This is a genomic window from Rhodococcus sp. SMB37 (assembly GCF_004345605.1).
Lineage (GTDB): Bacteria > Actinomycetota > Actinomycetes > Mycobacteriales > Mycobacteriaceae > Rhodococcus.
Map to the genome: position 1 here is coordinate 1 of NZ_SLVY01000005.1, position 230,686 is coordinate 230,686.

The following is a 230,686-nucleotide window of genomic DNA, read 5'->3' on the forward strand; positions in this document are numbered from 1 at the left end:
CGCCACCGCACCAACGCCAACCCCAAAGCCGCCACCAGACCATCGGCAACACCACCACGGAACAACGACGGCACCGACGTCAGCAACGCCTCGGTCTGCCGTGAATCCAGGGTCAGTTCGATGCGCTCCACGGTGGAGGTGACATCCACCGCAGGGTCGAACGGACGCTGTGCGAGCAGCGGGTCGGGCCCCTCGAGAATCTGCTCCCAGAGCCCCAGTTCGTCGCGATGCGACGGTGCCGCCTCGACGAGGCCGTGTGCCCAGCGCCGCAACGACGTCCCGATCTCGGCGAGCTGTACATCCTGCCCGGAGACGACCTGCCCCCACGCAAGACCGAGGTCCGGCAACAGGATTCGCCACGACACACCGTCCATCACCAGGTGATGTGCGACGATCAGCAACACACCCGGCCGGATGTCGCCGGTGAAGTCGAACCACACGAACTGCAGCACCGCCCCCGATGCCGGGTCGAGACGCCCGAGCGCGGAATCGAGTTCGCGCGAAGCAATCTCGGTAAGATCGTCGTCGGAGATCTCGGCCGCGACCTCGACCCTGGTGATCAGGGATGCAGCGTCGACAGTGCCCGCCGCGCGAATGCGCAGTGTTGTCTCCTCCCCACGGTGTTCGAGGATCGACCGCAGCGCATCGTGGTGCTCCACCACGGCACCGATGGTCCGCTCGAGCACCTCCGCGGTGATGTCCTGCGGAAGGTTGACTGCGATGGTCTGCGAGAACCGGTCGAAACCACCCGGCCAGCCCAGCACCTCACGCATGATCGGCGTCAACGGAACATCACCGACACCGCCACCCGGAAGTTCGGCCAGCTTCTGCGGCGCACCTGCATCGACACGTGAGGCGACCTCCGCCAGGCCTGCCACCGAACGCCGCTCGAACACATCCCGCGGCGTGAACACCACACCACGAGCCTTCGCCCTCGACACCAACTGAATCGACACGATCGAATCACCACCGAGCGCGAAGAACGACTCGTCCACACTCACCTTCTCCAAGTGCAGAACCTCCGCGAACACCTCCGCAATGATCTCCTCGACCTCACTACCGGCCGCACGATACTCACGCTCCTCGAGCACCGGCTCCGGCAACGCATCACGATCCAACTTGCCCACCGGCGTCAACGGCACCTCATCGAGCACCACGATCGCCGACGGCACCATATGCGGCGGCAACGACCGAGCCACGAACTCCGTCAACCCCGCCACATCCACAGTCCGGCCCTTCACCGGCAACACATACGACACCAACACCGTCGCACCCGACGCTGTGGAACGACCGAGAGTGGTTGCCCAGTTGACGGTGTCGTGCGCAGAGAGCACCGCGTCGATCTCGCCGAGTTCGATACGGAAACCGCGCACCTTCACCTGGAAATCGCTGCGCCCCACGAACTCGAGCTCGAGCCGACCTTCGACGGCACGCCACCTCACCACGTCGCCCGTCCGGTACATGCGATCGCCGGCTTCGCCATACGGGTCGGGAACGAACCGCTCGGCAGTGAGGATGTTACGTCGGTGGTAACCGCGTGCAAGGGCTCGACCGGCCACGTACAGCTCGCCGGCCATACCGGCCGCCACCGGGCGCAGGCGTGAATCGAGCACCAGAGTGGTCATGCCGACGATGGGCTCACCGATCGTGATCGGCCGCTCCGGCACCATCTGCCCGAAGGTCGACACGATCGTGGCCTCGGTGGGCCCGTACGCGTTGACGTAGGTCGTGCGCTTCGACCACTCCGACAACAGTTCCGGCGTGGTGACGTCGCCGCCGACCGACAGCACTTCGAAGCTGTCGACGCCGTCGGACTCCATCGTCCCGAGCACCGCCGGGGTGATGATCGTGTGCGTGACCCGTTCGGTGCGCAGCAACTCCGCGAGATCGGGGCCACCGATGATCGTCGACGGCACGATGACCAACGTGGCACCGAACGAGAAGGCTGCCATCCACTCGAGCACCGACGGGTCGAAGCTGGGCGAGCAGATCTGCAGGAACCGCGACTCGGAGGTCACGCCGTACAGGTCGGTGACCATGTCCTTCAGGCCGGCGAGACCCGAGTGGGTGACGACGACGCCCTTGGGCTGTCCCGTCGAACCCGAGGTGTAGATCAGGTATGCGGGCTGGTGCACGTGAGTGGGGCGTACGCGATCCGTGTCGCTGATCGGTGTGGACGCACGAACGGTGACCTCCGCGATGAAGTCGGGGTCGTCAACGAGGAGCCATTCCGCGTCGTCGGGCAGACCTGTGGCGTGCTGCGACGAGGTGATACCCAGTGCTGCACCGGAATCCGACAGCATGTACCGCACTCGCTCGGCGGGGTACGTGGGGTCCACCGGCACATGTGCGGCGCCGGTCTTCGCGACGGCCATGACGGTGACCGCCATGTCGTACGAACGCGGGAAGGAGACGGCGACGAAGTCCTCGGCTCCGATTCCCCGATCGATGAGCACCCGGGCGAGCTTCGACGACGCCTCGTCGATCTCGCGGTAGGTGATCGACCGCCCCTCGTAACGCACTGCGGTGGCGTCGGGGTCCATCGTCACACCGATGGTGAGGAAATCCGCGAGGGTCTTCGGCTCGGTCAGGACGTCGTGCCCGCGCATGCGGGTGAGCTGCGCGAACTCCTCGTCGCCGAGCAGCGGCAGATCGCCGACCGGGGTCGTGGTCCCGGAGACGATGCCGTTCACGAGTCGCGTGAACCGTTCTGCGAACCGCTCGACCGTGGTGTGGTCGAACAATGCGCTCGCATACGAGAACTCCGCGGAGAGTCCGTCCGGATCACCGGCGGCGTCGACGTGTTCGCGCAAGGTCAGTCCGAGATCGAACTTCGCGATGTCGAGCTCGAACGGAACGCCCGACACTCTCAGTCCGGGCAGTTCGAGGGCGGTTTCCGGCATGTTCTCGAACGACAGCACCACCTGGAACAGCGGGTGCCGCGCGGTGGACCGCTCGGGGTTGAGCACCTCGACGAGACGCTCGAACGGAATATCGGCGTGTGCGAACGCTTCGAGGTCCGCCCCGCGCACCCGCGCGAGCAGGTCCTCGAAGCCGTCACCGGCATCGACACGGCTGCGCAACACCAGGGTGTTGACGAACATGCCGATCAGATCGTCGAGTTCCGACTCGCCACGACCCGCGATCGGCGTGCCTATCGTGATGTCGTCGGAGTCGGACATGCGCGCGAGGAACACTGCCAACGCCGTGTGCAGAACCATGAACATGGTCGTGCCGGTCCGGCGGGCAAGCGCCGCGAGCTCACGATGCGTGGACGCGTCGAGTGCGAACTCGACCTTGCCGCCGGTGAACGACTGCACCGACGGCCGCGGACGATCCATCGGCAGGTTGAGCTCGTCGGGGACACCCGCGAGTGTGCGCTTCCAGAATTCGGCCTGCGCGGAAAGCACGCTCTGTGGATCGTCCTCGGATCCGAGGACTGCGCGCTGCCACAGTGCGAAGTCCGCGTACTGCACGGGCAGGGGGGCCCAACCCGGAGCCGAATCGGCGGCACGGGAGACGTAGGCGGTCATGACGTCCCGCGTGAGCGGTGCCATCGACCAGCCGTCGGCACTGATGTGGTGCGCGACGAACACCAACACATGATCCGTAGCAATTTCCCCGCCACGTCGTTCGCCCTCGAACTCCCCGTCGCTTCGCTCGCCCCTGCTGTCCGACAGAGTGAACAGTGCTACTCGCAAGGGGATCTCAGAGGTGACGTCGAACCCGGCCGAGACCACCTCTCCGACACGTGCGAGGAGGTCGTCCTCGGTGACGACTTCGGCGACGACCTCGAGTGCGGCGTCGGCCACGGGAACGATCTGCTGGAAGGGATGACCGTCGATCTCGGGGTAGATCGTGCGCAGCACCTCGTGCCGGGCCAGCACGTCCCGCACTGCGGCCTGCAGCGCACCCGCATCGAGTTCGCCCGTCAAACGCACAGCGACCGGAATGTTGTTGACCGACGAGTCGGTGTCGAAGCGGTTGAGGAACCACATGCGCTGCTGCGCGAGCGACAGCGGCACCCTGTCCGGGCGCGGCTGCGGTACGAGTGGTGCCCTCGACTCGGTGTCCGCATGCTGCTCGGCAGCGACAGCAAGTGCACCCACATTGGGGGCGTCGAACACGATCCGGACCGGCACGCGGGTGCCCAGCGCTGCACCGATGCGTGAGACCACCTGCGTTGCGAGAAGCGAGTTGCCACCGAGTTCGAAGAAGTCATCATCGACTCCGACCCGAGACACGCCGAGCACATCCGCGAATACACCCGCGACGATCTCCTCGACCGGCGTACGCGGCGCCCGAAACTCACGAACCTCGAATACCGGCTCCGGCAACGCCTTACGGTCCAACTTACCGTTCACATTCAACGGCAACCCGTCGAGCATCATGAACGCGGCAGGCACCATGTACGACGGGAGGCGGGAACTCAGCGCGGTCTTCAGCTCGGCCGTATCGAGTTCCACGCCCGACTTCGGCACCACATACGCCACCAATTGCGAACCGGTGCGCTCGTCCTCACGTGCGATCACCGCAACCTCGCGGATTTCGTCGTGCTCCCGCAACGCCGACTCGATCTCACCGAGCTCGATACGGAAGCCACGAACCTTGACCTGGAAATCGGTCCGCGACAGGTAATCCAGCTCCCCCTGCGCCGTCCACTTCACGAGGTCACCGGTGCGGTACAGCCTCTCACCCGACCCGAAGGGCGAGGCGACGAAACGCTCCGCGGTCAGATCCACCCGATCGTGATAGCCCCGCGCCAACTGCGCGCCCGCCAGATACAACTCACCCGGCACACCCACCGGCACCGGGTTCAGCCGCTCGTCGAGAACGAACGCCCGGGTGTTCCACTCGGGCACACCGATCGACACCGATGTTCCGGAGGGCTCGACGACCTCACCCGCGGTCACCGACACCGCAGCCTCGGTCGGGCCATACAGATTCACCAACCGCGCGGTGTTGCGCTCGACGAAACGCTCCGCCGTCGCCACGGGCAACGCCTCACCGATGGCGAGGATGCGGCGCAGAGACCTGGCCAACCGGCCTTCACCGTCGGTCATCAGCGCATCGAGCATCGACGGCACCACATGCAACGTCGTCACACCATGCTCGGCGATCAGCGCATTCAGATATGCCGGATCACGATGCCCGTCCGGCGATGCGATCACCACGCGACCGCCGGAGACCAGTGCCGACCAGAACTCCCATACCGACAGGTCGAATGTCGCGACCGTCTTGAGCAGCACCGCGTCGTCGGCACCGAGACCGAAATAATCTCGCTTCCACAGCATCTGGTTCACGATCGCCGAGTGCGGCACCGCCACACCCTTCGGCCGGCCGGTCGAACCCGACGTGAAGATCACATACGCGGTGTTCGACGACCGCAACGGTGCACGCCTATCGGCATCCGTCACCGGCTCTGCCGAGAACCCGGACAGATCCGCAGAATCCACCAGGACGGTGGAGACAGAGTTCTCCCCAGGTATGACGAACTCGTCGCGCTCGGTCGTCAGCACCACCGCGGGCGCGGCCGCCTCGACGATGAACGCGTTGCGCTCGTCCGGCTGATCCGGATCCACCGGCACATACACACCGCCGGCCTTGGCGACGGCATACATACCCACGAGCAGTTCGACCGAGCGACGCATGGCGAGGACCACCGTCGACTCGGGCGTGACACCCATCGAGATCAGTTTCCGGGCGAGCCGGTTGGCGCGAGCGTCGAACTCGCCGTATGTCACCGAGCCGCCGTCGAACACCAACGCGACGGCATCCGAGTTGCGTCGCACCTGCTCGTCGAACAGATCGACGAGCGTGACCGCACCGTCGACTTCGTGCGCGGTGTCGTTCCACGCTTCGAGTACCCGGGCCTTCTCGACCGGGTCGAGCAGCGGCACATCCCCGACCGGCATCGCCGCGTCGGTGACCACTGCGTCGAGAACCCGGGTGAGGCGCCCGGTGAACCCTGCCACCGTCGACTCGTCGAACAGATCGGTCGCATAGGTGAAGAAACCGGTGATACCGGCGGCTCGACCGTCGGCGTCGTATCGATCGGTGACGATCAGGTGCAGATCGAACTGCGAGATCGCCATGTCTGCGTCGATTCCCGAGATCGTGAGCCCGGGCAGTTCGAGCGACGACTGGGCGAGGTTCTGGAACGACAGACCCACCTGGAACAGCGGGTGCCGCGCGGTCGACCGAGCCGGGTTGAGGACCTCGACGAGACGCTCGAACGGCACGTCTGCGTTCGCGAACGCGCCGAGATCCGTCTCGCGGGTCTCCTCGAGGAGCTCGGTGAAGCTCGCCCGGCCATCCACATGGGTGCGGAAGACCAGGGTATTGGCGAACATACCGATCAGGTCGTCGAGTTCACGCTCGGCACGACCCGCGATCGGCGTACCGATCGCGATATCGTCGCTCGCCGACATCCGTGCGAGGAAGACCGCAAATGCGGTGTGCAGCACCATGAACAGCGTCGTGTTGGTCTGCCGGCCGAGATCGGTCAGTCGCTGATGCAGGTCGGCGTCGACAGTGAAGTCCACCCTGGCACCGCGGAACGACTGCACTGCGGGGCGCGGGCGATCGGTCGGAAGATCCAGCTGATCCGGTAGCCCCGCGAGGGCCTGTTTCCAGTAGCCGACCTGCTTGGACGCGATCGAGTCGGGATCGTTCTCCGAGCCGAGCACCGTTCGCTGCCAGACGGCGTAGTCCGCGTACTGCACCCCGAGCGCCTCCCACGTGGGGACACCGCCCTCGGAGCGCGCCACATACGCCTGCATCAGGTCGCGGGTCAATGGGCCCATCGACGAGCCGTCCGCGGAGATGTGGTGGACGACGAACGCCAGCACGTAGTCCGTTTCTCCGACCTGGAAGAGTTTCGCAGCGAGCGGTACCTCATCGGTGACGTCGAACGTGGTGGCTCCCACAGCGGTCACAGCGTCGATGATCTCGTGCTCGGCCACCCTCACCGGGTGCAGATCCGGGGTGACCTCGGTGGCCGGGACGATCACCTGAATCGGACCGTCCGTGGATTCCGGATAGTAGGTGCGCAGCGATTCGTGGCGCGTGACAACGTCGGCTACTGCGGCCTGCAGCGCATCCACGTCGAGATCGCCGCTGAGCCGGATCGCCATCGGCACGTTGTAGGCGGCGGTGTCGGTGTCGAAGCGGTTGAGGAACCACATGCGTTGCTGAGCGGGCGAGAGCGGGACCCGGTCTGGCCGGTGACCGGCTTCGAGCGGCACGCGGATCTCTGCATCCTGCGACTCGACCGCCGCGGCAAGCGCCTCGACCGTCGGTGATTCGAACAGGGCGCGCACCCGGACCTTCGTGCCGAGCGCGAAGCTCAACCGCGATGCCACCTGGGTCGCGAGCAGCGAATTGCCGCCGAGCTCGAAGAAGTCGTCATCAAGACCCACCCGGTCGATACCGAGTACCTCGGCGAACACCGCCGCCACCGACTCCTCCACCGGCGACACCGGCGCACGGAACTCACGAGCCTCGAACACCGGCTCCGGCAACGCCTTCCGATCCAACTTCCCGTTCACATTCAACGGCAACGCCTCGAGCACCACAAACGCCGACGGCACCATGTACGACGGCAACGCCGCCGCCAATTCGGACTTCACAGCCACCACATCGAACCCGGCACCCGACTCCGGCACCACATACGCCACCAAGTGCGCACCCGTGCGCTCGTCTTCACGAGCAACCACCGCCACGTCACGGACACCGTCCACACCGCGCAACGCCGACTCGATCTCACCGAGCTCGATCCGGAAACCACGCACCTTCACCTGGAAGTCCGTACGCCCCAGATAATCCAACGCACCCTCAGCAATGAACCGAACAAGGTCACCCGTGCGATACAGCCGCTCCCCCACAGCAAACGGCGACGCCACGAAACGATCCGCGGTCAGATCCACCCGGCCGTGATAACCCCGCGCCAACTGCAGACCCGCCAGATACAACTCACCCGCGACACCCACCGGCACCGGATGCAACCGGTCATCGAGCACATAGACCCGGGTATTCCACTCGGGCACACCGATCGACACCGACGTACCCGACGGATCCACCACCTCACCGGCGGTCACCGACACCGCAGCCTCGGTCGGGCCGTACAAGTTCACCAACCGCGCGTCGTTGGACGCCACGAACCGCTGTGCCGTCGACGGCGGCAACGCCTCACCGATCGCCAACACCCGACGCAAAGACCGAGGCAACACACCCGACGACTCCACCAGCAGCGCCTCGAGCATCGACGGCACCACATGCAACGTCGTCACACCCTGCTCAGCGATCAACGCATTCAGATACGCCGGATCACGATGTCCGTCCGGCGATGCGATCACCACACGACCACCGGAGACCAATGCCGACCAGAACTCCCACACCGACAGGTCGAACGTCGCCGCAGTCTTGAGCAACACCGCATCATCCGCGTCGAGACCGAAATGATCCCGCTTCCACAGCATCTGGTTCACGATCGCCGAGTGCGGCACCGCCACACCCTTCGGCCGGCCCGTCGAACCCGACGTGAAAATCACATACGCCGTGTTCGACGACCGCAGCGGCACGCCACGATCCACGTCGCCCACGGGCTCCGCCGAGAACTCGGACAGATTGACGACATCGATCTCGACGGTGGAAACAGACCTGTCCCCCGTCGCCACAAACCCGTCCCGGGTCGTCGTCAACACCGCAACCGGCGCGGCCGTGTCGAGAATGTACGCGTTGCGCTCATCCGGTTGAGCGGGGTCCACCGGCACATACGCACCGCCGGCCTTTGCCACGGCGTACATGCCCACCAGCAGTTCCACCGACCTGCGCATCGCCAGCACGACCGTCGTCTCCGGCGTTACACCGAGCCCGATGAGGTGCCGGGCCAAACGGTTGACGCGGGCATCGAACTCGCCGTAGGTGAGCAACCCACCGTCGAACACCACCGCGGTCGCGTCCGGGTAGAGGCGGACCTGCTCATCGAACAGATCCACCAGCGTCGCCGAGTCGGTGACTTCGCGTGCGGTGTCGTTCCAGGTCGCGAGCGTCCGCGTCTTCTCGGCCGGCTCCAGCAGCTCGATATCGCCCACCGGGATCGTCGGATCCTCGACAACCGCTTCGAGGACTCGCACGAAGCGGTGCGCGAAGCCGTCGACCGTGGACTCGTCGAACAGATCCGTTGCGTAGGTGAAGGTGGCGTCGATCCGATCCGGCGCGCCGTCGTCGTCGTAGTGATCGAAGACGGTGAGCTGCAGATCGGTCTTGGCGAGCTGGAGTTCGAAGTCGGTGGAACTGACCGTCAATCCGGGCAGTTCGAGCTCCGTGCGTGCCAGGTTCTGGAAAGACAGGCCCACCTGGAACAGCGGGTTGCGCGCGGTCGAACGGACCGGATTGAGCACCTCGACGAGACGCTCGAACGGCACATCTGCGTTGGCGAATGCACCGAGATCCGTCTCGCGGGTCTGCTCGAGGAGCTCGGCGAAACTCGTGCTGCCGTCGACCCGGGTACGGAACACCAGTGTGTTGACGAACATGCCGATCAGGTCGTCGAGCTCACGCTCGCCGCGGCCCGCAATGGGCGTACCGATCGCGATGTCGTCGGTTCCCGACAACCGCGCCAGCAAGGTCGCGAATGCGGCGTTGACCACCATGAACAGGGTGGCGTTCTTCGAACGCGCGAGCCCCTGCAGCCGGCTGTGGAGTTCGGGGGCGAGAGTGAACTGCAGGGATTCACCGCGGAAACTCTGACTAGGCGGACGCGGACGATCCGACGGCAGATCGAGTTGATCGGGCAGGCCGTCCAGCGCACGCTTCCAGTGGTCGACCTGCTTCGCGGCGAGCGACTCGGGGTCGTCCTCCGAACCGAGAATCTCTCGCTGCCACAGCGCGTAGTCCGCGTACTGCACGGGCAGGGGCTCCCACCCGGGGGCCTCGCCCTGCGAACGTGCCGCGTAGGCACGCATGAGGTCGCGGGTCAGTGGACCGACCGATGCTCCGTCGGCCGACACGTGGTGGACCACGAGCGCGAGAATGTGCTCGTCCTCGCGCACCCGGAAGATGCGCACCGAAACCGGAACTTGTTGCGTCACATCGAATGTGGTGGACATGAATGCGACGATCGCGGGTTCGAGCTCATCGTCGGCCACGTCCTGGATCGCGAGATCCGGCTCCACCTGATCCATCGGGATCACGACCTGGTGTGGTCCGTCCGGCGAATCCGGGTACATCGTGCGCAACGATTCGTGGCGCGCAATCACATCGAGGGCTGCAGCATGCAAGGCCGCGGCATCCAGTTCGCCGAGGAGGCGCACCGCGATCGGGATGTTGTCGACTGCGGACGACGCGGTGTCGAACTGGTTGAGGAACCAGTAGCGCTGCTGAGCCAGGGACAGCGGGATCTGTGCAGGTCGCTCGGTTGCCACCAGCGGACGCCGGGGTCCGGCCGCATCGCCGTGTTCCAGACGAGCCGCAAGACATTCGACGGTCGACGCCTCGAACAACATGCGCAGCGGCACCGTCGAGTCGAGTGCCGCACCGATCCGTGACACGACCTGTGTCGCGATGAGCGAGTTACCGCCCAGCGCGAAGAAGTCGTCCTCGACGCCGACGCGATCGAGACCGAGGACCTCGGCGAACACGCTTGCGACGACCTCTTCGATCGCCGTCGTGGGCGCCCTGAACTGCTTGACCTCGAACACCGGATCCGGGAGGGCCTTGCGGTCGAGTTTGCCGGACGCGCCGAGAGGCAGCGCGTCGAGCACGATATACGTCGCGGGCACCATATATGTGGGCAGGACGGAAGACAGTTCCCTGCTGACCGCAGCTTCGTCGAAGGTCCGCCCCGATGCAGGGACGGCGTACGCGACGAGCTGATCCTGACGGACCAGCACGACCGCCTGATCCACATCGTCCCGTTCGAGTAGCGCCGACTCGATCTCACCGAGTTCGATGCGCAGACCGCGCAGCTTGACCTGGAAATCTGTGCGCCCGATGTACTCGAGCTCGCCGGCGGCGCTCCACTTGACGAGGTCGCCCGTGCGGTACAGCCGCACGCCCGGCCCGAAGGGCGATGCAACGAACCGCTCGGCAGTGAGATCCGGCCGACGGACGTAACCTCGGGCCAACTGGACGCCCGACAGATACAGCTCACCCGCAACACCCAGCGGAACCGGTCGCAGCCGGCCGTCGAGGACGAACACCTTCGTGTTCCAGACGGGAGCGCCGATCGGCACCGCGACGGTGTCCGCGTCGGTCACCTCGTGGTAGGTCACATCGACGGCGGCCTCGGTCGGGCCGTAGAGGTTGTGGATCCTCACGGTGGGCAGGGTCGCGCGGACCCGGGCGGCGAGTGTCGCCGGAAGAGCCTCACCGGACGCGAAGATGTACCGCAGCTGCGACAGCTCCGACACCGCCGGTTCGGTCGCGAACACCGCCAGCATCGATGGAACGAAATGCGCCACCGACACCGACTTCTCACGCATCGTCGACGCCAGGTATCTCGGATCGCGATGACCATCGGGTACTGCGATGAGCAGGCGTGCGCCGACCTGCAAGGGCCAGAAGAACTCCCACACCGACACGTCGAACGTGAAGGGGGTCTTCTGGAACACGACGTCGGCGGGCGTGAGGTCGTATTCGTCCTGCATCCAGCGCAGGCGGTTCACGATGGCTTCGTGGGTGACGGCGACGCCCTTCGGCCGGCCGGTCGACCCGGAAGTGAAGATCACGTACGCGGTATCGGATGCACGTAGCGACGCGCTGCGTTCCGCATCCGCGACAGGTGCGGATGCGACCTCGGAGAGGTCGACCGTGTCGATCGAGACGACGGAGACGGAGTCCGCCTCGCCCGGGACCTCGAAACCGTCACGCTCGGTGGACAACACCACGACGGGCGCTGCGGTCTCGAGGATGTAGGCATTGCGGTCGGCAGGCTGATCGGGGTCGAGTGGCACATACGCGCCACCTGCCTCGACAACCGCGTACATACCGACCAGAAGATCGATCGATCGCCGGATCGCCAGACCCACATGGGATTCCGGTCCCACACCGAGTCCGATCAGGTGACGCGCGAGACGATGGACGCGGTCGGCGAACTGCGCGTAGGTCAGCGTCTCGCCCTCGAAATCGAGAGCCGTGGCATCCGGAGTGTGGAGCACCTGGGCCTCGAACAGGTCGACCAGGGTCGATGAGGCGTCCGACGGCCGGTCCGTGTCGTTCCACTCCTCGACCATCCGGGTGCGCTCGTCCACGTCGAGCAGGCCGACGTCACCGACCGCTACGGACGAATCGGTGACCACGGCGTCGAGGACCCGCACGAAGCGGTCGGCGACACCGGCGATGGTGGACTCGTCGAACAGGTCGGTCGCATAGGTCAGGCCCACCGAGTACGCCGCCGAACCTTTCGACGCTCCGGATTCAGCATCCTGGGACTCGGTGACGACGAACTGAAGGTCGAATTTTGCTGTGGTGGTGTCGATATCGATACCCGACACCGCAAGCTCCGGAAGTTCGACGCTATCGGCCTCGATATTCTGGAACGAGAGCATCACCTGGAACAACGGATGCCGCGCCGTCGAACGCTCCGGATTCAGCACCTCCACGAGACGCTCGAACGGCACATCCGCGTGCCCGAACGCATCCAGATCGCTACCGCGAACCCTGGACAGCACCTCGTCGAACGACTCACCACCGTCGAGGCGGGTCCGCAACACCAACGTGTTGACGAACATGCCCACCACATCGTCGAGTGCGGCCTCACCACGCCCCGCGACCGGAGTACCGATCGCGACATCGTCGGTACCGGCCAACCGTGCCAGTAACACTGACAACGCGGCGTGCACGACCATGAACGGTGTCGCGGAGCGTTCGCGCGCGAGTCGCAGGATTCCGTCGTGGATCCGTGAGCCCACGATGAACTCGTACTGGGCACCGCCATTGCTGGTGACGCCAGGACGCGGCCGGTCCGTAGGCAGATCCAGTTGCTCCGGGATACCCGCGAGCGTCTCACGCCAGAACGCCACCTGCGACGAGATCACCGAATCGGGATCGTCCTCCGAACCCAGCACGTCGCGCTGCCACAACGCGTAATCCGCGTACTGCACCGGCAGGGGCCCCCAGGCCGGTTCACCGCCGGCAGCGCGCACCGAGTAGGCCGTGACGACGTCGCGCGTGAGCGGTCCCATCGAGAAACCATCCGCGGAGATGTGGTGTACCACCAGGACCAGAACGTGCTCGAACGGTGAGAGTGCGAACAGTCGGGCGCGAATCGGAACCATCGTCGACACGTCGAACCCGGCCCAGATCAACGACTGCACATGCGTCATCAGTTCGGACTCCGGGACCGTCACCGGCGACAGATCGGGCACGACCTCCGACACCGGCAACACCCGCTGATAGCCGACACCGTCGACATCCGGATACACCGTCCGCAACGACTCATGCCGACCCAGCACATCCGACACCGCAGCCTGCAACGCCGCCACATCCAACGACCCCGACAACCGGATCGCCACCGGAATGTTGTTCACCGCAGAATCCGGCTCGAACCGGTTCAGGAACCACATCCGCTGCTGCGCCAACGACAACGGCACCCGCTCCGGACGCACCTGCGCCACCAGCGGAGCACGCCCATCACCACCGGACCGTTCCACGCGGGCCGCGAGGTCTTCGACACCGGGTGCTTCGAACAATGTGCGAACCGGAACGGTGATCCCCAGTGCTGCGCCGAGGCGGGCCACCACCTGAGTGGCGATCAGCGAGTTACCGCCGAGCGCGAAGAAGTCGTCGTCGAGGCCCACGCGGTCGAGGTCGAGCACATCCCCGAAGACACCTGCGACGATCTCTTCGATCGGTGTGGTGGGGGCGCGGAAACGGCGGGTTTCGAAGACGGGCTCGGGCAGCGCCTTGCGGTCGATCTTGCCGGAGCTGCCGAGCGGCATGGCGTCCAGCACCACGAAGGTCGTGGGGACCATGTACGCGGGCAATACCGCGGACATGACCTCCTGTGCCGCACCCCTGTCGAACGTGTTCCCCTGCGCGGGTACGACATACGCGACCAGCTGCTCGTTCCGCACCTCGGCCGCCGCGTGGGTCGCGGGGGTGTGTTCGAGGAGCGCCGATTCGACTTCGCCGAGCTCGACACGCAGACCGCGCAGTTTGACCTGGAAGTCGCTACGGCCCAGGTATTCGAGTTCGCCGGCGGAGGTCCACCGAACGCGATCGCCCGTCCGGTAGAGGCGCGCGCCCCCGTCGAACGGTGAGGCCACGAAGCGCTCGGCCGTCAATTCCGGCCGGCCGAAGTATCCGCGTGCAACCTGGATGCCCGACAGGTACAGCTCCCCCACCACGCCCGCCGGAACGGGTGTGAGGCGGTCGTCGAGGACGTAGGCGACGGTGTTCCACACCGGCGAGCCCATGGGCACGGATCCTGCGGTGAGGTCGCCCACCGGCCGCGCCGTGGCGTGCACGGTGGCCTCGGTCGGCCCGTACAGATTGTGGAGTTCCGCATCGCTGACGCGCGCGAACTGCTCGGCTACCGAGACCGGGAAAGCTTCACCGGCCACGAGAACGACGCGGAGGGAGGCACATTCCTCCGCGGAGACAGCGCCGGCGAACACAGCGAGCATCGACGGCACGAACGATGTCGTCGTCACTGCCCGGTCTCGGATGATCTGCCCGAGGTAGGCGGGGTCGCGGTGACCGTCGGGAGTAGCGATGACGAGGCGGGCGCCGACTGCCGGCGCACCGAACAGTTCCCACACCGACACGTCGAACGTGAACGGCGTCTTCTGCAGCACGACATCGGCGGGCCCGAGGTCGTATTCGGAGGTCAGCCACAGCACCTGGTTGACCGCGGAGGCGTGCGAGACTGCTACACCCTTCGGCCGACCCGTCGACCCCGACGTGAACAACACATACGCAGCATTCGACGACCGCAACGGCGACACACGATCCGCATCCGCCACCGCAACATCGGAGAACCCCGACACATCCAACGTATCCAACTCGACCACCGGCACCGACACACCCGCGACATCGAACCCATCACGAGCAGTCGTCAACACGACCACCGGAGCAGCAACATCGAGAATGTACCCATTACGATCAGCCGGCTGATCCGGATCCAACGGCACATACGCACCACCGGCCCGGACAATCGCATACATACCGACCAACAGATCCAACGACCGACGCACCGCCAGACCCACCGTCGACTCCGGCCCCACACCCACCGAAACCAAATAACGCGCAACCCGATTCACACGAGAATCGAACTCCGCAAACGTCAACGACCGACCCTCGAACTCGAGCGCCACCGCATCCGGTGTCCGACGCACCTGCGCCTCGAACAAATCCACCAACGTCAACGACGACTCGACCGCACGCCCAGTGTCGTTCCACCGCTCCAACACCAGAGCGCGCTCATCACCATCGAGCAGATCGATATCACCGACCCGCACAGCCGGGTCCGCCACGACAGCCTCGAGCACACGCACGAGTCGGTCGGAGAATGCCGTGATGGTGGACGCGTCGAACAGATCGGTCGCGTAGGTCAGGTCGACGAGGTAGCCGTCGGCGGCATCGTCCGACACGGTGACCTGCAGGTCGAACTTGGCCACCGCGGCATCGGTGTCGAGCGCAGACACGGTCAGGTCCGGGAGTTCGAGCGAGTCGATGTCGAGGTTCTGGAACGCGAGCATCACCTGGAACAGCGGATGCCGCGCGGTCGAACGCTCGGGATCGATCACCTCCACGAGACGCTCGAAGGGCACATCCGCGTGCCCGAACGCCGCCAGGTCGCTACGGCGAACCTGTGAGAGCACCTCGTCGAAGGACTCACCGCCATCGATCTGTGTCCGCAACACCAGGGTGTTGACGAACATGCCGATGACGTCGTCGAGTGCGGCCTCACCGCGGCCTGCCACCGGAGTACCGATCGTGACATCGTCGGTGGCGGCCAACCGTGCGAGAAGCACCGACAACGCGGCGTGCACGACCATGAATTCGGTGGTACCGGTACGACGCGCCAGGTCGGCGATGTTCGCACGAAGGTCAGTACCGATTGTGAACTGCTGCGCCGCACCGCGATACGACTCCACCAATGGGCGGGGACGGTCCGACGGTAGATCCAGCTGCTCCGGGACACCCGCGAGCGTCTCACGCCAGAACGCCACCTGCGACGAGACCACCGAGTCCGGATCGTCCTCCGAACCCAGCACCTCCCGCTGCCACAACGCGTAATCCGCGTACTGCACCGGCAGCGGCTCCCACGCGAGCGCACTGCCCGCGGCGCGGGCCGCGTAAGCCGTGACGACGTCGCGCGTGAGCGGTCCCATCGAGAAACCATCGGCCGCAATGTGATGCAGGACCAGGGCCAGGACGTGCTCGGTGTCGGACAACTCGAAGAGCTGCACACGGACCGGTACGGAAGAGGTGACGTCGAATCCCGCTGACACGAGATCGGTGATCTTCTCGACGACTCCCGACGGGTCGACGGCCACCGGCGACAGATCGGGCACGACCTCCGACACCGGCAACACCCGCTGATAGCCGACACCGTCGACATCCGGATACACCGTCCGCAACGACTCGTGCCGACCCAGCACATCCGACACCGCAGCCTGCAACGCCGCCACATCCAACGACCCCGACAACCGGATCGCCACCGGAATGTTGTTCACCGCAGAATCCGGCTCGAACCGGTTCAGGAACCACATCCGCTGCTGCGCCAACGACAACGGCACCCGCTCCGGACGCACCTGCGCCACCAGCGGAGCACGCCCGTCACCACCGGCAGCGATGGCAGTGTCGATGAGGGACGACAGTTCGGCCGCGGTGGGTGCGTCGAAGAATTCGCGGACGTCGATGCGGACCTTGTGGTCGGCGTTGATGCGTGCCACCACGCGGGTCGCGCTCAGCGAGTTACCACCGAGCTCGAAGAAATCGTCGTCGACACCGAACTTCTCGACACCGAGCACCTGCTCGAAGGCCGCGATGACGGCGTGTTCCGTCGGCGTGCTCGGTGCGCGGTACTCGCGTGCGAGAGAGCTGAAGTCCGGCTCGGGCAGGGCCTTGCGATCGAGCTTTCCGCTTGCGCCGAGCGGGAATTCGTCCATCTCGACGAACAAGGACGGCACCATGTAGTCGGGCAGCCGGCGGCGCACTGCGTCGGCAAGCTCGGTCCGTTCGATGTGCCGGCCGTCGGTGACGAGGTAGGCGACCAGGTGATCACCGAGCCCGGGATCGGAATGCACGACCACGACGGACTGCCTCACACCCGGATGATCGAGCAGGGCGGATTCGATCTCGCCGAGTTCGATGCGCAGACCGCGCAGCTTGACCTGGAAATCGGTACGGCCGATGTACACGAGGCGACCGGCGTCGTCGAGTTCGACGAGGTCGCCGGTGCGGTACATCCGGTCGCCGGGTTCACCGAAGGGATCAGCGACGAATCGGTCGGACGTGAGGTCGGGGCGACGGAGATAGCCGCGCGCGAGCTGCACACCGGCGAGGTACAGCTCTCCCTCGACACCCGCGGGGACGGGTCGAAGACCTTCGTCGAGTACGTACAGCCCGGTGTCGGCCACCGCCTCACCGATCGGGACCACGGTGTCGTCGGCGGCGGTCGCGAAGTAGGTGACGTCGACCGCGGCCTCGGTCGGACCGTAGAGGTTGTGCAGGCCGGCGGAGCTGATCTCGTAGAAACGGGCGACCGTCTGCGGAGGCAATGCTTCACCGGACGCGAAGACGTGTCGCAGGGTGCTCACCGATGCGGCGGTGGGCTCGGCGAGGTAGACCGCGAGCATCGACGGCACGAAGTGCGCGATGGTCACTGCCCGGTCGATCATCGTCCGGGCGAGGTAGGCAGGGTCGCGATGCCCGTCAGGGAGCGCAATGGACAGGGTGGCCCCCACCTGCAGTGGCCAGAAGAACTCCCACACCGACACGTCGAACGTGAACGGTGTCTTCTGCAGCACGACGTCGTCGGCGCGCATCGCGTATTCGGACTGGCGCCACGCGATGTTCGCGGTGATCGCGCGGTGCTCGACCGCGACACCCTTGGGGCGGCCGGTCGAACCCGAGGTGAAGATGACGTAGGCGAGGTGATCGGCGGTCAGTGCACCCGTCCGCTCGTCCTCACCGATCGGATCGTCGGCGTATCCCGACACATCGAGGGTGTCGATCGCGACGACCGGCACGGTTCCGGGCAGGTCGACGGCATCGCGCGCGGTGGTGACGACCGCGACCGGTCCGGCCGTCTCGAGCACGTAGGCGCTGCGGTCGGCGGGGTGGTCCGGATCGAGGGGGACGTACGCACCGCCGGCCTTGACGATGGCGTACATACCGATGAGCAGATCGAAGGACCGACGGATCGAGAGGCCGACCCGAGTGTCCGGTCCGACGCCGAGCCCGATGAGGTGTCGTGCGAGGCGGTTGGCACGGGCGTCGAACTCGCGGTAGGTGAGGTTCTCGCCCTCGAATTCGAGTGCAGTGGCATCAGGGGTGGCCGCGACCTGCGCGTCGAAGCGCGCGACGAGCGTGTTCGGGTCCGCTGTCACGGGCGCGACCGCGTCGTCGCCGAGGACCTCGGACGCGTCGGCGAGCAAGGTGTCGACGACAGCCGGGAGACCGCCGCCGCCGAGGAGTCCGGGAGCGACGTTGGACAGGACCACGGGAAGGAGCGCGTCGAATCCGAGCACCCCACCCATTGCTGCATCGAGCGTGGTGATCTCCTGCTGCAGCCCGGCGTAGGTGAGGTGAATGTCACCATCGGAGAGAGCGATGCGGTCGGGGTCGACGTCCACAACTGCGGCGAGCAACCGAGGAAGATCCTCGATCGTCAGCGCCGGCTTGCCCGCCATACCACCCGTCATCTACGTCATCCTCCTGAAATTGCTTACGCCCGGAGTATCACCGAACGCGCCGCAGCCCGATTCCACCGGGGACGGTACGGCCCCCGGTGTTCGAACGACAGTCGATCCTCCATTATCCCGAACGAGTCCGCAGCGGACTAATCCCCATCGTTGACGGCTTCGGCGGCTGCGACCACGTCGCGGATCAGTCGAGCGAAGCCGTCGGCGCCGAGTTGCGGCAGCATGCCCGGGACGAGGCCGTTGAGCACAACCGACACCAGCGCTTCGGCAGTGAGTGCGCCACCCGTCGTCGAGGCCATCGCCTCCAGACGCTGCGCGAACTCGCCGAACGTGACGTCGCGGTCTCCGTGGCGGAACGCCACGGTGTCCGGTGCGGCCACAGCCGCACGAGCTGCAAGATCCGGCAGGTCCTCGACCGTCCGGGCCTTCCGCGGGCGGGCCGCGCGTGCACGCTCGTCCTCGCTGCGCAGGTCGATGGAGCGCAGCACGATCTGCGGATCGTCGGTCACTGCGTCGAGAACACGGCGGAACCGTTCGATGAACGCCTCGATCGTGCCGCGGTCGAACAGAGCGGTCGCGTAGGTGAACGTCACGTCCATGTCGCCCAGGGAGCCACCTTCGGTGAACCGTTCGACGACGGTGCACTGCAAGTCGAACTTCGCCTGGTCGGCACCGGTCTCGAGTGGCTGGACCACCAGACCCGGGAGCTCGAGGGTGCCGGTGTCGATGTTCTGGAAGGTGAGCATCACCTGGAACAGCGGAGTGTGCGCGCTGGTGCGCCGCACCCCCAACGTGTCCACGAGTCGTTCGAACGGGACATCGGCGTTGCCGAACGCCGCCAGGTCCTTCTCCTTGGCCTGCCCGAGCAGGTCGGCGAACGTCGACCCTCCCGCGACCCTGGTGCGCAACACGAGAGTGTTGACGAACATGCCCACCAGGTCGTCGAGTGCCTCTTCCCCGCGGCCCGCGGTCGGGGTACCGACCGTGATGTCCTCGGATCCGGACAGTCGCGACATCAGCACCGCGAACGCCCCGTGCATCATCATGAACACGGTGGCGCCCTGATCACGCGCTGTCTTCTCGACCCGCTGGGCGAGTGCCTCACCCAGGGCGAACGTGATCGACTCGCCGTCGGTCGACTGTCGCGCCGGACGCGGCCGGTCGGTGGGCAGGGCGAGCACCTCGGGTACACCGGCGAGCTCGTCGGTCCAGTACGCGAGCTGGCGCGCCAGTTCGCTGTCCGGATCCGCGTCGTCGCCGAGCACCGACGTCTGCCACAGCGTGTAGTCGGCGTACTGGACGTCGAGCGGAGCCCAGTCCGGCGTTGTGCCTTCCACGCGCGCCAGGTACGCGACCATCACGTCGCGGATCAGCGGACGCATCGAATAGCCGTCGGCGCTGATGTGGTGGGCGACGACGGCGAGCACATGCTCGGTGGTGTCGGCGAGCACATGCTCGGTGGTGTCCGCGACCCGGAACAGCGCGACCCGCACGGGCGGGGTCTGGGCAGTGACATCGAACCCGGTGCCGAGCACTTCGGTGAGCCGTCCGACGAGATCGCCGGCCGACACCGCGATCGGTTCGAGATCGGGCGTTGCTTCCGCGACGGGCAGCACGACCTGGACCGGGCCGTCCTCGGTGTCGGGGTACACCGTGCGCAGCACCTCGTGCCGGGCGACGACGTCGGCGACCGCAGCACGGAGCACGTCCGTGTCGAGAGCACCGGTGAGCCGCACCGCAACCGGGATGTTGTAGACGCCGGACTCCGGGTCGACCTGGTTGAGGGTCCACATGCGTTGCTGTGCGAGCGACAGCGGGATCCGATCGGGCCTCGGGCCGGCGACGAGCGCGGCGCGTGCGCCGTGTCCGACGGACGGTTGGATGTGCGCCGCGAGTGCCACGATCGTCGATGCCTCGAACACGGTGCGCACCGCGACACGAGTCTCGAGGGCCGCACCGAGCCGGGCGGACAACTGTGTCGCGAGCAACGAGTTGCCGCCCAGTTCGAAGAAGTCGTCGTCCAGACCGACTCGTTCGATGCCGAGCAGTTCCGCCACGGTCGCCGCGACGATCTCCTCGACCGGTGTGGTGGGCGACCGGAAGGCGCCCGCCTCGAGTTCCGGTTCGGGGAGTGCCGCGCGGTCGAGTTTGCCGTTCGTGTTGAGCGGCAGCGAGTCGAGGACGACGAAGGCCGACGGCACCATGTACGACGGCAGACGCGCCGCGAGACGCACCCTGAGCACATCGACGTCGATCTCGTTGCCCGACGGCACAACGTACGCGACGAGGCGATCGCCGATGTGGGCGCTACTGCGAACGAGCACGGCGACGTCGCGGACCGTGTCGAGGTCGCGGAGGACCGCTTCGATTTCTCCGAGTTCGATGCGGTAGCCGCGGACCTTGATCTGGAAGTCGGCGCGCTCGAGATACTCCAGGTGGCCTTCGCGGTTCCAGCGCACGATATCGCCGGTGCGGTACATGCGGCCGCGGCCGAACGGGTCGGCGACGAACCGGTCCGCGGTCAGGTCGGCGCGGTCGTGGTAGCCGCGAGCGAGCTGGATACCCGCGAGGTACAGCTCACCGGCGACACCCGGCGGGACCGGCCGCAGCCGACCGTCGAGCACGTACACGGCGGTGTTCCACTCGGGCACACCGATGGGTACCGCGACGGAGTCGTCGGCGCCCACCTCGTGGACGGTGACGGACACGGCGGCTTCGGTGGGTCCGTACAGGTTGAACAGGACCGCACCGTTCGAGGCGCGGAACTGCTGGGCGACCGGCGCCGGAAGCGCCTCACCGATGGCCAGCACCCGCCGCAACGACGGCGACACCTCGCCGTTCGCGACGGTCATGAGCATCGACAGCATCGACGGCACCGTGTGCAGCGTCGTCACGTGCTGCGCACGCAGCAGGCCCAGCAGGTAGTCGGGGTCGCGGTGACCGTCAGCTGTCGCGACGACCAGGCGCGCCCCCGAGGTCAGGGCGGACCAGAACTCCCACACCGACAGGTCGAACGTCGCGATGGTCTTGAGCAGCACCGCGTCGTCCGGCCCGAGATCGAACGCGGATCGTTTCCACTCGAGCTGGTTGACGATCGCAGCGTGCGGCACTGCGACGCCCTTCGGCCGACCGGTCGACCCGGACGTGAAGATCACGTAGGCGGTGTTGTGTGCGCGCAGCGGCGACGTGCGGTCGCGGTCGGTGATCGGCGCGTCGGAGTGGTCCGACAGGTCGAGCGCGTCGAGTACGACCTCGGGCACGTCGGGACGTTCGATCCGGTCTGCCGCCGTGGTGATCAGCGCTGCTGGTGCGGCGGTGCCGAGGATGTACTGGTTGCGCTCGGAGGGCTGATCCGGGTCGACGGGCACGTAGGCGGCACCGGTCTTCGCAATCGCGTACATGCCGATCAGCAACTCGGGTGAGCGGCGGACGGCGAGTGCGACGCGGTCCTCCGGACCGACCCCGAGACCGATCAGGTGCCGGGCGAGACGGTTGACCGCCGTATCGAACTCGGTGTAGGTCCACTGTGCGTCCTCGTACACGAGCGCCACCGCGTCGCCGTCACGTCGGACCTGCTCGTCGAACAGGTCGACGAGCGTGCGAGAACCGTCGACGTCGTGATCGGTATCGTTCCACGTGGTGAGCACGTCGTCGCGCTCGCCGGGAAGCAGCACCGCATGATCACCGACGGGCACGGCAGGCGCCTGCAGGACGGCACCGAGGAGCTGTTCGAACCTGGCAGCCACACCGCGGGCGGTGTCGGCGTCGAACAGATCGGTGGCGTACGTCAGGATCGCATCGATGCCGGCGGGTGCGCCCTCGTCGTCATAGCGGTCGGCGACGATCAGGTGCAGGTCGAACTGGGCCGTTCCGCCCTCGAGATCCAGCGGAGCCACCGCGAGTCCGGGGAGTTGCAGCTCCGTTCCGGCCTGGTTCTGGAACGAGAAACCCACTTGGAACAGCGGATGACGGGCCGTCGATCGTGCCGGGTTGAGCACCTCGACGAGTCGCTCGAAAGGCACGTCGGCGTGTGCGAACGCCTGCAGGTCCGTCTCGCGGGCCGCCGCGAGGAGATCGGTGAACGATGCTCCTGCGTCGACCTCGAGCCGAAGCACGAGGGTGTTGACGAACATACCGATGATGTCTTCGACGGCCTGCTCGTTACGACCGGCGATGGGGGTGCCCACCGCGATGTCCGAGGTTCCGGACAGTCGCGCGAGCAGCGCCGCGAACGCCGCGTGTACCGCCATGAACACGGTCGCATTGTGGCTGCGGGCCAGGTCTCTGAGCCCGGCGTGCACATCGGCGCCGACAACGAACTCGACGCGGTCACCACGGAAGGACTGCTGCGCCGGCCGAGGACGGTCGAGCGGCAGGTCCAGCTGATCGGGCAGATCGGCGAGCGCATACCGCCAGTAGCCGAGCTGCTGTGCCGCAATCGATTCCGGGTCACCCTCCGAGCCGAGTACCTCGCGCTGCCACAGGGCGTAGTCCGCGTACTGCACCTGCAGCGGCGCCCACATCGGTTCTGTACCGGAAGTGTGCGCCGCGTACGCGGTGACGAGGTCGCGCACGAGTGGAACCATCGACGAGCCGTCGGCACTGATGTGGTGCACCACGACCGCGAGCACGTGCTCGTCGTCCTGGCGCGCAGGTGCCGATCGATCTGGGCCGACGCGCAGCAGTTGCATGAGCAGCGGCACTTCGGTGGTCACGTCGAAGGTCGTCGCAGCGATCTGCCGCAGGCGTGTCTCGAGTTCACCCGCGGCGATGTCCACCGGGGTGAGATCGACGGTCATCTGAGAGGCCGGGAGAATCTTCTGCGCGGGACCGTCGCCGGTCTCGGGATACTCGGTGCGCAGCGACTCGTGCCGCGCAACCAGGTCGTCGACCGCGGACTGCAGTGCTGCAACGTCGAGTTCGCCGGTCAACCGCAACGCGAACGGAATGTTGTAGGCCGTCGATTCCGGATCGAACCGATTGAGGAACCACATCCGTTGCTGCGCCAACGACAACGGCACCCGCACCGGGCGTTGCCGCGCCTCGAGCGGAACCCGTCCACCACGACCCGATTCCTGCTCCACCCGCGCGGCCAACGCCGACACCGTCGACGCCTCGAACAGCGCGCGCACCGGAACCTGCGCGTCCAACGCCGCACCGAGCCGCGACACCACCTGCGTCGCGATCAGCGAATTACCACCGAGGGCGAAGAAGTCGTCGTCCGCACCGACCCGCTCGGTACCGAGCACATCGGCGAACACGCCCGCCACGATCTCCTCGATCGGAGTCGACGGCGCCCGGAACTCACGCGTCTCGAACACCGGCTCCGGCAGTGCCCGACGATCCAGCTTGCCGTTGACCGTCAGCGGGATCGACTCGATCACCATGAACGCGGACGGCACCATGTATTCGGGCACCACCGCACCCACGCCGTCACGCAGCGCATCAACATCGACCGAAACACCCTCGGCGGGAACCACATACGCAACGATGCGCGTCGCACCCGGCGCATCCTCACGCACGATCACCGCGGCCTGCGCAACCGGATCCTGCGCCAGCACCGCCGCCTCGACCTCACCGAGTTCGATGCGGAAACCACGAATCTTGACCTGGTCGTCGGCGCGCCCCAGGTACTCGAGATCGCCCGAGACCACCCAGCGCGCAACATCACCGGTACGGTACAACAACGCACCGTCCGCCGAGAACGGGTCGGCCACGAACCGTGCCGACGACAACTCGGGTCGACGTAGATAGCCGCGCGCGAGCTGACCGCCACCGACGTACATCTCCCCCGCGACACCTACCGGTACCGGCTGGAGTCGCCTGTCGAGAACGTACACGCGCAGACCCGCGATCGGCACACCCACCACACTCGCCGACCCGGCCTCGGCGAGCTCGGCGCCGATCTCCCGATACGACACATGCACCGTCGTCTCGGTGATCCCGTACATGTTCACCAAACGCGGCGCAGTACCACTACCCCGTCGCTCCGCTCGCCCGGCATCACCGTGCCGCTCGAACCACCCCGCCAGACGGCGCGGCTCGAGCGCCTCACCACCGAAGATCACGTACCGCAACGTCAACTGCGCACCGTCGGACGCCACACGATCGGCCTCGGCGAGCTGGTAGAACGCCGACGGCGTCTGGTTGAGCACCGTCACCTGCTCTCGAACCAGCAACTCCCGGAACGCTTCCGGCGACCTGGACGTGAAGTAGTCGACGACCACCAGGGTCCCGCCGTACAACAGCGGGCCCCACAGCTCCCACACCGAGAAATCGAACGCGTAACTGTGGAACATCGTCCACACATCCGAAGAACCGAACCCGTACACCGATTCGGTGTTGACCATCAACCGCACCGCGTTGCGATGCGGAATCAACACGCCCTTCGGCCGGCCCGTCGAACCCGACGTGTAGATCACATACGCAAGGTTCGTCGAAGCAAGAGTCCCGCGACGCTCCGCATCGACGATCGGCGTGTCGTCCACACCGGAGAGATCGACGCGGTCGAGTTCGATCACCGGAACACCACTCGGGAACGACACGTCCTCGTCGGAGTGCGTCACGACCGCGACGGGCTGCGCATCCGACACCAGGAACTCGATGCGCTCGGCAGGCGAGTTCGGGTCGACCGGCAGGTATCCGCCGCCGGCCTCGAGCACTGCGAGCAACGCCACCACCAGATCGACCGATCGCGGCAGCGTCACCGCCACGAGCGATTCCGGCCCCACACCGACATCGATCAGGTGCCGCGCCAGACGCCGCACCCGCGAGCCGAGTTCACGGTAGGACACCGCGTCGTCGCCGAATTTCACTGCCACGGCATCACCGCGTGCAGCAACCTGCGCCTCGAACATGTCCACCAACGTCGCGTCCGCCGGCGCCACGTCGTCACCCAGCGAGTTCCACCGCGACACGACCAGCTCGCGCTCGAAATCATCGAGGATCCCGATGTCGCCGACCACGACCGTCGGATCCTCCACCACCACGCGCAGGATCCGCAGCAACTGCTCTGCGAACGCCGCGACGCGCAGGTCGTCGAACAGATCGGTGGCGTAGGTGATCGCGAAATCCATACCGCCGGCGCCGTTGCCGGCACCGATCGATCCTGTGCCGATAGCGTCGGCGAAGGTGAACTGCAGATCGAACTTTGCTGTGGGAGATTCATATTCGAGTGCACTCGCGGTGATCCCGTCGAGTTCGAAGTCCACGGCGCCGGTGTTCTGGAACGTCAGGGCCACCTGGAACAGCGGATGTCGTGCCTGTGACCGTTCGGGGTCGATGATCTCGACGAGTCGCTCGAACGGGACGTCGGCGTGCGCGAAGGCATCGAGGTCGGTCTCGCGGACCTGGGCGAGCAACTGCTCGAACGGCACATCGTTGTCGAACGTGGTGCGCAGCACCAGGGTGTTGACGAACATGCCGACTAGGTCGTCGAGTGCTGCCTCGCCGCGACCGGCGATCGGAGTGCCGATCGCGACGTCGTCGGTGTCCGACAACCTCGACAGCAGTACGCTCAGAGCAGCGTGAACCACCATGAACAACGACGTGTTGTGCTCGCGCGCCAGCGTATGGAGGCGTGCGTGCAGCGTGGGGTCGATCCGGAAACTGCTGGTCCGGCCTTCGCCGGTTGCGGTCTCGGGGCGCAACCGGTCGGACGGGAGATCCAGCTGATCCGGAATCCCGGCGAGCTGCGAGGTCCAGTATCCGATCTGCTCCGAGAGCACCGACTCGGGGTCGTCCTCGGATCCGAGCACGTCGCGCTGCCACAGGGAGTAGTCGGCGTATTGGACAGCGAGCGGCGACCAGGCCGGCGGCTCGCCGTGTGTCCGCGACGCGTAGGCGACCATGATGTCGCGCGCGAGCGGACGCAGCGAGAATCCGTCGGATGCGATGTGGTGTACCACGAGGAACAGCACGTGTTCGCGTGTGCCGAGCTCGAAGAGCACCACCCGCATCGGAACCTCGACGGTCACGTCGAATCCCATCGCGGTGAGCTGTTCGGCTCGCACGATGAGTGACGCCTCGTCGACGCTCTCGGTGGTCAACTCGACCGCATGCGAGGCGAGTACGGTCTGGTATCCCACACCGTCGATGTCCGGGTAGATCGTGCGGAGCGACTCGTGACGTTCGACGACGTCGCCGAGCGCGGCGGCAAGCGCCGCCACATCGAGGGTCCCGGTCAATCTGACACCGACCGGAATGTTGTTCACCGCAGATGCGGCGTCGAAGCGGTTGAGGAACCACATGCGCTGTTGCGCAGGTGACAGCGGAATCCGGTCCGGGCGGGCACGACGTGCGAGCTGCGGCCGGGTTCCGGTCCCGGTGGCCTGCTCGACGCGTAGCGCCAGCGCTTCGACGGTGGGGGCGTCGAAGAGTGCGCGCACGGGAATCCGGGTGCCGAGCGCGTCGCCGAGACGAGCGACGACCTGCGTCGCCACGAGCGAATTGCCGCCGAGGGCGAAGAAGTCGTCGTCGCGGCCGGCTCGCGGTATCCCGAGAACCTGCGCGAAGACGCCCGCGACGATCTCCTCGACCGGGGTGCGCGGCGGCATGAACTCGCGGACCTCGAAGGTCGGAACCGGCAACGCATTTCGATCGATCTTGCCGCTCGCGTTGAGGGGAAACGCGTCGAGGGTGACGATCGCCGACGGGACCATGTACGACGGCAGCACCTGTGCGAGTTCGGCCTTGATGTCGAGTGGGTCGAGGGTGGTTCCGGACGACGGCACCACGTACGCCACGAGCTGCGCGCCGGCGCCTGGGTCGGCGCGGACGATCGCAACGGCCTGCCTGACCCCGCTCACCTCGACGAGAGCCGACTCGATTTCGCCGAGCTCGATCCGGAGACCACGAAGCTTGACCTGGTGGTCCGTGCGGCCGAGGTATTCGAGCTCGAGCATCTCGACGGACATCGCGTCGGACCGGCCGGACGCCGCCGGGGTCCATCTGACGAGGTCACCGGTCCGGTACATGCGCGCACCGGTCGTCGAGCGCGGATCCGCGACGAATCGCTCGGCGGTCAGATCCGCCCGCCCATGGTAGCCGCGGGCGAGCTGGGCACCGGTGAGATAGAGCTCTCCCGATACTCCGATGGGAACCGAGCGCAGCCGTGAGTCGAGCACGAGCACGTCGGTGTTCCAGACAGGGCGGCCGATCGGCACGACCCGATCGTCGTCCGTCACTGCGGTCCGGTACACGGTCTGCACCGTCGCTTCGGTCGGACCGTAGACGTTGTGCACGGGCGCGTCACCGAGTGTGGCGAAGCGGGCTGCGCTGGAGGCGGCGAGCGCCTCGCCGCCGCAGAACACATGGGTGAGCGATGCAGCCGCGGCCTCCTCGAGATGTTCGAGGACCGCGTCGAAGACGGTGGGGACGAACTGCACCACGGTGGTGGGGGTTTTCCCGATCTCCGCTGCCAGTCGAGCAGGATCGCGGTGGAGTTCCGGGGACCCTACAACGATGGACGCGCCGGTCTGCAGCGGCAGGAAGATCTCCCACACCGATGCGTCGAACGTCACGGGCGTCTTGAGAAGGACTGCGTCGGTCTCCGTGAATGCGAATCGATCCTGCATCCACAGCATCTGGTTGACGACGGAGCCGTGAGTCACGCCGACACCCTTGGGCCGGCCGGTCGATCCGGAGGTGTACAGCACGTACGCGAGGTTCTCGTCGCGCAGCGGTGCGGTGCGGTCGGCGTCGGTGAGAGGCCCGTCGTCGAATCCCGACAGGTCGAGTGCGTCGAGGTCGCATGTGGTGACCGAGGTTCCGGACCACACGGATGCAGCAGACCCGGCAGTCAGGAGCAGCGACGGCGCCGAGGATTCGAGAATGAACTCGATGCGTTCGGAGGGCTGGTCGGGATCTACCGGCACGTACGCACCGCCGGCGGCGATCACCGCGTGTATGGCGACGACCATATCGACGGAACGGGTCAGTGCGACACCCACGCGGGTGTCGGGCCCGACGCCGCGGTGGACGAGGTAGCGGGCGAGCCGGTAGACGTCGCGTCCGAACTCCCGGTACGTCCGTGGTGCACCGAGCGCGTCGGTGCCCGGGATCAGTGCGCGAGCATCCGGGGTGCGTTCCACCTGGCGGTCGAGCAGGTCGGGCAGCGTGATCGCGGGGTCGATGCGGCGCTCGGATCCTCGGGAGGCCGACTCGATCGCGGCGAGTTCACTGCCCGTGAGCAGCGAAAGGTCGCCGACCGGCAATGCCGGGGTGCTCGTGACCGCCTCGAGCAACGAGACGAACTTCTCGCCCATCCCCGCGATGGTCGAAGCGTCGAACAGGTCCGTGGCGTAGGAGAATTCGACCGAGTACCCGCCATCCGCGGTGTCGTCGAGCGGAACGTCGAGAACCGTCACCACGAGATCGAACTTCGACATACCGCTGTCGAGTGGGATGTTGGACACGGTCATGCCCGGCAGTTCGAGCGACACCTGGCCCACGTTCTGGAATGCGAGCATCACCTGGAACAGCGGGTTGTGGGCCTGGCTGCGAACGGGCGCGAGCACATCGACGAGCCGCTCGAACGGGATCTCTGCATGCGCGAAGGCGCCGAGATCGGATTCACGTACGTGGGCGAGCAGTTCGCCGAACGTCTTCGCGGAATCGACATGCGTGCGCAGCACGAGAGTGTTGACGAACATGCCGATCAGGCCGTCGAGGGTACGCTCACCGCGACCGGCGACCGGGGTGCCGATCGTGATGTCGTCGGACGCCCCGAGCCGTGCGAGAAGCACTGCGAGGGTGGCGTGGACCACCATGAATTCTGTGGTGCGCTGTTCGTGCGCCAGCCGATCGATCGCGGTGCGCAGGTCGGCGCTGATCTCGAATCGATGCACCGCCCCGGCATTGGTGGCCACCGCCGGGCGGGGCCGGTCGGTGGGCAGTTCGAGGCTTGCGGGTACTCCGTCGAGCGCGTCGATCCAGTACCGGATCTGCTGGGAGACCAGCGAATCGGGATCGTCCTCGGACCCGAGGACGTCGCGCTGCCACAGCGTGTAGTCGGCGTACTGAACCTCGAGCGGTTCCCACGCCGGATCGTCGCCGGTCGAGCGCGCCGCGTAGGCGATCATGATGTCGCGGGTGAGCGGGACCATCGAGAACCCGTCCGCGGCGATATGGTGCAGGACCGCAACCAGCAGGTGTTCGTCGGATGCGAGCTCGAGCAGGCAGACCGCGAGCGGAACTTCGTGCGCCACGTCGAACGCGGTGCCGGCGAGTTCGCGCAACGCGTCGGGGACGTCCGCCTCGGTTGTGGGAATACTCTCCAGCGCGATCGCGACGTCGACCGGGGCGAGGATCTTCTGGTATCCGTAGCCGTCGACGTCCGGGTAGATGGTGCGCAGCGATTCGTGCCGCGCGACGACGTCCCGCAGTGCCTCTTCGAGTGCCGCGACGTCGAGCTTGCCCGACAACCGCACCGCAACCGGGATGTTGTTCACCGACGAGTCCGGGTCGAAACGGTTGAGGAACCACATGCGCTGCTGCGCCAGCGACAGGGGCACCCGGGCGGGGCGGTCCTGTGCGACCAGGGGGATCCGGTCCGTCTCGACCGAACTGGACTCGGCCGCAACGGCGAGCGATTCGACGGTCGACGCCTCGAAGATCATGCGCAGCGGCAGGCGATGGCCGACCGCCTCGCCAATCCGCGACACCACCTGGGTCGCGATCAGCGAGTTGCCGCCGAGTGCGAAGAAGTCGTCGTCGAGCCCGACCCGGTCGAGACCGAGGACGTCGGCGATGACCGATGCCACGATCTGCTCGATGGGTGTGGTCGGCGCCCGGAACTCCTTGACCTCGAACACGGGTTCCGGCAGCGCTTTACGGTCGAGTTTGCCCGCAGGGCTCAGCGGCAGTCGATCGAGCACGACGTACGCAGTGGGGACCATGTAGGCGGGCAGTCGGGTCGAGAGAACACGTGAGACAGCTGCCGTATCGAGCGCGGCCCCGGGCTGTCCGACGAGATAGGCGACGAGCTGCTCACCCGAACGCGGATCCGATCGCACCAGGACGACGGCGTGGGAGACGTCTGCGGCTTCGAGGAGGGCGGCTTCGATCTCGCCGAGCTCGATCCGCAGGCCTCGCAGCTTGACCTGGAAGTCGGTACGGCCGATGTATTCGAGCTCGCCGGAACGCCGACCCCATTTGACGAGGTCGCCGGTTCGATAGAGGCGCTCGCCCGCTGCGTACGGCGAGGCGACGAAGCGCTCTGCGGTCAGGTCCGGGCGCGTCACGTATCCCCGCGCCAATTGCACGCCCGACAGATACAGCTCTCCCGCGACACCCACGGGGACCGGCCTGAGCCGGCCGTCGAGGACGTAGACACCGGTGTTCCACACCGGGACACCGATCGGGACGGACACCGAGTCGGCCCGGGTCACCTCATGGTAAGTCACATCGACCGCAGCCTCGGTGGGTCCGTACAGGTTGTGCAGACGCACCTGGGGCAGTGCCGTGCGCAGGCGATCCGCGACCGTCGCCGAGAGCGCCTCGCCGGAGGCGAACACGGCCCGCAGTGTCGACACCTCCTCGACGCCGGAGGCCGCCATGAACACGGCGAGCATCGAGGGCACGAAATGAGCCACCGACACCGAGTTCTCGATCATCGTCCGCACCAGGTAGTCCGGGTCGCGATGGCCGTCGGGGGCGGCGATCACGAGGCGGGCGCCCACCTGCAGCGACCAGAAGAACTCCCACACCGACACGTCGAACGTGAACGGCGTCTTCTGCAGCACGACGTCGCCGGCGTCGAGCCGGTACTGGTCCTGCATCCATAGGAGGCGGTTCACGATCGAGGCGTGCGAGACCGCCACACCCTTCGGCCGACCCGTCGACCCCGACGTGAACAACACATACGCCGCATTCGACGACCGCAACGGCGAAACACGATCCGCATCCGTCAGCGGCGCATCCGACAACCCCGACAGATCAAGGGCATCCAACTCGACCACCGGAACCGACACACCCTCGACAACAAACCCATCACGAGCAGTCGTCACCACCACCACAGGAGCAGCAACATCGAGAATGTACCCATTACGATCAGCCGGCTGATCCGGATCCACCGGCACATACGCACCACCGGCCCGGACAATCGCATACATACCGACCAACAGATCCAACGACCGACGCACCGCCAGACCCACCGTCGACTCCGGCCCCACACCCACCGAAACCAAATAACGCGCAACCCGATTCACACGAGAATCGAACTCCGCAAACGTCAACGACCGACCCTCGAACTCGAGCGCCACCGCATCCGGTGTCCGACGCACCTGCGCCTCGAACAAATCCACCAACGTCAACGACGACTCGACCGCACGCCCAGTGTCGTTCCACCGCTCCAACACCAGAGACCGCTCATCACCATCGAGCAGATCGATATCACCGACCCGCACAGCCGGGTCCACCACCACAGCCTCGAGCACACGCACGAAACGATCCGCGAAACCGTGCGCGGTTGCGGCGTCGAACAGGTCGGTCGCGTACGTGAAAGCAGCTCCGAGTCCGTTGGGTATGCCGTTGCCGTCGAATGCCTCGGTGAGGGTCAGCTGCAGGTCGAACTTGGCGACGGCCGAGTCGATGTCGACGACATCGAGAGTCAATCCGCGCAGGTCGATGCGCGAGGCACGGAGGTTCTCGAACGAGAGCATCACCTGGAACAACGGGTGTCGCGCCGTCGAGCGCTCCGGATTCAGCACCTCGACGAGGCGCTCGAAGGGCACATCCGCATGCCCGAACGCACCGAGTGCACTGTCACGGGCCCGGGCCAGATGGCGGGTGAACTCGTCGGCCGGATCGACCTCGGTGCGCAACACGAGCGTGTTGACGAACATGCCGATCAGATCGTCGAGCGCCTGCTCACCGCGGCCGGCCACGGGGGTGCCGATCGCGATGTCGTGCTGTCCGGACAGACGCGACAGCATCACCGACAGCGCCGCGTGCACGACCATGAACAGCGATGCGTTACGCGTGCGGGCCAGGTCGACCAGCCCCCGGTGCAATTCGGGGTCGATTCGGAACTCCACTGTTGCACCGGCGTACGACTGCTGGCTCGGCCGCGGCCGGTCGGCAGGAAGGTCGAGCTGGTCGGGGATCCCCGCCAGAGTGCGGTGCCAGTAGTCGAGCTGACGCGAGATCAGCGATTTTTCGTCGTCCTCGGAGCCGAGGATCTGTCGCTGCCACAGCGTGTAGTCGGTGTACTGGACGGGCAACGGCGCCCACGACGGCTCTTCCCAGTCGGTCCGCGCGGTGTAGGCCACCATGATGTCGCGCGCCATCGGGCCGATCGACCACCCATCGGCCGAAATGTGGTGCACCACCACGACGAGCACATGTTCTGCGTCGCCGAGCTCGAACAGCGCGGCGCGGATCGGGACGTCGGAGGTCACATCGAGGCCGGCGGAGGCGAGTCGGCGGACGGCTTCGGGCAACTCGTCTGCTGCGATCACGGTCGGGGTCAGGTCGGGAACGACCTCGGCCGCGGCGCGAATGACCTGGTGCGGTCCCTCGGGCGAGTCCGGGAAGACGGTGCGCAACGATTCGTGACGATCGATGACGTCCATGATCGACACCTGCAGGGCGGCGACGTCGAGGTCGCCGCGCAGCCGCAGCGCCATCGGCAGATTGTAGGTCGCCGACTGCGTATCGAAGCGATTGAGGAACCACATTCGCTGCTGTGCGAGCGAGAGCGGAACCCGATCGGGCCGAGGCATCTTCGACAGCGCGATGCGTGCACCGCGGCCGGCCTCCTGCTCCACCCGCACGGCGAGTGCAGCGACGGTGGTGGATTCGAACAGCGCCCGCACCGGGACCTGGGCGTCGAGCGCGACACCGAGCCGGGAGACCACCTGTGTCGCGAGCAGGGAGTTGCCGCCGAGCTCGAAGAAGTCGTCGTCGAGGCCGACGACCTGCAGCCCGAGAACGTCGGCGAACACCGTTGCGACGGTCTCTTCGATCGGCGTGGTCGGCGCGCGGAACTCGCGGTAGGTGATGACCAGTTCGGGTTCGGGCAGTGCGCGCCGGTCGAGCTTCCCGATCGGGGTGAGGGGTACGTCGTCGAGAACGATGATCTGCGACGGAACCATGTACGAGGGCAGCGACAGACCCACGTGGCGCGCGAGATCTGCGGTGTCGATGTCTGCGGCGCCGAGACCGGGAGCGGCGTGCACGTATGACACGAGAGCTGTTTGCCCCGAGGGCATTTCATGACCGATGGTGGCTGCGAAGTCCACTAGGTCGTGGGTCAGTAATGCCGCGTCGATCTCACCGAGCTCGATGCGGTAACCGCGGACCTTGACCTGGAAATCGGATCGGCCGGTGAAGACCAGCTGATCGTCGTCGTTCCAGCGGACGATGTCGCCGGTGCGGTACATGCGGTCGCCCGGACCGCCGAACGGGTTCGCGACGAACCGATCCGCGGTCAGCGACCCGCGACGGTGATAGCCGCGGGCGAGGGCGTCACCGGCAAGGTACAGCTCGCCGGACACCCCCGCCGGTACCGGTCGCAGACGTCGGTCGAGCACGAGTGCGACCACACCGGCGACGGGAGTGCCAACGGTGATCCGGCCGTCCACGGACAGCTCGGCCCGGGTCGACACGATCGTCGTCTCGGTCGGACCGTACGCGTTGAAGAAGCGGCGGCCCGGTGCCCAGCGGGCGACGAGATCGGCTGTGGAGGCGTCGCCACCGACGTTGAGTGTCCGGAGTGAATCCAGGCCGGTGGGATCGACCGATCCGAGCACCGCCGGGGTGATGACGGCGTGGGTGACCTTCGTGGCTGCAATGAGTGCGCGGAGCTCGGCACCGCCGTAGATCGAGGGCGGAGTGACGACGAGCTCGGCACCTGTCGACCCCGCGAGTGTCCAGTCGAGCACCGACGGGTCGAAACTCGGCGAACAGATGTGGAGGATCCGCGAATCCTCGGTGACCTCGTAGAGTTCGACGGACTCACGGACAAGTCCGGCCAGGCCGGTGTGGGTGACGGCAACGCCCTTCGGCCGGCCGGTCGAACCCGAGGTGTAGATGACGTAGGCGGTGTGGTCCGGGCGGAGCGTCCGAGTCCGGTCGGCGTCGTCGACCGGATCGCTCGAGAGCGCCGCGCACTCTGCGACGAATGCATCATCGCCGAGATCGATCCAGTCGACGACGGCCGGGAGGGTGCCGGTTCGTTCCGCCGTCGTCAGGCCGGTTAGTGCACCCGAATCGCCGAGCATGTGGGCGATGCGCTCGGCCGGATGCTCGGGGTCGACCGGTAGGTACGCCGCGCCGGTCTTGGCCACCGACCAGACGCCGAGGGCCATTTCCCAGGAGCGCGGAAATGCCAGCGCCACAATCTTTTCGGGACCGGCTCCGATGCCGATGAGATAGCGGGCGATCCGATTCGACATGTCGTCGAGCTCACGGTAGGTGATCGTCGTATCGCCGTCGCGCACCGCGATGCGGTCCGGGTGAAGGCGGCCGCCTTCGACGAGGAGGTCGACGAGTGTGACGTGCTCGGTGACGACGGAGCCCTGCTTCGCAACCAGGCGATCGACCTCACCGGGAGAAAGGATCTCGAGGTCGCCGACGGGGGTCGTGGGGTCGGTGACGACACCATCGAGAATGCGTACGAATCGTTCACCGAACGCGGCGACGGTGGCCTCGTCGAACAGGTCGGTGGCGAACTCGAAGACTGCGCCGAGCCCTGCCGGGCGTCCGTCGTCGAGCCGCTCGGTGACCCAGAGCTGGATGTCGAACTTCGAGATCGGCATGTCGAGCTCGGTGCCCACCGCGTGGACACCCGCGAATGATACGTCTCGCGCGTGCGCCGGCTCGAGCGACAACGCCGCCTGGAACAGCGGGTGCCGCGCGGTGGAGCGGGTAGGGTTCAGTACCTCGACGAGCCGTTCGAACGGCACATCGGCGTTCGAGAACGCGGTCAGGTCCGTTCCGCGGACGTCCCCGAGGAATTCCGCGAACGAGGCACCCGGGTCGATTCGGCTGCGCAACACGAGCGTGTTGACGAACATACCGATCAGGTCGTCGAGTTCCTTCTCGCCACGGCCCGCGACAGCGGTACCGATCGCAATGTCGCTGGACCCGCTCAGTCGTGACAGCAGCACTGCATACGCGGCATGCACGACCATGAACAGCGATGCGTGATGTGTGCGAGCGAGATCGACCAGGCGCCGGTGGGTTTCGGCATCGATGTCGAACCGGTGCTTACATCCGCCGTAGCTGGCGACCGCGGGACGCGGCCGATCGGACGGCAGGTCGAGCTGATCGGGGAGCCCGTCGAGCTCCTCGACCCAATGGGCGATCTGCTGCGCGGCAACGGATTCCGAGTCGGATTCGACGCCGAGCGCGGCGCGTTGCCACACCGCGTAGTCGGCGTACTGAATCGGCAGCGGTGCCCACTGGGGCGCGTGGCCTTCTGCCCGCGCCGAGTACGCGGTGACGACGTCGCGAGCGAACGGACCGAACGATGATCCGTCGGATGCGATGTGGTGCAACACCATTGCGAGCACATACCTGACCGGTGGCACCGACTCGGCACAGCTGTCAGCGACGAGACGGTACAGGGCCACCCGGAACGGAACGTCGGTCGTGACGTCGAATCCACGGCCGGCCATCTCGACAACGGCGGCCCGAAGTCCGGCTTCGTCGACGTCGATGGGTTCGAGGACCGAAGTGACCTGCTCGGTCGGCAGGATTACCTGGCGGGGTTCACCGTCGACCTCGGGGTAGACGGTCCGCAGCGTCTCGTGCCGGTCCACGACGTCGGCGAATCCGTCGGACAGCGCCCGCGGGTCGACTTCGCCGGTGAGGCGAACGGTGAACGGCAGGTTGTACGCCGCCGTCGTGGTATCGAACCGGTTGATGAACCAGATGCGCTGCTGCGCGGTCGACAGTGGCAGCACGTCAGGCCGAGGTCGTGCCACCAACGCGCTCCGCGCACCCGATCCGATCTGCTTTGCCACCCGGGTGGCGAGACCCACCACGGTGGATGCCTCGAACAGCGCACGCACCGGAATCTGGGTGTCGAGCGCCGCACCGATGCGGGAGACGACCTGGGTGGCAACGAGCGAATTACCGCCCAGTTCGAAGAAGTCGTCGTCGAGACCCACCCGTTCGACGCCGAGAACCTCACCGAACGCGGCGGACACCGCCCGTTCCGCTGGGGTGCGGGGTTCACGGAAGGTGCGGGTACTACTGAAGACCGGCTGCGGCAGCGCCTTGCGATCGAGCTTGCCGCTGGTGTTGAGCGGAAGTTCCTCGAGCACCATCAGCGATGCCGGGACCATGTACGACGGCAACGCACGCTCGGCGTGATCCGCCAGGTCCGCGGCATCGATCGTCGCTGCCGGGGCGGGCACGACGTAACCGACCAGTTGATCGCCGGTGGGAGTCTGCACCACGAGCACGACGGCCTGCGAGACGGCGTCGTGTGAGAGCAGGACCGCTTCGATCTCACCGAGTTCGATGCGCTGGCCGCGGAACTTCACCTGGAAGTCGGTGCGTCCGATGTAATCGAGGATGCCGTGGTCGCCGTCGGGTGACACCCAGCGGACGAGATCGCCTGTGCGGTACATCCGCTCGCCCGGCGCACCGAACGGGTCGGCGAGGAACCGATCGGAGGTCAGGTCGGGCCGGTCGAGGTACCCGCGGGCGAGCTGGACGCCGGCGAGATAGAGCTCACCCGGGCGTCCCACCGGTACGGGACGGAGGCGGCGGTCGAGCACGTAGGCACGACTGTTCCACTGCGGGACGCCGATCGGGACGCTGTGCACGTCGCCCGGTCCGGCGCGGTGGTAGGTGATCGACACCGCGGCCTCGGTGGGGCCGTAGAGGTTGTGTAGGCCTGCGGAGCACAGCTGCGCGAAGTCGGCGGCCGTCTCGGAGGGCAGCGCTTCGCCGATGACGAAGACGTCGCGCAGGCTGTCGCAGCTCCCCTCGGGTGCGTTGGCCACGAACACGGTGAGCATCGACGGCACGAAGTCAGTGAGCGTCACCCGATGCTCGGCGATCTTGTTCGCGACGTAGACCGGGTCCCGGTGCCCGTCCGGGGTGGCGATCACGAGGGTCGCGCCCGCGCGCAACGGCATGAAGAAACCCCACAGCGACACGTCGAACGTGGTGGCGGTCTTCTGCAGGTACACATCGGTGGATGCCACGTCGTACTGGTTGTTCATCCACTGGATCTGATTGTCGATCGCAGCGTGACCGACCGCGACGCCCTTGGGGCGGCCCGTGGACCCGGACGTGAAGATCACGTACGCGGTGGTGTCGGCCCGCACGAGCCCGTGACGCTCCGAGTCGGTCAGCGGGCCACCGTCGCGCGAGGAGTGGTCGAAGGTGTCGATCTCGACGATCGGCGCTGCATCGGGGAGCTCCGCGCGGTCGCGCGAGGTGGTGAGCACCGTGACCGGTTTCGCGGTGTCGAGGATGTATTCGGTGCGGTCGGCCGGGTGGTCCGGGTCGAGCGGAACCCAGGCACCGCCGGCCTCGAGGATCGCGTACATGCCGACGAGGAGTTCGAAGGAGCGGCGGACACACAGCCCGACGAGTGATTCGGGGCCGACACCGCGATCGACGAGCTCGCGGGCGAGGGAGTTGACCCTCGATGCGAACTCGCCGTAGGTCAGCGATTCACCCTCGTGGACCAGTGCTGTCGCACGGGGTGTCGCGGCGACCTGTGCCCGGAAATCGGCGAGCAGTGTGCGCCCCTCGACGGGGTGATCGGTGCGGTTCCAGTCGACCACGGCGCGGTCGAGTTCGACGTTTCCGGCGAGCGGGATGTCCCAGACGAGTCGGTCGGCGTCGGACGCGACGAAACGGTCGAAGAACTCGACGAACCGCGCGTGGTTCGCACGTGCCTGTTCGGCAGCGTAGAGGTTGGGATTGGACTCGAAGTCGATGTGGACGCGGGTGCCACCGCTCCGGTAGACGTTGACACCGAGGTCCTCGATGAGACCGGTCGACAGGATGTTGATGCGTCCGACCATGTCGCCGAGACGAATTTCGTTCTCGAACAGCATGATGTTGACCCACGGTCCGAAGAACGTCGACTGTGCCCCGGCCGACGTGTCGCGGTCGCGGACGATGTCCTCGTGCCGGTAACGCTGATGCCGCAGGGCCCCGGACACGGCGGCACCGGATGCGGCGATCAGGTCGTGCACGGTGGTGCCGTCGGTGACGTCCAGACGCAACGGCACGACGTTCGAGACCATGCTTCCGGAGCGGCGCAGCACCGCAGTCGTCCGCGCGGCGACGGGCAGGCTCAGCACGACGTCGGTGCGTCCGGTCATCTGCGCGACGTACGCGGCGAAGGCAGCAACGACGGCCGTCGCGAGGCTCGCCCCCTCACGCTCGGCGAGCACGTCGACGTGGTGTTCGGTGTCGTCGGTCAGCGCAGCGCTGTCGATGCGGCTGACAGGCGCGGGCGCTGCCGCGCGGTCGGCCAGGCTCGACGGTTCCTCGATGCCCTCGATCTGTCCCGCCCAGTACTCGCGATCGTCGGCGAACCGTTTCGAATCGCGGTAGTCCATCTCGACGTCATAGACCTTGCGCAGGTCCGACGCGCGGTTCGGGCTGGCCTCGACCCCCTCGACCGCCGCGGTGTACAGCTCCGCGATCCGGGTCATGAAGGTCGCGGCAGCGAACCCGTCGAGTGCGAGGTGGTGGACACGGTTGTACCAGAAGTAACGGGCCTCACCGATGCGGAGCACCGTCGCGGCAATGAGCCGGTCGCGGAGCACGTCCACGGGCCGGCTGCGGTCTTCGCGCATCCACTCCAATGCGGCCTGGCGGGGGTCGTCCTCCGCTCGTAGATCCACGTATCCGAGCGGGGCCTCGAGTGTGGGGTCGACGAGCTGATACGGATGCGCGTCCACTTCGATGAAGCGGAGGAAACCGGATCCTGTTTCCAGAGCCGCGTGGGCACTGGATTCACGAAGTATGTCGAGGTCGAGATCGCCGTCGAGTTCGACGTACTGGGCGATGTTGGCTGGCACCGTCGGGTCGACGTGCTGGGCGAACCACATGCCCAGCTGTGCCGGCGAAAGGGGAAACGCACCGGGCGGCACCGCTGCCGCGCTCGTCCTCTTCGTTTCCGAGCCGCCGATACCCAGCGAGTCCAAACCCCAACCTTCCTCTCACCGTCGGACGACGACCGACCTGCGCACCGACCTGCGGAGCACATCACCGTACCCCGCGTATATCTGCAGATCAGGTGAGGATCGTTACGGCGAGCCCGGCAGCGGGACCCCCACTGACCTGACGACGCAGCTCCGAACCCTCCCGACCGGCAACAACCGTTCGAGACAGGTTACTCGCCGGTCATATCAGGTGCCCTTCGCATACACACCGGCCCAATCTACAGGGTTCGGACCAGCGCACGAATGGTCGCGGGTAGGACACGACGTCACCGCCGCGACGATGAGAGGAGGATCACCACACGACCGCGATGATCACGTTCAGGATGCCGAGTCCGCCGGCTGCGTGGGCGAGCGTAGCGGTCGAACCGGGGGTCTGCTTCTCCTTCTTCACACCGACGATCGCGACGGCGAGGATGATCACTGCGATCACCAGCTTGATGCCGATCTTCATGTGATTCACGTCGGCGCCGTCCATCTCTCGCAGGCCCACGAGCGCGAGACCGGTCACCACCTGAAGGATCGCCCCATGCAGCATTCCGGCGACGACACGGGGTTCCTTGATGACCGCCAGCCACGAGCCGATGATTCCGGCGAGGCCGATGAAGTGCAGGATCAGAAGAATCTTGATGGCGACATCCATGTCCGCAATGCGAACATTTCGGGCGACCCTTGTCCAGTAAGGCAGCACTCACGAAGTGGCGCACATCACCCCAGGTCGCGGTACCAATCGATGAGTTCCGGAACGTCGAGTGCCGTTCGCTCGACGGTCGCCGTGGCGTCGGCTCCCTGCAGGATCCGTTTGATCGGGACCTCGAGTTTCTTGCCGGTGCGGGTGTGCGGCACGCCCGGTGCGGCGAGGATATCGTCCGGTACATGCCGTGGCGAGACTCTCATCCGGAGTTCACTCCGGATCCGCTCACGGAGGGCCCCGTCGAGGACCACACCGTCGGCGAGGACGACGAACAATGGCATCCAGTACCCGCCGTCGGGTCTCTCGACTCCCAACGCGAGCGCCTCGACGATCTCGGGCAGGTCTTCGACCACCTGGTAGATATCCGCCGTGCCGATCCGGACCCCGTGTCGGTTCAGCGTCGCGTCGGAGCGCCCGTGCATCTCGACGGAACCGCGCTCGGTGATGGAGATCCAGTCTCCGTGCCGCCACACTCCGGGGTAAGCAGAGAAGTACGCCTCTCGGAGTCCGGCGCCGTCGGGATCGTTCCAGAACCGAACCGGCATCGACGGCATCGGTGCGGTGACCACGAGCTCGCCAACCTCCCCGCGCACCGGACGACCCGCGGCGTCGAATGCATCGACGGCGACACCGAGGCACGGCACCGACAACTCCCCCGGCCACACCGGAACGGTCCGGACCGATCCGATGAACGCCGACACCACGTCGGTGCCGCCGGTGATCGACATGACCTGGACCCGCTCGCCCGCGTTCTCCCCGAGCCACAGCGACGACGTCGGCGGCAGTGTCGAGCCGGTGACGCCGACCCCCCGGAGAGCGGACAGGTCGTGTTCGCGGCGCGGGACGACACCCGCCTTGATGCACGCGAGGACATAGCCGGGGCTCGTCCCGAAGACCGTGACATGTTCGTCGGCGGCGATCCGCCACAACCGGTCGACGTCCGGGTACGACGGAGCACCGTCGTAACAGATGATCGTGGCGCCGACGAGCAGTCCCGCCGCGAGGAAGTTCCACATCATCCAACTCGGGCTCGTGTACCAGAAGAATGTGTCGCGGTGGCCGATGTCGAGGTGCAGCGACAACGCCTTGAGGTGCTCGAGCAGCACCCCTCCGTGTCCGTGCACGATGCCCTTGGGCAAGCCGGTGGTCCCGGACGAGAACACTGTCCACAGCGGGTGGTCGAACGGTACGGGGACGGGCTCGAACTCGTGCTCGCCCGAAGTTGCCTCCTCCCAGGTGAGAAGCCCTGGATCGAGCAGGCGATCGCCGGAGGCGGCGGCGCGGGCGACGAGCACCGTGACTTCGAGGCCGGGCATGTGCTCACGCAGCCACGCGACCTCTGCAACGCGGTCGTGTCGGCGACCGTTGTGCTGGTAACCGTCGGCGGTGACAAGTACCTTCGGCTCGAGCTGCCCAAGCCGGTCGAGCGCGGCGGGGGCTGCGTAGTCCTGCCCGCAGGCGGCCCACACCGCACCGATTCCTGCGGTGGCAATCAGGGCGACCACGGCCTCGGGGACATTGGGCAGGTACCCCACGACCCGGTCTCCCGCCTTCACTCCGCATTCACGGAGCGTGGCCGCGAGCGCCGCGGCCTGGCCGTGCAGCGCCGCCCAATTCGTCTCTCGCCGTCGTCCGTCCTCGTCGATGTGAACCAGCGCCGGCCGATCGCTACGAGCGTTCCGGAAAACGTGTGCGGCATAGTTCAGCCGCGCTCCGGGGAACCACACGGCTCCGGGCATCGTGGCGTCGGCGAGCGCAGGCCCTGGATCGGTGCCACCGCGGATCTCGAACCAATCCCACACCGCCTGCCAGAACTCCGATGAATGCTCGATCGACCATTGCCAGAGCGCGTCGTAATCCGGTAGCTCCACGGCGTGCCGTTGTTCGACGAACCGGCCGAACGCGGTCACTCTCGCCTCGGCGAAGTCCACCTCGCCGGGAACCCACTGTGGTCGGACCATCACCGTCACCTCCGTTCCGGCTCGACCTCCGTACGACCCGATCGGTAACCGTTGGCGCGCGCTTCCACCGATCGGTGGAGGATCTGTTCGGCATGTCGCAGTACGGGCGCGTCCACCATCCGCCCTTCGAACCGGAACACGCCCCGCGACTCGGGCACGGCCGCGAGGACCCTGCGAGCCCACTCGACCGACTCGGCGCTCGGCGTGTAGGCCTCTCGGATCACACCCACCTGATCGGGGTGGATCGCCACCTTCACATCGAATCCGACCGCGACCGCGTCGAGTGCCTCGCTACGCAGTCCGGCATGGTCCCCGATGTCGAGGTACGCGGCATCGAGAGCCCAGCGTCCGTACGCCTTCGCCGCAAGCAGCACCGACGATCTGACATGCTTCGCCACGTCGCGGTAAGCACCGTCCGCATGCCGGAGGGTCTGCCCACCGAGCCCCACGGCGAGGCTCTCCGCTCCCCACATGACACCGATCGTGCCCATCGCCAGCGCGATGTCCGCTACCGCGAGCACGCCGCGCGGAGATTCGACGAGTGCGATGACTTCGAGCGGAGCGAGTGCCGTCACCTGCTCCGGCGATTCGCATCGCGCGAGCATCACCCGGGTGTACGGGCTGTCAGCGAGGGCGCGCAGGTCCTGACGATGCTCGTCGGTGCCGGAGGGACCGATGCGGACCACCGTCCGCGCCGGATCGAGCGACCGGTCGAGAAGGGACCGACGAGCGTAGTCCTTGTCGGCCGGTGCGACACCGTCGTCGAGATCCAGGACGACGACATCGGCGGTCGCAGCGGCCCTGCCATATCGCTCGGGCCGATCTGCCGGGCAGAACAGCCACGCCGGTCCCGGGATCACGCTCATGTCGTCGACCTTCCTCGTTCGTCCACTTCCGATCATCCCGCGCTCGGCCTGTCCGGTCACCGTTTCGTCGCGACTGATGGAACGACCGATGGCCCCGCCCACAGGGGCGAGGCCACGGCTCGATGCCGTCAGGAGTGCTGGATCAATTCCTCGATCTGGTCATCGATGTGTAGAGCAGAGTCAGGACGACTGCGGCCGCGATACTGATGATCCACCGGATCCAGTCGATGCCGCCGGTGTCCTCGTTCCCTTCCGACGAGATCGCGCCCCAGACCCAGTAACCGATGAGGGCACCGACGATGCCGATGATGACCGTGATGATCATGCCCATCGACTGCTTGCCCGGAATGACGAGCCGGGCCAGCACACCGATGACCGCACCGAAGATGATGGTGCCGACGATTTCCCAGAACATCGCGTGCTCCTCTCGTAGGTGATCTTGCCGCGACGAACTTATGCCAGTGTGTGCGTCCAGGTGGTGTCTCCGCGGCGAATTCCGAAGATCGTCTACCGAAAGTTGCGCGGCCGGAGTCCGATCACGAGGCGTGGACGATCACTCCACGCAGATTCTTGCCGTCCCGCAGGTCCTGATAGCCCTGGTTGACTTCTTCGAGCGTGTACCGGGTGGTGATCAACTCGTCGAGCTTCAGCTGGCCGGCATCGTAGAGACGTAGCAGCCTCACGATGTCGTACTGCGGGTTGGCAGAACCGAACAGCGAGCCCTTGATCGTCTTCTGGAACAGCGTCAGATCGGTGCCCGAGACGTGGACGGTCAGCTTCTCGGGGTTCGCCAGGCCGGTGATCACGACGGTGCCGCCCTTACCGATGACCGCAGTCGCCGCCGACACGACCTCCTCGTCGACCGTGCCCACCAGGATCAGCGCGGCGTCGGCGCCCTGCCCCCAGCTCAGCTCGTTGACCTTCTCCGCGGCCTCCGCAGCGGTCGCGAAGGCGTGGGTGGCTCCGAACTTCAGGGCCGCGTCGCGTTTCATCTCGACAGGATCGACCACCACGACGTACTTCGCTCCGGCGTGGACTGCACCTTGGACGGCGTTGATCCCGAGGCCGCCGATGCCGTAGATGACCACGATGTCGCCGGCGCGCACGTCCCCGGAGTACACCGCCGTGCCCCAGCCGGACGGCACACCGCAACCGACGAGCACTGCAGTTTCGAGCGGGAGCCAGTCATCGACCTTGACCACCGAGTGCTGCGAGATCGTGGCCCTTTCGGCGAACGTGCCCAGCATGCACATGGCCCCGAAATCGCGTCCGCCCGAATGGAACCGGAAGGATCCGTCGGGCATCGATCCTTCGAGGATGGTCGCGCCCATGTCGCACAGGTTCTGTCGGCCCGTGGAACAGTATCGGCACGTTCCGCAGTTGGGAATGAAACTGCACACCACGTGGTCTCCGGGTTTGACCTTGGTGACTCCGGGACCGACCTCTTCGATGATGCCGGATCCTTCGTGGCCGCCGACGATCGGATAGCGCGGTGGGAGGTCGCCGTCGGTGAGATGCAGATCGGAGTGGCACAGACCCGCGGCGGTGTACTTGATCAAGACCTCTCCCGGGCCGGGCCCGTCGAGTTCGAGCTCCATCAGTTCGAACGGCTTGCCTGCTTCGAGCAGAACTGCAGCTTTGGTCTTCATCTCGTCCTCCGTTGTCTCGCTGTTGTTTCAGTACGTGTGGGGCTCGGAGCGCATGCGGGTTCAGAGCGCAATGTTCACGGCTTTGGTCTGCGTGTAGAGGTCGATCGCGCTCGCGCCGAGTTCGCGACCCCAGCCCGACTGCTTGAACCCGCCGAAGGGCATGGCGGTGTCGAAGCCGTTGTACTGGTTGACCCACACCGATCCGGCCTTCAGCCGGCGCGCAGTGCGATGGGCCTTGGACAGGTCACGTGTCCAGATCCCCGCGGCGAGGCCGTAGATCGAGTCGTTGGCGGCCACCTCGACACCGTCTTCGGCGTCGAACGGCATCGCGGATACAACCGGCCCGAAGATCTCCTCTCGCACCACACTGAACTCGGGCCGTACATCGACGAGGACGGTCGGTTCGACAAAGAAGCCCTTGTCACCCCAGCGTTGTCCGCCGGTCAGCGCACGTGCTCCGTCGGTCAGACCTTCGCGGAGGAATCCGGTGACGCGATCCAGTTGTTCCTGGGAGACCAGGGGTCCGAGTTGGGTGGCCGGGTCCATACCCGGACCGATCTTCACCTTGCTCGCGGCATCGGCCATCGCCTCGGTGAACTGCTCGAAGATGGGCCGCTCGACGAACAGGCGCGTTCCTGCGACACAGCATTGACCGTGATTGAACAACCACGCATCGAGCGAACCGGCGACCGCCGCGTCGAAATCCGCGTCGGCGAACACGATGTTGGGGCTCTTACCGCCAAGTTCGAGTGAGACCTTCTTCAGGTTGCCCTTCGCGGCGTCGACGACCTTCTTCCCGACCTCCGTGGAGCCCGTGAACGCGATCTTGTCCACACCGTCATGGGCGGAGAGCGCGGCGCCCGCATCTCCGAACCCCGTCACGACATTGACGACGCCGGGCGGGAAGCCGGCCTCCTCGAACACCTCGGCGAGGAGCAGCGCGGTCAGCGGTGTCTGCTCGGCCGGCTTGAGGATGACGGTGTTGCCCGCTGCGAGCGCCGGCGCAAGTTTGAACGCGGCCATGAGCAGCGGGAAGTTCCAGGGCACGATCAGCCCGCACACGCCGACCGGTTCGCGCAGTGTGTAGGCGTGGAATTCGCCGCCCGGCACGAACGGCATCGACACGTTGACGGTGCTGCCCTCGATCTTGGTGGCCCAGCCCGCGTAGTAGCGGAAGATGTCGGCCGACCAGGCCGTGTCGACGGCCGCAGCGATCGCAGCAGATTTTCCGTTGTCGAGTGCTTCGAGCTGACCGAATTCCTCGGCGCGCTCGGTCAGCAGATCTCCTACCCGCCAGATCATCCGCTCACGTTCGGCTGCCTTCATCGTCGGCCACGGGCCGTGATCGAATGCGGAGCGGGCCGCGCGGACGGCTCGGTCGATGTCTTCGGCGCCGCCGTGAGCGACGTCGACGAGCTTGTCTCCGGTAGCGGGGTCGTGAGTGGCGAACACGCGGCCCGACGCAGCATCGACGAACTCGCCGCCGATGTAGAGGCGTCGGGTTGCGGAAAGGAACTCTCGGACACGCGGGGCGACGGTGTACTCGGCCACGGCAGTCATACGAACCTCCAGAAGTAGTGTGACACGAGTCATACTTCCCCGGAGGGGCGTCCTCGAACTGTCCAAGGTTTGGACAGTCGTCAGGGCACGCAACGACGTCAGACGATGCCGAGTGCTCTGATCCGGCTGTACAGCGTGGTGCGACTGATGCCGAGCCTCGCCGCGGCATGAACCTTGTTCCCGCCGCTGTCGCGCAACGCGTCGATGATTGCTTCGCGTTCGGCGCGTTCGAGGCCGCCGAGTTTCGCCACTCGGCCGCTGCTGCGGTATTCCGGCGCCAGGTCTTCTGCGCGGAGCGGCAGTGAGGACTCGCGTTCCGGAACTCCGGCGAGCACCGCGCGGAGTTCGGCGAGGTTGCCCGGCCACGAACGTCCCGCCAGCGCCGCAACCGCACCCGGTCCGAGGCGGATGTCGGGCCTGCCGAGCTCATCGGCAAGCGAGGCGGCGAGGTCTCCGATCTCCCGGATACGATGGCGCAGTGCAGGAATGCGTACCCGCCCGGCACATCGCGTGAGGAGTTCACGGACCGGCTCGCGCACCGTGTCCAGGGGATCCGAGGTGAACACGAATCTCGGTCCCGATTCCAGCACGGAGACGAGCAATCCCAGGACGGGATCCGGAGCCATGTGCACATGCTCGACCACCACCGTGTCCGCGCTCGTGGCCGCATCGACCGTAGCCAGCAGCGCCGTGGACCACTCCTGTTGTCCTTGTGCGACGATGCGCGCAGCGTCGACGAACACTCCACTGCGGCCGGTGAATTCACGGGCCGCCCAGGTGCGTCCGCTGCCTGGTTCGCCGACGACGACAACGCTGCCGGTGCCGGCGCGGACACGCGCGAGTTCGTCCCGGAGACTGCTCGACGTGGTCTGTGCCGCCGCGGTTCGACGCACCGGCTTCCGGTCTCCCGTGGCGTCGAGGAGGAACAGCGCGCTGCCGTCGATACCGGGGATGCGGTCGACCCGCAGGGTGGTGCGACCACCCGCGGTGAGCGCGAAGTCCATGGTTCGCGACTCGCCGGAGGGTAGGTCCATCGCGATCGCGCGCAGCGCTGCGTGATCCGCCGGAACGAGCAGATCCACGGCGGCCTTGTTGGTGAGCATGATGTCCTCGCCCATCGCCGCAACGGCGAGCCCGCGCCGCTGCGCGGCGCGTTGGAATGCCTCGACCACTCGCTGGTCCGCTTCGCGGGCATTCTCGAGCAGGCGCGCTTCGATATCGCGCGCCGCGCGGGCCACAACCGGCGCGAACAGGGGATTCGCGGTCTTCCCGACTGCCGTGATGTCGAGGATGCCCTCGATCCTGCGGGTGACCGGGTGGACCAGCGGATGGCCGTAACAGCTGAATCCCTTGAGCGGTTCGAGGAAATGCTCCTCCCCGTGCACGACGAGTCCTTGCCGCACCTCGAGCGGAGTGCCGAGCGCATTCGTGCCGAACGTCTCTTCGCTCAACTCCGCGCCGGGAAGAACACCGAGATCGTCCATGGCACGTTGCATGGATGCGGAGTCGAACACACGGGTCACGATCCGGCAGTCACGATCGACCAGAATGATGCAGCACTCGGTTCCGGACAGTTGCGTACCGAGTTCGTCGAGCACCGGCCGGGCGGCGCGGCGCAGCCGACCGAAGGTGTCGGAGGGGCCCAGCAGCGTGGGCTCGGGAAGGCGCCCCGGATCGAGACCGCTCAGCTCGGAGCGCTTCCAGGACAACGCGATCTCGGGCCGCAACGGGTTCACGTCCGATCGGCCTCCTCGAGGAGCGCGACCGACACCTCACGCATCTCGACCTTGCGGATCTTGCCGGTGACCGTCATGGGGAACTCGTCGACGATGTGGACATAGCGCGGGATCTTGTAGTGCGCGAGTTTGCCGGTGCAGAATTCGCGCAGTGTGTCCGCGTCGAGCGCGTCGGCGCCCTCGCGCAGGCGCACCCACACCATCAGTTCCTCGCCGTATTTCGCGTCCGGAACACCGACGACCTGGGCGTCGAGGATGTCGGGGTGCGTGTAGAGGAATTCTTCGATCTCACGCGGATAGATGTTCTCGCCGCCGCGGATCACCATGTCCTTGATCCTGCCGGTGACCGAGACGTACCCCTCGGAATCCATCACACCGATATCGCCCGTGTGCATCCACCGCGCCGCATCGATCGCTTCGGCGGATTTCTCTGCCTGCTCCCAGTACCCCAGCATCACCGAATAGCCGCGCGTGCACAGCTCACCCGGCTCACCGCGCGGCACTGTGAGCCCGGTCGCGGGATCGACGATCTTGACCTCGATGTGCGGCCCGACTCGCCCGACGGTGGACACGCGCTGCTCGATGGTGTCGTCGCTGCGGGTCTGCAGCGACACCGGCGAGGTCTCGGTCATCCCGTAACAGATGGACACCTCGGCCATCCCCATCCGTTCCATGACCTGCTTCATCACCTCGACCGGGCACGGTGACCCGGCCATGATGCCGGTGCGCAGGCTCGACAGGTCGACGGTCTCGAACGACGGGTCGGCGAGTTCGGCGATGAACATCGTCGGCACGCCGTACAGCGATGTGCAGCGTTCTTCGGCGACGGCCGCGAGAGTGGCGGCCGGATCGAACGCCGGCGCGGGGATCACCATGGTCGCGCCGTGACTCGTGCACGCCAGGTTGCCCATGACCATGCCGAAGCAATGATAGAACGGCACGGGAATGCACACCTTGTCCTGCTCGGTGTAGTGGCACAGTTCCCCGACGAAGAATCCGTTGTTGAGAATGTTGTGGTGGCTGAGGGTGGCACCCTTGGGAAATCCGGTGGTTCCGGACGTGTACTGGATGTTGATCGCGTCGTCGGCCGACAGCTCCTTCCGGGCGGCGTCGAGCGGCGACCGATCGGTTTCCAGCGCGGCCCGTCCCGCGGTACCGAGCTCGTCCCACTCCGAGCGGCCGATCAGTACGACCTGCTCGAGGTCCGGGCACTCACCGCGCACCTGACCGATCATCGCGGCGTAGTCGGAGGTCTTGAACTCCGGTGCGGAGATCAGCATCCGGATGCCCGCCTGCGCGAGCACGTACTGCAGTTCGTGCGAGCGATACGCGGGGTTGATGTTGACGAGCACGGCGCCGATCTTGGCGGTCGCGTACTGCACGAACGTCCATTCGGCACAGTTGGGAGCCCAGATTCCCACGCGGTCGCCTTTGCCGATGCCCGCACCTAGCAGTCCGAGGGCCAGGGCGTCGACCTCGGCGGCAAACTCGGAATATGTCCAGCGTCGGCCTGTGGCTCGTTCCACGAGTGCGTCGCGGTCGCCGTGCTGGGCGACGGTGCGGTCGAGGTTGTCGCCGATGGTGTCACCCAGCAATGGGACATCCCATGCCCCGGAGTCGTAGCTGGGAAGTGCGGGGGTGGCGATACCGGTCATGATCAATCTCCTGCGGTGGGGCGCGGCCGGACAGACGGGTGCTTCCACCATCCTCGTCTTTTCGTGGCCGCAGGTGTGCGGATTCTGGACAGCTGCCGACGGCAGAAAGGCGCCTTCCCCGAGGGTGTCGGGGAAGGCGCTCGCTCCTAGAGCGCTCGGTCGCGGGTTTCGACGAGAGCCGCGGTGCAGACGAGGCTCACGAGACCGATCACCATGAGCATGACGCCGATCGCGATACCGCCGTACGCGGCAGCGAGCGGGGCGGCGATCATCGGCGGGATGGCGCCGCCGAGCACACCGGCGAGGTTGTACCCGAGACCCGCGCCGGTGTAGCGGTAGCGGGTGTGGAACATCTCGGGCAGGAGCGCACCGCATGGGCCGTAGGCGATACCGAAGATCGCGAGGGTGACCATCATGCCGACGACGAACGCGACCGGGGAGCCCGTGTCGAGCAGCGGGAACAGCGCCAGTGCCCAGACAACGGAGAATGCGCACGACACCATGATCACGCGCCTTCGGCCGAACCGGTCGGAGTAGAGCGCCGACAGCACGATCGCTGCACCGAAGACCACCGACGATGCGATTCCCACCATGAGGACGAACGGCCGATCGAAACCGAGCGTCGACGTCGCGTAACTCGTGAGGTAGGCGGTGCCCATGTAGAAGAACGCGAACATGATCGCGAGAGCACCGGCCGAGAGGAGGATCTCCTTGCTCTGGTGGCGCAGTGCATCCAGGAAGGGCAGGGAGCGCTTCTGCTCGGGCTCGGCGGCGCGGGCTTCGGTCTCGGCGCGGAACACCGGTGTCTCCTCGATCGCGAGGCGCATGTAGAGACCGATCGCGACGAGAACGATGCTGAACAGGAACGGGATCCGCCATCCGTAGCTGAGGAACGCCTCGTTGGTGTCGCCGAGCGCGAGCCCGGTGAAGAGGAAAGTTCCGCTCGAGAGCGCGAACGCGATAGCGGGACCGAGCTGCGGGAACATCGCATAGAGCCCGCGTTTGCCCGGTGGGGCGTACTCGGCGGTCAGCAGTGTGGCGCCTGCCCATTCACCGCCGACCGCGAATCCCTGAACGAACCGGAGCAGCACGAGGATGATCGGGGCCGCGACGCCGATGGTCTCGGCGCCGGGCAGCAGGCCGATGAGCAGGGTCGCGATGCCCATGAGGAGCAGGGTCGAGACGAGCGTCTTCTTGCGGCCGATGCGGTCACCGAAGTGACCGAAAAGCATGGCCCCGACAGGACGGGCGACGAACGCCACCGCGAAGGTGGCGAACGATGCAACCGTGCCGGCGGTGGCGCCGAGCGCCGGGAAGAACACCGTGGGAAACACGAGCGCTGCGGCAGTGCCGTAGATGAAGAAATCGTAGAACTCGATCGTCGTGCCGATACAGCTCGCGATAGCGACACGGCGTATGCCCGGCCCTCCGGCGTTGCCGGGCCGTGCTGTAGCGGCGGGGCCGGGTTGCCCGGCGCCCACCGCCTGCTCCACTGGGGGCTCGCCTGCCCCGGGTGTCGACACAGTGGTCACGTGGATCCTCCGTTGTCCGTCCTGACCGCGGTCGGATACGTCACCGCGGGTTGGGAGGAAAACTAGTGATCCGCCTCACCCTCTCACCACCCCCGAAAGGGGGTGGCTGTGAATCACATCACATAGTGTGCCGAACGAACTATATTGCGAGGTCAGTTCCCGGATGCGCCTCCGAGCTCCGCGCGCATCTCCCGCCACACCGTCGCGTACGAGTCGATGTTGCCCGCGGTCGCCCACGCCAACGATCCGCCCTTGATCTTCTCGAGCGCTTCCGCGAACAGGTCCTGGTACCGAGACAGACGCGGAACGAACGCGGACACGTCGTCGAACAGGTTCTGAGCCTTCCGGTCGATGCCGATCAGCGCATCGAGGAAGCCGTCGGCATCCGGATCCTCCAGCAGCTTCGAGAGGGTTTCGTCGAGCGGGCCGAACTGCTCGAACAGATCCGCGATGGAGTCCTCGTCGATGGATACCCGTTCCGCATCGAGCTGGTCGCTCAGCTCCGCGAAACCCTTGTCGGTCAGCGCGACACCGCCGTCGGACGACACGGCCTTGCCCTGCTCGACGAGCGCCGCGAGCGCGGCCTGCCCCGACGACACCGACACACCGAGGTGAGCGGCCAGCACCTCCGCCGTGACCTGCTTCTTCAACCGCACCGTCTGCAGCAGTGCCAACTCGTCCACGTTGCCCGCGAAGGCCATCATTCACTCCCACCGGCCCGTAGGGGCCACTCCGCGCGGACCCTACCGTCCCACGCACCATGCCCGGACCCGGCTGGGCCCGCCGCCCAATTCTGCCCGCGCGCGATGTGCAGTGGACGGTCAGACCCCATATAGCGGATCGACCCTGGTCGCTGTGCTGGACACGTCCGTGTGGACCGCTGGTCATGTCCGGTGAACGCGTCGTCACCACCGGCATTCCACCTTCTCGTCGAGCACCAGCGAATCTCATCCGGACCCGGACTGAAACAGGCTCGCGCAAGCCGGGTTTCGTGAACCGGGCCACCGGGCGCGTGCCCGGTTCCGGGATCAGAGTTCGAGAGCTTCGGCCGTGCCGATGGCGGCGGCACGCGAGGTATCCTTCAGGTCCACACCCGAGCGACCGAGCCGGCGAGCACCGGAGACCAGGCCGGCGACCACTCGGGCCGCCTGGACGTAGCCGAGCCCGTCGGGCGGGTGGACGTTGGAGATGCAGTTGCGGTCGGCGTCGGTCCGAGCCGGCTGCGGGCGATGGGTCAGGTAGATACCTACACTGTCGGCCACCGACAGGCCCGGCCGCTCCCCGATGAGCATCACGAGGGTCGTCACTCCGAGCGCCGCACCGATGTGATCGCCGAGCGCGACCCGCGCCTGGGTGGCGACCACCGGCGGCGCAAGCGTGTAGTGCCCCGGCAACTCTGCCACGATCGCGGAGAGCAGCGGCGCACCGTGATCCATCAGGGCCCGCGGTGACAGACCGTCGGCGAGGACAAAACCCACGTCCGCCCCAACCCTGGGGACCGCATCGAGATCGGCGGGAGCACGTCCGAGGTCGGGACGGCGCAGATACTGTCCGCGGTCGGCGGCGAGGCTGCGCACCACCGACGGCTCGCCGAGTCCGACGTCGCCCACCGCGGAGGTGAACGCCGCGACGTCCAACGGTAGATGCACCGCGTCACGCGCAGCAGCGTGCGCGACCCGGAATTCGAGGACGCGACGGGTCGGCAGAGCGTCCCCGGCCCGGCCCAGGCCGATCCGGGACTGGGTGGTCGATCGCAACTCGCTCCATGGATCCATCGGATTCGGTTGCGCTGCAGACGAGTCCGCGGCACTCATCGCACACCTGCCAGAGCACGCAGCGGCGAACCGGACAAATCGACGGGCAGCACTCGGCCCCGCTCGTCGGCCATACCGAGGCGTTGCAACCACGCTTCGAACTCGGGGGCCGGGCGCAGTCCGAGCACCCGCCGCAAGTAGAGCGCGTCATGGAACGACAAGCTCTGATAGCCGAGCATGACGTCGTCCGCCCCGGGTACGGCGATGACGAACCCGACCCCGGCAGCACCGAGAAGCGTGAGCAAGGTGTCCATGTCGTCCTGGTCGGCCTCGGCATGATTGGTATAGCACACGTCCACGCCCATCGGCAGACCGAGCAGCTTGCCGCAGAAGTGGTCTTCGAGGCCGGCCCGGATGATCTGTTTGCCGTCATAGAGGTACTCGGGGCCGATGAACCCGACAACGGTGTTGACCAGCAGCGGTTGCAGGTCACGCGCGACGGCGTACGCGCGGGCCTCGAGGGTTTGCTGGTCGACCGGGCGCCCATCGGTGCCCAGGTGCGCGCCGGAACTCAGCGCCGACCCCTGCCCGGTCTCGAGGTACATGACGTTGTCGCCGACCGTGCCGCGCGCCAGCGCCTTCCCGGCGACGTTCGCCTCACGCAGCAATCCGAGGTTTACGCCGAACCCGGAGTTGGCGCCCTCCGTGCCCGCGATGGACTGGAACACCAGGTCCACCGGTGCCCCGCCCTCGATGAGGCCGAGCGTCGTCGTCACATGCGAAAGCACGCACGACTGCACCGGGATGTCGAACCGCAGCCGGATCTCGTCGAGCAGGTGTAGCAGCTCCGCGGTGGCCTGCGGCGAGTCCGTGGCGGGATTGATGCCGATCACCGCGTCGCCACACCCCATGAGCAGCCCGTCGAGCGTGGCTGCGGCGATACCCCGCGGATCGTCGGTCGGATGGTTGGGCTGCAGTCGCGTCGCCAACCTGCCCGGCGCTCCGACCGTGGTACGGAAGGCCGCTGTGACCGTCCTGGCGCGGCCGACGGCGATCAGATCCTGGTTGCGCATGATCTTGCTGACCGCCGCCACCATCTCCGGCGTCAGACCCAAGGACACCGCCGCGAGCAGTTCGGCAGCGTCCGCCCGAGTAGCGGTCTCGAGCAACCAGTCCCGCAGACCGCCGACCGTCAGGTGCGCCACCGCCCGGTAGGCGTGCCGGTCGTGGGAGTCGATGATCAGCCGCGTGACCTCGTCGTCCTCGTACGGCACCACCAACTCGTGCAGGAACGTATCGAGCGGCAGGTCGGCCAGCGCCCACTGCGCGGCGGCCCGTTCGGCGTCCGATTCGGCGGCGCACCCGGCGAGTTCGTCTCCCGAGCGCAGCGGGGTGGCCTTGGCGAGCAGCTCGACGATTCCGTCGAAAGCGTAGGTGGTGCCGGCAAGATGCTGGGTGTAGGTCGTCATTCGAGTTCCGCCTCCGCCTTCTCCAGGGCCGCGAACTCCTCGTCCGGGGAATTGGCGACCAGCCGATGCCGACTGTAGAGACCGAAGTAGGCCATGAACGCAGCGAAGGCACCGAGAGTCCACAGGGCAGCGATGGGATCGACCAGGAAAGTTGCGACCACTGCCGCCGCCGCGATCACCAGCGCGAACGACGTCGTGACGATACCGCCGGGCGTGCGGTACGGCCGGGTCATATGGGGTTCGCGCACGCGCAGCACGATGTGGCTGACCATCATCAGCACATAGCTCACGGCCACACCGAACACCGCCATGTTGAGCAGCATGGCACCCTCACCGGTGAGGGACAACGCGAAGCCGATGACGCCGGGCACGATCAGCGCCAGCATCGGGGCCTTGCGCTTGTTGGTCACCGACAAACTCGTGGGTAAATACCCGGCGCGCGAGAGCGCAAACGTCTGCCGCGAGTATGCATACATAATCGAGAAGAAGCTGGCGACCAGGCCGGCCAGGCCGATGTAGTTGACGATTTTGGCGCCGGTGGTGTCGCCGAGTGCCTCCACGAGCGGGTTACCGGATGCCGAGAGGGCCTCCGCCCCCAGCGCACCAGTCGCGAGGAACAGAACGGTAGCGCCTGTGACCACGAGCAGCAACATGCTGGTGATGATGCCCTTGGGCACGTTCCTTTCCGGCTCACGGGCCTCCTCTGCTGCCAACGGGACGCCTTCCACAGCGAGGAAGAACCAGATCGCGAACGGCACGGCCGCCCAGATGCCGAACAACCCGAACGGCAGGAACTCCGAGGCGCCGACGGCCGAGGGGTCCACCGGGATGTCGGTCAGGTGTGCGGAATTGAACAACCCGAACGCGGAGACTGCGAACACGACCAGACCGACCAGGGCGATCGCGGTGATGACGAACATCGCCTTGAGTGCTTCCCCGGCGCCGGTGAGGTGGATACCGATGAACACCGCGTACACCGCGAGATACACCCACCAACCATCGGTGATACCGAACAGATTCAGCGATTCGACATACGCCCCGATGAACGTCGCGATCGCCGCTGGGGCGATCGAGTATTCGATGAGAATCGCAGTGCCGGTGGCGAATCCGCCCCAGGTCCCAAGAGCGCGGCGGGCGAAGGTATAGCCGCCGGCGGCCGGCAGCGCGGACGAGAGTTCTGCCATACCAAGAACCATCGCCAGGTACATGCCCGCGATGACGACGGCGGCAACGAGCAATCCGCCGAACCCGCCTTCGGCCAGGCCGTTGTTCCAGCCGGCGTAGTCGCCGGAGATCACATAACGACGCCGAGACCGGCCAGGAGTACCCACCCGGCGGACCCTTTGCGCAGGGTCCGCTTCTCGAGATACGCGCGCGACTCCTCGTGGAAGTCGGCACCGTCGTGATGCGCGCCGAGGTGGCCGGCGGCCGGATCTGTCAACGACATGACTGCCCTTCTTCGAACTACGGACGGAGCCGCTCCAGTCGAGCGTACTGCTGTGGAGCGGCGTAGGAGGAGCGCAACGGACTCGAGCGTCGGGTGGGGACGCGTCGGACGAACCCGACCCACAAGATGCTGGAGGAACACACGATGCGCAGGAGAGTTGTGGTGACGCGGGAACTGTGGTGGCGCGGAGACGCCCCGCGGCATACGGAATCACACTGTTCGGGCTAGGGCTTTCTCGGCGGAATCGGGCAGGCATCGGAAGCCTCGGTGACGACCGGCGGTGCGGTAGCGGGTGCGGGACGGATTCCGGCGGCCCAGTTGCGACCCGACAGCGTTGCGACCCTGTCGAGTTCGGCGAGTTCGGCCGGGGCGAACGCACGACCGCGACTGAGAAACCGCAGGCCCTCCGGGGTTTCGAGGCTGAATCCGGATCCTCGGCCCGGCACGACGTCGAGCACCAGCTGGGTGTGCTTCCATGCTTCGAACTGGGAGCCCGAGATCCACACGGGTACTGCATCGTTGCCGGATGGGAGATCGGGCGCGGTCTCGCCCACCTCGAGCCTCAGGTCGAGTAGCCCGAGCAGCACATCGCGGTCGCCGACGATGAAGTCGCCGTCGGGGTAACACATCGGGGCAGATCCGTCGCAGCAGCCACCGGACTGGTGCATCATGAGCGGCCCGTACCGGCTCGACAATCGCCGGAGCAGATCGGCGGCGCTCGCGGTCGCGACCACACGAAGTGGAGCGGGCATGTGAACCTCCCTTGCCGGCAGACGTGTCTGCCGGGCGCATGGAACCGGCGCCTGCCACGTCGAGACGTGACAGGCGCCGGGGTCTTCGATCAGAAGAAACCCTGGGCCTTCGGCGCGTAGGACACCAAGAGGTTCTTCGTCTGCTGGTAGTGATCGAGCATCATGTGGTGGTTTTCGCGACCGATGCCGGACTGCTTGTAACCGCCGAACGCGGCATGCGCCGGGTACTGGTGGTAGGTGTTCGTCCACACCCGACCCGCCTGGATCTCACGACCGGCCCGGTAGGCGACGCCGCCGTCGCGCGACCACACGCCGGCACCGAGACCGTAGAGCGTGTCGTTGGCGATCTTGATCGCGTCGTCGAAATCGTTGAACGACGTGACCGACACGACGGGCCCGAAGATCTCCTCCTGGAAGATGCGCATCGAGTTGCTGCCCTGGAAGATGGTCGGCTGCACGTAGTAGCCACCCGACAGATCTCCACCGAGGTCGGCGCGCTCACCACCGGTGATGACCTTGGCGCCTTCGCTCTTGCCGATCTCGATGTACGACAGGATCTTCTCGAGCTGGTCGTTGGACGCCTGCGCACCGATCATCGTGTCCGTATCGAGCGGGTTGCCCTGCTTGACCGCCTTCGTGCGGACCGCCGCGAGCGACAGGAAATCGTCGAAGATGTCCTGCTGGATGAGGGCACGCGACGGGCACGTGCACACCTCGCCCTGGTTGAGGGCGAACATCGTGAAGCCCTCGAGCGCCTTGTCCTGGTAATCGTCGTTCGCCGAGAGGACGTCCGAGAAGAAGATGTTGGGGCTCTTGCCGCCGAGTTCGAGCGTGACGGGGATGAGGTTCTGCGACGCGTACTGCATGATCAGGCGCCCGGTGGTGGTTTCACCGGTGAAGGCGATCTTGCGGATGCGAGGGCTCGATGCGAGCGGCTTGCCGGCCTCGACACCGAACCCGTTGACGATGTTCAGCACGCCCGGGGGCAGCAGGTCGCCGATGATCGAGACCAGGTGAAGGATCGACGCGGGCGTCTGCTCTGCCGGCTTGAGGACGATCGCGTTACCGGCCGCCAAGGCGGGGGCGAGCTTCCACACGGCCATGAGGATCGGGAAGTTCCACGGAATGATCTGGCCGACGACACCGAGCGGCTCGTGGAAGTGGTAAGCGACCGTGTCGGAGTTGATCTCCGAGATCGAACCCTCCTGCGCGCGAATTGCACCCGCGAAATACCGGAAGTGATCGATCGCGAGCGGAATGTCGGCGTTGAGAGTCTCGCGGATCGGCTTGCCGTTGTCCCACGACTCGGCGAGCGCGATCGATTCGAGGTTCTCCTCGATGCGGTCGGCGATCTTGTTGAGAATCACGGCACGCTCGGCGGGCGAGGTTTTGCCCCATGCCGGCGCGGCGGCGTGGGCGGCGTCGAGTGCGAGTTCGATGTCCTCTTCGGTGCCCCGGGCGACCTCGGTGAACGCCTGGCCGGTCACGGGGGTGACATTCTCGAAGTACTCCCCCTTCACCGGTGCCACCCACTGGCCGCCGATCCAGTTGTCGTAACGGGACTGGAAGGACATGATGGCGTCGGGCGAGCCGGGGCGGGCGTACACGGTCATTGTGCATCTCCTGTTGCGTCGAGTTCGAAGCTTGTGTGATTCGGAACACTACGAACGCAAAGGTTGCAACTACGTTGCGAGCTGCCTGTCCAGGCGATCGATCTTCGCCTTCACCTGCGCGTACTGCGCAGACGTCGGGGCGAGGGTGGTCAGATAGGCCGACCACGCCGCCAGGTCGTCGCGCCCGTGGATCGAGGCCGTCCACCGAGCGAGCAGATCCGAATCACCGCCACGCAACAGCGCCGCCTGCACCCGGGTGCGCAGGTCGTCCCGGATCTCCTCGACACCGGGCGCGTCCGAGCCGGGCAGTACCGGGCCGCTGTAGATACGGACGGCCGACGCGGCGTCACCGCGATCGAGCGCGCGGCGCACTTCCGCGACGTCCGTGTCCAGCTCGGTGAGCAGCCGATACGGCCGCGATCCGAGATGCTCCGGTCCGAGCACTTTCCGCAGACGGGACATTTCGGCCCGGATCGTGACGGAGTCGAGTTCACTCTCGTCGAGCAGCACGGCGAGTCGGTCCGAGCTCAGGCCTTCGGGATGATCGGCGAGGATCAGCAGGATCTCGGCGTGCCGTTGTGACAGGTGTGTCCGCTCACCGCCGTTGCGGAGCGTCGGCCGGCCGGAGCCGAACGTGTCGAGTCGCGGCGCCGATGAGGCGAACAGGTGCGGCGAGGTCATCATGTGCAGCCGAAGTTCGGCTTCGGCTGCCACCACGGTCGCGCGGACCAGTTGCAGGACTTCCGGGACCGCCACCCTCGACCCGCCGGTGATGTCGATGGCCCCGAGGATCCGCCCGCTGGTCGGGTCGTGCACGGGCGCCGCCGAACAGCTCCAGTCGTGCACGGTGCGGTTGAAGTGCTCGGCAGCGAAGATCTGCACCGAATGGTCCAGCGCCAGAGCAGTTCCCGGAGCATTGGTGCCCACGCGATCTTCGCTCCAATCCGCACCCTCGACGAAGCTCATGGATTGCGCGCGGTCGCGCGCGCTGTGATCACCCTCCACCCACAGCAGCCGGCCCTGTTCGTCGCTGATGGCGACGAGGAGACCGCTGTCGGCGGCATCTTCGACGAGAAGCTTGCGCACGACCGGACGGATCAACGCCATCGGATGGCCGACACGGTACTGCTCGAGTTCGTGGCCTGAGAGCAAGGCCGGCTGCGCGACCAGATCGGGGTCGATTCCTCTTCGCAGGCTCCGGAGCCAGGAGTCGTGCACCACCGGCCGCACTCCGTCGGGCCGCCGTCCCCCGGATGCGCCGATGATCGTGCCGTGCGCGCGTAGCACTGCGCGCGCATGCGCAACTGCATCCTCACCTGGACGCAGCGCCACCCAGGGGTTGGTCGTCGCGGTCCCACGATCGGTCATCTGGCGGCGTCCTCCATGCGGCCACTGTAGTCCGAATCACAGCAGAAGTGTGTGGCCGGTTCAGCTCGATTCGACCGCGATGCGGTGGGCGAGCATCACTGCCGTCGCATGCGGGCCCCGGCTCGGCACCTCGGGAAACACGGAGGTGTCGACGATGCTCAGTCCCTCTATGCCGTGGACTCGGCATCTCTCGTCGACCACAGAGTGCTCGTCGTCCCCCATACGACACGTGCCGGACAGGTGCAGCGATGTCCCGAGGTGGGCTACGAGCCACGCGTCGCTGGGATCTCCCCTCCCGGGTTCGACAGCGACACTCCCGGGTGCAACGACGCCCGTCATGCCCGAGAGAAGATCGGCTGCCGTGCGGACACCGACGCGCGCCGTGGCGCGATCGTCGGGATGCGCGAGATAACGGTAGTCGAGAACCGGCGGCATCGACGGATCCTGCGGATTCAGCATCACGCGTCCGCGGCTGCGGGGGCGCGTGAGCACGACGCCGAGCACCGGGTCGACGACACCGCTGCCGGGTATCGCCGTACCGAACGGCACCGTGTACGCCCGGAATTCGAGCGTGTCGGTGTGCAGCACGGTTTCCAGGAGCGGTGCCGGCACGGGAACCGCGTTCCGGTATCGGTACGGCACAGCGATTTCCGGGTGGTCGCTGAATCCGTCACCCACTCCTGCAAGATGGTGAACGACGTCGATTCCCAGGCTCCGCAGTTGCGACGAGTGGCCGATTCCCGACAGCATCAGGAGTTGCGGTGAGCACACCGCGCCCGCACACACGACGACGCGCCCGGCCTCGATCCGGCGGACACTCGCACCGTCCCCGACCTCGACGCCGGTCGCGCGCCCCCCCGACAGAACGATCCGAACGACCTTCGTTCCGGTCTGCACCGACAGGTTGGGTCGGCCCATCACGGGCATGAGGTAGGTGAGCCCCGGCCCGTTGCGCGCGCCGTCGCGCACGTTCATCGGCACACGGCCGACCCCCACCGGTCCAGGTGCGTTGAGGTCCTCGACCGGGTGGTGGCCCGCCGCCACAGCCGCAGTGTGGAATGCGGCGGACACCGGGTGGAGCCGGTCGGGCGGCGTGCGCATGACCGGGATGAGGCCGTCACTGCCGTGTATCCCACCGATGACGTCGGCATCCGTCTCGATCGCCCGAAAGTACGGGAGTACCTCGTCGTACGACCAGGATCGTGGCCACTGCTCGAAATCGTCGGGGCGTGCCCGAATGAAGTACGCACCATTGACGGCGCCGGAACCGCCGAGGCCACGGCCACGCACCACGGTCACGTCGCGTCCCTCCGTGAGGTGCGCCGAATAGGCTGCGGTCCACTCACTCCCGGGTCCGACCGGGAGCAGTGCGGCATCACGCAGCTCCGACGGAAGAGTGGGCCCCCGGTCGTACCCTCGTCCGGCTTCGAGCAGCAACACCGAACGACCGGGATCGTCGCTCAGCCGCGCGGCGACCACACTGCCGCAGCTGCCACCACCGACCACCACCACGTCGGCACGCTCCGGGAACATGTCAGTTCCGGATGTCAGGGATCAACGCGGACGGATCGCGGGCGTCGATCGCGCCCTTCCACAGGCCGGCGCCGTAGGCGAGGTCGTCGAGTCGTTTGTAGATCACGTAGCGGATCGGATCGATCCCGCCGTCCTCGCGATGCCCGATCCAGTCCCAGATACCCTCGGCCACAGCGAAAGCCAGGACAGCTCGTCGAACCTTCGACGAGAACAGCGACGCGACCACGGTCACCGGCCAATAGTGCCGGCACACCGCCGACGCAACCTGCCACAGACCACCGGCGAACCCTTGCGCGGTGAGGACCGCGGCGATCCGTGTCGGCTGATCGAGTTCGGCGAACATCCGGCGCAGCCGGATGAGTGTCACCACCTGGGTCAGCAGCGCGCCGACCACACCGACCCGGGTGAGGGTCGCCAGCGCGAGGCAGGCAAGCAGAGTCCAGATCGACATCACCATCGGGGGCACCGACCCGGGATGCCGGGCAGCCAATGGGGCAGCGCCCGTTCCGTAGAACGCCTTGCGGGTGATCCAGTTCCGGAACTTGGTCCGGTGATCGTGCGCGACCCGTGCGATCGGTTCGTATCTCAGCCGCCAACCGTCGGTCTGCAGTCGCCAGCACAGGTCGACATCTTCCGCGACCTGCATCGACTCGTCGAATCCGCCGCACGCTTCGAGCGCGTGACGGCGCACGAGCAGAGCAGCGCTCGGCACGTAGGAGACGGGGCCGCCGGCGACCACCGCGGACTCGCGTCGCCCCAGGTCCAGCGACGATCGCGCGTGCTCGTACCGTCCGAGCGCGCCGCTGTCCGGATCGAGCGCGACGATGCGCGGGGCCACGAGTGCGACCGCCGGGTCGCTGAAGTGTCCGAGACCCGCCTCGAGCCACCCGAGGCGGGGCACGACATCGGAGTCGAGAAAAGCCACGAATTCCGTTGATGCATCACGTAATCCAGTGTTCCGGGCAGCGGCAGGACCCCGCGACACATCGTGCCGAAGCACACGGACCTTGCCCTTCTCGGGAGTCTTGATCGGAGTGTCGGAGCCGTCGTCGACGACGATGACCTCGTGCCCGTGCAACGCTTCCAGCAGCCGTCGCAGGCCCGCCTCGTTGTTCTTGGTGGGGATCACCACCGTGACGTCGGACGTCGACGGCAGCACGGCGGGTCGGGGGTTCCCCACACCGGAGTCGAGCAGACGCCTCGCCACCACCGCCGTCTGCGAATCGACGACCCTGAGGAAATCTCCGTCGATCATGGACGCGGCCGCGGGCGCGAGTTTGAGCATCCGCGTGGGCGAACCGCCGATCAGGACACGGCCCGCGGCGAACTTGCGTACCCGTGGATCGATACGCACCCCGAAGCCGTCGGGAAGCCTGGCCAGTCGGGTCTGCGCGACCCGAGGTGATGTCGCCTGACTCACCGAAGCCTCCCCTCCGTCCCTGGTTGCCACCGGGCGACCTGTGCGGTCGCACGCTCCACCAGATTCGCGAACATGTCGGCCCCGAGTTCGGCGGTCGATCCGGCCGGATCACCCAGCACACCGTTCGCAGACACCGAAACGATACCGGCTTCGCGCAGCCGCGGCATCAAAGTGCGGAGCGGTTCGGTCGCACCCGCTGCAGCACGGCTCATATCGACCGTGTCGGGGGCTAGATGCAACATCAGGCTCGTCTCGGTGATGCCCGCGTGAGCGTCGGCCCCGGGGACCGCGCACGGCAACCACGCGACATCCCGGCCCTCGTAGCGCAGCAGCGCGACGGCTTCGGCCAGCGGATACGCATTGCCGCCGTGCCCGTTGACGAACAGCACCCGATCCGCCCACCGGCACGCCGAGCGGCCGTACTCGACGAACATCGCTTTCGTGACGTCGGCGCCGATCGACACGGTGCCCGGGAACCCCTCGTGCTCGCCGCTCGCGCCGTAGGCGATCGGCGGGGCGAGCGCGACGTCGGGCAGGGCCTCGGTGACGGCCAGGGCGATGCGGGTGTCGGTGTCGAGGGGCAGGTGGGGACCGTGCTGTTCGAATGCCCCCACGGGAACCGCGACCGTTACCCCGTGGGTTTCGACATCTGGCCAATAGGCGGCCGCAAGCTCCCGTTTGACGTCCTCCCGGCCGTGAACGACCGGGATTCCTCCTGCAGCACTACGCGCCACTCCGGTGGGTTCCTGTTTCACAGGGACTTACCTCCCGCTAGACGGCAGGATTTACGGTCCCTCCGCAGGCGTTCAACCACTCCGCACGTCCTGCGGCGTGGATGTTCTTCGCAGCGTTGAGGTCGCGGTCGTGGACCACCCCGCACGCTGTGCACTGCCACTCCCGAATCGAAAGCGGTTTCGGGCCGTCCCTCTTCCCACACGCCGAGCACAACTGACTCGACGGGAACCAGCGGTCCACCTTCACGAAGGTCCGCCCGTACCGGGCGGCCTTCTCCTCCACCATGCGAGTGAACATCGCCCACCCGGCATCGTGCACCGACTTCGCCAACCGCGTCCGCGCCAACCCGGTGACACACAAATCCTCGACGAACACCGCTTGATTCTCGCGGATGATCACCGTGGACTGCTTGTGCGCCCAATCCTTGCGGGCATCGGCCACCATGGCATGGGCCCGGGCGACACGGATACGCGCCTTGACCCTGTTCTTCGATCCCTTCTGTGTGCGCGACAGACCCTGCTGCGCCTTGCGGAGTCTGCGTTCGGCGCGACGGAAAAACTTCGGGGACTCGATGACCTTCCCATCCGAGAGCACCGCGAACGTCGCGAGCCCCAGGTCGATCCCCACCTCCGCATCGCACTCCGGCAACGGATCGTCGGTCGTCTCGACGACAAAACTGGCGAAGTACCGACCCGCCGCATCCTTGATGATGGACACGCTCGACGGCTCCGACGGCAACTCCCGCGACCACGCCACCTTCACCTCGCCGACCTTCGCGATATACAGCTTCCGGTTCGGGCGCAGCGAGAACCCGTTGCGGGTCAGCCGGATCGCCTGCCGGTTGTCCTTGCGGGACCGGAACCGCGGCGCGGCGACCTTGCGGCCCTTGCGCTTGCCTGACATCGAGTCGAACCAATTGCGGTACGCGCGCCGCGCGTCCTGGCAGGCCTGCACCAACACCATCGACGCCACCTCGGCCAGCCACGCCCGTGGTGGGGTCTTCTTCGCTGCGGTGACCACCTGCTTCTGCACGTCGGTGTCCGAGAGCGTCACCCCGGCCGCGTACGCGTCCTGCCGTGCCCGCAGCGCATCGTTGAACACCACCCGCGCACACCCGAACGAGCGGGCCAGCATGTCCTGCTGCCCGGACGTCGGATAGACGCGGTACTGGTATCGAAGCTGCACAGCAAGACCATAACCACGACCACCGACATGATTGATGCGCTGAGCCGGCCCTGAAGGACCGGGCTTGCGCGCTACGTTCTCCGGTCACCGCTCCGATGCTAGGGGGTGACACCCCCGGCTGCGTAACCCGGTCATCACCCGCGGCAATACCTCCCGGTCCGCCCCACGGTCACCGAGCAGGGCCGACGAGCACCCCCACCAGATGACGAGGGAACGAGCCCCCACCGGACGCGGTGCGCCGCCCGAAACTCGTAAGCCATTCGGGCTGCTCCGGCGAGTGAGTACGATTCCTCGAGTGCAGATCGAACCTCGACCACTCGACGACCCGGAAGTCCAGACGCTCATCGACGAGGTCCAGCTCGAATACACCCGCCGCTACGGGGGCCCGGACGACACCGTCCTCGAACCGGACGAGTTCACCGAGCCGAACGGACTCTTCCTACTGGCACGAATCGGCGACGAGCCGGTGGGAATCGGCGGCTGGCGCGCCCACAGTTCCGCGTACCGGGGGCTGCGCGACGGTGATGCCGAGATCAAGCGCATGTACGTGCGGGCCGATGCACGGCGTCGAGGCATCGCACGGCGGGTACTCCACGCGCTGGAACGCACCGCAGCCGACGCGGGCCGCAGACGCATGGTCCTCGAGACCGGCATCGAGCAGCCCGAAGCGATCGCGATGTACGCCACCGCCGGATACGACCCGATGCCCGAGCGCTACGGTCAGTATGCCGACACAGAGGTTGCGTTGTACTTCTGCAAGGGCCTACCGCCGATCCGCCGTGCAACCGAGCACGAGCTGCCCGTCCTGCAAGACATCGAACGTGCCGCCGGGCAACCGTTCGCCGACATCGGGATGTCGTTGGTGGCGGACGACGAACCGCCCACGATCGCTGAGCTCCGAACCTATCTCGATGCCGCCCGATGCTGGGTGTACGTCGACGAAAAGAACTACCCGATAGGATATCTCGTCGCTGCAGACGTCGACGACGGACTCCACATCGAACAGGTGTCGGTGCACCCGGATGCCGCACGGCGCGGAGTGGGTCGAGCACTCATCGACCATGCCGCGGCGGGAGCACGTGATCGCGGTTGCGCCACATTGACACTCACCACATTCCGCGACGTCCCGTGGAACGCGCCGTACTACGAGCGGCTCGGCTTCGAGACCGTGGACGATACCCGCCTCACCCCCGAATTGGGGGCGATCCTCGCCGACGAGCGGGCCCGCGGCATCGGGCAGTGGCCACGTATCGCGATGGTGCGCGCGCTCGACTGATCTGCGCTACCGCCCCGCCAGTGCCCGAGTTTCGCGAGTCTCCTCGGACGTCGGCGCACAGAGCAATCCCTCCCACGCATCGACGAGGGCGGGTAGCTCGGTCGGCGCCAGTTCGGCCCCTGTGCGGGCGTACTGCGCGAGCGTTCCGAGCACACTCGTGTACACCATGATGACCCGTTGTTTCCGTGTGTCTTCCGGAATATCGGCGATAACGCCGTGCAGTACGCGGTCGATCTCGAATCCACTCGCGGTGCCACCGGGGTCTGCCGCGATGAAGGTCTTGCCGATGATCTCCGCCTCCAGGAGCCTGTCGAGCAGGGCCACGTAATACTCGCCACGACGGACGCTGTCCGCCAGAGGCTCGACGAGACACCACAATGCATCCCGCGCAGTGAATGTCGCACCGACCGCGACCCACTCACGGATCAATTCGCCGCGATAGGCGCTGATCCGAGGGAGGCGATGATCCAGGATCGCGGTGAGCAAACCCTCCTTCGAACCGAAGTAGTACCTGACGACCGACGCGTTGTTCTGCCCCGCGGCAGCCCTGACGTCTGCCAGTGTCACCGGGTGATATCCCCGCATCGCGAACAGGCGCTCCGCCGTCTCGACGAGCAGCAGTCGCGTCTCTTGCCCCGAACTGTACCGGCCCCGTCGGCTCGCCACGAGCATCCACCCCGAGTCTGAAGTCGTGCGGCGATGCGCCGCGGAACGGACCTGTCGGGTTCGTAGCTCTACCGGACTACTCGCCCGATGTAAACCCTTCAACGCACACCGATCGTATGCGTACCCAACCTAATTTTTCGGAATTACTTTGACGCTAGTTGAACCACCCGCCATGCGTCGAGAGGCCCGATCGATGACCACGCTCGAACAACCCACTGTGACCGTTGTGCCCCTCGCCGGGGCCATCGGCGCCGAGATCCACGGACTGCGTCTGAACTCGCTGACGGACGCAGACGTCAGCACAGTCAAGGACGCGCTCACTCGGCACTGTGTGCTGTTCTTCCCGGGCCAGGGAGTCGACCCGGCCGTTCACCGGACCTTCTCGCAGCATTTCGGCGAAATCGTGTATCCGCACCAGCATCTGGCAAATCTCGAGTCCGAGGGCTATCGCGAGATCAGCGTCATCGGCACCGACAACGGCAGCGCGTATCAGGCGAACCGCTGGCATTGCGATGTGTCGTGGCGGGCCGCGCCGTCGCGGTTCTCCATCCTGCACATGCAGGTGCTGCCCTCTGCAGGTGGTGACACGCTGTGGTCGAACCAGTACGCCGCGCTCGAGGCGCTGTCCGCCCCGATCCGCGAGGCTCTGTACGGTCTGACCGCAACACATCGGATCTCCCCCCGGCCGGATGCGACCGAAGCAACGCACCCCCTGGTGATCCGTCATCCGGAGACCGGCCGCCAGGCGTTGTTCGTCAACGATCTGTTCACCTCGCACATCAACGAGTTGTCGGCAGACGAGAGCGAAGCACTTCTTCGACTGCTCGTGTCGGTCTCGATCCGCCCGGAACTCACCGTCCGCCGCCGCTGGCAGGTCGGCGACATCGCGATCTGGGACAACCATTTCGTCCAACACAACGCGATCTACGACTACGGCCACGAGCCGCGCCGCATCCATCGCATCGAGGTGGCCCCCGAGGCCCCCGTCGCCGCCCGCTGACCCCGTCACCGAGTACTTCACATCACACGAGGAGATGCACATGACCACCGTCGAAACCCGTCCCAGCACCGCCACCGACATCTATGCGGCCGGCGGGATCACCGTCACCGAACTCGGTGAGAACATCGGCGCGCTCATCGAAGGCGTACACGTCTCCGGCGACATCTCTGCCGATACTGCATACGCCATCCGCTATGCACTCGCCGCCAACAAGGTGGTCGTCTTCCGCGGCCAGCATCACCTCACGGACGAGATCCAGTACGAGTTCGCCGGGAAGCTCGGTACGCCGACCACCACGCACCCGACACTGACCTCCGACGACAACCGGACCCTGATCCTCGAGGGCGCTGCGAACAGCTGGCACACCGATGTCACCTTCATCGATCGGATCCCGAAGGCCTCGATCCTCCGTGCCGTCGAGATCCCGCCCTACGGCGGTGCCACCACGTGGGCGTCGACGACCGCCGCGTACGCGCAGCTTCCCGCTCCGCTGAAAGCACTCGTGGACAACCTGTGGGCGGTCCACAGCAACGAATACGACTACGCCGGGATCCACGCCGACCAGCGAGGCATCGCCGCACGGACGAAGGAGACGATGCAGAACTTCACCCGTACGGTGTTCGAGACGGAACACCCGGTGGTTCGTGTCCACCCCGAGACCGGCGAGAAGTCGCTCGTGCTCGGCCATTTCGTCAAGAGGTTCGTCGGACTCAAGAGCTCCGAGTCGACGGCCCTCTACCAGCTCCTGCAGGAGCGGATCATCAAGCTCGAGAACACCCTGCGGTGGGCCTGGACGCCGGGCGACCTCGTCATCTGGGACAACCGCGCCACCCAGCATTACGGCATCGCGGATTACGGCGACCACAAGCGCAGCGTCCACCGGGTGACCGTGGCCGGTGATGTCCCCGTCTCGGTCGACGGCGAAACAAGCCGCATCATCACCGGCGACGCCTCGCACTTCTCCGTCGTCGACAGCCCCGACCGCTTCCCCGGCTTCTAATCCTGATTCGACTCTCCCCCTTCGGATCCGGTCACTCCCCTTGTCGAGTGGCCGGATCCGCTCCCGAAAGGACCCCTCCGTGTTCAGCCGCCCCGCACACCTTCGGCACCGCTTCGTGCTCGCAGCGATCGCCCTGTCCCTCGCCGGTGTTCTCGCCGTTGCGGGATGTACCTCGGCGGTCGACCAGGCCGCGACGGAGGCCGGCAGCGCGGAGGCCACCGAGGGTGGTGTGCTGCGGATCGGAGACGGCGGCGACCTTGTCCCTGCCTCGTTCTACTCCGGTGCCCTGGCGGGAGCAACCATCACCGGGCTGGTCTACGACACCCTCGTCAGCTACCCACCGGATGGATTGGAGGCGGAACCCGTACTGGCCGAATCCTGGGAGGTCTCTCCCGACGGCACGTCGGTGACGCTTGCGTTGCGACCCGACGTGACCTTCCACGACGGTAGGCCGTTCACGTCCGAGGATGCCGAGTTCAGCCTGCGTACCTACGCGGATCCCATACGGGCCGGTCAGCTTGCGAGTACCGCCGCGCTGATCACGGAGTACGACACCTCCGACCCGCACGTCCTCACCCTGACGCTCTCTGAGCCGGCGAGCAACATCCTCGACCTGCTCGACATCGTGCCGATCATCGACAAGGACACCATCGCCGACTTCGACGCCGGTTCCGGGTACAACGGAACCGGAGCGTTCCGTTTCGTGGAGTGGAAGCCGAGCGCGTCGATCACCTTCGAGGCCAATGAGGGCTACTGGGGCGGAGCACCCCACCTAGACGGTGTCGAATACCTCGTCATTCCCGACGCCCAGACGCGGGTCTCGCAGCTGCGCTCCGGTCAGCTCGATCTTCTGCTCTCGATAGCTCCACGCGATGCCGAACAGCTCGAGAGTGACAACCGCTACCAGCTGGTCGACCAGACAGGAGTGGAACGCAACTGGTATATCGGCGCGAATGTCCAGGCACCCGGGATCAGCGACGTCCGGGTCCGTCAGGCCATCGCCTACGCGGTGGACAACGATCGCATCCTCGCGGACGTCTACCAGGGATACGGGACCGTCGGCAGTCTGCCCTGGCCGGAATACTCCCCCGCATACGACGCGGACCTCAACGACACCTACGCCCAGGACGTCGACAAAGCCAAGTCACTGGTTGCGGAAGTCGGCGCCATCCCGGTCATCCCGATCACCTACACGACGGGCTCGAGCGAGTCCGAGGCCGTTGCGCAGATCGTCCAGGCGGACCTCGCCGCAGCTGGGATCGAGACCAGGCTCGAGCCGGTGGACCAGGCAACCAATCTCAAACACCTGATCGGCGGAACCTACGGCGGGCTCTGGATCACGGCCCACACCTACACGCAGTACACGCCGGCGACCCTTCCGACCAGCGCCTACCCGTTCAATTCGAAGAAGAACACGTCGAACTTCATCGATCCGGACTATCAGGCAGCCGTCGCGAACGCGTGGCAGATCATCGATCCGACCAGCGCCGAGGCCGAGGCCGCGTACAAGGTCCTCAACACCGAGTTGCTCGACAACGCGTTCCTCATCGAGTTGTTCGCCTCCGAGAACTGGCTCGCCATGTCAGGAAACGTCCACGGCGTCGACTGGTCCAAGAAGGCCGAGCTCGACCTCAGCGACACCTATCTGAGTGAGTGACCGAATATGCTGAACTACGCTCTGCGACGGATTCCCTCCGCGCTCATCGTCCTCGCCGCCGGATCCGTTCTGGTCTTCGCTCTGCTCCGCTTGGTTCCCGGTGATCCCGCCATGGTCCTCGCAGGACCGGACGCACCCCCGGAAGCGATCGACGCATTGCGCGCCGAACTCGGACTCACCGGATCTCCTATTGCACAGTACTTCTCGTGGATATCCGGCATCATCACGTTGAATCCGGGAAGGTCGCTGATCCTCGGCGGTGAGATCAGTTCGCTCCTGCTCGATGCACTCGGGAACACCCTCGTTCTCGCGCTGTCGGCCCTGGTCCTCGCTGTTGCCGTAGCGCTCGTCCTGAGCACCGTGTCGGTGATCGTGGACCGCAAGTGGCTGGGCAGCATCGTGACCACATTCGGCACCGTCGCCGTCGCCATTCCGAACTTCGTCACCGGTGCGGCCTTGGTGGTTCTCTTCGGTGTCGTGTGGGCCGTCCTACCGGCCGGTGGCACACCCCGCAGGGGATTCCTCGATGACATCGGCATCTCTGCGCAGTACCTGATCCTGCCCGCAGTGTGCCTGGCGTTGCCGATCGCCGCCTCACTGACGCGGTTCCTCACCGAATCGCTGCGCACCCAACTTCAGGAACCGTATGTCACCACGGCGCGGGCCTTGGGGATCTCTCGCCGTCGGATCGTGCTGACCCAGGCGTTGCCGAATGCGCTGCCCGCCTCGGTCACCGTCCTCGGCATCCAGATCGGCCATCTGCTCGGAGGTGCCGTACTGGTGGAAGCGATCTTCGCGTGGCCCGGACTCGGCCATCTCATCGAGCGGGCCATCTCGAGCCGCGACTATCCGGTGGTGCAGGTGATGCTGCTCTTCTCGGTGGCGTTGTTCGTGGTCATCCAGTTGGTCACCGACCTGATCAACGCGTCACTCGATCCCCGAATCCGGCTGGGAGACAATGCATGAGTACCACGATTGTCACCACTGCCCCGATCGCCCCGGTGGGCGCGGATCGCGACAGCGCCTGGAGCGCGCTCGGCCGCGGCCGCGGTCTGGCCGGTCTGATCCTGGTCGGGATCGTGGTCCTGGCCGGAGTGCTCGCGCCGTGGCTCGCCCCGTTCGCCCCCGACCAGCAGATCCCCGGCGCCACCCTCCAGCCGCCGGGTGGCGAGCACCTTCTCGGTACGGACTCCGTCGGCCGCGACGTCCTCTCCCGCACCCTGTACGGCATCCGCATCGACCTGCTCGTCGTGTTCCTGGCAGTTCCGGTGGGTGCGGCGCTCGGTTCACTGCTCGGACTGGCCGCGACCCGGTACTACTGGCTCGACACGCTCGTCCAGCGCGCGTTCGATCTGATCCTCGCTTTCCCGACCATCGTGCTGGCCATCGCTCTGGCGATGGTGATCGGCCCGGGGGTATGGACGATCGCCACGGTGATCGTGCTCGCCGAGATCCCGGTGTTCGGACGGCTCATGCGGACCTCGGTGCTCACGGTGCGCCAGGCACCCTACGTCGAGGCAGCACGGTCCGTCGGGGCCGATGAGGGCTGGATCATGCGCCGGCATATCCTCCCGAATTGCCTCGAACCACTCACGGTGCAGCTCGCGCTCGCGATGTCTGTCGGAGTGTTCATCGAAGGTGCAATGAGTTTCCTCGGTCTCGGGATCACGCCGCCCACGCCGTCCCTGGGCTCGCTGATCAAGGAGGGAACCCAGAATGCCTATCACTCACCGTTGTTCGTCGTAGGTCCGCTGGTCGTGGTGGTCGTTCTCGTCCTCGGCCTGCTCCTGATCTCGCAAGCACTGGCCGCCCGTTCGCGTCGCCGGTGACCCCCGCCGCACTCACCAGCAAGGACCTTCCCGTGACCACACCACTGCTCACCGTCTCCGGCCTCACCATCGACTTCGGAACCGGGCATCCCGCCGTCGACAATGTCGCGCTCCAGGTCGAGCGCGGCGAGGTCGTGGCGCTGGTCGGCGAATCCGGATCAGGCAAGTCCATGACCGCGCGGGCGATCCTCGGCCTCCTCCCCGAGACGGCGTCCGCAACGGGCTCGATCCTCCTGGGTGGAACCGAGATGATCGGCGCCGACGAGAGTGATCTCGAGCGACATCGCGGCTCCGACGTCGCACTGATCTTCCAGGAACCGCAGAGCGCATTGAATCCCGTGCGCCGCATAGGCTGGCAGTTGCGCGAGGCCATCCGTGCACACCGAAAGGTCTCGAAGGCAGAGTCGAGGAAGCTCGCGATCTCACTTCTCGAACAGGTCGAGATCCCCGAGCCCGCGAAGCGCGTGGACCACTTTCCCCATCAGCTCTCCGGCGGGCAGAAACAGCGTGTCGCGATCGCTCTCGCACTCGCGAACGATCCCGAACTGCTCGTCGCCGACGAACCCACGACCGCACTCGACGTCACCGTCCAGGCGGAAATCCTGGCACTGCTCGATCGTATTCGTGAGCGCACCGGCATGGGCATCCTGCTCATCACCCACAACATGGGAGTCGTCGCCCAGCACGCCGACCGCGTCGTGGTCATGCGCAATGGAGAGGTCGTCGAGACCGACACTGCGCACTCGCTCTTCGATGCACCCGCGCACCCGTACACCCGCGCACTGCTCGCCGCTGTCCCGCGGCTGCCCGTACATGCGAGCACCACCGTCGTCGAGAAGCCCGCCGGGGACGTCGTCCTCCAACTCGACAAGGTGGGCGTCACCTACCCCGCGCGTCGCGGTACCGAAGCGTTCCGCGCTGTCGACTCCGTCGACCTGACGGTGCACGTCGGCGAAGTGGTGGGTCTCGTCGGCGAATCCGGTTCCGGCAAGTCCACTCTCGGCCGCGTCGCGATCGGCCTCGTACAGGCGACCTCCGGGCAGGTATCCGTCGAAGGTCAGGACTTGTCGTCCATCTCCGCCACTCGGCTACGCACACTACGTCGCGACGTGGCGTTCGTGCAGCAGGATCCCGCTACCTCACTCGATCCACGGCTCTCCGTCGGGGCCAGTGTCCGGGAGCCCCTGGACGTGCATTCCGTCGGTACCCCGGCAGAACGACGGAAGCGAGTTCTCGATCTGTTCGATGCGGTGCGCCTACCGGCAGCCCTCACCGACCGTTTCCCGCATCAACTCTCCGGCGGACAGCGGCAGCGTGTCGCGCTGGCCCGCGCCCTGGCACTGACACCGCGTCTGCTCATCGCCGACGAACCCACCAGTGCCCTCGACGTGTCGGTGCAGGCCGAGGTGCTCGACCTGTTCGCCGAGATCCAGCACGAGCTTCGGTTCGCCTGCCTGTTCATCAGTCATGACCTGGCCGTGGTGCACCGGGTCGCCGATCGCGTCGTGGTGCTGCAATCGGGATCGGTCGTCGAGGCCGGTGCGGTCGATTCCGTCTTCACCAAACCGCGCGAGCCGTACACTCGGGCGCTCATCGACGCGGTGCCGATTCCGGATCCTGCCCGCCGACACGGCGACGCCGTACTTGCCGGCTGACACCTTCTCAGGACCGCGACGACGTGTAGAGGTCAGAAATAACAGTAGGTGTCGCATATTGTGAATCACCAACCGACATTCGCGGCATCTACGTCAGACTCCCAACTCCAGCGCCGCACGGTCGCCTTCGAGGATCGCGGCGTGGGCCCGGCGCGGGGTCACGGCGTCGCCCACTCGCGACACGCGGATCCCGCTCTCCACCAGAGCTGTCCACATTTCGTCGACCGGTTCCTGGTGAGTCGCGACGACCACTCCGTCGACCGTGAGCACACGGGTTCGTCCGGTGGGGTGATGTGCCAGCGACACGTCGAGCCCTTCGTCGCGGACCGTCAGCCCTGTCACCGTCACGTCGGTGATCCTGTCGATGCACTTCTCGTGAGCACGACGCAGCCAGCCGTCCATGTCGAGAGTGAGGCCGAGGTCCTGGCCCACGATCATTCCGGGGGTACACACCGTCACGTCGCAGCCGCGGTCGGCGAGTAGTTCGGCGACCGACGTCGCCTCGTGGAATCCGAGATCGTCCACGACAAGTACCCGGCCCGTCGGCGCTGCACGTCCGTCGAGCACATCTCGCACATCGACGACCCGCGGCGACTCCCCGGCCCAACTCGGACGCTGCGGGCGCGCGCCCGTCGCAATGATCACGGCATCCGGCCGCTGGGCGCGCACCTCGTCGGCCGTCGCGGCGACACCGGTCCGAAGATCGACACCTCGCCGACGACACTGCGCTTCGAGACTCTCCACGGCCGCGAGCAATTCGCCACGGTAGGGGGCAACCGCCGCTGTGCGGATCTGCCCACCGACCGACGTTTCCTTCTCGAACAGCGTCACGGCATGGCCCCGCTCGGCGGCGGTCGCTGCGGCCTGTAACCCGGCCGGCCCCCCGCCGACCACAAGCACCCGGAGCCCGGGCATCCGCAGCCGGGGCAGCGGCTCCGATTCCAGGCCCGCGCGCGGGTTCACGGTGCAGCCGATCCACCGCCCCAGCCCGACACGGCCGATGCATTCCTGGTTGCAGCCGATGCACGGGCGCACCTCGTCGTCGCGACCGGAGAGCGTCTTCCGGGCGAAGTCCGGATCGGCGATCTGTGCTCGCACCGCGCCGACGAGATCACACACACCGCTGGACAGGGCAGCCCGAACCTGGTCCGGTCTCGTGAAACGCCCGACCCCGACGACCGGCAGAGACACCGCGGCGCGGATCGCGTCGGGCACGAACAGGGAGTAGCCGTGCGGAGTTGCCATGGGCGCTTCGATGAGATGCAGGGTCTCGGTGGCAACTCCGACGGACGTGTTCAGGTAGTCGATGTGACCGGTGGTCTCGAGCATCCGGGCGACTCGCACGGCATCGTCGATGTCGATGCCGCCGTGAGTGCCGTCGTGCCCGCTCAATCGCACACCGACTACTGCCTCGCGGCCGACAGCGGCGCGCACTGCAGCCACGACGTCGAGCAGCAATCGCGCCCGTCCGTGAAGATCGCCGCCGTAGTGGTCGGTGCGCGGGTTGGTACCGGGTGCGAGGAACGCGCGCAGGATCGAGGCCTGCGAGCACTGGATCTCGACGCCGTCGAATCCGCCGTCGATGCATCGGCGCGCCACGTCGAAGTATCCGTCGACGAGTTCGGCGATCTCGGGTTCACCGATCACCATCGGCACTTCCCGGAACAGCGGGTCCGGATCCGTTCCCGGCGACCACAGCGGACGTGCGGTGTACATCGAGCTACCTTGTGCGCCGTTGTGATTGAGCTGCGCGAGGATTCGGGTTCCGTGTCGATGCACTGCGCTGGTGAGTCGTCGGTATCCGGGAAGCACCGCCGGATCCCACCCGCGGATCAGTTTCTCGTAGGGCCGATCCGAGGGGTGCACGGTGTGTTCCTCGGTGATGATCATGGCCGCACCGCCGCGGGCGCGTGCCTCGTAGTACGCGATGTGCTGCTCGGTAATCGTGCCGCCGGATGAGAAGTTGGTGAGGTGGGCGGGGAAGATCATTCGGTTGCGCAACGTGAACGGGCCGATCCGCAGGGTGTCCTGCGAATCGGCTCCGCCCACGTCGCGCGGCACCGGTCAGACCTTCGAATTGCCCTGATCGAGCGCCATCTGGCTTCCGGTGATGGTCTTCGCGCGGTCGCTTGCGAGGAAGAGCACCGAGTCGGAGATGTCGTCGGGATCGGCGATGGGCTTTTCGGTGAGGATCGGGACGAAGTTCGGACCCCACGACGGGTACTTCTCGAACAGCTTCAGGACGGCGACGTCGGTACCCATGGGAGTGTTCACACCGTACGGGTGGATGGAGTTCACGCGGATGTTGAACTCGCCGAGTTCTTTGGCCGCAGCCTGCGTGAGTCCGACGAGTCCGAATTTCGCTGCCGCATAGTTGATCTGGCCGGGCATCGCCTTGAGTCCTGCGACCGAGCTGACGACGATGACGGAACCGCCGTTGCCCGCCTCGATCATCGCGGGTGCCGCAGCCTTGAGGGTCTTGAACACGCCCGTGAGGTTGATGTCGATGAGCTCTTCGAACTGGTCGTCGGGCATTTCCCAGAATCGGTTCCACGTGCAGATACCAGCATTGGCCACCACCACGTCGAGCCTGCCGAACTGCGCCACGCCCTCGTCGACGACGGCTTTCAATGCGGCGCTGTCACGAACGTCGCCGATGCGGGCCACGATCTTGCCGCCGGCTTCCTCGACCGACCGGACCGTCTCCTGGAAATCGTCCTCCGTCGCCTGCTCGTAGGTGGCGTACTCCGTGACCGGTTTCGCGACGTCGATTCCGATGATCGATGCGCCTTCGCGCGCGAACCGCAGGGCATGGTTTCGGCCCTGTCCGCGCGCAATGCCGGTGATGAAGACGACCTTTCCGTCGAATTCGCCCATTGCAGCCGTTCCCTTCGATGGTCGAGTAGAACCTGTTTCAGTTTCTCCAGGCTACAGTGTGCGGCCCAGTTCGTACCCCTCCTCGACCGCTGATCGGACGGTTCTCGGTGCACCACAGTCGCCGATACGAGGCATCCCCGGCCTAGCCCCCACAGAGCCAGGCCGCAGCGGCGTGCAGTCGACGAGCATCGCGCCCTTCACCAGGGTCGATCCGCTCGCGTGGCGGTAGTCGAGATGAACACCTTCACCATCGACCGCACACACCGCGACGTCGAGGTGTCGGGTGATCCCGGCCCGCGCGAACCGAGCATTTGCCGCAACGAGATCGCCGGTGGGTTCCAATCGGGACCCGGCGATCGGGTCGACGGTCGCGTAGTGCACCTCCGCCCCGAGCTCAGCGAGACGTTCGGCCACCGCAACGGCGATCGGGCCACCGGCCGGGTCCCACACGACCACCCGGCCCGAGGTTCGGCCGAACTTCGTCAGCGCCTCGGCTGCCGTGAGGTACCGGCCTTCACCTGTGACGGGAAACGCCGGCGGGCGGGGTTCACCACCGGCGGCGAGCACCACCACGACTCCCTGTGCAACTGCCGATTCGATGTCGGTATCGACGGTCGCCGTGCCGGTCCGAATCTCGACACCGAGGGCCCGACACCGGCCCTCGAGCCAGCTGGTGAGCGCAGCGAAGTCGGCACGCCCTTGCCCGACCGAGATCAGGCGCGGCAGGCCCCCGACACGTTCGTCCCGTTCGGCCACCACGACCCGGTACCCGCGTTCGGCGAGCATGCGCGCAGCCTCGAGACCCGCCGGCCCCCCACCGACGACCATCACGTCGCGGGCAGCCCTTGCGGGCCGAACCGGCGGTCGTGCCTCTCGACCTGCCTCGGCATTTCCGATGCATCCGACGGTCGGGTTGCGGAAGTCCCGGACGAGGCACGCCTGATTGCATCGCACACACGGTCTCGGCTGTCGACCATCGCGGACCGACCCCACGAGATCGGGATCGGCGATCTGAGCCCGCGTCATCTCGACCATGTCGCAGATCCCGTCGAGCACGAGTGCCGCACGATCGGGGTCGACGACACTGCCCTGCAGGACCACCGGCACGGCGCCGTCGACGGCGTGGCGTATCACGCGACACAACTCGTCGTTGAACGCTTCGGGGGTGTGCGCGTCGGGCCGATAGGTCTCCGGTGTGTACAGGCCACCGCGCACGACGGTGAGCAGGTCGAGATGCGGGGCGAGATCGCGGGCCCACACGGCTGCAACATCCGGGGTGATGCCCGCCCAAGGAGCGTTCTCATCACACGACAGGCGCAGTGCCACTATTCGTTTCGTCCCGAGTTCGTTGCGAACAACGGTCAGCACCTCGCGCAGCAGGAGCAGCCGATCGGCACCGTATGCATCCTCGCGGTGGTTGGTGAGCCCGGACAGGAACTGGCGCAGCAGCGCGGTCGGTCCCGCATCGAGTTCCACACCGTCGACATCCGCCGCGACGGCGATCGCCGCGGCACGCCGGAATCCCTCGATGAGGGCATCGATGTCCGCGCCGGTCATCTCGGCAGGAAGTTCACGGGTGGACGGATCGGGTACTCGGGACGGCGCCCAGAGAACCGACTGAGACCAGGCGCTCGACCCCTGCAGGCCACAATGCCCGAGGCCGGCGAGGACGAGAGAGCCGTGAGGCCTGCACGCAGCGACGATCCGTGCCCATCCGTCACCGCTGGCTTCCGCGAGGGGTGCGCGTTCGTAGGGGTGGTCGAGCCGGTGGACCGACGCGACCTCGGTGACGACGATCCCGGCACCGCCACGTGCCCGCCGCTCGTAGTAGGCGACGTGACGGCCTGAGAACGACCTTTCCTCACCGAGATTCGTCTCGTGCGGGCCGAAGATCACCCTCGCCGGGGCGGTGCGTCCGGCGAGGGTGATCGGATCGGTGAGCCTGGTCGGACCGTCGAAGCCAGCGCTCATCTGTGTCGGGCCGAGGTGGGCGGTCAGATACCGAGGTCCCGGCGGAAACCCTCGGGGACGAACACGTCGTCCGGGGTGAGCTCGTGGATGGAGTTCTTCCCGAGACCCATCAGGGCGGAACCGATTCCGCCGCTGAGGATATCGAGGACGTTCTCCACACCCGCCTGACCGTTCGCGGCGAGACCCCACAGGTAGGCGCGTCCGATGAGGACCCCCTTGGCCCCCAGCGCGAGCGCCTTGACGACGTCGCTACCGCGGCGGATACCGCCGTCGAGCAGCACCTCGACGTCCTTGCCCACTGCCTCGGCGATGGCCGGCAGCGCACGGATCGGCGCCGGGGTGCCATCGAGGTTGTTGCCACCGTGGTTGGACACCGAGATCGCGGTGACTCCGGCGTCGACGGCACGTTTGGCGTCGTCGACACGCATGACGCCCTTGAGCACGAACGGGGCGTCACCCCACTGCTCACGCAGCCAGGCGACGTCCTCCCACGTGGGCAGTGGCGTGGTCATCCACTGGCCGTACGCCCCGAAGAACGTCGGTGCGTCCCCGCCTGGGAGCGTGAGGTTCGGGGTGGTCAGGTCGGGAACAGCGCCCGTCTTGGCCCACTCGAGCAGCCACTTGGGACGGAGGACGCCCTCGGGGCCGAACTTGACCATCGCGCCGAGGTCCATCTTCTCGGGGATCGCAGGGCTGCCCCAGTCACGTCCGTTGGAGAACGACCAGTCGAGGGTCATGATCAGGCCCTTTGCCCCGGCTGCACGGGCACGCTCCATACGCTGGACGAGCACCTCGCGGCTGCCCACCCAGTACATCTGGAAGAACGTCTTGTCGTTGACCGCGGCGACGTCCTCGATGGATTTGCTCGCGAAGGAGCTCAGCCCCATCGCGACACCGCGGGCAGCAGCGGCCCGCGCCACCGCGACCTCACCGTCGGGGTGCACGGCCTGCACACCGGTCGGGGAGATCATCACGGGCAGCGACACGTCCTGCCCCAGGAGGTGGGTGCCCATCTCACGTTTGTCGGACAACCCGGCAACGTGCGGAGCGAAGCCGAGTTCGCGGAACGCGGCCGTGTTGTCGTCCACCGTGAGACCGGCTTCCGACCCGGCGACCAATGCGCCGTAGACGGACTTGGGCAGTCGTTTGCGGGCGCGCTCCTGCGCGATCGCGACCGTTTCGAACCACGGGTCCTGGGCCCACGGGTTCTTCAGCCAGGAAGGCTTGGCCATCTGAAGTGGTCTCCTCGGGATCTACAGGCCTGCGAGCGGATTCTCGTCGCAGAACTTGGCTGGGGGTTTGGTGAGCAGGGTCAGGGGCACCGGCGCTGCCGGGGTGCGACGCTCGGCGCGCTTACCGGTACGTGAGTGGTCGACGCTCGACTGCGGCACGGTGCGGTCCCCTTCGAGGGCCGACTGTCCGTATCCCTGAACACATTCGGGGTCCGGTCCGTCCATGGGCAGACCCGTGAAGAACTTCGCGGCCATGCAGCCGCCGCGGCACGAATCGTAGAAGTTGCACGACGCGCACGCGCCGGCCGACTGCGGCTCACGCAGTGAACGGAACAGCTCGGAGGTCTTCCAGACCTGCGAGAAACCACCGTCGGTGAGGATGTTTCCGGCGAGGAAGTTGTCGTGGATCGCGAACGGGCAGGCATACACGTCGCCGACCGGGTCGATCAGGCACACCACACGACCCGCACCGCACAGGTTCAGCCCGGGCAGGCCACCCCCACCGTCGGAGCCGCCGAAGGCCGACAGGTGGAAGAACGAGTCGCCGGTGAGCACTCCCTCACCGTGCGCGACAAGCCAGTCGTAGAGCTGCCGCTGCTGTTCATGGGTGGGGTGGAGGTCGTCCCACACGTCGACCGCACGACCCGACGGACGCAGACGCGTGATCCGCAGTGTCGCACCGTATTGATCGGCGAGGGCTTTGAACTCGTCGAGCTGATCGACGTTCTGGCGGGTGACGACCACGGAGATCTTCGCGTCGCGGAAACCTGCCTCGGAGAGGTTCTCGAGGGCTCGCACGGCCATCGCGAACGACCCCGGACCGCGCACCGCGTCGTTGACCTCGGCGGTCGCGCCGTCGAGGGAGATCTGCACGTCGACGTAGTCGGACGCGGCCAGTCGCGCGGCCACCTTCTTGTCGATCTTGACGCCGTTGGTGGAGAACTTCACGCCCACCTGGTGTGCAGTGGCGTAGTCGACGAGCTCCCAGAAATCGGAGCGCACGGTGGGTTCGCCACCCCCGATGTTGACGTAGAACACCTGCATGCGCTGCAGTTCGTCGATGATCGACTTGCATTGTTCGGTGCTCAGTTCGCGCGGATCGCGCTTACCCGACGACGACAGGCAGTGCACGCACGACAGGTTGCAGGCGTAGGTCAGTTCCCAGGTCAGGCAGATCGGGGCATCGAGGCCCTTCTCGAACTGGTCGACGAGACGACCCACCTTCGGTGGAGCAGCGGTAACGGGCGGTTCGAGCAGAGACGTCATGGCGAATCCTTGCTGGGTCGGAACGTCAGGCGGGAACGATCATGTGAGAAGCGGCCAGCGTGCCGAAGGCACGCACGTAAGGCCCCTCGGCGCTCTCGTCGATCCCGCGGGCGCGCAACGCGTCTCGCACCGAGTCATGGTCGGCGAGAGTCTTGACGACATCGACGATGACGGTGTTCTTCAGGAACGACAACTTGCGGGTGCCGAAGTGGTAGAGCAACGCCCCGAAAGGTTCGGGGCGAAGCGCTACCTGCGGATGGAGCCGCCAGGTGGCACCCGGATCGAACGCATCGGTGCTCATTTTCTCGGGGGACACGTCGGTGGCTCCAGGCGCGGTCATGTCAGTACACGCCGCACATACCGTCGATGGACACCTCTTCGACGAGGGATTCCTCGATCAGGTCGGACTCGATCACCGCGTTGTCACGATCGGACATGCTTCCTCCTCGGGTTCGTTCACGCTCCAGGGGTGGAGCCGGTGTCACAAGACACTTGCGCTGTGACCCGATTCACCACTCTAATGGCATTGAGTGCAGAATGTCACGCAAGGAGGGAAACAACGATGCGAAGCCGACGAAAACCGTCCGCTCGGGTAGGGCGACGCCCGTCCACCACGAAGGAGAGCCTGTCCGCAATCGGCATCGAGCTGTTCCAGAAGGCCGGCTTCGACGAGACCAGCGTCGACGACATCGCCGAGGAGGCGGGCATCGCGCGGCGGACCTTCTTCCGCTACTTCCCCTCGAAGAACGCTCTGGCCTGGGGCGATTTCGATGCACACCTCGACCACATGCGGGATCTCCTCGCAGCGATCCCCGACGACGTCCCGCTGACCGAAGCACTCACCACCGCAATACTCGACTTCAACACCTTCCCGGATTCGGAAGCCGATCGCCATCGCGCACGGATGAGCCTGATCCTGCGCACGCCGGCACTCCAGGGGTACTCGTCGGTGATGTACGAAGGGTGGCGCCGCGTCGTCGCCGAGTTCACCGCGCGTCGCACCGGCGCGTCTCCGGACGACCACCTGCCACGCACGTACGGATACCTGCTCCTCGGCGTGGCTCTCGCCTCCTACGAGGCGTGGCTCGACGACCCCGCGGCGAATCTCCGAGAGCTACTCGCCACCGGAATGCGTCCCCTCACAGCAGGACTCGACTACAGTGGTCTCACTGTCGCTCCACACCCCACCGAGGTTGGCCTGTCATGACCGTGCTCGATTCCCTCGCCCCCTGCCCTCCCGGACGCTGGACGCACGACCACGTCACGGTCGAGCACGTTCCGTCCGGCGATCTCACTCTGCACCGCGGCGACGACCGGTTGCACGTGACGCACTCACTCACCGCGGACCAGCTCAGCGAACGACTCGTCGCCGAAGTCACCGCGTCGGTACAGGACGCCGCGTTCGGACAGGACGAGTTCGAACTGACCATGGTCGGGCTCGTCCGCTCCACCATCCCCGGCGCCCTCGATGCGTGGGTCACCTACTACCGCAATTCGCTGGGCGAACTACTCGACGGCACAGCCGATTTCGCCCCGATCCACGACAAGGCCGAAGAACTCGTCCGGGGCCACGTGCTCGACCTCGGGTCGTGCTTCGGTTTCCTCCCGCTCCGCCTTGCCCGCGCCGGTACGCGCGTGACGGCCACCGACATTCTGCCCGGAACCATGCGCCTGCTCGACGCCGTCGCGCCCGAGCTCGGCATCGAACTCGAGACGATCGTGTGCGACGCCGCGCACGTGCCCGTCCCCGACAACAGCTCCGACACCGTCACCGCCGTCCACCTGCTCGAACACGTCGACGACGAGATAGGCGACGCCGTGCTGCGCGAGGCCCTGCGGGTCGCACGTGAACGCGTCGTGGTTGCCGTGCCGTTCGAGGACGAGGCAACAGCGTGCCACGGGCACATCCGGACGTTCGATCTCGCCGCGCTCGAGGCACTGGGCCACAGCACAGGACTGCCCTACGAGGTGTTCGAGCACCACGGTGGCTGGCTGGTGATCGACGCCGGCTGACGCACATGGATGCCCGGCCCACCTTCGCCGGCAGGGATGTGCGGCAACAGCACGTGATCGGCGTCGTAGTCACCGGAACGTAGCGCCCGGAAGTCGATTGCCGGTGCGGTGTCGAGCTCGTCGAGCCGGGCGTGCAACCGCTTCTCCTCCACGTCGAAACCCTGCGCGTCGATGAAGTTCGCACTCGCGATCAGATGCGGTCGCAGCACCCGCATTCCGGTGTAGAAGCCGGTGCCGTGGAGCAACGGCCACAGGACGTGATCGATGGAACCGCTGATTCCTCTCGGACCCAGCGCCGACTCCCGGTCACCCGCGGTCACGACGACGAGCAGTGTCTTGCCCGCGAGGCCACCGTCCCCGTACTTGACGACGCGTCCGTGCTCGTCGTGCACTCCGAACGCGAACCCGTTGGTGAACACGCGGTCGAACCAGCCTTTGAGTATCGCGGGCATGCCGTACCACCACAGCGGGAACTGCACGACGATGTACCGGGCCACCCGCACGGCGTCCTGTTCACGACGAATGTCGGCAGCGAGCCCTCCCGTTGCGGTGGCATGCTTCTGCTGCGCCGACAAGGTGTCGCCCACCGGATCGACGAAATCTGCGCCGGAGAGTACCGGATTCCAGTTCTGCGCATACAGATCCGAAATCATCACATCATGGCCGACGCACCGCAATCGATCCGTACCGGACCGGAACAGGGCGTGATTCAACGAGGTTCGATCGGGATGCGCGTGCACCCACAGCACGCTTTCTTTCGACGTCATACTCCCATAGTCTGATGCTCCAGCCCTGTTGTGAAGTATGCACATTCATGTCCGATAGTGACAGAAACGTAAGCATTGGAGGTCCCGTGCACAGGAAAGCGGTGGAAACTGCGCTGCAGGTATGTCCGGTCGAGGTGGCGGTCGCGGTCCTCGGCGGGGCGTGGAAGCTGACGATCGTCAAGCATCTGCTCGACGGACCACGTCGTTTCGGGGAACTCGGACGGCTCGTCGGACCCGTCAGTCCGCGGGTCCTCACCCGGCAACTCCGCGACCTCGAAACCGACGGTATCGTCTCGCGCACCGTCTTCGCCGAGGTGCCGCCGCGGGTGGAATACGATTTGACCGACCTCGGGCGGACACTCGACATCGCGGTCGCCTGGCTCGACGAGTGGGGCAAGAACTTCGAGGAGCAGCTGCCCTCACTCTGACGAGGTCAGATCAGGCCCTGCTTGCTCGCCGCATACACTGCCTCCGCACGCCGGCTGACTCCGAGCTTGCGCATGATGTTGCTGACGTGGAACTTCACGGTGGTCGCCGAAATATACAGCTGCTCACCGATCTTCGCGTTCGACAGACCACCCGCGAGCAGTTGCAGCACCTCGAGTTCACGCCCCGTGAGTTGTTCGGCCGAGACGCCCTGCCCGTTGAGGGACCGCACCACCGCCGCCGCACTGCGCGAATCGAATGCGCTCTCCCCACGCGACACCGCGCGAATGGCACGAACGAGTTCGGTGGTGTCGGCGTCCTTGACGACGTAGCCGCGCGCACCTGCATGCACCGCACGGACGACGATCTGCTCGTCGAGGAAGGTGGTGAGGACGAGCAGACCGATCCCGGGGTGGGATGCGGACAGCTGCCCGCACAGGGCGAGGCCTTCGAAATCGGATCCTGCCGACAACTTCAGATCGAGCAGGACGATGTCCGGACGCATCCGTTCGACGAGCGCCACCGCCTCCACGTCGGTGGACGCCTCCCCCACGACTTCGAGGTCGGGTTCCCGATCGAGGATCGACCGCAATCCCTGACGGAGGATCGCATGATCATCGACCAGGGCGATCCGGATCGTGCCGGAATGGGCACGCTGTGTTTGCTGTTGCGGCAAGGTCATTGCAGTTCTCCCGTCGTGGCCGGTGCAGCCGGGCTGCGAACCGGGATCCGGACGGCGACGCGAACCCCGCCGATCCTGGCTCGGCGCACCTCGAGGGTGCCGCCGAGTTCGTGTGCGCGGGTCTTCATGTTGGCCAGCCCGCGATGACGGCCGTCGAGGTCGTTGCCGTCTGCCAGTTTCAACATCAGCCGCATGCGTGCGGGATCGCCGTCGCCGTCGTCGGCGACGGACAGCAGCACCGAGTCGGGGCTGTAGGTCAGGCGCAGGATCGCCCGGGTCGCGTTGGCGTGTACGGCGACGTTGAACAGGGCCTCACCCGCGATGCGGAGAAGCGAGTGTTCGGCGTCGCCGGACAGCTCGACGGGAGTGCCGCCCACCCGTACCGCGATGTCGAGTTCCGCGGGCGTGTGGGCGACTCGCAGTTGCTCGAGCATCTCGGGAAGCGACGAGCGATCGGCGTCGGAGGTGCGGTTGAGGGCGTAGATGGCAGACCGGAGTTGTTCGACGGCGCGGCGGGTCAACTCCTTGGCGAGATCGAGCCGCTCACTGCGTTCCTCGGCGGGAATGTCGCTGCGACACACCTCTATCTGCATGCCGGCGGACAACACGGCCTGGGTGACGCTGTCATGGAGTTCGCGTGCGATACGGTGGCGTTCCTCGTCGAGCGCCTGATGTCGATGCGCCGCGCCGAGCCTGCGTTGGGTCAGCGCCAACTCGCGCAGCGTCGCCTCGAGTTCTTCGTTGCGCGCTTGCAGGTCCGCCGCCGAACGATTCGCTTCCTGGTACGCCTGCTCGGCGCGGTGGAGCAGCAACTGCCCTCGTTGGTACAGCGCCGAGTTCTGGAGCGCGACTGCGGTCTGGCTCGCCAGGATCGACAGCACCGCCCGATCCGTGCTGTCGAGGACGCGGTGCTCGGGTGTCCACGCCGCGATCGCTCCGGCCACACCCCCGTCGAGGACGATCGGTACGAACGCACGATGCGGCGCGACCTCAGCGTCCTGCTCTATCGATCCGCGGCGGATATCGGCGAGGACGGAGACCACCTCGTCCGGCAGCGGCGGCCCTTCGACGTTGTCGACCAGGAACGGGGTGGCGTCGGGCCCGAGCACGAGTCGGCGCGGCCCCGCATCCGGCAGGGTGCCGTCGGTGAGCGCGAACGCCACCCAGCGGGCACTCAGATGTGCGCGAGCAGCCTCCGCAACGGCGCAGATCAGTGTCTCGGGGCCCTCGACGGTGCGGACCAGGGCTCGGGATACCAATTCGAGCGCGTACACGACCCGTTCGAGACGTTCTGCCGCACCGCGATATTGAGGATAGAACGTCGGCTTTCCCGACCTGAGGCCGGTGAGTGCCGAGAGGTCCGGCGCGCTCACAGCGCCGTCCGGAACAGTTCGATCATCTGCGCGTGGGTTGCGGTGCGCGGATTGGTGGACATGCAGGCGTCGCGGAGTGCCCCCTCGGCGAGCCGCGGGAGGTCGCTCTCGGTGACTCCGAGTTGCTTCAACCCTCGCGGCACACCCACCCGGCGGGAGAGGTCGTCGATCCGCGCGGCCACTGCTTCGACCGCGTCGGCTGCGGGTCCACGTGCTTCGTCGAGTCCGAGTGTCGCGGCGATCGTGACGTACGGGTCGGGATCGGCCGCGCCGTTGAATCGGATGACATGCGGGAGCAATACACCGTTGATGACGCCGTGAGGCTGATCGAGGAGACCGCCTACCTGATGGCTCATCGCATGAGTGGCACCCAGAATCGCGTTGGTGAAGGCCAGCCCGGCCTCCAGGCTCGCCTGTGCCATCGCCGCGCGCGCCTCCATGTGGAGTGGGTCGTCGATCGTGCGGACGAGCGTGCCGGTGACCATGTCGATCGCCCGCAGCGCGTGATGGTCGGTGAGGGGATTGTGTGCGAGGGAGACGAATGCCTCCACGCCGTGCGTCAGCGCGTCGAGGCCGGTTGCCGCGTTGAGGTCGTCGGGCATGGTGGTGAGCAGTCGCGGGTCGATCACCGTGAGATCCGGCACCAGGGACCGCCCGATGATGGTGATCTTGCTGCCGCGTGCGGTGTCGGTGACCACACAGAACTGGGACACGTCGGCACCGGTACCGGACGTCGACGGCACCATCACCATCGGCGGGATCGGCAGGCTCGCGCGGTCGACGCCCTCGTAGTCGAGGATGCTGCCGCCGTTCGCGGCGAGGATCGCGATACCCTTCGCGGCGTCGATCACGGAGCCTCCGCCGAGCGCCACGAGCACGTCGCAGCCGGCCTCCCGGTACACCTCGTGACCTGCCGTGACCTCGTAGTCCTTGGGGTTCGGAGTCAGGTCCGACCAGACGGTGGGGCTCAGGCCCCGGTCGAGGAGGTGACGTCGCAACTCGTCGACCCAGCCGGCTGCCGTCAGCCCTGGGTCTGTGACAAGCATCGGCCGGACCCCACCGAGGCGCGCCGTGGCGTGTGCCGCCTCGACCAGCGACCCCTCCCCGAACACGATCTCGGGGGCGTGGAACTTCACGACCCCGGGGCGGCTCCCCTCGCCGATGTGGTGGCCCATCCCTGCATACCCGGGCTCCGGCACGACGACGGCCACGGCTCACTCCTGACGATCCTGACGAAATTTCTGTGATCCAGCTTACGTGTAATTCCTCGAGCTTATGCCGCTGAGGACAGGTGCGCACCGGACCGGCGGGCGGGGGGCTCGACCTACCCGATCGGGTGGGCCCGGTCGCGGCAGATCTCGTCCGGGCAAGCTGTGGTCACTGCCCCGTGTCTCCCATGACGGCGCCCTCACGGCGCGGATCGGCGCCGCCGATCCAGCCGTCGCCGTCGCGCTGGAGCGCACTGAGCCCGCTGGATTGCGGGGCGACGGACACTTCGTGCCCCATGTCGCGGAGCTGTTGCACCAGGGGGTCGTGTGCGCCGTCGTCGGACGCATCGATCGCGGGGTGTTCCCCACCCACCCCGGTGACCGGGGTGTTCGCGGCCCCGAAAGACACCGCGGAGATGGCCTGCTGCGGGTCGAGTCCCCAATCGAGCGAGTTGACGAGGGTCTTGACCACGAACTGGATGATCACCGCGCCACCGGGCGATCCGACGACCATCTGCAGATCGCCGCGTTCGCCGTCGGGCGTGCGGTCGAACACGAGAGTCGGGGCCATCGAGCTGCGCGGCCGTTTGCCGGGGTCTACGCGGTTGGCGACGGGCAGGCCCTCCTCGTCGACCGGCTCGGCGGAGAAGTCGGTCAGCTGGTTGTTCAAGAGGAATCCGTCGGTCATGTGGAACGACCCGAATGCCGATTCGATGGTGGTCGTCATGGATGCGACGTTGCCGTAGCTGTCGGCAACCGAGATGTGGCTGGTTCCGTGTTCGGGGCTCTGCGCGGGAACGCCGAGTGGTACGGGGCCGAAGTCGCCGGGCTGCGCCTCACCCATGCTCTTACCCGGATCGATCAGGGCGGCACGTTCTGCGAGGTACTCCGGGTTCACGAGGGTGTCGAGCGAACCGCCGGGTAGGGGAACGAAATCGGAATCGGCGACGTACTTGTCGCGATCCGCGTAGGCGAGTCGCTCGGCCTCCGAGACCAGGTGGACGGCATCGGCGTTCGGTACACCACCGTCGGCATCGACGTCGCTGGGCGGCAACCCGGCGAGGTCGAAGTTCTCGAGGATGCCGAGAGTTGCGGCCACCGCCGTACCACCGGACGACGGATTCGGCATCCCACAGATCTCGTAGTCGCGGTACGGGGTACACAAGGGTGTGCGCACCTTCGCCTCGTATCCGGCGAGATCGTCGAGGGTCATCGTGCCGGGCGTGCGCCCACCCGAGTCGGTCGCCGTCGCGTCGACGACGGCCTGCGCGATGCCGCCTGTGTAGAAGGCGTCGGCGCCGCCCGTGGCGATCGCACCGAGGGTCTTGGCCATGGCCGGGTTGGTGAGCGTCTCCCCCGCCGGTTTGGGGCTCCCGTCCGGGAGCAGGAAATACGCGCGGGCGTCGTCGTCGACCGCGAGCTGCGCTGCGGAGTCGGCGATCGAATCAGCCATGCGATCGCTGATCACGACTCCCTGGTCGGCGAGTTCGATGGCGGGACCGAACAGGTCCGCCCAGCCCGTCGAGCCGTGTTCGGCGTGCACCATCTCGAGCATGCGCAGCACGCCCGGCACACCGATCGACCGGCCGCTGGCGCGCGCGTCGGGCTTGGGTTCCGTGCGGTCGGTGTCGCTGATCCACCGCAGATAGTTCTCGGTCGCGGACATGGGGGCCGTCTCGCGACCGTCGTAGGCCTGGACCTCGCCGGATTCGGCGTCGTAGTACACCAGGAACGCGCCACCACCGATTCCGGACGATTGGGGTTCGACGAGTCCGAGCACCATCTGCGCCGCCACCAGTGCGTCTGCCGCGGTGCCACCATCGCGGAGGACCGCGCACGCCACCTCGGTGGAGACGGGATTCGCGGTCGAGACCGCATACGAATCGGCGGTCACCGCGGTCATGCCCGTGCGATAGCCGGTGGCGATCTCCGGATTCGTCGAGATGTCGCGGTCACCGGTCTCCGGCGACGGTGGTGCGCCTGTCAGCGGCGTGCCGTTGGGCGCCGCGGTACAGGTCGCGGCGGCACCCTGCGTGTCGTCACCCCCCTCGCCCTCGGATCCCGACGCGCACGCGCCGACGAGCGCGAGCGACACCGCCGCTGCAGCAGCGACCCTGATTCCCGACCGAATTCTCGCCCCCGAGATCATCCTCCGACGGTAACCGGGCGATCGCAGCTGCGCGGGCATTCGAACTACACGGCAATTCGAACTTCTCCGAACGGCCTTGACAGGAGGCGCGTACGAGCGCATCCTTTTATCAACTGGATGGTTGATAAACCAAAAGGTTGCCAAGATGGAGGCCCAACCGTGTACGACGACGCGAACGACAACCAACTCGACCTGGCGTTCACTGCCCTGGCCGACCCGGTCCGCCGCCGCATCGTCGCCCGGCTCAGCCGCGGGCCCGCCACCGTCAACGAACTCGCGGAACCGTTCGCGATCACCAAACAGGCGATCTCGAAGCACATTCAGGTTCTGGAACACGCCGGACTCGTCACGCGCACACGCGACGCCCAGCGCCGTCCCGTCCATCTGAATCCCGCGCGGCTGGAGATGCTGACCGCCTGGATCGACCGCTACCGGTTGGTCAAGGAACAGCAGTTCCGCGATCTCGACGCCGTGCTGGCCGGGGAATCGGCCGACCCGAAACCATAGAGGTTCCCCGAGGAACCTCCCTCGGAAAGGTTCGTCATGAGCAACGCCCTGAACGTCACTGTCCCCGAAGGTGTCCCCTTCATCGACTACGAGCGCGAATTCGACTTTCCTGTCGCCGACGTGTTCCGCGCCCACAAAGACCCTGATCTCATCGCGCAGTGGCTCGGCCCGCGGGGCATGGAGATGACGATCGACCACTACGATTTCCGCACCGGCGGCAGCTACCGGTACACCCATACCGACAACGATGGTTCGTACACCTTCACGGGAGTCTTCCACACCGTGCGCGAGAACGAATTCGCCGTTCAGACATTCGAATTCGACGGTTTCTCCGATGTGGTGAGCATCGAGTTCCTCACCTTCACCGATCTCGGCGGCGGGCGCTGCAAGCTCAGCGGCCACGCTGTGTACCCGAGCATGGAAGCACGCGACGGAATGGCATCGTCCGGCATGGAGACCGGCCTGAACCAGGGCTACGAGCAACTCGAAGAAATACTGGCACGCGTGTCCGCGTCGTGAACAGCCAGGCTCGGCCATGCACGGATCACCGAAGTGCGTGGCCGAGTTCTGCTGCGTGCGAGAGCAATTGTTCGCCATCACGCGCAACGACCACGTGATCGCACACGTCCGCATAGTCGGGCATCGCACACGTCGCCTGCGCCCAGTACCGTTCCGGCTCAGGCGTGATCCACGCCAGGCGGTGGACCCGTCGCCGCAGTTCTTCGAGCTGATCGACCCGCGCCGGCAACCCGTTGCACCGCCCGTCCCCCACGACCAGAACCGAGGTCCGATTGTCGATCGAGCCCGCGTGGTCGGCGAGCAGTTCGTCGAACATCCTGCCGTAATCGCTGCTGGCCTCGAGATCCACGCCGGGGTGCGCGAGCACCGCCGCGAGCGCACCGTCTCCGTCGGCAGCGAGCAACCGCTGTGTCACGTCCACCGGGCGATCCACGAACGCGACCACCCGGCAGCGATGCGCGCGACCATGCATCGCCTGTGCAAGACGTAGCGTGAACGCAGTGATCGGGCGGACCGACAGCGACACGTCGGCGAGCACGAGCAACCTCACGCGATCCGGTCGCGGGGCGCGGACGACGAGGTGGAACGGCACTCCGTCGGTGCGCATCCCGGCGCGCGCGGTGCGGCGCATGTCGAGCCGGCCGCGGGCCAGTTCACGAGGGCGTGGCCGCGCGGGACCGCGCATCCGTCGCAACACTTCGTGGCACGCGAGCTCGATCTCGGCGCGATCCACACCCGCAGCGTCACGTGATTCCGGAGCGTCGATCTCCTCGGTGCCGGACGGGCTCGCGCCGGCCAGCGACGCCACGAACGCCTCGACCGCGTCGACGAGACGGCTCAGTTGCGCCTCGGTGAGCGGCTCGTCGAGGACGTCACCGCCGTACATTCGGTGCGGATCGTATGCATCGAGCCACGCGAGGATGGTCGCCGGGTCGTCCCACGACAACGACCCGACGACCGCGGCACCAGGATCAGCGGACAGTTCGCCGACCGTCGTCGAACCTGCCCGCTCGACGTCGACCGTGTAGGTCACGCCCCGCCGGCCCGAGTCCGCACCGGTGTCGACAGACAGCTCGGCATCGGACGACGTCATCGACACATCGTCGTCGTCCTTGTGCGGATTGAAGCCCTTCTCGGCCTCTGGAGTATCGAAGTGGTCGCCGACTTCTGCAGCACGCTCGTTGTATTCGGCGTAACGGGCGATACTCGGATCGTCGTCGATCTCGAGGGCCGTGGGAAGGGAGTCGGCGAACTGGGCACGCAACGGGTCGTGAGCGTCGGCCTTTGCCGCGTCCACCGCACCGAACAGCTCGTCGAAAGCACGCTCGAAGCCGGCACGTTCGTGCGGGTACTTCGCGCACGCCGCGCGCAGGCAGGACCGCAGCGCCACGCGATCACGGGCGCCCACAATGCCGAGCACCCTCCGCACTTCGATGGTTTCGGCGGGTGAAGCCGCGACACCGTGCTTACGCAACAGCAGACCGAACACCGCAGACACCACGTCCAGCGGATATCCCGCACGCCGCCGCTCAGGGGCACTCACATGCATGACGCGGTCACCGCCGCGCACCACTGGCGGCCGCGGCGCGACCGCCACCACCACGACCCCGGAACACCGCAGTGGTGGTGTTCGCAGGATTCGACGCCACGGTCACACGTTCCGCGGGCACCGTCGCCGCAGCGGGTACCGGTACGGAAGCTGAACCGTCGAGGCGATTCTTGACGAGGTCCACATCACCGGTGTATTTGAGCAACGTCGACAACAGTACGTCGCGCATATCTATGACCGGATTCGACTCGGGTGCAACGCCTTCCATCACCGATGCGGCACGAGCCGCATCGATCACCTCGGAGATGGACGGGCTTTTCCGCAATGGCAGATCGCGCAGTGTGCGGGCCAGTTCAACGACCTGCCCCGCAGTACCCGAGGACACCTCGGGTGCGCGGGCGGTCACGATCTCACGTTCGCGCTCGAGGGTGGGGTAACCCACGTGATAATGCAGACACCGGCGCTTGAGCGCCGGGGACAGCTCTCGGGTGTCGTTGGATGTGAGGATCACCCACGGCATCGAACGGGCGGTGAACGTACCGACCTCGGGAATCGTGACCTGACGCTCGGCGAGAACCTCGAGCAGCAACGCCTCCATGGACTCCTCGGTGCGGTCCACCTCGTCGACGAGAAGCACCACCGGCTCCGGCGACAGCACGGCATCGAGCAGCGGACGGACCGAGAGGAACGCCTCGGAGTAGAGGCCGAAATCCTGTTCGGCGAGGAATCGGGACGCGTCGGCAACGTCGGGGTACTGGCCGAGAAGTTCGCCGATACGGTCGCGGAGCATCTGCACGTGCAGCAACTGTTTGGCGTAATCCCACTCGTACAGCGCGCGACTGTCGTCGAGACCCTCGTAGCACTGGAGCCGAACGAGCCTGCGACCTCCTACCGCTGCGAGCGCCTTGGCGAGCTCCGTCTTACCCACACCGGCCGGACCTTCGAGCAGCAGCGGTCGCTCGAGCGCGGTGGCGAGGTGAACGACGGTCGCGAATTCGTCGTCGGCGATGTAGTCGTGCCGACGCAGTGCGTCCTGCAGTTCGGCGCCGTTGGAGAAGGTGGTCATGGGTCCTCCGGTGCGTGCGGGCTCGGGCCCGGGATCGGGCGGTGCTCGGGATCGCGCCCGGGAGCGGGCAGGGGGGGCGAACCGCCCCCGGGCGCGGGGTCTGGTCGGGTCAGTACGACCGATTGATGCAGTGATCGACGACGGGGATCATCGACTCGACTGTGACCTCACGGGGGTTGCCCGGGGTGCACCAGTCGCCTTGGATGTGCTCCGAGATCGCCCGCACGGTCTTCTCGTCGCCCGGGATCGTCTCGCCACGGCCGGCGTACTTGCCGGTGTTCATCCGGTTCTTGTCGTACGAGTCGGTGCGGACCTGGCCGAAGTTGTCGGGAATCCCGACGTCCTGCGCTAGCCGGATCGCGGCCTCGACTGCAGCATCGGCAGCCTGCACGGTCGTCATGTTGCGGGTATCGACACCCATCGCCGTCGCAATGCGCGCGTAGCTCTCGTACCGCGACGGCAGGTTGTACTCCCACACCCGGGGAAGCGCGATCGCGTTGTTGAGACCGTGGTGGCTGTCGAAGAACGCCGACGTCGCGTGCGAGATGGAGTGCACGATGCCGAGACCACCGGAGTTGAACGCCTGTGCGGCGATGTACTGGGCATTCATCATGCCCTCACGCGCCTTGAGATTGCGGGGCTCGTACACCGCCTCCCGCAGGTTCTTCGCGACGAGTTCGATCGAGTACAGGGCGTTACCGAGCGACGGTGCGAAGTCCAGGCGTGAGACATAGGGCTCCGAACCGTGAGCAAGGACGTCGAACCCGCAGTACGCCGTGAAGTGTTGCGGGCAGGTGTAGTAGAGCAGCGGATCGTCGATGGCCAGGGTGACGATCGTCGCCTCGTCGAAGCCGACCCACTTGTGGGGGTGATCCATGTCGGAGGTGTCGGTGATGACGTACGCCCAGGAGGTTTCCGAGCCGGTGCCTGCCGTGGTGGACACCGCGATGTGGGGCGGGTTCTCCTTGTTGGTGGACTTCGCGAAGCCCTCGAACTCATTGATGTTGCGGCCGTCGTGCGCGATGACGACGCGCGCGCCCTTCGCAGCGTCGTGGCTCGAACCGCCGCCGATGGAGATGATCGAGTCGCACTTCTCCTTCTGATACAGCGCCGCTGCTTCCATGACGTTGTAGTCCTTGGGGTTGGACTCGACCTTGTCGTAGAGGACGACCTCGACACCCTGGTACTCGATCTTGCCCACGAGTTCTTCGATGATCCCGGAACCTCGCAGGCCGGTGGTCATGAGAAGGGTGCGCTTGAACCCGAGATTCTTGGCCTCGACACCGATGATGTCGTGCGCCCCGACTCCCATGAGAGCGCGCGGGAAGGGGTGGAACTCCTTGATGGGAAAGTCCCAGATCTGGTTGAGCTCGATTGCCATCGTGTTCTCCTCGATTATCGGCGGGGATGATCGGCGGGTGTGACGTACGCCTCATGCATGACCAACAATCGACGAGGGAGTTCGCCCGGAGAAGGGCTGCGCACGGAAACTGTCCGGTCGCGGCGGCAGGACCGTCCGATCGGGCAGGCGGGCCGGGACCGAACGGGTGGGCAGCGCATCCCGGCCCCACTCCCGGTAGCGTGTCGGTGCCGCCTTCCGGCTGGTATTCTCAAACTAGAACATGTTCTAGAAATTGTGGTGAGCAGCACACTGCGGCCCCACGCTTGCACGAGAGGTGACATACCGATGACGACAGTCGAGGTGCCGCACGGATCGCGATCGGTGATTCTCACCGTGTCTGCCGTTATCGAGGAGACGTCCGACAGCCGCTCGATCGTCTTCGCCGTGCCCGAGGACCTGCGCGACAAGTTCGAGTACAAGCCCGGCCAGTTCCTGACACTGCGCATCCCGAGCGACCGCACCGGCTCGGTCGCGCGCTGCTACTCGCTGGCGAGTTCACCGTTCAGCGATGACGCCCCCAAGGTGACGATCAAGCGCACCGCGGACGGGTACGGCTCCAATTGGTTGTGCGACCGCATCTCCGCCGGCGACAGCCTCGAGGTCCTTCCCCCGTCCGGTGTGTTCACCCCGAAGTCCTTCGACCACGACTTCCTGCTCTTCGCGGCGGGCAGCGGCATCACCCCGGTCATCTCGATCCTCAAGTCCGCGCTGTCCCAGGGATCCGGCAAGGTCACGCTCGTCTACGCCAACCGCGACGAGAAGTCGGTCATCTTCGCCGAGGAACTGCGCGCACTCGGCGAGAAGCACGCCGACCGGCTCACGATCGTCCACTGGCTCGAGTCGGTGCAGGGCCTGCCCACGGCAACACAGCTCGCCACCGTCGCAGCGCCGTTCGCCGACCGTGAAGCATTCATGTGCGGCCCCGGCCCGTTCATGGACGCGGTGCACCAGGCGCTCCACGATGCCGGAATGCCACGCACCAGCGTGCACGCCGAGGTGTTCAACTCGCTCGCCGGCGATCCGTTCGCCGACCACAAACCCGTCGAGATCAGCGACGACGAGGCCGCCGATGCAGCGACCGTCGAGGTCGAACTCGACGGCGAGGTGCACACCCTGTCGTGGCCGCGCAAGCAGACGCTCGTCGACATCATGCTCGCCAAGGGCATCGACGTGCCGTATTCATGCCAGGAAGGTGAGTGCGGCTCGTGCGCGTGCACGGTGCTCGAAGGCAAGGTCGAGATGGAACACTGCGATGTCCTCGATCCCGAGGACATCGAGGCGGGATACATCCTGGGCTGCCAGGCGCGTCCCGTCACGGACACACTCAAGATCGAGTTCTGACGACTTCAGCCTGCCTGCCGCTCCGGCACCGGCGTGACCTCCTCGAGACGCACCGGCTCCGGCTTCGGGCGACGTAGCACCAGCACGACCCCGGAGGCGAGCGCGAGCATGGCGACGATCGCGCTGTAACCGACCGCTGTGGCGGTGAGACCGAACCGTCCTGTGGCCACGCCTGCACCGATCGCTGGAACCGAGAACGCGATGTAGCAAACCACAAATGTGGTCGCGAAGACCTGTGCGCGTTGGTTGGGGCGGCCCAGGCCGGCGACGATGCCCATGGCACCCAAGAACGTCGATCCCCAGCCGAACCCAGCGATCGCCGTGCCCACGAAATACAGCACCACCACGCCGGACAACAGCGCACCCGCCACCACGACGACACCGGTCGCGAGCAGGACCACGCCCGTCACCACGACGCGAAGTTCGGCGAAGCGGCGCATGACCACTGCCGCGACCGAACCCGACGTGAACATGGTCGCGACGGCGAGCCCGGCAACAAGCCGATCGTCGATGCCGAACACCACATCGACGATCGACGTCCCCAACGACATGTACAGGCCGCCGAGCGCCCATGCCGACATCAAGCACGGCAATACCAAGAAGAACTGTGCACGCACGTCCTGGGGTAACGCCACGCTCGGTTTCAGCGCACGCAGTGCGTCTCTCCGGGAGGAGAACCCCGTGGGCTGCGAATTCTCCGGCACGAACAGGAGAGCGATGACGATTCCGATCGCGAGGACCGCGATGAGCGCATAGCTCGACACCGTCGGGAACGGCGCGAACTGAACCAGCAGACCGGCGCCCGCCGCGCCCAGCCCCAACCCCAACGACGGCGCGATGCTGTTGATCAGCGGACCGACCCGAGGGTTGGGTTGCAGATCGATCATCCCCGCGGCGACTGCTCCCGTGGCAGTGCCCACCGCCAACCCCTGGATGATGCGCGCCGCGATCAACCACCCGACACTGTCGGCGAAGATGAACACGACCATCGAGATCACGAGAATCACCATCGCTGCCCCGATGATCGGTCGACGACCGATGCGGTCGGACAACGCACCGACGGTGAGCAGTGTCGCGAGGAGAGAAACGACGTAGATCGCGAAGACCACGGTGAGCACCGCCGCCGAGAATCCCCACATCTCCTGGTAGACGGGATACAGAGGCGACGGCACCGACGACGATCCGGTGAGGGTGAACGCCCCCACCCCCATGACCGCGAATCCGAACACACGAGACCCGGTATCGGATGGGGCGGGCGAGACCATCGAACCTCCAGCAGGGAAACAGCGAATAGGAACCAAAGCTACGAGTACACGAGCAGCAGCGCCGCATCGCGGCGCTGCTGCTCCTGAAACATCCTCCACGGAGGAAATATTTCGCCTACGTCACGATCAACATCGAAAAGGTCACTCCACCTGCAGAAAGATTTATCACTTAGCAACTCTCCTCGACATTGACCGACCGGTCGATCAGGCCTATACCGAGTAGAGGGGACACATTCTCACGAACCATCACCCGAAGGAGGCTCACCATGTTCTCCGACAGCCGGCTTCAGGATTACGTAGCCGTCGTCCTGGGCGTCTTCGCCGCCCTGTCTCCGCTCTGGTTGGACACCAACACCAACGCAATGTGGTCGCTCATCGTCCTCGGCGTGCTCGTCGCTCTGTGTGGCATCGCGCAGATCGCGCGCCCCACGATGGCCGGGATCGACTATGCGATGGGCCTCTTCGGCGCACTGCTGTTCATCTCGCCGTGGGTCATGAGCTACACCGCCTTCAGCGGCGCGTCGTGGACCGCGTGGATCGTCGGCGTACTGAGCGTGGTGGTCGCCGTCGCGGCACTGCCCGCCATGAACACCCGCATGCACGGAGGCGGCCTGGCAACACATCACTGATCCGATCACCGTCCCGCCGGTGAGGCCGAGCCGTCCCGGCCGACTTCACCGGCATTCTCCTACCCGGAGGTGATCAGTGAGCAGGCACCCCGATCTCGGTACAGCGCAAGCTGCGCGCACCCGCATCCTCGATGCAGCCGAGGCACTGTTCGCGGAGCAAGGATTCGACTCGACCGCCACCACTGCCATCGCGACGGCAGCGCACGTACCGAAGGGCCTGATCTTCTACTACTTCCCCACCAAGGAGGCGATCCTCGACGCGTTGATCGCCGAACGACTCCCCACCGAACCGATCTCCGACGTCTTCGCGCTCGTCGCACCGGGCGATCCGGCAACGAGCCTGGTCAATCTGGACACCGCGCTGAACCTCGGGCAGAACGATTCCTCGGTGCTCCGCGTGATCATCTGGCGGGAGGCGGAAACACACACCGACGTGCGCACCCACGTGCGGACCCTCCGCGCGCACCTCCACGACACGACGATGCGCGTGCTCCAGGCGAGTTCACCGGTACCCGTGTCCATCGGCGCCGTGCGCACTGCGGCAACGGCATGGGTGTCGGCGATGCTCTCCGCCGCCACCACCGACCGCCTGTTCGGACGCGACGGACTACCGCGGGCACACGAGGAACTGCAGAACGTTGCACGCCTGATCGCGGCGGGCATGTCGGGGATGACGCCGATGCCGAGGATGCTGGCCCGCGCGTGGACGTGACGAGGCATCGGGCACGAAATGAGTCAACCGATCGGGTTCGGTGCCGTCCCCAGCAACTCACGACCGGCCGCGAAGGCGCGGGCGCCGGCCGGAAGGGACCCGCGCTCGCCGCTGAGGACCACCTCGACACGCCCCGATCCCGTCGACGCACGGCCGAGTGCGTCGATGCGTCGGAGCGTCTGCTGCGCAACCGCTTCGGCGCTGTCGAACAGACGCACCCCCGCCGGCAGCTGCGCGGCAATCGTGTCCGCGACGAGCGGATAGTGCGTGCACCCGAGGACGACACCCTGGACATCGTCGGGTGTGCGCTCGACGGCCGACGCGATCGCAGCGGATGCGCCGGCGCGGTCGCCGCGGTCGATCGCATCGGCGAGACCGTGGCACGCGACCCCGACGACCTCGCTGCCGTTCGCGAACTGTGCGATCAGATCTGCCTGGTACCGGCTCGCGGTTGTCGCCGCGGTCGCCCAGATCGCGACCGATTCACACGCGGCAGCCGCCGGTTTGATCGCGGGAACCGTGCCCACGACGGGTACACCGTCGCCGAGGTCGGCGCGCACATGGTCGAGGGCAGTGACGGATGCGGTATTGCACGGCAGCACCACGACGTCGGCGCCCCGATCCACTGCCCGCCGCGCAGTCGTGACCACACGCTCGATCACCCAATCGGACGGCTTCGGCCCCCACGGGGAGCCCGCGGGATCCATCGACAACATCAGATCGAGGTCGGGGCGCAGGCGCCGCAGCCACGCGGACGTCGGAAGCAGCCCGAAACCCGAGTCGATGAGAGCAACGATCACCCCACGAATCTATCGGGTCCGGGCCATCGGGCTCACGCCATGGTGGCCAAGAGCTCCTCGATGGGTGCGCCCGCCGCGATCTTCATCCGGTTCTTCATGACCTGAGCAGGCATACCACCGCCGACGACACCGACCAGTCGGCCATCACGTTCGTAGAAGGCCAGGAACTTACGACCGTCGTCACGCACCACGTGCACGGTGTCGTCGCCGCGTACCGCACCGAGCCCCTGGATCTTGATCTCGTACTGGTCGCTCCAGAAGTAGGGCACCGCAGACGCGACACCCACATCTCCCGAGACCAGGGCCTTCACGAGCACGGTGGCCTGCTCACCCGCGTTGGTCCAGTGCTCGATGCGCTTACGCCCTCCGTCCGGAAGCTGCCAGGACGCGACGTCGCCGACCGCCCAGACGTGCGACGCCGACGCACGACCCACCTCGTCGCACACGACACCGTTGTCGAGTTCGATGCCCGAACCGTCGAGCCACTCGGTGACCGGAATCGATCCGATACCGAGCACCACCAGATCGACGTCGACCTCGGAACCGTCGCCGAGCACCGCGGAGGTGACGTGCTCGCCGCCACGCAGTTCGGTAAGGCCGACTCCTGCCCGCACATCGACACCCTCTTCGGTGTGCAGCCGCGAGACCAACGAACCGACCTCGGTGCCGAGAACGGACGCGAGCGGGGTCTCCTGGGGCTCGACGAGCACGACCTCGACGCCCTTCGCACGCAGGCTCGCCGCCACCTCGCACCCGATGAACCCGGCCCCCACCACGAGAGCACGTGCGCCCGACACGACCTCGCCACGCAGCGCACGGCTGTCGTCCATCGACCGCAGGACGTGCACGCCGGCGAGTTCCTTCAGACCCGGGATCCGGCGCGGGCGCAGACCCGTCGCGATCACCAGCTCGTCGTACCTCAGCTCCGTACCGTCGGCCAACGTGACCGTCTGCGTACCCGTGTCCACGGACGCAGCCGGGCTGTCGAGCCGCAGATCGATCGCCTGCTCCTCGAAGAACTCCCGCGGGCGCAGCGTGGTGTCGTCGCGGTCGCCACGGAGGACATCCTTCGACAGCGGAGGACGGTCGTACGGCAGGTGCGCCTCGTCGCCCACCAGGACCAGCTCCCCCTCGAACCCTGCGCGGCGCAATTCCTCCGCAGTTCGCACACCGGCGAGCCCCGCTCCGACAACGACGATCCGATCAACTGCCACGTGAGTCCATCCTCCTGATTTCGTGACATGTGCCACGCGAGTGCTTCGGGTCTTCATACCAAATACAGGTGGCGGTGAACAGAGCGTCGATCCTTCTGCGCGGCACATCACGTCCGGCCCGGCGGATAATTAGAGTCGAACGTACAACGCAGACCCCCACACGCGACCGGCACAGCCCCACGCGATACAGCCACGAGGGAGTTTTCATGACAAGTGACAGCGGCGCAGGACTCAGCCGCGTGCAATTCGGGGTCGGTTCGTCTCCGGGCCCCGTCGATACCCAAGGGCGCACGATCATCGCGGACGCCGTCGTCGCAAAGATCGCGGGAATCGCGACCCGCGAGATCAGCGGAGTGTTCGACGTCGGCGCCGGTACCGCACGCGTCGTCGGTGCCCTTCGCGACCGGATTCCGGGCGCCCGGATCAACCACGGACAGGGAGTCGCAGTCGAGGTCGGTGAGAAGCAAGCCGCGATCGACATCGGCATCGTCGCCGAGTACGGCGTCGCACTCCACGAACTGGCCGTCGCCATCCGCCACAACGTGATCGTGGCCGTCGAGCGCATGACCGGACTCGAAGTCACCGAAGTCAACATCACCGTGTTCGACGTCGTCCTCCCGGACGAGGCAGCGGACACCGCAGCGGAACAGAAACCGCGTGTGCAGTGACACTTGACGGCGGGACTTCGAACGGCGGGACCTCTCACCGTGAGGCCCCTGTCCGCACCGACCGCACCCCAGCCGATCTCGTCGACGACGTCGCGAGCACGGTGTTGAGCATCTCCGGAATCGCAGGTCTGCACGGTGGTGAGTTCGGTGAGATCGCCACATATCTGCCGGGCCGGCGTGTCGCCGGTATCCGACTGGGCGGCCCCGCCGGGTGCGAAATCCACGTGATCGCCCTCTACCCCGCCGACCTTCCCGCGCTCGGAGAAGCTGTGCGGCGATACGTCGAACCCATCGTCGACGGTCCGGTCCGCGTGGTGTTCCAGGACATCCGACACCCCCTTGCCGACCAGGTCTCCGCAGAGAAACAGGTGCCATCGTGAACCACAACCCAACAACAAACACCGTTGTCGGACTCATCGCGGGCCTGCTGCTCGCCTTGGCGGGAATTCTGGGCGGATTCAGCGGGCTGCTGTTCGCGGTACTGCTGGGCGCCCTCGGCGCTGCCATCGGCGCGCACCGCGACGGCATCCTCGACCTGGGTGCGCTGTTGCGAAGCCGTGGCCGTGGCTGAACCTGCAACACCGACCGCGCCCTCCGACCCGGAATCGGTCGATCTCGCAGGATCACGCGGCAGTCTCACCATCAAGGACCGTGCCATCGAGCGGATTGCCGCGGCCGCCGCACTGCAGGTACCCCACGTCGTCCGGCAGAGCAGCAACCTGAGCCTGCTCACGGGCCGCGAACTACCCCGCGCCGAGGTGATCACCGCGGGCAGTGCCGTGGCGGTCAACCTCTACATCGCGGCAGAATGGCCCTACGACGCCGCTGCGCTCACGCGTCGGGTGCACGACGCCGTCGCCTGGCATCTGCACGAGTACACCGGTCTCGTGGTGCACGAACTCAACGTGCTGATCGTCTCGACCGCGCGAGCGGTCGAAGACGAGCAGGCGGAGCAGTCCGTACCCGTCGAATATCTGGAGTCCGACATCGTCGGCGGACACACCGGGCCCCGCTCCGACATTCCCGTGGTGTCGCCGCTTCCGCCGCTCGCCACACCTGCCGCGGCGCCCGCGGCGGCCTTGATCGCGATCGGGGCGCTCGGTCTCGCGTTCGTCGCGGCACGGGAACTGCTCATCGTCCGCGGCACCTACGACGGAGCGCCGTGGATCCGCAACTCGTTCGAATGGTTCGGCCGGCTGCACTGGCATCCGTGGATCGCGCCCATCGCAGTGGTACTCGTCGTGCTCGGTCTCGCCTCGATCGTGGTGGCATTGAAGCCACGCAGGCGCACCCATCTGCCCCTCAGGCTGTCCGGCGCGGTTCCGACCGTCTGGATGCGGCGGACCGACGTCGCCCGCATGTGCAGCGCACGCACATCCGCATTGCCCGGTGTGCTCAGCGCCCGGACCGTCGTCGACCGCAGGCGCGCGCTGATCCGTGTGGTCGCGGCGTCCGACAGCTCGATCGACGATCTGAGCACCACCATCCGCGCCGAAGTGGAACCGCGGCTGGCGCTGCTGGCAGATCCGATTCCGCTGGTTCTGAAGGTGTCGCGCCACGAGCCTCACACCCCCACCACCGAGACGGGAACCCTGCCGTGAAGCTCCGTACCGTACTCGTCAATCGGTTCTTCGCATTGGTAGTGGGGTGTGCGCTCCTCGGCTCGGGTGCGTTCGCATTGGCGTGGGTGTGGCGGGTGCCGTTCGCACGCGAGCGACTCGCCGACCTCGACCGGCCACTCATCATGGACCTGCCCGATCAGCCGTGGTGGACGCCGGCATTGTGGACGGTCCTGGCCGCGGGGTGCGCAATCGGGATCGTGCTTCTGGTCGTGAATCTGTCGCGAAGACGGACCTCCACCGTGGAGCTGTACGACGAGGTGACCGACGCGACGCTCGGCGTCGACCTCGGCCCGGTCGCCACCGGAGTAGCGAGAGAACTCGAAACGTTTCCCGGCGTCCGGTCCGTACGTGGCCGTGCGGTCGTGGAACGCCACCTGCCGACACTCTCGGTGACCGTCCACGCCGAGCCCGGAATCGACGTCCCCGAGTTCACGGCCGCCGCTGAGGACGCCGCGCGTCGTGCCGCCGCCGCGGTCGGTGGTGCCCGTGTCGCGACCCAGGTGCTGCTACATCTGGACCCCGCCGGTGAGGTTCGCTGATCCGCGACCGGTTTCCGGACGTCCGGTCAGAACGGAACCTGCACGGCGAGGATGCCTGTGGCCGGACCACGCCCCGACAGAATCCGGCAGAACTCCACCGCATCGAGTTCGGTGGGACGCGCACCTGTTCCGGTGCTCCACCTCCCACCCGCCGGGCCGGTCAGGTGCAGATCGATCGGCTGCCGGTGGCGGATCTTCCACTCGTCGACCACATCGGCCACCAGCGCTCCGTCATGGTCGGCCGTCAGGACCATCGACTCACCGGTCGCCCTGCAGATGTCAACCCTGTGCATCCAAGGGTCGCGGGTGAGAATTATGTCGAGCAGGTACCCGACCGTCCACCGCTCCTCGACCTCACCGACCTTTTGGACCTCCGGCATCGCGCGCGATCGCACGAACGACGGGGTTCGAGCACGAGCTCGTGCCGCCCTCATACCGGAAGTCCTGTAGTCCGAACACAGCCGTTCTGTGTCGCGACCCGAGAACTTCTCGACCTGGTGGGCGGTGAGCGCATCGAGGAATTCACCGTCGGCGTGTCTCGCAGCGGAGAGTTGCCGCCCCATTTCGATGAGCGATTCGGCCATGCGGGCCATGCCGAAGGCATGCGCGGCGATGGCGCGCACGTCCCAACCCGGGCAGTCGGTCGGCCGACTCCAGCCTTCGGGTGGAAGTCTGTCCAGCAGGTCGGCGAACCTGCCGTACTCGGTCGCAGCGAGGCGCATCGCAAGATCCCGCTCCATCATCGGCCGCCGGGGTCGCATCGAGGTCTTCGGTGTGGTTGTTGCAGCCATCGGACACTCCTTACAGTCCTACGTTGTCCGCATACATGTCCACTGCCCGGTCGAGCAACCGACGCCAGCGGTCGCCGCCGGGATCGTTCGCAAACTGAGCGTCGATCAACCCACCGACGAGTGCGACAGCGAGATCCACGCTAGGTGCGTCGTGGACACCCAGGTCGTTCAGCACATTCCGCAACAGATCCAGTGCCTGGACGGACGGCGCGTACGACTCGGCGCTCGGTTGGAAATCGCTGATGATCCGCTGGTTCATCAGCTGGTGCCGGGCAAGGTCTTCGACACAGAAGTCGAAGAAGGTGGCTGCGACGGAACGCAGCGCACCCCGGGGTGTGTCGGGCAATCGTTCTGCGCATTCCGTCATCGCGATCAGGCATTCGTTCCAGGCCTGGCCGAACATCGCGTCGTAGAGTTCGTTCTTCGATGCGATGTAGCTGTACAACGACGGTGGTCGCATGCCCACCCTGTCCGCCACGTCCCGAAGGGTCATAGTGGCCAGGCCTCGTTCGCGGGCGATGTCCCACGCGGCGGCGAGAATCTCGGACCGAGTTGCCGAACGGCGTTCGGAAACCCTATCGCGATTCGATTTCCCTAACACAATAAGGACGATCCTCGGGTGGGAGCCGGCTGTCAATGGATCCCGGAGACGAAAACGCCGAACGGCGCCCACCCCGGAGGGTGGACGCCGTTCGAGCGTCAGTGAGTACTAACTCACGCGATGATCTTCGTGACGCGACCGGCGCCGACGGTGCGGCCACCCTCGCGGATCGCGAAGCGGAGGCCCTCGTCCATGGCGACCGGCTGGATCAGCTTGACGGACATCTCGGTGTTGTCACCGGGCATGACCATCTCGGTGCCCTCGGGAAGGGTCACAACGCCCGTCACGTCCGTGGTACGGAAGTAGAACTGCGGACGGTAGTTGTTGAAGAACGGCGTGTGACGGCCGCCCTCTTCCTTGTTGAGGATGTAGGCCTGGCCCTCGAACTCCGTGTGCGGAGTCGTGGTGCCGGGCTTGATGACGACCTGGCCGCGCTCGACGTCCTCGCGCTTGATGCCACGAACCAGAAGGCCGACGTTGTCGCCCGCCTGACCCTGGTCGAGCAGCTTGCGGAACATCTCGATACCCGTGACCGTGGTCTTGGTGACGTCGGGACGGATACCGACGATCTCGACCTCTTCGTTCACGTTGACCACGCCACGCTCGATACGGCCGGTGACGACCGTGCCGCGACCCGTGATGGTGAAGACGTCCTCGACGGGCATGAGGAACGGCTTCTCGGTCTCACGGACCGGGTCCGGGATCGAGTCGTCGACGGCCTGCATGAGGTCGACGACCGACTGAACCCACTTCTCGTCACCCTCGAGAGCCTTGAGAGCGGAGATGGGGATGACCGGAGCGTCCTCGTCGAACTCCTGCGAAGCGAGGAGCTCGCGGACCTCCATCTCGACGAGCTCGAGGATTTCCTCGTCGTCGACCATGTCGGCCTTGTTCAGGGCGACGAGGATGTAGGGCACGCCGACCTGGCGAGCGAGCAGCACGTGCTCGCGCGTCTGCGGCATCGGGCCGTCAGTGGCGGCGACAACGAGAATCGCGCCGTCCATCTGAGCAGCACCGGTGATCATGTTCTTGATGTAGTCCGCGTGACCCGGAGCATCGACGTGCGCGTAGTGGCGCTTGTCGGTCTGGTACTCGACGTGGGAGATGTTGATCGTGATGCCACGAGCCTTCTCCTCGGGAGCCTTGTCGATCTGGTCGAACGCGAAGCTCTCGTTGAGATCCGGAAACTTGTCGGCCAGCACCTTGGTGATCGCAGCCGTGGTCGTCGTCTTGCCATGGTCGACGTGACCGATGGTGCCGATGTTCACGTGCGGCTTGGTCCGCTCGAACTTCGCCTTCGCCACTGGAATGTCCTCCTGGACTGTTGTTGCGTGCAGTATGCAGCAGTGCGGTTTGTATTACTTGGTCGTGCAGGCGACCGGTTCCAACCCGAAGGTTACTCGCCGGTGGCCTTGGCGATGATTTCCTTCGAGACGTTCGACGGAACCTCTGCGTAGGAATCGAACACCATGGAGAAGTTCGCGCGGCCCTGGGTCTTCGACCGCAGGTCCCCGATGTAACCGAACATCTCCGAGAGCGGAACCAGCGCCTTCACGACACGGGCACCACTGCGTTCCTCCATGGCCTGGATCTGGCCACGGCGGGAGTTGAGGTCGCCGATCACGTCACCCATGTACTCCTCGGGTGTCGTGACCTCGACGGCCATGAGCGGCTCGAGGATCACCGGGGCAGCCTTGCGGGCCGCTTCCTTCAGTGCCTGAGAGCCGGCAATCTTGAACGCCATTTCGGACGAGTCGACGTCGTGGTACGCACCGTCGAGGAGCGTGACCTTGACGTTGACCAGCGGGTAACCCGCGAGCACGCCGTACTGCAGGGCGTCCTGCGCACCGGCGTCGACCGACGGGATGTACTCGCGCGGCACGCGGCCGCCGGTGACCTTGTTCTCGAACTCGTAGGTCGCGCCGTCCTCGCCCGTGAACGGGTGGAGGGCGATGATGACCTTCGCGAACTGGCCGGAGCCACCGGTCTGCTTCTTGTGTGTGAACTCGTGCTTCTCGACAGGCTTGGTGATGGTCTCGCGGTACGCGACCTGCGGCTTGCCGACGTTGGCCTCGACCTTGAACTCGCGACGCATGCGGTCGACGAGGATGTCGAGGTGGAGCTCGCCCATGCCGCCGATGACGGTCTGGCCGGTCTCCTCGTCGAGCTCGACGGAGAACGTCGGGTCCTCTTCCGCGAGCTTCTGGATCGCGGTGCCCAGCTTCTCCTGGTCGGACTTGGTCTTCGGCTCGATGGAGACCTGGATGACCGGGTCCGGGAACGTCATCGACTCGAGGACGATCGGAGCGTCCTGCGCGCACAGGGTGTCGCCGGTCGTGGTGTCCTTCAGTCCGATCATCGCGTAGATGTGGCCGGCCACGGCCTCGTCGACCGGGTTCTCCTTGTTGGCGTGCATCTGGAAGAGCTTGCCGATGCGCTCCTTCTTGCCCTTGGTGGCGTTGAGCACCTGGGCGCCCGGCTCGACCCGGCCGGAGTACACGCGGACGAAGGTCAGCTTGCCGAAGAACGGGTGCGCAGCGATCTTGAAGGCGAGGGCCGAGAACGGCTCTTCCTTGCTCGGCTTGCGCGTGAGGACGGTTTCCTCGTCGTTCAGCTTGTGGCCGATGACCTCACCGATGTCCAGCGGAGTGGGCAGGTAGTCGATGACGGCGTCGAGCATGGGCTGAATGCCCTTGTTCTTGAACGCGGTGCCACAGAGCACGGGGTACAGCTCGGAGTTGACGGTCAGCTTGCGGATGGCGCCCTTGATCTCGGCGACCGTGAGCTCCTCACCGCCGAAGTACTTCTCCATGAGCTCTTCGTCGGACTCGGCGACGGTCTCGAGCAGCTTCTCGCGGTACTCGGCGGCCTTGTCGGCGAGCTCGGCGGGGATCTCCTCGACCGTGGCCGCCGTGCCGATCGGGGTGACGCCGCGCCAGGTGAGCGCCTTCATCTCGACGAGGTCGACGACACCTTCGAAGTCGTCCTCGGCACCGATCGGAATCTGCAGGACCAGTGGCTTGGCGCCGAGACGGTCGATGATGGTCTGCACGGTGAAGAAGAAGTCCGCGCCCATCTTGTCCATCTTGTTGACGAAGCAGATGCGGGGGACGTCGTACTTGGCAGCCTGGCGCCAGACCTGCTCGGACTGGGGCTCGACGCCCTCCTTGCCGTCGAACACGGCAACGGCGCCGTCGAGGACGCGCAGCGACCGCTCGACCTCGACCGTGAAGTCGACGTGGCCGGGTGTGTCGATGATGTTGATCTGGTTGTTGTTCCAGAAACAGGTGACCGCAGCGGAGGTGATGGTGATACCACGCTCCTTCTCCTGCTCCATCCAGTCGGTGGTGGAAGCACCGTCGTGGGTCTCACCGATCTTGTAGTTCACACCGGTGTAGAAGAGGATGCGCTCGGTCGTCGTGGTTTTGCCGGCATCGATGTGCGCCATGATGCCGATGTTGCGGACCTTGTTCAGGTCGGTCAGCACTTCCTGTGCCACAGGTAAACCCCGCTCGTAGCTCGTGTCGGCCCTTGGGTGCGGACCACATTTCTTATGATGTCAGCCGGCCTTTACGGGACCGACACAGATGTGCGAGCAGCCGGTCGGGGGAACATTCGATGATCCACCCGACCGGCGTCGACTCACCAGCGGTAGTGCGCGAACGCCTTGTTGGCTTCAGCCATCTTGTGCGTGTCCTCGCGACGCTTCACAGCGGCACCGAGGCCGTTGCTCGCGTCGAGAAGCTCGTTGGCGAGACGCTCGACCATGGTCTTCTCACGACGCTGACGCGAGAAGGTGACGAGCCAGCGCAGCGCCAGCGTGGTGGAACGGCCGGGGCGAACCTCGACCGGCACCTGGTAGGTGGCGCCACCGACACGACGGCTACGCACCTCGAGTGCGGGCTTGACGTTGTCGAGCGCGCGCTTGAGCGTGACGACCGGATCGGTGCCGGTCTTCTCGCGAGCCTGCTCGAGTGCCTGGTAGACGATGCGCTCGGCGGTGGACTTCTTGCCATCCAGCAGGATCTTGTTCACGAGCTGGGTGACCAGCGGCGAACCGTAGACCGGGTCGGCGATGAGGGGGCGCTTCGGAGCGGGTCCTTTACGTGGCATCAGCCCTTCTCCTTCTTCGCTCCGTAGCGGCTACGTGCCTGCTTGCGGCCCTTGACACCCTGGGTGTCGAGGGAGCCACGGATGATCTTGTAACGAACACCGGGGAGGTCCTTCACACGACCGCCACGCACGAGCACCATCGAGTGCTCCTGGAGGTTGTGGCCCTCGCCGGGAATGTAAGCGGTGACCTCGACTGAACTGGTCAGGCGCACGCGAGCGACCTTACGAAGCGCCGAGTTCGGCTTCTTCGGGGTGGTGGTGTACACGCGGGTGCACACGCCACGACGCTGCGGGCTGCCCTTCAGGGCCGCGCTCTTGACCTTGGCGGTCTTGTCGCGGCGACCCTTGCGGACCAGCTGATTGATAGTTGGCATCTATCGGCTTTCTCGTTGTCTGGAGCTGCTCAGGCGAGCAACACTGGCTGTTCTGAAATTAGGGATCCATCGGTTGGGGCAAGGAAGCAACTGCCCCGCACTCGCACCCCGTGCGCACACGAGGTCGGGTGTGTCGCGTACCCCCACACAGGCAGCCGGGGACTCGCACCTGCAGATAACTACAGACCGCGCGTACGGCATCGCCTCGCATAGGCACACAGATCGGTCCGGGCATGCCGGACACGACCCACAACGATACCCGGCGGCGGCGCATGCGGTCAAAGCGAGACGCGACGAATGACCGCGCACGTCGCGCGGCGAGAGCGAGAAGTCAACTGCTGAGGTTGAGGGTGAGCCGTGCCAACGTAGCAGCAGCCTCACACGGGTCCGCTCCACCGGCCGTGTACTGCACCCACCATCCGAAGATCCCCGTGGTCGCTGCGCCGGCGGAAACACCACAGGACATCGGGTCGTTCGGCCTGCGCATCTGCAGGGCTCGTCTACCTTCGACGGTGGTGTTCTCGACCGTGTAGCCGAGCTCTTCCCCCGCCTTGCGCTCATGATCGAGTGATCCGGTCTCGAACCAGTTGAACGTGACTTTCACTACGCCCGTCGGACCGCCCCCCTCCCAGCGGCAGATGGCGCCGAAGAACCCTCGGTACACCGCTGCCGCACCCACCGTCTCCGCGATCTTCTCGTCGGCGACGGCGTCGCACTCGGTGAGCAACTTCGTGAACTCCGCCGACAGCCCCGGCCCGCCTCCCGCACCCTGCGGCACCGCGCGGCCTTCGATGCTGCGCGCGCACCCGGCGACCAACAGCAGGGTGGTGCAGAGCATGACGACGCCCAGGACCATCCGACGAGACCTGGGGTACACGGAGGCTGTGTGCGAGCCGCCGGTCGTGTGCGGGTCCGCTCTCATGACTGCGCCCTCTCCACGCTCAGTTCGGCGAGGTCCCGCGCGACGGCGCACGAGTCGGCCGTAGGCGTGAAGTTCGCGTACGTCACGGACCAGTGGATGAAATCGCCACCGAAATCCACACCGATCTCGCACAGGACGGTCTGGCCCAATTCGTTCTGAGCGGACCCCATGAATCCGGGACGGCCGCCGACCTCGACGTCCGCCGCAGGCCGGCCGATCAGATCCGAACCCGCACGCTCTCGGCCGATCGGGCTGCCCCGATACCACGAGAAGCTCACGCTCGGGCCACCGACGTAGGTCTCCCACTCGCATCCCACAGAGTTTCGGGTGACCGCGGAGAATTCCCCCAGCGCGAACGCCGCTTCGACTTCGTCGTCCGAGATCGAACCGCACTCGCCGAAGAATGGCCCGGGCTCGGTGACCTGCAGCGCAGTGGTCTCGGGGGCACCACCGCGCCCATCATCGTCCGATGATCCACACCCCGTCACGAACACTGCGGCGAGCGCGGCCATCGCCACGATCGTCGGCATCCTCCCGTTCCCCTCGACAGGCATGTGCACAGACACTACCCAGCCGTACGTCCGCTCGCTTGTCGACCTCGCGCATCGACCAGGATGGCGTCGAGCTGAGCTGCCCAGTGCCGCACGATTTCGGCGCGTCGGCGCGAATCATCGGTCAGCACATCCGCGAGACCCAGTCCACGTGCCAGGTCGAGGGTCGCCTGGACCATGCGGTGGACGACGGGGTCGGAATCATCGGCTCCGAGTTGTTCGATCGCGGCACGGTGCGCGACCCGCCCGAACCGTTCTTCGAGGGGAACGATGCGTTCACGCAGAGCGGGATCGGCGGCGGCCGCCGTCCACACCTGCAACGCCGCCTTGAACAGGGTTCCGGAGTACTGCTCGATGATGCCCGCGACCACCCGCTCGGTGTGCGCGACGCCGGAGGCGACGTCGAGGTTCTCATCGCAGACCTGATCCATACGACTGTCGAACATGAACTCGAGCGCCGCGGTGATGAGGTCCTCCCGGGTCCGGAAATGGTGTTGCGTTGCGCCGCGTGAGACACCCGCGCGCTGCGCGACGACTCCGACCGTCGTCGCAGCCCAGCCGGATTCGGCCAGAGTGTCGATGGTGGCCTCGAGCAGACGTAGACGTGTCGCTCTGCTTCGGTCCTGCTTCGGTTCGCGCGTCATCGAAGTGCATTCTCCTGGTCCCGAGACCGTCTGTGGCTATCACGGCTCCGTACACTCGTACCCCAGGACGAGACAGAAGGGCAGTTTCACTGTGGCAACGTTGGTGAGACGCGAGGACTATTTCGACGCTGCGATCGAACTTCTCTCGTCGAACGATTACGGGGCGCTCAAGCAGGCGCAATTGTGTGCACACCTCGACGTCACAACGGGGTCGTTCTACAACTACTTCGCCAGCTGGGCGCAGTTCCGCAAGGAGTTTCTCGAGAACTGGCTCGAACGGCAGACGATCCGGCTCGTCGCGACAGCGCGCCTCGAAGCCTCCCCGGTCCGACGCCTCGAGATGCTGATCGAATTCGCGTGTGGGCTCCCCCACAGCGCCGAATCGTCGATCCGAGGATGGGCGCATACCGACGCGGAAGTGCGTTCGGTGCAGGCCACCGTCGATTACCAGCGGTATCTGGTGGTGGTGGAGGCCACGTCGGCGATCCTGGGCGCAGGTGAGGTCGCCGAGGGCTTCGCTCGCACGGCGCTCTACTGCCTCGTCGGTTACCAGCAGACGGTCCCGCTGCCCGAACCGGACACGCTGGGGTGGGGACTCCAACGAATTCTGCGCGAACTGCTGGCTACCGCGGAGCGCTGAGTCCGACAGGCCCAGGCCCTGCGGCCCCAGCGGCCCAGCCGAGCGACCCCGCGACCGGTTCGTCACGGCCGGGCCCACGACGGTGGTCTCCGCTGAAGGAAGGCCGTCATCCCCTCGACCGCCTCATCCGAACCGAACAGCCGGGCCGATTGTGCGGCGAGGTCGCCGCTGTGCCGATCGAACTCCTCGAGGATCTGCCGGGTGAGCAGCCGCTTCGACTCCGCGAGCCCCTGTGGTGAGCACTCGCGGAACTCGGCGAGCAGTTCCGCGACGGTGTCGGCAGGGTCGTCGGCGGCGATCGTCACCAGCCCATGTGCGAGCGCCACTTCCGGACCGAAGCGCTCCCCGGTGAGGAAATACCGCGAGGCGGCCCGCGGTGACAGTCGCGGTAACACCGTGAGGGAGATGATCGAAGCCGCCAGCCCCAGGCGCGCCTCGGTGAGCGCGAAAGTGGTGCGCGGACCCGCGACCACGACGTCGCACGCACCGACGATCCCCATCCCACCGGCCCGGACATGGCCGTCGATCTGCCCGACAACGGGTTTGGGTGTTTCGAGGATCTGTCGCAGCAGGTCGGTCATCGCATGGGTGCGGTCTGCTGCCACCGCTGCGGGCGTCCCTCCCGAACCTGTCCGGCCGGCCTCACGAAGATCCGCTCCGGCACAGAATGTTCCGCCGGCGTGTGTGAGGACGATCGAGCGCACGTGAGGGTCCGTGGCCGCGTCGTCGAGTCCTTGCCGCAGTTGACGCATCAGGGTCGACGACAGGGCGTTGCGGTTGTGCGGCGAGTCCAATGTCAGTGTCGCGACACCGTGCGCGACGTCGTAGCGAACGAACGGCTCCGCGGGTTCGGTGGACGTCATCGAATTCCCCTGTCTCAGTATGAGCGTGGCAGTCCCAGCGTGTGCTGCGACACGAAATTCAGGATCATCTCGCGACTGACGGGGGCCACCCGTGCAATCCTGGCGGCGCCGAGCATCGCCGCTAGGCCGTACTCCTGGGTGAGCCCTCCTCCGCCATGAGTCTGGATGGCCTGGTCCAGGCTTGCGATCGCGGCCTCACCCGCAGCGTATTTGGCCATGTTCGCGGCCTCCGCTGCACCGAAGTCGTCACCACTGTCGTAGAGCGACGCGGCCTTCTGCATCATCAACTTGGCGAGTTCGACCTCTATCTTGCGCTGCGCCAGTGGATGTGCGATGCCCTGATGCGCACCGATCGGTTCCTTCCACACGGTGCGTTCGTTGGCGTACTTCACTGCAGCATCGAGCGCGTAGCGACCCATACCGACGGCCATTGCGGCACCGAGGATGCGTTCGGGATTGAGTCCGGCGAACAACTGCGCGAGCGCCGCATCGGGTTCACCCACGAGTGCGTCCGCGGGAAGGCGGACGTCGTCGAGGAAGAGCGCGAACTGCCGGTCGGGTTCGATGATGTCCATCTCCATCGGGGTCTTGACGAACCCGGCGGTCTCGGTGGGCACGATGAACAGTGCGGGACGAAGCTTTCCACTGGCGGCATCCTCGGTGCGAGCGACGATGAGTACGGCGTCCGCCTGGTCGACGCCGGAGATGAACACCTTGTTGCCCGACAGGATCCAGTCGTCGCCGTCACGCTTGGCGACGGTGCCGATCTTGTGGGAGTTGGAACCCGCGTCGGCTTCGGTGATTCCGAACGCCATGATCTTCGATCCGTCGGCGAGCCCGGGCAACCACTGCTGCTTCTGGCCGGAGGTTCCGTACTTGGAGATGATGGTTCCGCAGATGGCCGGCGACACCACCACGAGCAGGAGGCCGCATCCGTGCGCGGCGAGTTCCTCCTGCACCAGGGCCAATTCGTAGATTCCGGCACCGCCGCCACCGTACTCCTCGGGAAGGTTCACGCCGAGGAATCCGAGTTTCGATGCCTCCGACCACAATTCGGTCAGAGGCTCGTGTCTGCGCGATTTCGGCAGCACATAGTCGACGTAGTTGTAGCGCTGCGCCAGAGCCGCCACGGACGATCGGAGTGCCTGCTGTTCTTCGGATTCGGTGACGATCATTCGCCTACTCCTGAGGTTACGGATTGTTCTTCGTCCGACGGCTGATCTTCGCTGGACACCACGGCCAGCACTGTGCCTACATCGACCTGTGAACCGACGTCGACGTTGAGTTCGGTGAGTGTCCCGGCTCCGGGCGCGGTGACGGTGTGCTCCATCTTCATCGCCTCGAGCCACAGAACGGGCTGGCCTACGGCGACGGTGTCGCCGAGAGCCGCACCGAGTCTGATCACCGATCCCGGCATCGGAGCGAGCAGTGAGCCCACCGCGCGATGCGATGCGGGGTCGGTGAATCGGGGCACCACGTCCAGTCGCACCGGCCCGAGGGACGAGTCGACGTACACGGTGTCGCCGTACCGAGCGACGGCAAACACACGGCGCACGCCGCCTCGGTCGAGGACAACACGGTTCGGAGCGCATTCGACGGCGACGACGTCGGTGAAATCTTCGGCTACCAGCCCGTTCCGAGTACGGCGGTAGCGGATCTCGTGCTCGCCGTGGATCCCGCCGAACGTCTTGACCTGCGGCGCCGACGTCAGATTTCGCCATCCGGTGGGCAGTCCCGCATCGACAGTTGCGGCGGCGCGGTTGCGTTCGGAGTCCGCGAGAGTGGCGGCCAGAGCCGAGATCGCCTCCGTCTCCGGGCCCGCGACCGGTTCCGACAACGCGGGGAGACCGTAGGTGGTGAAAAACGCGGTGTCTGTGTCGCCCGCGCTGAACGCGGGATGCCGCAGGACGTTGACCAGCAGGTCTCGGTTCGTGCGGACGCCGTGGATCTCGGCCCCCACGAGGGCCTTGGCAAGCAGCCGCGCAGCCTGAGTCCGCGTCGGTGCGTAAGAGATCACCTTGGCGAGCATCGCGTCGTAGTGGATCCCCACGTGCGATCCGTCGACGACGCCCGAGTCCAGACGGATCCCGGTGCTGCGCAGTACCTCGAATTCGATGTCCGTTCCCGGCACCGCGATCCGGTGAACGACACCGGTCTGCGGCTGCCAGTCGTGGGCGGGGTCCTCGGCGTAGAGCCGGACCTCGATCGAATGGCCCCGGACCGGGGGCGCTTCGGGGGTGAGTCGACCTCCTGCGCCGATATGCAGTTGCAGATCGACCAGGTCGAGGCCGGTCACGCATTCTGTGACGGGGTGCTCGACCTGCAGGCGGGTGTTCATCTCGAGGAAGTAGAACTCCCCCGATTCACCGGATGCGAGGAACTCGACGGTGCCCGCGCCTTCGTAGCCGATGGCTTCGGCGGCGCGGCGGGCAGCGTCGAACAGGTGCTCACGCATGCCGGGAACCGACTCGACCAGAGGAGAGGGTGCTTCCTCGACCACCTTCTGGTGCCTGCGCTGAATCGAGCATTCTCGCTCGCCGACGGTCCACACGGTGCCGTGCCGATCGGCGAGGACCTGCACCTCGATGTGCCGTCCGGTTTCGAGATAGCGCTCGCAGAACACCGTCGGATCGCCGAATGCCGATTCCGCTTCACGGCGGGCGGCGTCGAGTTGCGCAGGCAGTTCGTCCGCCGACCGCACGATCCGCATGCCGCGTCCACCACCACCGGCGGAGGCCTTGATGAGCACCGGCAGATCGGCGTCGGTGACTCGGGCGGGGTCGAGTTCCGCAAGGACAGGGACCCCGGCGTCGGCCATGAGCTTCTTCGCCTCGACCTTCGACCCCATTCGGGAAATGGAGTCGGGACGCGGTCCGATCCACACCAGACCTGCGTCGACGACCGACTGTGCGAAATCAGCGTTCTCGGAGAGGAATCCGTATCCGGGATGGATCGCGTCCGCTCCCGCTGCGTGCGCGGCGGCGATGACGGCGTCTGACCTCAGGTACGTCTCGGACGGTGCGACGCCCGGCAACCGGACGGCAGCGTCGGCATCAGCGACGTGCGGACTCCCGGAGTCTGCGTCGGAGAACACCGCGACGGTGCCGAGACCCGCGCGACGGCACGAAGCGAACACCCGGCGGGCGATCTCTCCTCGGTTGGCTACGAGCACGGTGTCGAAGGTCGTGTCGTTCACTGTCTGCCTCACATCCGGAAGACGCCGAAGCCGCCGGCGCCTTCGATCGGTGCGGTGGCGATGGCCGAGAGGCACATGCCCACCACGGTGCGGGTGTCTCGGGGATCGATGATCCCGTCGTCGTACAGGCGTCCCGACAGGAACATCGGTAGCGATTCGGCCTCGATCTGGTTCTCGATCGCGGCGCGCATCGCGTCGTCCGCCGCTTCGTCGAACGCCTGGCCGCGGGCCTCGGCGGCGGCGCGGCCGACGATCGAGATGACACCGGCGAGTTGTGCGCCACCCATCACCGCGGATCGCGCGCTCGGCCATGCGAAGAGGAACCGCGGGTCGAAGGCGCGTCCGCACATCCCGTAGTGACCCGCGCCGTACGAGGCACCGAGCAGGATCGAGATATGCGGCACGGTCGAGTTGGCGACCGCGTTGATCATCATCGCGCCGTGTTTGATCATCCCGCGTTCCTCGTACTCCCGGCCCACCATATAACCGGTAGTGTTGTGCAGGAACAACAGTGGCGTGTTCGCACGATTGGCGAGTTGGATGAACTGCGCGGCCTTCTGCGATTCCTCACTGAACAGCACTCCGCGGGCATTGGCGAGGATGCCCACAGGGAATCCGTGCAGTTGCGCCCACCCTGTCACGAGCGACGACCCGTACAGGGGTTTGAATTCGTCGAAGTCGGAGTCGTCGACGATCCTGGCGATCACCTCGCGCGGATCGAAGGGGCGCTTGAGGTCGTCGGGGACGATCCCGAGCAGTTCCTCGGCGTCGTATCGGGGTTCGGGCACGTTCGGCACGGCCGCGGGGCCCTGCTTGCGGTGGTTGAGCCGCCGCACGATACTGCGCCCGATTCGTAGCGCGTCGTGTTCGTCGATCGCGAAGTAGTCGGCGAGGCCGGACGTGCGGGCGTGCATCTCGGCGCCGCCGAGTGCCTCGTCGTCCGACTCCTCGCCCGTGGCCATCTTCACGAGCGGGGGCCCCGCCAGGAACACCTTCGAGCGTTCCTTGATCATGACGACGTGATCCGACATGCCCGGTATGTAGGCACCGCCCGCAGTGGAGTTGCCGAAGACCAGGGCGACGGTCGGGATACCGGCGGCAGACAGCCGGGTGAGATCACGGAAGAGGCGTCCGCCGGGGATGAACACCTCCTTCTGCGTGGGCAGATCGGCACCACCCGATTCCACCAGCGAAATCAGCGGAATCCGGTTCTGCAGCGCGATATCGTTGGCACGCAAGCTCTTCCGAAGGGTCCATGGGTTGCTGGTGCCGCCGCGCACGGTCGGGTCGTTGGCGACGATCACACATTCGACACCCTCCACGACGCCGATACCCGTGACCACGCCGGCGCCCACGGGAAATTCGGTTCCCCAGGCCGCGAGTGGCGAGAGTTCGAGGAACGGCGAGTCGGGGTCGATCAGCAGCTCGATCCGCTCTCGCGCCAGGAGCTTGCCACGATCGTGGTGGCGCCGGACGTACTTCTCGCCACCACCCGCGAGCGCCTTGGCATGTTCGCCATCGATCTCGGCGAGGCGGGCGCGCATCGCGTCGGCGGCAGCACCGTAGTCGGCGGATCCGGGGTCGACAATGGAGGCCAATGTACTCATCCGTGGTACCCCAATCGCTTCGCGGCGAGTTCGATGAGGATCTCGCTGGTGCCACCGCCGATGCCGAGAATACGCATGTCGCGGTATTGGCGTTCCACTTCGGACTCGGCCATGTAGCCGAGCCCGCCGAACAGCTGGACCGCCTGGTGTGCCACCCACTCCCCTGCTTCGACCGCGGTGTTCTTCGCGAAGCACACCTCGGCGATGAGGTCCTGGTCTCCTCCTAGCGCCCGCTCCGCGACTACCCGTGAATAGACCCGGGCGACGTCGATCCGGCGCGTCATGTCGGACAGGGTGCGCTGCACTGCTTGCCGGGTGATCAACGGTCGACCGAACGTCTCCCGGTCGCGGCACCACGCGACCGTGAGGTCGAGGCACCTCTGAGCACCCGAGTACGCCTGGGCGGCAAGCGCGATGCGCTCGGACACGAAGCCCTGGGCGATCTGGACGAAGCCCGAGTTCTCGGCGCCCACGAGGTTGGTAGCCGGTACGCGAACGTCGACGAAGGACAGTTCGGCCGTGTCGGATGCGCGCCAGCCCATCTTGTCGAGTTTGCGGGAGACCGTGAAGCCCGGTGTTCCCTTTTCGACCACGAGCAGCGAGACGCCACCTGCGCCCGACCCACCGGTCCGGACGGCGGTGACGACGAAATCGGCGCGGCAGCCCGACGTGATGTACGTCTTCGCACCGTTGACGATGTAATGGTCGCCGTCGCGCACCGCGGTGGTGGTCAGGTTCCCGACGTCGGAGCCGCCGCCGGGCTCGGTGATTGCGAGCGACCCGATGAGCTCACCCGCGAGCGTGGGCTTCACCCATCGGTCGATCTGGTCCGGGTCCCCCGCGGCGATCAGGTGGGGAAGAGCGATACCACAGGTGAACAACGACGCGAATGCGCCGCCGGAGGCTCCGGCCTCGTGGAATGCTTCGCAGACGGTGAGGGTGTCGGCGCCGTCTCCGCCGGAGCCACCGACCTCTTCGGGAAAGCCCACTCCGAGCAGCCCGAGCGCAGCCGTCTTCTTGTGGAGTTCACGCGGAAGTTCACCGTCGCGCTCCCATTCGTCGAGATACGGCAGGACGTCGCGTTCGACGAAGCCGGTGACGGTCTCGCGCAATGCACGGCGCTCGGGACTGTTCCAGATGCTCACGTGTGTTCCTCCAGGAAGGCAATCGGGATTTCGAGGTGACGGGCTCGCAACCATTCGCCGAGACCCTTGGCCTGCGGGTCGAATCTCGCGCGGGATGCCACACCGCGGCCGAGGATGCCTTCGATCACGAAATTGACGGCCCGCAGATTCGGCAGCAGGTGGCGCGTGACCTTCAGTGGTGCGGTTTCGGGAAGTAGAGTCTTGATGAGGTCGACGGTGAGAGCGTGTGCCAACCAACGCCATTCGTCGTCGCTGCGTACCCACACGCCGATGTTGGCGTCGCCGCCCTTGTCTCCGCTGCGCGCACCCGCCACCGCTCCGAGCGGACCGCGACGCGTGGGGCCCTCCGGCCAGGGGGCGGGCAGGTCGGGGGCGCCGAGTGCGTCGAGTGCCCCGGTCCGGCCGGCCTGCGGCACCTCGACTCGGGCGCCGTCCGGTAGCACGGCGACATGCGGAACATCTCCGGCATCGACGAACCCCGCGGTGTACACGCCGTAGGCGCTTCCGGAGCCGGGGGGCGCGGTCAGCGACAACCCGGGATATCCGGCGAGTGCGAACTCCACAGCAGTGGCAGTGAATCCGCGTCCGACGACCTTCGGGTCGGGATCACGCACCGTGCAGCGCAGCAGCGCACTCGCAGCTTCCTCGGTGTCGGCATCGGGGTGGTCGGTGCGGGCGAGTGTCCATTCCAATTCAGCTGGGCGGGTCGGCAGATTCGCCTCCACCTGGCGCTGCATGAGTTGCGCCTTGGCCTCGATGTCGAGGCCGGTGAGAACGAATTCGACCTGGTTGTGAAATCCCGCGAGCGCGTTGAGGCACACCTTGAGTGCGGGAGGCGGCGCCTCGCCCCGCACTCCCGTGAGCTTCACGCGGTCGGATCCGACCTGTTCGAGGTAGACGGTGTCGATCCGCGTGGTGACATCCGGACCCGCATAGCGTCCGCCCGTGACCTCGTACAGCAGTTGCGCTGTCACCGTTCCCACAGTGACAGCGCCACCGGTTCCGGGGTGTTTGGTGATCGTCGACGAGCCGTCTGCCTCGATCTCGGCGATCGGGAATCCCGGGCGGTCGAGGTTGTCGAGTTCGGCGAAGAAGGCGTAGTTACCGCCTGTCGCCTGGGTACCGCATTCGATGACGTGCCCCGCAGCAACAGCACCCGCGAGCGCATCGAAATCGTCTCGTGCCCAACCGAAGTGAGCCGCGGCGGGACCGACGATGACGGAGGCGTCGGTGACACGTCCGGTGACGACGATGTCGGCGCCCGCGTTCAGGCATTCCACGATTCCCCACGCACCGAGATACGCGTTCGCAGTGAGCGGCGGGGGGTCGGTGGTCAGGCCGAGTTCGTCGACTCGGGCGATGAGGTCGTCACCTTCGACGTGGGCGATGCGCGGAGTGAGACCGACCGTGCCTGCGAGATCTCGCAGCGCGGCAGCGAGACCCGCGGGGTTGAGGCCGCCGGCATTCGCGACGAGGCGCACTCCCTTGTCCAGTGCGAGACCCATGCACTCCTCGGCTTGGCGCAGGAAGGTCTTGGCGTAGCCCGCCGCGGGATCCTTCATGCGATCGCGGCCGAGAATCAGCATGGTCAGTTCCGCGAGATAGTCGCCGGTGAGATAGTCGAGTTCGCCGCCCTCGAGCATTTCGCGCATCGCCGACAGGCGGTCTCCGTAGAAACCGGAGCAGTTACCGATCCGGACCACGGCGGGTCGCTGCCGATTCATTGCGCTCCCCCACCCTGTTCGCGTCCGGACCCGGGCGGCCCTGCGAATGCCTGCGCGATGTCGAGCCAGGCGTCGGCGTCCGGCCCGTGCGCGATGAGCGCGGTGTCGGCGCGGTGCACGCGCTGCGTGACGAGCAGGCAGAAGTCCTCAGCGGACCCGGTCACCGATTGCGCGGCATCGGCAGGCCCCCACTCCCAGGTGCCGCCGTCGGGTGCGGCGAGTTCGACGTGGAACGACTCGACCGGAACCGCACGATCGTTGATCACGAAGGCGAAGTCGCGGGTACGGACACCGAGGTGCGCGACGTGTCGCAGGCGCTGCGTCGGCCGGGGTACCAACCCGACCGCCGCCGCGACGTCACCTGCGTGTGCCCAGGTTTCCATGAGCCGCGCGGTCGCCATCGAGGCCGCGGACATGGGTGGTCCGTACCACGGGATCTTCACCCCTGTCGGGACCTCGGCGAGAGCACGGCCGAGGGATTCGCGACAGTGCCGCCAGTCGGCGAGTAACTCCTGCGGCGGCAGCGCCGCATACTCGGCGGCACCTTCGTCCACGAATGTGGTGGGGTCGGCGACGTTTTCGAGTTCGGCGACGAAGGAGTCCGGGGCGTCGACGGCGGTGAGTGCCGCACGGTCGGTCCACAGCAGGTGGCCTATCTGGTGCGCCACGGTCCATCCGGCAGCCGGAGTGGGGCGCCGCCAGTCGTCGTCGGACAGGTCGGTCACGAGAGCGTCGAGGGCATCGCCTTCGGCGCGCAGATCGTCGAAAAGCTCGGGCAGGTCCGCCATGCGATCAGCGTCACATGCCGCGTCCGCAAAATCAAGCAGTCATGATTGTTTTATCGGGAGCGCTCACCGCCGGCCACCGTCAGACTCCGTAGCCGCCGTCCACGTCGAGCTTCTGACCGGTGATGAACCCCGCCTTCTCCGACGCGAGGAACAGCACCGCCTCGGCGATGTCGATGGCCGTCCCGAATCTGCGCAGCGGGATGTTTGCCTTGGTCACCTCGAGGGCGCGGTCGTCGAGCTCGCCGGACGAGATGAGTCGATCGGCCATCCCGTCGACCAGCATGCCCGGCCCGACGCAGTTGAAGCGGACTCCGAAGCGCCCCTCCTCGGCGGCAAATCCGCGTGCGAGCGACTCGACCGCGGCCTTCGGCCCCGCGGACAACCCATCGCGCACCGGATATCGGGTCGTCGCCGCGGTCGTCACCGCGACGACGGATCCGGACGACCGACGGAGTTCGGGCAGGCCCGCGGAGATCAGGTTGAAGAAGGCCTTCGCCTCGGCATCGACGGCCCCGCCGAACCGAGCAGGTGACACCGCGGACAAGTGCACCATCGGAACCTGCGGTCCCGCACTGTGCACGATCGTGCCGAATCCGCCGAATTTCTCCGTCGCGGAACCGATCCACCGGGCAGTTGCGTCCGGATCCGTCAGATCGAGCGTGTCGTATGCGACCGTTGCTCCGAGATCGGTGAGGTCTCCGGCCAGCTGCTCGGCGACCTGTGCCCGACTACGAAATGTGAATGCGACGTCGTACCCATCGGCGGCGAACGAGCGGCAGATCTCCGCGCCGATCCCACCCGTCCCGCCGGTCACCAGCACGGTCCTCCGAGAACTCTCGCTGTTCTCCATGCAGCATCCTCTCGATGGCGGTCGATGCGAGCTGCGGTGACCGTACCGACCGGCCAACGGGTGTCGAGAGCGAGTCCCGCACAGCGGTCATTCCTGCCGACGGTCCGGAACGGCCGCGCGTCACGATCCGGTGGTGCGACCCCGAACCGGTCCGGCCTGCCGAGACCGGACGATCATACGCAGGAGTTCGCCGGCGAGTCCCTCGAGCACGCGTGGAGGCCGCCACACCGCACGCAGTACCCGGGACAGGTCGAGTTCCTCGACCGCCACCACCCGCAGTTGGCCCGACTCGACATGGTCGGCGACGGCAAGGTTGCTGAGCACCGCGGGCCCGACGCCGCCGAGCGCACTCGTCCGCACCGCTGCGCCGCTGCCGAGTTCGAGCAGCGGGGCCGGTCGTGAGTACTCCTGCAGTGCGAGATCGAGTGTGCGGCGCGTCCCGGATCCCTCTTCACGGACCACCAACGGTGTTGCGGCGAGTTCGGCCACGGTGAGCGGTCGACGGCGACGCGCCCACGGATGGCCCGGTGCCACCACGACGACCAGCTCGTCGCGCGCGACTTCCACCCTCTGCAGACCGGTGGGGACGCTGGGCCCCTCTACGAACCCGACGTCGCATCCCCCGGCCGCCGCGATGTCGCACACCTGCATCGAGTTGTGCACCTGCAGTTGGATCTGGGCGTCATCGTGGACCGCGCGGAACGCACCGAGCCATCGTGGGATCAGGTGTTCCGCGACGGTCATCGAGGACGCGACCACGAGTTCGGGATGATGCTCGGCGCTCAAGGCGGCGGCCGCGTCGAGCAGTCGGTGCGCGTCGGCGAGAACCTCCCTGGCCCAGTGCGCGACCACCGTGCCCTCCGGGGTGAGGACCGATCCGGACCGGCCGCGCTTCACGAGCGCGGCACCCAGTTGCTTCTCGAGGCGCCGGACCGATCGTGTGGCATTCGGTTGTGCAATCCCCACCATTCTGGCCGCGGCCCCGAGGCCTCCGTGGTCGTCGATGCCGACGAGAAGCTCCAGTGCTGCGAGATCCGGCCATTCGGTCATGCAGGAACGATATGTCAGGACTCGGCCGCTGAGGCAGAATGCGGGCATGTCGTCATTCGGTATCGATCAGGCCCGGGACGTTCTCGCCGCGCAACCGTTCAGCACGCTGATCGGCGCACGCCTGTCGGCCTACGGCCCGGACGGAGTGTCGCTCGAGATACCGCTGCGATCCGAACTGCTTCAGCAGTTCGGGTTCGCGCACGGCGGGGTCCTGTCGTATGCCGCGGACAACGCGATCACGTTCGCCGCCGGCACCGCACTCGGACCGTCGATCGTCACGACAGGCTTCACCATCGACTATCTGCGGCCCGCGCAGGGCACTCTGCTGCGCGCCCGCGCCCACGTCGTGGAATCCACGAAACGCCAGGCACTGTGCCGATGCGAGATCGTCGTGGTCGCAGAGGACGGCTCCGAGAAGGTGTGCGCGGCGGCCCAGGGCGGCGCCCGGCTGATCGAGGTTTCACGCTGAGAGCAGTATCAGAACCAGAGCACAGCTCCCGAGCACCGCAACGGTGCCGGCGAGCAGCAGGTTGCGCCACAAGAAATAGGTGCCGCTGCCGCGCTCCATTCCGCGCACTCGCGCGCGGTGCCCTTCCCGGGCAGTGAACAACAGCACCAGCACCGGGACCAGGCATACCAGCCCGATCGCGGCCACGACTGACCTCGGCCCCGGAGCCAGTCGCATGAAACCCAGGATGATCGCACCGAGGACGACCTCCGTGCGTAGCCACGCGAGTGAACTGCGTTCGGGCTGCAGGCCGGGATCACCGTGCCGCACGCGCGATCACACCACGATCGCCACGGCCAGAACGATCCCGGCAACTGCGAGCGACCCGGCAAGCAGATACGCGATCCAGGGGAACGGCAATGGCAGGCCCGAGCGCATCGCGCTCTCCACGCTGATCCAACGCATCACCGCGGCCACGACGAGCACGACGGCGAACACCAGCAACACGCACGTGAGCACCGTGCGCAGAACCGGATCGATGACTTCGCCGGCGAAGGTCTCGAGCGCCACCGCCGCGGCAATGAGGCCGAGGGCGGTCCGAATCCACGCGAGAAAGGTGCGTTCGTTGGCCAGTGTGAACCGCGGGTCCGGATCGATACCCTCGCGCAGGGCCCGCGGCCTTCGGTCTCGTCGTATCGGCCTCACACGGCGGACTCTAGCCGGTTCGGTTCACCGGGCCTCGCGGCGACCCGTCAGCCGACGACCACATCCGTGCCACGCATCTGCGCGGGACGCGACTTCAACGGTTTCTGTGCGGGCCCCGCTACCGGGACCCCGTCGAGCGCGAATTTGCTGCCGTGACATCGGCACACGATCAGGTCGTCCTCGACATCGGTGATGTTGCACCCCTGATGGGTACAGATGGCGACGAACGCGTGGAAGTCGCCTGCCGTCGGCTGGGTGACGACGAGCCGCTTCCCTTCCAGGAACACACCACTACCGACGGGCACGTCGGCCGCGGCGGCGACGACCTCCGCGTCCGGTCCGGGCGGCACGGTCGTGGTGGCGACAGGCTCCGACACCGGCGCCTGCGGCGTCGATGCGCCGCACGCGACCAGCGCTCCCGCCGCCGCCGCGGTACCTGCGCTCGACAATACGGCTCGCCGGGACACCGGGGCGAGGTCGCTACTCATTCACACTGTCCGTTCCGATCGCTGACATGTCCCGGCTCAGGGTAGTCCTGCGACAGCGACGGGGGCCGCGACGTGCGTCACGGCCCCCGTACTTTTCGTACGCGGTGCGTCGAGTACTCGGCGCATCCGGTACTCAGTGCACCGAGACGGCCGTCGGATCGGTCGGCTGCGCCGACTTCGTTCGCGGCAGGAACGCCGCGGGAATCAACGCAACCACCATGACGAGCATCGCCACCAGGAAGGTGTCGCCGAACGCATCGGCGAGTGAACCGAGGACGGTCTGCTGCACCTCCGGCGGAAGCTGCGCGAGCATCTCTGCGTCGGGCTGACCGGTCGTCCCTTCCGGTGCCCCCTCAGGGGCGATGATCCGACTGGTGAGGATCACGGACATCGTGGCCGTACCGATCGACCCCGCCGCCTGCTGGACGATGTTCATCAACGTCGAACCACGCGCGATGCTGTGATCGGTGAGCGTCTGCAGGGCCGCTGTCATCGTCGGCATCATGGTGCAGCCCATTCCCATACCCATGACGAACAGTGCGCCGAGCAGAAGCGGATAGCCGGTGTCGACGCCGACCTGCGTGAACACCGACATGCCCGCGATGATGAGCACGAGACCGACGAGCACGATCTTGCCCGGCCCGATGCGGTCGACGAGCTGTCCCGCGATGGGCATCGTGAGCATCGCGCCGAGACCCTGCGGAGCGAGCAGGAGTCCGGCCATGAGCGTGGTTTCACCGTGCACCTGCAGGAAGTAGCTCGGGAACAGCAGTCCGGCACCGAAGAAGCCGATCGCGAACACCGTCATGGTGAGCACCGCAAAGGTGAGCTGCCTGTTCTTGAACAACCTCAGGTCGATGAGCGGATGGTCGGTGCGTACCGCGTGGTACACGAACGCGGCGATGAGCCCGACTCCGACGATGCCGGGGACGAGGACCCGAGCCGACGCGGCCGTGCCGGTCTCCGGCAGCGACGACACACCGAAGAGGAACAGCGCAAGGCCCGGCGACAACAACAGCATGCCGACGAAGTCGAACGATTCGGATTTCTTCGGCGAATCCTTCGGGAGCACAACGAAGGCGGTGATCAGCGCGACGGCACCGATCGGGAGGTTGATGAGGAAGATCCAGTGCCAACTCGCCACGTCGATGAGCCAGCCACCGAGGATGGGGCCGCCGATGGGACCGAGGAGCATCGGGATACCGAGGACCGCCATGACGCGACCGACGCGCTGTGGACCCGCGGCCCTCGTCATGATCGTCATGCCGAGGGGCATGAGCATGCCGCCGCCGAAGCCCTGGAGGACACGGAATCCGATCAACGAGGTGACATCCCACGCGAGACTGCACAGAACCGAGCCGGCCACGAACAGGACGAGAGCGGTGAGGTAGAGGCGTTTGGTACCGAACCGATCAGCCGCCCATCCAGTGAGGGGAATCACACTGGCGAGGGCGAGGGTGTAGCCGGTCATCGTCCATGCGACCGTCGCGTAGCTCGCCTGGAAATCCGACATGAAGGTCGGAAGCGCGACGGAGACAACGGTGACGTCGAGGATCGACATGATGGCGCCGAGCACCACCACCGACGCGATTTTCAGGACGGCAGCGTCGAGCTTCGTGTCCGAGGCCGAAGAACCTGCAGGTGGCGCTGTCATGGGCTACTCCGATGAATGCATAGGCTTCCGCCTGATTGGAATCGAGGTGGCAGGCCCGCGCGAGAGAGAGCGCCGGTGGTCGTGGCAGATACCGGAACGCGTGCGCACCGTTTGCCAATCTTAACGACGATGCACCAACGCGCCCAACGGATTTATCGCCGCACGGCTCCGATCAAGGGAAGGCGACGACGGCGACGACCGAGTTCGACGAGCGCCGCCCGGTTCGTGATCTTGATGCGTGGGCGACCGCTCGCGCGGCCGGCGGCGCGTTCCGCAGCGTCGATGGCCCGCCACCCGTCGAGGTCGACGCGGTCGGGGCGCCGAGCGGCCAGAAGTTTCCCGAGACTTCGACGGTCACCCCTCGGCTGTGTCAGCCGTCCGGAGTCGAAATCCGCGAGCAGCGCGGCCACGGTCTCCTTGGCGCACCCCTTGTTGGTGCCGATGACGCCACTCGGTCCACGCTTGATCCAACCCGTGACATAGACGCCGGTCTCGACTCGGCCCTCGGTATTGGGGACGACGGCGCGCCGGTCGTCGAACGGCAGACCGGGAACGGGCACGCCCCGATAGCCGATCGACCGGAGCACGAGGCCGGCATCGACGTCGTCGACGTCGTCGGTCGCCCGCGCCACGAGCGCACCCTCGGAGTTCTCGACCAGCTCGGTACGCGCGACACGGACGCCGTCCACGCGGCTCGCACCGAGCACCTCGTCCGGGACAGCGTGGTAGCGGAAGACGATGCGTCGATTACCCTCCCGCACCTCGCGCGCCGCGTACTCACGTGCGAGCTGCACGCGCATCGCCACGGCGGGATCGTCCGCAACTGCACGTTCACTGGCCTCGTCGAGATCCAGGTCGGACGCGTCGATGACGACGTCCACCCCCTTCAGATCGCCGAGCGCGAGGAATTCAGGGTTGCTGTACGCGGCCTGCGCGGGTCCCCGGCGGCCGAGGAGGACGACCTCGCGGATATTGCTGTGCCGCAGCGCCTCCAGTGCGTGGTCGGCGATGTCGGTGTGCGCGAGTTCGTCGACGTCCATCGTGAGGATTCGGGCGACATCGATTGCGACGTTGCCGTTGCCGACGACCACAGCGCGCTCACCCGACAGATCGAAGGTGCGGTCTGCGTAGTCGGGGTGGCCGTTGTACCAGGCGACGAACTCAGTTGCGGCGTGACTGCCTGCGAGATCCTCGCCGGGAATGCCGAGACGACGGTCGGCGGAGGCGCCCACCGCGTACACCACCGCGTGGTGGTGGTCGAGCAGTTCCGCGTGGGTGAGGTCGCGACCGATCTCGGTGTCGAGGTGCAGCGCGAAGGCTTCGCGGCGGAAGGACCACTCGAACGATTCGGTGACGGACTTCGTGCCGGGATGGTCGGGCGCGACGCCGGCGCGGACCAGACCGAACGGTGTCGGCAGCCGATCGAACATCTCGACCTCGACATCGGATCGCTCGAGCAGCTCCTGCACCGCATAGCAGGCTGCCGGGCCGGCCCCGACGACGGCGACCCGCAGAGTTCCGCGGTCCCGCGGTGCGGCCGGAGCCGGCACGAGGGGATTCCAGCCGTCCGGCATGGGGTGCGTCCGGTAGTAGTCGGCGTTGATCTCGAGGAAGCGAGCCTGGGAGGGTTCGAGCTTGTCGTCCGGAAGAATCGCTTCGACCGGGCATGCGTCCGCGCACGCACCGCAGTCGATGCAGGTCTGCGGGTCGATATGCAGCATCTCGGCCGCCCTGAACTCACGCTCTTCGGGCGTCGGGTGAATGCAATTGACCGGGCAGACGGCGACGCAACTCGCGTCGTTACAGCACGTCTGGGTGATGACGTAGGCCATGGCGATGTCCTCCGGTGCGGCTCGGCAACCAAGTTTCATGTAACACTCAGTAACATTTACTTAGACTGTAGCCGCGCCTTCGTGTGCTCCGCAAGGCGCTACCGGATGCGCGGGCAGCGGGAAGTCGACGTCGGCGTTCCGGTTCGGGCATGCAGCCCCTACGGTGGAACAATGACCCGCACCCTGATCTTGCTGCGCCACGGGAAGTCCGCGTATCCGGACGACGTGGACGATCACGAGCGCCCCCTCTCCCCACGCGGCCGACGAGAAGCAGGTCTCGCCGGTCGATGGATACGAGCCAACCTGCCTGAAATCGATGCGGTGCTGTGCTCCGACGCGACACGCACGCGCAAGACCCTCGCCGAAGCGACGATCGACGCACCCGTCGACTACCGCGCGGCACTCTACGGAGCCACTCCCGAAGGCGTCATCGCGGAGATCGGCTCGGTGGATACGGATGTTCACACCCTGCTCGTGGTCGGGCACGAGCCGTCACTGTCCGAGACGGCATTGAGCCTGGCCACCGACCACAGCAGCGACATCGCCCACCAACTCTCCGAGAAGTTTCCGACCTCAGCGCTCGCGGTCCTCACCGTTCGAGGCAGTTGGGACGATCTCGAGCCGGGCCGGGCCGAACTGACCGACTTTCACATCCCACGCTGAGCGTCGCATCATCACAGCACGCTGAGCGGCACTCCCCTACGACATACCTCGGAAACCACAAAGGTCCCGCCCTGAAGAGAGAGGGCGGGACCTTTGTGACTACGGCAGCGAACTACCGGTAGTCGTTGGAGTAACCGTAGTCATCCAGAGGCACTGCAGCACCGGTGTTCTGGCCGAAGCCGTCCGGCGAGTAGTACTGGTCGTCGTACGCCGGGATGGCGTATGCGGCAGCACGAGCCTCCTCGGTCGGCTGAACCTGGATGTTCCGGTACTTGTTGATGCCGGTACCGGCCGGGATCAGCTTGCCGATGATCACGTTCTCCTTGAGACCGATCAGCTTGTCCGAGCGGCAGTTGATGGCCGCATCGGTCAGCACGCGGGTCGTCTCCTGGAACGATGCCGCCGACAGCCACGAGTCGGTGGCCAGCGACGCCTTCGTGATGCCCATGAGGACGGGGCGACCGGCAGCCGGCTCGCCACCTTCCTGGACCACACGACGGTTGGCAGCCTCGAACTCGCTGCGCTCGACGAGCGAACCGGGCAGGAACTCCGTCGCACCCGAATCGATGATCGTCACGCGACGCAGCATCTGACGCACGATGGTCTCGATGTGCTTGTCGTGAATCGACACGCCCTGGCTCCGGTAGACCTCCTGGACCTCGTGGACCAAGTGGATCTGAACCTGGCGGGGACCCATCACGCGCAGCACCTCGTGCGGATCGGCAGCACCTTCGAGGAGCTGCTGACCGACATCCACGTGGTCGCCGTCGCCGAGGACGCCCTCGGTGCCGTCGGCCTTGCGGATCACGTGCAGACGCTGACGCTTCGACAGCTTGTCGTAGACGACCTCTTCGCCACCGTCGTCGGGGATGATCGTGATCTTGTAGAAACGATCGTCGTCCTCGAGCCGGATGCGTCCGGAGACGTCGGCGATCGGAGCCTTGCCCTTCGGGACGCGGGCCTCGAACAGCTCCTGGACACGCGGCAGACCGCCGGTGATGTCCTCACCGACACCACCCTGGTGGAACGTACGCATCGTCAGCTGCGTACCGGGCTCACCGATCGACTGAGCGGCGACGATACCGACGGCCTCGCCGATGTCGACGAGCTTGCCCGTCGCCATCGATCGGCCGTAGCAGGTCGCGCAGACGCCAGTGCCGGTGTCGCAGGTGAGGACCGAGCGGACCTTGACCTTCTGGATACCGGCCTCGAGGAGAGCCTCGATCGCGGGATCGCCGAGGTCGGATCCGCGCTCGACGACGACGTTGCCGGCGGCGTCGATTGCGTCCGTCGCCAACGTGCGGGCGTACGTGCTCGTCTCGATGTGAGCATCGCGAACCAGTTTGCCGGTCTCGTTGCCCTGTGCGTCGCGCTCGGGCTCGGCGATGACCATCTCGATGCCACGCGGCGTACCACAGTCGACCTCGCGGACGATGACGTCCTGCGAGACGTCCACCAGACGACGGGTCAGGTAACCCGAGTCGGCGGTACGCAGAGCGGTATCGGCCAGACCCTTACGCGCACCGTGCGTGTTGATGAAGTACTCGGCGACGGTCAGGCCCTCACGGAACGAGGACTTGATCGGGCGAGGAATGAACTCGCCCTTCGGGTTCGTCACCAGGCCCTTCATACCCGCCAGCGAGCGGATCTGGGTCATGTTGCCCGCAGCGCCGGACTTCACGATCGTCGGGATCGGGTTGTCGTCCGGGTAGTGCGCCTCCATGACCTGGCCGACCTCTTCGGTCGCTTCCTGCCACAGCTTGACGAGCGAATCGCGACGCTCGTCCTCGGACAGCTTGCCTCGGTCGTACTGCCGCTGGATCGAGTCGGCCTGACCCTCGTAACGCTCGAGGATCTCCTTCTTCTCCGGCGGAACCAGAACGTCCGACATCGCGATGGTGACACCCGAACGCGTGGCCCAGTAGAAGCCCGCATCCTTGAGCTTGTCGACGGTCTGTGCGACGACGATCATCGGGTAGCGCTCGGCGAGATCGTTGATGATCCCGGCCTGACGCTTCTTCGGCATGATGTCGTTGACGAAGCCGTAGTTCACGGGCAGCAGCTCGTTGAACATCACGCGACCGAGGGTGGTCTCGGCGAGCCACTCCTCGCCGTAGCGCCAGCCTTCGGGGAACAGCTCGTTCTCGATCTCGCGCGGCGGACGCTGCTGGGACAGACGCACCCGGATGGGGGCCTGCACCGAGAGCACGCCACGGTCGACGGCCATGATCGCCTCGGACGGCGACGAGTACACACCCTGCTCCGGCTCGTCGGCCGAGGCATGCTTGTACGCACCCACGGCGTCCTCGACGAGGCGGGTCAAGTGGTACAGACCCGTCACCATGTCCAGACGCGGCATAGCGAGCGGACGGCCCGATGCCGGCGACAGAATGTTGTTCGACGACAGCATCAGGATGCGTGCCTCGGCCTGAGCCTCTGCCGACAGCGGCAGGTGCACGGCCATCTGGTCACCGTCGAAGTCGGCGTTGAAGGCCTCACACACGAGCGGGTGCAGCTGGATGGCCTTACCCTCGACGAGCTGCGGCTCGAACGCCTGGATGCCGAGACGGTGCAGCGTAGGTGCACGGTTCAGCAGCACCGGGTGCTCGCTGATGACCTCTTCGAGGACGTCCCACACCTGCGGGCGCTGACGCTCGACCATGCGCTTGGCCGACTTGATGTTCTGCGCGTGGTTCAGGTCCACAAGACGCTTCATCACGAACGGCTTGAACAGTTCGAGAGCCATGAGCTTCGGCAGACCGCACTGGTGCAGCTTGAGCTGCGGGCCGACGACGATGACCGAACGGCCCGAGTAGTCGACGCGCTTACCGAGCAGGTTCTGACGGAATCGACCCTGCTTGCCCTTGAGCAGATCGGACAGCGACTTGAGCGGGCGGTTGCCCGGACCCGTCACAGGCCGGCCGCGACGACCGTTGTCGAACAGCGCGTCGACGGATTCCTGGAGCATCCGCTTCTCGTTGTTGACGATGATCTCCGGAGCACCGAGGTCGATCAGCCGCTTGAGGCGGTTGTTCCGGTTGATGACACGGCGGTACAGGTCGTTGAGGTCGGAGGTCGCGAAGCGGCCACCGTCGAGCTGCACCATCGGGCGCAGTTCCGGCGGGATCACCGGAACAGCGTCGAGGACCATTCCCATCGGCGAGTTGCCGGACTGCGCGAACGCCGCCACGACCTTGAGACGCTTGAGCGCGCGGAGCTTCTTCTGCCCCTTGCCGCTGCGGATGATCTCGCGCAGCAGCTCGGCCTCGGCGTCGATGTCGAAGGTCTCGATGAGCTTCTGGATCGCCTCTGCACCCATCGCGCCGGTGAAGTACTCACCGTAACGATCCTGCAGCTCGCGGTAGATCAGCTCGTCGACGATCAGCTGCTTGGGGGCGAGCTTCGTGAAGGTCGTCCAGATCTCGTCGAGGCGATCGAGCTCACGCTGAGCGCGGTCGCGCAGCTGACGCATCTCGCGCTCGCCGCCGTCCTTGACCTTGCGGCGGACATCCGACTTCGCGCCTTCTGCCTCGAGCTCGGCCAGGTCGGCTTCGAGCTTCTGTGCGCGGGCCTCGAGGTCGGCGTCGCGCTGATCGGCGACACCCTTCTTCTCGACCTCCATCTCGGCCTCGAGCGTCGACAGCTCGTTGTGACGGAGCTCGTCGTCGACCGACGTGATGACGTACGCAGCGAAGTAGATGATCTTCTCGAGATCCTTCGGAGCGAGGTCGAGCAGGTAACCGAGACGGCTCGGCACGCCCTTGAAGTACCAGATGTGCGTGACGGGCGCGGCCAGTTCGATGTGGCCCATCCGCTCACGGCGCACCTTGGCGCGGGTCACCTCGACGCCGCAGCGCTCACAGATGATGCCCTTGAAGCGGACACGCTTGTACTTGCCGCAGTAGCACTCCCAGTCCCGCGTGGGGCCGAAGATCTTCTCGCAGAAGAGGCCGTCCTTCTCGGGCTTGAGCGTGCGGTAGTTGATGGTCTCCGGCTTCTTGACCTCGCCGTACGACCAATTACGGATGTCGGCCGCAGTGGCCAGACCGATCCGGAGTTCATCGAAGAAGTTGACGTCGAGCACGTAACTTCCTTTCCCCTGTGCGGGCTTTGTTGCTGCTAGTTGTCGCTATCGCTGCCGGGGCCCGATGCGGTACGCGCCCGGTGTACTCGGTGGCGTACCGCATCGGTTCGGCTCCTAGTTCGCGAGGTCGTCGACCGTGGCCGACTCGTTGCGGGAAAGGTTGATACCCAGATTGGCTGCTGCCCGCTCCAGGTCCTCGTCGTCGCTGTCGGCCATCGCGATGGCAGCGCCGTCGCTGGACAGCACCTCCACGTTGAGGCAGAGGGACTGGAGTTCCTTCAGGAGCACCTTGAACGACTCCGGGATGCCGGGCTCGGGGATGTTCTCGCCCTTGACGATCGCCTCGTACACCTTCACGCGACCCACGACGTCGTCGGACTTGATGGTGAGCAGCTCCTGCAGCGTGTATGCGGCACCGTAGGCCTGCATGGCCCAGCACTCCATCTCACCGAAGCGCTGACCACCGAACTGGGCCTTACCACCGAGAGGCTGCTGCGTGATCATCGAGTACGGACCCGTCGAACGCGCGTGGATCTTGTCGTCGACCAAGTGGTGCAGCTTGATGATGTACATGTAGCCGACCGCCACCGGGTACGGGAACGGCTCGCCCGAACGACCGTCGAACAGCGTCGCCTTGCCGTCGGGGCCGACCATGACCTCGCCGTCGCGGTTCGGCAGCGTCGACGACAGCAGACCCGTGAGCTCCTCTTCGCGAGCACCGTCGAACACCGGCGTTGCGATGTTCGAGTCGGACTCGGCAGCGAGCATCTCCTCGGGCAGGTTCTGTGCCCAGTCGGGCCGGGACCCGTCGTCGGCGATCTGCACGTTCCAGCCGGCCTTGCCGATCCAGCCGAGGTGAGTCTCGAGGATCTGGCCGATGTTCATACGACGCGGAACACCGTGCGTGTTCAGGATGATGTCGATGGGCGTGCCGTCGGGCAGGAACGGCATGTCCTCCTGCGGGAGGATCTTGCCGATGACGCCCTTGTTGCCGTGGCGGCCGGCGAGCTTGTCGCCGTCCTGGATCTTGCGCTTCTGCGCCACGTACACGCGGACGAGCTCGTTGACGCCCGGAGGCAGATCGTCGTCGTCCTCGCGGGAGAACACGCGGACTCCGATGACCTTGCCGGTCTCGCCGTGAGGAACCTTGAGCGACGTGTCGCGGACCTCGCGGGCCTTCTCACCGAAGATCGCCCGAAGGAGTCGCTCCTCCGGGGTGAGCTCGGTCTCGCCCTTGGGCGTGACCTTGCCGACCAGGATGTCGCCGTCGCGGACCTCGGCACCGATACGAACGATGCCTCGCTCGTCGAGGTCTGCGAGGACCTCGTCGGAGACGTTCGGGATATCGCGAGTGATCTCCTCGGCACCGAGCTTGGTGTCGCGGGCATCGATCTCGTGCTCCTCGATGTGGATCGAGGTCAGGACGTCCTCTTCCACGAGGCGCTGCGACAGGATGATCGCGTCCTCGTAGTTGTGGCCTTCCCACGGCATGATCGCGAGGAGCAAGTTCTTGCCCAGCGCCATCTCACCGTTCTCGGTGCACGGGCCGTCGGCCAGAACCTGGCCGGCCTCGACACGCTGACCTTCGTCGATGATCGGGCGCTGGTTGGAGCAGGTGCCCTGGTTCGACCGGTCGAACTTGCGCAGACGGTAGGTGCGGCGGGTGCCGTCGTCGGCCATCACCGTGATGAAGTCGGCCGACACCTCCTCGACCACACCGGGCTTCTCGGTGACGATGACGTCGCCTGCGTCCACTGCAGCACGCAGCTCCATGCCGGTACCGACGACCGGAGCCTCGCTGCGGATCAGCGGCACAGCCTGACGCTGCATGTTCGCGCCCATGAGGGCACGGTTGGCGTCGTCATGCTCGAGGAACGGAATCATGGCCGTCGCGACGGACACCATCTGGCGCGGCGAGACGTCCATGTACTCGACGGCGTCGGCGCCGACGTACTCGATCTCCGCACCCTTCTTACGGACGAGCACGCGATCCTCGGCGAACGTGTTGTCCGCTGCGATCGGCGAGTTCGCCTGCGCAATGAGGAAGCGGTCTTCTTCGTCTGCCGTGAGGTAGTCGACCTGGTCGGTGACGACACCGTCGACGACCCGGCGGTACGGGGTCTCGATGAAACCGAACGGGTTGACCCGTGCGTACACCGACAGTGAACCGATCAGGCCGATGTTCGGGCCTTCAGGGGTCTCGATCGGGCACATGCGGCCGTAGTGCGACGGGTGAACGTCGCGGACCTCGAGGCCGGCGCGCTCACGCGACAGGCCGCCGGGGCCGAGTGCCGACAGGCGACGCTTGTGCGTCAGACCCGACAGCGGGTTGTTCTGGTCCATGAACTGCGACAGCTGCGAAGTTCCGAAGAACTCCTTGATCGCGGCCACGACCGGACGGATGTTGATCAGGGTCTGCGGCGTGATCGCCTCGACGTCCTGGGTCGTCATGCGCTCACGAACGACGCGCTCCATGCGGGACAGGCCCACGCGGATCTGGTTCTGGATGAGCTCACCGACGGTGCGCAGGCGACGGTTGCCGAAGTGGTCGATGTCGTCGACCTCGACCGGAACCTCGACGCCGTCCGGAGCGGTCATCCAATTCTCGCCCGCGTGCAGACGTACGAGGTATTCGATGGTCGCGACGATGTCTTCCTCTGTGAGGGTCGACGCTTCGATCGGCTGGCCGGTGTTCAGACCCAGCTTCTTGTTGATCTTGTAACGGCCCACGCGCGCCAAGTCGTAGCGCTTGTCCTTGAAGAAGAGGTTCTCGAGGAGCGTCTGTGCGCTCTCCTTCGTCGGCGGCTCGCCCGGACGAAGCTTGCGGTAGATATCGAGGAGCGCCTCGTCGGTCCCGGCGGTGTTGTCCTTCTCGAGCGTGGACATCATGATCTCGGAGAAGCCGAAGCGCTCCACGATCTGCTCGGTGGACCAGCCGAGCGCCTTGAGCAGCACCGTGACGGGCTGACGGCGCTTGCGGTCGATGCGCACACCGACGGTGTCGCGCTTGTCGACGTCGAACTCGAGCCATGCACCGCGACCGGGGATGACCTTGACGCTGTGCAGGTCCTTCTCGGTGCTCTTGTCGACGGACTTGTCGAAGTACACACCGGGCGAACGCACGAGCTGCGACACGACGACGCGCTCGGTGCCGTTGATGATGAAGGTGCCCTTGCCGGTCATCATCGGGAAGTCACCCATGAAGACCGTCTGGCTCTTGATCTCGCCGGTGTTGTTGTTGATGAACTCGGCCGTGACGAACAGCGGAGCCGCATACGTCATGTCCTTGTCCTTGCACTCCTCGACGGAGGCCTTGACCTCGTCGAAGCGCGGGTCGGAGAAGGAGAGGGACATCGAGCCCGAGAAGTCCTCGATCGGCGAAAGCTCGGCGAGGATCTCTTCGAGACCACCGGCGACGCTGCCGTCACCGCGATCAGCAGCCTTCGCGCGCCAGCGCTCCGACCCGATCAACCATTCGAAGGAATCTGTCTGTAGATCGAGGAGCCCGGGAACTTCGAGTGGTTCGCGAATTTTCGCGAACGAAACCCTCTTCGGGGCTCCGGGGATTCCGGCAACTGCCTTGGTCTGGCTAGAGACTGCCAAGATGCGTCCTTCCAGCACCTCACGCGGGTCGCTCCAACCGGTGCGACCGCCGCTGTACCTGCTTCTTCATGTGGGGCGTTTCGGCTGGTCGCAACCCGAACTGAAACCCCACCGAAGAATCCGATGAAGTCGCTCTCGACGAACGATTCACGGGCTCACAGGTCGAGGTGTGGACAGGAGGCAGCCAGCGCAAAGAACCAACTTACACCGAACACACGAAAATGTCCACAGGGGTGCCTCAAAGAAACCTTGAGGCGACGTCACGGAGTCGGTATCGCACAGGCGTACCGATAGAGTGACGTCTCCCGTCGTTCTCGTCAAGAGTCACCGGTCCCCGGTGTCACACCCGCAACGCGACCACCGGCCTGGCACGACGGGCCTACTGATCACGGATCTCCGAGACCAGCCAGCGGCCATCCGCCTTCTCCATTCGCACCAGCAACGGCGCTGCCGCACTTCCCTGCGCCACTCCGTCACCGGTCGCGCTGACGTTGATGTACGCAGCGACCTCGGCGTGGGACTCATCGATCATCCGTGCACCGATATGCGCCACATTCACTTCCGTCACGGTGCGGGTCTGTACCGCGGCATCCTTGGTGACCTGCGCGGTCGAGTCGAATTCCGCGCGGCGTTCGTCTGTGAGCAGTTCGCGGATTTCGGCGAAATCCTCGTCGATCGTCTCGAAGTTGTACCCGTGCATCGCCTCGATCGCGTGCGCGGCAGCTTCGGTCACCGCAGCGGTCGTTCCCTGGTCGACCCACGCGATATTGCTGTCCGATGCTCCGGGTCGAAAGGCCGCCACCACCGCGAGCGCACCCAGCACCACGGCGACCGCTGCCACCGCGAGTACCGGCATCCAACTCGATCCCGATCGTTTCTCGTCAACGGCCGTCTCATCCGGCCCGGCGGCCGCATGCGGTTCGGCCTCCTTACTCAGCGGGACCGGCGTATGGGGCTCGGTCTTCTCGTCCGGCTCCACCCTCTCGTCGGACTCCGCCCTCTCGTCCGACTCGGCCTTCTCCTCGACGCCGCCCGACCGGCCGGAGCCGACCGCACTGCCTGAGCCCTCGGGGGCAGGGCCGGACGAGTCGGCCTCGTCGACCTGGTCGACTGAGTCGGATTCACTACTGGGAGAAACCGGGCTCGGTGTGACCGGACCGGCGTTCGACTCGGTCCGACGGGACGCGCCGGCGATCTTCGGTCGACGGCGCGGCGGCCCGGAGTTGCGGCGCTGCGGTGGCACTAGACGTTCTCCTTCGTCGGCTCGCTACTACTGCTGTTCGAGCCGTCACTGCTGGTCGACAAGTTGTTGCAGGTCACGGTGTCGCGGCACCCTCTGGTACAGATTCTGCGGGCGCAGGTTCGGCCGGCGCAGGTTCGGCCGGCACAGGTTCAGCAGGCGCAGCACCTTCCGGCGCTGGCTGTGCACCCGGGGCCGGGCCCTCCTCCATCCCGACCGACCCGAGCGGCTCGATCGTCACCGCTTTCCAGACGTCGCCGTCCTTCGCCATCGAGGCGTTCACCGAGACCTTGTTGACGGTGAAGTACTCGGGTGTGGTCGTGCGCACCGCGAGCACGACGAGCGCCTTCGCCTGATCGTCGTCGGTGTTCAGTTCGGTCAACGACCCGAAGAGCACCTCCGCCGACATGCTCGTGCCGGTCGCGGCGACCTGGTCGCGGATCTGCTGCTCGGTCGCAGCGAGATCGTTGCGCAACGCGTCACCGGTGATCGACGAGCGCATATTGTCGAGCGAGGCATCGACATTCTGTGCATCGACACTGTTGAGGTTGATCGCCGCCTGGAACGCTCCCGCCAGCGCAGCATCGCGCGTGTCGGCCACCGAACGATCGACGATCAGTGCCTTCGCCCATCCGAATCCGAACCACGCGACAGCCACGAAGGCGACCACCGCCAATGCGCTCACGATCGACAGGGCGACGGTTCTTGCTCTCACTCCAATAACCTACTCACTGCTCACTTCGGGGTGACTCCGAGAAGCGGCGCCAACTGCGTCGCCACCGGATTCAGATTGAGCTTGTCGGGGTCCTTCTTCGGTGTGAAATCCCACGGCTGGATGGTCGCAGGATCGGCGAACACGATCCGGTTCGCGCTGCGCACGCCGGTCACGCTTCCCTGCGGTGCCTCACACGAAGCCTCCGTGTTGAACGGGAAGTCCTGCGCGTGATCATCGAAGTTCGGGTTCTCCGCGCGCATCTGCTCGATGATCTCGTGGGTTCCCTCGTATCCGAGCGTGCACGACGGCGGGTTGTTCGTCTCCAGCACGATGCCCTGCCTCACCGTACCGTCGCCCGGCGCCACCGTTCCGGCGCTGGCTGCCACGGCCGGAAGGAACGCCAGCAGCGGTTGCAGTGCAATCGCCTGAGGTGCGAGGGTCTCGCCGAGCGCGGCGAGGTTGGTCAGGTTTGCAGTCAGTCCCGGACCCGAATCTGCGACCAGCCGGTTCAGCTCATCGCTCGCGGACGTTCCGGTCTCGATGAGCCGGCGGATGTCGGGGTCGCTGTCGCGCAGTTGCGCGGTGATGAGGTCGAGATCGGAGCTGAATTGCATGATTGCGGACGACTGCTCGGACTGGGTGTCGAGCACGGTCCGGCTGTCACGGATCAACGTGACGGTCTGCGGTAGGAATTCGACACCCGAGTCGCTGAGCTGCGCGAGCGAATCGACGAGAACCTGCAGTTCGTCGCCGCGGCCGTCGAAAGCGGCGCCGAGTTCGGTGACCACCGTGTGCAGCGCATCCGTCGGAACCGACCGTGTCAGTTCGTTCGTGCTCACCAGCAGGTCTTCGACGGGCACCGGAAGGTCGTCGACCGTAGATTCGATGACCGAACCGTCCACGAGATACGGACCTTCATCGGTGTCCGGCCGCAAATCGACGTACTGCTCGCCGATCGCCGAGCGATTCGCGACCACGGCCCGAGCCGACGCAGGAATCTTCGGCGCGCCGTCATCGAGTTTCAATTCGACGTCGATGCCCTCGCTGGTCAGCGAGAGGGTGCCCACCCGACCGACCGGGACGCCCCGATAAGTGACTTCCGCATTCTTGAATACACCACCCGAACTGGGGAATCGGGCGTTGACGGTGTATTGGCCGAAGCCCATGAGATTGTCCAGCCGGACGTAGCGGGCGCCGACGTACACCACGCCGAGCAGCGCGATGACGACGAATGCCACGAGCTGAATCCTCACCAGTCGCGATCTCATCGGTCACCCCCGATTCCGAGCTGATCCATCAGGCCCTCCAGCGGATTGGGCGGCGGGGGCGGTGCGGGCGCACGCTGTGAGCCGGCCTCACCGAGGCCGGGAATTTCGATCCCTTCCGGCAGCACGACACCTTCGGGAAGAGTCAGGAGGTCGGGGAACGTCGGAGCGGGAAGTAGCGGCAGCAACGACACCGTCGGCCACCCCACGTGCGGTCCGTTTCCGTCGTAGTACGGGTTGGACGGGTCGATGACAGGCTTCGGATTCCCGAACTTCGGCTGCCGATACACGGGCTCTCCCTGGCCCACGCCGAGCGAGGCGAGGGCGTCGCCGATCTGCAGGTCGACGATGAGGAACAGGTTCATGGATCCGCCCACGATGATGTCCTCGACGCTGTCCGGGAACGGCACCGTCGGGACGAACGCCAAGGACTGCACGAGATCATCTCCCGACGCAGCGAGCGCCTGAAGAGTCGGACGCAGCGCAAGCAGGTCGGCGATGAGATCGTCCTTGGACTGATCGAGAATGTCCGTGCCGGCCGTTCCCAGCCGATCGAGCTGCACCAGGAGTTGCGTGAGCTCCGGTCGCTGTTGCTCGAGGACCTCTGTCGCCACGGGTAGGTCGTCGAGGATCGCGGCGACCTGATCGTTCTGAGCTGCGACCCGTTCGGACAGCGCGTCGAGTCCATCGATCGCGCGGGTGATGTCGTCTCGCTGCTGATCGAGTCCGGTGATGAGGGATTCGGCCTCCTCGATGAGGCTGCGCGTCGTGCCCTCACGACCGTCGAATGCCGTCGACAACTCTTCGATCACCGGGGCGAGCTGACCGACACCGCCGCCGTTGAGCAGCAACGACAGGGCTCCGAGCACCGGTTCGATCTCCGTCGCGTGCCGTGTCCGTTCGAGGGGAATGGTGGCGCCATCCACGAGTTCGCCCGCCGCAGGCTCGTCCGACGGCGGCGCGAGCTGCACGAACTTCTCGCCCAGCAGACTGCTCTGCTCGACGACGGCGAACGTGTTGGCGGGCAGGTCCGCCGCCGAGTTGAGGACGATCTCGACATCAGCGGTCCATCCCTCCCCCGCCACGTTGATCGACTGGACGCGACCCATCGGCACGCCGTCGACCTTGACGGTCGACTGCGGCACCAAATCGAGGACGTCGTCGAATTCGATGCTGACGTGGATCGGATCGTCGCCGAGATCGGCGCCGCCGGGCAGCGGAACATCGTAGATGCCACCGCAACCCGAGATCGTCACCGCGACGACACATGCCCCCACACCGACGAGCGTCGAACGCGGCAGGTTCCTCCGGCCATGGGCCACCGTGCGCCTCACTGGCCGCCCCCCTCTCCGCTCACGTCCAGCCGCGGCGACACGACCCCCGGCACCGTGCCCGGGACGACCTGCCGCTGGATGTTCTCACCGCTCATGATCCCGAACGGCAGGATGAGGTCCGGCGACCTCGTGTCCTCGGTGATCTGCCCCATGATGTCGCCGCAGCGGTCGATCACGGGCTGCATCTGCCGTCCCAGCGCTTCGAATTCGGGGTCGCCGGGCATCAGCTTGCCCACGTCGATCAGCTTGCAGAGGACCGCGGCGGGATCCTCCAGCTCAGGCAGAACCAGGCGCGACGACAGCGAACCCGATTCCGCGTCGTACGAGTTGACGAGGTTACTCACCGCGAGCGGCAGCAGAGTCAAAGAATCCACGAGGGACTGACGATTGTTCGCCAGGTTCTCCGTGACAGGAACCAAGGCGTCGACGTTGTCCTTGACCGCGTCCTGGTTGTCGCGCACGAACGTCGTGACGTCCCCGAGGGTCATGGAAAGCTGCTGGAGCGCCTCACCGAGGTTCTGGCGTTCCCCTGCGAGGAAGCCCGACAGGTCGGCGAGCTGAGTGTTGAACTGCCGTACCTGCTGGTCGTTGGCCGCGAGCGCACTCACGAAGACCTGCAGGTTCTCGATGGTCCCGAAGAGATCACCGCGCGATTCGTTGAGTGTGCGAGCGGCAGCGGACAACTCGTCGATGCTCTGCCCGAGAGCCGCACCGTTGCCTTCGAGGTTCTCGGCTCCGACCTCCACGAAATCGGTCAGCGCACCGTTGGCGTTCGCGCCCTCCGGCCCGAGTGCGCGGGCCAGTTCGTCGATGCTCGCATACAGTTCGTCGACCTCGACGGGAGTGGCCGTGCGCTCGAGATCGATGACGGCGCCGTTGCTCATCTTCTCGCCACCGGAGTAGGCGGGGGTGAGCTGAACGTAACGGTCGGCGACCACGGAAGGCGTGATCTGCACTGCCCTGGCGTCTGCCGGGATGTCCACCCCGCGATTGACGCGCATGTCGACCTTGACGAGCTCTCCCTGAGGTTCGACCGAGGTGACGCTGCCGACCTCGACACCGAGAACCCGGACGTCGGATCCTTCGTAGATACCGACGGCCTTGTCGAAATAGGCAGTGACCGTTGTCGTTCCAGCACGTGTGAACACCCACCACAACGCACCGACGACCACGAGCGCCGCAGCCACTGCGAGAGCAATGAGCGCAATGCGCCTTCGACCGCCCTGTTTCGGGGAATCGGCGTTTTCTGCGTGTGCCATCAGTTCCCCTCTCCCAGGGTGCGACCCGGCTCGCGGTATCCCGGAATCTCGGGCAGACCCGGCGGCGTCAGATTCACGACCACCTGGTCGAACCAGCGCCCGTTGCCGACGACGTTGGCATACAGACGCACGAACGGCTCATACAGCTTCATCGCCCTGTCGAGGTTGTCGTTGTTGTCCTGCAGGATCTGCACGACGCCCCGCAGGTTCTCGAGGGCAGGACCGATCTGTTCCTGGTTCTCGACCACCAGCGCCGAGAGCTCCGTCGAGAGCCTCTTCGTCCCGTCGAGCAGCTGCGAGATGGCCTGCTGACGGTTGTTGAGCTCGGTGATCAGCAGTGCTCCGTCGCTGAGCAGACGATTGAACTCGGTGTTCCGGTCGGCAAGGATCTGCGACACGTTGCCCGTTGCTTCGAGGAGCCGCTTGAGTTCCTTGTCGCGGCTCGCGATCGTCTCCGACAACCTACTCACGCCGTCGAGTGACGCGCGGATGTCGTCGGGGGTCTCGGAGAATGCGCTAGCCAGGGTCTCGAAACTCGTTGCGAGCTGGTCGGAGTCGATGTCACCGAGCGTCGTGGCCGCGGACGAGAACGCCTCGATCACGTCGTACGGCGAGACCGTGCGGTCCAGCGGAATCCGGTCGTCCGGGTCGAGGACCTCGGCGCCACTCGGGTTCAGCGCGAGGTACTTCTGTCCCAAGATCGTCTTGATCTGGATCGAGGCCGACGTGTTGTCGCCGACCCACGCATCCTGAACCCGGAAGGACACGACGACGCGATCACCTTCGAGTTCGACGGCGCTGACGGTGCCGACCTTGACGCCGGCGATGCGGACCTCGTTGGTGGGCTTGAGCCCTGCAGCCTCACTGAACTCGGCCTTATACGTCGCCCCGGCACCGATGATCGGCAGCGAATCGAGAAAGAATGCGGACAGTGTCGCCAGCAGAATCACGACGATGCCCAGGGCACCGGCGGCTGCCGGACTGCGGCGTTTACTCATCGTCCCTGCAACTCCTGCATCCCGTCCTGCGTGCATCGCTGCGCCGCATTCGTATAGATGGGCTGGTTCACGGTGGGTAGCCCTGTGGGGAGGTTCAGGTAGGGCACCGAACCGGGCCCGGCGATGATGTCGATACCGCACAGGTAGAACTGGAACCACGACCCGTAGCTGGCGACACGGCCGAGCTTCTCGAGCTTGACGGGCAGGTTGGCGAGCACATCGTTCACCTCACCGCTGTTCGCGTTGAGATTGCCGGTCAGCTCGTCCAGCGCGGTGATCGACTGGGTGACCGACGAGCGAGTCGGCTCCAACACGTCCGCCACCGCATCGGTCAGGCCCGCGAGGGACTGCACCGACGAACCCACCGTGTCGCGATCCGCAGCGAGACCACTGACGAGTGCCTGGGTGTTCACCAGAAGCGAGTCCAGTTGTTCGTCGCGCTCGTCGATCGTGGTGAGGACGGTGTTCAGGTTGTCGATGACGGCACCGATCACCGCGTCCTTGTCGGCGATCGTGTTCGTCAGGCTTGCAGTGCTGCGCACGAGATCGTCGATCGTGCCCGTTTCACCTTGGAAAACCTGAATGATCTGGAACGACAGCTTGTTGACGTCGTCGGCGCTGAGCGTCTGGAACAGTGGGCGGAACCCGTCGAACAGCGTTGTGAGGTTGACAGCCGGCCTCGTCCGTTCGATGGGGATGGTCTCCCCTTCAGTCATGCGCAGGCCCTGGTCTCCCTCGCCCTGCCCCAGCGCGATGTAGCGCTGACCGACCAGATTGCGGAAGCGCAGGGCTGCGGTCGATGTCGCAGGAAGCCAGTCGCGCTGATCGAGTGAGAACGTCACGCGGGCCTCGCGTTCGTTGACGATCGCGATGTCGTCGACCTGTCCGACCTTGACACCGGCGATACGCACGTCGTCGCCCTCGTTGAGTGAGGTCACGTCGGAGAACACGGCATGGAACTTCGTTCCTCCTCGTCCTCCGACGCTCGCGATCGTGGCAGCGAGGACACCGGTCGCGAGGATGGTGACCACGGCGAACACGATCAGTTTGATCAGTGGTGAAGCGAGACCTCTCACTGAAAGCTCACCTCCGTGCCACGAAGTGCGGGGGCACCCAGCCGTGTCGTCCACGCCGGGACGTCCTGCGGTGCAATTCCGGTGGCCTGGCCGTAGATCACGTCGAGGGTGTCCTGCTCGGCACGCGAGCCTTCGTACGAGACCGGGGTCGCGGAGTCGGACCCGGAGAGTCCGATGATGGTGCCCACGTCGTCGGGCACGCCCGAGCCTTCAGGAGCAGGGAACATCGGGATCGATTCGGGGCCCCGGTTACGGGAGGGCACCTGGTAGGAACCATCGTTGATCGAACCACCGGGGTACTGCGGGAAATGCCGGCCCGGCTCGGTCACCTGGTCGTAGCAGGCGGGACCGCGGGTGTCGAGCAGACGCGGTTCGTCCTGATTCGGCAGGTATCGCCCCTTGGGATTGGTGAACTGGATGTTCGCGCGCGCGGCGGGGAACGGGTCGTCTGCGGCGAGCAGTTCCACCGCGGCGGGCTTGGCTTCGGCGAAACCCCGGAACGTGCACTGGAACGACGGCGAGTACCGAGCGAGCAACTGCAACGCTTCCTTGGAATCCGCGGCGATGCTGATCAGGGAGTTCGCGTTGGTCTGCAGGAAATCTGCGGTCGACGCGGAGGCGCTGGTCGCGCTGGCCAGCAAGGTCCGGATCTGGTTCTGCTCCTCGACGATGGTCGTGCCGGTGGTCCGGAGGTTGTCGAGTGCGTTGATGAGATCCGGAGCTGCCTCGGAGTAGGTCTGAGTGAAATCGGCGAGTCCGCGCAGGTCTTCCTGCAGCGTCGGTAGTTCCACGTTGACCTCTCGGAAGATCCGCTCGAGGTTGTCGACGGTCCGGCCGAGCGTCTCGCCTCGACCGCTGAGACCCTGGGCAAGCGCACCGAGGGTGTTCGCGAGGTCCTGCGGTGGAATCGCCTGCAGCAGTGGGAGCAGACCGTCGAGCACCTCGCCGAGCTCGGTGGTCTTCTCGCTGGTGTCCTGCACGAGAACGTCACCTGCCTGCAGCGAACGGCCGGGATCGTCGGGGATGATCAGCGACACGTACCGCTCACCGAAGAGCGTCTTCGGCAGGAGCTGACCCGTTGCGTTGGCCGGGATGAGATCGGCCTGGTTCGGGTCGATCGCGAGGTGCGCGGAAACCTGGTCGCCCGAGACGCTCGTCGACCGCACCTCCCCCACGATCACACCGCGCACCTTGACGTCGGCGTTCTTGGGCAGTGCGTTGCCGACGCTGTCGGTGAGCAGTTCGACCTCGACGACCTTCGTGAAGGCCTTGTTGTAGATCGCGATGGTGCCACCGACGAACAGTGCGAGAACAAGGAAGAAGACCAGACCGAGCACGCGCCGCCGCAGAGTCGATGTGTCGCTCATCCGGCCACCCTCACCGTCGTGCTCGTGCCCCAGATCGCAAGACTCAGGAAGAAGTCGAGCACCGCGATGGTGACGATCGCAGTCCGGACCGCGCGCCCGACGGCCACACCGACGCCCGCGGGTCCGCCGCTCGCGTGGAATCCGTAGTAGCAATGGATGAGGATCAGCACGAACGCGAATACCAGCACTTTCGCGAACGAATAGAGCACGTCCTCCGGTGGGAGGAACAAGTTGAAATAGTGGTCGTACGATCCCGGCGACTGCCCGTTGAACAGGGTGCTGATCACCCGTGTCATGAGATACGCGGCGAGCAGGCCGACGATGTAGAGGGGAATGACCGCGACGAAGCCCGCGATCATGCGGGTGGTCACGAGGAACGGCATCGAAGGGACGGCCATCACCTCGAGGGCATCGATCTCCTCGCTGATCCGCATCGCACCGAGCTGGGCCGTGAAACCACAGCCGACGGTCGCCGACAATGCGAGGGCCGCGACGATCGGTGCGAGCTCACGCGTGTTGACGTAGGCCGACAGGAAGCCGGTGAGCACCGACGATCCGAGCTGTTCGAGAGCCGCGTACCCCTGCAGACCCACGACGACGCCGGTGAACCCGGACATCATCGCGATGACGCCGATGGTGCCGCCGATCACGGCCAGGGCGCCACTGCCGAAGGTGACCTCGGCGAGGAGCCGAAGCACTTCCTTGCGGTAGTGCGTGATCGTGCGCGGAATCCACCCGACCGCCCGCGCGTAGAACGACATCTGCTCGCCGGCGCGGTCGAGCATGTTCAGTGGTGCACGCAGCACTCTCCGGCCACGGATCAGAACGAGATCCCCGCGACCCTTGGCGATTGTCATCGGTTCAGGACCCCTTCGCCGGAACGACCTGCAGATACACCATCGTCAGGATCAGATTTGCAAAGAACAGCAACAGGAACGTGATGACGACGGTCTGGTTCACCGCTTCACCGACGCCCTTCGGCCCGGGCCCCGGGTTCAGTCCCTTGTACGACGCCACAACGCCGGCGATGACGCCGAAGACGGCGGCTTTGAGCTCCGCCACGTAGAGGTCGGGAAGCTGCGCGAGGGCGGAGAAGGACGCGAGGTACGCGCCAGGGGTTCCGTCCTGGAGGATGACGTTGAAGAAGTACCCGCCCGCGATACCTACGACCGAGACCAGTCCGTTCAGAAGCAGGGCGACCAGCACCATCGCGAGCACACGCGGCACCACCAGGCGCTGGATCGGGTCGATGCCCAGCACCTTCATCGCGTCGATCTCCTCGCGGATGGTGCGAGATCCGAGATCGGCCGTGACCGCCGAACCTGCCGCACCCGCGATCAGCAACGCGGTCACGATCGGACTGCCCTGCTGGATCACTGCGAGCACACTCGCTGCACCGGTGAACGATTCCGCGCCGAGCTGCTTGATCAACGACCCGGTCTGCAGCGACACGACAGCACCGAACGGGATCGCCACCAGCGCGGTGGGGAGGATCGTGACACTGGCGATGAACCAGGCCTGTTCGATGAATTCCCTGAACTGGAAGGGACGTCGGAAGGTGTTGCGGACGACGTCGACGAACAGCTCGAAGATGTTTCCGGCTTGGGTGAGCGCGCCGTGCACGGGGCGCACGAGCGAGGTACTTCCCCCCATCTATTCTCCTACTTAAGGCCGTGAGGCTGGTCGTATCCTTCGGGCGAGTACGCGGGAATCACCTGAGTGTCGTCGTCGCGGTTGTCGTGGCGGTACTCGTGCTCGGGGTAGGCCGACGCCGCGCCCTCCCCCTCGAGCGATTCGACGATCGCGGCCTGAGCTGCCGGCGGGAGAGTGTGCAGGATCTGACGGACGCGATCCTGACGCCGCCCCACCGCCTGACGCACCGGCATACCCGGCGTCGCCTGCATCTGCGGAACGATGCCCTCCACATCCTCGACGCCACCGGCGTGGTGTCCGGCATCCACGAGCGCCTGCTCGTGAGCCATCTGCGCCTCGTCCTTCTCCTCCGACATACCGATCGGACCGATCATCGTGCCGTTGAGGAACTGCTTGACCACCGGCTCATCCGACGTGAGCAGCACCTCGCGCGGACCGAACATCACCAGCTGCCGTCGGAACAACATTCCGATGTTGTCCGGAACCGTACGAGCAAGATTGATGTTGTGCGACACGATCAGAATCGTCGCGTCGATCTCGGCATTGATATCGATCAATGTCTGCGAGATGTACGTCGTACGCACTGGATCGAGGCCCGAGTCCGGTTCGTCTACGAGGATGATCTCCGGATCGAGAACCAGCGCACGCGCCAGCCCGGCGCGCTTGCGCATACCACCGGAGATCTCACCGGGAAGCTTGTCCTCCGCACCGAGCAGACCCACGAGTTCGAGCTTGCTCATCACGATCTTGCGGATATCCGACTCGGACTTCTTGGTGTGTTCACGCAGCGGGAAGGCCACGTTGTCGTACAGGTTCATCGATCCGAACAGAGCACCGTCCTGGAACAGCACCCCGAACAGCTTCCGGATCTCGTACAGATCCTTGCTCGAGCACTGCAGGATGTCGGTGCCGTCGATGATGATCGAGCCCTGCTCGGGCCGCAGCAGACCGATCAGCGACTTGAGGAACACCGACTTACCCGTACCGGACGGACCGAGCAGCGCACTGACCTCACCGGCCGGAAGTGTCAGCGACACGTCCTGCCAGATCCGTTGCGAGCCGAAGGACTTGGTCAGTCCCTCGACGGAAACCTCTACGCCCACGATTACCTCCACACTGTTTCGACGCCATCCACCCCTGTGGGTTGGGCCACTCTATCGCATCGAAGTGTTACCTGTGACAGTGAATACTACTAACGAGTAAGTTGGCAAATCAATGCCTCTCGCATAGGGGGACTTATGCTATGACCTGCACAGATACACAGTGGGTACGGTATTCGGAAAGCTTCCCGGATGTGCCGGAACACGCGGGCGATTCCGAATCGGAAACAGATTCGCCGTGAACGACGAAAAGCCGCCCCCACGGATTCGACATCCGTGGGGGCGGCTTCGCGCTTGCGCCACTACGCGGCAGTGACTCCCGCGCGAGTGAGAAAACCGTCTTACTTGACGGTGACCTTGGCGCCGGCCTCTTCGAGCTTGGCCTTGGCAGCGTCTGCAGCGTCCTTGGCGACCTTCTCGAGGATCGGCTTCGGAGCACCCTCGACGAGGTCCTTGGCTTCCTTCAGGCCCAGGCCGGAGACGAGCTCGCGCACGACCTTGATGACCTGGATCTTCTTCTCGCCGGCACCTTCGAGGACGACGTCGAACTCGTCCTGCTCGGCCTCGGCCTCAGCAGCAGCGGCCGGAGCGCCGGCAGCAGCAACGGCAACCGGAGCAGCAGCGGTGACCTCGAAGGTCTCCTCGAACGCCTTCACGAACTCCGAGAGCTCGAGCAGGGTCAGTTCCTTGAAAGCGTCGAGCAGCTCTTCGGTGGTGAGCTTCGCCATGGTGGCGGTCCTTCCTGATAAGTCCCATGTCGCTGATCCGCGACCGGTTGGGAGTGTGCATGCCGGAGCACGCGTGGATGTATCTGTTTTCGCGGTGATGCAGATTCGCGGTGATGCGGATCAGCGTCAGGCGGCTTCTTCTGCCGCCTTCTTCTCCTGCAGGGCGGCCGCGAGGCGAGCCACCTGGGAAGCGGGAGCATTGAACAGGCCGGCGGCCTTTGCCAAGTTGCCCTTCATCGCGCCGGCGAGCTTGGCCAACAGAACCTCGCGGGACTCGAGGTCCGCGATCTTGTTGACCTGGTCCACGGACAGCACGTCGCCGTCCATGTACCCGCCCTTGATGACGAGTGCCTTGTTGTCCTTCGCGAAGGCCTTGAGGGCCTTCGCAGCGTCCACCGGCTCGCCCTTGACGAACGCGATGGCGGTCGGACCGACGAACAGATCGTCGAGACCCTCGACGCCCGCCTCAGCGGCGGCACGCTTGACCAGGGTGTTCTTGGCGACGGAGTAGGTCGCACCCTCTCCGAGCGCGCGACGCAGCTCGGTCAGACTTCCCACCGACAGGCCACGGTATTCCGTGACCACAGCGGCCGTCGAGGTCTTGAACTGCTCGGTGATCTCCTCAACTGCGGAGACCTTCTCGGGCTTTGCCATACTTCGCCTCCTCTCAGTTTCAGTCGTTTTCCCGGCGTCCCGAACGGGACGTCCCACCTGCGACAGGCGTTGGGCCGAGAAACGACGAACGCCCCGGCGCAGGGCACACGGGGCGTAAAAGGAGAAGGCAACGAATCCGGTTCGGGCCCGAGGGCTCGACACAATTCTCTCGCATCTCCCCTAACCTCGTCCTCCTGCGTGGGCCGCCGGACAAATCCGGACCTTCAACCGATTCCGCACGCGGAAAAGGTGACCAACGGTCTTGGGTAGAACATGATCGGGGTGAAGATCGGCACAATGCCGAACTACGTTGTAAACAGTAGCGGATGGAACCGCCGTAATGCAAAACGGTCGGCACGGAGGAATCCGTGCCGACCGTTCGATGCGTTCGTAGAACGACCGCAGCCTATTCAGCGACCTCGAGCAGGTTACGCGTACGCGCCGGATCCACCGGGATGCCCGGTCCGGTGGTCGTCGCGATCGTGACCTTCTTGATGTAGCGACCCTTCGCGCTCGACGGCTTCGCACGAAGCACCTCATCGAGTGCAGCAGCGTAGTTCTCGACCAGCTTGGTCTCGCCGAACGACGCCTTGCCGATCACGAAGTGCAGGTTCGAGTTCTTGTCCACGCGGAAGTTGATCTTGCCGCCCTTGATGTCCGTCACAGCCTTCGCGACGTCCGGGGTAACCGTTCCGGTCTTCGGGTTCGGCATGAGACCACGCGGGCCCAGAACACGAGCGATGCGGCCGACCTTGGCCATCTGGTCCGGGGTCGCGATGGCGGCGTCGAAGTCCGTCCATCCACCCTGGATCCGCTCGATCAGATCCTCGGCACCGACGACATCCGCGCCGGCAGCCTCGGCCTCTGCGGCCTTCTCGCCGACAGCGAAGACGACCACGCGGGCGGTCTTACCCGTGCCGTGCGGCAGGTTCACCGTGCCGCGGACCATCTGGTCCGCTTTGCGCGGGTCCACACCGAGGCGCATCGCGACCTCGACCGTGGCGTCGTAGTTCTTGGACGTCGTCTCCTCGACCAGCTTCGCTGCCTCGAGCGGGCTGTAGAGGGCGTCCGGGTCGATCTTCTCGGCGGCGGCGAGGTAAGCCTTGCTGCGCTTTGCCATGTTGTTTCCTAACTCTCACCGATAGGTGAATGGTTCGGGAGTGGTGCGGGCCTGGCCGGCCCTCCCACACTTGCTGTACGGAGGTCAGCCCTCGACGGTGATGCCCATCGAGCGCGCCGTGCCCGCGATGATCTTCGCGGCGGCCTCGATGTCGTTCGCGTTGAGGTCTTCCTGCTTGGTCTTTGCGATCTCGCGCACCTGATCCATCGTCACCTTGGCGACCTTGGTCTTGTGCGGCTCGCCGGAGCCCTTCTGCACACCAGCCGCCTTGAGCAGCAGCTTGGCGGCGGGAGGAGTCTTCAGCTTGAAATCGAACGAGCGGTCTTCGTAGACCGTGATCTCGACCGGCACCACATTGCCGCGCTGCGACTCGGTCGCCGCGTTGTAGGCCTTGCAGAACTCCATGATGTTTACGCCGTGCTGACCCAGCGCGGGGCCGACCGGCGGAGCCGGGTTGGCCTGGCCGGCCTGGATCTGGAGCTTGATGAGCCCGGCGATCTTCTTCTTCTTGGGGGGCATCTCTATTCCTAGTTTCTTGCTCGGTGTGGTTCTTGCGTATTCCTACTGCAAGCTTTCGTGTGTCGAAACGATCAGCGAATCAGAGCTTCGAGACCTGAGTGAAGGACAGCTCCACGGGGGTCTCGCGACCGAAGATCGACACCAGGACCTTGAGCTTCTGCTGCTCGGCGTTGACCTCGCTGATCGACGCAGGCAGTGTGGCGAACGGACCATCCATGACGGTGACCGACTCGCCGACCTCGAAGTCGACCTCGATGGCCGGCTTGCTGGTGGCTGCAGGCGTCTGGTCGCCTGCGGCGGGTGCACCTGCGGCGGGCTTCTTCTTCGCCTGCTGCGGAAGGAGGAACTTCACGACCTCCTTGATCGTCAGCGGCGACGGCCGAGACGTGGCACCGACGAATCCGGTGACACCGGGCGTGTTGCGCACCGCGCCCCACGATTCGTCGTTCAGCTCCATGCGCACCAGGATGTAGCCGGGCAGCACCTTGCGGTTGACCTGCTTACGCTGACCGTTCTTGATCTCGGTGACCTCTTCGGTGGGTACCTCGACCTGGAAGATGTACTCGCTCAGGTCCAGGTTCTGCACGCGGGTCTCGAGGTTCGCCTTCACCTTGTTCTCGTAGCCGGCGTACGAATGGATCACGTACCAGTCGCCCGGTTCGAGACGCAGCTGCTTCTCGAGCGCTTCTGCAGGATCGACATCGTCGGCGGGTTCGGCTTCGTCGGCGGGCTCGGCTTCGGCCAGAACGCCCGCCTCCACCGACTCTTCGGACGCGGGGTCGTCGACGACCGCCTGGTCGACGATTGCCTCGTCGACAACGACCTCGTCCGAAACGCGCTCGTCGGCCGAGGGCTCGTAGGAGTCGTTCTCGGGGGTGCTCACCGGGGCACTTTCCTCTCGTCGATCACAATTTGCCGGCGCGCGTACGCGCTAGCCGAACAACCAGTTGACGCCCTGAGCGAACGCCAGATCCAATCCGAAGATGAACGCAGTCATGACGGTCACGAATGCAATGACGACGAGCGTGTAGGTCGTCAGCTGCTTGCGATTCGGCCAGATCACCTTGCGAAGTTCCGCGATGACCTCGCGGAAGAATCGACGCAGGCGCTTGAAGATGTTCTCGGATTTCTGCTGAGCGGGCCGGTCGGTCGATTCGACCGCGGCCCGGCGTCCACGCGAGCCCTCGTCTACGGAGGACGATGTCTGCGCTGCGCCGGATCGGCGAACTGCGCGCTTACCGCTCGGACGCGAAACCGAAGAGGAAGCGTCGGGGGTTGCGCCGGTTTCCGGTCCAGCGTCACCGGGTGCAAACCCTCCGGTGTCGCCGTCGCGCCTACCGCGCTCCTCGCTCACATCGTTCCTCTCGGTCGCTGGGCAGTCCGGGTGCAGGGGCGACAGGACTTGAACCTGCAACCTGCGGTTTTGGAGACCGCTGCTCTGCCAATTGAGCTACGCCCCTTTGGGCCGATCATCGGCGTCGAGTCCTCGACACCTCGCAGATCGGCCGATCTGCGATCACATGACACGCGCGCCACTCCACCGGTACATCCAAGTACCGAAGAGCAGCGCGCTGCGCTATGCGATCCCAGAAGCCCTAGTGTACTTCATTGCCCCGGGACCACCCAATCCGCTCGACCGTCAGGCCAGGCGGACCGTTGCCGTGGCTCGCCCGAAGATCTTACGTCCTTCGGACTTCGCCACGATCGCGACCACTGCTGTCTTGCTGTCCGGGTCCACCGACTTGACCTTGCCGGTGAACTCGATTGCGGCGGCCTTGTCGGCCTCCACGAACACCGGGCTCGTGAAGCGAACGTTGTATTCGTTCACAGCACCCGGATCGCCGAGCCAGTCGGTGACGAAGCCGGCGGCAATGCCCATGGAGAGCATGCCGTGTCCGACCACGTTGCGCAAACCGGCAAGTTCGGCAACCTTGTCGCTCCAGTGGATCGGGTTGGGATCACCCGACACGCCGGCGTAGTTGACCAGGTTTCCACGCGTGAGCGACACGACCCGAGAGGGAAGTTCTTCACCCACCGCCACATCATCGAAACTACGGAGCGTCATGCATCATCACATCCTTGACGGCTTCCGCGATGTTCGCGTCGACCTCACCGCCGGTGCGACCGACGAGCGTGGTCCACGTGGTCAGAACAAGATTGTCGTACTGATCCGTGATGACGTTCTTGGTGGTGATGATGTCGCTGCCGGCCACCTGACGGAATTCGTCGAGGTACACGTCGCAGAACAACCGATCGCCGACCTGGATCGGCCGGTGGAAAACGAGCCGCTGATCGGTCTGCATGATCTGACTGAGGTCGTATCCGGTGACGATCTCCTCGAACAGCTTGCGCTGCGCGATGATCCCGATGATCGACACGAAGGTCAGCGGTGCGATCAGGCCGTCGTATCCGAGACCTTTGGCTGCTTCTTCGTCGTGATGCGCGGGGTGGGAGTCGAGCACCGCCCGGGCGTATTCACGGACCTTCTCTCGGCCGACCTCGTAGAAATCGTCGACACGATAATGGTGTCCGACCATGGACGCGGCGTGAGCCGCGGCATCGAACGGGATCCCGGCCCGTTCGGTCACGTCCACGGGTTGCTCATTCATGAGAATGTCTGTCATACGCAAAACCTCCGCAATTCCGCTCAACGCCTAACGGCGTGGGCGGCACTGCGGAGAGCTCACGCGTCGACGTCGATCCCGAACAGGCTACTTCGACTCGCGATGCGCCTGGTGGGTGCCGCAGTTCGAGCAGAACTTCTTCAGCTCGAGGCGGTCGGGGTCGTTGCGACGGTTCTTCTTGGTGATGTAGTTGCGGTGCTTGCACACCTCGCAGGCCAGGGTGATCTTCGGCCGAACGTCGGTGGAGGAGGCCACGGGATGCCTTCTTTCGCGTGAATCTGATCGCTTCCGATCAGGGTGGTTCGTTCTACTTCGGTAGCGGTGACCGGACTTGAACCGGCGACGCAACGATTATGAGTCGTTTGCTCTACCAACTGAGCTACACCGCCTCGGTGTCGAGTGCCGCAAGTATAGGGCGTCACTCCAATCCAGCGAGCCCCCTGACGGAATCGAACCGTCGACCTTTTCCTTACCATGGAAACGCTCTGCCGACTGAGCTAAGGGGGCGTGGCCACCGTGAGCATCTCTGCTCCCTGCGGCCTCCAAAAGATTACACACAGTCGCCGTGAGTACAAAATCGGCAGGTAGTTGCATGAAAACGCACCTTTGCCGGGCACCGACCGAACGATACCGCGCTCACCGACCGACCCCGAGCGAAACACTCCCCGGAAGCAGAACAGCCCCGGTCCGAAGACCGGGGCTGTTCTGTGTGGCAGATGTAGGATTCGAACCTACGTAGGCATAAGCCGACGGATTTACAGTCCGCTCCCATTGGCCGCTCGGGCAATCTGCCGGGTGCGATCGAGATTGCATCCTCGATGCGTTTGAAAATATACAACGCAGACCCCCCTGAAATGCAAACCGGGTGGTTACGGGGTTGGGCGAAGCGATACCGTCGGCTGGACACGCCCTACCATCCGATCCGAAGTGGAGATACTCAACGTGGCTGATTCGTCGTTCGATGTGGTGAGCAAGGTCGATCGCCAGGAGGTGGACAACGCCCTGAACCAGGCAGCGAAGGAGATCTCGAATCGATTCGACTTCCGAAACACCGGCGCATCCATTGTGTGGGCAGGCGAGGAATCCATCACGATCACCGCCGACACGGAAGACCGCGTGCTCGCGGCACTCGACGTGTTCAAAGAAAAGCTGATCCGGCGCGACCTGTCGCTCAAGGCGTTCGACGCGGGTGAGCCGGCCCAGTCCGGAAAGTCCTACAAGCTCACCGGCTCGCTGGTGGAGGGAATCTCGCAGGAGAACGCGAAGAAGATCTCCAAGCTCATCCGTGACGAAGGCCCCAAGGGCGTCAAGGCCCAGATCCAGGGCGACGAACTGCGGGTGAGCAGCAAGAAGCGCGACGACCTCCAGGCAGTGATCTCACTGCTCAAGAACGCAGATCTCGACATCGCACTGCAGTTCGTCAACTACCGCTAGATCGATCCGGATCCGTTTCCGGCCTCGACAGCCTCAGTACAGGCAGGCTCAGTACAGGCAGGCTCAGTACAGGCCTGCCATGCGTTCGAGCCGCTCGATCCGATCGGCCATGGGCGGGTGGGTCGAGAACAGCCGACCGACCTTGTCGCCGGCCCGGAACGGATTCGCGATCATCATGTGCGATTGAGCGGCCAGCTTGGGTTCGGGTGGCAGCGGTGCGGCCTGCGTTCCGCGTTCGAGCTTCCGTAGCGCCGACGCCAGCGCCAGCGGGTCGCCGGTGAGTTCGGCCCCGGATTGATCGGCCTGATACTCGCGTGAGCGCGACACGGCCAGTTTGACGACCGAGGCCGCGATAGGGCCGAGCAGTGCGACCAGCAGTAACGCGAGGGGGTTGGCACCACCCCCGCGGCTTCCGCCGAAGGCACTCGCGAAGAACGCGAAGTTCGCCAGGCCGGATATCACGGCGGCCATCGCACCCGCGACCGACGAGATCAGAATGTCGCGGTTGTACACATGCGACAGTTCGTGACCGAGCACCGCGCGGAGTTCGCGTTCATCGAGGATCTGCAGGATGCCGGAGGTGCAGCAGACAGCGGCGTGGCGGGGGTTCCGTCCGGTCGCGAACGCGTTGGGCGCGTTGGTCGGGCTGATGTACAGGCGCGGCATGGGCTGGTGTGCGGTCGTCGCGAGTTCGCGCACGATCCGATAGATCTGCGGCGCCTCCACCTCGGTGATCGGCTGAGCGTGCATCGCCCGCAGTGCGAGCTTGTCGCTGTTGAAGTACGCGTAGGCGTTCATACCGACGGCCATGACAACCGAGATCACCAGGATCGTGGTGTTCTGGAACAACGCGCCGATGAACACGATCAGCGCGGACATCCCGATCAGCAACGCTGCCGTCTTCAGGCGGTTGGCATTTCCGTGCACGTCACGCCTCTTCCCGAACATCGCTCGACCGGGGCCAACGCTTCCGCTGCCCGACCCGGCGATATCTGTCCCGTCTACTTGTCCGTTCAACGGACGAGTAGATCCGGAGGTTCCCGGTGTCTACCCGACGCGAGCGACAGTGAAATCGACCAGGCGTCGGAGTGCCTCGTTGGCAGGGCCCTGCGGCAGCGCCTCCAGCTCGGCGTGCGCTTGATCGACGTAGGTCTGCAGGGTCTTCTTGGCGGCGTCCATGCCCGACGACCGTTTGAGCAGTTCGAGAGCTTCTGCGACCAGCTCCTCGTCTTCGAGAGGACCGACGAGGAGTTCGCGGAGGCGGTCGGCGTCGGGACCCTCGCCCTTCAACGCGTACAACACCGGCAGGGTGTGGACACCCTCGCGCAGGTCGGTGCCGGGTGTCTTACCCGAGTCCGTCGTGTCCGACGCGATGTCGATGATGTCGTCGACGATCTGGAATGCGACCCCCACCGCGTCACCGAGGCGCTCGAGCCGCTCGATCTGGTCATTCCCGGCACCCGAGAAAGTACCTCCGAACCGGCCCGAAGCGGCGATCAGCGACCCGGTCTTCTCCCACACCACACGCAGGTAGTGCTCGATCGGGTCCTTCTTCTCGCTCGCGCCGATGGTTTCGCGCATCTGGCCGGTGACCAGCTCGGCGAACGTCTTCGCGATGACCTCCACTGCGGACGGCCCGAGTGTGGACGTGAGTCGCGACGCGTGGGCGAACAGGTAGTCGCCGGCGAGGATCGCCACGCTGTTGCCCCAGCGCACGTTCGCGCTGGGTGCTCCGCGGCGCACCGTCGCCTCGTCCATGACGTCGTCGTGGTAGAGAGTGGCGAGGTGGACGAGCTCCACCACTGTTGCAGCCGTCACGATAGACGGATCGTTCGGCTTGGGCCCCAACTGTCCGGTGAGCACGGCGAACAGCGGTCGGAACCGCTTACCTCCGGCCTTCGCGAGGTGCAGTGCCGCCTCGGTGAGGAAGTCCTCACCATCGGACAGTTCCTCGACCATCAACGTCTCGACCGCGGCCAACCCGTCCCGCACGTTCTCGGCCAGGACCGGGTCGCCGAGTTCCACACCTGCGACCATGGTGTTCGACACCATGCCGGCGGCCGGCGCCGTCCCCTCAGTGCTCACAGAAGTACCCATCCTGTCTGTCGGCTCGGCTCCACGGTAGTGAACCTAGCCGCTCGTTTCGTCGCCCACCTCGCCGAGGCGCACATCCACGCCTGAGAAGATGGACGCGTGGTGGCCGACAATTCCGCGGGAGAACCGCACCGATCCCTGTCCTACATGCCCGACAGTACCGACGTGCTCGTCATCGGCGCTGGTCCGGCCGGGTCGTCGGCCGCAACATGGGCGGCACGATCCGGACGCGAGGTGCTTCTCGTCGATGCGGCCACGTTCCCGCGTGACAAGACATGTGGCGACGGTCTGACCCCGAGGGCGGTCGCCGAGCTCGATCGACTCGGACTGGGCGAGTGGGTGCGCACGCGCACCGTCAACCGTGGATTGCGCTTGGAGGGGTTCGGTGGCAGCTTCGAACTTCCGTGGCCATCCGGGTCGTTTCCGTCGTCGGGCAGTGCGGTCCCCCGCACCGAACTCGACGATCGGATCCGGCGTACCGCCGTGGAGTCCGGCGCACAGATGGTGGAGGGCGCGAAAGCGGTCGACGTGGAGCGCGACGGCGATCGAGTGACCGCTGTGGTCTTCCGCACGCACGCCGGCCCGCGCACTGTCATCTGCCGGCGTCTCGTCGTTGCCGACGGTGTCCGCTCCCCCCTCGGCAAGGTGCTCGGCCGGAGCTGGCATCGCGACACCGTCTACGGCGTCGCGGCCCGCGCCTACGCGACCTCGCCCCGCAGCCACGATCCGTGGATCACGTCACACCTCGAACTTCGGGACGATGCCGGGGTCCTCCAGGCCGGATACGGGTGGGTGTTCCCGCTGGGAACCGGCGAGGTCAACCTCGGCGTAGGAACCCTGGCGACCGCCGCGCGCCCCGCGAACGGGTCGCTGCGTCCATTGATCGAGCTGTACGCGACGAAGCGCCGCCCCGAATGGGAACTCGGCGACGTGACCCGCGTCGCATCCGCGTTGCTCCCGATGGGTGGTGCCGTCTCCGGTGTCGCGGGCCGCAACTGGGCACTGATCGGGGATGCCGCGGCCTGCGTGAATCCGCTCAACGGTGAAGGAATCGACTACGGGCTCGAGGGCGGCAGGTTGATAGCCGAGGTCCTGGACTGCGACGACCTCACCGATACGTGGCCGGCAATGCTGCGCGAGCACTACGGTCGGTCGTTCTCCACGGCCCGGCGACTCGCGGGCCTGCTCACCCGACCGAGGTTCCTTCCCTCGACCGGCCCGGTAGGTATGCGCTCACGCGCCTTGATGACGGTCGCAGTACGCGTGATGGGAAATCTCGTCACCGACGAGGACGACGACCTGGTCGCCCGCGTGTGGCGGACCAGTGGACGCATGTCGATGCGATGGGATCGACAGCCGCTCTTCGCCTGAGAGGTCGGCCGCTACCTGACCGCGTGATGCAGCACGGTGATGCCACCCGTCAGGTTGCGCCACCGCACGTCGCTCCATCCGGCAGCCTCGATGCGCTTCGCGAGATCTTCCTGCGCGGGCCACTCGCGGATCGATTCGGCAAGGTAGACGTACGCGTCGGGGTTGCTGCTCACCAACCGGGCCACGCCCGGTAGCGCTCGCATGACCACTTGCATGTAGACCGACCGCAACGGCTCGCGCACGGGCGTGGAGAACTCACAGATCACGAGTCGACCACCCGGCTTCGTCACGCGCGCGATCTCGCGCAGTGCCGCGTCGGTGTCGGCGACGTTGCGCAGACCGAAGGAGATGGTGGCGGCGTCGAACACGGCGTCGGCGAACGGCAGACACATCGCATCGCCCGCAACCATGGGCACCTTCCGGAACTCACCGGCGTGGAGCATGCCCTTGGAGAAGTCCGTCGCAACGACCCATGCACCGGATCGCCCGAGTTCGACCGTCGAGACACCTGTTCCGGCGGCGAGATCGAGCACCCGCTCCCCCGGTTCGAGATCGAGCGCCGCTCGGGTGGCGCGACGCCACTCGCGGTCCAGCCCGAAAGTCAGCACCGTGTTGGTCAGGTCGTAACGCGCGGCGACCCCGTCGAACATGGACGCGACCTCGCGCGGCTCCTTGTCGAGAAATGCGCGCGATCCGTGAGTTTTTGCCACGGCCGAAACGTTACCTTCCCGCGGAGTGCGCCTTCCCCCGACACCACCCACCCGCTACGCGGTGCGAGGAAGCGTGGAGTGCCCGGATCTTTGCACGTCCTCGTAGTGTTCGAGGAGCTGATCGCAGATCACCGGCCAGGTACGACCGAGCACGCTGCGACGAGCGGCACGGCCGAACTCCGACCGCAATTGCGCGTTGACGAGTGCACTGAGCGCACCGGGCAGCAGCTCGGCGAACCGATCGGTGGGCAGCCGGTACCCGTTGCGGCAGTGCGCGACCAGATCCCGGGGGCCGCCCGCGTCGGGCACCACGGCCGGCAGGCCGCTGGCCTGCGCTTCCTGCACCGCCTGGCAGAAAGTCTCGTGCTCGCCCGGATGGACGAAGACATCGAGGCTCGCATAGGCCCGGGCCAGATCGTCGCCGCCCAGCTGCCCGGTGAACACCGCCTCGGGCATCAGAGCTTCGAGCCGAGCACGCTCGGGGCCGTCCCCCACCACGACGAGCCGGAATGCACTGCCCTGCGCGACGTCGGCGAGTCGCTCGACGTGCTTCTCCGGCGCAAGGCGACCGACGAACCCGAGGATCGGCCGCCCGTCCGGCGACCACTGCGCGCGAAGCGCGTCGTCTCTCTTCGACGGAGCGAACCGATCGACGTCGACACCGCGACCCCACCGATGAACGCGAGGGACTCCGTGGGCGACGAGCGCGTCGACTGCCGCCGACGACGGGGCGAGGGTGCGGTCGCATCCGTTGTGGAGTCGCCGCGTCCACCGCCACGACACGCGCGCCGCGACCCCGAGTCCGTAGCTTTCCGCGAACCCTGCCACGTCGGTCTGATAGATCGCGACCGTCGGCACGAGCAACCTCTTCGCCGCCGCGAGGCCACCTGCACCGAGGACGAACGGTGACGCGAGGTGAATCACATCGGGGCCGAACGCGCGCAACGTGGTGACCATGTCGAATCCAGGCACCCCGACCGGCAGCGAACTGATCTTCGGCACTCGCACCGCGGGGACCCGGTGCACAGGGACACCGAGATGCTCGGTGGGGGCGGGAGCGAGACCTGCAACGGTGTCCGGTGCCACGATGATCGCGTCGTGGCCCCCGCGATCGAGATGCTCGAGCACCCGCAACACCGAGTTGGTCACGCCGTTGACGTTCGGGAGGAAGGATTCCGCGACGATGGCTACTCGCACCACGCCACCATGAACGGCCCACCGGTCGGCGAGGTGCGCAGGAGTTGACGGGCCGACGAATCCGAAACGAACGTTTCGCACTCGGGAGATCTCGCACTCGGGAAGTTCCGCACTCACGCGAGGGGCGCCGGCTCCGGTTCTGCTCGGGAGAAGCTCCGCAGGTATAGGAGAAGCCCACCGGCGATCACCCACGTGGCGACGATCACCGACCCGGCCGGCACGATCGCGATACGCGCATCCCGACCGGTGACCCGCACCAGATCAGGATCGCTGCGCGCGTACTCGACAGCAATGCGCTGCCCCGTGGTGAGATCCGTGGGATAGAGCACACCGAGTTCGGGGTTGTGCGTCACGCCATCGGGAGTGACGAAACTCACTGCCGATCGAAGCGATCCCGCCGACAACACTTCCGCAGTGGCGGTACCCATGTCGGATCGGATCGTGTGATCGTTGCGCCACGCACCGAGCACCAGTATCACCGACAGGGCAGAGATACCGATGGCGACGGCAAGAATCACCCGCCGGGCGCGCGCAACGGCCACCGCGGTGCCCCTGCCCGAGCCGTTCCCACCCGCTGTGCGCCCACCCTCTGTCGTCACAGCTGCGACCGCACCGCCGCGTGAAGTTCGCGCAGCCCTGCACGATCGGTCGTGACCTCGACGACCCGAATACCTCCGACGGGCGGCGTGACATCGGCGAGTACGAGCGCGAGTCCGTGGAGATCCACACGGCTGTGCGGCACGCGATACGCCGCGCACAACGCCCCCAGGTCCATCCCGTGCGGGGTGCCGAAAACACGCTCGAAGACGCCTGCGTACTGGGGATCACCCTGCTCGAGCAGTTCGAAGATTCCACCGCCGTCGTCGTTGGCGACAACGATCGTCAGGTCGCGTGGGCGAGGTTCCGGTGTACCGACCAGCAGGCCGGAAGCGTCGTGCAGGAAAGTCAGGTCGCCCATCAACGCGATGGTGCGCCCCTCCTCGTAGGCGAGGGCTGCGCCCACTGCCGTCGACACCGTCCCGTCGATACCCGCGACACCGCGGTTGGACAGCACCTTCACGCCCGGCTTCGGATAGCTCACGAGAGCTGCATCGCGAACCGGGTTGGAAGCACCGAACAACATCTGGTCGCCCTCGCGCAGCGCATCGGTCACGACCGCCGCAACGTGCAGACCGGTCGCGTCCGGGTGCGCGTCGAGTTGGGTCCGCACAGCCTTGTCGGTGTCTGCGGACAATTGGCGGCACCGCTCGAGCCACGCCTCGTCGGATGAACCGGAGATCACCGCACGGGTCCCCGTCGCGAGCACGTTTCCGGAGACATCGGGCCAGCGTGGACCGGTCGTCAGGGCGTACACCGCGACATCGGGGTCGGCGAGCAGACGCGACACCGGCCGATGCAGGGTCGGCCGGCCCGTGATGATGGCCTGCTTCGGTGCTATCCGGGTGAGCGCCAGGGGGTGGAGCGGGAGGCCGTGCAACGGTGCAGTGGGCTCGGCGACAGTAGGCAGGCCGGCGAGTTCGGGCCGGAGCGCCGAGCCGTGCCCGGACACCACGACGGTGTCGGGCGTGATGTCGATATCCACAGGCACATCGAGTGTCGCGTGTACCGTCGCAGTCCAGGCCTGGTCGCCGGGCCTCCCCTCGGGAACAGCGCCTTGCGGACCTGCATCGGGCACCAGCGGTTCGCGCAGCGGAATGTCGAAGTGCACGGGTCCGGCGTTGCCGGACCGGGTTCCGCGAGCGGCGGCCAGAACGCGGCTCACTGCCGAACGCCACTGGCTGTTCTGTTCGATCCCCTCCGCCAGGCCGAGGCTGATGGTCGCCCGGACCTGGCTGCCGAACAATCCGAGCTGCTCGATGGTCTGATTCGCGCCTGATCCGAGCATCTCGTACGGCCGGTTGGCGGAAAGCACCACGAGCGGGATCCGCGCGTAGTTCGCCTCGAGGACCGCGGGTCCCAGATTCGCCACGGCGGTGCCGGAAGTCATGACGACAGGCACGGGACGTCCGGACGCGAGCGACAGACCGACTGCGAGGAAACCTGCGGTCCGCTCGTCGATACGCATATGCAGCCGCAGGCGGCCGGCGTTGTCGGCGGACTGGAGCGCGAAGGCCAGCGGCGCGTTGCGCGAACCGGGGCACAACACGACGTCCCGGACACCGCCCCGAGCGAGTTCGTCGACGACAGCGGTGGCCTGGGCGGTGGACGGGTTCACGACGACCAGGGTAATGCGGGCCGCGCAGCGACCCGATCGCAACCCGCGCCGGGACACCGGAGGGACATCCCCACATGCGCAGCCGAGAATGGTGGGATGCGCACCGTCTTCGATCCCTCCGACTTCAGCGCCGGACGGTTCTATCGCCTGCTCACCGCCACAATCGTGCCTCGCCCCATCGCATGGGTATCGACGATGTCGGCAGACGGGATCGCGAATGTGGCTCCGTACAGCTTCTTCACTGTGACGAGCACCTCCCCGCCGGTCGTGCAGTTCACGTCGGTGGGACGGAAGGACAGTCTGCGCAACATCGAGGAGACCGGCGAATTCGTCGTCAACGTCGCGTCAGTGCCCCTGATGGACCAGGTGAACGCGTCGTCGGCCCCGTTTGCCCACGACATCGACGAGTTCGCGGCGGTGGGCCTCGAGGCGGAAGCGAGCGAGCGGGTGCGTCCGCCACGGGTCGCGCAGTCGCCGGCGTCGATCGAATGCACGCTGCATCGGGTGATCGAGGTGGGCGATTCGTTCGTCGTCATGGGCGATGTGGTCACGGTGACCGTCCGCCCCGAAGTTCTCGCCGACGACGATGCCCCCGATTTCGCACTGCTCGCGCCCGCGAGCCGGCTCGGGCGGATCGAGTGGGGCCTCACGCCGGCCGTCCGGAACATCGCCCGCCCGACAACCTGACAGACCCGCTTCCCCCCGGAACACGACGATGCCGCCGCGGTCGAATCCCACGGCGGCACCGTCGACGAAAGGCCCAGGCCTATGCGGCGTGCTTCTGGATGAGGTCACCCAGACGCGGCAGAGCCTCGACGACGTGCTTCTGCGCCGAACCGCGGAGCGACTCGTAGACCTTCTTGACGGCGGCCTTGTCGGTTCCCGCGATCTTGTCGTCGGTCACGCCCAGCAGCGCGTTGGCGACCTCGTCACCGCGCGCGGTGAGGTACTCGGCGAACGAGCCATTACCGGCGAAGTCCGCCCAGAACGGCTGGAGCCGCTCGACGAAGTCGGGCAGGAGTCCTTCGACGGCACCCGGCACGATCGACGGGCCGACCTTCTTCACCGCGGCGTATCCACCCTTGAGTGCGAGGCCCGACGCACCCTTCTTGTCCGACACCTCAGCGTCGATGAGCGCGAGGACGTCGCTCTGAACCGCCGGGAGTTTATCGGCGCCGAGCAGGGCATCACCGAGAGCTGCAACCACTTCCATGCCTCCGTTTTGTGAAGAATGTGACTGTTGGGACGCCCGAACGATATACGACGACGCACACCGCGCCTATTTCGCAGTCACCCGAGCAGCGCGTGGCATCGGCGCACGCGATCGAGCCACCATCGTTCCCGCTCCGCGTCGACCCGCACAGCATCGATTCCGGACCGACTCGGCGCAACCCTACCGACGGTCAATGTGCCGTTCGACATACTGCGGGGGGTCGCCACATCCGCCGTGAAGAAGCCGCCGGTACCGAGCCCGCACGCGAACGGAAGATCCGGTAGCGCGGCAGCCGCCGCGAGTCCGGCCCCCATCCCTACCGCCGAGTCGAGGGCGCTCGACACTACGACCGGGACGTCGAGATCGGCGAGCTCGCCGGCCAGTGTCAGCAGTCGGCGGATGCCCCCGAGCGGAGCAACCTTGACGATCGCGACGTCCGCACCACCTGCCCGAACCACACGCATCGGATCACCTGCTCGCCTGATGCTCTCGTCGGCCGCGATCCGGATGCCGCCCGGAACGTCGTCCTGCAGTCTGCGACGGACTTCGACGAGTTCGGGCACGGTCGCGCAGGGCTGTTCGGCGTATTCGAGGGGAGCCTCGGCAGCCAGCGCGGTCAGAGCCGTCACCGCGTCGTCGATGCTCCACCCGCCGTTCGCGTCGACCCGCACGTGAGGCACCAGTGCGTGCACGGCGCGGACCCGCGCGACGTCCTGAGCGAGGTCCTGACCGCGTTCGGCGACCTTCACCTTGGCCGTATGCGCACCGGGAAATCTCGCCAGCACGCCGGGCACCTGATCGGGATCGACCGCAGGCACCGTGGCGTTGACGGGAACGTCCGAACGCAGGGGCGCGGGGTCGTCGAGCCATGCCGATTCGAGCGCAGAGCGCAGCCATTCGGCAGCCTCGGCGTCGTCATATTCGGGGAACGGTCCGAATTCGCCCCATCCGGCCGGGCCCTCGACGAGCACGACCTCCCGCTCGGTGATGCCCCGGAACCGCACCCTCATCGGGAGCGAGACGACCACCGCGGTGGCCAGCACATCGTCGAGTGGCGGGATCGCCTCGAGCCCGTACGAGGTCACGGCTGTCCCGGAAGCAATTCGATCATCAACGCCTCGGAGTCGGCGAGCACCGTACCGTCCAGGTCACGCAGCTCGGCGCTGCAGAACGCCTTTCGCCCGTCGACGCTGTCCACGCGACCCTCGACGACGAGTTCGTCCCACAACGGCGTGATCTTGCGGTAGTTGACGTGCAGATATCCGGTGCGGGCGATGGGTCGTCCGGACGCGTGGATGACCATCCCGAACAGGTCGTCGAACAGCAACGGAATGGTGCCGCCGTGCACAGCGCCGTTACCCCCGAGGTGATAGCGGCGGAAGTGGCCTCGTTCGCGCACACCGTCGGCGTCGAACTTCTCTATCGTCCACGGCGGGAGCAGCAGGCTGCCACGTCCGGGGATGTCGACATTGAATCCGGCCGGCGACTTGCCTTCCCCGACCTGGTAGGGCTCGAGCAGCTCCCCGAGAGCCTCTGCCTGCGCAATGGCCTGGTCGACGACGTCATCGGGTGCATGCGTGGAGACCGCCAGATCCTGCAGCCTGCGAAACGCTTCGACGAAGCGGCCGAAATTCGGTCCCGCCTTCACGGGCTCGTACACCGGGAACCCGCCGTGATGCTCGTGCGCGTCGTCGCCGCCTCGGCTGTTCTGCTCGCTCATGATCCTGCACGTTATCCGGCCGACGCGCGCGCGGTGGCCCGACCCGGCCTTAAGGTGGCGACGTGACCTTCAATCCTGAACTGTGGCGCCCCGTTGCGGGGTTCGAGAACCTCACCGACATCACCTACCACCGTCATGTCACGCAGGGCACCGTCCGTGTCGCGTTCGATCGGCCCGAGGTGCGCAATGCGTTCCGCCCGCACACCGTCGACGAACTGTACGCCGTGCTCGACCATGCGCGGACGACGTCCGACGTGGGCGTGGTGCTGCTGACCGGCAACGGGCCGAGCAGCAAGGACGGCGGCTGGGCGTTCTGCTCGGGCGGCGACCAGCGCATCCGCGGGCGCAGCGGCTACCAGTACGCGAGCGGCGAGACCGCCGACACCGTCGACAAGGCGCGCGCCGGGCGTCTGCACATTCTCGAGGTGCAGCGCCTGATCCGGTTCATGCCGAAGGTGGTGATCGCACTCGTCAACGGCTGGGCCGCGGGTGGCGGGCACAGTCTGCACGTGACCTGCGACCTCACACTCGCGTCGCGCGAGCACGCCCGGTTCAAGCAGACCGACGCCGACGTCGGCAGCTTCGACGGCGGCTACGGCAGCGCGTATCTCGCGAAGATGGTCGGGCAGAAGTTCGCCCGCGAGATCTTCTTCCTCGGCGACACATACACCGCCGAGGACATGCACCACATGGGCGCGGTCAACCGGGTCGTCGACCACGACGAGCTCGAGAATGTCGCGCTCGAGTGGGCAGAGAAGATCAACGGCAAGTCGCCGCAGGCCCAGCGGATGCTCAAGTACGCGTTCAATCTGCAGGACGACGGCCTCGTCGGCCAGCAGCTGTTCGCCGGTGAAGCCACCCGCCTGGCTTACATGACCGATGAAGCGGTCGAGGGCCGCGACGCCTTCCTCGAGAAGCGCGACCCCGACTGGTCGCCCTACCCGCACTATTACTGAGATGCCGACCGGGCCGAGGTTTCCTCGGCCCGGTCGTCACATTTCGGGGGGGGTGACGGACAGGTCAAGCGCAGTCGCGGCAGTACGGATCCTCGTTCGGCGACGACGCCTTCCTGCTGTGATGCTGCACGAGGAAGCATCGATAGCAGGTGAACTCGTCTTCCTGGATGGGCACGACGTTCACGCTGAGCTCCTCGCCCGACAGATCCGCACCGGGCAGATCCGGCGATTCGACGACCTCGGCTTCGTCGGCGTCGGCATGTGCCGTCGGCTTCAGTGCGAGTTCGTCGATCGCAGTGCTGGTGCCGGCGAGCTCGTTGGTGCGGCGGACGTCGTAGTCGGTGCTCATCGTGATCTCCTGGTCCGTGCGGGGCATCGATGTCCCGCCCCTAGGCCGGGGCGTCGGTGCGTATCGCACCTCGGCGGTAGATATGTCCAGGAGTTTCCGGCTTCAAACATCCCGCTATCAGACATCGACCCCATTTCGACGTGATAGTCATCACAATTCTCGCCGAGCGGGCGTTCCTGGATCCTCCGATGTGATGACCCACCGGTCGTCCCTTTGCCCGACGCAATGACAGCGGGCGGTGCAGCAGGCTCAAGGGTATGACCACCGTCGGCTCCACCAGGCCCCGCACCCGGATCGCTGCGCTCGATGTCGCCCGGGGGATCGCGATCCTGGGCACGCTGGGAACGAACATCTGGATCTTCACCGACCCTGCCGGGATCGTCGGCTATCTCGAGACCGCAGGATCGGATCCGTGGCCGCAACGCATCCTGATGCAGCTCGCACAGGGCAAGTTCCTCGGCCTTCTCACCTTGATGTTCGGGATCGGGCTCGCGATCCAAGCGGCGTCGGCCCGCCGTCGGGGACGCACGTGGCCCGGGAACTACCGAACCCGCGCGTTCCTGCTGTTCATCGACGGGCTCGTGCACTACTTCCTGGTCGCCGAGTTCGATGTGCTGATGGGCTATGCGGTGGTATCGATGCTCTTGTGCGGCGTGGTCGTGTCCTCGCGCCGCACACGCATGTGGATTGCCGGCACCGCCGCCATCGTGCACATGCTGCTCGTGACCGCCCTCGTGGTGGCGCTCGCCGTGACCCCCGCCTCGAGCGGCTCCTCGGGTGAGCCGACCGACGTATTCGCGACGGGCAGCTGGTGGGACCTGGTGGTGTTCCGCGCCGAAAACTTCCTCGCCTTCCGCTCCGAAGTGATCTTCCTGGTGCCATTGACGATCGCGATGTTCCTCGTCGGCGCCGCACTGTTCGAAGCAGGCATCTTCGACGAGCGAGGTGTTCGACTGCGCCGTCGGCTGTTGCTGACCGGCGCTGTCGCGGCACCCGTCGATATCGCAGTGGGTCTGTTCGGTGGCACCGCGGGTCTGTTCGCGGCGCGCTACGCGATCGCGCCGTTCGTGGCGTTGGGACTGTTGGCGCTGATCGCGCAGTGGTACTCGACTCGCGACCGTGTCGGCACCGTCGGCGGGTGGCTGCAGGGCATCGGCCGCGCGGCGCTGAGCTGCTACATCCTGCAGAACATCATTGCGTCCGTGATCTGCTACGGCTGGGGATTCGGCCTCGCGGCGCGGATCGACCCGGCGTACCGAACGCAATTCACGGTCATCGTGTACATCACGGTGTGCGCGATCCTCGTCATCGCAGCTCGACTGTGGCTACGTCGCTTCCGGCAGGGTCCGGTCGAGTGGCTGTGGAAGGCGTCGTTCGAGCTGCTCACCCGTGACGATTCCGACCGGCCCGAGACGGACCGGCAGCGCGTCGGGTCGGGCACACTCGACGCATGACAGATCGCGAGAGTCCCGATTCCTCGCACACCCGGCCGGACGGCGTCACCGATTCGACGGTCGCGGCCGTCGGAAAGCTGTCCGAGGCACTCGAAACCGTGGAGCGGGCACGCGGTCATCTGTACGGCTTCCATCAGCTGATGGGTCACGCCGATCTTCAGGTCGAGCAGGCCGCACACATGCTCCGGGCAGCGGGGCACCCCGATCTCGCGGCCCGGATCGAGCGCGAACTCATCGGCCGCAACGTCGCCGAGGGACGATGGACGTTCCAGCTCGTCGAGGAGTTCGACGACGGCTACTGGACAGAGCTGCGCACCCTCGACGGGCAGGTGCGAGACATGCTGGTCGCCGGCCGCCGACACCTGTTCGAGGCCGAATCGAAGGAGGCGCGCCGCACCCGAGGCCGGCGTGGGCACGAGGCTCGTCCCGCACAGGACGGATAAGACGCGGCGACGAGGAAGTCGGCGAAGATACAGACATGGAGATCCTGAGCAGCCGGACGATCCTACGTCCCCGCGACTACGACACCACACTGCAGTTCTACGGCGAGACACTGGGCCTTGCCATAGCCCGGGAGTATCCGGGCGGCACCGTGTTCTTCGCAGGCCAGAGCCTGATCGAGATCGCCGCGCACGGCGGACGAGATGACGCTCAGCGCTTCCACGGGGCGCTGTGGCTTCAGGTCCGGGACGTGCACGCAGCGCAGACGGAACTCGCGCTGGCGGGTGTCCCGATCACCCGGGCAGCACAGCAGGAGCCGTGGGGGCTGCACGAGATGTGGATCGACGATCCGGACGGGATCCCCGTCGTTCTGGTCCAGATTCCGGCAGAGCACCCGATCCGCCGCGATCTCCGCTGACCCACCGGCGTGACGTTGCACACTCGGTGGAACCGCCGACCTCCCCCTCCAGTGCGAATACCTCTCGGGAGGCCCGTGGAAACGTCCCATTAGCTGTACATTCACCGCCCGTTTACCCCACAATCGGAAGACGTGACCGCAGAGTTCGTTGTCCTCTTGGTAGTGGTCGTCACTGCCCTCGCATTCGATTTCACGAACGGCTTCCACGACACGGGCAACGCGATGGCCACATCCATCGCCACCGGGGCGCTGAAGCCGAAAGTGGCCGTCGGCCTGTCGGCCGTTCTCAACCTCGTCGGGGCGTTCCTGTCGGTCGAGGTCGCCGCGACCGTCGCCAAGGGTGTCGTCAACCTCGACAACACCGGCGGATCGGCACTGTTGCTCATCGTGTTCGCCGGACTCGTCGGCGGCATCCTCTGGAACCTTGCGACCTGGCTGTTCGGCCTGCCATCGAGCTCCTCCCACGCTTTGTTCGGCGGCCTGATCGGCGCCGCCATCGCCGCCCTCGGCATGAGTGGTGTGGTGTGGGACGGCGTCCTGGGCAAGGTGATCATCCCCGCTCTGCTCGCACCCGTCGTTGCTGCACTGGTCGCAACAGTGGGTACCTGGGCGGTTCATCGTCTGACCCACGACATTCCCGAAGAATCCCGCGGTAAGGGCTTCAAGATCGGCCAGATCGGCACCGCATCACTCGTCTCACTCGCGCACGGCACCAACGACGCGCAGAAGACGATGGGCGTGATCTTCCTGGCGCTCGTGGCGTACGGAACCATCACCCCCGACACCGAGATGCCGTTCTGGGTCAAGTTCACGTGCGCCGTCGCGATTGCGCTCGGCACCTATCTCGGAGGCTGGCGGATCATCCGCACCCTCGGCAAGGGTCTGGTCGAGATCACACCTCCACAGGGCATGGCAGCCGAATCCTCCTCGGCTGCGATCATCCTCACGTCGAGCCATTTCGGGCTGCCGCTGTCGACCACCCACGTGGCCACCGGCTCGATCCTCGGCACAGGGCTGGGCACGAAAGGCGCCGAGGTTCGCTGGGGCATCGCCGGCCGAATGGCTGTGGCGTGGCTGATCACGTTGCCGTGCGCCGGCGTGGTCGGTGCCGTGTGCTGGCTGATCGCCCACATGATCGGCGGCCTTCCGGGTGTTCTCGTCGTATTCGCGATTCTCTGTGCGCTCGCGGGCGTCATGTATCTGCGGTCCCGCCTGCAGCCGATCGACGCGTCCAACGTCAACGCCTCGTGGGAAGGTGACGGCGACGCCGAGATCGAGACCGTCACCCCCGTCTCCCAGGAGGGGCGTCCGTGAATCTGTTGACTTCCACACTCGATTCCCTGTGGCAGGTCGTGCTGGTCGGTCTCGTTCTGGGAGCCGGTCTGCCCACCATCTTCGCCCTCGGAATGCGGTCGTGGTCGCTCGGGCACGACGGCACCGGCACGGTCGATCCCGGACGGCGGACGCTGGGCCGCGTCGGGGGTATCGCGTGTTTCACCGTTGTCGTCGTCGCGATCATTGCTGGGATACTGCTGTTGACTGCTGACTTCCTGTCCAGCAGCGTCGGTATCCAACTGTTCTGATCATCACCGAAGAGAAGGACCAACGATAACCTTGCCTCGGCATTCCCTTCGCTCGGTACTGGACTGGCTACGGGCCGGTTATCCCGAAGGAATCCCTCCCAAGGACCACTTCGCGTTGCTCTCGGTCCTGCGGCGCAGGTTGACGAACGAGGACATCGCCGAGATCCTCGAACTGTCGGTTGCGACCGCGCACGAGCACCCACAGCGGCACGTCGACTACGACACGCTCCGGAAGATCATCGCGGGGGTGTTGCATGAGCAGCCGACCGACGAGGACATCGAACGGGTCACCGAACAACTCGTCGCGGGAGGATGGCCCGTGGTCGGGGCCGACGAAGAGCCCGGCGACATCGAGACGGACGGTACCGCTGCCAGCGACGACAAGACCGGTGACAACCAGTACACCGGAACTTACTGAGGAGCATCGGCGATGCTTCCCCCGTTCCTCGCCTCGATCATCGAATGGTTGCGCGCCGGTTACCCGGAGGGTGTGCCCGAGCAGGACTACGTGCCACTGTTCGCGCTCCTGAAACGGCGCCTGTCCGACGACGAGGTCGATCAGGTCGCCGACGCCCTCGTCGACGAAGGCGATCTGCCGATCAGCAAGACCGACATCGCTGTCCTGATCACCAAGATCACCAACGAGATGCCGCTCGGACACGACATCGACCGGGTCCGGGTGCACCTCGAGGCCGGTGGTTGGCCGCTCACAGGGCACGACCTGTGAGCGCGAACCTCACCGTCCTCGAAGTACCGTCCGGCGACCGCATCCACGACGTCGTCCCCGCGCTGCAGCGCATGCTCGACGGCCAGGGCCCTCCCCTGCTGCCCGTTCCCGCGGGCGACCACCGAGAGATCCGCCGCCTCACCGACGCATTGCACCCCGGCGAACCGATCGACGACACCGTCGGTCTGGTCGTCGCGACCTCCGGTACCACCGGAACCCCCAAAGGTGCTCAGCTCACCGCGACCGCATTACGCGCCAGCGGAGACGCCACACACGAACGACTCGGCGGCACCGGCTCATGGCTCCTCGCGCTGCCGGCGCACCACATCGCGGGGCTGCAGGTGCTGTTGCGGAGCAGCCTGTCGGGCACCGAGCCCGTGATCGTGGATGTGTCGGAAGGGTTCGACCCTGCCACCCTGCCTGCTGCAGTCGCGGCGATGCGCGGACCGCGACGCTATTCGTCGATGGTGCCGACCCAGCTCGTCAAGACACTCGATCATCCGGACGCGCTCGCTGCGCTCGCCGAACTCGACGCAATCCTGCTCGGCGGTGCTGCCACCCCGGAACCGGTGCTGCGTCGGGCCCGCGACGCCGGCGTGAACGTCGTGCGCACCTACGGGATGAGTGAGACGTGCGGCGGTTGCATCTACGACGGTGTGCCACTGACCGGCGTCGATGTCCGTATCGATGCGGATACTCGCGTGTGGCTCGGCGGGTCGGTGCTCGCATCCGGCTACCGCGGACTCCCCGACCACCCGGCGTTCGCCGAGCCGGGCCGGTTCCGCACCGACGACGCAGGACTGATCGAAGACGGTGTCCTCCGCATACTCGGCCGGCTCGACGAGGCCATCTCGACCGGAGGACTCACCGTGGTGCCCCAGGTTGTCGAGGCCGTCCTCATCGAGCATCCCGCGGTCCGGGAGGTCGCGGTGATCGGGCTGCCCGACGACCGGCTCGGCCAGCGGGTCGCGGCGGTGGTCGTTCCGGAGAACGGCACTTACCCCACCCTCGACGAGCTACGCGAGTGGACCTCTTCGACCCTGGATGCAACCGCGGCTCCTCGCGAGTTACACCTCCTGGACTCGCTGCCCCTGCGTGGGCCGGGCAAGATCGATCGTCGCGCTCTCGTCACAAGATTTTCCTGAGCGACAGACCGGGTCCCACCCCGGACGGTCGCACGCCGAAGTGCGAAGATCGACGAATGGCAACCGCTGGTCAATGGCTCGAAGGGGCTCGCCCCCGGACCCTCCCCAACGCGATCTCTCCCGTCATCGTGGGTACAGGTGCTGCTGCAGCACTCGGTGAGGCCGTGTGGTGGAAAGCGCTGCTCGCCCTGGTGGTGTCGCTCGCCCTCAACATCGGGGTGAACCTCGCCAACGACTACTCCGACGGGATCCGCGGCACCGACGACGAGCGCGTCGGACCGATGCGACTGGTCGGTTCGGGCGCGGCGTCGCCCGCGGCCGTCAAGCGCGCCGCCTTCGCATGTTTCGGGGTCGCCGCAGTGGCGGGTCTCGCACTTGCCCTGACCAGCGCGTGGTGGTTGATCCTGGTGGGACTCGTGTGCATCGTGGGCGCGTGGTACTACACCGGGGGTCGCACACCGTACGGCTACAGCGGCCTCGGTGAAGTGGCCGTGTTCGTGTTCTTCGGTCTGGTCGCGGTGCTCGGCACACTGTTCGTGCAGGCCGAGCAGCTCACCCTCGCCGGATTGGCGTGTGCAGTGGCGATGGGCTGCTTCTCGAGCGCGGTGATGGTGACGAACAACCTGCGCGACATCCCGACCGACACCGAGAGCGGCAAGCGCACGCTGGCCGTCCGGTTGGGCGACCCACGCACCCGCACACTGCATCTCGGATTGCTCACGACGCCGTTCGTCATGTCGCTCGCGCTGGTGGCGACAACACCGTGGTCGTTGGCCGGGTTGCTTGCCGCACCGCTCGCGGTGCGCGCGCACGCGCCGGTGCGTTCAGGTGGGCTCGGGCTCGAGCTCCTGCCGGCGTTGCGCGACACCGCGCTCGCGATGCTGGTGTGGGCAGTGATGACGGGTATCGCGCTCGCCTTTGGCTGAGTCCTCCGCGCTGGACCGGTTCGTCAGTCCCGGTCGGGAACGACCAAGCCGAGAACGAAGTTGACGATGGCGATGATGAGACCGCCCCAGAACGCCGCCCAGAATCCCGAGATCGTGAGGCCGCCGTCGAAGAACTCGGCCACCCACGACGTCAGCCACAGCATCAGGGCGTTGATGACGAGCAGGAACAGTCCGAGGCTCAGGATCACCAACGGGAGTGACAGCAGCTTCACCAGCGGCTTCACCAGGGCGTTGACGACGGTGAAGATCGCGGCGAGGATCAGTAGCTTGATCGCTGTCTCGACAGTGAACTCACCTCCGTCGACGCCGACGATGTCGACGCCGGTGACGAGTCGGGCCGCGAGCCACAATCCGATCGCGTTGATGATCAATCGCAGGATCAGTGAAATCATGCAGCCACTGTGACATACGCGCCCCCGAGAGGCGGGCGTGGCTCAAGCGGCAGAGTCGAGTCGCTCCATCAGCACCTGCCGGAGGCGGTCACGAGTCACGTAGGCCTCGATCAGTGCGGTGGTCTCCGTGTCGTCGCTCCGGATCACTCCCAGCATGATGTGTTCGGAGCCGATCGAGCGGTCGTGGTGTGCGATCGCCTCGCGCAGCGACAGTTCGAGAGTCTTCTTGGCATTGCGGTCGAACGGGATGTGCCCGCCGAACAGATCCGAGAATCGGCCGCGCCGTCCCTCGCCCGCATTCTCTGCCGGCCTGTCGAGCACGCCTTCACCGAAGGTCTCCTCGAGCCTGGTCCGTACAGCGTCGAGATCGATGCCGATCGCTTCGAGGGCGGCGGCGTCGTCCGGCCCCAGCAGCTGGTCCTGGTTCATCGCGGCCAGATGCGTGCGAACCCCATCGATGGTCAGGCCGACATCCGCAAGTGACACACGGAGAGGTTCGTCGGCGGCGATGAGCACGCCGAGCAGCACGTGTGCGGGGGTGATCCGATCGGCGTGTAGGCGGAGAGCTTCGGTCTGAGCGGCGACGACGGCGGAGCGAGCACTGTCGGAGAAACGTTCGAACATGGATCTACCTGCGCTTCCGGTTGTACTTCTGATGGACGGCCTGTCGGCTCACCTCGAGCGAGTCTGCGATTGCCTGCCATGACCAACCCTGCCGACGCGCGCTCTCGACCTGGATGGATTCGAGCCGTTCGAGCAGGCGCCGCAGGGCAACGACAGCGCGCAGCCCTTCTGCGGGATCGGGACTCGCGGCAGATGCGGCGAGCGTGGTGGCTTCGTCGTTCATATTGTCAATATAGGTTGACACCATGATGGTGTCAACAAAAATTGACAGACCGGTCCGTCGAGCAAGTAGTCAGCCGTCTTCGCGCGGCTCCCAGCGACCGGTCGCGGCGAACTTATCCAGCGTCGCGCTCCACCCAGACGCGTCGAGCCCTGCCGCAGCAAGCCAGTCGTCGGAGTAGTACGTATCGACGTACCGTTCCCCGCCGTCGCACAGCAAGGTCACCACACTGCCCGTTCGACCGGTGGCCAGCATCTCGCCGATCAGACCGAACGCGCCCCACAGGTTGGTTCCGGTCGATCCGCCGACACGCCTACCCAGCGCAGCACTGCCGTGGCGCATCGCGGCAATCGACGCAGCGTCGGGCACCCGGACCATCCGGTCCACGACCTGCGGCACGAACGACGGTTCCACGCGCGGTCGGCCGATTCCCTCGATCCGCGACGGCATACCCGTCGCATAGTCGGCGACGCCGGTCTCGTACGCCCCGAAGAACGCCGAGTTCTCCGGATCGACGACCGTGAGCCGGGTGCTGTGACGGCGATATCGGATGTAGCGACCGATCGTCGCACTGGTTCCGCCGGTGCCGGCGCCCACGACAATCCAGTCGGGCACCGGATGCCGTTCGAGTCGCATCTGCTCGAAGATCGATTCGGCGATGTTGTTGTTGCCGCGCCAATCCGTGGCGCGTTCCGCATTGGTGAACTGATCGAGATAACAACCACCGAGTTCGTCGGCAAGACGTTCGGCCTCGGTGTAGATCTCAGGGGGACGGTCGACGTAGTGGCACCGCCCGCCTTGCGCCTCGATCAACGCGACCTTGGCGGGCGAAGTCCGTCGCGGCACCACCGCGACGAAGTCGAGCCCCAGTAGTTGTGCGAAATACGCCTCGCTCACCGCCGTCGAACCGGACGAGGCTTCGATCACGGGTGTATTCTCGCCGATCGCTCCGTTGCACAGACCGTACAGGAACAGCGACCGCGCGAGTCGGTGCTTGAGACTACCGGTGACGTGCGTCGACTCATCCTTGAGATACAGATCGATCCCCCACCCCACCGGCAACGGGTATCTCAGGAGATGAGTGTCGGCGCTGCGCTGCGCATCGGCCTCGATCAACCGGACCGCGTTGTCCACCCAGGCACGAGACGCACTGCGATCGACGGCCCCCGCACCGACATTCGTCACGTCCGGCCTTCTCCGCGCAGCCGGCTCTCGAGGTCGGCGCGCGTACTGCGACGCCGCTCGTCGACCGCGGCGATGCGCTCGTTCACCCGTCGACGCAGAGGAGCGAAGAGGACCAAAGACAGCGGCAACGCAATGAGAACTGCGAACAGTGCAGCGACGAGCAGCGGGATCTCCACGCCGAATGCCCGCGGAATGTAGAGGATCGCGACCGCAAGGACGACGACGAGAACCAACCTGGCCAGCGAGTACAACGCGACATCACGCACGAGTGGGCCGGTGCCCGAATTCGTACCATTCGGTGTGTTTCGACCCGGCTCGTCCGGGGTATTCGCTGAGTCGGTGCGGTGTTCGTCGGTCACTCCACCAGAGTAACCGGCGGTAACGATCCCGCCGCCTCCGGAAGTGGTGTACAGATACCGGACGCCCGTCCGTTTTGTCCATTACTTCCGCTTTACCAAACACTGACCGTTCGAGCAACCAGGGGTCTCAGTGCCAACATGGCGTGGGACAACCCGATCGAACAACCCGATCAAGACAAATCACCTGGGAGGACATTCGCAATGAGCGCACCCACCTTCAATGGCGCCAAGGAATCCCTGCTCACCCCCGGCCAGGTCGCCGCCCTCTTCCATGTGGACCCCAAGACCGTGACCCGCTGGGCACATGCCGGTCGACTCGGATCCCTGCGCACACCGGGCGGGCACCGCCGATTCCGCGAATCCGAGGTCCTCGCACTGCTCCGCTCTCTCACCACCGAAGCCACCCGCTGAGGCGACCGCCCGGCCTCGAACCCGAGACCGGGCGGGCCCCTGCCCGGTTCTCCGGACCATTCGGACGAAACGTGCGATCGCGAATTTCATTCCGATGCACCCGCGCCGGTGTCACACTCGGCCAGGCCGCATAGACTGGTAGAAATCGGACAGTACGACGTCGGAGCTCGCGCGACGTCCGCCACGGCCAGGAGGTGCATCATGCTCTATCTATTGGCACTCATCGGTGCGGTGACGCTCGCATTCCTGCTGTGGAAGGCATTCGGACCCGACCCGAGCCGCACCCCGACTCGGGGGCTCGGCCCCGACGACGATCCCGAGTTCCTCTGGAAGGTCGATCGAGAGGTTCGCCGGCGGCACACCGACGAATCCGGCCGGACCGACGGTCCCGGTCAGGACGGCATCGACTGATATCCCGCCCCTGCCGGGCGCCCGAAATCCGACGCCACGTCGGCGGCGAGCCGGAGCAAGGCGCGACGGGTACGAGGATGCAACTGGTCCAGGTCCACTTCGGCCCCTTCCTCCAGGTGAGGGTCGAACGGCATCAGGTGCACGGCGCGGCATCGCTGCTCGAAATGCCCCACCACGCGGTCGAGGTCGACCTTGCCCGACTTCGGGCGAACAGAGTTGACCACCGCGACCGAGCTACTCACCAGATCGCGGTGGCCGTGCGCGTCGAGCCAGTCGAGGGTCGCCGACGCACTCCGCGCACCGTCCACCGAACCCGAACTGATCACCACCAGCGCATCCGTGTTCTCGAGGATCGCGCGCATCGCCGAGTGCATCAGTCCGGTGCCGCAATCGGTGAGGACAATGCTGTAGTAGCGCTCGAGCAGCGCAAGGGTCCGTTCGTAGTCCCGCGCGCTGAATGCTTCTGAAACGGCGGGGTCGCTGTCGGAGGCGAGCACCTCGAGTCGGTGCACGTTCTGAGATGTGTAAGCCCGCGCATCGCTGTATCGCTCGATGCGCTCCTCGTCTCGCAGAAGAGTCCGCACAGTGGCCGACGTTTCCGTCGGGACCTTCTGGCTCAGCGTGCCGCGGTCGGGATTCGCATCCACCGCGACCACGCGGTCGCCCCTCAGCGCCGCGAACGTCGAACCGAGGGTCACCGTCGTGGTCGTCTTGCCGACACCGCCCTTGAGGCTGAGCAGCGCGATGCGATAGCACCCGCGCAGTGGTTGTGAGATCTGGTCGACGAGTTCCCCGCGCCGCTGATCACGCGCACTGTCGCCCACGTCGATCCGTCCGCCGGTTGCCTGGAAGAGCGCGCGACGCCATCCCCGTTCGGGTGCCCGTGTGGCTCTGCGGACGAGAAGCGACGAGTCGAGATCCTGAGCCGACAGGCTCGCGGTGTCACGGCCCGACAGGCTCGCCTCTGATGGCCGCCCGGATCCTTCCGTCATCCGCGTTCCCCCCGATCGCAGTTCCTCACACCGCCGAGGACGATAGCAGGATCAGTTCAGGCCGGCGTACGAGTGGAGGCCGGACACCACCATGTTGATGATGAACAGGTTGAACAGCATCGCGACGAAGCCCGCGACATTGATCCACGCGGCGCGCGTGTTGCGCCAGCCCGACGTCGCGCGGGCGTGGAGGTAGGCGGCATAGATCACCCAGGTGATGAACGAGACGGTTTCCTTCGGGTCCCATCCCCAGAATCGGCCCCAGGCGGCCTCCGCCCAGATGGCGCCGAGAATGATGCCGATGCCGAACAGCGGGAAGCCGACGATCGTGGTCCGGTAGGCGAGACGGTCGAGCACCTGAGCGTCGGGCAGTCGTGCCGCGATAGCACCGAGCACACCCTTCTCGGAACCCTTGGGCTGATGGATCCGCAGCAGGAACAGCACGCTCGCGGCCCCGGCGAGAAGGAAGATGCCGCTGCCCACGCTGATGATCGTGACGTGGATCGGCAGCCAGAACGAGCGCAGGGCCGGCACGACGGGTGCGGCGTCGGCATAGAGCACGGTCGCAGCCACGAACATCAACACCGCCACAGGGGCGAGGACGTACACCCAGAGGATGCGGTACGCGGGCTTGCGCAGCATCACCAGGCTGAACACGATCGCCGCGGTGCACGCCATAGCCACGAACTCGTACATGTTCCCGAGGGGGAATCGTTCGGTCGCCAGGCCACGCAGCACGATCGAGGCGATCATCAACGCCGCGGCCACCACGACGAGGGCGCGTCCCATGTTGCCGAACCGCTCCGACAGGGTCCTTCCGGCGGTGTTCTCCACGCGCCCTGGGACCGTCTCGGCAGGCGACGATCCGACACCACCGGCAGCAACGAGCTCACGTTCGGCGACCAGCTTGGAGCGGTAGGTCGCGTACTCGATCACGAGCAGGAGCATGGCCAGCACTACCACGGCGAACGCCGCTTCGAAGCTCCAGTCGCTGTACTTCGCGAGGGTGTCGTTCAACGTCATGCCTTCTCCTCCTGTGCCCCATCTTCGGGCACGCGATCGCCTGCTGGGTTCTCACCGAGAAGCCGGGAGACCAACCGATCGAATTCGTCGCCCCACCCGGCCTGGTCGGTGCGAGCGAGGCCACCGAGCTCTACTACAGTTCGTCGTTCACCGTCCGATACTGTACCCGCCCGATAGACCCGTACCCATACCCTTCGCCGTTTGATCAGCAGGGACAGCAGCAGACCCGCCATCATGGCGACCGCAGACACCAGCACCCACGACTGGAACGGATCGTGCGAGACCTGCAGGTTGACGAAGTCGACGGCGCCGTCGAACTGCACCTCGGTGCCGTCGGCCAGTGTGACGCTCTCACCCGGCTTCAGGTTGACGCGCTCCTGCTTGACCAGTCGGCCCTGGTTGATCAGTTCGGTGTTGAGCGAGAACAGCGACTGCGGGCTCCCGGTGTCGAGGCCGGAGTCGCCCTTGTAGATGTCGATGGCGACGGCGGGATCCACCATTGCCGGGAACGCCGACGACAACAACGTGCCGTGGAACGCTGCGGTGGGCGCGAAGAGCCCTTCGAGCGCGATCTGGTTCTTTCGTCGTTCGTCGGCGTCGGGATACATCCCGCCGGGCGGATCGAATCGCATCGCGCCGCTGCTCAGGAACGTCGTGGCGTCCTCGGGTGCCCACTGCATCGTCTCGGTGCGTGTCTCACCGTTGGGCCAGGTGACCGTGAAGGTCGGCGCGTATCCGTGGCCCTGCAGGTAGACGCGGTCGCCCCCTACCCGCAGCGGATGGTTGACCTTCAGCTGGGCGTCGCTCCAGATGTTGGCCGCGACGTCGTCCCCGTACTGGTACTCGATGTTGGAGGTGAACATCTCGGCCTGACCGTTGTCGAGATAGTCGGCCGTGAAGTCGTGCACCCGCACACAGATCGGTCGCAGTCCTGTGCCGTCGAGTTCGATGCCCGCAATGAACGAGTCGAACGCGGCGGGCGACGTGGTGCAGAACTCCTCGCCGTTCGCGACCAGGATGCGTTGGCCTTCGTAACCGAAGAGCTTGCCCAGAGCGACGGTGGCGAGCAACGCCACCAGCGAGATGTGGAAGACGAGGTTGCCCGCCTCACGCAGGTATCCCTTCTCGGCCGAGAGCGTCAGCTCGCCGTCTCGGCCCTTCGTGGTTACCTCGCGGCGCTCGACGCGCCATCCTCGCAGCTCGCCGCTGATCCGGTCGATGACAGCATCGGGTTCGTCGTCGAACGTGGTCTCGACGTGATGCGGCAGACGGGAGAGGTTGCGCGGTGCTGTGACCGGTCGGGCACGCAGCGCGCGGTAATACTCGGCGCAGCGCGGCAGGATGCAGCCGATGAGCGAGATGAACAGCAGGGCGTAGATCGCGGTGAACCAGAAGCTGCCGAACACGTCGAACAGCTCGAGCCGGTCCATGAACGGCCCGAGAGTCGGGCGGGCGGCGATGTACTCGTCGACCTTTCCGACGTTGAGGCTGCGTTGCGGCAGCAGGGCGCCGGGAATCGCGGCGAGCGCCAGGAGGAACAACAGCACCAACGCCGTGCGCATCGATGTCAGTCCGCGCCACGTGTTGCGTACGAACGCCGCGGCGCGCCCGATCGGGCTCTGTTTCGGAGCGCCCGGCCGAGGTGCGGAGGTCTGTGTGTCGGTGGCCGTCATCTATTGTTCGGCGCGGATACGCCCTCGTTCATGAGAGGAAGCGCCGACCTCCTTCCAAAGGGGTGAGGCTGCGTGGAGCAACCGAATCGGGCCGAGTAAACCTGTCGGTGGGTCCGGCTACGGTGCCGCGCATGGGGACCTAGGTGGTGCGCTACAACTACCGGCTGCCGCCGGGCGCGCTCGCCGAACTCGCCCTGATGCAGGAATGGCATCGCTGCCGGTTCTTGTGGAACGAAGCCGTCCACCAGCTCACGACCGGCCGGAAGCCGAAGGTTCTGGCTGTGGCGGAGCGTGGCCACACCGGTGACGACGACGTAGGTCACTGGGGTCCGCCTCCTTCGGGTGCTGGGTGCTGTCTGAGCTGGGAATCTCCTGCTTTCACGGGCAGGAGAGACGTTAAATGGGCAATGTCACTTCAGAGATGAACGAGTCACGCACCCAGGACACGAACAGGTCCCATGCGCCGGTGACGAGGGCGATACCGACGGCCATCAGCATGATGCCGCCGAACAACTGGATGGTGCGGGTATGGCTCCTCAGCCATCCGACTCCCCGCAGCGCCCGCGCCGAGCCGAACGCGAGGACGACGAAGGGTAGTCCGAGTCCGACGCAGTACGCGACGATGAGCGTGACTCCACGGGCAGCCGTGGCGCCTTCGGTACCAGCAGCGAGCGAGATCACCCCCGCGAGTGTGGGTCCGAGACACGGGGTCCAACCGAGCGCGAAGACCGCACCGAGCAGCGGGGCACCGGCCAGAGACGAGATCTGCTTCGGCGCGGTGCGGGTGTCGCGCTGCAGTGCGGGGATCAGGCCGATGAACACCATGCCCATGACGATGGTGACGACACCGCCGATCCGCATCAGCAGTTCACGGTTGACCGACAACACGGAGATCGCTCCGAACACCGAGGCCGTGGCCAGGACGAACACGACGGTGAATCCCGCGACGAACAGCCCTGCCGCTCCCGCGACTCGCAGTCGGCCGTCGTCACGAACCGTGGTGGTGCGTGAGCCGGCCTGTGCTGCAGTGACCGCCGGAGTCTCGGCACCGACCACACCCGCGAGATACGACAGGTATCCGGGCACGAGCGGAACCACGCACGGCGAAGCGAACGACACCAGCCCCGCGAGGAGACACACGCCGACCGCCAGAAGAAGCGGCCCGGACGCCGCGACGTTCTGGAAGGTATCGCCGATCCCGGATGCGAGGACTGTCATTGCTACTGGTCCTCGGTCGGTTCTGCGGCGATACGCTCGACGACCGGTTGCAGGTCGCTCGCGAGGAGCTCGGTCAGATAGACCGCCGCGACCCGATGCTCACGATCGAGGACGATGGTGGTCGGCACCACGGAGGTCGGGTAGTTGCGGCCGAGGGCGAGCAACGAGCGCATCGCCGGATCGTAGATCGACGGGTAGCCGATCTGTTGGTCGGTCACGAAGTCCTGCGCCTTGTCGCGCTGGTTGTCGCGCACGTTGATGCCCAGGAACGCAACCCCGAGGTCCTTGGTCTCCTGGTAGACCTGCTCGAGGTCGTCCGCTTCGCTTCGACACGGCGCGCACCACTGACCCCACACGTTGAGGACCACGACCTCACCCGCGAAGTCGTCGAGCGAGATCGTCTCGCCCTCGTTCATGAGGTCCTCCCCCGTCAACGTGCCGAGGGTGCCGCGGTCCGCAGGCGGATCGTAGAAGATGCGGGTCTGGCCGCCGGGTGAGACGAAGTCGAACGTACCGCCGGTCGCGACCGCATCGGTGCCCGTCGCGCAGGAAGACAGAAGCACGACACCGAACAGCAACCCGGCAATCGCGTGAAGTGCCTTTCTCATGCGCCGTGGACGTTGGGGTCGGATGCGCCCGCCGGCTCGGAGTAGACGAGGTCGACGAGGGTGTCGCCCTCGTAGACCAGAGACGTGAGGGAAGCGAGGCTGCACTGCCGGTGCCGCGGGTCGTGCCACAGGCGTTCGCCTTCGAGGAACCGGCGCAGCGTCCACACCGGCAGTTGATGGCTCACGCACACGGCCTCGCGACCGGCAGCAGCGACACGCGCAGTATTGACCGCGGCCAGCATGCGATGCGCGATCTGCAGGTAAGGCTCACCCCAGGACGGGGTGAACGGGTCGCGCAGTTTCCACCAGTGACGCGGGCGGCCGAGGGCACCGTCGCCGACAGCGACCTTGAGCCCTTCGAAATCGTTGCCCGCCTCGATGAGGTTCTCGTCGGTGCGGATCTGGAGACCGTGCTTCTGCGCGATCGGCGACGCGGTCTGCTGGGCACGCTCGAGCGGCGAGGCGACAACGTGCGCGATGTCGTGGTCGGCGAGGGAGGCCGCAACGGCCCGGGCCTGTGCTTCGCCGGTGACCGACAGCCGGAAGCCGGGCAGGCGACCGTAGAGGATGCCGGACGGGTTGTGCACCTCACCGTGCCGCAGCACGTGCACGATGGTGCGGGTCTCGGACGGGGCGGCTTCGGTCACGTGCGTGTTCCTCAGGTCGATGAAAGCGGATGAGTGTGTCGGGGTGCTCTCAGGTCAGAGCCCTCGCTGGTCAGGATGCAGTGGCGGCCGCCGCTGCCTTCGCCGCGTGCGGGAGTGCGTCGGCGATCCTGGAGAACGCATCGTCGTCCAGAACCGACGAGACGAACCACGTCTCGAATGCGCTCGGAGGTGCATACACGCCGTGTGCGAGCAGGGCGTGGAAGAATGCGGGGAACCGCCAGGTCTGTGCGGCCTTCGCCTCGTCGTAATTGGTGACGGGGTCCTCGGTGAAGAAGACACTGAGCATCGTCCCGGCATTCTGGATCCTGTTCGGAACGCCCGCGGCGGTCAGCGCATCTCCGAGAAGCCCGCCGAGTGTGGCGGAGTTCCGCTCGAGTGCCGCATACACGTCGGTGTCGGCTGCGTGCAGGCTCGCGAGACCGGCCGCAACTGCGACGGGATTACCGGACAACGTCCCCGCCTGGTAGACCGCGCCGGCGGGCGCAAGATGTGCCATGACGTCAGCACGACCGCCGAACGCAGCGGCAGGCAGGCCACCGCTCATGACCTTTCCGAAGGTCATGAGGTCGCCCGCGACACCGTCGATGCCGTACCAGCCCGTGGCACTCGCACGGAACCCGGTCATGACCTCATCCATGATCAGCAGGGCGCCGTGCTCACGGGTCAATGCGCGCAGTCCCTCGTTGAACCCGGGGACGGGCGGGACGGTGCCCATGTTTCCTGCGGCGGCTTCCGTGATCACCGCGGCAATCGCGCCCGGGTGCGCGTCGAAGGCTGCGCGCACGGCGTCGAGATCGTTGTACGGCACGACGAGGGTGTCCTCGGCCTGCGCCCCGGTCACACCGGGCGAAGTGGGCAGCCCGAACGTCGCGAGCCCGGAACCGGCGTCGGCGAGCAAGGCGTCGACGTGACCGTGATAACAGCCCGCGAACTTGATGATCTTCGTGCGCCCGGTGAATCCGCGCGCGAGACGCACCGCGCTCATGGTGGCCTCGGTCCCGGAGTTGACCAACCGGACCTGCTCGACGGGCGCGATCCGAGCGACGATCTCCTCGGCGAGTTCGACCTCACCGGCAGTCGGTGCGCCGAACGACAGACCCGATGACGCGGTGGTACGCACGGCCTCGACGACAGCGGGGTGCGCATGGCCGAGGATCAACGGACCCCACGAACACACCAGGTCGACGTAGGACTTTCCGTCGACGTCGGTGAGCGTGTAGCCGGATCCCGAGGCGATGAAACGAGGCGTCCCGCCTACCGAACCGAACGCGCGGACCGGGGAATTGACCCCGCCGGGAGTTACCTTCGATGCCCGGGTGAACAGTGCCGTCGATTCGGCGTCGTGGACAGAGGAAGCAGCGGGAGTCGCAGTCACGACGTCCAGTGTCCCAGTTTCCCCCGATTTGCCAAAAAGTCGATCGGTGTGCGATAAGCGTTGTGATACGGATCTCACAGCGAGATTCGAGCGTGCCGAGTAGTCGCGAAGCCTCCACTGGACGGCGTTGCGGTCATAGGGTCGCAGGCATGGTGACTACAGGTGAACATCTGAGCAAGGCCCTCGACGGCGCATGGCACAGCGCACGCGAGCGCGCCCGGACGAACATGGCCGACCCGGCATTCGCACCGCACTACACCCCAGACCTCGAACAGGCCCGCGCGATCACACTGAAGCAGATGCGGCTCCTCGCAGAGCACGGTTACGCCGAGTCGGGCTTCTCCGTCGAGTCCGGTGGCACCGGAGATGCCGGTGGCGCCGTTGCGTCGATCGAGATGTTGGCGATGTCCGACCTGTCGCTGATGGTCAAGGCCGGTGTGCAGTGGGGATTGTTCGGCGGAGCCATCGAGAATCTCGGCACGCAGCGTCACCACGACAAGTACATCTCGCCCCTGATCGATCTGGACCTGCTCGGCTGTTTCGCCATGACGGAGACCGGTCACGGCAGCGACGTGCAGGCCCTCGAGACCACCGCGACATTCGACCCGGCCACAGATGAGTTCGTCATCCACTCCCCCACGGCGTCGGCACGCAAGGACTACATCGGTGGCGCCGCGCAGCACGCCGAGGTCGCCGCAGTGTTCGCCCAGCTGGTGACGAAGGGTGAATCGTACGGCGTGCACTGTTTCGTCGTTCCCATCCGCGACGACGACGGCAACGACCTTCCCGGTGTGACGACCTCCGACTGCGGCTACAAGGGCGGGCTGCCGGGCGTCGACAACGGCCGGATCATCTTCGACAATGTGCGGGTCCCGCGCGGGAACCTGCTCAACCGGTACGCGGACGTCGACGCGGACGGCACCTACACCTCCGACATCGAGAGTGGGAGCCGCCGCTTCTTCACCATGGTCGGCACCCTCGTCCGAGGACGGGTTACCGTCGGCGGGTCGGCCGGCGCCGCGGCCCGTGTCGCGTTGTCGATCGCGACGCGGTACGCGCTGCTGCGTCGTCAGTTCGACGCGCCGGGTCGCGACGACGAGGTGCTCCTTATGGATTACCTCGTCCACCAGCGACGACTGCTGCCGCACATCGCGAAGTCCTACGCGCTGGGTTTCGCTCAGAACGAGCTGATCTCGACGATGAACCGCATCCAGTCGGTACCGACGGGCGAGGTGGATCCGCAGGAACAGCGTGAGCTCGAGGGACGCGCAGCCGGCCTCAAGGTGGCCAACACCTGGCACGCCGCCCGCGCCATCCAGGAAGCGCGCGAGGCATGCGGCGGCGCCGGTTACATGGCCGAGAACCGGTTGACCGCACTGCGCGCCGACGTCGACGTGTTCACCACGTTCGAGGGCGACAACCACGTGCTCACGCAGCTCGTCGCGAAGGAGTTGCTCACGGCGTATGCCGACGAGGTCCGCGGGATGAGCCCCGTGGAGTGGATGCGGTTCGCCGCCGACACGATCTCCGATGTCGTGAAGAAGCGCACCGCGGCGCAGCAGATCATCCAGACGATCCTCGATACGCGCCAGGACAACGAGGAGGACGGCAGCCTCTTCAACCGGGGCACGCAGCTCACGATGTTCGAGGACCGCGAGCAGTACCTCCTATCGACCGCAGCGCGGCGCCTGCAGGCCGCCACCAAGCGCGAGGACAACCCGTTCGACGCATTCAACTTCGTGCAGGACCATGTGCTGCACGCCGCCCGGGCCCACATAGACCGTGTCGTCCTGGAAGCGTTCGTGGCGGCCATCGACGACTGCAAGGACGAGGCCGCGTGCAATCTGCTCTCGGACCTGTGCGATCTGTTCGCGCTGACGGTCATCGACGAGGACAAGGCGTGGTTCATGGAGCACCGGCACCTGTCGGTCGAACGCTCCAAAGCGGTACTGCGCGGGATCAACGAACGCTGCCGCACATTGCGGCCGCACGTGATGACTCTCGTCGAGGGCCTCGGTGTGCCCGAGTATCTGCTCGGCTCGGCAATGCTCGACCGCGAGGGAGCCGCTGACTCCAGGGCGTGATCAGGGCTCTCAGGCGCCGACCAGCTCTCCGAGGAGTTCACGGAGACGGTCGGCGTCCTTGGCCCACGCCCGCACGAACGTCCCGCCTCGCAGCCGCAACCCGATTGCGGTCCGCCCGCGAGGAGTGTTGGCGAGTTCTCCGAGTACGCGGGCTGTCTCCCAGCGCTGCGGTTCGTCCCACGAATCCATTGCGGGCGGCAGTACCGCCTCGATGTCACTGACGTCGAGTTCCTCGGTGCCCTGACGCAACACCGTGTGAGTGAGGTCGACACTGACGTGGCGACGCGCCGCGGTCACCATGAGATAGGCGAATCCCGCGAGGACGATCGCAAGCGCCGGCAGCGCGACCCAGTGCACGACGGGGCCTGTCATGAGTTCGACGATCAGGGCCACCGCGCAGAACACGGGCCCGAACGCGACCGTGCGCCACCTCGCGCCCGGCTCGTGGAACAGCGGCTCGGACGCGCCTCGTGGTTCGGCCCGGCCGGTCAAGCGGTGAGTGCCCCGGGAATTACGATGAGCAGCGTTGTCACAACACCGAGTACGGCAATCAGACCGATCAGCACAAGTTCGCGACGACGGCCGTAGGGCCGGGGTTCCACCTGCATGACGTCCTTACGCTCGACGGAGTTCGGCCACGCGGGCCGACGATGGTGAGCCCACCGTACTCTGCACTGCGCGGTGCGCAAACCCGGTGCCGAGAGGTCAGTTCTCCGGTAGCCGTAGAAAATACGCGTTGGACTCGCGACGATGCATCAGCACGATCGCACCCACCGTCAGCACGGCCTGGACGATGGAGATGACGCCGAGGGCCAGTCCGGATCCACCGCCGCCGACACCAACACCGAATACCGTCGGTAGCGTCGAGAGGGTCATGAACACGCCGATCATGGTCAACGCCATGCGCGCCCAGTTCTTCCCCTTGCACATCTTCCGGACGGCAAGATAAAGCAGACCGACGATGGCCAGCCCGAAGACGACGGTGAGGATCACGACCATCGGGATCGCGGCGTCGAGGTCCGAACGGGAGAGTTCCTGCGTGTCGGCCGTCATCTCGGTCATCATGTCGACCAGTTCGGACCGCCCGTTCCAGAGGTCGAAGGCTCCGAACAGCAGGGTCACCACAGTGAGAAGCAGAACTCCGCACCACAATTGGTAGGCGGTGACGATGTCCTGCGGGGTCGGCCTATCGACAGGAGCGGACCGGTCGGGGGTCGGTGGCAGTGGGAAGCTCACGACAACGTACCTGCCACTTCGGCAGCCCAGTAGGTCAGCACGATGTCGGCGCCCGCGCGCCTGATTCCGAGCAGCGATTCGGCGATCGCGGCGTCACGATCGATCCAGCCGTTCGCGGCCGCGGCCGTGATCATCGAGTACTCTCCCGAAATCTGGTATGCGGCAACGGGAACCGGCGACCGGTCCGCGACCTCCCGCAGGATGTCCAGATACGACATGGCCGGTTTGACCATCACCATGTCGGCACCCTCGGCCAGATCGAGGTCGAGTTCGTGCAGCGCCTCGCGCCGATTCGCCGGGTCCTGCTGGTAGGTGCGGCGATCACCCTCGAGCGACGAGCCGACCGCTTCACGGAACGGCCCGTAGAACGCGGACGAGTATTTCGCCGTGTACGCGAGCTGCGAGACGTCGACGTGACCGGCCGCGTCGAGCGCCGCCCGGATCGAGGCCACCTGCCCGTCCATCATGCCGCTGGGGCCGAGCACATGAGCGCCCGATTCTGCCTGCGCCACTGCCATTTCCGTGTACCGCTCGAGAGTTGCGTCGTTGTCGACCACACCTGATGCGGTGAGCACCCCGCAGTGTCCGTGGTCGGTGAACTCGTCGAGACACGTATCGGCCATGATCACTGTGGAGTCACCGAGTTCACTGCGCAGGGCAGCGAGGGAACGGTTGAGCACCCCATCGGGATCCGTTGCACCCGAACCGCGCGCATCCTTGTCTTCGGGTCGCGGCACACCGAACAACATGAGGCCGCCTACGCCGGCCTCGACGGCAGCGGTCGCGGCGGTGAGTAGCGACTCGTCGGTGTGCTGGTACACGCCCGGCATCGACGGGATCTCCCACGGCTCGGTGCGGCCGTCGGCGACGAACATCGGCAGCACGAGATGCCGGGGTTCGAGCGAGGTCTCCCCGACCAGGCGACGCATCGCCGCGGTCGTACGCAATCGGCGGGGACGGATATCGGGGAACATGTCGTCAGGACCCTCATCAGTTCGGGGAGTCCGTGCGCGGTTCCGGTAACAGTCACTACCGGAACCGCGCACGAGTGGGTCAGCGGCGGGCGCGGGACTTCTTCCGCGGCGGGGGCAGAGCGCCTTCGGCGCGCAGTCGCGCGGCGTGCTCGGCGAGCGCCTCGACCAGAGGGCCGACCTGCGCGGTCTCGGGTCGCACGTCCACCCGCAGTCCGAACTCGATCGCAGTCTCCGCGGTCTTCGGACCGATGCACGCGACGATGGTGCGCGCGTGCGGCTTTCCGGCGATGCCGACGAGATTGCGGACCGTGGACGACGAGGTGAAACACACCGCATCGAAACCACCGGTCTTGATCATCTCGCGGGTCTCCGCCGGCGGCGGCGCGGCCCGGACAGTGCGGTAGGCAGTGACGTCGTCGATCTCCCAGCCGCGCTCACGCAAGCCCTCGGCGAGCGTCTCGGTCGCAATGTCCGCGCGGGGCAACAGCACCCGGTTGACCGGGTCGAACACATCGTCGTACGGCGCGAACTCGGCGAGCAGGCCCTCCGACGACTGTTCGCCTGTCGGGACGAGCTCGGGGGTGATTCCGAACGAGCGCACCTTCTCGGCGGTTGCCTGGCCGACACACGCGATCTTCACACCGGAGAATGCGCGGGCGTCGAGTCCGAACTCCTCGAACTTCTCCCACACGGCACGCACCGCGTTCGTCGAGGTGAACACGACCCACTGGTAGCGACCGTCGACCAGTCCCTTGACAGCACGCTCCATCTGGGCGGGGCTGCGCGGAGGCTCGACCGAGATGGTCGGCACCTCCATCGGGATGGCACCGTGCGAGACGAGCCGATCGCTCATCTCACCGGCCTGCTCCTTCGTCCGCGGAACCAGCACGGTCCACCCGTACAGGGCACGCGATTCCCACCACGACATCTTGTTGCGCTGCGACACGACCTTGCCGACCGTCACGACCAGCGGTCCGACGAATTCGGAGCCGGCGTCGTTGAGGGTCGCCAGCGTGGCCTCGACGGTGCGCTGCTGACGTGTCGTGCCGCGCACCGTGATGGCGGCGGGGGTCTGCGGAGCTACACCGTGCTCGACGAGGGCGCTCGCGGTCTCGGCGAGATGCCCGGACGTCGCGTGCAGGACCAGCGGGCCGGGAGCGGCGGCCAGCGCCGCCCAGTCGACCTCGCCGCGGACGTCGGCCTCGGTGTGGGACGAACCGAGAGCCATGCCCGCGTAGCTGGGAACTGCGGAACCGGCGGGCAGACCGGGCAGCACCTCGAACACCACCTGGGTGCGCGCCACGGCATTGACCTCGGCGATCACAGAATCGGTGGTCAACGGGTCGCCCGCAACGAGGCGCACCACATCGTGACCGTTCTTCGCTTCGGCGACCAAGGTCTTGGCCACCTCGGCGGGCTCGCCCAGTGCGGGACGCACATCGGCGACCGGCTCGCCCGTCTCCGGGTCGGTGCCGAGGTCGGTACCGACGAGAGCGACGACATCCCTGTCGACATCGGGGTCGGTGAAGGCGATCGTGGCACCCGTCAGGACGTCGCGCGCTCGAACGGTGAGCAACGCCGGGTCTCCCGGACCCGACCCCACGAACAGGATCCGTCCGGGAGTGTTCTTTCGGACTCGGCTCATCGGTTGTTCTCCAGTGCAATCAAATCTGCGGTAAGGGAAATTCGGGGCTGAAGGGAAACGTCAATCATCGGCGGCCCACTGTTCGTCGTCGACGATCAGTTCTTTCGCACCGAGGTCGAGCAGTTCTCGGGCGAGTGCCCTTCCGAGCTCCTCTGCGCGGTCGGGCGAACCGACGATGCTCGCGCGGAGTACATCCGATCCGTCGTGCGCGGCCGCACACCCACGTACGGACAGTTCCTCGAAGACACGGCCGTCGTCGTCGAGCGATTCGACGACCTCTGCGATCGCACCCACCGGCGCGGTGCACCCTGCTTCGAGCTCGGCGAGCAACGCACGCTCCGCGACAACGGCCGCGCGACTCGCCGGATCGTCGAGTTGGGCGAGTATGTCGATCAAGGCGGCGTCCTCGGCGCGGCACTCGACGGCAAGCGCGCCCTGGGACGGCGCCGGCAGCATCTGTACCGGCTCGAGTGCTTCGGTGACCCGATCGAGCCGCCCGATGCGCGACAGGCCCGCCCGAGCGATGACGATCGCGTCGAGCTCACCCGAATCGACCTTGCCGATGCGGGTGTCGATGTTGCCGCGCAGCGGCTCGAGCTGTAGACCGAGGCCCATCGCAGCCAGCTGTGCACGGCGCCGCGGCGCGGAGGTGCCTACCTTCGATCCGGCCGGCAGTTCCCCGAGCACCAGCCCGTCGCGAGCGACGAGCGCATCGCGCGGATCCTCGCGAGGAGGAACTGCTGCGACGACCATGCGCGGATCCTGCTTCGTGGGCAGGTCCTTGTACGAATGCACCGCCACGTCCACTTCACCGGCCAGCAAGGCCTCGCGGAGTTCTGCGGTGAACACACCGACACCGATGCGCTGCACAGGCCCGGGCGTGATGTCGCCCTTGGTCGTGATGACCACGAGTTCTGCCGGATGCCCGGCGGCGATCAGGGCGTCGCGAACAGTGCCTGCCTGGGTGGTGGCGAGCACGCTGCCCCGGGTACCGATGCGCAATGTGCGCTGCTCGCGCGGTGCGTCGATCCGGGTGGCTTCGGCGCTCATACCTTGCCGTCCTTTCGTGGAGCACGAAGCTCCGTCGTGATGACCGGATCAAGTGCGGCGGACAGATCCACCGACGTGGTCGGGTCGGTCAGTGACCCCAGTTCTTTCGTGGGGGTCGCAACAGCTTCGACTGCCCCCGGTCGCAGTTCGAACAACTCCCGCAGTGCCTCGGCGTACTGGTCGCCGCCCGGTGTCGACGCAAGCTGCTTCACCCGCACGGTCGGTGCGTGCAGCAACTTGTCGACGACACGGCGCACCGTGCGCGCGACCTCGTCGCGCTGGCCGTCTCCGAGATCGGGAAGCCGGGAATCGAGGCGCATGAGTTCGCCCTCGACGACCTCCGCTGCACGTTGACGCAGCGCGGTGACTGTGGGCGTCACCTCCGCAAGCCGCTGGGTGGTGAGGTACCCGGCAAGCTCCGACGCCACGATCGCGCGGGCCGCCTCGGCGTCATCGGAAGCAGCACCGGCGGCGGGATCGCGCTGCAAAGCCTCCATGTCGAAGACAGTCACGCCGGGAAGTCCCGACACAGCGGGTTCGACGTCGCGGGGAAGTCCGAGATCACAGATCGCCAGCGGGCGTTCGCCACGACCGGACTGTGCCAGAGCACGGTGGGCGTCGGCGAGCGTGACGACCGTACCGACCGCTCCGGTGCAGGTGACAGCAACATCGGCCTGAGCCAGCGCTGCGGCCAGATCACCGAAATCGACGACCTCGGCTTCGACGCCGTTTCCGCGGGCAGTCGCGGCGAGCCGCTCGGCCCGGTCGCGGGTGCGGTTCGTGAGGATGATCTTGGCGATGCCCGACCGCGTCAGGTGCGCCACAGCCAGACCACCCATCGCACCTGCACCGATCACCGCGGCGGTCCGTCCCCCCAAACCTCCGCCACCGAACAGCGCACCGGCCTTGTCGAGTGCAACCGAGACGACGGAGGCACCGGCCGAATCGATCCCGGTCTCCGAGTGCACACGCTTGCCGACGCGCAATGCCTGCTGGGCGAGTTCGTGCAGTGCACGCCCCGCAGCCTGCTGGGCGTCGGCGGTCGCGTATGCGGTGCGGATCTGTCCGAGGATCTGCTGTTCGCCGACGACCATGGAATCGAGGCCGCTGGCCACCGAGAAGAGATGCTCCGCCGCGGCTTCGCTGTAGCGCACGTAGGCATGCTTGTGCAGATCCGCGAGAGTCAGGCCGGCGTGTTCCGACAGCAATTCACTGACATCGGCGAGCGCCCCGTGGAAGGCGTCGACCACGGCATAGATCTCGACCCGATTGCAGGTCGAGACGATCATCGCCTCGGAGATGTGATCCGACGCCATCATCTTGTCGGTCAGCTTGGGCCGGTCGGTGTCCGCGACGGCCACCTTCTCGAGAACCGACACCGGGGCGCTCCGATGCGAAATGCCAACGAGGAGAACACTCACGGCGCAATCACCGATCCGTTTCTGGTCACGGCCGAACCCAGCGGGCCCGCCTTACCTGTTCTGGATCGCCGAGCCGGACTCGGCGTGGACACCGCAGACCCGAGCGGGCCGCGGGTGGGCGGGATACCCGCCGTGTGTGCTCCCCCGGCTGCCCGGAGAAGTTCGTCGTTTCGAGCACTGTTGAACGAGAGCACCTGCATCTCGACCGCCAGGTCGACGCGGCGCACCTCGACGTGTTCGGGCACGTCGAGCTCGATCGGAGCGAAGCTCAGGACACTGCGGACACCGGAACGCACGAGCACGTCGCAGACGTCCTGCGCGGCATCCTCGGGTGTGGCCACGACCCCGATGGTGGCACCCAACTCACGAGCGTCGGATTCCAGCCGGTCGACTCCCCGGACCACGAGATCGCCCACGGTCGACCCCACCAGGGCCGGATCAGCGTCGAACAGGCCTGCGAGGGTGAAGCCGCGACGATCGAATCCGGGGTAACAGGCGAGAGCGCGACCGAGATTGCCCACTCCGACGAGAACGACACGGTGTCCGCGGTCGAGCCCGAGCGCATTCTCGATGCGCGCCTGGAGGCGCAGGACGTCGTAGCCGACACCGCGCACTCCGTTCGGCCCGAGGAAGGAGAGGTCCTTGCGAAGCTTCGCCGATCCGACCCCGGCCGCACTCGCCAATTCCTCACTCGAGACGATGAGTGTGCCCGCCTCGGAGAGGCTACCGAGGACCCGCAGATAGTTCGCGAGACGCGTCACAGTAGCCTGGGGAATATCCCGATACTGAGAACTCGGAGCGACCTGCCCGGAATTGGGAGTGGCACCCTCGCCGGTCCCGGCGGTGCCGCGGGCGTCTTCGCCCTGCGGTGGGTGCGGTTGCGTCACGTTCGTGGCTCCTCGTCCGGCCGGTGGACACGTCCGGCCTCACGGTGATCCGGGATTTCGTCCTCACCACGGTAACTGCTTGTGAAGCCATGCACAAAGTTGCTCGAGAGCCCCCGAATGTGCTTCCCACCTGCGCCACGGCCGAGTGGCATCACGTCACCGGGCGAGATCTGCGCGCAATCGCGGCTCGTCGACCTCCCAGTAGCTGTGCTCCTTACCGTCGAGGAGCACCACGGGCAGACGGTCCCCGAACTCGGCCCGCAATTCAGGGTCGGTGGCGGCAGCTTCATCCACATCGATGCAGGTGACCTGCAAACCGAAGTCCGCACACAACGCTTCGAGAACCGTGCGCGCAGGTCCGCAACTACCGCACCCGGCACGAACCAGGAGTGTCACCTCGTGAGCGGATGCAGGGGTCCCGGCCGGGCCGGAGGGTTGATCGGTCATGACGTCCACTCTGCGGCATCAGCCCCGGAGACGAAGGTCACACCCACGGATCGGCCGAACGTCGAAGCCTGATAACGCGTCCACCACGGGCTACGCTTGCGGGCGGGTCGTGCATCGGGGTGTGACGCTGGGTCGGCACGACCGTCACGACACGGGAGGTGCGGGTGCCTGAACGTTCGTTGCCATACGGGCGGGGTATGGGTGAGGCGTGGGCGCGCATCATTCGGCCCGGCCGGCGCCTGTTGTCGCGCAAATTCGGGCCGAGCGAGGAAGAGGTCCGCGCCAATCTCGCCGGTGAGGCGAGCGCCGACGCGGCTCTCGCACTGCACGGTGCGCGGAGTGAACCGGAAGCGGGAATCGAGCCCGGTACCGACTCCGGCGCCCGCGGCGCGACCGACCTGACAGCGGCCGCGTTCTTCGACGTCGACAACACGATGGTGCAGGGAGCGTCGATCATCCACTTCGCCCGCGGGCTCGTCGCGCGGAACTACTTCCGCAAGACCGACCTCTTCGAGTTCGCGTGGCAACAAGTGAAGTTCCGGATCACCGGCAAGGAGAACAGCGACGACGTCGCAAGCGGCCGCGACAAGGCCCTCTCCTTCGTGCAGGGCAGATCCACCGCGGAACTTCGTCGACTCGGTGAAGAGGTCTACGACGACATCATCGCCGACAAGATCTGGCCCGGAACCCGCATGCTCGCGCAGATGCACCTCGACGCAGGTCAGCAGGTGTGGCTCGTCACGGCAACCCCGGTCGAACTCGCCGACGTCATCGCCAAACGCCTCGGCCTGACCGGCGCCTTGGGCACCGTCGCGGAGTCGGAGAACGGGGTGTTCACCGGCCGTCTCGTCGGCGACATCCTGCACGGACTCGGCAAGGCCCACGCGGTGCGCGCCCTCGCGATCCGCGAGGGCCTCAACCTCAAGCGGTGCACCGCGTATTCCGACAGCCACAACGACGTGCCGATGTTGTCGCTGGTGGGAACGGCGGTCGCGATCAATCCCGATCCCGATCTGCGGCAGGTCGCACGCACCCGGGGCTGGGAAGTACGGGACTTCCGCACGGCACGTAAGGCGGCGAAGGTCGGTGTGCCGACGGCGCTCGGACTCGGCGCGGCCGGCGGCGCGGTCGCGATCGTGCTCGGACGACGACGCGACAAGACCGCCTGACCCAAGGCGTCAGCCGAGGAAGACGTTCCGGCGGCGAGTGAGCAGTTTGTAGAGGGTCTGTTGGATCACTTCACGGACATGGTCGGTGACCTCGAACAACACCATCGGATCGTCGGCCGATGCCTCGTCGTGGATGTCGGTGGCGATGGGTGTGCCGAATTCGATGTACCACTTGGACGGCAGCGGCACCGCACCGAGAGGTCCGAGCGCAGGAAAGAGCGGCGTGACCGGGAAGTAGGGCAGGCCGAGCAACCGCGCAAGCGAGGTGAGGTCGGCGATGTTCGGATAGATCTCCTCGGACCCCACGATCGAGCACGGGATGATCGGCGCGTGTGTCTTCAGGGCGGCGGAGACGAAACCGCCGCGCCCGAAACGCTGCAGCTTGTACCGCTCCTTGAACGGCTTGCCGAGCCCCTTGTACCCCTCCGGGAACACGGCGACGACCTGGTCTTCCCTGAGAAGTCGTTCGGCGTCGGGGTGGCACGCGAGGGTGTGTCCTGCCTTGCGCGCCACAGTGCCGACGACCGGCATGTCGAAGGCCAAATCGGCCGCGAGCATCCGCAGCGGCCGGTGCGCGCGGTCGTGCACTGCGACGGAGGTCATCAGGGCGTCGACGGGCAAGGTACCCGCGTGATTCGCGACGATGAGTGCACGACCATCGGCCGGAATGTTCTCGATCCCCCGGACTTCGACGCGGAACCACCTGTCGAACAGCGGACGCAGCGCAGGCATGAGGATGTTGTCGTTGAAATGCGGGTCGAAGCCGAAGTCGTCGACCTCGTAGTCTCCGGTCATCCGGCGCCTGATGAACTCGGCGCCACCCGTGACGTGCCCGATCAGGGCGGTGCGCAGCTCGTCGAGGAAACCGTCGACGGCCGTGTGCTGCGATGGCAGCGGTGCGGCACGCTCGGTCGGGCTGCCCTGCGACGGGTGCGCCGCGAAGGACTCCCCGGGCCGACCCGGAGCGGTGCGGCGGCTTCCTCCATGCAGCGGTATGACCTTGGCAACCTGAGTCATCGCACCTCCGTTCGCTCCCCGAGGGCGGAAAGCAGCATCGATTCGGCTCTGTCGACCCATTCGGACTTCACGAGGCGGGACATCCCGATTCCTCGCGCGAAGTCGTCGAGGGCTTCCTTTGTGGTCCAGCGCGGTTCGAATCCGAGTTCTTCACGCATGCGTCTCGTGTCGAGACCGCATCCGAAGTGGAAATAGTCGAGTTCTTCCTTCGTGAACGACTTCATGACCGATCCCACGAGGGCATGGCCCACATTGCGGAACAGGCCGTAGGGCATCGGCACGGTCAGGCCACCGGCCCGGCGCACCGCCTGCGTCATCATCACGATGCCGTCGCCCGCCACGTTGTAGGTACCGGGCGGCCCGCCGAGCGTCGCGCATTCGAGGGCGCCGAGCGCATCCTCCTCGTGCAGCAACTGCAGCCGTGCGTCGCGGCCGAGGACATTGGGTACCAGCGGCGAGGTGAGATAGTTCGAGACCGATCCCGGAAGTCGGTTACCGACCGTGGGTGCGAGCCTCAGAATCGTGGTGTCGATGTCGCTGCGCCGCCGCGCGAGGCCTCGCAGGTAGCCCTCGATCTCGATCATGTCGCGGGCGAACGCACCGGTGGGCCGACGCCGCGCGCTCATCTCCTCCGTGAACTTCGCGGGGTCCTTGGCGCTCGAGCCGTAGACGACCGACGACGACCGCAGCACCACCTTGCGCACCGACGGCGCCTTCTGGCACACCGCGAACAACTGCATCGCGCCGATGACGTTCATGTCCTTCATCGCGGCGCGTGCGCCGGACTTGGGCGCCTTGGTGACCGCCGAGGCGTGCACGACTGTGTCCACGTTCATGTTTCTGATGACTTTGCCGATCAGCGGGTTCCTGATGTCGGCGAGGACGAACTCGGCGCGTCCCATGCGGCGATGCATGTCTTTGGTGGGTGACTGGGTATCGACGGCGATGACGCGTTCGATGTCCGGGTTCTGAGCCAGCCGGGTGACGAGGAAGCCACCGAGAAATCGGCTCGCGCCCGTCACCAGTACGACACCTGGCGGCTCGGTCTGTCGCCCGTGTGAAGTCACAGCACCCCCTGCTCGCAGAACATCTCCGTCGTCGGCCCCACCTCGCCACAGGACGGTATGCGCTACAACAATACGGTGACATCGGCAACATCGCATGACACCTGGGTAAACGTCGAGTTGCTCACCGTGCAGGAACGCCGAATGCCCGCCACCATGGGTGACGGGCATTCGTTCGGCGGTCCGGCTACCGGCGGCAGCTCGGATGCCGATATCGACAGTGACTTACTTGCCGAGTTTCCTACGCTGCACACGAGTGCGGCGGAGCAGCTTGCGGTGCTTCTTCTTCGACATGCGCTTGCGGCGCTTCTTGATCACAGACCCCATGTGGGCATCCCTCACGTTCTAATAGCGTTCCTGCGCACGCCGGTGACGTACGCCTTCTTCTGTCGGACGCTGGGCCTCGTGGTGACGAGGTCAGTGCCTCACGACACCGGCTGACCGGTACGACGAATAGCAATCGTACCGGTGCAGGAACGACCGGATGAAATCGAGGTCCGCTCCGTGCTTCGACAGCCTCCGAGTCGGGTTATCCGACGTCGAAATACGATGTCTCGAGATAGTCGTGAACCGCCTTTGCGTGCACGCGGAACGAACGCCCCACGCGCACAGCCGGCAGCTCACCGCTGTGTACGAGCCTGTACACGGTCATCTTCGACACCCTCATCAACGACGCCACTTCGGCGACCGTCAGGAATTGGGTACCTGCGAGGACCGACTGTCCGTCTTGGGGTTGACCCTTCGACGGTGTATTTCCTGAAACCATTACACACCTCCGGCACGTCCGCGCCGCCGGCTTCCCCTCCGGCGGAACAGACACGCACGTGCTCATTCGAGCTTAGCGTGACGAATGGTTCCTGTGCGACGATGGCGGCCACCAATTTCACTTCTGTCACACAGTTACGGCGTGTTGCGAGGCCCGGCGCCGGGAAGTTCGGCTATTCGGAACGGGCGCCGAGCTGCACCGATCGCTGCCGTGCGGCGTCGAGCGCGTCATAGAACGCGGTGCGGATACCGCCTCGCTCGAATTCTTTGATCGCTGCGGCCGTGGTGCCCCCGGGCGACGTCACGGCAGCACGCAGGTCCGCCGCGTTCTCCCCTGAATGCGCGAGCATCGCAGCCGAGCCGGTCATGGTCTGCACCACGAGATCCGTGGCTACGGTGCGGCTCAGGCCGAGCGCAACACCGGCGTCGATCATCGCCTCGGCGACGAGGAAGAAGTAGGCGGGACCTGAGCCCGAGACCGCGGTGACCGCATCCATCTGCGATTCGGGCACCACCGACACGGTGCCCACCGATCCGAGCATCTCGCGTACGAGGTCGAGGTGCTCGCCCTTCGCATGACGTCCCGAGGCAAGCACGCTCGCGCCCTGCCCGACGAGCATCGGGGTGTTGGGCATCACACGGACGACAGGAGAGCCCGCGGGGAGCTTGTTCTCGTAGTGGGCGGTCGTGACGCCCGCAACGAGCGAGACGACGATCTGCTCGGTGTCGCTGTCGAGGTCGGCCGAGGTCACGTCGGCGATCACCGTATCGACATCGCCCGGTTTCACTGCCACGACGATCACGTCGGCGCCCTCGGCCGCATCGGCCGTGCCGTCGGTGACGCGGATCGCATACGCGCGCGCCAGTTCGTCTGCTCGCTCGGGCAGCTTCTCGACCACCACGAGGTCCTTGGTCGCGTAGCCGTTCTGCAGCAGCCCCGAGATCAGTGCCTCACCGATCCTGCCGCCACCGATCACCGCAATTCTCGTCATGGGTGACAGCGTGCCACGGGTCCCGCTGTGGCACGCATCGCAGTCCCGTGGTCGTCCGGGCCGTCGGCCGATCGGATCGTCAGCGCGGGATCATCGCGAGCTGACGGGACTGCACCACGACGGCCCCCGCCGAATCGACCACGGTGTGATCCGACTCGAACCAGGTCTGCCCGAGCACGATGCTCTCGTTCGTCAGGCGCAACCAGCCCTGCGCAGGGAGCGCGCGCAGGTAGGCGGTCAGCTGCACGGTGGGCGCCCACCCGAACATACCGCGATTCATCGTCACGGGAGCCGAGATGTCGCCCGCCATGAGGGCGAACAGTGCGACCGTGTCGAGGTCCCTCTCGTCGGCGGGACGTAGCTTCGTCCACATCGCGATGCGTGGATCACCTTCCTGGTCGCCACGCAGGAATCCCGCGGTCGACTCGTCGACGCGCATGTCGACAGAGCCGCACAGGTTCACGATCTGTCCCATCGGGTGAGCAGGAGTGACCACCAGCGCGTTCTCGGGCGGCTGGGCGGGCATCTCGGTGGCCGGGTGCGGTACGGCGTACCGCGGCTCGCCACCGTCGGGCACACCGAGCGTGACGCTCGCCCGCACCGCGACACGGCCGTCCTGCCCGAGTTCGGTCTCCACCACGGAGACCTGTTTGCCCAGCTTTCGGACCACGGTGGTGACCTGGACGTCGCCCGGGTCCGGCGCGGACACGAAGGACGCGCTCACCGCGAGAGGCTGGACCGCGGGGTCGGCTCCGGCGCCGATCCCGGCGCGGCGGGCTGCGGCGGCACTCACCGCGAGCATGCATCCGCCGTGCACCTTGGGTCCGATGGTCCAGGTGGGCGCGATGTGCGCCGACCAGGCGCCCTCGCCGGTGGTCGTGAGTGTGGTCAGGTCGCGGAAAGGATGGTCGGTGGTCACTGGTTCTCCTGCGGGTGTCGATCTGCGTCGGTGGGGTCTGGGAGGTCGGAGTCGGCTACTGCCGAGAAGATCCGGGCGGCGCGGTGCTGGTGCGCGAGGCGACGCATCGCGGCAAGTACCGGTTCGTACAGCGCGGTACCGAGCACGGCGGCTTCGACGGTCTCCTGCCGCGAGGTCGCCGGAAGGAGGTTGACGTCGAGGTCCGCGATCTCGCGGATGTGCTCGCCGTAGACGTCGATACGCCGGTCGGACATGGTCAGACCGGCCGATTCGAGCGCCGCGAGCGCGCGTTCGAGTTGGGCGACGGCGGTGAACTTCGGGTCGTACAACTGACCGAGCCGCTCGAGCAGCGCGCGAGTGCGCGGGTAGTCGGCGTCGGGTGGGTTGTCGACATAGGGAGGGAGCGCCATCACCGCCTTACCGAGGGCGACGAACAGATTCTCGTCCGGATTCTCGGCGAGCGCGACGACCGCCTTGATCTTGTCGAGCGGAAGCCCCTGACCTGCAAGCGCGCGGACCAAACCGAGTCGCCTCATGTGCGTGTCGTCGTACTGTGCCTGCGTCGCGCTCGTTGCGCGACCGGGCATCAGCAGTCCTTCACGCAGGTAGTACTTCACAGTGGCCAGCGGCACACCGGTGCGCGCCGCCAATTCCGAGATCCGCATGGTCACCTCCGATTCCCTCTTGACATCAGATACTACAACTATCCAGTATTGGATACCTTCACTATCCAATCTAGGGACAGAGGCATCCCCATGCATCCCATGCTCGTCATCGTTCTCGGAGCGACACTGCTGACCGTCGCAGGCATTGCCTTCGGGGGCACTTTCCTACTCCGCGTCGCGAACGGCGGCGTGCCCACCAACGATCTTCAGAAGTCCTTCTTCCGCGCCGGGCACGCACACGCGGGAGTACTCGTGACACTCGGACTCCTCGTCGCCGTCACCACCCACGTAGCCGGCGCATCACCGGGATGGGCGGCCGCCGGTGCCATCGCCGTCCTGACTTCCGCGATCCTCGTTCCGGCGGGCTTCTTCCTGTCGGTACTGGGTGCGAATCCCGCACGACCAGGACGCATGATTGCATCGGTGTGGCTCGGCGCCGCATCGCTGACCGTCGGCGTCGTGATCTCAGGTGTCGCGGTTCTCGCTGCCGGAATCAGCGCTCTCTGACCAACCCTCACCGTCCGGCACGGGCACATCGGCACCGGGCATTCGGGCGACGTCCGCTGCGCGTGGATGCTCGGGGCGCGTGGTGATCGCGCTCTGCGCAGGGCGATCGAGGTGCTTTCGTGCGAACGAGAGTGCCCGACCGAGCATCACCGACCGCTCGGCCCGGGTCCGCGCGCTCTGCGTACTCACTTCGAGCACCACCTGGCCCGCGAAGTCGCCGGCGGCGAGTCTCCGACACACCTCGGCGCACGGCTGGTCCCCTGCCCCGGGGATCATGTGTTCGTCCACCGACGACCCTCGACCGTCTGCGAGGTGCAGGTGGTTGAGGCTCTGCCCCATCCGTTCGGCGAGTGCGAGCGCATCCATCCCCGCGGTAGCGGTGTGCGACAGGTCGAGCGTGTAGTGATCGAAGCCGGTGTCGGTGGGATCGAGCGACGGGCTGTAGGCCGACACCGCCGGCCCGGGGCCGCCGCGACGCCGCAGGCGGTGTGCGCCACGGTCGCGAAACAGCACGTCCGCACGCATCGGATACATGTTCTCGACCGAGACCGACACGTGACTGCCCTGCCCGAGAGTCTTCACTTGCTCGACGAACCCCTCGGCGTATCGGCGCTGCCAGCGGAAGGGCGGGTGCACCACTACGGTCGACGCACCCAGGATTTCCGCTGCCTCGACCGACCGCCCGAGCTTCGCCACCGGATCTGAGCCCCAGACCCGCTGCGAGATGAGCAGGCACGGCACATGCACCGCGAGCACGGGAATCCCGTATTTGCGCACAAGCCGCTGTACCGCCCCGGGATCCTGACTCACCGGGTCTGCCCACACCATGAGTTCGACCCCGTCGTAGTCGAGGTCGGCGGCGAACCGGAAGGCAGCCTCGGTGTTCTCTGGATACACCGAGGCCGTCGACAGCCCCACCGGGATACGCCGCGCCGTCACCATGACCGCAGCCTCAACCGTTGGGTAGTAGGAACAGCAGCGGACCGAACGCCACGAACGCACCCACCCCGACAGCGATGAGCTGACTGGTGATGTCGTCTGTGCGGCGCAGAACCCGCACCAGCGCCACGAGGCCGACGATCACCAGCAACGCAAGACCGAACGCCACCCACGGCATCATGTCCCACAGCTTCTCGAAACCCTTGAACAACAGACCGCCGACGACGATCGCAGCGACGCTCTCTCCGATGAGCAGCATCCACTGCTTGGCGCTGCCCCCGGACCCGTCGACGCTGTCGTCCGTGGTGGTGTCGGGCTTGCCCTTGCCGGAGCTGCTCTTCGACGACGCACCGGACGACCCGGCCTCGTCCTTCGACGCCGCCTTTCCGCTGGAGCCGGTCTTGCTCTTCGCGGACCCCTTGCTCGGCGCAGCCTTGCCCTTCGACGAGGACTTGCTCTTCGAGGACGCCTTACCGCCGTCCTCGTCCTTCGTGATACCGATGGTGTCGGTGTCGCCGTCATCGTCGTCGGCGCCGGTTCCCTGAAGATCGCTCGCAGGACCCGAGAGCAATCGGGGCTCCGGAACATCCGATGCCCGCGAGGACGGTGATGCCGGCGAAACCGTCGGCACGGGCCCGGCCACGTTGTCCAAGTGTGCCCTCGCTCGACGCGGCAGGGCCTCCGGGCGGATGATCTCGGTCGGCGATTCGACCTTCGCGCCGTCCGAGACCGTGGTCGGACGGTCCGCCACGGTGCCCTTTCCGAAAGCAGCCTTGCCGGTGGACGACTTTCCGACCGCGGGCTTACGGCCGGCCGACTTGGCGGTGGTGGACTCGACGACAGCAGGAGTCACCGTCGTCGCGTCCGTGTCGGCCACCTTCGGGCCGGCCGCCTTCGGCGAGATCGTCGTCAGTTCGTTGGCGGACGGCGGTGCCGGAGTCGACAGGGTCGGTGTCGCGACCTTCGGGGTCTCGGGTACGACCGGCTCGACCTGTGGGGTCTCAGGAACGGCAGGCTCCACTTTCGGAGTCCTCGGGGTCGCCACCGCGGGCGTCTGCGGACTGCGATCGTCGACAACCGACCCGCTGCGGGGCTCCGGCTTCGCGGCCGGCTCCGGCTCCGCGGGCACTCGTGTGATCGGAATCTCACCGGTCAGTTCCGCCACCGAGATCCCGCCGGTGGTGCCACGACGGCGGCGGCCACCGCTGCGCGAACCCACCTTCTTGCCGTTCCGCGCGAGCAGTTCCGCTACCGAAATCTGTCCGGTATCCGTGCTCTTGCCGTCGGTCACTTGGATGCCACCACCAGTTCGCCGCCCATCTCAGTGTCGAGCTTCCGAAGAATCAAACCCTCACGCAGCGCCCACGGGCAGATCTCCAGGGTTTCCACCCCGAGCGCCCGCATGCTCGCTTCGGCCACCAGCGCACCCGCGACGAGCTGCTGGGACCGGTCCGAGCTCACACCCTCGAGCTCAGCACGGTCGGACGTCGTCATCCGCGAAATGAACGCGATCAGCTGCCGTAGGCCGCTCGCGGTCAACGTCCGCCGTACACGGATACCCGCCGACGACGGTGCTGCACCTGTCAATCGTGCCAGTGTGCGGAAAGTCTTGGAAGTCGCAACGGAAAGGTCCGGGTCGCCGGCATGACGCAGATGCTTCGTCGGCTCCGCAAGCTCGGCATCGAGCCAGTCGCGCAATGCCGCGATACGGCGCTTTCCGGGAGGGTCCTCCCGGAACCAGTCACGGGTCAGACGCCCGGCACCGAGCTGCAGTGAGTACGCCAGGTCCGGGTCCTCGTCACCGCCGAAGGTCAGCTCGAGCGAGCCACCACCGATGTCGACATTGAGGATGCGGCCGGCACTCCACCCGTACCAGCGGCGCACCGCCAGGAACGTCAGTCGAGCCTCGTCGACTCCCGACAGGACGTCGAGGTTGACCCCGGCCTCGTTCCGGACCCGGGCGAGGACTTCCTCCGAGTTCCCTGCATCGCGGACAGCCGAGGTGGCGAAGGCCATGAGCTCACCGCACCCGGAGGTCGCGGCGATGCTGGCGAACTCCCCTGCCGTCTCCACGAGTCGATCGGCACCGGAGACGGTGAGGTTCCCGTCGTCGTCGATGTTCTCGGACAACCGCAGTGTTGCCTTGGTCGAGCTCATAGGTGTGGGGTGGCCGCCACGATGGGCGTCCACCACCAGCAGATGAACGGTGTTGCTTCCGACGTCGAGTACCCCTAGGCGCACATGAATACGGTACTGGGTCTACCGTCGGGGGTTGTGACAGCAGGTATGTCCGGAGCTCAGCCCAAGATCGTTCCGGCCCCAGAAGTTCCTCTCGACTTTCCACGCGAGTGGGTCGAGTTCACCGACCCCGACAACGACGAACACATCATCGCTGCAGACATGACTTGGCTGCTCTCCCGGTGGACTTGCGTGTTCGGGACACCCTCGTGCCAAGGCATCATTTCCGAGCGACCCGACGACGGGTGCTGCTCGCACGGAGCCTTCCTGACCGACAGCGACGACCGGAAGAAACTGGCCAGGGCGGTGAAGCATCTCACTCCCGACGACTGGCAATTCATGGAGAAGGGACTCGGCAAGAAGGGGTTCCTCGAGGAGGACGAGCTCGAGGACGAACCCGCGCTGCGCACGCGCCGCTACAAGGGCGCGTGCATTTTCCTGAATCGTCCGGGCTTCGAGGGCGGTGTGGGCTGCGCGCTCCACAAGATGGCGCTGCGTCGCGGGATCGAGCCGCTCGAGATGAAGCCGGACGTGTGCTGGCAGCTCCCGATCCGCCGGACCCAGGATTGGGTGGAACGACCGGACGGCACCGAGGTCCTGCGCACCGCGATCACAGAATTCGATCGGCGAGGCTGGGGTGAGGGCGGCCACGATCTGGACTGGTACTGCTCCGGCTCACCCGATGCGCATGTCGGCACGAAGCCGGTATGGCAGTCGTACGCCCCCGAGCTCCGGGAGCTCATCGGTAAGCCGGCCTACGACGAACTCGCCCGCCTGTGCAAGCGTCGCGAAGGCCTCGGACTGATCGCGATCCATCCCGCTACCGCGGTCGCCGAGCACCACCACTGACCCACGCGTGGTTTCGGTAGCTGCGGCTACCGAAACCACGCACCGGGCGTCAGCCCTCCAGCTTGTAACCCAGGCCGCGCACCGTCACGAGATGCTGCGGCTTCGCGGGGTCGGTCTCGATCTTCGAACGCAGCCGCTTGACGTGGACGTCGAGGGTTTTCGTGTCGCCCACGTAGTCCGCTCCCCACACTCGGTCGATGAGCTGCCCACGCGTCAGAACGCGTCCCGAATTACGCAGCAGGTATTCGAGCAGATCGAACTCCTTCAGCGGTAGGGCGACGTCCTCACCGTTGACCTGCACGACGTGGCGGTCGACGTCCATGCGCACCGGACCGGCCGCAAGCACGGCGTCGTCCTGCCCGATCTCGATGTCGGGGTCGGCGCCCCGCCGCAGCACCGCACGGATCCGGGCGATGAGTTCCCGGGCCGAGTACGGCTTGGTCACATAGTCGTCGGCACCGAGTTCCAGTCCCACGACCTTGTCGATTTCGCTGTCGCGGGCGGTCACCATGATGACCGGCACACCCGAACGGCTCCTCAACTGCTTGCACACGTCGGTGCCGCTCATGCCCGGCAACATCAGGTCGAGGAGGACGATGTCTGCCCCGCCCCGGTCGAACTCTGCCAACGCCGTGGGTCCGTCGCCCGCGATCGTGGTCTCGAACCCTTCCTTGCGCAGCAGGAATGCGAGCGGATCCGCCAGCGACTCCTCGTCCTCCACGATCAGCACACGCGTCACCGTTGCGTCCTCCGTTGCTTTCTCGGTTCTGTTCCACCCGATTCCGGGTGCGGTTCCGGTCGGACTCATTGTCCGACCGCCGTATCGTGCCGCGTTGCGGCGGGCTCGTTGTCGGGCTTTTCGAAATGAGCGGGGATGAGCAGGGTGAACGTCGAGCCGGTTCCGGGCTTGCTCCACAGCACGATGTCGCCGTGGTGATTCGCGGCGACGTGCTTGACGATCGCAAGCCCCAGACCGGTGCCTCCCGTTGCCCGCGACCGCGCTTTGTCGACGCGGAAGAAGCGCTCGAACACGCGCTCCTGGTACTGGCGCTCGATCCCGATTCCTCGATCGGTGACCGCGACCGCGACACATCCGTCGCGCAGAGACCTGCTCACCGTCACCGGACTGCCCGGTGGGGAGTAGGCGATCGCGTTCTCTATGAGGTTGGTCAACGCGGTCACCAACAGGGGATGGTCGCCGAGCATCTGGTATCCGGTCGGGCGGTCGGTGTTGATCTCGATGGTCGCGTTCTCGGCGGTGAGCCGTGTGCGGTCGAGAGCGTCCTCGATCACTGTGTCGACATCGACTTCCTCGAGGTCCGGGAGCTTCTCGGCGCCCTGCAACCGCGACAAAGCGATCAACTCCGTGACCATGTTGCCGAGCCGGGTCGCTTCGCTCTGGACCCGCTGCCCGAAGTGCCGCACGCTCTCGGGATCGTCGATGGATTCGAGCAGGGCCTCTGCCAGCAACGCCATCGCGCCGACCGGTGTCTTGAGTTCGTGGCTGACGTTGGCGACGAAGTCTCGGCGGGTGGCTTCCATCCGGACCTGTTCGGAGTCGTCGTAGGCGTACAGCACCACGAAGCGGGGATCGTCGTCGAGCAATTTCTTGGCGATGCACCGCACCGCGACACGGTCGCGGCCGTGCGGGTTCTTCCGGCTGAGGTCGAGCTCGACGGTGGTCCCGCCCTCGAGGATCCGGCCGGCCGCGATCCACGCGCGTTCGTCGAGAAGCCGCCGGCTGACGAGACCCAACTCCTCCGCGCGCGGGTTGTAGAGAATGACGTCGTGGAACTTGTCGACTACGGCAATGCCGGTGGATGCGCCGTACACGACGCGGTCCAACACGGTTGCCATTGTGAGTTCGTCGTCGTCGTTGCGGTCGCGACGACGACGCGACCACATCAGTGAGGCGGCGAGCAGTGCGCCCAGCATTGCGGCGACCACGGCCACCAGGACGATCTGCAGAACATTCACGATTCGAATCGTAATGACACACGACCGCGGAGCGACAGCGGGTAGCCAACACTCTCTGCACGTCACGGGTCATTTTTCGGTGGTTGGCCCGGTGTTCACCTGAAATTTGCCGAACCCCGCGCGACGACGAGTCGCACGGGGTTCGGTTTTGTCCGGTTGCGCCCTACTTGGCGCCCTGGTTCGCGACGGCAGCAGCGCCTGCCGCAGCAGCCTCGGGGTCGAGGTAGGTTCCGCCGGGGTTCAGCGGACGCAGATTCTCGTCGAGGTCGTAACGCAGCGGGATGCCGGTCGGAATGTTCAGGCCTGCGATGTCCTCGTCGGAGATGCCGTCGAGGTGCTTGACCAGTGCCCGCAACGAGTTTCCGTGAGCGGTGACCAGCACGGTCCTACCCGCCAGCAGGTCCTTCGAGATGGTCTCTTCCCAGTACGGGATCAAGCGGGTCACGACGTCCTGGAGGCACTCGGTCAGCGGTACCTCGTCGACGTCCGCGTAGCGCGGATCCTGGTCCTGGCTGTACTTCGAACCGGGCTCGATCGGGGGCGGAGGGGTGTCGTAGCTACGACGCCAGAGCATGAACTGCTCGTCGCCGAACTCGTCCTTGATCTCGGCCTTGTTCTTCCCTTGCAAGGCACCGTAGTGACGCTCGTTGAGTCGCCAGTCGCGCACGACCGGGATCCAGTGACGGTCTGCAGCGTCGAGAGCGAAGTTCGCGGTGCTGATCGCACGACGCAGCAGCGAGGTGTAGAGGACATCGGGAAGAACATTCTGCTCTGCGAGCAGGGCGCCTGCGCGCTTACCCTCTGCGACACCCTTGTCGGTGAGGTGCACGTCGACCCAGCCGGTGAACAGGTTCATCGCGTTCCATTCGCTCTCGCCGTGGCGGAGCAGAACAAGTGTTCCGATACTCATGGCTCCAATCCTGACACGATCGTGTGGCCGATTCCCCCACGGGCGCGTCAAATGTCCGCTATATCTGACAACACGCGTTGCCATACTTGCCGGGCGCCGCCCGGCATCACGAAGCGACCATCGCGAACCGGGGGGATCAGTTGACCGAATTCCGAATGACCCGACGTACCGTCCTGACCGCATTCGGCGCCCTCGGCGCAGGCGCCGTCTTCCCCGGCGTCGCCCACACCGGGCCACGCTCGCATTCGGCGCCCCGATCCCCCGCACTACGTTCGAACGGCCGCAGCGTGGCGGTACTCGGCGGCGGGATGGCAGGTCTCACCGCGGCCCACGAGCTCATCGAGCGCGGATTCGACGTGACGGTGTACGAGCCGACAGCACTCGGCGGCAAGGCCCGCAGTATGCCGTCACCGGGCACCGCCGCGGGCGGCCGGCTCGACCTTCCGGGCGAGCACGGATTCCGATTCTTCCCCGGCTTCTATCAACACATTCCCGATACGATGCGTCGAATCCCATTCCCGCACAATCCGAATGGAGTGTTCGACAACCTCGTCCCCGGACCGGCATTCCGCATGTCGATCCCCGGCGGATCGGACCTGACGGCACCGAGCTCGATCGACCGGCTCGACGTGTACGACGCCGAGTCGCTGCAGCGTTCGCTCGCCGCCGCATTCTCACTCGGCGGCGCAATCCCGCCGCACGAACTGTCCGTCTTCCTCCGGAAGCTCACTATGTTCCTGACCAGCAGCATCGAACGCCGGGACGGCGAGTGGGAACATCAGACATGGTCGCAGACGCTGGAATCCGACGGAAAGTCGAAGGGGTATCACGATATCCTGGTATCGGCGTTGACCCGGCAGCTCGTGGCCGCGCGTCCCGACAGGGTCTCCACCCGCACGATCGGCATCATGGGCCAGGCCTTCGTCTGGAATGCGATGGGCGTCGTGCCCGCCTACGGGCACCTCGATCGCCTGTTGTCGGCACCGACCAACGAAGCCTGGATCGATCCGTGGGCACAGCTGCTTCAGGGCAACGGAGTCCGATTCGAGATGGGCTGGGCTGCTGAATCCTTCGACATGTCGGGCGGGAAGATCAGCGGCGTCCGCGTCGTCGATTCGTCCGGTAACCGCGCGCAGGTCGAGGCCGACTGGTTCGTCGCCGCGATGCCCGTCGAACGCGCTGTCCCGCTGTGGTCGCGCGAGATACTCGACGCCGAACCACGTTTGGGTCTCATGCGCAACCTCGTCACGGATTGGATGGTCGGCATCCAATACTTCATGCGCAAACCCACCCCGATCGCCGCCGGTCACGTCGCATATCTCGGAACGCCGTGGGCGCTCACGTCGATCAGCCAGGCGCAGTTCTGGCGCGGATCGTTCGCCGACCGGTACGGCGACGGCAGCGCGGCCGACTGTCTCTCGGTCGACATCTCCGATTGGGACACTCCCGGAATCCTCTACGGCAGGACCGCGAAAGAATGTACGGCCGAGGAAATCTCGCGAGAGACGTGGGCCCAGATGAAGGCGTGTCTCGACGACACCGGCGAGCAGAATCTCCGCGAGGAGGATCTCGTGTCGTGGTTCATCGATCCCGGAGTGCGCTGGAATGCCGCGACGAGCCGCAACACCAATGACACTCCGCTCCTGATCAACACGGTGGGATCACATGCCGATCGGCCCGATGCCCGCACCTCGATCCCGAATCTGTTCCTGGCGGGCGACTACGTGCGGACCGACATCGACCTGGCGACCATGGAGTCGGCGAACGAGTCCGCCCGAGCCGCTGTGGGCGCACTACTCGAGGCTGCCGACTCCCCCGCGCCGCCTCCGGAGATGTTCACGCTGCACGAGCCGCCCGAGTTGCAGCCACTGAGGCAGATCGACGCCGATCGCTATCGGTCCGGCCTGCCGCATCTGCTGGCGTGAGGGTCGAGGTGTCGTGACGAACGCGCATGTCCCGCGTGCACGGTGTGCACGCGGGACATGTCACGAATCCGCAGAAGCGGTCGGATCAGAGGTACTGACCGCAAACCGGCCACGCACCGGCACCCTGGCCGGCGAGAACGTTCTCGGCGACGCGGATCTGCTCGGCCTTGGACGCGTTGCTGGCGACGCCGGTTCCGCCGTACGCCTCCCAGGTGCTCTGGCTGAACTGGAGACCACCGTAGTAGCCGTTACCGGTGTTGATGGCCCAGTTTCCGCCGCTCTCGCACTGCGCGACGGCATCCCAGTTGCCGGACGCTGCGCTCGCGGTACCGGCCCCCAGGGCGAAGGGGGTGACGATGAGGGCGGCCGCGGTTGCGACGGTGCCCAAGGTGCGCTTGATGTTGAACTGTGCCATGTCTGATGAATCCTCTCGGCTGCTCTGCGGACCCGGGCCGGAATGTCGGTCGGATTTCGATCGCCGATTGTCGACGACTCGATTTGTCTCGCACTGCCCCTCGGGTGTGGTTTCATCCGGATTTTCCGCGGGGCAGATTCAGCGGCTGCGGGTCCGGTGTAACGACCTGTTCGTTGTCGGTCGGTAACAACGCTAAATGCCAATCACGAAAAGGTCACGGACCGATTTATTGGCACATTCGTGCAGAAAATACCTTGATCAACAGGGGTTTCACCAGGTGGCAGGATCGAAATTAGAAATTCGAAACAATGAATTACACGCCTGCGATGTGGGAATCGTCACAAAAGAACCTGGTACAGGCCACGCAAAACGGACGAATCAAATGCGTCCGAATCGCACCGAATCCGAAGTGTGACGTTATCGGTCGTCGTCGTTCGGTGCGAAATCGGTTCCGGTTTCCTGCTCGATGAGGTGCCGGAACGGCTCGAGATTACGCAGCGATTCACCTCGTGACACGCGCCACTCCCATTCACGCTTGATGGACGTGATGAACCCGATTCCCAGAATGATGTTGAAATCGTAGTCGGCGGCTTCGAGAACCTGGCCGAGCACAGCGTCGAGTTCCTCTGCGGTGACGGAATGCTCCGAGATCCGGCCGACGAGATAGATGTCGCCTACCTTGTCGAGTGTGTACGCCACTCCGTACAGCCGGCGATTACGCCGCAACAGGTACTTGTAGACGCCCTCGAAGTTTTCGTCGGGCTTGCGGCACACGAACGCCTCGACACGGAGACCGTGCGTGCCGACCGTCAGCAGTGTGGTGGTCTTCAGCTTGTTCTCGCCGGGTAGTTCGACCACGAAGTGGCCGCCCTCCTTACGCGAGAACTCCAGCTCCCGGTCGCGCAGTGTCGCCTCGATCAGTTCACTCAGCCGTTCGCTCACGCCTTCACTCCGCTCGTACGACGCAACTTCCACAATCCACGCTGGCGGCGCAGCGAATGCTCCGTCGAACCGAACGCGCGGTTCCGGCGCATCCCCGCCCGCCGATAGCTCTCGAGCAGACCCTCCGCGGTGTGCTCCCACGAGAAGTTCTCGGCGTGCTTCGGCGCGGCCTCCGCGTATGCGGCGAGCCTGCCCGGGTCGGAAACGAGCGACCCCAACGCGGCCGCCCAATCATCGATCCGATGCCCTTCGACGAGCACACCGGTCTCGCCGCCCCGCACTGCGACACCGAGTCCGCCGACGTCGGCGGCAATAACCGGCGTCCCGCATGCCTGTGCTTCGATCGCCACGAGCCCGAAGGACTCCGAATAGCTCGGCACAGCAACAAGGTCAGAGGCCCGATACACCTGAGCGAGGCGGTCGGACGGCTGCGGAGGCATGAACGTCACCTGTGCGGCGATCCCGAGATCACGGGTGAGTTCGATCAGCGAATCCGGTCGTTCGAGACCGCTCCCCGACGGGCCACCGACGACGAGCACCCGCAACGGAACGTCGGGCGCATCGGCAATGGCCTGTGCCGCTGCGCGCAGCAGCACATCGGGAGCTTTGAGCGGCTGGATCCGGCCGACGAACGTCACGATCGTCTCGCGAGGGTCGAGCCCCAGCCGGGCGCGCGCCGCATCCCGGTCACCCGGGCGGTAACGCGACAGATCCGCGCCGGGCGCAACGACGTCGATCCGAGACGGATCGGCGCCGTAGATACGTTCGAGCGCGGCAGCTTCGTCGGTGGTGTTCGCGACCATCCGGTCCGACTCCGCGACCACCTGTTGTTCCCCGATCTGGCGTGCGGCAGGTTCGGGCTTGTCGCCTGCTGCGAGCGAGGCGTTCTTCACCGCGGCAAGCGTGTGCGCGGTGTGGACCAACGGCACCCCCCACCGGTCGCGAGCGAGCCACCCGACCTGACCCGACAGCCAATAGTGCGAATGCACCAGGTCGTAGTAGCCCTGGGGGTGCCGGGCCTCCTCACGCAGCACGCCCGCTGCGAAGGCGCACAGCTGCGTGGGCAAGTCGTGTTTGTCCAGGCCTTCGAACGGTCCTGCCTCGATGTTGCGTACCAGAACGCCGGGAGCGGCATGCTGCACGGCCGGATCTGCAGACGACGTCGCGCGCGTGAAGATCTCCACTTCGACGCCGCGACGTGCCAGCTGGATCGCGGTCTGCAGGACGTACACATTCATGCCGCCGGCGTCACCCGTGCCGGGCTGCGCCAGCGGTGAGGTGTGGACCGATATCACGGCCACGCGGTGCGGGCGGCTGGGCTGGGACGTCACCCCTCCATACTGCCTTGCGTATCCTTCTCACGAGGAATCGACCTCCCCCGCCTACGCCGCAGCCGCCTATCCGTCGACCGACTCGACGAACTTGGTCACCTCGGCCACGAACCGCGCAGGATCCTCGACGAACGGACCGTGATCGACGCCCTCCCAATACGACGTCGTCGAGTTCGGCAGCAGCGACTCGGCGTGCCGCGCCGCTGCGATGTCGACCACGGAATCGGCGGTCCCGTGCAGCAGCAACACCGGGATGTCGAGGCTGCGAAGCAACTCGTCGTTGCCCGCGGCCCGGTCGAACAGCGCGGCGCGCACGTGCGGAGCGGTGCTCAGGGATGTTCCGAACAGTGCCTGCGACACCGCTCCCTTGCCCTCCGGCGGACCGGTCAGCGCAGCGCCGAACGAGCCGAGCGCCGCGATCGCTTCCTTGGGCTTCTCGGACATCGCCGCGGGGATCGCTGCGCGCATCGCCGGCCCGACCTTCCCACCCTTCTCGCCACGTCCGATGCTCGTGATCGCGCCGACGAGCACGACACCGGTCACGTGCGCCGAGCCGTGCACCGCGAGGTAATCGCAGATCACCAGGCCGCCGTAGGACCATCCGAGCAGCACCGCGTTCTCGGTGCGTTCGGCTTCGAGCACCGCGTGCACGTCGGCCGCCCAATTCTCGGAGTTGTCGTAGCCGTCGGGCGGGACCCCGCTGTATCCGTGCCCGCGCAGGTCCACCGCGATCACCCGGAAGCTGCGCGCGAGATCGCCCAGGACTTCCTCGCCCCAGCATCGCGACGACTGCGCCCAGCCGTGCAGGAGGACGAGCGGGCGGGCGGATTCCTGTCCGAACGTGCGGTAGACGATCGGGGTGCCATCGTTGCTGAGGACTTCTCGCACTGTCATGGCGGTCACTGTAGCCGCGCACGCAGGTGGATCCCGGCCGCACATGTCACCGCGATCAGGCCCGCCGCGACACCCACTCCGTATCCCGCGCCCGCGTCGATCCGGTCGATGACCTGGCCCACGAGGGCCGACCCCGCGGCCACGCCCACACCGAGACCCGCAACGGTCCAAGTGATCGCCTCCGTGAGCCGGCCGGACGGCGCGACCTGCTGCGTGAGCGAGGTCGCCACGATCATCGTGGGCGAGATCGCCGAGCCCGCGAGCAGGTACAGCGCCGCGAGCATCGGCACCGACCCGGCAAGCAGCAAAGGCCACAGCAGAAGCGCGACCGATGCCGTCGCGATCAGTAACTGACGGGTCAGCGACGATGTCGTCACCCGCGCACCGAACACGATGCCGCTGATCGCCGAAGCGAAAGCGAACAACGCCACCACCACGGTCGCTGCGCCTGGAACACCGTGTTCCGCAGTGAACGCGACCCCGACGACGTCGATGACCCCGAAGATCACACCCATCGCGAACATGACGGCGATCAGCGCGACGAGCACCGGCAACCTCAGGAGGTTGACACTCGGCATCTCGGGCGTGCGGGACCGCACCGGTGGCTCCGTTCCGCGCAGCCCGGCGAGAACGAGGGTGCCCACGAGCAGCAGGATCGCGCCCAGCAAGGGGCCGGCCTCTGGAAACAGCGCGATGCTGAGTCCGACCGACAGCACCGGGCCGACGATGAAGCACAACTCGTCGATCACGGCCTCGAGAGCGAACGCGGTGCGCAACTGTGGGGTTCCGGCGTACAGCTGGGTCCAGCGGGAACGCACCATCGCCCCGATCGTCGGCATCAGGCCGGCCGGTATCGCACACAGGAACAGCAGCGCCACCGGCCACTCGAACCGCACACCCAGGAGCATCGTGAGGGTCGCGGCCGCACTGATCGCGGCGGCCGCGGGCAGCACGCGGTACTGGCCGAGCCGGTCGACGGCCCGCGACACCAGGGGCGTCAGGACGGCGTACGACAGCGCGAACACCGCGGACAGCGCACCGCCGAGCGCGTAGTCGCCGCGCAGCTGCGAAAACATCGTGACGATGCCGATCCCGATCATGGCGATCGGCAGGCGCGCGACGAATCCCGCCGCGCAGAACGCGACGGTGCCCGGGGCCGTGAACAGGGTGCGGTAGGAACCGCCGGGTCGCTGGGACACCTCGGTGGGATTTCCTCTCTCGGTACCACGCACGGCCGTACCGTGCCAGCATGCAGCGTATGAGCGTTCTGGTCTGCTTCCACGCGCACCCCGACGACGAGGTCTTCACGACGGGTGGCGTCATGCGGCTCGCTGCCGACGCGGGCCATCGTGTGGTCCTCGTCGTCGCAACGGACGGTGCCGCCGGCGAACACCCTGCCGGGCTGCTGGCGGCGGGTGAATCGCTGGCGGATCGTCGGATGCGGGAGCTCGAACGATCCGCCGAGACGCTCGGAGTAGCGCGGCTCGTGCCGCTCGGATATCCGGACTCCGGGATGGCGGGGACTCCGGAGAACACCAATCCGGAGGCGTTCGCGAATGTCGACGTGGACGCGGCGGCCGCCCGGTTGGCCGCGATCATCGAGTTCGAACGCGCGGACTCGGTCACCATCTACGACGCCCACGGCGGCTACGGACATCCCGATCACGTGCAGGTCCACAACGTCGGAGTGCGGGCAGCGGAATCGACCGGCCACGACGCGGTGTACGAATCCGCCATGAACCGCGATCACCTACGGCGGCTGCTCTCGGCGAACCCCGAGGTGACGGGCGATGCGCAGCCGCCCGACCTCGACACGTTCGGCCTACCCGAATCCGAACTCACCACCGCTGTCGACGTCACAGGCACCATCGCCGCGAAAGTCGCAGCCATGCGTGCCCACGAGTCTCAGATCGGCGATTTCGGTCCGATGCTCGGCATGACCGAAGACCAGCTGCGGGCTGCGTTCGGAATCGAGTGGTTCCGGCTGCGCGGTGGAGCACCGGGTCTCCAGGAGACGTCTCTGCGTCTGTGAAAGAGATCCACCCTACGAAAGGCGAGAATCTGTGGAACAACGAATCACTGTCACCCGCTCGATCGCTGCGCCACCGAGCGCGGTGTGGGCGGTGCTGACCGACCTCGACTCCGCTCCGGACACCCTCCGCGGCGTCACCGCCGTCGAACGTGTCGATGGTGGTGGCGAGTACCGAGTCGGTACCCGGTGGCGCGAGACGCGGGTGATGTTCGGGAAATCCGCAACCGAGGAGATGCAGGTGACGGAGGCGGTGCCCGAGCACCGCACCGTCGTCACGGCCGAATCCGGCCGCGCGCGCTACCGGACGGTCTTCGAGCTGACACCCACCGCCACCGGGACGGATCTGGCGATGGACTTCTCGGGCGATTCCGGCCCCCTCGGTGCCGCAGCGCAACTGCTGATGACGCTCACCGGACCACTCGCGAAACGCGCAACGGCGAAATCGATGCGCCAGGATCTCGAGGACATCGCTGCTGTCGCGGAACGACTGGGCTAGACGGATGTCGCTACTCCGGCGGTACCGCGAAGGCGGTGCGACCCTGCCGTTCGGTGATCTGCTCACCGCGCACGACGTGGCGATGGAGGGCTATTTTTGGAGGTTCACCCAGCCCGAGTCCGGACGGGTGGTCATCGCGCTGTGCGGAATCAACCGGGCTCCCGACGGGAACTGGGCAACGCTCGGGCTGGCAGCGCATCCGGGCGGATTCCTCCGCACCGAGGTACATCCGGAGGGCACCGCACATCCGAGCAGGTTGGGTGCCCTCGCCGGGACCTCATTCAGTGGCGGCGCGGACCGCGTGCAGGTGGATCTCGGGCACGACGCACAGCTCGACGTCCGTATCACCCCGACCCTGCCGTGGCCGCGGCGCCGATTCGGTGGTTCGAGCGTGTTCCAGTCGGTACCCGCGTTGAACCAGTACTGGCATCCGTGGCTGCTCGGCGGGCGTGCGGAGGGTCGTGCTGTGCTGGGCGATGAGGTGTGGGAGCTCGACGGCGCCCAGGTGTACGGCGAGAAGAACTGGGGGCGGGGCGGTTTTCCCGACTCCTGGTGGTGGGGGCAGGCACAGGGATTCGAGGATCCGTCGGCGTGCGTCGCCTTCGCCGGCGGCGAGATCCACACCGGACCGCTGCGCACGACCGTGACACCGGTCGTGGTGGCACTGCCCGGTGGGCGCGTCATCCGGCTCGGCAATCCGGTGGTGTCCCCGATCCGCGCCCACGTCACCGACGAATCGTGGTCACTGCGCGGTGGTAATCGGCGGTGGAACGTCGAGATCGAGGGGAAAGCCCCGATCGGGCGTGCGCACGTGCTGCCGGTGCCGCTTCCCGCGGAGCGCCGCAACGTGGCCGGTTCGATCGAACATCTGGCCGGGACGCTGCGAGTGACAATCCGAGAGTGCGGCATCGTGGTGTGGGAGGACGAATCCGCGCTCGCCGCACTCGAACACGGAGGCCTCGAACGGGCGGAGACCGAACTCCGTCGCCGCGGGTCGAAACCGGACGCAACAGACGCATCCCCCTATCGTCAGTAACGAATCCGTAACTGTCGCTAACGAATACACGCACAACGACGACGATCCACGTGAGTCCACGGCACCGTGTCGTGAAGGAAGGTGAGTCATGACGAACCGCCGGATCGGCGCATCGATCGCGCTCGTTGCCGCCGCAGCCCTATTCACCGCATGCGGTGGCAGCGACACCACGACCACCCCCACGACGTCTGCCGCGCCGATCACGACTCCGGCCGACGCCGACCAACTGCAGAAACCCGAACCCGCCGAGCGAACACCGACACCGGGAGCGACCGAGATCGTCCCGGCGCCGGCACCGGCGGAGGGTACAGCCCAGCCCCAGGTCTCACCGATCCCCGACGACACCCCCGTTGCCTCACCGGTTCCGGAAGCGTCGGCGCCGGAAGAGAGCACCGGCCCCTGCGTCGACCCGGCTTCGCCCATGGTCACGGACGCGCTTGCCTCGCTCGGCAACACGGCGCCGGGCGGGAACCCATGGATCGCGGGCGCCTACTCGGACGTCACGGGTTCCTGCGGGGAGTTGCTGTGGCTGATGGCGGAAACACCGGGCGGGACAGCAAGTTCACCGTCGCACGTGCTGTTCTTTCGCGACGGCACCTACCTCGGTACCGCCACTTCGGATTCCTACTCGTACACCCAAGTGGTGGGCGCCGGCGGACCGGCGGTATCGGTGCAGTACCGCTGGCTCGACCCGGAGGACGCGAATTGCTGTCCGTCCGGTGGCCCGGCCGTCATCGACTACACCTGGGACGGATCGCAGGTGGTGATGGGGCAGCCGCTGCCACAGGAAATGCTCGATTCCTACGGCCCGCGGTAGCGGCGGCCGTACTGTCGGTCGATTCGGGCCTCATGCCGCGACTCGTCGCATGACACCCAGCGGATCGGAGTACAGCGAACTCAGCGACACCACTCCCGCGGCGTGGGCCTGTACCCTGTTGCCGAATCCAGTGATGTGAACGTCCTTGTGCGGCAACGAAGATGCGCGCTCGAAGGCTTTCGCCACGTACGCGATTCCTTCGGGGTACTCGGTGAAGGCCTGTCCGCCGAGAACCACGCGGTCGGGGTTGAACAGATCGCGCAGGATCGCGACGGTCCGGCCGAGCGTGGAAGCGCGGTCGACGAGAATGGCGCGTGCCTCTTCCGACCCTTCGCGTGCAACTCCGTACAGCGCCCGGATCGACTGGTCACTGCCCGTGAGCACCCCTTCATTACGGGCACGTTCGAGCACCGCCTGGTCGCTGATCGTCGCTTCGAGGCATCCGGTACCACCGCAGGTGCACCGCGCCGACGAACCGGTGGGCAGATGCGAGATCGACCCGGGCCCGGTCGTCGGCGTATGGACCTTGCCGTCGAACGTGATGGCAATACCGGCTGTTTCGCGCGCGTAGATGTAGAGACCGGCACCTGCTGTGTCGCCGGCAGTCTTGTTCGGGGTCAGCAGGAGTTCTGCGGCGGCCATCGCCTCGACGTGCGCTGCCACCGACACCGGCAGACGCAGGCCGAGGCCCACGGCCTCGCCGACACGGGCCTGCGACCAGCCGAGTCGCGGATGATCGACGATTCCGGTCGCGGAGTCGACACGCCCACCGATCGCGACACCGGCCCACAACGCAGTGCGGCGGTGCCATCGTGAGACGAAAGCCTTGGCACTGGCTGCGATCGAGGCGAGTGCGATGTCCTGATCTCCGCTGGGCGTGGGGATCTCGACCGCACTGATGATCCTGCCGCGCAGGTCGGCGGCAACGATCCCGGTGGTCACGGCGCCGATGTGGATTCCGACGGTGAGAAAGGGTTCGTGGTCGACCTCCACCGGAATCCGCGGACGACCGATGGCACCGGACTCGGTGAGATCGGCACGTTCGCGCAGCAGTCCGGCAGCGAGGAGTGCGGACACCTGCCGATTCACTGTGGCGATACTCAGGCCGGTGGCCTTGGCGATCACATCGCGGGAGAGGGGGCCGCGATCGGCCGCGACACGGAACACCGATCCCGCGGCGCCGTCGGCGATACGCAGGTCGGGGGCTACGATCCGCGCCTGCGCCTGACCCCGTCGGGAGGCCAGAGCGAGCGATGCGGGTCGGGAGAGGTCGGTACGGGACAAAGGTGTGCGGGGTGACGCTGAGCGGGACAGGGTGGGAGCTGACACGTGTGGGTTCCTTGCGACTCGGTCCCGGGCGCCTCGACGCAAGCATGATGCTCGAACGCGAGTGAATCGGCCCGGAGTTGGCACGATACGGACATCGGCGCGCCTGACCTCGACGTGCACAGGGCACGTAGGTGAAGGATTCCGGAGTGGAAACCGGGGTCGGCGCGGATCTACCTACCGCAGCAACGACAACAGAGTTCGCGAGCCAGAGGAAGCCGGGAACCCAGAGCGGCGGTCACGTATGTGACGCGCGGGGCGGCGACTCGACTGGACGACATGCCACGAAGGCTATGTCACGGTTCGGATTCTCCACAACCGGAAGGGAAATAGTCCTGTGACGGTGCGACGATAATGCATGATCGCCGCCACCCTCCACGCGCATTCTCCGCATCGAAGGCCTACGCGCGTGCAGCTCGGGCCGCCTCCGTCTCCTCCGACAACGGCGCCACGAGCGCAGCTTCCCACGCGTCGACCAAGGCCGACAGCTCGGCATGCGCCGGAGGTCTGCCCATCGCATCGCACCGCGACAGTGCTCGGACGATGCTTTCGTACACGAGATCGAGACGCTGGTCGACCACGTCCGGCGGGAGGTGCCCGGCCGACGTTCTCAATGTGGTGTCCACGAGGTAACCGTTCGACGTCGACATCGCGGCAGCCACATGCTCGGCGAGCCGCCCTTCATCGAGCAGCCGGTAGAGCATCGCTACATAGTGGTTGTTCCGACCGACCGTGTTCGCGAGCGGCTCCGCGACGGCCCACAGGGCTTCGCGGGTCGACAGTACGTGCCCGCCCTGAAGGAATTGCCGAACGAGCGCGCCGCGCTCCGCGTCGACCGCGGGGAATCGATGGTCGGCCACCGCGCCGAGCAATCCGTCCTTCGTTCCGAAGTAGTAACCGATGACCGACGAATTGTGCTGACCGGCCGCCTTCCGAATGTCGGCAAGGGTGACACCGTCGTATCCACGCCGCGCGAACAGTTTCTCGGCGGCTTCGATCAGACGGATGCGGGTTCGCTCTCCTGAGTTGTATCGCCCGCGGCTCATCGTCATGAAATCCGACGCTAGCGCCGGTTACGGCGATCCGCACGGCAAGCGCACCGCAGGCAAGGGCAGCCGGAGAATCGGTCGGGCACGTCAGCGCCGTCGGCACTACGATTCGGCGTATGACCATTTCTGCCGATTCCCGTATTGCCGTCGTCACCGGAGCTTCCTCCGGCATCGGAGAAGCCGCCGCACGGACGCTCGCGGCTCAGGGCTACCACGTAGTGGTCGGTGCACGACGCCTCGACCGGCTGCGGGCGCTGGCCGACGAGATCGGCGGAACAGCACTCGAACTGGACGTCACCGACGAGGATTCCGTGGACGCGTTCACGACGGTCCTGCCGCGTGTGGACGTACTGGTCAACAATGCCGGTGGTGCGAAGGGCCTCGCCACGGTGCTCGACGCTGTCGAGGACGACTGGCGGTGGATGTGGGAAACCAACGTCATCGGCACCCTGCGCGTCACCAAGGCGCTGCTTCCCAAGCTCATCGATTCGGGCGACGGACTGATCGTCACGATCACCTCGGTCGCCGCGTTCGAGGCGTACGACAACGGATCCGGATACACGACTGCCAAGCATGCGCAGGCAGTCCTGCACCGCACACTGCGCGGGGAACTGCTCGGCAAGCCCGTCCGCCTCACGGAGATCGCGCCCGGCGCCGTCGAGACAGAGTTCTCGCTGATCCGCTTCGAGGGTGATCAGGAACGCGCCGACAAGGTGTACGAGGGCATCACCCCGCTGGTCGCGCAGGACATCGCGGAGATCATCGGGTTCGTCGCGTCGCGTCCGTCGCACGTGAATCTCGACCAGATCATCGTCAAGCCCCGCGATCAGGCAAGTGCGGGGCGGTTCAACCGCACCACCGGCTGACAGTCGTCCCGCGGCAGTAGTCTCGCGAGGTATGCAGCAACAACGCCTCTCGCCCGGTCCCCTGCTCGACGAGAACGGCACGCTCGCAGAAGCCGGCTGGGCTGCGAGCGAAGTCCGCACATACGAGCGGACACGTGTCGCGGCGTCGAAGCTGCGGATCAAGGAGTGGGACTACTACTGCGTCCTGTCGGACGGCGACGCGGGCCCGTACGGCATCGCGCTGACGGTCGCCGACAACGGATACATCGGCCTGCTCGGCATCAGCTGGCTCGATCTCGTGGGCCACACGGAGGTTACCGAGAACAAGCTGGTCCCGTTCCCACTCGGACGTATGGGCATGCCGAGCAGCGCCGACACCGGCGACGTCGTGATCCACCGCGGCGCGATGCGGATCGAGTACCGGAACGAGGGGCCGGCGCGGCGCCTGATCGTCGACCACCCGGGGTTCGACGGTGGTCGCGGGCTGTCGGGTGAGTTGTTGTTGTCGCAGCCACCGATGGATCGTATGGCGATCGCCACTCCGTTCCCGCGCGCACCGAAGGCGTTCTACTACAACCAGAAGATCAACTGCCTGCCCGCGTGGGGTTCGATCAGGGTCGACCGCGTGACCCACGAATTCGACGCGACCAGCGCGTTCGGGGTCTTCGACTGGGGGCGCGGGGTGTGGACGTACGACAACACCTGGTGCTGGGGGTCTGCCTCCGGACTCGTCGATGCCGTCCCGTTCGGTTTCAACATCGGCTACGGCTTCGGCGACACCACCGCGGCGAGCGAGAACATGGTGTTCCACGACGGCGTAGCGCACAAGCTCGACCGCGTGCATTTCCATCGCCCCGCCGACACCTATGACGGCGCATCGTGGCGGTTCACGAGCAACGACGACCGCTTCGAGATGGAGTTCGACCCCATCCTCGATCGCGCCGCAGACGTCAATGCCGTAGCCATCCGCTCGACACAACACCAGGTGTTCGGCCGCTACACCGGATTCGTGTTGCTCGACGACGGAACCCGAATAGGGGTCGAGAACCTCCTCGGATTCGCCGAAGAGGTCCGCAACCGCTGGTGACGGTCAGATCACGCAGTTGACCGTCACCGGCTCGGGGTGCAGCCGCACGCCGAACACGTCCTCGACCCCGTCGCGCACCTCGCGGGCGAGTGCGATGAGATCCGCTGTGGTCGCCGACCCCCGGTTGGTCAGCGCCAGGGTGTGCTTCGTCGACAAGCGTGCAGCTGCGGCGTCGCCCGGGAAACCCTTGACGAACCCTGCACGTTCGATGAGCCATCCCGCCGACAGTTTCGTGCCGCCGACCGCGTCGTACCGGGGAATGCGGACATCCATGCCGACGTGCTCCGTGATCGCCGCGAGGACACCCGGCAACCGGTCGTCGGGCACCACGGGGTTGGTGAAGAACGAGCCTGCGCTCCACGTGTCGTGGTCGTCGGGGTCGAGCACCATGCCCTTGCTCCGACGCAGCGCAAGCACCTGGTCTCGCACCTGCGCGGCGGGAAGCCGCTCCCCTTCCCGGGCACCGAGCGAGGCCGCGAGTTCTCGGTAGCCGAGGGGGGCGCTGGATCCGTCGGGACGCACATCGAGTTCGATCTCGAGGACGAGCGCGTCGTCGGAATGCTTGAGGACACTCGTGCGGTATCCGAGTCCGAGCGCCTCCGGGCCGACCCATTCGTCGACGCCGCTGCTTCGGTCCAGCAGTCGCACGCGCCGCAGCACCGACCCGACCTCCACGCCGTACGCCCCGACATTCTGCACCGGAGTGGCGCCGGCGGAGCCCGGGATGCCGGAGAGGCATTCGAGGCCTCCGAAACCGGTCGCGACGGTCCGTGCCACGACGTCGTCCCATTCGGCTCCGGCCTCGGCGCGGACCGCCCCACCGCCGACATCGACACGCGAGTTCGAGACCTTGACGACCACACCGTCGAATCCGTCGTCGCCGATCACGAGATTCGACCCGCCCGCGAGAACGAGGACGCGGATGTTCTCGGCGTCGAGGCACCGCATCACCTCGATCAACGTATCGGTCGAGGTGCAGTCGGCGAGATAGTGGGCGGGGCCGCCGAGCCGCAATGTCGTCAGCGTCGACAGCGGCACGGATTCGGTGACGGCGGCTCCCGCGTCGACGAGCCGGGCCCTGATACGTGGATCAAGCACCTGCAAACGGTAGCGTGCCGGATATGGGCAGCCCTATCGACCACTCGACGCACTACTCGTTTCCGCCTGCGGCAGTGCATGCGGCATTCGTCGACCCGCAGTACTGGGACAGCCGCCTCGCAGAGGCCGGCGGCCCGGGTGCTGCAGTCGAGAGCGCGACGACCGGCGACGGCACGATCGAACTCGACCTCCGCCAGGCGATTCCCGCCGAGCACCTCCCTGCCATGGTGACGAACATCCGACCGGGCGATCTCGTCATCCGACGCCACGAGGCGTGGGGCGGTCTGGACGGCGATCGGGCGCAGGGCCGCTTCTCCGCGGGTGTCGAAGGGATGCCGGGGAAGGTCGAGGGGACGCTCACGCTCATCCCCGACGACGCCGGCTCGATCGTGCTCATCGAGGGCACGGTCGAGGTCAAGATTCCGTTCCTGGGAGCGAAAATCGAGGGCATGATCGTCGACGAGCTCGTCGGGCTGTTCGACGCGGAGAAGACCTTCACCGCCGAGTGGCTGGGCCGCGCAACCCCGTCCTGAAGAATCTGCAACGAGTGACCGGTCTGCGCCCGGGGACGATTTTCCCGCACCGCGGGCCGGCCGGTACGCTGGCCTGCCGTGGCACGGCGTAGCGATTACTCTGCCCGCTTTCCGTATTCCCCGGAGCGGGTCTACTCGGCGCTGTCCGATCCCGATCATTGGGAAGCCCGCATGTCGGAGATGCGGAAGTACTCGGAGAACCACGTCGAGGAATTCACCGTCACCGACAGCGGTATCGGCCTCGTCCTCCATCACGTGATACCCCGGACGGAACTGCCGGAGATCGCGCAGTCGGTGATCAAGAAGGACATGATCATCACCCGCACGGAGTCGTACGGTCCGTTCGACGGTACGACGACGGGTCGCTACGAAGCGTCGATCCCCGCGGGTCCGGGAAGTCTCTCCGGCACCATGTCGCTGTTCGAGAGCGCCCCCGGATGCACGCTGCGGACCTCGTCGGAGGCGAAGGTCAATCTGCCGTTCATCGGCGGCAAGCTCGAGGAGATGATCCTCAGCAATCTCGTGGAGGTGTTCCGCACCGAGGCGGCGATCACCGCCGACTGGCTCGCGCGGCAGTAGGACCGTGCGATCACCGAACACAGCAGTAGGACGAAACCCTGAAGGCGTCGTCACTCGCGGCACCACCGGCATCAACCGGTTGCGGCGCAGCGACCGTTGGACGGTGCACGAGCCCGTCGCGACGACCATGCTGACGCAGACCCCGCACCCACTGGCCGTCGACCTCGGCTACGGCGCGATGCCCGTCACCACTCTCGAATGGGCTGCGCGTCTGCGCACGATACGACCCGATCTGCGGGTGGTCGGCCTCGAGATCGACCCGGATCGGGTGGTTCCGGGACGGGGCGGTGTGGAGTTCGCCCGCGGTGGCTTCGAACTGGCAGGCCTGCGCCCGACACTGATCCGTGCGTTCAACGTGCTGCGCCAGTATCCGGAAGAGGCGGTTGCACCGGCGTGGGAGCGTCTGCGTTCGGGGCTTGCTCCGGGCGGGTTGATCATCGACGGCACGTGCGACGAGCTGGGTCGCCGCTGCGCGTGGGTGCTGCTCGACGAGCACGGTCCGCGCACGCTGACCCTGGCATTCAGCCCGTTCCACGTCGACTGTCCGTCCGACATCGCAGAGCGGCTCCCCAAAGCCCTGATCCACCACAATGTGCCTGGTGAGCCGATCCATGAACTGCTGACGGCCGCAGACCGCGCGTGGGCGATCTCCGCACCGCACTCCGTATTCGGTCCCCGGCTCCGGTGGCGTGCGACCCTGGATCTGCTCCGAGGTCAGGGATTCGAGGTGCAGGAGCAGCGACGCCGGATGCGCGACTGCATTCTGACCGTGCCGTGGACCACCGTGGCACCCCGCGGAACCGAGACCGCCTGTCAGCTCGCCGAGAGCAACGCCAGTTCGATGCGATCGGCGACGGCAGTGGGCTGACCCGCGACGGCGGCGTGCAGCTCGTCGGCACCTGCCCGGCCGAGGGCGATCGCATCTCCGACGAGTTCGTCGAGAACCTCCTGCGACACCCCGCCCGCGGCGAGATCCACCGCGGTGCGAGCGGGCGTGGTGACCCGGAAACACCCGGCCAGTTCACAGTCGGCAGCCGCGAGTTCGCGGTGATGCAAGGCCAGACGGTTGCTCGGAACCGTCCGCTGGTCGACCGTCGACAAGTGCAGGAATCGGGGTTGGAGGTGTCCCATTCCGTGAAGGTCCGCAGCGCTCTGGTGCGAGACCACCGCGGTGCCCTCGTACCATGCGCACCATTGCGCGAACTCGTCGAACTTGGTCGGCGGGCTGTCGCAGAGGCGGAACAGTTCACTCTCCACCCGCAACCATTGCCCGGCCTCGATCCGCGCGGAGAACTGCTCGGTCGTGATGCCGTGCCCCACGGCTTGGCGGGCGGTGAAGAAGCCGGCCTGCGTCACCGCCAGGCGCCGAAGCAGCTCGTCTGCATCCGCCCGCCCGGATGCGCCGTACTCTGAATCCGTCCACCCAGTCATGGCGCCCACAGTACCCAAAGAATGTGTCAAACCTCACATTATTCATCCAGTTGGTACGTGTCTGCTCATGGGATTTTCAGACTCGTCCGGAACAATCGGCCACATGACGCAACCGAAGCGCAGTCGCCTCACCACGATCGCCGTCATCGTCATCGCCGCGCTTGTCGCGGTCCTGGTGGGCGCCGAGGTCTACGTGCGCAATCGCGCAACAACATGCCTCGCCCAGTCGTTCGAGAGCGAGCTCGGCACCGGGGTCGACGTGGACCTGAGCTGGAAGCCGGTACTCCTGCAACTCCTCGATCGCCAGGTGCCGTCGGTGAGTTTCGCCAGCGACGACACCGCGTTCGGTCCCGCGCAGCAGATGCAGGTACACGCGGAGGTCCAGGACGTCGATCTGCGCGATTCCGCGGAGGGCGCCGGGACGATCGGTAGCTCGCGCGCCGAGATCGAGTGGCCCACGAGCGGGATCCTCGAGACGGTGCAGAGCCAGTCGGTGGGCGCACTCGTCACCGACGTCACCGCCGACGAGTCCGCGGGCACCCTGACCTTCACCGTCGGCGGGCAAGGGCTCGCCGAGTTCACCGCGCGGCCGGTGGTCGACAACGGCATCGTGACGGTGGAGACCACCGATGCGTCACTCTTCGGGATCGGCCTGCCGACGGCACTCGTCGACGGCGTGGTGCAGATCCTCACCTCCGGTCTGCAGCAGTATCCGTTGGGCATGCAGGCCACCGAGGTGAACGTCTCCGATTCCGGCGTGCAGCTGGCACTCGAGGGTGGGCACTTCGTGATGCCGGAGCCGCCGGAAGGTCAGCAGCAACCCGAGCAGCAGGGAAGCTGCGGCCTGCTCGCCTAGCACCCTCCGGAGCAGGGCTTTCAAAAAAGAGTGTGACTCTCGCCATAAGAAGTACTACATTCTTGCCATGGCGAAATCACATTCTACTTTTTCCAGGCAGTTTGGACCGAGGTGCGCGTCATGACCGTCGCGGTTCCGGACACCCTCGATGAGGCACTGTCGCCCCAATGGCTCACTTCCGCACTCCAACCCCGATTCCCCGGCATCGAGGTCACATCTGCAACTCTCGGACCGATCGTCGACCGGGTCTCGACCAACGCCCGTTTCACCATCGAGTGCACAGGTGAGGTTCCCGAGGGCCTGTCCCCCGACCTCTGCGTCAAGGGCTACTTCAACGAGGAGGGGCGAACGACCCGCGCCGCCGGCGAACCGGAGGCATGCTTCTACCGCGACCTGCGCGACCACATCGGAGCGCGCACCCTCCGAAGCCACTACGCGGACTTCGATCCGGACACCCGTCATGGCGTTGTGATCACCGAGGACATCGTCAGCCAGAACAGCGTCTTCCTCGATGCCGCCAGCAGCTACACCGCCGACCAGGTAGCAGAAAGCCTCGGAGAGTTCGCCAAACTTCATGCCGCCACGTGGGGCAAGCCGAAGTGGGGACACCAGCAGTGGCTGGCACCTCGACTCACCGGCGCCATCCGCGCAATGGGAACCGAGGAGATCACCGCACGTATCGATCGGAACTTCCACGGACCGAACGGCATACGGGTTCCCGACGAGATCAAGGATGCACCCCGACTGCTCTCCGCCTACCTGGGTCTGGTCGACGCCCTCGCATCCGAATACGAGACCTCCGACTGGTGCGTGATCCACGGAGACGCGCACGTCGGCAACATCTACCTCGACGGGCAGAGCCGACCGAGCCTCGTCGACTGGCAACTCGTCCAACGCGGCATGTGGTACATGGATGTCGGCACCCACATCGCGACCGCCCTGGCCCCCGAGGAACGACGTCGCAGCGAGGACGATCTTCTCGCACACTACCTCGATTGCCTTGCTTCCCAGGGCATCGAGCCGCCACCGTTCGATTCCGGCCGACGCGCACTTCGGCGCGGCATGGTGCGCGGCCTCTATCTCTGGGGCATCACCGTCAAGGTGGAGCCACGACTGATCGAGATCCTGCTGCACCGCCTGAGCACCGCGGTTGCCGACCACGATGCCCTCTCTCCCGAACTGTTCTCGGCCCCCCGCTGACACACCGATCCGGGTATTGAATCCGGACGGGAATCGTGGCAGGCTGGACGAGAATCACGTTCTACCTCGACATGCATCTATTGCGCACCTGCGGCAACAGCCCCTCTCTACGCCGCGCGCTGATATCGACTATGCATCTGCGAAAGGTGTTGTGAAAACGTTGGTTACGAATCGACTGAGCTCGATTGTCCGCGAAGTGCCCCCGTCCCTGCGCAGCCGCTACGAAGAACAGGGGTGGTGGACTCGCGAAACACTCGGAGGAATCCTCGCAGACGAACTGAAGAAGCACCCCGACATGGGATTTCACGTGCATTCCGCAGTCCGACCGTACGAGGGGACCTTCGCCGAGGTCGAACTTGTCGCACGCAGGCTCGCCGCAGGCCTGAAAGCCAGAGGCGTCGGTCCTGGTGATGTCATTGCAATGCAATTGCCGAACTGGATGGAAGCTGCCGCCACCTTCTGGGCGTCCGCCCTTCTCGGTGCAGTGACGGTTCCGATCGTCCATTTCTACGGCCCGAAGGAACTCGGCTTCATTCTCGAAGATTCCGAGCCGCGCGTGTTCATCACGGCCGCACAGTTCGGCCGCATGACGTACACGCCGGACACGAGCGCACATGTGCCGCTCGTCGGCGTGGTCGGGCTCTCCCCGTCGCTTCGCTCGCCCCAGTCTCACGACTTCGACGATCTGCTCGCCGACGAGCCGTTGCACGGCGTCGTCGCGGTGGACGCTGTCGCTCCCGCGCTCATCGCATACACCTCGGGAACTACCCGAAACCCCAAGGGCGTCATCCACACCCATCAGACGCTCATCTGCGAGACGCGGCAACTGATGTCGAACTACGAACCCGGTCGAGGGCGTCAGCTCACCGCCCTGCCGGTAGGGCATTTCATCGGGATGCTGGGCGCGGTCCTGTTCCCCGTCCTCGACGCGATTCCCGCCGACATGTGCGACGAGTGGAACCCCACCCGGGTCATCTCGCTCATGGACTCCGACGGCGTCGCGATCGGCGGTGGCCCACCGTATTTCGTCACCAGCCTGCTCGACCACCCCGATTTCGGGCCCGACCATCTGCGCTTCTTCGGCCCGA

At 66.2% G+C, this 230,686-nt stretch carries 192 protein-coding genes, 4 tRNA genes and 1 pseudogene (1 of these 197 cut by a window edge); 55 read left to right on the forward strand and 142 right to left on the reverse strand.

The features are described 5' to 3' along the window. The 22 genes and pseudogenes from EV641_RS09645 to EV641_RS09750 all read right to left on the reverse strand — a co-directional run. A partial coding sequence (locus EV641_RS09645; protein WP_132471665.1) for a non-ribosomal peptide synthase/polyketide synthase occupies positions 1 to 18,878 on the reverse strand: 18,878 nt, incomplete at its 3' end. A gap of 137 nt (positions 18,879 to 19,015) precedes the next feature. After that, on the reverse strand, positions 19,016 to 40,006 hold the full coding sequence (locus EV641_RS09650; protein ID WP_132471666.1) for a non-ribosomal peptide synthase/polyketide synthase: 20,991 nt from the start codon (positions 40,004 to 40,006) through the stop codon (positions 19,016 to 19,018). A 310-nt stretch (positions 40,007 to 40,316) separates the two neighbouring features. Further along, the gene (locus tag EV641_RS09655) at positions 40,317 to 40,664 is read right to left on the reverse strand and encodes a hypothetical protein (RefSeq protein WP_132471667.1); all 348 of its coding nucleotides are present in this window, start codon (positions 40,662 to 40,664) and stop codon (positions 40,317 to 40,319) included. A 65-nt stretch (positions 40,665 to 40,729) separates the two neighbouring features. Next, entirely contained in the window at positions 40,730 to 42,676 is a 1,947-nt protein-coding gene (locus EV641_RS09660; RefSeq protein WP_132471668.1) for an acetoacetate--CoA ligase, read from the reverse strand. A gap of 5 nt (positions 42,677 to 42,681) precedes the next feature. Next, complete coding sequence (locus tag EV641_RS09665; protein WP_132471669.1) at positions 42,682 to 43,542, reverse strand: CoA ester lyase; 861 nt, start codon at positions 43,540 to 43,542, stop codon at positions 42,682 to 42,684. A gap of 142 nt (positions 43,543 to 43,684) precedes the next feature. Further along, a complete protein-coding gene (locus EV641_RS09670) occupies positions 43,685 to 43,957 on the reverse strand; it encodes a GlsB/YeaQ/YmgE family stress response membrane protein (protein ID WP_132471670.1) in 273 nt (90 codons plus the stop codon). A 121-nt stretch (positions 43,958 to 44,078) separates the two neighbouring features. After that, complete coding sequence (locus EV641_RS09675) at positions 44,079 to 45,191, reverse strand: NDMA-dependent alcohol dehydrogenase (RefSeq protein WP_132471671.1); 1,113 nt, start codon at positions 45,189 to 45,191, stop codon at positions 44,079 to 44,081. Between the two features lie 60 nt (positions 45,192 to 45,251). Continuing rightward, positions 45,252 to 46,751 carry an aldehyde dehydrogenase family protein gene (locus EV641_RS09680; RefSeq protein WP_132471672.1) on the reverse strand — a complete coding sequence of 500 codons (1,500 nt, stop codon included), beginning with the start codon at positions 46,749 to 46,751 and terminating at the stop codon, positions 45,252 to 45,254. 98 nt (positions 46,752 to 46,849) lie between these two features. Beyond that, the gene (locus EV641_RS09685) at positions 46,850 to 48,487 is read right to left on the reverse strand and encodes a helix-turn-helix domain-containing protein (protein ID WP_132471673.1); all 1,638 of its coding nucleotides are present in this window, start codon (positions 48,485 to 48,487) and stop codon (positions 46,850 to 46,852) included. After that, positions 48,484 to 50,142 (reverse strand): AMP-binding protein, encoded by a 1,659-nt coding sequence (locus EV641_RS09690; protein WP_132471674.1) that lies wholly within the window; start codon positions 50,140 to 50,142, stop codon positions 48,484 to 48,486. The genes EV641_RS09685 and EV641_RS09690 overlap by 4 nt, the downstream gene beginning before the upstream one ends. 146 nt (positions 50,143 to 50,288) lie before the next feature. Continuing rightward, positions 50,289 to 51,560 carry an MFS transporter gene (locus EV641_RS09695; protein WP_241997060.1) on the reverse strand — a complete coding sequence of 424 codons (1,272 nt, stop codon included), beginning with the start codon at positions 51,558 to 51,560 and terminating at the stop codon, positions 50,289 to 50,291. A 266-nt stretch (positions 51,561 to 51,826) separates the two neighbouring features. Next, complete coding sequence (locus EV641_RS09700) at positions 51,827 to 52,375, reverse strand: hypothetical protein (protein WP_054718131.1); 549 nt, start codon at positions 52,373 to 52,375, stop codon at positions 51,827 to 51,829. 327 nt (positions 52,376 to 52,702) lie between these two features. Beyond that, on the reverse strand, positions 52,703 to 53,488 hold the full coding sequence (gene eutC, locus EV641_RS09705; RefSeq protein ID WP_132471675.1) for an ethanolamine ammonia-lyase subunit EutC: 786 nt from the start codon (positions 53,486 to 53,488) through the stop codon (positions 52,703 to 52,705). Next, positions 53,485 to 54,897 (reverse strand): ethanolamine ammonia-lyase subunit EutB, encoded by a 1,413-nt coding sequence (locus tag EV641_RS09710; protein ID WP_132471676.1) that lies wholly within the window; start codon positions 54,895 to 54,897, stop codon positions 53,485 to 53,487. Before EV641_RS09710 ends, eutC begins: the two co-directional genes overlap by 4 nt. Further along, positions 54,894 to 56,344: pseudogene (eat, locus tag EV641_RS09715) on the reverse strand (ethanolamine permease). Before eat ends, EV641_RS09710 begins: the two are co-directional and overlap by 4 nt. 224 nt (positions 56,345 to 56,568) lie before the next feature. After that, positions 56,569 to 57,096, reverse strand: a complete 528-nt coding sequence (locus tag EV641_RS09720) for a DUF779 domain-containing protein (protein WP_132471677.1) — start codon at positions 57,094 to 57,096, stop codon at positions 56,569 to 56,571. 89 nt (positions 57,097 to 57,185) lie between these two features. Next, positions 57,186 to 58,709, reverse strand: a complete 1,524-nt coding sequence (adh, locus tag EV641_RS09725) for an aldehyde dehydrogenase (protein ID WP_132471678.1) — start codon at positions 58,707 to 58,709, stop codon at positions 57,186 to 57,188. 69 nt (positions 58,710 to 58,778) lie between these two features. Next, positions 58,779 to 60,077 carry a helix-turn-helix domain-containing protein gene (locus EV641_RS09730; RefSeq protein ID WP_132471679.1) on the reverse strand — a complete coding sequence of 433 codons (1,299 nt, stop codon included), beginning with the start codon at positions 60,075 to 60,077 and terminating at the stop codon, positions 58,779 to 58,781. A gap of 60 nt (positions 60,078 to 60,137) precedes the next feature. Further along, positions 60,138 to 61,610: a mycofactocin system GMC family oxidoreductase MftG gene (gene mftG / locus EV641_RS09735; protein WP_132471680.1), complete on the reverse strand. Its 1,473-nt coding sequence runs from the start codon at positions 61,608 to 61,610 to the stop codon at positions 60,138 to 60,140. Position 61,611: 1 nt separating this feature from the next. Then, positions 61,612 to 63,030 (reverse strand): mycofactocin biosynthesis glycosyltransferase MftF, encoded by a 1,419-nt coding sequence (gene mftF, locus EV641_RS09740; RefSeq protein WP_241997015.1) that lies wholly within the window; start codon positions 63,028 to 63,030, stop codon positions 61,612 to 61,614. Beyond that, a complete protein-coding gene (mftE, locus tag EV641_RS09745) occupies positions 63,027 to 63,740 on the reverse strand; it encodes a mycofactocin biosynthesis peptidyl-dipeptidase MftE (RefSeq protein WP_054720292.1) in 714 nt (237 codons plus the stop codon). Before mftE ends, mftF begins: the two co-directional genes overlap by 4 nt. Positions 63,741 to 63,801: 61 nt before the next feature. Continuing rightward, positions 63,802 to 64,950: an RNA-guided endonuclease TnpB family protein gene (locus EV641_RS09750; RefSeq protein WP_132471681.1), complete on the reverse strand. Its 1,149-nt coding sequence runs from the start codon at positions 64,948 to 64,950 to the stop codon at positions 63,802 to 63,804. 295 nt (positions 64,951 to 65,245) lie between these two features. Between EV641_RS09750 and EV641_RS09755 the strand changes: the two genes are divergently transcribed. Continuing rightward, positions 65,246 to 66,226, forward strand: coding sequence for a GNAT family N-acetyltransferase (locus EV641_RS09755; RefSeq protein ID WP_054717434.1), 981 nt, complete (start codon positions 65,246 to 65,248; stop codon positions 66,224 to 66,226). 6 nt (positions 66,227 to 66,232) lie between these two features. Here the strand turns inward: EV641_RS09755 and EV641_RS09760 are convergent, their stop codons facing one another. Continuing rightward, positions 66,233 to 66,892, reverse strand: a complete 660-nt coding sequence (locus EV641_RS09760; protein ID WP_132471682.1) for a TetR/AcrR family transcriptional regulator — start codon at positions 66,890 to 66,892, stop codon at positions 66,233 to 66,235. Positions 66,893 to 67,085: 193 nt separating this feature from the next. Here EV641_RS09760 and EV641_RS09765 point away from each other — a divergent pair, with 193 nt between their 5' ends. The 6 genes from EV641_RS09765 to EV641_RS09790 all read left to right on the forward strand — a co-directional run bounded on the left by EV641_RS09765 (position 67,086) and on the right by EV641_RS09790 (position 74,033). Then, positions 67,086 to 67,892: a TauD/TfdA family dioxygenase gene (locus tag EV641_RS09765; RefSeq protein WP_054717429.1), complete on the forward strand. Its 807-nt coding sequence runs from the start codon at positions 67,086 to 67,088 to the stop codon at positions 67,890 to 67,892. Positions 67,893 to 67,932: 40 nt separating this feature from the next. Next, on the forward strand, positions 67,933 to 68,892 hold the full coding sequence (locus tag EV641_RS09770) for a TauD/TfdA family dioxygenase (RefSeq protein WP_132471683.1): 960 nt from the start codon (positions 67,933 to 67,935) through the stop codon (positions 68,890 to 68,892). Between the two features lie 79 nt (positions 68,893 to 68,971). Then, a complete protein-coding gene (locus EV641_RS09775) occupies positions 68,972 to 70,549 on the forward strand; it encodes an ABC transporter substrate-binding protein (protein WP_132471684.1) in 1,578 nt (525 codons plus the stop codon). A 6-nt stretch (positions 70,550 to 70,555) separates the two neighbouring features. Next, positions 70,556 to 71,515 (forward strand): ABC transporter permease, encoded by a 960-nt coding sequence (locus EV641_RS09780; protein WP_054717427.1) that lies wholly within the window; start codon positions 70,556 to 70,558, stop codon positions 71,513 to 71,515. Then, entirely contained in the window at positions 71,512 to 72,378 is an 867-nt protein-coding gene (locus EV641_RS09785; protein ID WP_132471685.1) for an ABC transporter permease, read from the forward strand. The genes EV641_RS09780 and EV641_RS09785 overlap by 4 nt, the downstream gene beginning before the upstream one ends. Before the next feature lie 32 nt (positions 72,379 to 72,410). Next, entirely contained in the window at positions 72,411 to 74,033 is a 1,623-nt protein-coding gene (locus EV641_RS09790) for an ABC transporter ATP-binding protein (protein WP_054720229.1), read from the forward strand. A 93-nt stretch (positions 74,034 to 74,126) separates the two neighbouring features. On the opposite strand, the gene EV641_RS09795 is transcribed toward EV641_RS09790, so the two are convergent. From EV641_RS09795 to mftA, 7 genes are read right to left on the reverse strand one after another with little or no spacing between them, the layout of a single operon-like run. Continuing rightward, positions 74,127 to 76,094, reverse strand: a complete 1,968-nt coding sequence (locus EV641_RS09795; RefSeq protein WP_277874486.1) for a mycofactocin system FadH/OYE family oxidoreductase 2 — start codon at positions 76,092 to 76,094, stop codon at positions 74,127 to 74,129. Positions 76,095 to 76,097: 3 nt separating this feature from the next. Then, complete coding sequence (locus tag EV641_RS09800; protein ID WP_132471686.1) at positions 76,098 to 76,910, reverse strand: mycofactocin-coupled SDR family oxidoreductase; 813 nt, start codon at positions 76,908 to 76,910, stop codon at positions 76,098 to 76,100. A 51-nt stretch (positions 76,911 to 76,961) separates the two neighbouring features. Beyond that, complete coding sequence (locus EV641_RS09805; protein ID WP_132471687.1) at positions 76,962 to 78,881, reverse strand: mycofactocin system FadH/OYE family oxidoreductase 1; 1,920 nt, start codon at positions 78,879 to 78,881, stop codon at positions 76,962 to 76,964. A 23-nt stretch (positions 78,882 to 78,904) separates the two neighbouring features. Then, positions 78,905 to 80,113 (reverse strand): pre-mycofactocin synthase MftD, encoded by a 1,209-nt coding sequence (mftD, locus tag EV641_RS09810; RefSeq protein WP_132471688.1) that lies wholly within the window; start codon positions 80,111 to 80,113, stop codon positions 78,905 to 78,907. Positions 80,114 to 80,134: 21 nt separating this feature from the next. Further along, positions 80,135 to 81,379, reverse strand: coding sequence for a mycofactocin radical SAM maturase (gene mftC, locus EV641_RS09815; RefSeq protein ID WP_054714646.1), 1,245 nt, complete (start codon positions 81,377 to 81,379; stop codon positions 80,135 to 80,137). 25 nt (positions 81,380 to 81,404) lie between these two features. Next, positions 81,405 to 81,680: a mycofactocin biosynthesis chaperone MftB gene (mftB, locus tag EV641_RS09820; RefSeq protein WP_241997068.1), complete on the reverse strand. Its 276-nt coding sequence runs from the start codon at positions 81,678 to 81,680 to the stop codon at positions 81,405 to 81,407. Positions 81,681 to 81,720: 40 nt separating this feature from the next. After that, positions 81,721 to 81,816: a mycofactocin precursor MftA gene (gene mftA, locus EV641_RS09825; protein WP_006553546.1), complete on the reverse strand. Its 96-nt coding sequence runs from the start codon at positions 81,814 to 81,816 to the stop codon at positions 81,721 to 81,723. A 125-nt stretch (positions 81,817 to 81,941) separates the two neighbouring features. On the opposite strand from mftA, the gene mftR reads away from it, so the two are divergent. Beyond that, complete coding sequence (gene mftR, locus EV641_RS09830; protein ID WP_054806654.1) at positions 81,942 to 82,586, forward strand: mycofactocin system transcriptional regulator; 645 nt, start codon at positions 81,942 to 81,944, stop codon at positions 82,584 to 82,586. Continuing rightward, complete coding sequence (mftM, locus tag EV641_RS09835; RefSeq protein WP_132471689.1) at positions 82,583 to 83,392, forward strand: mycofactocin oligosaccharide methyltransferase MftM; 810 nt, start codon at positions 82,583 to 82,585, stop codon at positions 83,390 to 83,392. Before mftR ends, mftM begins: the two co-directional genes overlap by 4 nt. Here the strand turns inward: mftM and EV641_RS09840 are convergent. Then, positions 83,341 to 84,159, reverse strand: coding sequence for an NAD(P)H-dependent oxidoreductase (locus EV641_RS09840; protein ID WP_054806653.1), 819 nt, complete (start codon positions 84,157 to 84,159; stop codon positions 83,341 to 83,343). The genes mftM and EV641_RS09840 overlap by 52 nt on opposite strands. A 47-nt stretch (positions 84,160 to 84,206) precedes the next feature. Between EV641_RS09840 and EV641_RS09845 the strand changes: the two genes are divergently transcribed. Continuing rightward, the gene (locus EV641_RS09845) at positions 84,207 to 84,587 is read left to right on the forward strand and encodes a helix-turn-helix domain-containing protein (protein ID WP_054806652.1); all 381 of its coding nucleotides are present in this window, start codon (positions 84,207 to 84,209) and stop codon (positions 84,585 to 84,587) included. Positions 84,588 to 84,592: 5 nt separating this feature from the next. Here the strand turns inward: EV641_RS09845 and EV641_RS09850 are convergent, their stop codons facing one another. The 4 genes from EV641_RS09850 to ggt all read right to left on the reverse strand — a co-directional run bounded on the left by EV641_RS09850 (position 84,593) and on the right by ggt (position 89,997). After that, positions 84,593 to 85,267 (reverse strand): response regulator transcription factor, encoded by a 675-nt coding sequence (locus tag EV641_RS09850; RefSeq protein WP_132471691.1) that lies wholly within the window; start codon positions 85,265 to 85,267, stop codon positions 84,593 to 84,595. Continuing rightward, a complete protein-coding gene (locus EV641_RS09855; protein ID WP_132471692.1) occupies positions 85,264 to 86,640 on the reverse strand; it encodes a histidine kinase in 1,377 nt (458 codons plus the stop codon). The genes EV641_RS09850 and EV641_RS09855 overlap by 4 nt, the downstream gene beginning before the upstream one ends. Beyond that, a complete protein-coding gene (locus EV641_RS09860) occupies positions 86,637 to 87,815 on the reverse strand; it encodes an iron-containing alcohol dehydrogenase (protein ID WP_054806658.1) in 1,179 nt (392 codons plus the stop codon). The genes EV641_RS09855 and EV641_RS09860 overlap by 4 nt, the downstream gene beginning before the upstream one ends. A gap of 202 nt (positions 87,816 to 88,017) precedes the next feature. Further along, on the reverse strand, positions 88,018 to 89,997 hold the full coding sequence (gene ggt / locus EV641_RS09865) for a gamma-glutamyltransferase (protein ID WP_132471693.1): 1,980 nt from the start codon (positions 89,995 to 89,997) through the stop codon (positions 88,018 to 88,020). 159 nt (positions 89,998 to 90,156) lie between these two features. Here ggt and EV641_RS09870 point away from each other — a divergent pair, with 159 nt between their 5' ends. Together EV641_RS09870 and EV641_RS09875 are read left to right on the forward strand one after the other, a co-directional pair. Next, on the forward strand, positions 90,157 to 90,504 hold the full coding sequence (locus tag EV641_RS09870) for a metalloregulator ArsR/SmtB family transcription factor (RefSeq protein WP_241997016.1): 348 nt from the start codon (positions 90,157 to 90,159) through the stop codon (positions 90,502 to 90,504). Positions 90,505 to 90,540: 36 nt separating this feature from the next. Continuing rightward, complete coding sequence (locus tag EV641_RS09875) at positions 90,541 to 91,023, forward strand: SRPBCC family protein (RefSeq protein WP_132471695.1); 483 nt, start codon at positions 90,541 to 90,543, stop codon at positions 91,021 to 91,023. Between the two features lie 25 nt (positions 91,024 to 91,048). Here the strand turns inward: EV641_RS09875 and EV641_RS09880 are convergent, their stop codons facing one another. From EV641_RS09880 to mdo, 3 genes are all read right to left on the reverse strand, one after another. Further along, complete coding sequence (locus EV641_RS09880; protein WP_241997018.1) at positions 91,049 to 92,566, reverse strand: VWA domain-containing protein; 1,518 nt, start codon at positions 92,564 to 92,566, stop codon at positions 91,049 to 91,051. A 13-nt stretch (positions 92,567 to 92,579) separates the two neighbouring features. Then, the gene (locus EV641_RS09885) at positions 92,580 to 93,638 is read right to left on the reverse strand and encodes a MoxR family ATPase (RefSeq protein ID WP_054807958.1); all 1,059 of its coding nucleotides are present in this window, start codon (positions 93,636 to 93,638) and stop codon (positions 92,580 to 92,582) included. 109 nt (positions 93,639 to 93,747) lie between these two features. Further along, the gene (mdo, locus tag EV641_RS09890) at positions 93,748 to 95,019 is read right to left on the reverse strand and encodes an NDMA-dependent methanol dehydrogenase (protein ID WP_132471697.1); all 1,272 of its coding nucleotides are present in this window, start codon (positions 95,017 to 95,019) and stop codon (positions 93,748 to 93,750) included. A 306-nt stretch (positions 95,020 to 95,325) separates the two neighbouring features. Here mdo and EV641_RS09895 point away from each other — a divergent pair, with 306 nt between their 5' ends. Next, positions 95,326 to 96,381: a ferredoxin--NADP reductase gene (locus tag EV641_RS09895; protein ID WP_132471698.1), complete on the forward strand. Its 1,056-nt coding sequence runs from the start codon at positions 95,326 to 95,328 to the stop codon at positions 96,379 to 96,381. A gap of 5 nt (positions 96,382 to 96,386) precedes the next feature. Here the strand turns inward: EV641_RS09895 and EV641_RS09900 are convergent, their stop codons facing one another. Continuing rightward, positions 96,387 to 97,646, reverse strand: a complete 1,260-nt coding sequence (locus EV641_RS09900; protein ID WP_132471699.1) for an MFS transporter — start codon at positions 97,644 to 97,646, stop codon at positions 96,387 to 96,389. Positions 97,647 to 97,912: 266 nt separating this feature from the next. Between EV641_RS09900 and EV641_RS09905 the strand changes: the two genes are divergently transcribed. Both EV641_RS09905 and EV641_RS09910 read left to right on the forward strand, forming a co-directional pair. Next, positions 97,913 to 98,275: an SPW repeat protein gene (locus tag EV641_RS09905; RefSeq protein WP_054718273.1), complete on the forward strand. Its 363-nt coding sequence runs from the start codon at positions 97,913 to 97,915 to the stop codon at positions 98,273 to 98,275. 76 nt (positions 98,276 to 98,351) lie between these two features. Continuing rightward, positions 98,352 to 98,987, forward strand: a complete 636-nt coding sequence (locus EV641_RS09910) for a TetR/AcrR family transcriptional regulator (protein WP_054718271.1) — start codon at positions 98,352 to 98,354, stop codon at positions 98,985 to 98,987. Positions 98,988 to 99,010: 23 nt separating this feature from the next. Here the strand turns inward: EV641_RS09910 and EV641_RS09915 are convergent, their stop codons facing one another. Then, positions 99,011 to 99,787 carry an aspartate/glutamate racemase family protein gene (locus EV641_RS09915; protein ID WP_132471700.1) on the reverse strand — a complete coding sequence of 259 codons (777 nt, stop codon included), beginning with the start codon at positions 99,785 to 99,787 and terminating at the stop codon, positions 99,011 to 99,013. 32 nt (positions 99,788 to 99,819) lie between these two features. After that, a complete protein-coding gene (locus tag EV641_RS09920; RefSeq protein ID WP_241997019.1) occupies positions 99,820 to 101,001 on the reverse strand; it encodes an FAD-dependent oxidoreductase in 1,182 nt (393 codons plus the stop codon). A 206-nt stretch (positions 101,002 to 101,207) separates the two neighbouring features. On the opposite strand from EV641_RS09920, the gene EV641_RS09925 reads away from it, so the two are divergent. The 5 genes from EV641_RS09925 to EV641_RS09945 are packed head-to-tail and all read left to right on the forward strand — an operon-like array spanning position 101,208 to position 103,830. Continuing rightward, a complete protein-coding gene (locus EV641_RS09925; RefSeq protein ID WP_132471702.1) occupies positions 101,208 to 101,669 on the forward strand; it encodes an Asp23/Gls24 family envelope stress response protein in 462 nt (153 codons plus the stop codon). After that, positions 101,666 to 102,049 carry a hypothetical protein gene (locus tag EV641_RS09930; protein ID WP_241997020.1) on the forward strand — a complete coding sequence of 128 codons (384 nt, stop codon included), beginning with the start codon at positions 101,666 to 101,668 and terminating at the stop codon, positions 102,047 to 102,049. Before EV641_RS09925 ends, EV641_RS09930 begins: the two co-directional genes overlap by 4 nt. Next, positions 102,046 to 102,240 (forward strand): hypothetical protein, encoded by a 195-nt coding sequence (locus EV641_RS09935; RefSeq protein ID WP_054714775.1) that lies wholly within the window; start codon positions 102,046 to 102,048, stop codon positions 102,238 to 102,240. Before EV641_RS09930 ends, EV641_RS09935 begins: the two co-directional genes overlap by 4 nt. Next, positions 102,233 to 103,270, forward strand: a complete 1,038-nt coding sequence (locus EV641_RS09940; RefSeq protein ID WP_241997021.1) for a DUF6286 domain-containing protein — start codon at positions 102,233 to 102,235, stop codon at positions 103,268 to 103,270. The genes EV641_RS09935 and EV641_RS09940 overlap by 8 nt, the downstream gene beginning before the upstream one ends. Further along, positions 103,267 to 103,830 (forward strand): hypothetical protein, encoded by a 564-nt coding sequence (locus tag EV641_RS09945; protein WP_054714768.1) that lies wholly within the window; start codon positions 103,267 to 103,269, stop codon positions 103,828 to 103,830. Before EV641_RS09940 ends, EV641_RS09945 begins: the two co-directional genes overlap by 4 nt. Positions 103,831 to 103,856: 26 nt before the next feature. On the opposite strand, the gene EV641_RS09950 is transcribed toward EV641_RS09945, so the two are convergent. From EV641_RS09950 to EV641_RS09990, 9 genes are all read right to left on the reverse strand, one after another. Further along, positions 103,857 to 104,621 (reverse strand): maleylpyruvate isomerase family mycothiol-dependent enzyme, encoded by a 765-nt coding sequence (locus EV641_RS09950; RefSeq protein ID WP_132471704.1) that lies wholly within the window; start codon positions 104,619 to 104,621, stop codon positions 103,857 to 103,859. 10 nt (positions 104,622 to 104,631) lie between these two features. Then, positions 104,632 to 105,294, reverse strand: coding sequence for a TetR/AcrR family transcriptional regulator (locus EV641_RS09955; RefSeq protein WP_347238229.1), 663 nt, complete (start codon positions 105,292 to 105,294; stop codon positions 104,632 to 104,634). Positions 105,295 to 105,335: 41 nt separating this feature from the next. Further along, positions 105,336 to 106,526 (reverse strand): elongation factor Tu, encoded by a 1,191-nt coding sequence (gene tuf / locus EV641_RS09960; RefSeq protein WP_132471706.1) that lies wholly within the window; start codon positions 106,524 to 106,526, stop codon positions 105,336 to 105,338. 92 nt (positions 106,527 to 106,618) lie between these two features. Then, positions 106,619 to 108,721, reverse strand: coding sequence for an elongation factor G (gene fusA / locus EV641_RS09965; protein WP_132471707.1), 2,103 nt, complete (start codon positions 108,719 to 108,721; stop codon positions 106,619 to 106,621). A gap of 143 nt (positions 108,722 to 108,864) precedes the next feature. After that, the gene (gene rpsG / locus EV641_RS09970; RefSeq protein WP_054714779.1) at positions 108,865 to 109,335 is read right to left on the reverse strand and encodes a 30S ribosomal protein S7; all 471 of its coding nucleotides are present in this window, start codon (positions 109,333 to 109,335) and stop codon (positions 108,865 to 108,867) included. Continuing rightward, on the reverse strand, positions 109,335 to 109,709 hold the full coding sequence (gene rpsL, locus EV641_RS09975) for a 30S ribosomal protein S12 (protein ID WP_132471708.1): 375 nt from the start codon (positions 109,707 to 109,709) through the stop codon (positions 109,335 to 109,337). Before rpsL ends, rpsG begins: the two co-directional genes overlap by 1 nt. A 331-nt stretch (positions 109,710 to 110,040) precedes the next feature. Further along, on the reverse strand, positions 110,041 to 110,565 hold the full coding sequence (locus EV641_RS09980) for a DUF3558 domain-containing protein (RefSeq protein ID WP_132471851.1): 525 nt from the start codon (positions 110,563 to 110,565) through the stop codon (positions 110,041 to 110,043). A 62-nt stretch (positions 110,566 to 110,627) separates the two neighbouring features. Beyond that, positions 110,628 to 111,161 (reverse strand): DUF3558 domain-containing protein, encoded by a 534-nt coding sequence (locus EV641_RS09985; protein ID WP_132471852.1) that lies wholly within the window; start codon positions 111,159 to 111,161, stop codon positions 110,628 to 110,630. Between the two features lie 35 nt (positions 111,162 to 111,196). Continuing rightward, positions 111,197 to 111,826: a TetR/AcrR family transcriptional regulator gene (locus tag EV641_RS09990; RefSeq protein ID WP_054720513.1), complete on the reverse strand. Its 630-nt coding sequence runs from the start codon at positions 111,824 to 111,826 to the stop codon at positions 111,197 to 111,199. A gap of 103 nt (positions 111,827 to 111,929) precedes the next feature. Between EV641_RS09990 and EV641_RS09995 the strand changes: the two genes are divergently transcribed. Then, a complete protein-coding gene (locus EV641_RS09995; RefSeq protein WP_241997072.1) occupies positions 111,930 to 112,466 on the forward strand; it encodes a TetR/AcrR family transcriptional regulator in 537 nt (178 codons plus the stop codon). A gap of 62 nt (positions 112,467 to 112,528) precedes the next feature. Here EV641_RS09995 and EV641_RS10000 read toward each other — a convergent pair whose 3' ends face one another. The 9 genes from EV641_RS10000 to EV641_RS10040 form a co-directional block, all read right to left on the reverse strand. After that, a complete protein-coding gene (locus tag EV641_RS10000; RefSeq protein WP_132471710.1) occupies positions 112,529 to 113,329 on the reverse strand; it encodes an enoyl-CoA hydratase family protein in 801 nt (266 codons plus the stop codon). Positions 113,330 to 113,343: 14 nt separating this feature from the next. Continuing rightward, a complete protein-coding gene (locus EV641_RS10005; protein WP_132471711.1) occupies positions 113,344 to 114,504 on the reverse strand; it encodes an acyl-CoA dehydrogenase family protein in 1,161 nt (386 codons plus the stop codon). Then, a complete protein-coding gene (locus EV641_RS10010; RefSeq protein ID WP_054719096.1) occupies positions 114,501 to 116,525 on the reverse strand; it encodes a biotin carboxylase N-terminal domain-containing protein in 2,025 nt (674 codons plus the stop codon). The genes EV641_RS10005 and EV641_RS10010 overlap by 4 nt, the downstream gene beginning before the upstream one ends. Positions 116,526 to 116,533: 8 nt before the next feature. Next, a complete protein-coding gene (locus EV641_RS10015; RefSeq protein WP_132471712.1) occupies positions 116,534 to 118,132 on the reverse strand; it encodes a carboxyl transferase domain-containing protein in 1,599 nt (532 codons plus the stop codon). Further along, positions 118,129 to 119,277 (reverse strand): acyl-CoA dehydrogenase family protein, encoded by a 1,149-nt coding sequence (locus tag EV641_RS10020; RefSeq protein WP_054720044.1) that lies wholly within the window; start codon positions 119,275 to 119,277, stop codon positions 118,129 to 118,131. Before EV641_RS10020 ends, EV641_RS10015 begins: the two co-directional genes overlap by 4 nt. Further along, positions 119,274 to 121,001: an acyclic terpene utilization AtuA family protein gene (locus EV641_RS10025; RefSeq protein ID WP_132471713.1), complete on the reverse strand. Its 1,728-nt coding sequence runs from the start codon at positions 120,999 to 121,001 to the stop codon at positions 119,274 to 119,276. Before EV641_RS10025 ends, EV641_RS10020 begins: the two co-directional genes overlap by 4 nt. Further along, entirely contained in the window at positions 120,998 to 121,789 is a 792-nt protein-coding gene (locus tag EV641_RS10030; protein ID WP_132471714.1) for a TIGR03084 family metal-binding protein, read from the reverse strand. The genes EV641_RS10025 and EV641_RS10030 overlap by 4 nt, the downstream gene beginning before the upstream one ends. A gap of 79 nt (positions 121,790 to 121,868) precedes the next feature. Then, a complete protein-coding gene (locus EV641_RS10035) occupies positions 121,869 to 122,639 on the reverse strand; it encodes an SDR family oxidoreductase (protein WP_132471715.1) in 771 nt (256 codons plus the stop codon). Positions 122,640 to 122,759: 120 nt separating this feature from the next. Then, positions 122,760 to 123,689, reverse strand: coding sequence for a LysR family transcriptional regulator (locus EV641_RS10040; RefSeq protein ID WP_132471716.1), 930 nt, complete (start codon positions 123,687 to 123,689; stop codon positions 122,760 to 122,762). Between the two features lie 46 nt (positions 123,690 to 123,735). Here EV641_RS10040 and EV641_RS10045 point away from each other — a divergent pair, with 46 nt between their 5' ends. Next, positions 123,736 to 124,158, forward strand: coding sequence for a PaaI family thioesterase (locus tag EV641_RS10045; RefSeq protein ID WP_199233202.1), 423 nt, complete (start codon positions 123,736 to 123,738; stop codon positions 124,156 to 124,158). Here the strand turns inward: EV641_RS10045 and EV641_RS10050 are convergent. The 5 genes from EV641_RS10050 to EV641_RS10070 all read right to left on the reverse strand — a co-directional run bounded on the left by EV641_RS10050 (position 124,150) and on the right by EV641_RS10070 (position 128,816). Further along, the gene (locus tag EV641_RS10050; protein WP_132471717.1) at positions 124,150 to 124,467 is read right to left on the reverse strand and encodes a DUF202 domain-containing protein; all 318 of its coding nucleotides are present in this window, start codon (positions 124,465 to 124,467) and stop codon (positions 124,150 to 124,152) included. The two genes, EV641_RS10045 and EV641_RS10050, sit on opposite strands and share 9 nt — an antisense overlap. 6 nt (positions 124,468 to 124,473) lie before the next feature. Continuing rightward, positions 124,474 to 124,842 (reverse strand): DUF202 domain-containing protein, encoded by a 369-nt coding sequence (locus tag EV641_RS10055; protein ID WP_132471718.1) that lies wholly within the window; start codon positions 124,840 to 124,842, stop codon positions 124,474 to 124,476. 47 nt (positions 124,843 to 124,889) lie between these two features. Next, positions 124,890 to 125,330: a Rieske (2Fe-2S) protein gene (locus EV641_RS10060; RefSeq protein WP_132471719.1), complete on the reverse strand. Its 441-nt coding sequence runs from the start codon at positions 125,328 to 125,330 to the stop codon at positions 124,890 to 124,892. A gap of 133 nt (positions 125,331 to 125,463) precedes the next feature. Then, positions 125,464 to 126,984, reverse strand: a complete 1,521-nt coding sequence (locus EV641_RS10065) for a DHA2 family efflux MFS transporter permease subunit (RefSeq protein WP_132471720.1) — start codon at positions 126,982 to 126,984, stop codon at positions 125,464 to 125,466. A gap of 152 nt (positions 126,985 to 127,136) precedes the next feature. Beyond that, positions 127,137 to 128,816: an FAD-dependent oxidoreductase gene (locus EV641_RS10070; RefSeq protein WP_132471854.1), complete on the reverse strand. Its 1,680-nt coding sequence runs from the start codon at positions 128,814 to 128,816 to the stop codon at positions 127,137 to 127,139. 171 nt (positions 128,817 to 128,987) lie between these two features. On the opposite strand from EV641_RS10070, the gene EV641_RS10075 reads away from it, so the two are divergent. After that, on the forward strand, positions 128,988 to 129,479 hold the full coding sequence (locus EV641_RS10075) for a histidine phosphatase family protein (RefSeq protein WP_132471721.1): 492 nt from the start codon (positions 128,988 to 128,990) through the stop codon (positions 129,477 to 129,479). A 112-nt stretch (positions 129,480 to 129,591) separates the two neighbouring features. Here the strand turns inward: EV641_RS10075 and EV641_RS10080 are convergent, their stop codons facing one another. The 26 genes from EV641_RS10080 to EV641_RS10205 form a co-directional block, all read right to left on the reverse strand. After that, complete coding sequence (locus tag EV641_RS10080; RefSeq protein WP_132471722.1) at positions 129,592 to 133,563, reverse strand: DNA-directed RNA polymerase subunit beta'; 3,972 nt, start codon at positions 133,561 to 133,563, stop codon at positions 129,592 to 129,594. A gap of 114 nt (positions 133,564 to 133,677) precedes the next feature. Then, complete coding sequence (gene rpoB / locus EV641_RS10085) at positions 133,678 to 137,184, reverse strand: DNA-directed RNA polymerase subunit beta (RefSeq protein ID WP_132471723.1); 3,507 nt, start codon at positions 137,182 to 137,184, stop codon at positions 133,678 to 133,680. Between the two features lie 361 nt (positions 137,185 to 137,545). Continuing rightward, the gene (locus tag EV641_RS10090) at positions 137,546 to 138,409 is read right to left on the reverse strand and encodes a hypothetical protein (protein ID WP_132471724.1); all 864 of its coding nucleotides are present in this window, start codon (positions 138,407 to 138,409) and stop codon (positions 137,546 to 137,548) included. 73 nt (positions 138,410 to 138,482) lie between these two features. Beyond that, positions 138,483 to 139,094, reverse strand: a complete 612-nt coding sequence (locus EV641_RS10095; protein ID WP_054713902.1) for a hypothetical protein — start codon at positions 139,092 to 139,094, stop codon at positions 138,483 to 138,485. Between the two features lie 47 nt (positions 139,095 to 139,141). Next, a complete protein-coding gene (locus EV641_RS10100) occupies positions 139,142 to 140,389 on the reverse strand; it encodes an MlaD family protein (protein WP_132471725.1) in 1,248 nt (415 codons plus the stop codon). Continuing rightward, positions 140,386 to 141,687 carry an MCE family protein gene (locus tag EV641_RS10105; protein WP_132471855.1) on the reverse strand — a complete coding sequence of 434 codons (1,302 nt, stop codon included), beginning with the start codon at positions 141,685 to 141,687 and terminating at the stop codon, positions 140,386 to 140,388. Before EV641_RS10105 ends, EV641_RS10100 begins: the two co-directional genes overlap by 4 nt. Positions 141,688 to 141,716: 29 nt before the next feature. Next, a complete protein-coding gene (locus EV641_RS10110) occupies positions 141,717 to 142,979 on the reverse strand; it encodes an MCE family protein (RefSeq protein WP_132471726.1) in 1,263 nt (420 codons plus the stop codon). Next, on the reverse strand, positions 142,979 to 143,977 hold the full coding sequence (locus EV641_RS10115; RefSeq protein WP_132471727.1) for an MCE family protein: 999 nt from the start codon (positions 143,975 to 143,977) through the stop codon (positions 142,979 to 142,981). The genes EV641_RS10110 and EV641_RS10115 overlap by 1 nt, the downstream gene beginning before the upstream one ends. Next, positions 143,974 to 145,053, reverse strand: a complete 1,080-nt coding sequence (locus EV641_RS10120; protein ID WP_132471728.1) for an MCE family protein — start codon at positions 145,051 to 145,053, stop codon at positions 143,974 to 143,976. Before EV641_RS10120 ends, EV641_RS10115 begins: the two co-directional genes overlap by 4 nt. Next, entirely contained in the window at positions 145,050 to 146,420 is a 1,371-nt protein-coding gene (locus EV641_RS10125; RefSeq protein ID WP_132471729.1) for an MCE family protein, read from the reverse strand. Before EV641_RS10125 ends, EV641_RS10120 begins: the two co-directional genes overlap by 4 nt. Further along, positions 146,417 to 147,277 (reverse strand): ABC transporter permease, encoded by an 861-nt coding sequence (locus tag EV641_RS10130; protein WP_054713320.1) that lies wholly within the window; start codon positions 147,275 to 147,277, stop codon positions 146,417 to 146,419. Before EV641_RS10130 ends, EV641_RS10125 begins: the two co-directional genes overlap by 4 nt. A 4-nt stretch (positions 147,278 to 147,281) precedes the next feature. Beyond that, positions 147,282 to 148,073, reverse strand: coding sequence for an ABC transporter permease (locus EV641_RS10135; protein WP_132471730.1), 792 nt, complete (start codon positions 148,071 to 148,073; stop codon positions 147,282 to 147,284). 8 nt (positions 148,074 to 148,081) lie between these two features. Next, positions 148,082 to 149,179, reverse strand: a complete 1,098-nt coding sequence (locus EV641_RS10140; protein ID WP_277874487.1) for an ABC transporter ATP-binding protein — start codon at positions 149,177 to 149,179, stop codon at positions 148,082 to 148,084. A 335-nt stretch (positions 149,180 to 149,514) separates the two neighbouring features. After that, positions 149,515 to 149,901, reverse strand: a complete 387-nt coding sequence (gene rplL, locus EV641_RS10145) for a 50S ribosomal protein L7/L12 (RefSeq protein ID WP_054713319.1) — start codon at positions 149,899 to 149,901, stop codon at positions 149,515 to 149,517. Positions 149,902 to 150,027: 126 nt separating this feature from the next. Beyond that, positions 150,028 to 150,555, reverse strand: a complete 528-nt coding sequence (rplJ, locus tag EV641_RS10150) for a 50S ribosomal protein L10 (protein ID WP_054713318.1) — start codon at positions 150,553 to 150,555, stop codon at positions 150,028 to 150,030. A 406-nt stretch (positions 150,556 to 150,961) separates the two neighbouring features. Continuing rightward, positions 150,962 to 151,675 carry a 50S ribosomal protein L1 gene (gene rplA / locus EV641_RS10155; protein ID WP_054713317.1) on the reverse strand — a complete coding sequence of 238 codons (714 nt, stop codon included), beginning with the start codon at positions 151,673 to 151,675 and terminating at the stop codon, positions 150,962 to 150,964. An 84-nt stretch (positions 151,676 to 151,759) separates the two neighbouring features. Continuing rightward, positions 151,760 to 152,194 (reverse strand): 50S ribosomal protein L11, encoded by a 435-nt coding sequence (rplK, locus tag EV641_RS10160; protein WP_006552290.1) that lies wholly within the window; start codon positions 152,192 to 152,194, stop codon positions 151,760 to 151,762. Positions 152,195 to 152,273: 79 nt separating this feature from the next. Beyond that, on the reverse strand, positions 152,274 to 153,077 hold the full coding sequence (gene nusG, locus EV641_RS10165; RefSeq protein WP_132471732.1) for a transcription termination/antitermination protein NusG: 804 nt from the start codon (positions 153,075 to 153,077) through the stop codon (positions 152,274 to 152,276). A 48-nt stretch (positions 153,078 to 153,125) separates the two neighbouring features. Continuing rightward, positions 153,126 to 153,548: a preprotein translocase subunit SecE gene (gene secE, locus EV641_RS10170; protein ID WP_054713323.1), complete on the reverse strand. Its 423-nt coding sequence runs from the start codon at positions 153,546 to 153,548 to the stop codon at positions 153,126 to 153,128. Positions 153,549 to 153,581: 33 nt separating this feature from the next. Further along, positions 153,582 to 153,654, reverse strand: a tRNA-Trp gene (locus EV641_RS10175). A 179-nt stretch (positions 153,655 to 153,833) separates the two neighbouring features. Beyond that, the gene (gene hadB / locus EV641_RS10180; RefSeq protein WP_054713315.1) at positions 153,834 to 154,259 is read right to left on the reverse strand and encodes a (3R)-hydroxyacyl-ACP dehydratase subunit HadB; all 426 of its coding nucleotides are present in this window, start codon (positions 154,257 to 154,259) and stop codon (positions 153,834 to 153,836) included. Continuing rightward, a complete protein-coding gene (hadA, locus tag EV641_RS10185; protein ID WP_054713314.1) occupies positions 154,246 to 154,818 on the reverse strand; it encodes a (3R)-hydroxyacyl-ACP dehydratase subunit HadA in 573 nt (190 codons plus the stop codon). Before hadA ends, hadB begins: the two co-directional genes overlap by 14 nt. An 87-nt stretch (positions 154,819 to 154,905) precedes the next feature. After that, the gene (gene rpmG / locus EV641_RS10190; RefSeq protein ID WP_054713313.1) at positions 154,906 to 155,073 is read right to left on the reverse strand and encodes a 50S ribosomal protein L33; all 168 of its coding nucleotides are present in this window, start codon (positions 155,071 to 155,073) and stop codon (positions 154,906 to 154,908) included. A gap of 61 nt (positions 155,074 to 155,134) precedes the next feature. Beyond that, a tRNA-Met gene (locus EV641_RS10195) sits at positions 155,135 to 155,207 on the reverse strand. Positions 155,208 to 155,252: 45 nt separating this feature from the next. Further along, positions 155,253 to 155,325 (reverse strand) — tRNA-Thr (locus EV641_RS10200). Positions 155,326 to 155,528: 203 nt separating this feature from the next. Next, positions 155,529 to 155,611 (reverse strand) — tRNA-Tyr (locus EV641_RS10205). Between the two features lie 149 nt (positions 155,612 to 155,760). On the opposite strand from EV641_RS10205, the gene EV641_RS10210 reads away from it, so the two are divergent. After that, entirely contained in the window at positions 155,761 to 156,252 is a 492-nt protein-coding gene (locus EV641_RS10210; RefSeq protein WP_132471733.1) for a YajQ family cyclic di-GMP-binding protein, read from the forward strand. A 63-nt stretch (positions 156,253 to 156,315) separates the two neighbouring features. On the opposite strand, the gene htpX is transcribed toward EV641_RS10210, so the two are convergent. Next, a complete protein-coding gene (htpX, locus tag EV641_RS10215; RefSeq protein ID WP_054713312.1) occupies positions 156,316 to 157,200 on the reverse strand; it encodes a zinc metalloprotease HtpX in 885 nt (294 codons plus the stop codon). A 99-nt stretch (positions 157,201 to 157,299) separates the two neighbouring features. Beyond that, the gene (locus tag EV641_RS10220) at positions 157,300 to 158,349 is read right to left on the reverse strand and encodes a polyprenyl synthetase family protein (RefSeq protein WP_132471734.1); all 1,050 of its coding nucleotides are present in this window, start codon (positions 158,347 to 158,349) and stop codon (positions 157,300 to 157,302) included. 144 nt (positions 158,350 to 158,493) lie between these two features. Between EV641_RS10220 and EV641_RS10225 the strand changes: the two genes are divergently transcribed. Continuing rightward, on the forward strand, positions 158,494 to 159,717 hold the full coding sequence (locus EV641_RS10225) for a geranylgeranyl reductase family protein (protein WP_132471856.1): 1,224 nt from the start codon (positions 158,494 to 158,496) through the stop codon (positions 159,715 to 159,717). Between the two features lie 11 nt (positions 159,718 to 159,728). On the opposite strand, the gene EV641_RS10230 is transcribed toward EV641_RS10225, so the two are convergent. The 4 genes from EV641_RS10230 to menD form a co-directional block, all read right to left on the reverse strand. Further along, positions 159,729 to 160,427, reverse strand: a complete 699-nt coding sequence (locus tag EV641_RS10230) for a demethylmenaquinone methyltransferase (protein ID WP_132471735.1) — start codon at positions 160,425 to 160,427, stop codon at positions 159,729 to 159,731. Between the two features lie 54 nt (positions 160,428 to 160,481). Then, positions 160,482 to 161,624 carry a glycosyltransferase family 1 protein gene (locus tag EV641_RS10235; protein ID WP_132471857.1) on the reverse strand — a complete coding sequence of 381 codons (1,143 nt, stop codon included), beginning with the start codon at positions 161,622 to 161,624 and terminating at the stop codon, positions 160,482 to 160,484. Between the two features lie 113 nt (positions 161,625 to 161,737). Beyond that, positions 161,738 to 162,166 carry a DUF3592 domain-containing protein gene (locus tag EV641_RS10240; RefSeq protein ID WP_132471858.1) on the reverse strand — a complete coding sequence of 143 codons (429 nt, stop codon included), beginning with the start codon at positions 162,164 to 162,166 and terminating at the stop codon, positions 161,738 to 161,740. Positions 162,167 to 162,219: 53 nt separating this feature from the next. Then, positions 162,220 to 163,839, reverse strand: a complete 1,620-nt coding sequence (gene menD / locus EV641_RS10245) for a 2-succinyl-5-enolpyruvyl-6-hydroxy-3-cyclohexene-1-carboxylic-acid synthase (protein WP_132471736.1) — start codon at positions 163,837 to 163,839, stop codon at positions 162,220 to 162,222. 96 nt (positions 163,840 to 163,935) lie between these two features. Here menD and EV641_RS10250 point away from each other — a divergent pair, with 96 nt between their 5' ends. Beyond that, on the forward strand, positions 163,936 to 164,526 hold the full coding sequence (locus EV641_RS10250; RefSeq protein ID WP_132471737.1) for a flavin reductase family protein: 591 nt from the start codon (positions 163,936 to 163,938) through the stop codon (positions 164,524 to 164,526). A 79-nt stretch (positions 164,527 to 164,605) separates the two neighbouring features. Here the strand turns inward: EV641_RS10250 and EV641_RS10255 are convergent, their stop codons facing one another. The 3 genes from EV641_RS10255 to EV641_RS10265 all read right to left on the reverse strand — a co-directional run bounded on the left by EV641_RS10255 (position 164,606) and on the right by EV641_RS10265 (position 166,772). Continuing rightward, a complete protein-coding gene (locus EV641_RS10255; RefSeq protein WP_132471859.1) occupies positions 164,606 to 165,046 on the reverse strand; it encodes a hypothetical protein in 441 nt (146 codons plus the stop codon). A gap of 83 nt (positions 165,047 to 165,129) precedes the next feature. Beyond that, a complete protein-coding gene (locus EV641_RS10260) occupies positions 165,130 to 166,137 on the reverse strand; it encodes an o-succinylbenzoate synthase (RefSeq protein WP_132471738.1) in 1,008 nt (335 codons plus the stop codon). Continuing rightward, on the reverse strand, positions 166,134 to 166,772 hold the full coding sequence (locus tag EV641_RS10265; protein WP_132471739.1) for a PaaI family thioesterase: 639 nt from the start codon (positions 166,770 to 166,772) through the stop codon (positions 166,134 to 166,136). Before EV641_RS10265 ends, EV641_RS10260 begins: the two co-directional genes overlap by 4 nt. A 62-nt stretch (positions 166,773 to 166,834) precedes the next feature. Here EV641_RS10265 and EV641_RS10270 point away from each other — a divergent pair, with 62 nt between their 5' ends. Continuing rightward, a complete protein-coding gene (locus tag EV641_RS10270) occupies positions 166,835 to 167,728 on the forward strand; it encodes a 1,4-dihydroxy-2-naphthoyl-CoA synthase (protein WP_132471740.1) in 894 nt (297 codons plus the stop codon). A gap of 64 nt (positions 167,729 to 167,792) precedes the next feature. On the opposite strand, the gene EV641_RS10275 is transcribed toward EV641_RS10270, so the two are convergent. Further along, positions 167,793 to 168,077 (reverse strand): DUF4193 domain-containing protein, encoded by a 285-nt coding sequence (locus tag EV641_RS10275; RefSeq protein ID WP_054718030.1) that lies wholly within the window; start codon positions 168,075 to 168,077, stop codon positions 167,793 to 167,795. Positions 168,078 to 168,334: 257 nt separating this feature from the next. Between EV641_RS10275 and EV641_RS10280 the strand changes: the two genes are divergently transcribed. From EV641_RS10280 to EV641_RS10320, 9 genes are all read left to right on the forward strand, one after another. Next, on the forward strand, positions 168,335 to 169,531 hold the full coding sequence (locus EV641_RS10280) for a DUF418 domain-containing protein (protein ID WP_132471741.1): 1,197 nt from the start codon (positions 168,335 to 168,337) through the stop codon (positions 169,529 to 169,531). Continuing rightward, complete coding sequence (locus EV641_RS10285) at positions 169,528 to 169,974, forward strand: hypothetical protein (RefSeq protein WP_054718009.1); 447 nt, start codon at positions 169,528 to 169,530, stop codon at positions 169,972 to 169,974. Before EV641_RS10280 ends, EV641_RS10285 begins: the two co-directional genes overlap by 4 nt. A 35-nt stretch (positions 169,975 to 170,009) precedes the next feature. Beyond that, positions 170,010 to 170,390, forward strand: coding sequence for a VOC family protein (locus EV641_RS10290; protein WP_054718012.1), 381 nt, complete (start codon positions 170,010 to 170,012; stop codon positions 170,388 to 170,390). 132 nt (positions 170,391 to 170,522) lie between these two features. After that, a complete protein-coding gene (locus EV641_RS10295) occupies positions 170,523 to 171,704 on the forward strand; it encodes an inorganic phosphate transporter (RefSeq protein ID WP_054718017.1) in 1,182 nt (393 codons plus the stop codon). Continuing rightward, the gene (locus tag EV641_RS10300) at positions 171,701 to 171,973 is read left to right on the forward strand and encodes a hypothetical protein (RefSeq protein ID WP_054718020.1); all 273 of its coding nucleotides are present in this window, start codon (positions 171,701 to 171,703) and stop codon (positions 171,971 to 171,973) included. Before EV641_RS10295 ends, EV641_RS10300 begins: the two co-directional genes overlap by 4 nt. A 31-nt stretch (positions 171,974 to 172,004) precedes the next feature. After that, positions 172,005 to 172,391, forward strand: a complete 387-nt coding sequence (locus tag EV641_RS10305; RefSeq protein WP_054718023.1) for a DUF3349 domain-containing protein — start codon at positions 172,005 to 172,007, stop codon at positions 172,389 to 172,391. A gap of 12 nt (positions 172,392 to 172,403) precedes the next feature. Further along, a complete protein-coding gene (locus EV641_RS10310; protein ID WP_054718026.1) occupies positions 172,404 to 172,700 on the forward strand; it encodes a DUF3349 domain-containing protein in 297 nt (98 codons plus the stop codon). Further along, positions 172,697 to 173,845 carry an o-succinylbenzoate--CoA ligase gene (gene menE, locus EV641_RS10315; RefSeq protein ID WP_132471742.1) on the forward strand — a complete coding sequence of 383 codons (1,149 nt, stop codon included), beginning with the start codon at positions 172,697 to 172,699 and terminating at the stop codon, positions 173,843 to 173,845. Before EV641_RS10310 ends, menE begins: the two co-directional genes overlap by 4 nt. Positions 173,846 to 173,901: 56 nt before the next feature. Continuing rightward, positions 173,902 to 174,771, forward strand: a complete 870-nt coding sequence (locus tag EV641_RS10320; RefSeq protein ID WP_132471743.1) for a 1,4-dihydroxy-2-naphthoate polyprenyltransferase — start codon at positions 173,902 to 173,904, stop codon at positions 174,769 to 174,771. 23 nt (positions 174,772 to 174,794) lie between these two features. On the opposite strand, the gene EV641_RS10325 is transcribed toward EV641_RS10320, so the two are convergent. From EV641_RS10325 to EV641_RS10345, 5 genes are all read right to left on the reverse strand, one after another. Then, positions 174,795 to 175,184 carry a phage holin family protein gene (locus EV641_RS10325; RefSeq protein WP_054713593.1) on the reverse strand — a complete coding sequence of 130 codons (390 nt, stop codon included), beginning with the start codon at positions 175,182 to 175,184 and terminating at the stop codon, positions 174,795 to 174,797. A 42-nt stretch (positions 175,185 to 175,226) separates the two neighbouring features. After that, the gene (locus tag EV641_RS10330) at positions 175,227 to 175,808 is read right to left on the reverse strand and encodes a Clp protease N-terminal domain-containing protein (RefSeq protein ID WP_054713594.1); all 582 of its coding nucleotides are present in this window, start codon (positions 175,806 to 175,808) and stop codon (positions 175,227 to 175,229) included. Between the two features lie 4 nt (positions 175,809 to 175,812). Next, the gene (locus EV641_RS10335; RefSeq protein ID WP_054713602.1) at positions 175,813 to 176,031 is read right to left on the reverse strand and encodes a hypothetical protein; all 219 of its coding nucleotides are present in this window, start codon (positions 176,029 to 176,031) and stop codon (positions 175,813 to 175,815) included. Positions 176,032 to 176,100: 69 nt separating this feature from the next. Continuing rightward, positions 176,101 to 177,213, reverse strand: coding sequence for a PLP-dependent cysteine synthase family protein (locus EV641_RS10340; RefSeq protein WP_054713595.1), 1,113 nt, complete (start codon positions 177,211 to 177,213; stop codon positions 176,101 to 176,103). Next, positions 177,210 to 177,479, reverse strand: a complete 270-nt coding sequence (locus tag EV641_RS10345; RefSeq protein ID WP_241997074.1) for a DUF4229 domain-containing protein — start codon at positions 177,477 to 177,479, stop codon at positions 177,210 to 177,212. Before EV641_RS10345 ends, EV641_RS10340 begins: the two co-directional genes overlap by 4 nt. 294 nt (positions 177,480 to 177,773) lie before the next feature. On the opposite strand from EV641_RS10345, the gene EV641_RS10350 reads away from it, so the two are divergent. Then, positions 177,774 to 177,983 carry a BldC family transcriptional regulator gene (locus EV641_RS10350; protein ID WP_006552323.1) on the forward strand — a complete coding sequence of 70 codons (210 nt, stop codon included), beginning with the start codon at positions 177,774 to 177,776 and terminating at the stop codon, positions 177,981 to 177,983. 201 nt (positions 177,984 to 178,184) lie between these two features. After that, on the forward strand, positions 178,185 to 178,394 hold the full coding sequence (locus EV641_RS10355) for a hypothetical protein (RefSeq protein ID WP_132471744.1): 210 nt from the start codon (positions 178,185 to 178,187) through the stop codon (positions 178,392 to 178,394). On the opposite strand, the gene EV641_RS10360 is transcribed toward EV641_RS10355, so the two are convergent. From EV641_RS10360 to hemL, 7 genes are all read right to left on the reverse strand, one after another. Beyond that, positions 178,376 to 179,386, reverse strand: coding sequence for a MinD/ParA family protein (locus EV641_RS10360; protein ID WP_054713597.1), 1,011 nt, complete (start codon positions 179,384 to 179,386; stop codon positions 178,376 to 178,378). The genes EV641_RS10355 and EV641_RS10360 overlap by 19 nt on opposite strands. Positions 179,387 to 179,437: 51 nt before the next feature. Further along, positions 179,438 to 180,409: a c-type cytochrome biogenesis protein CcsB gene (ccsB, locus tag EV641_RS10365; RefSeq protein ID WP_132471745.1), complete on the reverse strand. Its 972-nt coding sequence runs from the start codon at positions 180,407 to 180,409 to the stop codon at positions 179,438 to 179,440. Then, complete coding sequence (locus tag EV641_RS10370) at positions 180,406 to 182,082, reverse strand: cytochrome c biogenesis protein ResB (RefSeq protein ID WP_132471746.1); 1,677 nt, start codon at positions 182,080 to 182,082, stop codon at positions 180,406 to 180,408. The genes ccsB and EV641_RS10370 overlap by 4 nt, the downstream gene beginning before the upstream one ends. Positions 182,083 to 182,478: 396 nt before the next feature. Continuing rightward, a complete protein-coding gene (locus tag EV641_RS10380) occupies positions 182,479 to 183,300 on the reverse strand; it encodes a cytochrome c biogenesis CcdA family protein (protein WP_054713598.1) in 822 nt (273 codons plus the stop codon). A 2-nt stretch (positions 183,301 to 183,302) separates the two neighbouring features. Beyond that, complete coding sequence (locus tag EV641_RS10385) at positions 183,303 to 183,908, reverse strand: TlpA disulfide reductase family protein (RefSeq protein ID WP_054713599.1); 606 nt, start codon at positions 183,906 to 183,908, stop codon at positions 183,303 to 183,305. Further along, positions 183,905 to 184,555 carry a histidine phosphatase family protein gene (locus EV641_RS10390; RefSeq protein WP_132471747.1) on the reverse strand — a complete coding sequence of 217 codons (651 nt, stop codon included), beginning with the start codon at positions 184,553 to 184,555 and terminating at the stop codon, positions 183,905 to 183,907. The genes EV641_RS10385 and EV641_RS10390 overlap by 4 nt, the downstream gene beginning before the upstream one ends. A 70-nt stretch (positions 184,556 to 184,625) precedes the next feature. Further along, complete coding sequence (gene hemL / locus EV641_RS10395) at positions 184,626 to 185,951, reverse strand: glutamate-1-semialdehyde 2,1-aminomutase (RefSeq protein WP_132471748.1); 1,326 nt, start codon at positions 185,949 to 185,951, stop codon at positions 184,626 to 184,628. Positions 185,952 to 186,100: 149 nt separating this feature from the next. On the opposite strand from hemL, the gene EV641_RS10400 reads away from it, so the two are divergent. Beyond that, the gene (locus tag EV641_RS10400) at positions 186,101 to 188,035 is read left to right on the forward strand and encodes an acyl-CoA dehydrogenase (RefSeq protein ID WP_132471749.1); all 1,935 of its coding nucleotides are present in this window, start codon (positions 186,101 to 186,103) and stop codon (positions 188,033 to 188,035) included. A gap of 9 nt (positions 188,036 to 188,044) precedes the next feature. Here EV641_RS10400 and EV641_RS10405 read toward each other — a convergent pair whose 3' ends face one another. The 8 genes from EV641_RS10405 to EV641_RS10440 all read right to left on the reverse strand — a co-directional run bounded on the left by EV641_RS10405 (position 188,045) and on the right by EV641_RS10440 (position 195,695). Further along, entirely contained in the window at positions 188,045 to 188,527 is a 483-nt protein-coding gene (locus EV641_RS10405) for a hypothetical protein (RefSeq protein WP_054713600.1), read from the reverse strand. 213 nt (positions 188,528 to 188,740) lie between these two features. After that, positions 188,741 to 189,271, reverse strand: coding sequence for a hypothetical protein (locus tag EV641_RS10410; RefSeq protein WP_241997025.1), 531 nt, complete (start codon positions 189,269 to 189,271; stop codon positions 188,741 to 188,743). Beyond that, a complete protein-coding gene (hemB, locus tag EV641_RS10415) occupies positions 189,268 to 190,245 on the reverse strand; it encodes a porphobilinogen synthase (RefSeq protein WP_054713601.1) in 978 nt (325 codons plus the stop codon). The genes EV641_RS10410 and hemB overlap by 4 nt, the downstream gene beginning before the upstream one ends. Before the next feature lie 79 nt (positions 190,246 to 190,324). Beyond that, on the reverse strand, positions 190,325 to 191,890 hold the full coding sequence (locus EV641_RS10420; RefSeq protein ID WP_132471750.1) for a bifunctional uroporphyrinogen-III C-methyltransferase/uroporphyrinogen-III synthase: 1,566 nt from the start codon (positions 191,888 to 191,890) through the stop codon (positions 190,325 to 190,327). Positions 191,891 to 191,950: 60 nt separating this feature from the next. Beyond that, a complete protein-coding gene (gene hemC / locus EV641_RS10425; protein ID WP_132471751.1) occupies positions 191,951 to 192,940 on the reverse strand; it encodes a hydroxymethylbilane synthase in 990 nt (329 codons plus the stop codon). Further along, positions 192,937 to 194,361, reverse strand: a complete 1,425-nt coding sequence (locus EV641_RS10430; RefSeq protein WP_132471752.1) for a glutamyl-tRNA reductase — start codon at positions 194,359 to 194,361, stop codon at positions 192,937 to 192,939. Before EV641_RS10430 ends, hemC begins: the two co-directional genes overlap by 4 nt. Continuing rightward, on the reverse strand, positions 194,358 to 195,248 hold the full coding sequence (locus EV641_RS10435) for a redox-sensing transcriptional repressor Rex (RefSeq protein WP_054718300.1): 891 nt from the start codon (positions 195,246 to 195,248) through the stop codon (positions 194,358 to 194,360). Before EV641_RS10435 ends, EV641_RS10430 begins: the two co-directional genes overlap by 4 nt. A 156-nt stretch (positions 195,249 to 195,404) precedes the next feature. Beyond that, positions 195,405 to 195,695 carry a glutaredoxin family protein gene (locus tag EV641_RS10440; RefSeq protein WP_132471753.1) on the reverse strand — a complete coding sequence of 97 codons (291 nt, stop codon included), beginning with the start codon at positions 195,693 to 195,695 and terminating at the stop codon, positions 195,405 to 195,407. 197 nt (positions 195,696 to 195,892) lie between these two features. Between EV641_RS10440 and EV641_RS10445 the strand changes: the two genes are divergently transcribed. Beyond that, positions 195,893 to 196,864 carry an HAD-IB family hydrolase gene (locus EV641_RS10445; protein WP_132471861.1) on the forward strand — a complete coding sequence of 324 codons (972 nt, stop codon included), beginning with the start codon at positions 195,893 to 195,895 and terminating at the stop codon, positions 196,862 to 196,864. Between the two features lie 9 nt (positions 196,865 to 196,873). Here the strand turns inward: EV641_RS10445 and EV641_RS10450 are convergent, their stop codons facing one another. The 7 genes from EV641_RS10450 to EV641_RS10480 form a co-directional block, all read right to left on the reverse strand. Continuing rightward, entirely contained in the window at positions 196,874 to 197,881 is a 1,008-nt protein-coding gene (locus EV641_RS10450) for a lysophospholipid acyltransferase family protein (RefSeq protein WP_132471754.1), read from the reverse strand. Then, the gene (locus EV641_RS10455; protein ID WP_241997027.1) at positions 197,878 to 198,948 is read right to left on the reverse strand and encodes an NAD-dependent epimerase/dehydratase family protein; all 1,071 of its coding nucleotides are present in this window, start codon (positions 198,946 to 198,948) and stop codon (positions 197,878 to 197,880) included. The genes EV641_RS10450 and EV641_RS10455 overlap by 4 nt, the downstream gene beginning before the upstream one ends. A 222-nt stretch (positions 198,949 to 199,170) precedes the next feature. Further along, entirely contained in the window at positions 199,171 to 199,272 is a 102-nt protein-coding gene (locus tag EV641_RS10460) for an AURKAIP1/COX24 domain-containing protein (RefSeq protein ID WP_003402602.1), read from the reverse strand. A 202-nt stretch (positions 199,273 to 199,474) separates the two neighbouring features. Beyond that, the gene (locus EV641_RS10465; RefSeq protein WP_054719598.1) at positions 199,475 to 199,711 is read right to left on the reverse strand and encodes a helix-turn-helix domain-containing protein; all 237 of its coding nucleotides are present in this window, start codon (positions 199,709 to 199,711) and stop codon (positions 199,475 to 199,477) included. 172 nt (positions 199,712 to 199,883) lie between these two features. Beyond that, complete coding sequence (gene proC, locus EV641_RS10470) at positions 199,884 to 200,702, reverse strand: pyrroline-5-carboxylate reductase (RefSeq protein ID WP_054719600.1); 819 nt, start codon at positions 200,700 to 200,702, stop codon at positions 199,884 to 199,886. A gap of 79 nt (positions 200,703 to 200,781) precedes the next feature. After that, positions 200,782 to 201,621: a thioesterase family protein gene (locus tag EV641_RS10475; RefSeq protein WP_132471755.1), complete on the reverse strand. Its 840-nt coding sequence runs from the start codon at positions 201,619 to 201,621 to the stop codon at positions 200,782 to 200,784. After that, a complete protein-coding gene (locus EV641_RS10480) occupies positions 201,618 to 202,286 on the reverse strand; it encodes a MerR family transcriptional regulator (RefSeq protein ID WP_132471863.1) in 669 nt (222 codons plus the stop codon). Before EV641_RS10480 ends, EV641_RS10475 begins: the two co-directional genes overlap by 4 nt. 90 nt (positions 202,287 to 202,376) lie before the next feature. Here EV641_RS10480 and EV641_RS10485 point away from each other — a divergent pair, with 90 nt between their 5' ends. After that, positions 202,377 to 202,793, forward strand: a complete 417-nt coding sequence (locus EV641_RS10485; RefSeq protein WP_054720607.1) for a hypothetical protein — start codon at positions 202,377 to 202,379, stop codon at positions 202,791 to 202,793. On the opposite strand, the gene EV641_RS10490 is transcribed toward EV641_RS10485, so the two are convergent. The 3 genes from EV641_RS10490 to EV641_RS10500 are packed head-to-tail and all read right to left on the reverse strand — an operon-like array spanning position 202,752 to position 205,973. Further along, on the reverse strand, positions 202,752 to 203,735 hold the full coding sequence (locus tag EV641_RS10490; protein WP_241997029.1) for a sugar phosphate isomerase/epimerase: 984 nt from the start codon (positions 203,733 to 203,735) through the stop codon (positions 202,752 to 202,754). The genes EV641_RS10485 and EV641_RS10490 overlap by 42 nt on opposite strands. A gap of 10 nt (positions 203,736 to 203,745) precedes the next feature. Continuing rightward, positions 203,746 to 205,023, reverse strand: a complete 1,278-nt coding sequence (locus tag EV641_RS10495; RefSeq protein ID WP_132471756.1) for a hypothetical protein — start codon at positions 205,021 to 205,023, stop codon at positions 203,746 to 203,748. Continuing rightward, the gene (locus tag EV641_RS10500) at positions 205,020 to 205,973 is read right to left on the reverse strand and encodes a Ppx/GppA phosphatase family protein (RefSeq protein ID WP_132471757.1); all 954 of its coding nucleotides are present in this window, start codon (positions 205,971 to 205,973) and stop codon (positions 205,020 to 205,022) included. Before EV641_RS10500 ends, EV641_RS10495 begins: the two co-directional genes overlap by 4 nt. Before the next feature lie 45 nt (positions 205,974 to 206,018). Between EV641_RS10500 and EV641_RS10505 the strand changes: the two genes are divergently transcribed. After that, a complete protein-coding gene (locus EV641_RS10505) occupies positions 206,019 to 206,819 on the forward strand; it encodes a hypothetical protein (protein WP_054715113.1) in 801 nt (266 codons plus the stop codon). Between the two features lie 49 nt (positions 206,820 to 206,868). Here EV641_RS10505 and EV641_RS10510 read toward each other — a convergent pair whose 3' ends face one another. From EV641_RS10510 to EV641_RS10520, 3 genes are all read right to left on the reverse strand, one after another. Further along, positions 206,869 to 207,558: a response regulator transcription factor gene (locus EV641_RS10510; RefSeq protein WP_054715125.1), complete on the reverse strand. Its 690-nt coding sequence runs from the start codon at positions 207,556 to 207,558 to the stop codon at positions 206,869 to 206,871. Positions 207,559 to 207,623: 65 nt separating this feature from the next. Beyond that, the gene (locus EV641_RS10515; RefSeq protein WP_132471758.1) at positions 207,624 to 208,796 is read right to left on the reverse strand and encodes an ATP-binding protein; all 1,173 of its coding nucleotides are present in this window, start codon (positions 208,794 to 208,796) and stop codon (positions 207,624 to 207,626) included. 163 nt (positions 208,797 to 208,959) lie between these two features. Further along, a complete protein-coding gene (locus EV641_RS10520; RefSeq protein ID WP_199233212.1) occupies positions 208,960 to 209,715 on the reverse strand; it encodes a phosphoglyceromutase in 756 nt (251 codons plus the stop codon). A gap of 146 nt (positions 209,716 to 209,861) precedes the next feature. Here EV641_RS10520 and EV641_RS10525 point away from each other — a divergent pair, with 146 nt between their 5' ends. After that, the gene (locus EV641_RS10525; RefSeq protein ID WP_054715128.1) at positions 209,862 to 211,631 is read left to right on the forward strand and encodes an FAD-dependent oxidoreductase; all 1,770 of its coding nucleotides are present in this window, start codon (positions 209,862 to 209,864) and stop codon (positions 211,629 to 211,631) included. An 85-nt stretch (positions 211,632 to 211,716) separates the two neighbouring features. Here EV641_RS10525 and EV641_RS10530 read toward each other — a convergent pair whose 3' ends face one another. From EV641_RS10530 to EV641_RS10550, 5 genes are all read right to left on the reverse strand, one after another. Beyond that, the gene (locus tag EV641_RS10530) at positions 211,717 to 212,046 is read right to left on the reverse strand and encodes a transglycosylase family protein (RefSeq protein WP_132471759.1); all 330 of its coding nucleotides are present in this window, start codon (positions 212,044 to 212,046) and stop codon (positions 211,717 to 211,719) included. A 417-nt stretch (positions 212,047 to 212,463) separates the two neighbouring features. Continuing rightward, entirely contained in the window at positions 212,464 to 212,988 is a 525-nt protein-coding gene (locus EV641_RS10535; protein ID WP_132471760.1) for a YbjN domain-containing protein, read from the reverse strand. Further along, positions 212,985 to 214,319: a D-inositol-3-phosphate glycosyltransferase gene (mshA, locus tag EV641_RS10540; RefSeq protein ID WP_132471761.1), complete on the reverse strand. Its 1,335-nt coding sequence runs from the start codon at positions 214,317 to 214,319 to the stop codon at positions 212,985 to 212,987. Before mshA ends, EV641_RS10535 begins: the two co-directional genes overlap by 4 nt. A gap of 66 nt (positions 214,320 to 214,385) precedes the next feature. Beyond that, complete coding sequence (locus tag EV641_RS10545; protein ID WP_132471762.1) at positions 214,386 to 215,213, reverse strand: alpha/beta hydrolase; 828 nt, start codon at positions 215,211 to 215,213, stop codon at positions 214,386 to 214,388. Positions 215,214 to 215,218: 5 nt separating this feature from the next. Continuing rightward, positions 215,219 to 216,445: an MFS transporter gene (locus EV641_RS10550; protein ID WP_241997038.1), complete on the reverse strand. Its 1,227-nt coding sequence runs from the start codon at positions 216,443 to 216,445 to the stop codon at positions 215,219 to 215,221. 26 nt (positions 216,446 to 216,471) lie between these two features. On the opposite strand from EV641_RS10550, the gene EV641_RS10555 reads away from it, so the two are divergent. From EV641_RS10555 to EV641_RS29705, 4 genes are all read left to right on the forward strand, one after another. Next, positions 216,472 to 217,245 (forward strand): PIG-L family deacetylase, encoded by a 774-nt coding sequence (locus EV641_RS10555; protein ID WP_132471864.1) that lies wholly within the window; start codon positions 216,472 to 216,474, stop codon positions 217,243 to 217,245. Between the two features lie 31 nt (positions 217,246 to 217,276). Further along, the gene (locus EV641_RS10560; RefSeq protein WP_054720453.1) at positions 217,277 to 217,741 is read left to right on the forward strand and encodes an SRPBCC family protein; all 465 of its coding nucleotides are present in this window, start codon (positions 217,277 to 217,279) and stop codon (positions 217,739 to 217,741) included. 4 nt (positions 217,742 to 217,745) lie between these two features. Next, entirely contained in the window at positions 217,746 to 218,777 is a 1,032-nt protein-coding gene (locus tag EV641_RS10565) for a tocopherol cyclase family protein (protein WP_132471763.1), read from the forward strand. A gap of 88 nt (positions 218,778 to 218,865) precedes the next feature. Continuing rightward, positions 218,866 to 219,594, forward strand: a complete 729-nt coding sequence (locus EV641_RS29705; RefSeq protein ID WP_241997040.1) for an LppP/LprE family lipoprotein — start codon at positions 218,866 to 218,868, stop codon at positions 219,592 to 219,594. Between the two features lie 30 nt (positions 219,595 to 219,624). Here the strand turns inward: EV641_RS29705 and EV641_RS10575 are convergent, their stop codons facing one another. Both EV641_RS10575 and EV641_RS10580 read right to left on the reverse strand, forming a co-directional pair. Then, positions 219,625 to 220,839 carry an ROK family transcriptional regulator gene (locus EV641_RS10575; RefSeq protein WP_241997076.1) on the reverse strand — a complete coding sequence of 405 codons (1,215 nt, stop codon included), beginning with the start codon at positions 220,837 to 220,839 and terminating at the stop codon, positions 219,625 to 219,627. 482 nt (positions 220,840 to 221,321) lie between these two features. After that, positions 221,322 to 221,972, reverse strand: coding sequence for a TetR/AcrR family transcriptional regulator (locus EV641_RS10580; RefSeq protein ID WP_054718288.1), 651 nt, complete (start codon positions 221,970 to 221,972; stop codon positions 221,322 to 221,324). A gap of 113 nt (positions 221,973 to 222,085) precedes the next feature. Here EV641_RS10580 and EV641_RS10585 point away from each other — a divergent pair, with 113 nt between their 5' ends. Both EV641_RS10585 and EV641_RS10590 read left to right on the forward strand, forming a co-directional pair. Then, the gene (locus EV641_RS10585; protein WP_054718285.1) at positions 222,086 to 222,835 is read left to right on the forward strand and encodes an SDR family oxidoreductase; all 750 of its coding nucleotides are present in this window, start codon (positions 222,086 to 222,088) and stop codon (positions 222,833 to 222,835) included. A 31-nt stretch (positions 222,836 to 222,866) separates the two neighbouring features. Then, complete coding sequence (locus EV641_RS10590; protein WP_054718283.1) at positions 222,867 to 223,901, forward strand: DUF2804 domain-containing protein; 1,035 nt, start codon at positions 222,867 to 222,869, stop codon at positions 223,899 to 223,901. Positions 223,902 to 223,904: 3 nt separating this feature from the next. On the opposite strand, the gene EV641_RS10595 is transcribed toward EV641_RS10590, so the two are convergent. Further along, a complete protein-coding gene (locus tag EV641_RS10595) occupies positions 223,905 to 224,999 on the reverse strand; it encodes a UDP-N-acetylmuramate dehydrogenase (RefSeq protein ID WP_132471764.1) in 1,095 nt (364 codons plus the stop codon). A gap of 23 nt (positions 225,000 to 225,022) precedes the next feature. Here EV641_RS10595 and EV641_RS10600 point away from each other — a divergent pair, with 23 nt between their 5' ends. The 3 genes from EV641_RS10600 to EV641_RS10610 all read left to right on the forward strand — a co-directional run bounded on the left by EV641_RS10600 (position 225,023) and on the right by EV641_RS10610 (position 226,979). Beyond that, positions 225,023 to 225,532 (forward strand): DUF2505 domain-containing protein, encoded by a 510-nt coding sequence (locus EV641_RS10600; RefSeq protein ID WP_054720330.1) that lies wholly within the window; start codon positions 225,023 to 225,025, stop codon positions 225,530 to 225,532. 78 nt (positions 225,533 to 225,610) lie between these two features. Next, on the forward strand, positions 225,611 to 226,111 hold the full coding sequence (locus EV641_RS10605; RefSeq protein WP_054720331.1) for a DUF2505 domain-containing protein: 501 nt from the start codon (positions 225,611 to 225,613) through the stop codon (positions 226,109 to 226,111). 4 nt (positions 226,112 to 226,115) lie between these two features. Beyond that, positions 226,116 to 226,979: a class I SAM-dependent methyltransferase gene (locus EV641_RS10610; protein WP_132471765.1), complete on the forward strand. Its 864-nt coding sequence runs from the start codon at positions 226,116 to 226,118 to the stop codon at positions 226,977 to 226,979. Here EV641_RS10610 and EV641_RS10615 read toward each other — a convergent pair. Continuing rightward, a complete protein-coding gene (locus EV641_RS10615; protein ID WP_132471766.1) occupies positions 226,925 to 227,542 on the reverse strand; it encodes a type IV toxin-antitoxin system AbiEi family antitoxin in 618 nt (205 codons plus the stop codon). The two genes, EV641_RS10610 and EV641_RS10615, sit on opposite strands and share 55 nt — an antisense overlap. Positions 227,543 to 227,645: 103 nt before the next feature. On the opposite strand from EV641_RS10615, the gene EV641_RS10620 reads away from it, so the two are divergent. The 3 genes from EV641_RS10620 to EV641_RS10630 form a co-directional block, all read left to right on the forward strand. After that, the gene (locus EV641_RS10620; RefSeq protein ID WP_054713621.1) at positions 227,646 to 228,398 is read left to right on the forward strand and encodes a DUF2993 domain-containing protein; all 753 of its coding nucleotides are present in this window, start codon (positions 227,646 to 227,648) and stop codon (positions 228,396 to 228,398) included. Positions 228,399 to 228,518: 120 nt separating this feature from the next. Next, the gene (locus EV641_RS10625; protein ID WP_054713627.1) at positions 228,519 to 229,598 is read left to right on the forward strand and encodes a phosphotransferase; all 1,080 of its coding nucleotides are present in this window, start codon (positions 228,519 to 228,521) and stop codon (positions 229,596 to 229,598) included. Between the two features lie 196 nt (positions 229,599 to 229,794). Further along, positions 229,795 to 230,686 carry the 5' portion of an AMP-binding protein gene (locus tag EV641_RS10630; protein WP_241997041.1) on the forward strand. Its footprint extends 695 nt past the window's final position, so only the first 892 of its 1,587 coding nucleotides appear in the window; its start codon is at positions 229,795 to 229,797; the stop codon falls past the right edge of the window.

Coding starts and splice junctions, on each gene's coding strand:
- hemB (WP_054713601.1), bottom strand. CDS start 190,245: ATGTTCCCCGATATCCGTCCCCGCCGATTGCGTACGACCGCGGCGATG.
- EV641_RS10040 (WP_132471716.1), bottom strand. CDS start 123,689: ATGACCGAATGGCCGGATCTCGCAGCACTGGAGCTTCTCGTCGGCATC.
- EV641_RS09670 (WP_132471670.1), bottom strand. CDS start 43,957: ATGTTCTGGGAAATCGTCGGCACCATCATCTTCGGTGCGGTCATCGGT.
- EV641_RS10275 (WP_054718030.1), bottom strand. CDS start 168,077: ATGAGCACCGACTACGACGTCCGCCGCACCAACGAGCTCGCCGGCACC.
- EV641_RS10485 (WP_054720607.1), top strand. CDS start 202,377: ATGCATCCCATGCTCGTCATCGTTCTCGGAGCGACACTGCTGACCGTC.
- EV641_RS10335 (WP_054713602.1), bottom strand. CDS start 176,031: ATGAACGACGAAGCCACCACGCTCGCCGCATCTGCCGCGAGTCCCGAT.
- rplK (WP_006552290.1), bottom strand. CDS start 152,194: ATGCCCCCCAAGAAGAAGAAGATCGCCGGGCTCATCAAGCTCCAGATC.
- EV641_RS09675 (WP_132471671.1), bottom strand. CDS start 45,191: ATGAAGACCAAAGCTGCAGTTCTGCTCGAAGCAGGCAAGCCGTTCGAA.
- EV641_RS09690 (WP_132471674.1), bottom strand. CDS start 50,142: ATGACCGGTATCGCCACCCCCGCACTTCCCAGCTACGACTCCGGGGCA.
- EV641_RS09780 (WP_054717427.1), top strand. CDS start 70,556: ATGCTGAACTACGCTCTGCGACGGATTCCCTCCGCGCTCATCGTCCTC.
- mftC (WP_054714646.1), bottom strand. CDS start 81,379: ATGACGTCTCTGCTCGAACCGCCCGTTACCGCTGCTCCACCGAAGGTG.
- EV641_RS10590 (WP_054718283.1), top strand. CDS start 222,867: ATGCAGCAACAACGCCTCTCGCCCGGTCCCCTGCTCGACGAGAACGGC.
- EV641_RS09885 (WP_054807958.1), bottom strand. CDS start 93,638: ATGACCACCTTCTCCAACGGCGCCGAACTGCAGGACGCACTGCGTCGG.
- ccsB (WP_132471745.1), bottom strand. CDS start 180,409: ATGACGTTGAACGACACCCTCGCGAAGTACAGCGACTGGAGCTTCGAA.
- EV641_RS09900 (WP_132471699.1), bottom strand. CDS start 97,646: ATGGTCTCGCCCGCCCCATCCGATACCGGGTCTCGTGTGTTCGGATTC.
- EV641_RS09720 (WP_132471677.1), bottom strand. CDS start 57,096: ATGCCCGCTCCACTTCGTGTGGTCGCGACCGCGAGCGCCGCCGATCTG.
- EV641_RS10385 (WP_054713599.1), bottom strand. CDS start 183,908: ATGAGAAAGGCACTTCACGCGATTGCCGGGTTGCTGTTCGGTGTCGTG.
- EV641_RS09680 (WP_132471672.1), bottom strand. CDS start 46,751: ATGACTGCCGTGGCCGAGTACACCGTCGCCCCGCGTGTCCGAGAGTTC.
- EV641_RS09895 (WP_132471698.1), top strand. CDS start 95,326: ATGACGACAGTCGAGGTGCCGCACGGATCGCGATCGGTGATTCTCACC.
- EV641_RS09785 (WP_132471685.1), top strand. CDS start 71,512: ATGAGTACCACGATTGTCACCACTGCCCCGATCGCCCCGGTGGGCGCG.
- EV641_RS09700 (WP_054718131.1), bottom strand. CDS start 52,375: ATGGCCTTCGCGGGCAACGTGGACGAGTTGGCACTGCTGCAGACGGTG.
- EV641_RS10290 (WP_054718012.1), top strand. CDS start 170,010: ATGGAGATCCTGAGCAGCCGGACGATCCTACGTCCCCGCGACTACGAC.
- EV641_RS09845 (WP_054806652.1), top strand. CDS start 84,207: ATGTCCGATAGTGACAGAAACGTAAGCATTGGAGGTCCCGTGCACAGG.
- EV641_RS10325 (WP_054713593.1), bottom strand. CDS start 175,184: ATGATTTCACTGATCCTGCGATTGATCATCAACGCGATCGGATTGTGG.
- adh (WP_132471678.1), bottom strand. CDS start 58,709: ATGACCGTGTACGCCCGCCCCGGCTCGCCCGACGCCATCATGTCCTTC.
- EV641_RS09665 (WP_132471669.1), bottom strand. CDS start 43,542: ATGAGCGTGATCCCGGGACCGGCGTGGCTGTTCTGCCCGGCAGATCGG.
- EV641_RS10320 (WP_132471743.1), top strand. CDS start 173,902: ATGGCAACCGCTGGTCAATGGCTCGAAGGGGCTCGCCCCCGGACCCTC.
- ggt (WP_132471693.1), bottom strand. CDS start 89,997: ATGATCTCGGGGGCGAGAATTCGGTCGGGAATCAGGGTCGCTGCTGCA.
- EV641_RS10580 (WP_054718288.1), bottom strand. CDS start 221,972: ATGACGATGAGCCGCGGGCGATACAACTCAGGAGAGCGAACCCGCATC.
- EV641_RS10045 (WP_199233202.1), top strand. CDS start 123,736: ATGTCGTCATTCGGTATCGATCAGGCCCGGGACGTTCTCGCCGCGCAA.
- EV641_RS10025 (WP_132471713.1), bottom strand. CDS start 121,001: ATGAATCGGCAGCGACCCGCCGTGGTCCGGATCGGTAACTGCTCCGGT.
- EV641_RS10135 (WP_132471730.1), bottom strand. CDS start 148,073: ATGGGGGGAAGTACCTCGCTCGTGCGCCCCGTGCACGGCGCGCTCACC.
- EV641_RS10585 (WP_054718285.1), top strand. CDS start 222,086: ATGACCATTTCTGCCGATTCCCGTATTGCCGTCGTCACCGGAGCTTCC.
- EV641_RS10110 (WP_132471726.1), bottom strand. CDS start 142,979: ATGGCACACGCAGAAAACGCCGATTCCCCGAAACAGGGCGGTCGAAGG.
- EV641_RS10220 (WP_132471734.1), bottom strand. CDS start 158,349: ATGGGTACTTCTGTGAGCACTGAGGGGACGGCGCCGGCCGCCGGCATG.
- EV641_RS10130 (WP_054713320.1), bottom strand. CDS start 147,277: ATGACAATCGCCAAGGGTCGCGGGGATCTCGTTCTGATCCGTGGCCGG.
- EV641_RS09805 (WP_132471687.1), bottom strand. CDS start 78,881: ATGAGCGCTGGCTTCGACGGTCCGACCAGGCTCACCGATCCGATCACC.
- EV641_RS10000 (WP_132471710.1), bottom strand. CDS start 113,329: ATGACGTCCACCGAACCCGCGGAGCCGTTCGTTCGCTACGACGTCGCG.
- rpsG (WP_054714779.1), bottom strand. CDS start 109,335: ATGCCACGTAAAGGACCCGCTCCGAAGCGCCCCCTCATCGCCGACCCG.
- EV641_RS10310 (WP_054718026.1), top strand. CDS start 172,404: ATGCTTCCCCCGTTCCTCGCCTCGATCATCGAATGGTTGCGCGCCGGT.
- EV641_RS10030 (WP_132471714.1), bottom strand. CDS start 121,789: ATGGCGGACCTGCCCGAGCTTTTCGACGATCTGCGCGCCGAAGGCGAT.
- EV641_RS10035 (WP_132471715.1), bottom strand. CDS start 122,639: ATGGAGAACAGCGAGAGTTCTCGGAGGACCGTGCTGGTGACCGGCGGG.
- EV641_RS10280 (WP_132471741.1), top strand. CDS start 168,335: ATGACCACCGTCGGCTCCACCAGGCCCCGCACCCGGATCGCTGCGCTC.
- EV641_RS10600 (WP_054720330.1), top strand. CDS start 225,023: ATGGGCAGCCCTATCGACCACTCGACGCACTACTCGTTTCCGCCTGCG.
- rplA (WP_054713317.1), bottom strand. CDS start 151,675: ATGGCAAAGCGCAGCAAGGCTTACCTCGCCGCCGCCGAGAAGATCGAC.
- EV641_RS09710 (WP_132471676.1), bottom strand. CDS start 54,897: ATGACGACCTACACCCAGCATCTTGCCGGCACCACCTACGCTTTCGAC.
- EV641_RS09770 (WP_132471683.1), top strand. CDS start 67,933: ATGACCACCGTCGAAACCCGTCCCAGCACCGCCACCGACATCTATGCG.
- EV641_RS09950 (WP_132471704.1), bottom strand. CDS start 104,621: ATGGCTGCAACAACCACACCGAAGACCTCGATGCGACCCCGGCGGCCG.
- hadB (WP_054713315.1), bottom strand. CDS start 154,259: ATGACGCTCCGTAGTTTCGATGATGTGGCGGTGGGTGAAGAACTTCCC.
- EV641_RS10285 (WP_054718009.1), top strand. CDS start 169,528: ATGACAGATCGCGAGAGTCCCGATTCCTCGCACACCCGGCCGGACGGC.
- EV641_RS10115 (WP_132471727.1), bottom strand. CDS start 143,977: ATGAGTAAACGCCGCAGTCCGGCAGCCGCCGGTGCCCTGGGCATCGTC.
- EV641_RS10070 (WP_132471854.1), bottom strand. CDS start 128,816: ATGGCCTACGTCATCACCCAGACGTGCTGTAACGACGCGAGTTGCGTC.
- EV641_RS10265 (WP_132471739.1), bottom strand. CDS start 166,772: ATGAGCGAGCAGAACAGCCGAGGCGGCGACGACGCGCACGAGCATCAC.
- EV641_RS10445 (WP_132471861.1), top strand. CDS start 195,893: ATGGGTGAGGCGTGGGCGCGCATCATTCGGCCCGGCCGGCGCCTGTTG.
- EV641_RS10440 (WP_132471753.1), bottom strand. CDS start 195,695: ATGACCGATCAACCCTCCGGCCCGGCCGGGACCCCTGCATCCGCTCAC.
- EV641_RS29705 (WP_241997040.1), top strand. CDS start 218,866: ATGACGAACCGCCGGATCGGCGCATCGATCGCGCTCGTTGCCGCCGCA.
- EV641_RS09730 (WP_132471679.1), bottom strand. CDS start 60,077: ATGACCGATCGTGGGACCGCGACGACCAACCCCTGGGTGGCGCTGCGT.
- hadA (WP_054713314.1), bottom strand. CDS start 154,818: ATGACAGACATTCTCATGAATGAGCAACCCGTGGACGTGACCGAACGG.
- rpsL (WP_132471708.1), bottom strand. CDS start 109,709: ATGCCAACTATCAATCAGCTGGTCCGCAAGGGTCGCCGCGACAAGACC.
- EV641_RS10370 (WP_132471746.1), bottom strand. CDS start 182,082: ATGACGGCCACCGACACACAGACCTCCGCACCTCGGCCGGGCGCTCCG.
- EV641_RS10530 (WP_132471759.1), bottom strand. CDS start 212,046: ATGGCACAGTTCAACATCAAGCGCACCTTGGGCACCGTCGCAACCGCG.
- EV641_RS10465 (WP_054719598.1), bottom strand. CDS start 199,711: ATGGTTTCAGGAAATACACCGTCGAAGGGTCAACCCCAAGACGGACAG.
- EV641_RS10005 (WP_132471711.1), bottom strand. CDS start 114,504: ATGATCGTCACCGAATCCGAAGAACAGCAGGCACTCCGATCGTCCGTG.
- EV641_RS10015 (WP_132471712.1), bottom strand. CDS start 118,132: ATGAGTACATTGGCCTCCATTGTCGACCCCGGATCCGCCGACTACGGT.
- EV641_RS10400 (WP_132471749.1), top strand. CDS start 186,101: ATGGTGACTACAGGTGAACATCTGAGCAAGGCCCTCGACGGCGCATGG.
- mftG (WP_132471680.1), bottom strand. CDS start 61,610: ATGTTCCCGGAGCGTGCCGACGTGGTGGTGGTCGGTGGTGGCAGCTGC.
- EV641_RS09990 (WP_054720513.1), bottom strand. CDS start 111,826: ATGACGCGCGAACCGAAGCAGGACCGAAGCAGAGCGACACGTCTACGT.
- mftB (WP_241997068.1), bottom strand. CDS start 81,680: ATGAGCACCGATGCGTTCGATCCGGGTGCCACCTGGCGGCTCCATCCG.
- EV641_RS10615 (WP_132471766.1), bottom strand. CDS start 227,542: ATGACTGGGTGGACGGATTCAGAGTACGGCGCATCCGGGCGGGCGGAT.
- EV641_RS10380 (WP_054713598.1), bottom strand. CDS start 183,300: ATGACAGTCCTCGCATCCGGGATCGGCGATACCTTCCAGAACGTCGCG.
- EV641_RS10250 (WP_132471737.1), top strand. CDS start 163,936: ATGCGCACCGTCTTCGATCCCTCCGACTTCAGCGCCGGACGGTTCTAT.
- EV641_RS10450 (WP_132471754.1), bottom strand. CDS start 197,881: ATGACTCAGGTTGCCAAGGTCATACCGCTGCATGGAGGAAGCCGCCGC.
- eutC (WP_132471675.1), bottom strand. CDS start 53,488: ATGAGTGCCGCGGACTCGTCTGCAGCGCAACCGAATCCGATGGATCCA.
- EV641_RS10620 (WP_054713621.1), top strand. CDS start 227,646: ATGACGCAACCGAAGCGCAGTCGCCTCACCACGATCGCCGTCATCGTC.
- EV641_RS09765 (WP_054717429.1), top strand. CDS start 67,086: ATGACCACGCTCGAACAACCCACTGTGACCGTTGTGCCCCTCGCCGGG.
- EV641_RS09655 (WP_132471667.1), bottom strand. CDS start 40,664: ATGGATGTCGCCATCAAGATTCTTCTGATCCTGCACTTCATCGGCCTC.
- EV641_RS10525 (WP_054715128.1), top strand. CDS start 209,862: ATGACCCGACGTACCGTCCTGACCGCATTCGGCGCCCTCGGCGCAGGC.
- EV641_RS10360 (WP_054713597.1), bottom strand. CDS start 179,386: ATGACGGAAGGATCCGGGCGGCCATCAGAGGCGAGCCTGTCGGGCCGT.
- EV641_RS10480 (WP_132471863.1), bottom strand. CDS start 202,286: ATGCGGATCTCGGAATTGGCGGCGCGCACCGGTGTGCCGCTGGCCACT.
- EV641_RS09860 (WP_054806658.1), bottom strand. CDS start 87,815: ATGGGCCACCACATCGGCGAGGGGAGCCGCCCCGGGGTCGTGAAGTTC.
- EV641_RS10350 (WP_006552323.1), top strand. CDS start 177,774: ATGAGCGCACCCACCTTCAATGGCGCCAAGGAATCCCTGCTCACCCCC.
- mftD (WP_132471688.1), bottom strand. CDS start 80,113: ATGGCCAAGCCTTCCTGGCTGAAGAACCCGTGGGCCCAGGACCCGTGG.
- rplJ (WP_054713318.1), bottom strand. CDS start 150,555: ATGGCAAAGCCCGAGAAGGTCTCCGCAGTTGAGGAGATCACCGAGCAG.
- hemC (WP_132471751.1), bottom strand. CDS start 192,940: ATGAGCGCCGAAGCCACCCGGATCGACGCACCGCGCGAGCAGCGCACA.
- EV641_RS10125 (WP_132471729.1), bottom strand. CDS start 146,420: ATGAGCGACACATCGACTCTGCGGCGGCGCGTGCTCGGTCTGGTCTTC.
- EV641_RS10225 (WP_132471856.1), top strand. CDS start 158,494: ATGCCCGACAGTACCGACGTGCTCGTCATCGGCGCTGGTCCGGCCGGG.
- EV641_RS10065 (WP_132471720.1), bottom strand. CDS start 126,984: ATGACAGCGCCACCTGCAGGTTCTTCGGCCTCGGACACGAAGCTCGAC.
- EV641_RS10420 (WP_132471750.1), bottom strand. CDS start 191,890: ATGAGCCGAGTCCGAAAGAACACTCCCGGACGGATCCTGTTCGTGGGG.
- mdo (WP_132471697.1), bottom strand. CDS start 95,019: ATGGCAATCGAGCTCAACCAGATCTGGGACTTTCCCATCAAGGAGTTC.
- EV641_RS09925 (WP_132471702.1), top strand. CDS start 101,208: ATGACAAGTGACAGCGGCGCAGGACTCAGCCGCGTGCAATTCGGGGTC.
- EV641_RS10555 (WP_132471864.1), top strand. CDS start 216,472: ATGAGCGTTCTGGTCTGCTTCCACGCGCACCCCGACGACGAGGTCTTC.
- EV641_RS09850 (WP_132471691.1), bottom strand. CDS start 85,267: ATGACCTTGCCGCAACAGCAAACACAGCGTGCCCATTCCGGCACGATC.
- EV641_RS10330 (WP_054713594.1), bottom strand. CDS start 175,808: ATGTTCGAACGTTTCTCCGACAGTGCTCGCTCCGCCGTCGTCGCCGCT.
- EV641_RS09905 (WP_054718273.1), top strand. CDS start 97,913: ATGTTCTCCGACAGCCGGCTTCAGGATTACGTAGCCGTCGTCCTGGGC.
- EV641_RS10505 (WP_054715113.1), top strand. CDS start 206,019: ATGTCCGGAGCTCAGCCCAAGATCGTTCCGGCCCCAGAAGTTCCTCTC.
- EV641_RS10060 (WP_132471719.1), bottom strand. CDS start 125,330: ATGAGTAGCGACCTCGCCCCGGTGTCCCGGCGAGCCGTATTGTCGAGC.
- proC (WP_054719600.1), bottom strand. CDS start 200,702: ATGACGAGAATTGCGGTGATCGGTGGCGGCAGGATCGGTGAGGCACTG.
- htpX (WP_054713312.1), bottom strand. CDS start 157,200: ATGTTCGGGAAGAGGCGTGACGTGCACGGAAATGCCAACCGCCTGAAG.
- EV641_RS09800 (WP_132471686.1), bottom strand. CDS start 76,910: ATGGGCGAATTCGACGGAAAGGTCGTCTTCATCACCGGCATTGCGCGC.
- rplL (WP_054713319.1), bottom strand. CDS start 149,901: ATGGCGAAGCTCACCACCGAAGAGCTGCTCGACGCTTTCAAGGAACTG.
- EV641_RS10565 (WP_132471763.1), top strand. CDS start 217,746: ATGTCGCTACTCCGGCGGTACCGCGAAGGCGGTGCGACCCTGCCGTTC.
- EV641_RS09980 (WP_132471851.1), bottom strand. CDS start 110,565: ATGGTCCTGGGCGTCGTCATGCTCTGCACCACCCTGCTGTTGGTCGCC.
- EV641_RS09985 (WP_132471852.1), bottom strand. CDS start 111,161: ATGCCGACGATCGTGGCGATGGCCGCGCTCGCCGCAGTGTTCGTGACG.
- mftA (WP_006553546.1), bottom strand. CDS start 81,816: ATGTCCGATCGTGACAACGCGGTGATCGAGTCCGACCTGATCGAGGAA.
- mftM (WP_132471689.1), top strand. CDS start 82,583: ATGACCGTGCTCGATTCCCTCGCCCCCTGCCCTCCCGGACGCTGGACG.
- mftR (WP_054806654.1), top strand. CDS start 81,942: ATGCGAAGCCGACGAAAACCGTCCGCTCGGGTAGGGCGACGCCCGTCC.
- EV641_RS10545 (WP_132471762.1), bottom strand. CDS start 215,213: ATGACAGTGCGAGAAGTCCTCAGCAACGATGGCACCCCGATCGTCTAC.
- EV641_RS10355 (WP_132471744.1), top strand. CDS start 178,185: ATGCTCTATCTATTGGCACTCATCGGTGCGGTGACGCTCGCATTCCTG.
- EV641_RS10075 (WP_132471721.1), top strand. CDS start 128,988: ATGACCCGCACCCTGATCTTGCTGCGCCACGGGAAGTCCGCGTATCCG.
- EV641_RS10100 (WP_132471725.1), bottom strand. CDS start 140,389: ATGAGATCGCGACTGGTGAGGATTCAGCTCGTGGCATTCGTCGTCATC.
- EV641_RS10625 (WP_054713627.1), top strand. CDS start 228,519: ATGACCGTCGCGGTTCCGGACACCCTCGATGAGGCACTGTCGCCCCAA.
- EV641_RS10490 (WP_241997029.1), bottom strand. CDS start 203,735: ATGGTGACGGCGCGGCGTATCCCGGTGGGGCTGTCGACGGCCTCGGTG.
- EV641_RS09660 (WP_132471668.1), bottom strand. CDS start 42,676: ATGGTCCGACCACAGTGGGTTCCCGGCGAGGTGGACTTCGCCGAGGCG.
- EV641_RS09875 (WP_132471695.1), top strand. CDS start 90,541: ATGAGCAACGCCCTGAACGTCACTGTCCCCGAAGGTGTCCCCTTCATC.
- EV641_RS10460 (WP_003402602.1), bottom strand. CDS start 199,272: ATGGGGTCTGTGATCAAGAAGCGCCGCAAGCGCATGTCGAAGAAGAAG.
- EV641_RS09840 (WP_054806653.1), bottom strand. CDS start 84,159: ATGACGTCGAAAGAAAGCGTGCTGTGGGTGCACGCGCATCCCGATCGA.